The 224129-nt window shown below is 72.7% G+C and carries 231 protein-coding genes and 1 riboswitch (2 of these 232 only partly in view); of the genes, 90 read left to right on the top strand and 141 right to left on the bottom strand.

Annotation, left to right across the window (positions count from 1 at the left end; all coding sequences use genetic code 11):
• Nucleotides 1–229, top strand: the 3' end of a protein-coding gene (locus tag H7344_RS02505) for a hypothetical protein (RefSeq protein WP_186344412.1). Its footprint begins 362 nt before the window's first position; the window shows 229 of its 591 coding nt (coding positions 363–591); its start codon lies off the left edge, out of view; it ends in the stop codon at nucleotides 227–229.
• On the opposite strand, the gene H7344_RS02500 is transcribed toward H7344_RS02505, so the two are convergent.
• From H7344_RS02500 to H7344_RS21025, 5 genes are read right to left on the bottom strand one after another with little or no spacing between them, the layout of a single operon-like run.
• Nucleotides 195–833 carry an ABC transporter ATP-binding protein gene (locus H7344_RS02500; RefSeq protein WP_186344411.1) on the bottom strand — a complete coding sequence of 213 codons (639 nt, stop codon included), beginning with the start codon at nucleotides 831–833 and terminating at the stop codon, nucleotides 195–197. The two genes, H7344_RS02505 and H7344_RS02500, sit on opposite strands and share 35 nt — an antisense overlap.
• Nucleotides 830–1108, bottom strand: coding sequence for a hypothetical protein (locus tag H7344_RS02495; RefSeq protein ID WP_186344410.1), 279 nt, complete (start codon nucleotides 1106–1108; stop codon nucleotides 830–832). Before H7344_RS02495 ends, H7344_RS02500 begins: the two co-directional genes overlap by 4 nt.
• A complete protein-coding gene (locus H7344_RS02490) occupies nucleotides 1057–1668 on the bottom strand; it encodes an ATP-binding cassette domain-containing protein (RefSeq protein WP_186344409.1) in 612 nt (203 codons plus the stop codon). The genes H7344_RS02495 and H7344_RS02490 overlap by 52 nt, the downstream gene beginning before the upstream one ends.
• Entirely contained in the window at nucleotides 1655–4417 is a 2763-nt protein-coding gene (locus H7344_RS02485) for a hypothetical protein (protein WP_186344408.1), read from the bottom strand. Before H7344_RS02485 ends, H7344_RS02490 begins: the two co-directional genes overlap by 14 nt.
• Nucleotides 4417–5499, bottom strand: coding sequence for a PP2C family protein-serine/threonine phosphatase (locus H7344_RS21025; RefSeq protein ID WP_186344407.1), 1083 nt, complete (start codon nucleotides 5497–5499; stop codon nucleotides 4417–4419). The genes H7344_RS02485 and H7344_RS21025 overlap by 1 nt, the downstream gene beginning before the upstream one ends.
• Before the next feature lie 83 nt (nucleotides 5500–5582).
• Here H7344_RS21025 and H7344_RS02475 point away from each other — a divergent pair, with 83 nt between their 5' ends.
• From H7344_RS02475 to H7344_RS02445, 7 genes are all read left to right on the top strand, one after another.
• Nucleotides 5583–6080 (top strand): thioesterase family protein, encoded by a 498-nt coding sequence (locus H7344_RS02475; protein WP_186344406.1) that lies wholly within the window; start codon nucleotides 5583–5585, stop codon nucleotides 6078–6080.
• A gap of 181 nt (nucleotides 6081–6261) precedes the next feature.
• Entirely contained in the window at nucleotides 6262–7671 is a 1410-nt protein-coding gene (eat, locus tag H7344_RS02470; protein WP_186344405.1) for an ethanolamine permease, read from the top strand.
• On the top strand, nucleotides 7668–9059 hold the full coding sequence (locus tag H7344_RS02465) for a glutamine synthetase family protein (RefSeq protein WP_308423299.1): 1392 nt from the start codon (nucleotides 7668–7670) through the stop codon (nucleotides 9057–9059). Before eat ends, H7344_RS02465 begins: the two co-directional genes overlap by 4 nt.
• A gap of 36 nt (nucleotides 9060–9095) precedes the next feature.
• Entirely contained in the window at nucleotides 9096–10454 is a 1359-nt protein-coding gene (locus tag H7344_RS02460) for an aldehyde dehydrogenase family protein (RefSeq protein ID WP_186344404.1), read from the top strand.
• A gap of 46 nt (nucleotides 10455–10500) precedes the next feature.
• Nucleotides 10501–11280, top strand: coding sequence for a 3-oxoacyl-ACP reductase (locus tag H7344_RS02455; protein ID WP_186344403.1), 780 nt, complete (start codon nucleotides 10501–10503; stop codon nucleotides 11278–11280).
• A 10-nt stretch (nucleotides 11281–11290) separates the two neighbouring features.
• Complete coding sequence (locus H7344_RS02450) at nucleotides 11291–12013, top strand: gamma-glutamyl-gamma-aminobutyrate hydrolase family protein (RefSeq protein ID WP_186344402.1); 723 nt, start codon at nucleotides 11291–11293, stop codon at nucleotides 12011–12013.
• A complete protein-coding gene (locus H7344_RS02445) occupies nucleotides 12010–12507 on the top strand; it encodes a GNAT family N-acetyltransferase (RefSeq protein WP_229706782.1) in 498 nt (165 codons plus the stop codon). Before H7344_RS02450 ends, H7344_RS02445 begins: the two co-directional genes overlap by 4 nt.
• On the opposite strand, the gene H7344_RS02440 is transcribed toward H7344_RS02445, so the two are convergent.
• Nucleotides 12504–13169, bottom strand: coding sequence for a nitroreductase family protein (locus tag H7344_RS02440; protein ID WP_186344401.1), 666 nt, complete (start codon nucleotides 13167–13169; stop codon nucleotides 12504–12506). The genes H7344_RS02445 and H7344_RS02440 overlap by 4 nt on opposite strands.
• Nucleotides 13170–13218: 49 nt before the next feature.
• Here H7344_RS02440 and H7344_RS02435 point away from each other — a divergent pair, with 49 nt between their 5' ends.
• The 3 genes from H7344_RS02435 to H7344_RS02425 are packed head-to-tail and all read left to right on the top strand — an operon-like array spanning nucleotide 13219 to nucleotide 15353.
• On the top strand, nucleotides 13219–13974 hold the full coding sequence (locus H7344_RS02435) for a glycerophosphodiester phosphodiesterase (protein WP_186344400.1): 756 nt from the start codon (nucleotides 13219–13221) through the stop codon (nucleotides 13972–13974).
• Nucleotides 13971–14933 carry an alpha/beta hydrolase gene (locus tag H7344_RS02430; RefSeq protein ID WP_186344399.1) on the top strand — a complete coding sequence of 321 codons (963 nt, stop codon included), beginning with the start codon at nucleotides 13971–13973 and terminating at the stop codon, nucleotides 14931–14933. The genes H7344_RS02435 and H7344_RS02430 overlap by 4 nt, the downstream gene beginning before the upstream one ends.
• Before the next feature lie 48 nt (nucleotides 14934–14981).
• Entirely contained in the window at nucleotides 14982–15353 is a 372-nt protein-coding gene (locus tag H7344_RS02425; protein WP_186344398.1) for a DUF4267 domain-containing protein, read from the top strand.
• A gap of 32 nt (nucleotides 15354–15385) precedes the next feature.
• Here H7344_RS02425 and H7344_RS02420 read toward each other — a convergent pair whose 3' ends face one another.
• Genes H7344_RS02420 through H7344_RS02405 form a run of 4 tightly spaced genes read right to left on the bottom strand, consistent with a single transcriptional unit; the run spans nucleotide 15386 to nucleotide 18629 of the window.
• Entirely contained in the window at nucleotides 15386–16147 is a 762-nt protein-coding gene (locus H7344_RS02420; protein ID WP_186344397.1) for a sulfite exporter TauE/SafE family protein, read from the bottom strand.
• Nucleotides 16148–17338: an SPFH domain-containing protein gene (locus H7344_RS02415; RefSeq protein ID WP_186344396.1), complete on the bottom strand. Its 1191-nt coding sequence runs from the start codon at nucleotides 17336–17338 to the stop codon at nucleotides 16148–16150. It lies immediately after the preceding gene.
• Nucleotides 17339–17347: 9 nt separating this feature from the next.
• Nucleotides 17348–17809, bottom strand: coding sequence for an NfeD family protein (locus H7344_RS02410; RefSeq protein ID WP_186344395.1), 462 nt, complete (start codon nucleotides 17807–17809; stop codon nucleotides 17348–17350).
• A gap of 25 nt (nucleotides 17810–17834) precedes the next feature.
• Nucleotides 17835–18629, bottom strand: a complete 795-nt coding sequence (locus H7344_RS02405; protein WP_186344394.1) for an ABC transporter ATP-binding protein — start codon at nucleotides 18627–18629, stop codon at nucleotides 17835–17837.
• A 61-nt stretch (nucleotides 18630–18690) separates the two neighbouring features.
• Between H7344_RS02405 and H7344_RS02400 the strand changes: the two genes are divergently transcribed.
• Together H7344_RS02400 and serB are read left to right on the top strand one after the other, a co-directional pair.
• Complete coding sequence (locus H7344_RS02400) at nucleotides 18691–19431, top strand: hypothetical protein (protein WP_186344393.1); 741 nt, start codon at nucleotides 18691–18693, stop codon at nucleotides 19429–19431.
• Nucleotides 19432–19463: 32 nt separating this feature from the next.
• Nucleotides 19464–20672 (top strand): phosphoserine phosphatase SerB, encoded by a 1209-nt coding sequence (gene serB, locus H7344_RS02395; protein ID WP_186344392.1) that lies wholly within the window; start codon nucleotides 19464–19466, stop codon nucleotides 20670–20672.
• A 120-nt stretch (nucleotides 20673–20792) separates the two neighbouring features.
• Here serB and H7344_RS02390 read toward each other — a convergent pair whose 3' ends face one another.
• The 6 genes from H7344_RS02390 to H7344_RS02365 all read right to left on the bottom strand — a co-directional run bounded on the left by H7344_RS02390 (nucleotide 20793) and on the right by H7344_RS02365 (nucleotide 24285).
• The gene (locus H7344_RS02390) at nucleotides 20793–21185 is read right to left on the bottom strand and encodes a hypothetical protein (protein WP_186344391.1); all 393 of its coding nucleotides are present in this window, start codon (nucleotides 21183–21185) and stop codon (nucleotides 20793–20795) included.
• Nucleotides 21182–21751: a hypothetical protein gene (locus H7344_RS02385; protein WP_186344390.1), complete on the bottom strand. Its 570-nt coding sequence runs from the start codon at nucleotides 21749–21751 to the stop codon at nucleotides 21182–21184. Before H7344_RS02385 ends, H7344_RS02390 begins: the two co-directional genes overlap by 4 nt.
• 164 nt (nucleotides 21752–21915) lie before the next feature.
• Nucleotides 21916–22437, bottom strand: coding sequence for a SixA phosphatase family protein (locus H7344_RS02380; protein ID WP_186344389.1), 522 nt, complete (start codon nucleotides 22435–22437; stop codon nucleotides 21916–21918).
• 31 nt (nucleotides 22438–22468) lie between these two features.
• Entirely contained in the window at nucleotides 22469–23269 is an 801-nt protein-coding gene (fabI, locus tag H7344_RS02375; protein ID WP_186344388.1) for an enoyl-ACP reductase FabI, read from the bottom strand.
• 1 nt (nucleotide 23270) lies between these two features.
• On the bottom strand, nucleotides 23271–24008 hold the full coding sequence (locus tag H7344_RS02370; protein WP_229706783.1) for a beta-ketoacyl-ACP reductase: 738 nt from the start codon (nucleotides 24006–24008) through the stop codon (nucleotides 23271–23273).
• Nucleotides 24009–24072: 64 nt separating this feature from the next.
• Nucleotides 24073–24285 (bottom strand): dodecin, encoded by a 213-nt coding sequence (locus H7344_RS02365; RefSeq protein WP_166188351.1) that lies wholly within the window; start codon nucleotides 24283–24285, stop codon nucleotides 24073–24075.
• Between the two features lie 57 nt (nucleotides 24286–24342).
• Between H7344_RS02365 and H7344_RS02360 the strand changes: the two genes are divergently transcribed.
• Both H7344_RS02360 and H7344_RS02355 read left to right on the top strand, forming a co-directional pair.
• A complete protein-coding gene (locus H7344_RS02360) occupies nucleotides 24343–24684 on the top strand; it encodes a DUF3099 domain-containing protein (protein WP_186344386.1) in 342 nt (113 codons plus the stop codon).
• Nucleotides 24685–24694: 10 nt separating this feature from the next.
• Complete coding sequence (locus tag H7344_RS02355; RefSeq protein ID WP_186344629.1) at nucleotides 24695–24901, top strand: acetone carboxylase; 207 nt, start codon at nucleotides 24695–24697, stop codon at nucleotides 24899–24901.
• Nucleotides 24902–24935: 34 nt separating this feature from the next.
• Here the strand turns inward: H7344_RS02355 and moaA are convergent, their stop codons facing one another.
• On the bottom strand, nucleotides 24936–25934 hold the full coding sequence (gene moaA / locus H7344_RS02350) for a GTP 3',8-cyclase MoaA (protein ID WP_186344385.1): 999 nt from the start codon (nucleotides 25932–25934) through the stop codon (nucleotides 24936–24938).
• Nucleotides 25935–26021: 87 nt separating this feature from the next.
• Here moaA and H7344_RS02345 point away from each other — a divergent pair, with 87 nt between their 5' ends.
• Nucleotides 26022–26954 (top strand): SURF1 family cytochrome oxidase biogenesis protein, encoded by a 933-nt coding sequence (locus H7344_RS02345; protein WP_186344384.1) that lies wholly within the window; start codon nucleotides 26022–26024, stop codon nucleotides 26952–26954.
• On the opposite strand, the gene H7344_RS02340 is transcribed toward H7344_RS02345, so the two are convergent.
• The 3 genes from H7344_RS02340 to H7344_RS02330 are packed head-to-tail and all read right to left on the bottom strand — an operon-like array spanning nucleotide 26840 to nucleotide 30316.
• Nucleotides 26840–27598 (bottom strand): SDR family oxidoreductase, encoded by a 759-nt coding sequence (locus H7344_RS02340; RefSeq protein WP_186344383.1) that lies wholly within the window; start codon nucleotides 27596–27598, stop codon nucleotides 26840–26842. The genes H7344_RS02345 and H7344_RS02340 overlap by 115 nt on opposite strands.
• A 14-nt stretch (nucleotides 27599–27612) precedes the next feature.
• The gene (locus tag H7344_RS02335) at nucleotides 27613–29487 is read right to left on the bottom strand and encodes an ABC transporter ATP-binding protein (protein WP_186344382.1); all 1875 of its coding nucleotides are present in this window, start codon (nucleotides 29485–29487) and stop codon (nucleotides 27613–27615) included.
• A 10-nt stretch (nucleotides 29488–29497) separates the two neighbouring features.
• On the bottom strand, nucleotides 29498–30316 hold the full coding sequence (locus tag H7344_RS02330) for an enoyl-CoA hydratase/isomerase family protein (RefSeq protein ID WP_186344381.1): 819 nt from the start codon (nucleotides 30314–30316) through the stop codon (nucleotides 29498–29500).
• Between the two features lie 94 nt (nucleotides 30317–30410).
• On the opposite strand from H7344_RS02330, the gene H7344_RS02325 reads away from it, so the two are divergent.
• Complete coding sequence (locus H7344_RS02325; RefSeq protein WP_229706784.1) at nucleotides 30411–31817, top strand: bifunctional cytidylyltransferase/SDR family oxidoreductase; 1407 nt, start codon at nucleotides 30411–30413, stop codon at nucleotides 31815–31817.
• A gap of 22 nt (nucleotides 31818–31839) precedes the next feature.
• Here H7344_RS02325 and abc-f read toward each other — a convergent pair whose 3' ends face one another.
• Nucleotides 31840–33438, bottom strand: coding sequence for a ribosomal protection-like ABC-F family protein (abc-f, locus tag H7344_RS02320; protein WP_186344379.1), 1599 nt, complete (start codon nucleotides 33436–33438; stop codon nucleotides 31840–31842).
• Nucleotides 33439–33505: 67 nt separating this feature from the next.
• Here abc-f and ypfJ point away from each other — a divergent pair, with 67 nt between their 5' ends.
• On the top strand, nucleotides 33506–34474 hold the full coding sequence (gene ypfJ, locus H7344_RS02315; RefSeq protein WP_186344378.1) for a KPN_02809 family neutral zinc metallopeptidase: 969 nt from the start codon (nucleotides 33506–33508) through the stop codon (nucleotides 34472–34474).
• A 21-nt stretch (nucleotides 34475–34495) separates the two neighbouring features.
• On the opposite strand, the gene H7344_RS02310 is transcribed toward ypfJ, so the two are convergent.
• From H7344_RS02310 to H7344_RS02240, 15 genes are all read right to left on the bottom strand, one after another.
• A complete protein-coding gene (locus H7344_RS02310; RefSeq protein WP_186344377.1) occupies nucleotides 34496–35401 on the bottom strand; it encodes a phosphotransferase in 906 nt (301 codons plus the stop codon).
• A gap of 58 nt (nucleotides 35402–35459) precedes the next feature.
• On the bottom strand, nucleotides 35460–36224 hold the full coding sequence (locus H7344_RS02305) for a hypothetical protein (protein WP_186344376.1): 765 nt from the start codon (nucleotides 36222–36224) through the stop codon (nucleotides 35460–35462).
• Nucleotides 36221–37150, bottom strand: a complete 930-nt coding sequence (locus tag H7344_RS02300) for an ABC transporter ATP-binding protein (protein WP_186344375.1) — start codon at nucleotides 37148–37150, stop codon at nucleotides 36221–36223. The genes H7344_RS02305 and H7344_RS02300 overlap by 4 nt, the downstream gene beginning before the upstream one ends.
• An 86-nt stretch (nucleotides 37151–37236) precedes the next feature.
• Nucleotides 37237–37869 (bottom strand): acVLRF1 family peptidyl-tRNA hydrolase, encoded by a 633-nt coding sequence (locus H7344_RS02295; RefSeq protein WP_229706785.1) that lies wholly within the window; start codon nucleotides 37867–37869, stop codon nucleotides 37237–37239.
• Entirely contained in the window at nucleotides 37866–38384 is a 519-nt protein-coding gene (locus H7344_RS02290; protein WP_186344374.1) for an ASCH domain-containing protein, read from the bottom strand. The genes H7344_RS02295 and H7344_RS02290 overlap by 4 nt, the downstream gene beginning before the upstream one ends.
• A gap of 7 nt (nucleotides 38385–38391) precedes the next feature.
• Nucleotides 38392–38772 (bottom strand): metal-sulfur cluster assembly factor, encoded by a 381-nt coding sequence (locus H7344_RS02285; protein WP_166188327.1) that lies wholly within the window; start codon nucleotides 38770–38772, stop codon nucleotides 38392–38394.
• Nucleotides 38769–39218, bottom strand: a complete 450-nt coding sequence (gene sufU / locus H7344_RS02280) for a Fe-S cluster assembly sulfur transfer protein SufU (RefSeq protein WP_186344373.1) — start codon at nucleotides 39216–39218, stop codon at nucleotides 38769–38771. The genes H7344_RS02285 and sufU overlap by 4 nt, the downstream gene beginning before the upstream one ends.
• A gap of 3 nt (nucleotides 39219–39221) precedes the next feature.
• Complete coding sequence (locus tag H7344_RS02275) at nucleotides 39222–40484, bottom strand: cysteine desulfurase (RefSeq protein ID WP_186344372.1); 1263 nt, start codon at nucleotides 40482–40484, stop codon at nucleotides 39222–39224.
• Nucleotides 40484–41245 carry a Fe-S cluster assembly ATPase SufC gene (sufC, locus tag H7344_RS02270; protein ID WP_186344371.1) on the bottom strand — a complete coding sequence of 254 codons (762 nt, stop codon included), beginning with the start codon at nucleotides 41243–41245 and terminating at the stop codon, nucleotides 40484–40486. Before sufC ends, H7344_RS02275 begins: the two co-directional genes overlap by 1 nt.
• Nucleotides 41242–41589 carry a non-heme iron oxygenase ferredoxin subunit gene (locus tag H7344_RS02265; protein ID WP_186344370.1) on the bottom strand — a complete coding sequence of 116 codons (348 nt, stop codon included), beginning with the start codon at nucleotides 41587–41589 and terminating at the stop codon, nucleotides 41242–41244. The genes sufC and H7344_RS02265 overlap by 4 nt, the downstream gene beginning before the upstream one ends.
• Nucleotides 41586–42803 carry a Fe-S cluster assembly protein SufD gene (gene sufD / locus H7344_RS02260; protein WP_186344369.1) on the bottom strand — a complete coding sequence of 406 codons (1218 nt, stop codon included), beginning with the start codon at nucleotides 42801–42803 and terminating at the stop codon, nucleotides 41586–41588. The genes H7344_RS02265 and sufD overlap by 4 nt, the downstream gene beginning before the upstream one ends.
• A gap of 54 nt (nucleotides 42804–42857) precedes the next feature.
• Entirely contained in the window at nucleotides 42858–44276 is a 1419-nt protein-coding gene (sufB, locus tag H7344_RS02255; RefSeq protein WP_186344368.1) for a Fe-S cluster assembly protein SufB, read from the bottom strand.
• The gene (locus H7344_RS02250) at nucleotides 44276–44989 is read right to left on the bottom strand and encodes a helix-turn-helix transcriptional regulator (protein ID WP_186344367.1); all 714 of its coding nucleotides are present in this window, start codon (nucleotides 44987–44989) and stop codon (nucleotides 44276–44278) included. Before H7344_RS02250 ends, sufB begins: the two co-directional genes overlap by 1 nt.
• A gap of 48 nt (nucleotides 44990–45037) precedes the next feature.
• On the bottom strand, nucleotides 45038–45436 hold the full coding sequence (locus tag H7344_RS02245; protein WP_186344366.1) for a hypothetical protein: 399 nt from the start codon (nucleotides 45434–45436) through the stop codon (nucleotides 45038–45040).
• Nucleotides 45429–45791, bottom strand: coding sequence for a hypothetical protein (locus tag H7344_RS02240; protein WP_222130088.1), 363 nt, complete (start codon nucleotides 45789–45791; stop codon nucleotides 45429–45431). Before H7344_RS02240 ends, H7344_RS02245 begins: the two co-directional genes overlap by 8 nt.
• An 88-nt stretch (nucleotides 45792–45879) precedes the next feature.
• Between H7344_RS02240 and H7344_RS02235 the strand changes: the two genes are divergently transcribed.
• Genes H7344_RS02235 through H7344_RS02225 form a run of 3 tightly spaced genes read left to right on the top strand, consistent with a single transcriptional unit; the run spans nucleotide 45880 to nucleotide 48571 of the window.
• Nucleotides 45880–46818 (top strand): ABC transporter ATP-binding protein, encoded by a 939-nt coding sequence (locus tag H7344_RS02235; protein WP_229706786.1) that lies wholly within the window; start codon nucleotides 45880–45882, stop codon nucleotides 46816–46818.
• Nucleotides 46815–47609 (top strand): ABC transporter permease, encoded by a 795-nt coding sequence (locus H7344_RS02230; RefSeq protein WP_186344365.1) that lies wholly within the window; start codon nucleotides 46815–46817, stop codon nucleotides 47607–47609. Before H7344_RS02235 ends, H7344_RS02230 begins: the two co-directional genes overlap by 4 nt.
• A gap of 5 nt (nucleotides 47610–47614) precedes the next feature.
• Complete coding sequence (locus H7344_RS02225) at nucleotides 47615–48571, top strand: COX15/CtaA family protein (protein WP_229706787.1); 957 nt, start codon at nucleotides 47615–47617, stop codon at nucleotides 48569–48571.
• 39 nt (nucleotides 48572–48610) lie between these two features.
• Here the strand turns inward: H7344_RS02225 and H7344_RS02220 are convergent, their stop codons facing one another.
• From H7344_RS02220 to H7344_RS02210, 3 genes are all read right to left on the bottom strand, one after another.
• Entirely contained in the window at nucleotides 48611–49582 is a 972-nt protein-coding gene (locus H7344_RS02220) for a polysaccharide deacetylase family protein (protein WP_186344364.1), read from the bottom strand.
• A gap of 16 nt (nucleotides 49583–49598) precedes the next feature.
• Complete coding sequence (locus H7344_RS02215; RefSeq protein ID WP_186344363.1) at nucleotides 49599–50633, bottom strand: glycosyltransferase family 2 protein; 1035 nt, start codon at nucleotides 50631–50633, stop codon at nucleotides 49599–49601.
• Between the two features lie 562 nt (nucleotides 50634–51195).
• Nucleotides 51196–52152 carry a heme o synthase gene (locus H7344_RS02210; RefSeq protein WP_186344362.1) on the bottom strand — a complete coding sequence of 319 codons (957 nt, stop codon included), beginning with the start codon at nucleotides 52150–52152 and terminating at the stop codon, nucleotides 51196–51198.
• A gap of 173 nt (nucleotides 52153–52325) precedes the next feature.
• Between H7344_RS02210 and tkt the strand changes: the two genes are divergently transcribed.
• The 4 genes from tkt to pgl are packed head-to-tail and all read left to right on the top strand — an operon-like array spanning nucleotide 52326 to nucleotide 58008.
• The gene (gene tkt, locus H7344_RS02205; protein WP_373286508.1) at nucleotides 52326–54419 is read left to right on the top strand and encodes a transketolase; all 2094 of its coding nucleotides are present in this window, start codon (nucleotides 52326–52328) and stop codon (nucleotides 54417–54419) included.
• Between the two features lie 51 nt (nucleotides 54420–54470).
• Nucleotides 54471–55577: a transaldolase gene (gene tal, locus H7344_RS02200; RefSeq protein WP_186344360.1), complete on the top strand. Its 1107-nt coding sequence runs from the start codon at nucleotides 54471–54473 to the stop codon at nucleotides 55575–55577.
• Complete coding sequence (gene pgi / locus H7344_RS02195; protein WP_186344359.1) at nucleotides 55574–57262, top strand: glucose-6-phosphate isomerase; 1689 nt, start codon at nucleotides 55574–55576, stop codon at nucleotides 57260–57262. The genes tal and pgi overlap by 4 nt, the downstream gene beginning before the upstream one ends.
• The gene (pgl, locus tag H7344_RS02190) at nucleotides 57259–58008 is read left to right on the top strand and encodes a 6-phosphogluconolactonase (RefSeq protein ID WP_186344358.1); all 750 of its coding nucleotides are present in this window, start codon (nucleotides 57259–57261) and stop codon (nucleotides 58006–58008) included. Before pgi ends, pgl begins: the two co-directional genes overlap by 4 nt.
• Nucleotides 58009–58048: 40 nt before the next feature.
• On the opposite strand, the gene H7344_RS02185 is transcribed toward pgl, so the two are convergent.
• The 11 genes from H7344_RS02185 to uvrA form a co-directional block, all read right to left on the bottom strand.
• A complete protein-coding gene (locus H7344_RS02185) occupies nucleotides 58049–58408 on the bottom strand; it encodes an RNA polymerase-binding protein RbpA (RefSeq protein WP_186344357.1) in 360 nt (119 codons plus the stop codon).
• 57 nt (nucleotides 58409–58465) lie between these two features.
• On the bottom strand, nucleotides 58466–58696 hold the full coding sequence (gene secG / locus H7344_RS02180) for a preprotein translocase subunit SecG (RefSeq protein WP_166188294.1): 231 nt from the start codon (nucleotides 58694–58696) through the stop codon (nucleotides 58466–58468).
• Between the two features lie 29 nt (nucleotides 58697–58725).
• Nucleotides 58726–59520 (bottom strand): triose-phosphate isomerase, encoded by a 795-nt coding sequence (gene tpiA, locus H7344_RS02175; RefSeq protein ID WP_186344356.1) that lies wholly within the window; start codon nucleotides 59518–59520, stop codon nucleotides 58726–58728.
• 1 nt (nucleotide 59521) lies between these two features.
• On the bottom strand, nucleotides 59522–60760 hold the full coding sequence (locus tag H7344_RS02170) for a phosphoglycerate kinase (protein ID WP_186344355.1): 1239 nt from the start codon (nucleotides 60758–60760) through the stop codon (nucleotides 59522–59524).
• Nucleotides 60761–60762: 2 nt separating this feature from the next.
• On the bottom strand, nucleotides 60763–61761 hold the full coding sequence (gap, locus tag H7344_RS02165; protein ID WP_186344354.1) for a type I glyceraldehyde-3-phosphate dehydrogenase: 999 nt from the start codon (nucleotides 61759–61761) through the stop codon (nucleotides 60763–60765).
• A 104-nt stretch (nucleotides 61762–61865) separates the two neighbouring features.
• Nucleotides 61866–62852 (bottom strand): DNA-binding protein WhiA, encoded by a 987-nt coding sequence (gene whiA, locus H7344_RS02160; RefSeq protein ID WP_186344353.1) that lies wholly within the window; start codon nucleotides 62850–62852, stop codon nucleotides 61866–61868.
• A gap of 46 nt (nucleotides 62853–62898) precedes the next feature.
• Nucleotides 62899–63903, bottom strand: coding sequence for a gluconeogenesis factor YvcK family protein (locus H7344_RS02155; protein WP_229706788.1), 1005 nt, complete (start codon nucleotides 63901–63903; stop codon nucleotides 62899–62901).
• Entirely contained in the window at nucleotides 63900–64772 is an 873-nt protein-coding gene (gene rapZ, locus H7344_RS02150) for an RNase adapter RapZ (RefSeq protein WP_186344352.1), read from the bottom strand. Before rapZ ends, H7344_RS02155 begins: the two co-directional genes overlap by 4 nt.
• Nucleotides 64769–66784: an excinuclease ABC subunit UvrC gene (uvrC, locus tag H7344_RS02145; protein WP_186344351.1), complete on the bottom strand. Its 2016-nt coding sequence runs from the start codon at nucleotides 66782–66784 to the stop codon at nucleotides 64769–64771. Before uvrC ends, rapZ begins: the two co-directional genes overlap by 4 nt.
• 44 nt (nucleotides 66785–66828) lie before the next feature.
• Complete coding sequence (locus H7344_RS02140; RefSeq protein ID WP_186344350.1) at nucleotides 66829–67305, bottom strand: Rieske (2Fe-2S) protein; 477 nt, start codon at nucleotides 67303–67305, stop codon at nucleotides 66829–66831.
• Between the two features lie 39 nt (nucleotides 67306–67344).
• Entirely contained in the window at nucleotides 67345–70413 is a 3069-nt protein-coding gene (gene uvrA / locus H7344_RS02135; protein ID WP_186344349.1) for an excinuclease ABC subunit UvrA, read from the bottom strand.
• A 165-nt stretch (nucleotides 70414–70578) separates the two neighbouring features.
• Here uvrA and H7344_RS02130 point away from each other — a divergent pair, with 165 nt between their 5' ends.
• Nucleotides 70579–71316, top strand: coding sequence for a maleylpyruvate isomerase family mycothiol-dependent enzyme (locus H7344_RS02130; protein ID WP_186344348.1), 738 nt, complete (start codon nucleotides 70579–70581; stop codon nucleotides 71314–71316).
• Nucleotides 71313–71987, top strand: coding sequence for an MBL fold metallo-hydrolase (locus H7344_RS02125; protein WP_229706789.1), 675 nt, complete (start codon nucleotides 71313–71315; stop codon nucleotides 71985–71987). The genes H7344_RS02130 and H7344_RS02125 overlap by 4 nt, the downstream gene beginning before the upstream one ends.
• A gap of 1 nt (nucleotide 71988) precedes the next feature.
• Here the strand turns inward: H7344_RS02125 and H7344_RS02120 are convergent, their stop codons facing one another.
• The 5 genes from H7344_RS02120 to H7344_RS02100 all read right to left on the bottom strand — a co-directional run bounded on the left by H7344_RS02120 (nucleotide 71989) and on the right by H7344_RS02100 (nucleotide 77361).
• Nucleotides 71989–72555 carry a hypothetical protein gene (locus tag H7344_RS02120; RefSeq protein WP_186344346.1) on the bottom strand — a complete coding sequence of 189 codons (567 nt, stop codon included), beginning with the start codon at nucleotides 72553–72555 and terminating at the stop codon, nucleotides 71989–71991.
• Between the two features lie 41 nt (nucleotides 72556–72596).
• Nucleotides 72597–74528 carry an endonuclease/exonuclease/phosphatase family protein gene (locus H7344_RS02115; RefSeq protein ID WP_186344345.1) on the bottom strand — a complete coding sequence of 644 codons (1932 nt, stop codon included), beginning with the start codon at nucleotides 74526–74528 and terminating at the stop codon, nucleotides 72597–72599.
• Nucleotides 74529–74671: 143 nt separating this feature from the next.
• Nucleotides 74672–75775, bottom strand: coding sequence for a ferredoxin--NADP reductase (locus H7344_RS02110; RefSeq protein ID WP_186344344.1), 1104 nt, complete (start codon nucleotides 75773–75775; stop codon nucleotides 74672–74674).
• 94 nt (nucleotides 75776–75869) lie between these two features.
• Nucleotides 75870–76163, bottom strand: a complete 294-nt coding sequence (locus H7344_RS02105) for a hypothetical protein (RefSeq protein WP_186344343.1) — start codon at nucleotides 76161–76163, stop codon at nucleotides 75870–75872.
• 1 nt (nucleotide 76164) lies between these two features.
• A complete protein-coding gene (locus H7344_RS02100) occupies nucleotides 76165–77361 on the bottom strand; it encodes a Rieske 2Fe-2S domain-containing protein (protein WP_186344342.1) in 1197 nt (398 codons plus the stop codon).
• 117 nt (nucleotides 77362–77478) lie between these two features.
• Between H7344_RS02100 and H7344_RS02095 the strand changes: the two genes are divergently transcribed.
• From H7344_RS02095 to H7344_RS02085, 3 genes are all read left to right on the top strand, one after another.
• Complete coding sequence (locus H7344_RS02095) at nucleotides 77479–78666, top strand: acyl-CoA dehydrogenase family protein (RefSeq protein WP_186344341.1); 1188 nt, start codon at nucleotides 77479–77481, stop codon at nucleotides 78664–78666.
• A gap of 9 nt (nucleotides 78667–78675) precedes the next feature.
• A complete protein-coding gene (locus H7344_RS02090; protein ID WP_186344340.1) occupies nucleotides 78676–79794 on the top strand; it encodes an acyl-CoA dehydrogenase family protein in 1119 nt (372 codons plus the stop codon).
• A gap of 126 nt (nucleotides 79795–79920) precedes the next feature.
• Nucleotides 79921–81042: a glycoside hydrolase family 6 protein gene (locus H7344_RS02085; RefSeq protein ID WP_186344339.1), complete on the top strand. Its 1122-nt coding sequence runs from the start codon at nucleotides 79921–79923 to the stop codon at nucleotides 81040–81042.
• 12 nt (nucleotides 81043–81054) lie between these two features.
• On the opposite strand, the gene H7344_RS02080 is transcribed toward H7344_RS02085, so the two are convergent.
• The gene (locus H7344_RS02080) at nucleotides 81055–82161 is read right to left on the bottom strand and encodes an NAD(P)H-dependent flavin oxidoreductase (protein WP_186344338.1); all 1107 of its coding nucleotides are present in this window, start codon (nucleotides 82159–82161) and stop codon (nucleotides 81055–81057) included.
• A 7-nt stretch (nucleotides 82162–82168) separates the two neighbouring features.
• Entirely contained in the window at nucleotides 82169–83833 is a 1665-nt protein-coding gene (locus H7344_RS02075; protein WP_186344337.1) for an acyl-CoA synthetase, read from the bottom strand.
• A 46-nt stretch (nucleotides 83834–83879) separates the two neighbouring features.
• Between H7344_RS02075 and H7344_RS02070 the strand changes: the two genes are divergently transcribed.
• Complete coding sequence (locus tag H7344_RS02070; RefSeq protein ID WP_186344336.1) at nucleotides 83880–84728, top strand: crotonase/enoyl-CoA hydratase family protein; 849 nt, start codon at nucleotides 83880–83882, stop codon at nucleotides 84726–84728.
• 30 nt (nucleotides 84729–84758) lie between these two features.
• Here the strand turns inward: H7344_RS02070 and H7344_RS02065 are convergent, their stop codons facing one another.
• The gene (locus tag H7344_RS02065) at nucleotides 84759–84920 is read right to left on the bottom strand and encodes a hypothetical protein (RefSeq protein ID WP_186344335.1); all 162 of its coding nucleotides are present in this window, start codon (nucleotides 84918–84920) and stop codon (nucleotides 84759–84761) included.
• A 26-nt stretch (nucleotides 84921–84946) separates the two neighbouring features.
• Between H7344_RS02065 and H7344_RS02060 the strand changes: the two genes are divergently transcribed.
• Nucleotides 84947–85111: a hypothetical protein gene (locus H7344_RS02060; protein WP_186344334.1), complete on the top strand. Its 165-nt coding sequence runs from the start codon at nucleotides 84947–84949 to the stop codon at nucleotides 85109–85111.
• A 102-nt stretch (nucleotides 85112–85213) separates the two neighbouring features.
• On the top strand, nucleotides 85214–85471 hold the full coding sequence (locus tag H7344_RS02055; RefSeq protein ID WP_186344333.1) for a hypothetical protein: 258 nt from the start codon (nucleotides 85214–85216) through the stop codon (nucleotides 85469–85471).
• Between the two features lie 7 nt (nucleotides 85472–85478).
• Here the strand turns inward: H7344_RS02055 and H7344_RS02050 are convergent, their stop codons facing one another.
• Genes H7344_RS02050 through H7344_RS02040 form a run of 3 tightly spaced genes read right to left on the bottom strand, consistent with a single transcriptional unit; the run spans nucleotide 85479 to nucleotide 88752 of the window.
• Complete coding sequence (locus tag H7344_RS02050) at nucleotides 85479–86027, bottom strand: TetR/AcrR family transcriptional regulator (protein ID WP_186344332.1); 549 nt, start codon at nucleotides 86025–86027, stop codon at nucleotides 85479–85481.
• A 17-nt stretch (nucleotides 86028–86044) separates the two neighbouring features.
• Nucleotides 86045–87712 (bottom strand): fatty-acid--CoA ligase FadD8, encoded by a 1668-nt coding sequence (fadD8, locus tag H7344_RS02045; RefSeq protein ID WP_186344331.1) that lies wholly within the window; start codon nucleotides 87710–87712, stop codon nucleotides 86045–86047.
• Nucleotides 87709–88752: an LLM class F420-dependent oxidoreductase gene (locus H7344_RS02040; protein WP_186344330.1), complete on the bottom strand. Its 1044-nt coding sequence runs from the start codon at nucleotides 88750–88752 to the stop codon at nucleotides 87709–87711. Before H7344_RS02040 ends, fadD8 begins: the two co-directional genes overlap by 4 nt.
• A gap of 58 nt (nucleotides 88753–88810) precedes the next feature.
• On the opposite strand from H7344_RS02040, the gene H7344_RS02035 reads away from it, so the two are divergent.
• Genes H7344_RS02035 through map form a run of 4 tightly spaced genes read left to right on the top strand, consistent with a single transcriptional unit; the run spans nucleotide 88811 to nucleotide 92873 of the window.
• Complete coding sequence (locus H7344_RS02035; protein ID WP_186344329.1) at nucleotides 88811–89773, top strand: Zn-ribbon domain-containing OB-fold protein; 963 nt, start codon at nucleotides 88811–88813, stop codon at nucleotides 89771–89773.
• 16 nt (nucleotides 89774–89789) lie between these two features.
• Nucleotides 89790–90842: a thiolase domain-containing protein gene (locus tag H7344_RS02030; protein ID WP_186344328.1), complete on the top strand. Its 1053-nt coding sequence runs from the start codon at nucleotides 89790–89792 to the stop codon at nucleotides 90840–90842.
• On the top strand, nucleotides 90842–92005 hold the full coding sequence (locus H7344_RS02025) for a thiolase domain-containing protein (RefSeq protein ID WP_186344327.1): 1164 nt from the start codon (nucleotides 90842–90844) through the stop codon (nucleotides 92003–92005). The genes H7344_RS02030 and H7344_RS02025 overlap by 1 nt, the downstream gene beginning before the upstream one ends.
• Before the next feature lie 58 nt (nucleotides 92006–92063).
• The gene (gene map, locus H7344_RS02020; RefSeq protein ID WP_186344326.1) at nucleotides 92064–92873 is read left to right on the top strand and encodes a type I methionyl aminopeptidase; all 810 of its coding nucleotides are present in this window, start codon (nucleotides 92064–92066) and stop codon (nucleotides 92871–92873) included.
• Here the strand turns inward: map and H7344_RS21020 are convergent.
• Nucleotides 92864–94105: a cytochrome P450 gene (locus H7344_RS21020; protein ID WP_229706790.1), complete on the bottom strand. Its 1242-nt coding sequence runs from the start codon at nucleotides 94103–94105 to the stop codon at nucleotides 92864–92866. The genes map and H7344_RS21020 overlap by 10 nt on opposite strands.
• Before the next feature lie 43 nt (nucleotides 94106–94148).
• Entirely contained in the window at nucleotides 94149–95396 is a 1248-nt protein-coding gene (locus tag H7344_RS02010; protein ID WP_229706791.1) for a cytochrome P450, read from the bottom strand.
• Between the two features lie 142 nt (nucleotides 95397–95538).
• Here H7344_RS02010 and H7344_RS02005 point away from each other — a divergent pair, with 142 nt between their 5' ends.
• Together H7344_RS02005 and H7344_RS02000 are read left to right on the top strand one after the other, a co-directional pair.
• Nucleotides 95539–96702, top strand: a complete 1164-nt coding sequence (locus H7344_RS02005) for a steroid 3-ketoacyl-CoA thiolase (protein ID WP_186344325.1) — start codon at nucleotides 95539–95541, stop codon at nucleotides 96700–96702.
• 187 nt (nucleotides 96703–96889) lie between these two features.
• A complete protein-coding gene (locus H7344_RS02000) occupies nucleotides 96890–97828 on the top strand; it encodes a type IV toxin-antitoxin system AbiEi family antitoxin domain-containing protein (protein ID WP_186344324.1) in 939 nt (312 codons plus the stop codon).
• 117 nt (nucleotides 97829–97945) lie between these two features.
• Here the strand turns inward: H7344_RS02000 and H7344_RS01995 are convergent, their stop codons facing one another.
• Both H7344_RS01995 and H7344_RS01990 read right to left on the bottom strand, forming a co-directional pair.
• The gene (locus H7344_RS01995) at nucleotides 97946–98827 is read right to left on the bottom strand and encodes an SDR family oxidoreductase (RefSeq protein ID WP_186344323.1); all 882 of its coding nucleotides are present in this window, start codon (nucleotides 98825–98827) and stop codon (nucleotides 97946–97948) included.
• Nucleotides 98827–99603: an SDR family oxidoreductase gene (locus tag H7344_RS01990; RefSeq protein ID WP_186344322.1), complete on the bottom strand. Its 777-nt coding sequence runs from the start codon at nucleotides 99601–99603 to the stop codon at nucleotides 98827–98829. Before H7344_RS01990 ends, H7344_RS01995 begins: the two co-directional genes overlap by 1 nt.
• Nucleotides 99604–99640: 37 nt before the next feature.
• On the opposite strand from H7344_RS01990, the gene H7344_RS01985 reads away from it, so the two are divergent.
• The 7 genes from H7344_RS01985 (at nucleotide 99641) to H7344_RS01955 (ending at nucleotide 105405) form a co-directional block, all read left to right on the top strand.
• The gene (locus H7344_RS01985) at nucleotides 99641–100399 is read left to right on the top strand and encodes an enoyl-CoA hydratase family protein (RefSeq protein ID WP_186344321.1); all 759 of its coding nucleotides are present in this window, start codon (nucleotides 99641–99643) and stop codon (nucleotides 100397–100399) included.
• Entirely contained in the window at nucleotides 100396–101286 is an 891-nt protein-coding gene (locus H7344_RS01980) for a CoA transferase subunit A (protein ID WP_229706792.1), read from the top strand. The genes H7344_RS01985 and H7344_RS01980 overlap by 4 nt, the downstream gene beginning before the upstream one ends.
• Entirely contained in the window at nucleotides 101283–102065 is a 783-nt protein-coding gene (locus tag H7344_RS01975) for a CoA-transferase subunit beta (protein WP_186344320.1), read from the top strand. Before H7344_RS01980 ends, H7344_RS01975 begins: the two co-directional genes overlap by 4 nt.
• The gene (locus H7344_RS01970; protein ID WP_186344319.1) at nucleotides 102062–103144 is read left to right on the top strand and encodes an NAD(P)H-dependent flavin oxidoreductase; all 1083 of its coding nucleotides are present in this window, start codon (nucleotides 102062–102064) and stop codon (nucleotides 103142–103144) included. The genes H7344_RS01975 and H7344_RS01970 overlap by 4 nt, the downstream gene beginning before the upstream one ends.
• 81 nt (nucleotides 103145–103225) lie before the next feature.
• Nucleotides 103226–104560: a CehA/McbA family metallohydrolase gene (locus H7344_RS01965; RefSeq protein WP_186344318.1), complete on the top strand. Its 1335-nt coding sequence runs from the start codon at nucleotides 103226–103228 to the stop codon at nucleotides 104558–104560.
• Between the two features lie 9 nt (nucleotides 104561–104569).
• Nucleotides 104570–105034 (top strand): hypothetical protein, encoded by a 465-nt coding sequence (locus tag H7344_RS01960; RefSeq protein WP_186344317.1) that lies wholly within the window; start codon nucleotides 104570–104572, stop codon nucleotides 105032–105034.
• A complete protein-coding gene (locus H7344_RS01955; protein ID WP_186344316.1) occupies nucleotides 105031–105405 on the top strand; it encodes a hypothetical protein in 375 nt (124 codons plus the stop codon). The genes H7344_RS01960 and H7344_RS01955 overlap by 4 nt, the downstream gene beginning before the upstream one ends.
• Nucleotides 105406–105537: 132 nt before the next feature.
• Here H7344_RS01955 and H7344_RS01950 read toward each other — a convergent pair whose 3' ends face one another.
• From H7344_RS01950 to H7344_RS01935, 4 genes are read right to left on the bottom strand one after another with little or no spacing between them, the layout of a single operon-like run.
• The gene (locus H7344_RS01950) at nucleotides 105538–106701 is read right to left on the bottom strand and encodes an acetyl-CoA C-acetyltransferase (protein ID WP_186344315.1); all 1164 of its coding nucleotides are present in this window, start codon (nucleotides 106699–106701) and stop codon (nucleotides 105538–105540) included.
• Nucleotides 106694–107302 carry a TetR/AcrR family transcriptional regulator gene (locus H7344_RS01945; protein ID WP_186344314.1) on the bottom strand — a complete coding sequence of 203 codons (609 nt, stop codon included), beginning with the start codon at nucleotides 107300–107302 and terminating at the stop codon, nucleotides 106694–106696. The genes H7344_RS01950 and H7344_RS01945 overlap by 8 nt, the downstream gene beginning before the upstream one ends.
• Nucleotides 107303–107314: 12 nt before the next feature.
• Entirely contained in the window at nucleotides 107315–108118 is an 804-nt protein-coding gene (locus H7344_RS01940) for an SDR family oxidoreductase (protein WP_186344313.1), read from the bottom strand.
• Nucleotides 108119–109327 carry an acyl-CoA dehydrogenase family protein gene (locus H7344_RS01935; RefSeq protein WP_186344312.1) on the bottom strand — a complete coding sequence of 403 codons (1209 nt, stop codon included), beginning with the start codon at nucleotides 109325–109327 and terminating at the stop codon, nucleotides 108119–108121.
• Nucleotides 109328–109405: 78 nt separating this feature from the next.
• Between H7344_RS01935 and H7344_RS01930 the strand changes: the two genes are divergently transcribed.
• The 6 genes from H7344_RS01930 to H7344_RS01910 all read left to right on the top strand — a co-directional run bounded on the left by H7344_RS01930 (nucleotide 109406) and on the right by H7344_RS01910 (nucleotide 115325).
• Nucleotides 109406–110941, top strand: coding sequence for a FadD3 family acyl-CoA ligase (locus tag H7344_RS01930; protein ID WP_186344311.1), 1536 nt, complete (start codon nucleotides 109406–109408; stop codon nucleotides 110939–110941).
• Nucleotides 110942–112087 carry an acyl-CoA dehydrogenase family protein gene (locus tag H7344_RS01925; RefSeq protein ID WP_186344310.1) on the top strand — a complete coding sequence of 382 codons (1146 nt, stop codon included), beginning with the start codon at nucleotides 110942–110944 and terminating at the stop codon, nucleotides 112085–112087.
• Nucleotides 112084–112980 carry an acyl-CoA dehydrogenase family protein gene (locus H7344_RS01920; RefSeq protein WP_186344309.1) on the top strand — a complete coding sequence of 299 codons (897 nt, stop codon included), beginning with the start codon at nucleotides 112084–112086 and terminating at the stop codon, nucleotides 112978–112980. The genes H7344_RS01925 and H7344_RS01920 overlap by 4 nt, the downstream gene beginning before the upstream one ends.
• Nucleotides 112980–113972 (top strand): acyl-CoA dehydrogenase family protein, encoded by a 993-nt coding sequence (locus H7344_RS01915; protein ID WP_186344308.1) that lies wholly within the window; start codon nucleotides 112980–112982, stop codon nucleotides 113970–113972. Before H7344_RS01920 ends, H7344_RS01915 begins: the two co-directional genes overlap by 1 nt.
• 98 nt (nucleotides 113973–114070) lie before the next feature.
• Complete coding sequence (locus H7344_RS20380; RefSeq protein WP_260989135.1) at nucleotides 114071–114202, top strand: hypothetical protein; 132 nt, start codon at nucleotides 114071–114073, stop codon at nucleotides 114200–114202.
• 46 nt (nucleotides 114203–114248) lie between these two features.
• The gene (locus tag H7344_RS01910) at nucleotides 114249–115325 is read left to right on the top strand and encodes a spore photoproduct lyase family protein (RefSeq protein WP_222130085.1); all 1077 of its coding nucleotides are present in this window, start codon (nucleotides 114249–114251) and stop codon (nucleotides 115323–115325) included.
• A gap of 69 nt (nucleotides 115326–115394) precedes the next feature.
• Here H7344_RS01910 and H7344_RS01905 read toward each other — a convergent pair whose 3' ends face one another.
• Nucleotides 115395–115811, bottom strand: coding sequence for a MerR family transcriptional regulator (locus tag H7344_RS01905; protein WP_222130084.1), 417 nt, complete (start codon nucleotides 115809–115811; stop codon nucleotides 115395–115397).
• Nucleotides 115812–115960: 149 nt separating this feature from the next.
• Here H7344_RS01905 and H7344_RS01900 point away from each other — a divergent pair, with 149 nt between their 5' ends.
• On the top strand, nucleotides 115961–117400 hold the full coding sequence (locus tag H7344_RS01900; protein ID WP_186344306.1) for a SulP family inorganic anion transporter: 1440 nt from the start codon (nucleotides 115961–115963) through the stop codon (nucleotides 117398–117400).
• A gap of 12 nt (nucleotides 117401–117412) precedes the next feature.
• Here the strand turns inward: H7344_RS01900 and H7344_RS01895 are convergent, their stop codons facing one another.
• From H7344_RS01895 to H7344_RS01865, 7 genes are all read right to left on the bottom strand, one after another.
• Nucleotides 117413–118069, bottom strand: a complete 657-nt coding sequence (locus tag H7344_RS01895) for a flavin reductase family protein (RefSeq protein ID WP_229706793.1) — start codon at nucleotides 118067–118069, stop codon at nucleotides 117413–117415.
• A 14-nt stretch (nucleotides 118070–118083) separates the two neighbouring features.
• Complete coding sequence (gene hsaC / locus H7344_RS01890; protein WP_229706794.1) at nucleotides 118084–118986, bottom strand: iron-dependent extradiol dioxygenase HsaC; 903 nt, start codon at nucleotides 118984–118986, stop codon at nucleotides 118084–118086.
• Nucleotides 118983–119900, bottom strand: coding sequence for a 4,5:9,10-diseco-3-hydroxy-5,9,17-trioxoandrosta-1(10),2-diene-4-oate hydrolase (gene hsaD, locus H7344_RS01885; RefSeq protein ID WP_229706795.1), 918 nt, complete (start codon nucleotides 119898–119900; stop codon nucleotides 118983–118985). The genes hsaC and hsaD overlap by 4 nt, the downstream gene beginning before the upstream one ends.
• Nucleotide 119901: 1 nt before the next feature.
• On the bottom strand, nucleotides 119902–121068 hold the full coding sequence (hsaA, locus tag H7344_RS01880; RefSeq protein ID WP_186344305.1) for a 3-hydroxy-9,10-secoandrosta-1,3,5(10)-triene-9,17-dione monooxygenase oxygenase subunit: 1167 nt from the start codon (nucleotides 121066–121068) through the stop codon (nucleotides 119902–119904).
• Nucleotides 121069–121184: 116 nt separating this feature from the next.
• Nucleotides 121185–121580 (bottom strand): VOC family protein, encoded by a 396-nt coding sequence (locus H7344_RS01875; RefSeq protein WP_186344304.1) that lies wholly within the window; start codon nucleotides 121578–121580, stop codon nucleotides 121185–121187.
• 211 nt (nucleotides 121581–121791) lie between these two features.
• The gene (dmpG, locus tag H7344_RS01870; protein ID WP_186344303.1) at nucleotides 121792–122895 is read right to left on the bottom strand and encodes a 4-hydroxy-2-oxovalerate aldolase; all 1104 of its coding nucleotides are present in this window, start codon (nucleotides 122893–122895) and stop codon (nucleotides 121792–121794) included.
• A gap of 1 nt (nucleotide 122896) precedes the next feature.
• Nucleotides 122897–123805, bottom strand: coding sequence for an acetaldehyde dehydrogenase (acetylating) (locus H7344_RS01865; RefSeq protein WP_186344302.1), 909 nt, complete (start codon nucleotides 123803–123805; stop codon nucleotides 122897–122899).
• A gap of 182 nt (nucleotides 123806–123987) precedes the next feature.
• Here H7344_RS01865 and kstD point away from each other — a divergent pair, with 182 nt between their 5' ends.
• The 3 genes from kstD (at nucleotide 123988) to H7344_RS01850 (ending at nucleotide 128059) form a co-directional block, all read left to right on the top strand.
• Entirely contained in the window at nucleotides 123988–125733 is a 1746-nt protein-coding gene (gene kstD / locus H7344_RS01860; protein ID WP_186344301.1) for a 3-oxosteroid 1-dehydrogenase, read from the top strand.
• Nucleotides 125733–126614 carry a MaoC family dehydratase gene (locus H7344_RS01855; protein ID WP_186344300.1) on the top strand — a complete coding sequence of 294 codons (882 nt, stop codon included), beginning with the start codon at nucleotides 125733–125735 and terminating at the stop codon, nucleotides 126612–126614. Before kstD ends, H7344_RS01855 begins: the two co-directional genes overlap by 1 nt.
• A 113-nt stretch (nucleotides 126615–126727) precedes the next feature.
• Nucleotides 126728–128059 (top strand): dicarboxylate/amino acid:cation symporter, encoded by a 1332-nt coding sequence (locus tag H7344_RS01850; RefSeq protein ID WP_186344299.1) that lies wholly within the window; start codon nucleotides 126728–126730, stop codon nucleotides 128057–128059.
• A 19-nt stretch (nucleotides 128060–128078) separates the two neighbouring features.
• On the opposite strand, the gene H7344_RS21015 is transcribed toward H7344_RS01850, so the two are convergent.
• Complete coding sequence (locus H7344_RS21015) at nucleotides 128079–129290, bottom strand: DUF480 domain-containing protein (protein WP_229706796.1); 1212 nt, start codon at nucleotides 129288–129290, stop codon at nucleotides 128079–128081.
• 62 nt (nucleotides 129291–129352) lie between these two features.
• Here H7344_RS21015 and H7344_RS01840 point away from each other — a divergent pair, with 62 nt between their 5' ends.
• Together H7344_RS01840 and H7344_RS01835 are read left to right on the top strand one after the other, a co-directional pair.
• Nucleotides 129353–130423, top strand: a complete 1071-nt coding sequence (locus H7344_RS01840) for a spore photoproduct lyase family protein (protein WP_222130083.1) — start codon at nucleotides 129353–129355, stop codon at nucleotides 130421–130423.
• A gap of 231 nt (nucleotides 130424–130654) precedes the next feature.
• Nucleotides 130655–130858, top strand: coding sequence for a cold-shock protein (locus H7344_RS01835; protein ID WP_154611769.1), 204 nt, complete (start codon nucleotides 130655–130657; stop codon nucleotides 130856–130858).
• 121 nt (nucleotides 130859–130979) lie between these two features.
• On the opposite strand, the gene H7344_RS01830 is transcribed toward H7344_RS01835, so the two are convergent.
• Entirely contained in the window at nucleotides 130980–131483 is a 504-nt protein-coding gene (locus tag H7344_RS01830) for a 2'-5' RNA ligase family protein (protein ID WP_186344297.1), read from the bottom strand.
• 84 nt (nucleotides 131484–131567) lie between these two features.
• Between H7344_RS01830 and H7344_RS01825 the strand changes: the two genes are divergently transcribed.
• Nucleotides 131568–132302, top strand: coding sequence for a dienelactone hydrolase family protein (locus H7344_RS01825; protein WP_186344296.1), 735 nt, complete (start codon nucleotides 131568–131570; stop codon nucleotides 132300–132302).
• Here H7344_RS01825 and H7344_RS01820 read toward each other — a convergent pair.
• Nucleotides 132299–132664: a hypothetical protein gene (locus H7344_RS01820; RefSeq protein WP_186344295.1), complete on the bottom strand. Its 366-nt coding sequence runs from the start codon at nucleotides 132662–132664 to the stop codon at nucleotides 132299–132301. The two genes, H7344_RS01825 and H7344_RS01820, sit on opposite strands and share 4 nt — an antisense overlap.
• An 86-nt stretch (nucleotides 132665–132750) precedes the next feature.
• Entirely contained in the window at nucleotides 132751–132969 is a 219-nt protein-coding gene (locus H7344_RS01815) for a hypothetical protein (protein WP_186344294.1), read from the bottom strand.
• A 73-nt stretch (nucleotides 132970–133042) separates the two neighbouring features.
• Here H7344_RS01815 and H7344_RS01810 point away from each other — a divergent pair, with 73 nt between their 5' ends.
• On the top strand, nucleotides 133043–133459 hold the full coding sequence (locus H7344_RS01810) for a nuclear transport factor 2 family protein (RefSeq protein WP_222130081.1): 417 nt from the start codon (nucleotides 133043–133045) through the stop codon (nucleotides 133457–133459).
• Between the two features lie 15 nt (nucleotides 133460–133474).
• Here the strand turns inward: H7344_RS01810 and H7344_RS01805 are convergent, their stop codons facing one another.
• A complete protein-coding gene (locus H7344_RS01805; RefSeq protein ID WP_186344292.1) occupies nucleotides 133475–134308 on the bottom strand; it encodes a sulfurtransferase in 834 nt (277 codons plus the stop codon).
• A gap of 77 nt (nucleotides 134309–134385) precedes the next feature.
• Here H7344_RS01805 and H7344_RS01800 point away from each other — a divergent pair, with 77 nt between their 5' ends.
• Nucleotides 134386–134871, top strand: a complete 486-nt coding sequence (locus H7344_RS01800; protein WP_186344291.1) for a VanZ family protein — start codon at nucleotides 134386–134388, stop codon at nucleotides 134869–134871.
• A gap of 16 nt (nucleotides 134872–134887) precedes the next feature.
• A riboswitch (guanidine-III (ykkC-III) riboswitch) is annotated at nucleotides 134888–134949 on the top strand.
• A gap of 11 nt (nucleotides 134950–134960) precedes the next feature.
• Nucleotides 134961–135275, top strand: coding sequence for a DMT family transporter (locus tag H7344_RS01795; RefSeq protein WP_186344290.1), 315 nt, complete (start codon nucleotides 134961–134963; stop codon nucleotides 135273–135275).
• Here H7344_RS01795 and H7344_RS01790 read toward each other — a convergent pair.
• The 7 genes from H7344_RS01790 to H7344_RS01760 are packed head-to-tail and all read right to left on the bottom strand — an operon-like array spanning nucleotide 135259 to nucleotide 141208.
• Nucleotides 135259–135924, bottom strand: coding sequence for a DUF4396 domain-containing protein (locus H7344_RS01790; protein WP_229706797.1), 666 nt, complete (start codon nucleotides 135922–135924; stop codon nucleotides 135259–135261). The two genes, H7344_RS01795 and H7344_RS01790, sit on opposite strands and share 17 nt — an antisense overlap.
• Before the next feature lie 53 nt (nucleotides 135925–135977).
• Nucleotides 135978–136463, bottom strand: coding sequence for a hypothetical protein (locus tag H7344_RS01785; RefSeq protein ID WP_186344289.1), 486 nt, complete (start codon nucleotides 136461–136463; stop codon nucleotides 135978–135980).
• A gap of 10 nt (nucleotides 136464–136473) precedes the next feature.
• Nucleotides 136474–137640, bottom strand: coding sequence for a lipid-transfer protein (locus H7344_RS01780; RefSeq protein ID WP_186344288.1), 1167 nt, complete (start codon nucleotides 137638–137640; stop codon nucleotides 136474–136476).
• Complete coding sequence (locus H7344_RS01775; protein WP_186344287.1) at nucleotides 137640–138053, bottom strand: MaoC/PaaZ C-terminal domain-containing protein; 414 nt, start codon at nucleotides 138051–138053, stop codon at nucleotides 137640–137642. The genes H7344_RS01780 and H7344_RS01775 overlap by 1 nt, the downstream gene beginning before the upstream one ends.
• Before the next feature lies 1 nt (nucleotide 138054).
• Entirely contained in the window at nucleotides 138055–138462 is a 408-nt protein-coding gene (locus H7344_RS01770; RefSeq protein ID WP_229706798.1) for a Zn-ribbon domain-containing OB-fold protein, read from the bottom strand.
• Nucleotides 138459–138986: an FAS1-like dehydratase domain-containing protein gene (locus H7344_RS01765; protein WP_186344286.1), complete on the bottom strand. Its 528-nt coding sequence runs from the start codon at nucleotides 138984–138986 to the stop codon at nucleotides 138459–138461. The genes H7344_RS01770 and H7344_RS01765 overlap by 4 nt, the downstream gene beginning before the upstream one ends.
• Nucleotides 138983–141208: an acyl-CoA dehydrogenase gene (locus H7344_RS01760; RefSeq protein WP_229706799.1), complete on the bottom strand. Its 2226-nt coding sequence runs from the start codon at nucleotides 141206–141208 to the stop codon at nucleotides 138983–138985. The genes H7344_RS01765 and H7344_RS01760 overlap by 4 nt, the downstream gene beginning before the upstream one ends.
• 79 nt (nucleotides 141209–141287) lie before the next feature.
• On the opposite strand from H7344_RS01760, the gene H7344_RS01755 reads away from it, so the two are divergent.
• From H7344_RS01755 to H7344_RS01740, 4 genes are all read left to right on the top strand, one after another.
• Nucleotides 141288–142187 (top strand): alpha/beta fold hydrolase, encoded by a 900-nt coding sequence (locus H7344_RS01755; protein ID WP_229706800.1) that lies wholly within the window; start codon nucleotides 141288–141290, stop codon nucleotides 142185–142187.
• Nucleotides 142188–142226: 39 nt separating this feature from the next.
• Nucleotides 142227–142490 (top strand): hypothetical protein, encoded by a 264-nt coding sequence (locus tag H7344_RS01750; protein ID WP_186344285.1) that lies wholly within the window; start codon nucleotides 142227–142229, stop codon nucleotides 142488–142490.
• Nucleotides 142491–142606: 116 nt separating this feature from the next.
• Nucleotides 142607–142996, top strand: coding sequence for a hypothetical protein (locus tag H7344_RS01745; protein ID WP_186344284.1), 390 nt, complete (start codon nucleotides 142607–142609; stop codon nucleotides 142994–142996).
• A 358-nt stretch (nucleotides 142997–143354) separates the two neighbouring features.
• Complete coding sequence (locus tag H7344_RS01740) at nucleotides 143355–144110, top strand: LuxR C-terminal-related transcriptional regulator (RefSeq protein ID WP_186344283.1); 756 nt, start codon at nucleotides 143355–143357, stop codon at nucleotides 144108–144110.
• On the opposite strand, the gene H7344_RS01735 is transcribed toward H7344_RS01740, so the two are convergent.
• The 7 genes from H7344_RS01735 to H7344_RS01705 all read right to left on the bottom strand — a co-directional run bounded on the left by H7344_RS01735 (nucleotide 144107) and on the right by H7344_RS01705 (nucleotide 149280).
• Nucleotides 144107–144697, bottom strand: a complete 591-nt coding sequence (locus tag H7344_RS01735; protein WP_186344282.1) for a GrpB family protein — start codon at nucleotides 144695–144697, stop codon at nucleotides 144107–144109. The genes H7344_RS01740 and H7344_RS01735 overlap by 4 nt on opposite strands.
• A gap of 62 nt (nucleotides 144698–144759) precedes the next feature.
• Complete coding sequence (locus H7344_RS01730) at nucleotides 144760–145497, bottom strand: PASTA domain-containing protein (protein WP_186344281.1); 738 nt, start codon at nucleotides 145495–145497, stop codon at nucleotides 144760–144762.
• Nucleotides 145494–145928 (bottom strand): SigE family RNA polymerase sigma factor, encoded by a 435-nt coding sequence (locus H7344_RS01725; RefSeq protein ID WP_186344280.1) that lies wholly within the window; start codon nucleotides 145926–145928, stop codon nucleotides 145494–145496. Before H7344_RS01725 ends, H7344_RS01730 begins: the two co-directional genes overlap by 4 nt.
• Nucleotides 145929–146054: 126 nt before the next feature.
• Entirely contained in the window at nucleotides 146055–146621 is a 567-nt protein-coding gene (locus tag H7344_RS01720) for a dihydrofolate reductase family protein (RefSeq protein ID WP_186344279.1), read from the bottom strand.
• Nucleotides 146622–147528: 907 nt separating this feature from the next.
• Entirely contained in the window at nucleotides 147529–147870 is a 342-nt protein-coding gene (locus H7344_RS01715) for a DUF2200 domain-containing protein (RefSeq protein ID WP_186344278.1), read from the bottom strand.
• 32 nt (nucleotides 147871–147902) lie between these two features.
• Nucleotides 147903–148349, bottom strand: coding sequence for a hypothetical protein (locus H7344_RS01710; protein ID WP_186344277.1), 447 nt, complete (start codon nucleotides 148347–148349; stop codon nucleotides 147903–147905).
• Nucleotides 148350–148455: 106 nt separating this feature from the next.
• The gene (locus H7344_RS01705) at nucleotides 148456–149280 is read right to left on the bottom strand and encodes a universal stress protein (RefSeq protein WP_186344276.1); all 825 of its coding nucleotides are present in this window, start codon (nucleotides 149278–149280) and stop codon (nucleotides 148456–148458) included.
• Nucleotides 149281–149375: 95 nt separating this feature from the next.
• Here H7344_RS01705 and H7344_RS01700 point away from each other — a divergent pair, with 95 nt between their 5' ends.
• Nucleotides 149376–149867, top strand: coding sequence for a DUF488 domain-containing protein (locus H7344_RS01700; protein ID WP_229706802.1), 492 nt, complete (start codon nucleotides 149376–149378; stop codon nucleotides 149865–149867).
• 71 nt (nucleotides 149868–149938) lie between these two features.
• Here H7344_RS01700 and H7344_RS01695 read toward each other — a convergent pair whose 3' ends face one another.
• The 8 genes from H7344_RS01695 to helR form a co-directional block, all read right to left on the bottom strand.
• Nucleotides 149939–152083, bottom strand: coding sequence for an acyltransferase family protein (locus H7344_RS01695; protein ID WP_186344274.1), 2145 nt, complete (start codon nucleotides 152081–152083; stop codon nucleotides 149939–149941).
• 72 nt (nucleotides 152084–152155) lie between these two features.
• Nucleotides 152156–153205 carry an LLM class flavin-dependent oxidoreductase gene (locus H7344_RS01690; protein WP_186344273.1) on the bottom strand — a complete coding sequence of 350 codons (1050 nt, stop codon included), beginning with the start codon at nucleotides 153203–153205 and terminating at the stop codon, nucleotides 152156–152158.
• The gene (locus tag H7344_RS01685; protein WP_229706803.1) at nucleotides 153202–154746 is read right to left on the bottom strand and encodes an APC family permease; all 1545 of its coding nucleotides are present in this window, start codon (nucleotides 154744–154746) and stop codon (nucleotides 153202–153204) included. The genes H7344_RS01690 and H7344_RS01685 overlap by 4 nt, the downstream gene beginning before the upstream one ends.
• The gene (locus H7344_RS01680; protein WP_186344272.1) at nucleotides 154743–155090 is read right to left on the bottom strand and encodes a hypothetical protein; all 348 of its coding nucleotides are present in this window, start codon (nucleotides 155088–155090) and stop codon (nucleotides 154743–154745) included. The genes H7344_RS01685 and H7344_RS01680 overlap by 4 nt, the downstream gene beginning before the upstream one ends.
• Nucleotides 155087–156598: an FAD-binding oxidoreductase gene (locus H7344_RS01675; protein WP_186344271.1), complete on the bottom strand. Its 1512-nt coding sequence runs from the start codon at nucleotides 156596–156598 to the stop codon at nucleotides 155087–155089. Before H7344_RS01675 ends, H7344_RS01680 begins: the two co-directional genes overlap by 4 nt.
• Complete coding sequence (locus tag H7344_RS01670; RefSeq protein WP_222130080.1) at nucleotides 156595–157953, bottom strand: (Fe-S)-binding protein; 1359 nt, start codon at nucleotides 157951–157953, stop codon at nucleotides 156595–156597. The genes H7344_RS01675 and H7344_RS01670 overlap by 4 nt, the downstream gene beginning before the upstream one ends.
• Nucleotides 157954–158089: 136 nt before the next feature.
• On the bottom strand, nucleotides 158090–158932 hold the full coding sequence (locus tag H7344_RS01665) for a formate/nitrite transporter family protein (protein ID WP_186344270.1): 843 nt from the start codon (nucleotides 158930–158932) through the stop codon (nucleotides 158090–158092).
• Nucleotides 158933–159022: 90 nt separating this feature from the next.
• Nucleotides 159023–161287 carry an RNA polymerase recycling motor ATPase HelR gene (gene helR, locus H7344_RS01660; RefSeq protein WP_186344269.1) on the bottom strand — a complete coding sequence of 755 codons (2265 nt, stop codon included), beginning with the start codon at nucleotides 161285–161287 and terminating at the stop codon, nucleotides 159023–159025.
• Between the two features lie 197 nt (nucleotides 161288–161484).
• On the opposite strand from helR, the gene H7344_RS01655 reads away from it, so the two are divergent.
• Complete coding sequence (locus H7344_RS01655) at nucleotides 161485–162048, top strand: dihydrofolate reductase family protein (RefSeq protein ID WP_186344268.1); 564 nt, start codon at nucleotides 161485–161487, stop codon at nucleotides 162046–162048.
• Between the two features lie 116 nt (nucleotides 162049–162164).
• Here the strand turns inward: H7344_RS01655 and H7344_RS01650 are convergent, their stop codons facing one another.
• Nucleotides 162165–163079, bottom strand: a complete 915-nt coding sequence (locus tag H7344_RS01650; RefSeq protein WP_186344267.1) for an NAD-dependent epimerase/dehydratase family protein — start codon at nucleotides 163077–163079, stop codon at nucleotides 162165–162167.
• A 74-nt stretch (nucleotides 163080–163153) separates the two neighbouring features.
• On the opposite strand from H7344_RS01650, the gene H7344_RS01645 reads away from it, so the two are divergent.
• Nucleotides 163154–163474 (top strand): hypothetical protein, encoded by a 321-nt coding sequence (locus tag H7344_RS01645; protein ID WP_186344266.1) that lies wholly within the window; start codon nucleotides 163154–163156, stop codon nucleotides 163472–163474.
• A 45-nt stretch (nucleotides 163475–163519) separates the two neighbouring features.
• Nucleotides 163520–165070, top strand: coding sequence for a non-homologous end-joining DNA ligase LigD (gene ligD, locus H7344_RS01640; RefSeq protein ID WP_229706804.1), 1551 nt, complete (start codon nucleotides 163520–163522; stop codon nucleotides 165068–165070).
• Between the two features lie 17 nt (nucleotides 165071–165087).
• Here the strand turns inward: ligD and H7344_RS01635 are convergent, their stop codons facing one another.
• Complete coding sequence (locus H7344_RS01635) at nucleotides 165088–166524, bottom strand: WS/DGAT/MGAT family O-acyltransferase (RefSeq protein ID WP_186344265.1); 1437 nt, start codon at nucleotides 166522–166524, stop codon at nucleotides 165088–165090.
• Nucleotides 166525–166633: 109 nt separating this feature from the next.
• On the opposite strand from H7344_RS01635, the gene H7344_RS01630 reads away from it, so the two are divergent.
• Nucleotides 166634–167878, top strand: coding sequence for an alpha/beta hydrolase (locus tag H7344_RS01630; RefSeq protein WP_186344264.1), 1245 nt, complete (start codon nucleotides 166634–166636; stop codon nucleotides 167876–167878).
• A 24-nt stretch (nucleotides 167879–167902) separates the two neighbouring features.
• Here H7344_RS01630 and H7344_RS01625 read toward each other — a convergent pair whose 3' ends face one another.
• Together H7344_RS01625 and H7344_RS01620 are read right to left on the bottom strand one after the other, a co-directional pair.
• The gene (locus H7344_RS01625; protein ID WP_186344263.1) at nucleotides 167903–169042 is read right to left on the bottom strand and encodes a CDP-glycerol glycerophosphotransferase family protein; all 1140 of its coding nucleotides are present in this window, start codon (nucleotides 169040–169042) and stop codon (nucleotides 167903–167905) included.
• A gap of 96 nt (nucleotides 169043–169138) precedes the next feature.
• Entirely contained in the window at nucleotides 169139–171235 is a 2097-nt protein-coding gene (locus H7344_RS01620; RefSeq protein ID WP_186344262.1) for an acyl-CoA dehydrogenase, read from the bottom strand.
• A gap of 74 nt (nucleotides 171236–171309) precedes the next feature.
• On the opposite strand from H7344_RS01620, the gene H7344_RS01615 reads away from it, so the two are divergent.
• Nucleotides 171310–171981 (top strand): class I SAM-dependent methyltransferase, encoded by a 672-nt coding sequence (locus tag H7344_RS01615; RefSeq protein WP_229706805.1) that lies wholly within the window; start codon nucleotides 171310–171312, stop codon nucleotides 171979–171981.
• On the opposite strand, the gene H7344_RS01610 is transcribed toward H7344_RS01615, so the two are convergent.
• The 3 genes from H7344_RS01610 to H7344_RS01600 are packed head-to-tail and all read right to left on the bottom strand — an operon-like array spanning nucleotide 171940 to nucleotide 175076.
• Nucleotides 171940–173037: a prenyltransferase/squalene oxidase repeat-containing protein gene (locus H7344_RS01610; RefSeq protein WP_186344261.1), complete on the bottom strand. Its 1098-nt coding sequence runs from the start codon at nucleotides 173035–173037 to the stop codon at nucleotides 171940–171942. The two genes, H7344_RS01615 and H7344_RS01610, sit on opposite strands and share 42 nt — an antisense overlap.
• Complete coding sequence (locus H7344_RS01605) at nucleotides 173030–173806, bottom strand: class I SAM-dependent methyltransferase (protein ID WP_186344260.1); 777 nt, start codon at nucleotides 173804–173806, stop codon at nucleotides 173030–173032. Before H7344_RS01605 ends, H7344_RS01610 begins: the two co-directional genes overlap by 8 nt.
• Nucleotides 173793–175076 carry a glycosyltransferase family 4 protein gene (locus H7344_RS01600; RefSeq protein WP_186344259.1) on the bottom strand — a complete coding sequence of 428 codons (1284 nt, stop codon included), beginning with the start codon at nucleotides 175074–175076 and terminating at the stop codon, nucleotides 173793–173795. The genes H7344_RS01605 and H7344_RS01600 overlap by 14 nt, the downstream gene beginning before the upstream one ends.
• A 228-nt stretch (nucleotides 175077–175304) precedes the next feature.
• Between H7344_RS01600 and H7344_RS01595 the strand changes: the two genes are divergently transcribed.
• Entirely contained in the window at nucleotides 175305–175907 is a 603-nt protein-coding gene (locus H7344_RS01595) for a TetR family transcriptional regulator (RefSeq protein WP_186344258.1), read from the top strand.
• 192 nt (nucleotides 175908–176099) lie between these two features.
• On the opposite strand, the gene H7344_RS01590 is transcribed toward H7344_RS01595, so the two are convergent.
• From H7344_RS01590 to H7344_RS01520, 15 genes are all read right to left on the bottom strand, one after another.
• A complete protein-coding gene (locus H7344_RS01590) occupies nucleotides 176100–176597 on the bottom strand; it encodes a TIGR03618 family F420-dependent PPOX class oxidoreductase (RefSeq protein ID WP_186344257.1) in 498 nt (165 codons plus the stop codon).
• 16 nt (nucleotides 176598–176613) lie between these two features.
• Nucleotides 176614–177381, bottom strand: a complete 768-nt coding sequence (locus H7344_RS01585; RefSeq protein ID WP_186344256.1) for an SDR family NAD(P)-dependent oxidoreductase — start codon at nucleotides 177379–177381, stop codon at nucleotides 176614–176616.
• Between the two features lie 13 nt (nucleotides 177382–177394).
• Nucleotides 177395–178306: a 3-oxoacyl-ACP reductase gene (locus tag H7344_RS01580; RefSeq protein WP_186344255.1), complete on the bottom strand. Its 912-nt coding sequence runs from the start codon at nucleotides 178304–178306 to the stop codon at nucleotides 177395–177397.
• A 7-nt stretch (nucleotides 178307–178313) separates the two neighbouring features.
• Nucleotides 178314–178508: a ferredoxin gene (locus tag H7344_RS01575; RefSeq protein ID WP_166188077.1), complete on the bottom strand. Its 195-nt coding sequence runs from the start codon at nucleotides 178506–178508 to the stop codon at nucleotides 178314–178316.
• A gap of 3 nt (nucleotides 178509–178511) precedes the next feature.
• The gene (locus H7344_RS01570) at nucleotides 178512–179513 is read right to left on the bottom strand and encodes an NAD(P)/FAD-dependent oxidoreductase (protein ID WP_186344254.1); all 1002 of its coding nucleotides are present in this window, start codon (nucleotides 179511–179513) and stop codon (nucleotides 178512–178514) included.
• A gap of 73 nt (nucleotides 179514–179586) precedes the next feature.
• Complete coding sequence (locus tag H7344_RS01565) at nucleotides 179587–180300, bottom strand: hypothetical protein (protein WP_186344253.1); 714 nt, start codon at nucleotides 180298–180300, stop codon at nucleotides 179587–179589.
• A gap of 12 nt (nucleotides 180301–180312) precedes the next feature.
• Nucleotides 180313–180864: a hypothetical protein gene (locus tag H7344_RS01560; RefSeq protein WP_186344252.1), complete on the bottom strand. Its 552-nt coding sequence runs from the start codon at nucleotides 180862–180864 to the stop codon at nucleotides 180313–180315.
• Nucleotides 180861–182093 carry an MlaD family protein gene (locus tag H7344_RS01555; RefSeq protein ID WP_186344251.1) on the bottom strand — a complete coding sequence of 411 codons (1233 nt, stop codon included), beginning with the start codon at nucleotides 182091–182093 and terminating at the stop codon, nucleotides 180861–180863. Before H7344_RS01555 ends, H7344_RS01560 begins: the two co-directional genes overlap by 4 nt.
• Nucleotides 182090–183292, bottom strand: a complete 1203-nt coding sequence (locus H7344_RS01550; RefSeq protein WP_186344250.1) for an MCE family protein — start codon at nucleotides 183290–183292, stop codon at nucleotides 182090–182092. The genes H7344_RS01555 and H7344_RS01550 overlap by 4 nt, the downstream gene beginning before the upstream one ends.
• Nucleotides 183289–184455 carry an MCE family protein gene (locus tag H7344_RS01545; RefSeq protein WP_186344249.1) on the bottom strand — a complete coding sequence of 389 codons (1167 nt, stop codon included), beginning with the start codon at nucleotides 184453–184455 and terminating at the stop codon, nucleotides 183289–183291. The genes H7344_RS01550 and H7344_RS01545 overlap by 4 nt, the downstream gene beginning before the upstream one ends.
• A 3-nt stretch (nucleotides 184456–184458) precedes the next feature.
• Complete coding sequence (locus H7344_RS01540) at nucleotides 184459–185442, bottom strand: MCE family protein (RefSeq protein ID WP_229706806.1); 984 nt, start codon at nucleotides 185440–185442, stop codon at nucleotides 184459–184461.
• A gap of 13 nt (nucleotides 185443–185455) precedes the next feature.
• Nucleotides 185456–186520: an MCE family protein gene (locus H7344_RS01535; RefSeq protein WP_186344248.1), complete on the bottom strand. Its 1065-nt coding sequence runs from the start codon at nucleotides 186518–186520 to the stop codon at nucleotides 185456–185458.
• Complete coding sequence (locus H7344_RS01530; RefSeq protein WP_186344247.1) at nucleotides 186517–187830, bottom strand: MCE family protein; 1314 nt, start codon at nucleotides 187828–187830, stop codon at nucleotides 186517–186519. Before H7344_RS01530 ends, H7344_RS01535 begins: the two co-directional genes overlap by 4 nt.
• Nucleotides 187831–187834: 4 nt before the next feature.
• Entirely contained in the window at nucleotides 187835–188665 is an 831-nt protein-coding gene (locus tag H7344_RS01525) for an MlaE family ABC transporter permease (protein ID WP_373286510.1), read from the bottom strand.
• A gap of 10 nt (nucleotides 188666–188675) precedes the next feature.
• Nucleotides 188676–189449 (bottom strand): MlaE family ABC transporter permease, encoded by a 774-nt coding sequence (locus H7344_RS01520; RefSeq protein WP_186344245.1) that lies wholly within the window; start codon nucleotides 189447–189449, stop codon nucleotides 188676–188678.
• Between the two features lie 99 nt (nucleotides 189450–189548).
• Here H7344_RS01520 and H7344_RS01515 point away from each other — a divergent pair, with 99 nt between their 5' ends.
• Nucleotides 189549–190130, top strand: coding sequence for a DUF1707 SHOCT-like domain-containing protein (locus tag H7344_RS01515; RefSeq protein WP_186344244.1), 582 nt, complete (start codon nucleotides 189549–189551; stop codon nucleotides 190128–190130).
• Nucleotides 190127–190855 (top strand): ion channel, encoded by a 729-nt coding sequence (locus H7344_RS01510; RefSeq protein ID WP_186344243.1) that lies wholly within the window; start codon nucleotides 190127–190129, stop codon nucleotides 190853–190855. The genes H7344_RS01515 and H7344_RS01510 overlap by 4 nt, the downstream gene beginning before the upstream one ends.
• A gap of 23 nt (nucleotides 190856–190878) precedes the next feature.
• Here H7344_RS01510 and H7344_RS01505 read toward each other — a convergent pair whose 3' ends face one another.
• Nucleotides 190879–191616, bottom strand: a complete 738-nt coding sequence (locus H7344_RS01505; protein WP_222130078.1) for a response regulator transcription factor — start codon at nucleotides 191614–191616, stop codon at nucleotides 190879–190881.
• A gap of 115 nt (nucleotides 191617–191731) precedes the next feature.
• On the opposite strand from H7344_RS01505, the gene H7344_RS01500 reads away from it, so the two are divergent.
• Genes H7344_RS01500 through opgC form a run of 5 tightly spaced genes read left to right on the top strand, consistent with a single transcriptional unit; the run spans nucleotide 191732 to nucleotide 198017 of the window.
• Complete coding sequence (locus H7344_RS01500; RefSeq protein ID WP_186344241.1) at nucleotides 191732–192913, top strand: PP2C family protein-serine/threonine phosphatase; 1182 nt, start codon at nucleotides 191732–191734, stop codon at nucleotides 192911–192913.
• Entirely contained in the window at nucleotides 192910–194904 is a 1995-nt protein-coding gene (locus tag H7344_RS01495; protein WP_229706807.1) for a glycosyltransferase family 2 protein, read from the top strand. Before H7344_RS01500 ends, H7344_RS01495 begins: the two co-directional genes overlap by 4 nt.
• Complete coding sequence (locus tag H7344_RS01490) at nucleotides 194901–195236, top strand: STAS domain-containing protein (protein WP_186344240.1); 336 nt, start codon at nucleotides 194901–194903, stop codon at nucleotides 195234–195236. Before H7344_RS01495 ends, H7344_RS01490 begins: the two co-directional genes overlap by 4 nt.
• Complete coding sequence (locus tag H7344_RS01485; protein WP_186344239.1) at nucleotides 195229–195657, top strand: ATP-binding protein; 429 nt, start codon at nucleotides 195229–195231, stop codon at nucleotides 195655–195657. Before H7344_RS01490 ends, H7344_RS01485 begins: the two co-directional genes overlap by 8 nt.
• Nucleotides 195633–198017, top strand: coding sequence for an OpgC domain-containing protein (opgC, locus tag H7344_RS21010; protein ID WP_186344238.1), 2385 nt, complete (start codon nucleotides 195633–195635; stop codon nucleotides 198015–198017). Before H7344_RS01485 ends, opgC begins: the two co-directional genes overlap by 25 nt.
• A 15-nt stretch (nucleotides 198018–198032) precedes the next feature.
• Here opgC and H7344_RS01475 read toward each other — a convergent pair whose 3' ends face one another.
• On the bottom strand, nucleotides 198033–198389 hold the full coding sequence (locus tag H7344_RS01475) for an MmcQ/YjbR family DNA-binding protein (protein ID WP_186344237.1): 357 nt from the start codon (nucleotides 198387–198389) through the stop codon (nucleotides 198033–198035).
• Nucleotides 198390–198411: 22 nt separating this feature from the next.
• On the opposite strand from H7344_RS01475, the gene H7344_RS01470 reads away from it, so the two are divergent.
• Entirely contained in the window at nucleotides 198412–198795 is a 384-nt protein-coding gene (locus H7344_RS01470; protein WP_186344236.1) for a rhodanese-like domain-containing protein, read from the top strand.
• Nucleotides 198796–198802: 7 nt separating this feature from the next.
• Here the strand turns inward: H7344_RS01470 and H7344_RS01465 are convergent, their stop codons facing one another.
• The 4 genes from H7344_RS01465 to uvrB form a co-directional block, all read right to left on the bottom strand.
• Entirely contained in the window at nucleotides 198803–199306 is a 504-nt protein-coding gene (locus H7344_RS01465; RefSeq protein ID WP_186344235.1) for an FBP domain-containing protein, read from the bottom strand.
• The gene (locus tag H7344_RS01460) at nucleotides 199303–199875 is read right to left on the bottom strand and encodes a TetR-like C-terminal domain-containing protein (RefSeq protein WP_186344234.1); all 573 of its coding nucleotides are present in this window, start codon (nucleotides 199873–199875) and stop codon (nucleotides 199303–199305) included. Before H7344_RS01460 ends, H7344_RS01465 begins: the two co-directional genes overlap by 4 nt.
• Nucleotides 199876–199908: 33 nt before the next feature.
• A complete protein-coding gene (locus H7344_RS01455; protein WP_186344233.1) occupies nucleotides 199909–201192 on the bottom strand; it encodes an MFS transporter in 1284 nt (427 codons plus the stop codon).
• An 82-nt stretch (nucleotides 201193–201274) separates the two neighbouring features.
• Nucleotides 201275–203401 carry an excinuclease ABC subunit UvrB gene (gene uvrB, locus H7344_RS01450; RefSeq protein WP_186344232.1) on the bottom strand — a complete coding sequence of 709 codons (2127 nt, stop codon included), beginning with the start codon at nucleotides 203399–203401 and terminating at the stop codon, nucleotides 201275–201277.
• Between the two features lie 169 nt (nucleotides 203402–203570).
• On the opposite strand from uvrB, the gene H7344_RS01445 reads away from it, so the two are divergent.
• Together H7344_RS01445 and H7344_RS01440 are read left to right on the top strand one after the other, a co-directional pair.
• Complete coding sequence (locus H7344_RS01445) at nucleotides 203571–204734, top strand: phospholipase D-like domain-containing protein (RefSeq protein ID WP_186344606.1); 1164 nt, start codon at nucleotides 203571–203573, stop codon at nucleotides 204732–204734.
• Between the two features lie 69 nt (nucleotides 204735–204803).
• Nucleotides 204804–205346: a carboxymuconolactone decarboxylase family protein gene (locus tag H7344_RS01440; RefSeq protein WP_186344231.1), complete on the top strand. Its 543-nt coding sequence runs from the start codon at nucleotides 204804–204806 to the stop codon at nucleotides 205344–205346.
• 31 nt (nucleotides 205347–205377) lie between these two features.
• On the opposite strand, the gene H7344_RS01435 is transcribed toward H7344_RS01440, so the two are convergent.
• Together H7344_RS01435 and H7344_RS01430 are read right to left on the bottom strand one after the other, a co-directional pair.
• Entirely contained in the window at nucleotides 205378–206913 is a 1536-nt protein-coding gene (locus H7344_RS01435; RefSeq protein WP_229706809.1) for an acyl-CoA carboxylase subunit beta, read from the bottom strand.
• Nucleotides 206914–206935: 22 nt separating this feature from the next.
• Nucleotides 206936–207868 (bottom strand): DNA-3-methyladenine glycosylase family protein, encoded by a 933-nt coding sequence (locus tag H7344_RS01430; RefSeq protein ID WP_229706810.1) that lies wholly within the window; start codon nucleotides 207866–207868, stop codon nucleotides 206936–206938.
• Nucleotides 207869–207945: 77 nt separating this feature from the next.
• Here H7344_RS01430 and H7344_RS01425 point away from each other — a divergent pair, with 77 nt between their 5' ends.
• On the top strand, nucleotides 207946–208716 hold the full coding sequence (locus H7344_RS01425) for an enoyl-CoA hydratase/isomerase family protein (RefSeq protein WP_186344230.1): 771 nt from the start codon (nucleotides 207946–207948) through the stop codon (nucleotides 208714–208716).
• Between the two features lie 27 nt (nucleotides 208717–208743).
• On the opposite strand, the gene H7344_RS01420 is transcribed toward H7344_RS01425, so the two are convergent.
• Nucleotides 208744–211959 carry a M36 family metallopeptidase gene (locus H7344_RS01420; RefSeq protein WP_186344229.1) on the bottom strand — a complete coding sequence of 1072 codons (3216 nt, stop codon included), beginning with the start codon at nucleotides 211957–211959 and terminating at the stop codon, nucleotides 208744–208746.
• 136 nt (nucleotides 211960–212095) lie between these two features.
• Here H7344_RS01420 and H7344_RS01415 point away from each other — a divergent pair, with 136 nt between their 5' ends.
• From H7344_RS01415 to H7344_RS01400, 4 genes are all read left to right on the top strand, one after another.
• Nucleotides 212096–213658, top strand: a complete 1563-nt coding sequence (locus H7344_RS01415; protein WP_186344228.1) for an ATP-dependent DNA ligase — start codon at nucleotides 212096–212098, stop codon at nucleotides 213656–213658.
• Between the two features lie 60 nt (nucleotides 213659–213718).
• Entirely contained in the window at nucleotides 213719–213904 is a 186-nt protein-coding gene (locus H7344_RS01410) for a hypothetical protein (protein ID WP_186344227.1), read from the top strand.
• Between the two features lie 35 nt (nucleotides 213905–213939).
• A complete protein-coding gene (locus H7344_RS01405; protein ID WP_186344226.1) occupies nucleotides 213940–214251 on the top strand; it encodes a hypothetical protein in 312 nt (103 codons plus the stop codon).
• A 189-nt stretch (nucleotides 214252–214440) separates the two neighbouring features.
• Nucleotides 214441–215127 carry a TetR/AcrR family transcriptional regulator gene (locus tag H7344_RS01400; RefSeq protein ID WP_186344225.1) on the top strand — a complete coding sequence of 229 codons (687 nt, stop codon included), beginning with the start codon at nucleotides 214441–214443 and terminating at the stop codon, nucleotides 215125–215127.
• A 28-nt stretch (nucleotides 215128–215155) separates the two neighbouring features.
• On the opposite strand, the gene H7344_RS01395 is transcribed toward H7344_RS01400, so the two are convergent.
• A complete protein-coding gene (locus H7344_RS01395; protein ID WP_186344224.1) occupies nucleotides 215156–216436 on the bottom strand; it encodes an acetyl-CoA C-acetyltransferase in 1281 nt (426 codons plus the stop codon).
• A 98-nt stretch (nucleotides 216437–216534) separates the two neighbouring features.
• On the opposite strand from H7344_RS01395, the gene H7344_RS01390 reads away from it, so the two are divergent.
• Nucleotides 216535–217878 carry a 3-oxoacyl-ACP reductase gene (locus H7344_RS01390; protein WP_186344223.1) on the top strand — a complete coding sequence of 448 codons (1344 nt, stop codon included), beginning with the start codon at nucleotides 216535–216537 and terminating at the stop codon, nucleotides 217876–217878.
• Nucleotides 217878–218780, top strand: a complete 903-nt coding sequence (locus H7344_RS01385) for a MaoC/PaaZ C-terminal domain-containing protein (protein WP_186344222.1) — start codon at nucleotides 217878–217880, stop codon at nucleotides 218778–218780. Before H7344_RS01390 ends, H7344_RS01385 begins: the two co-directional genes overlap by 1 nt.
• Nucleotides 218781–218803: 23 nt before the next feature.
• Here H7344_RS01385 and H7344_RS01380 read toward each other — a convergent pair whose 3' ends face one another.
• The 5 genes in view from H7344_RS01380 to dxs are tightly spaced (at most 9 nt apart) and all read right to left on the bottom strand, a layout consistent with a single transcriptional unit that may run on beyond the window.
• Nucleotides 218804–219670, bottom strand: coding sequence for an acyl-CoA thioesterase (locus H7344_RS01380; RefSeq protein WP_186344221.1), 867 nt, complete (start codon nucleotides 219668–219670; stop codon nucleotides 218804–218806).
• Nucleotides 219667–220533 carry an acyl-CoA thioesterase gene (locus H7344_RS01375; protein WP_186344220.1) on the bottom strand — a complete coding sequence of 289 codons (867 nt, stop codon included), beginning with the start codon at nucleotides 220531–220533 and terminating at the stop codon, nucleotides 219667–219669. Before H7344_RS01375 ends, H7344_RS01380 begins: the two co-directional genes overlap by 4 nt.
• The gene (locus tag H7344_RS01370; RefSeq protein WP_186344219.1) at nucleotides 220534–221505 is read right to left on the bottom strand and encodes a PAC2 family protein; all 972 of its coding nucleotides are present in this window, start codon (nucleotides 221503–221505) and stop codon (nucleotides 220534–220536) included.
• Nucleotides 221506–221514: 9 nt separating this feature from the next.
• Nucleotides 221515–222837 carry a gluzincin family metallopeptidase gene (locus H7344_RS01365; RefSeq protein ID WP_186344218.1) on the bottom strand — a complete coding sequence of 441 codons (1323 nt, stop codon included), beginning with the start codon at nucleotides 222835–222837 and terminating at the stop codon, nucleotides 221515–221517.
• Nucleotides 222809–224129: the 3' portion of a 1-deoxy-D-xylulose-5-phosphate synthase gene (gene dxs, locus H7344_RS01360; RefSeq protein ID WP_186344217.1), read on the bottom strand. The gene runs 593 nt beyond the window's last position; only the last 1321 of its 1914 coding nucleotides appear in the window; the start codon falls outside the window, past its right edge; the stop codon is at nucleotides 222809–222811. Before dxs ends, H7344_RS01365 begins: the two co-directional genes overlap by 29 nt.

The raw sequence follows: 224129 nt of genomic DNA, 5'->3' as shown, positions 1-224129 counted from the left end.
CCGCCCGTCCTGGGCGGTGGTCGTGCTGGTGACCGGGCTCGGTGCCGCGCTCGCGATCGGGTGGGAGCTCGGCGAGTGGTTCACGTTCATCCGGCACGGCACCGAGGCCGACGCGGCGTACGAGGACACCCTCGGCGACGAGGCGCTCGGGACGCTCGGCGCGCTGGGGGCCGGCTTCCTGGTCGCGCGGAGCGTCAGTCGTGGAGCAGCCGGCCCTCGTCGAGCCTGAGCACCCGGTCCGCGATGGCCCGCACCCGGCTGTCGTGGCTCGAGACGAGCACGGCGCTGCCGACCCGCGCCGCCCCGACCAGCGCAGCGGTGACCAGCTCGGCCCGGTCGTCGTCCTGGTGACCGGTCGGCTCGTCGAGCACGAGCACCCGCGGCGAGAGCACCAGTCCGCGCGCCACGGCGATCCGCTGCTGCTCACCGAGCGAGGTCTCCCCCACCCGCCGGTGCGCGAACGCGCCGAGGTCGAGCTCGTCGGCGAGGCGGGCGAAGGGCACGGCCGCCGTGGTGGAGCGGTACGTCGGCAGCAGCACGTTCTCCTCGACGCCGAGCCCCTCCACGAGCCCGTGCTGCTGCGGGACGACCGCGACCAGGGACCAGTCCGCGGCCGTGGCGGGCGACCGGCCGTCGACCTCGACCGTGCCGGCGTCGGGTTCCTCGAACCCGGCGGCCAGGTGGCACACGGTCGTCTTGCCCGACCCCGACGGGCCGAGCAGCGCCACGACCTCGCCGGGCTCGACCGCGAGCGTGATGGCGTGCAGGACGGCGACGCGGCGGCTGCCGGCGCCGTACCCGTGGCTCACGCCGCGCAGTGACAGGCCGCTCATGCCGGGTCCTCGGGCGCCCGGAGCCGCACGTGCTCGCCGCCGGCCTCGACGACCACCCGGCGCGACGGGAACCGGGCCAGCAGCGCCGGCGGCAGCTGCAGCCGCCCGGCGTTGTCGATGACGGCGACCGTCTCGCGCGACTGCGCGGTCTCGCTGGACAGGACGCCGTCGCGCAGGCGCAGCAGCCGGCCGGCCCGCTCGGTCACCCGCGGGTCGTGGCTGCTCACGACCACCGCGCTGCCCTCGTCGGCGGCGGCGGCGAGCGCGTCGAGCACCCGGTCGGCGTGGCCGTGGTCGAGCTCGGCGGTGGGCTCGTCGGCGACGACCAGCGCCGGCCGGGCGACCAGGGCCATCCCACCGCGAGCCGCTGCTGCTCGCCGCCGGACATCGTGGCGGGGCGGTGGCCGCCTCGCGCCGCGAGCCCGACGGCGTCCAGCACCGCATCGACGTCCGCGTGCCGGTCACGCCGCCAGCTGGCGACCTGGCGGACGTGCGCGGTGGCGGTGAGGTGCGGGAAGAGCCCGGTGGACGCGCGCTGCGGGACGTAGCCGATCCGTCGGTGGCGCAGCCGGCGCAGCAGCGCCGCGGACGCGCCGGCCACGTCGCTGCCGAGCACGCGCAGCTCGCCCGCGCTCGGACGCTCGCGGGCCGACAGCAGGGTCAGCAGGCTGCTCTTGCCGCTGCCCGACGGGCCGGCCACGACGGTCAGCGAGCCGGGCAGCAGCGCGAGGTCCACGCCGCGCAGGGCGTAGGTCTCCCCCGTCGCCGAGCGGTAGACCCGGGTCAGGTCGGCAGCCTCCACGACCGGCCCGGCGAGCACGTCACCCGTTGCCACGCAGCACCTCCGCGCTCGATCGGCCGCGGGCCCGGACCAGGCCGACGCCGGCGGACGCGAGGACCATCGCAACGCCGAGCGCCACGACGGCCAGCACCTCGGCCACGCCCACCCGAGGGCGGCTGACGGGCAGCACGGAGGCCACTTGGTCGACCAGGCTCGGGCCGAGCACCATCGCCCCCGTCGTCACCAGGGTCGCGACGGCCGCGGTGAGCACCGCGCGCACCACCTCCCAGGTCCGGGCCGCAGCGAGCTGCCGTGGCCGCCAGCCCATCCGGGCGAGCAGCACGTCGGAGACCGCGTCCCGGTCGGCGAGCCGGAGGCCGAGGGCCAGCGCGCTCGCCAGCGCGAGCAGCAGCACCACCAGCCCGAGGACGACGACGTACTGCGCCGCCCACGAGGCCGACAGCAGCCCCTCGCCGACGGCGGCGCCGGCCGTGGTCACGACGTCGTCGGGGACCAGGCCGATGGCGCGCAGCCGGTCCCGGAGCTCCTCGGACCCCGCCTGCGACCAGACCTCCGCGGTGAACGGTCCCGTGCCGTCGACCGAGAGCGGGTCGCGGGGGTCGAGGTAGCCCGGCAGCCGTGGGAAGACCGCTCGGCTGCTCGGGACCACCGCCGCGTCGCCGGTGCCGGCCTCGGAGCCGGGGAACGCGGGCAGGACGCCGACCACGATGTAGGGGAGGCTGATCTCCTCGTTGACCTCGAGCGTCCCCCGGTCACCGACGTCGCGCTCGGTGTCCCCGGCGAGCAGCACCGGTACGCCGTCGGCGGCCGGGTCCTCGAGCCGGTCGAGCAGGTCGCGGCCCGGCGCCAGCGTGCCGGTCGAGCCCCAGTCGGCGACGTCGCCGAAGGTGAGCGGGTCGATCGTCAGCAGCTGTTGCGCGCCGAACACCGGCGGCAGCGTCGCCCGCTGGCGCCAGACCAGCGTGGAGCCCTCGACGGGCGGCAGGACCGCGCGGCGGCCGGTGCCGCGCAGGTCGTCCTCGAAGGAGGTGACGGTCGGGGCGCCGACGAGCGCGGCGACCTTGTCGTCGGCGCCCTCGACGAGACCGCGGTGGACGGTGAGTGCGTAGGCGAACAGCCCGAGCGTCACGGCGAGCACCGCCGTCAGCGCCTGCTGGCCGCGGTCGGCCGCACCCCCGGCGTTCGCGCCACCGGCACCGGCACCGGCCGACCGACGGCCGGCGAGCCAGCGGGGTCGGCCGGGCCGGGCCCCGGGGACCCGCACCAGGCCGGCGAGCCGCACGACCACGGCGGCCGACGACGCGGCCACGAGCAGCGGCAGCACGGTCGTCAGCGGCGAGCCGCCCCGGCGGGCCGGGTCGGTGGAGAGGACGCCGACGAGCACCACGGCGGTGGCGACGAGGACGAGCAACCCCCACGGGACGGCACGGACCCGGGCGCCGAGCCGACCGCGGCCGCCCACCTCGGCGCGGAGCGCCGCCAGGACGGCGACCAGCCCCGGCAGCAGCAGCACGAGCGCGCTGCCGAGCAGGGCCAGGCCGCGGTCGCCGGCGGTGAGGTCGCCCGGCCCCAGGTCCGCGGGCGGGCCGGCGACGTCGATCGCCAGCAACGCGGCCGCGGTGCCGAGCGGCACGGCCAGCAGCGCGACCGGCAGCAGCTCGAGCAGCGTGAGGGCCCCTGTCGCGGCGGGGTGGACCCCGAGGCCGGCGGCCAGCGCCTCCTCGCGCCGGCGGCTGCGGCCGACGAGCACCCACGCGGTGAGCAGCAGCGCGGCGGCGAGCACCTGCCCGGCGGTGGCGTAGGGCCCCACCTGCTGCTCGGCGCTCGACGCGGCCTCGGTCGCCTCGTCCACGATGTCGGGCAGGCCCGAGGCCAGCTCGAGGCGCGTCCCGATGGGCACGGCGCGTTGGGTCGCCCGGGCGAGCTCCGTGCTGTCGTCGAACGCCTCGACCGCGAGCTCCTGGAGGGCGGCGACGGCGTTGGCGGCCAGGTCCGGGTCGAGGGCGGGGTCGGCCGCGAGGTCCACGGCGTACAGCGGTTCCTCGTCCACGGCGCGGGCCAGGCGGGCGAAGGTCGCCCGGCCGGCGACCACGAGCGGGCTGGCGGAGCCGGGGCGGCCCGGGTCGAGGGGCAGCACCCAGTCCTCGCTGCCTGGTCGGTCCGCGACGGCGGCCGGCAGCACCGAGCCCGGCGCGGGGTCGTAGGTGCCGGCGAGGCGGGCGCCGGCGTACCGCGTGGCGGCGGAGGTCGCGGACACGCTCTCGAGCCCGACGCGCACCCGGTCGCCCGGCTCCACCCCGAGCTCCTCGGCGATCTCGGTGGGCAGCCAGACGCCGCGGTCGTCCTCGTCGCCGCCGAGCGCCTCGACGACGCCGTCGTGGGTGAAGAGCGCCGCGCCCGTCGACGTCCCGCCGACGCGGACGACGGCCCGGAGCCGCCGCTCCTGCGCCGCCCCGGCCGCGCCGAGGACCGGCGGGCCGAAGCCGGGAAGCGCGTCGAGGCGCTCGAGCACCAACGCCTCGCCCGGGGTCGGCAGGACGCCGCCGACCCACGAGGCGCGGAGGTCCGCGGACGCGCCCGGCGCGGGCTCGGCCGCCGCCGTCTCGATCCGGGCGTCGAGCGCCGCGGTGCGCGCACTGGTGCGGAAGAGCGCGGGCGCGACGACCGAGGCGACCAGCAGCGAGGCCGCGAGGAGCACCAGCACGAGCCAGCCGGGCGAGTGCAGGAGCCGGGCGGGCGCGGTCGTCCAGAGCGGGTGCCGACCCCGGTGCAGGTTCGGCACTACCGCCCGCCGGCCCGGTGGAGGACGAGCACGGCGCGGTCGTCGTCACCCCGCGGCACCCGGTCGATGATCCGGCGGGCGGCCCCCTCGAACCCACCGTGACGGCCGTCGACGGCCTCGGCCGCGGTCCGCTGGAGCCAGACGATGCCCGCGTCGATGTCGGAGTCACGCGACTCGATCACGCCGTCGGTGTAGAACATCAGCGCGTCGCCGGGCTCGAGCGTGCCGGTGGAGGCGTGCAGCTCGGGCTCCGGAACGACCCCCAGGGCCGTGCCGCGGGCGCCGTCGACGTGCCAGGCGTGCTCGGCGGCGTCGTACCGCAGGGCCGGCGGGTGGCCCGCGCTCGTGACCGTCCAGCGCCCGTCGCGCAGGTCGACCAGGACGTGCACCGCGGTGGCGAAGGACTCGTCGGCCCGTTGCCGCAGCAGGAAGGCGTTGGCGGCGCGCAGCAGCTGCTCTGGCGGCAGCGCCCCGATCAGGCCGCCGAGCGCGCCGGCGAACTGCAGCGCCTGCGGCCCGACCGCGATGCCCTTGCCGCAGACGTCGACGAGCACCATCTCCAGGCGGTGGCCGTCGTCGGTGAGGTCGGCGACGAGGAAGTCGCCGGCATAGCCGGTGCCGTGGGAGGCGATCATCGCGCTCTGCGCCGACCAGCCTGCCGGCAGCTCCGGCACCGTGCCCTGCGCCTGCAGCCGTCCCTTGAGCTCGGTCAGCAGCGCCTCGCTCAGCAACGTCGGCAGGCCGCTGCGCCGACGTCCCGACTGGACGAGGACCAGTGTCGCGCAGACGAGCAGCGTGATCGCCACCGAGACCCGGGCGTCGGTCAGCGGGCCGTCGCGGACCATCGCGGCCAGCGCCACGACGAGCACGAGGCCGGTCAGCGGCACCAGCGGCTGGAAGCGGAGGGTGAGCATGCCGAGGATGAGCCACACGACGTACGTCGTCGCCGGCAGCGTCCCGTAGTCCACCCACGACACCACGCCCGAGACGAGCACGCCGGCGACGAGCAGGGCGAGGACCCGCACCTGGCTGTTCCAGGAACCGGACCGCCAGTCCCTGACGAACGTCCCGGACCGGCTCACGGCCCGAACACTAGTGGCGCGGACGACCCACCAGCGGCGTTCTCCACCGGGCACGCCGAGGCCGGCCGCTAGTGTCGCGCAGCGTGAGCACCCCACACCCCACCTACGAGCAGCTGGCCACCCTGCCGGCCTACGCCGAGCAGCCGGTCCCCATCGCCTTCGAGGACGCCAACGGGCACCTCAACGTGCGCCACTACACCGGCATCGCCAGCGAGGGGCTCGACGAGTCGCTCGTCGACCTCGGCATCCCGCAGAACTGGCCGGCCCTCGGCCACGCCTGCTTCACCGCCGAGCACCACCTGCGCTACGTCGCCGAGCTCCGCACCGGTGACCGGATGTCCGCGCGGGTGCGGTTGCTCGGCCGCTCCGACCGCGCCGCGCACGCCCTGGTGCACCTGCTCGACGACACCCACCAGCGCCTCAGCTACGTGATGGAGGAGGTCTTCCTCCACATCGACATGACCACCCGCCGCACGGCACCGTGGCCCGCGGAGGTCGCCGCCGGGCTCGACCGGAGGATCGGCGAGCACGCCGAGCTCCCCTGGGAGCCCGACGTCTCCGGGTGCCTCGGCCTGCGCTGAGCGCGGGACCCGTGTGGGCCCGTCGCGGGTCCGGTCGTGGGCCCCGTCCTCAGGACCCGTCCTCGGATTCGTGGTGTCGGCGCGCCGACACGGTGCTTGTCGGGTACCGAAAGCGGTCACTACCGTCTAGCAACCCCGGTGGGCTCGGGCCCCGCCACCGTGACGGCAGACAGGACTCGACATGACCACACGGGAGCACGAGGACGCCGCCTACTTCGAGGAGCGGCAGCTGCGCAGCGGCGTGGCCGGCTGGGTCCTCCTGGCCGGGCTCGGCGTCGCCTACGTCATCTCCGGCGACTTCGCCGGCTGGAACTTCGGCCTCGCCGAGGGTGGCTGGGGCGGCCTGCTGGTCGCCACGATCATCATGGGCGTGATGTACCTGTGCATGGTGCTCGGGCTGGCGGAGATGTCCTCCACCATCTCGACCGCCGGTGGCGGGTACGGCTTCGCCCGTCGCGCGCTCGGCCCGTGGGGCGGCTTCCTCACCGGCACCGCGATCCTCATCGAGTACGCCATCGCGCCCGCCGCGATCGCGAACTTCATCGGCGCCTACGTCGACTCCCTCGTCGGCATCGACGGGCCGCTGGTCTTCGCGGTCTTCTACCTCGTCTTCATCGGTCTCCACCTGTGGGGCGTCGGCGAGGCGCTCAAGCTGATGTTCGCGATCACCGCCATCGCCGTGATCGCGCTCCTGGCGTTCGTCGTCGCCGCGGCGCTGAAGTTCGACGCCGGCAACCTCGTCGACATCGCCCCCACCGACGCCGTCGGGGCCAGCGACTTCCTGCCGTTCGGGTTGATCGGCATCTGGGCGGCCCTGCCCTACGCGATCTGGTTCTTCCTCGCCGTCGAAGGCGTGCCGCTCGCCGCCGAGGAGACCAAGGACCCCGCCCGGTCGATGCCGCGCGGCATCATCGCCGCGATGCTCACGCTCCTGGCGTTCGCCGCGATGATCCTGCTCGTCGCGCCCGGTGCGGCCGGCGCGGAGTCGCTGCAGGAGTCCGGCAACCCGCTCGTGGACGCCCTCGAGACGGCGTACGGCGGCTCCACGGCGGTCAGCACCTTCGTCAACGTCGTCGGTCTGCTCGGCCTCATCGCCAGCTTCTTCTCGATCATCTTCGCCTACTCGCGCCAGACCTTCGCGCTCTCGCGGGCGGGCTACCTGCCCAAGGTGCTCTCGCGCACCGGCAGCCGCAAGACGCCGTACCTCGCACTGATCGTGCCCGGCATCATCGGCTTCGTCATGGCGATGCTCAACGAGGGCGACCTGCTCATCCTCGTGGCGGTCTTCGGCGCGACGATCTCCTACGTGCTGATGACGCTCTCCCACATCGTGCTGCGCATCCGCGAGCCCGACCTCGAGCGTCCGTACCGCACCCCGGGCGGCGTCGTCACGACCGGCATCGGCTTCGTGCTCGCCTGCGTCGCCGTCGTCGCGGGCTTCTTCGTCGACTCCACCGCGGTGCTCATCACCGCGGGCGTCTTCGCGCTGGCGATCGCGTACTTCGCCCTCTACAGCCGCCACCACATCGTCGCGGGGGCTCCGGAAGAGGAGTTCGCCGCCATCGAGGACGCCGAGAAGGGACTCTCGTGACCGACCTGACCGCAGGGACCGAGCAGCCGGTCAACGACCGGATGCTCACGCTGGACCGGCTCCGACGGCTGGTCGCCGACGGCGAGGTCGACACGGTGGTGATGGCGTTCACCGACATGCAGGGCCGGCTCCAGGGCAAGCGGCTGCACGCGGCGTACTTCCTCGACGTGGCGCTCGAGGCCGGCACCGAGGGCTGCAACTACCTGCTCGCCGTGGACGTCGACATGAACACCGTCGACGGCTACGCGATCTCCTCCTGGGAGCGCGGCTACGGCGACATGGAGTGGGTGCCGGACTGGAGCACGCTCCGGCTGCTCCCCCACCTCCCGGCGACCGCGATGGTCCAGTGCGACCTGGTGTGGCCCGACCACACGCCCGTCGCCGAGTCGCCCCGCACGATCCTCAAGGGCCAGCTCGACCGGGCCCGCGAGCGCGGCTGGGAGGCGCACGCCGGGACCGAGCTGGAGTTCATCGTCTTCGAGGACACCTACGAGGAGGCCTTCGACCGCGGCTACCAGCAGCTGCGGCCGGCCAACCAGTACAACGTCGACTACTCCATCCTCGGCACCACGCGCGTCGAGCCGCTGCTGCGCGACATCCGCAACACGATGTACGCCGCGGGCATGGACGTCGAGGGCGCCAAGGGCGAGTGCAACCTGGGCCAGCACGAGATCGGTTTCCTCTACAACGAGGCGCTGGTGACCGCCGACCACCACGTCGTCTACAAGACCGCGGCCAAGGAGATCGCCGCTCTGCACGGCAAGTCGTTGACGTTCATGGCGAAGTTCAACGAGCGCGAGGGCAGCTCCTGCCACATCCACCTCTCGCTGCGCGGCACCGACGGCGAGCTGGTCTTCTGGGACGCCGAGCGCGACGACCGGACCCGCGTCTACGACCAGTTCATCGCCGGTCTGCTCGCCACGATGCGCGACTTCACGCTGCTCTACGCCCCGAACGTCAACTCCTACAAGCGCTTCGCCGACGGATCGTTCGCGCCGACCGCGATCGCCTGGGGGCTGGACAACCGGACCTGCGCGGTGCGCCTGGTCGGGTCGGGACCCTCGGCCCGCCTCGAGAACCGCGTGCCGGGCGGCGACGTCAACCCCTACCTCGCCATCGCCGCCATGATCGCCGGCGGCCTCCACGGCATCGAGAACGAGCTCGACCCGGTCCCGCCCACCGAGGGCAACGCCTACAGCCAGGGACTCGAGCTGGTGCCGCAGACGTTGCGGGAGGCCCGGGACGCCTTCGCGTCCTCACAGGTGGCACGATCAGCGTTCGGTGACGCCGTGGTCGACCACTACACGAACATGGCCGACGTCGAGCTCAAGGCGTTCGACGCGGCCGTCACCGACTGGGAGCTGCGCCGGGGCTTCGAACGCATGTGAGCCGCATGTGACCCCCGGCCCGACGAGGGGACCTGCATGACCGACCTGTTCACCGTGGTGAACCCGGCCACCGCACGCCCGATCACCGAGGTGCCGCTCGCCTCGGTGGAGGAGGCCGACGCCGCGATCGCCCGCGCCCACGAGGCGTTCGCGACCTGGCGGGCCGTCGCGCCCGGCGAGCGGGGGGCGCTGCTGCGCAGGTACGCCGCGGTCGTCGACGCCCACGTCGAGGAGCTCGCCGAGATCGAGGTCCGCAACGCCGGCCACACCTGGGGCAACGCCCGCTGGGAGGCCGGCAACGTCCGCGACTGCCTCAACTACTACGCCGGCGCGCCCGAGCGGCTCTTCGGCCGGCAGATCCCGGTCGCCGGCGGCACCGACGTGACCTTCCACGAGCCGCTCGGCGTCGTGGGGATCATCGTCCCCTGGAACTTCCCGATGCCGATCGCCGCGTGGGGCATGGCGCCCGCGCTGGCCGCCGGCAACACGGTCGTGCTCAAGCCCGCCGAGCTCACCCCGCTGACCGCGCTGCGGCTGGCCGAGCTCGCGCTCGAGGCCGGCATCCCCGAGGGGGTGCTGACCGTGCTGCCCGGCCGCGGCGACGTGGTCGGCGAGCGCTTCGTGACCCACCCGCTGGTGCGCAAGGTCTGCTTCACCGGGTCGACCGCGGTCGGCAAGCGGGTGATGGCCGGCTGCGCGGAGCAGGTCAAGCGGGTCACCCTGGAGCTGGGCGGCAAGAGCAGCAACATCGTCTTCGCCGACGCCGACCTGGCCGCGGCGGCCGCGGCGGCGCCGTACGCCGTCTTCGACAACGCCGGCCAGGACTGCTGCGCGCGCTCGCGGATCCTCGTCGAGCGCTCGGCGTACGACGAGTTCCTCTCGCTCCTGGAGCCCGGCGTCACCGGCCTGCGGGTGCTCGACCCGACCGACGAGGCCTCGGAGATGGGCCCGCTCATCTCGGCGCGCCAGCGCGACACGGTCGCCGGCTACCTGTCCGAGGTCGACGTGACCATCACCGGATCGACGCCCGGCGGCGACGGCTTCTGGGTCGCCCCGTCGGTGGTCGCCGTCGACGACCCGGCGCAGCGGATCTGGCGCGAGGAGGTCTTCGGCCCGGTCGTGGCGGTGATGCCGTTCGACGACGAGGCCGACGCCGTGGCCCGGGCCAATGACACCGACTACGGCCTGTCCGGCTCGATCTACACCCGCGACCTCGGCCGCGGGCTGCGCGTCGCGCGCGCCGTCGAGGCCGGCAACCTCTCGGTGAACTCCCACGCCTCGGTCCGCTACTGGACGCCGTTCGGCGGCTACAAGCAGTCCGGCCTCGGCCGCGAGCTCGGCCCCGACGCACCGCAGGCGTTCACCGAGGAGAAGAACGTCTTCATCGCGCACTGACGGCGCAGCAGGTTTCCACGAGAAGCACCACCAGAGAGGCATCACAGTGGCAGGACGCATCCAGGACCGGGTCGCGGTCGTCACCGGCGGTTGCTCGGGCATCGGCCTGGCGACCGTCCAGCGCTTCGTCGAGGAGGGCGCCAAGGTCGTCATCGGCGACATCGACGACGAGCGCGGCCACCAGCTGGTCGGGCAGCTCGGTGGCACCGAGTTCGTGACGTACGTCCACGTCGACGTCACCGACAAGGAACAGGTCGACGCGCTGTTCCGGACCGCGAAGGACACCTACGGCTCGGTCGACATCGCCTTCAACAACGCCGGCATCAGCCCGCCGGAGGACGACTCGATCCTCGACACCGACCTCGACGCCTGGCGCAAGGTGCAGGAGGTCAACCTGACCTCCGTCTACCTGTGCTGCAAGGCGGCGCTGCCGTACATGCTCGAGCAGGGCAGGGGCTCGATCATCAACACCGCGTCGTTCGTGGCCGTCATGGGCGCCGCGACCTCGCAGATCTCCTACTCCGCCTCCAAGGGCGGCGTGTTGTCGATGACCCGCGAGCTCGGCGTGCAGTTCGCGCGCCAGGGCGTGCGGGTCAACGCGCTGTGCCCTGGACCGGTCAACACCCCGCTGCTGCAGGAGCTGTTCGCCAGCGACCCCGAGCGGGCCGCGCGCCGGCTCGTGCACGTGCCGATGGGCCGCTTCGGGGAGCCCGAGGAGATGGCGTCGGCGGTGCTGTTCCTGGCCTCCGACGACTCCTCGTTCATGACCGCCAACACCTTCCTGGTCGACGGCGGCATCTCGGGCGCCTACGTCACCCCGCTGTGAGGGCCGTCGGGTGAGCGCGCCGGTCATCGGGCTGTCGACCTACCGCGAGCAGGCCCGCTGGGGCGTGTGGGACCAGCGCGCCGACCTGCTGCCGACGCAGTACGCCGAGGCCGTCGAGGCCACCGGCGGCGTGCCGGTGCTGCTGCCGGCGGTCGCGCAGGTGGGTGCGGCCGACGCCGTCGTGCGCCGCCTCGACGGTCTGGTCATCGCAGGCGGCGCGGACGTCGACCCCGCGCGGTACGACGCCGAGCCGCACCCGCGCACGGCCGGCTGGCGCCCGGACCGGGACGCGTGGGAGCTCGCGCTGCTCGACGCGGCCGCGGCGGCCGGCCTGCCGGTGCTCGGCGTGTGCCGCGGGATGCAGCTCATGGCCGTCCACGCGGGAGGGTCGCTCGACCAGCACACGCCCGACCTGGTCGGGCACGAGGAGCACTCCCCCGGTGGCGACGTCTTCGGCCGCGTGCCGGTCCGCACCGTGCCGGGCACGTTCGTCGCCGGCCTGGTCGGCGAGACGCTCGAGGTCGGCTGCCACCACCACCAGTCGGTGGCCACCCACCCCGGCTGGGTTGCCGCCGCCCGCGCCGAGGACGGCACGCTGGAGGCGATGGAGGTGCCCGGCGACCGGTTCTGCGTCGCGGTCCAGTGGCACCCCGAGACCGCCGCCGACGTCGGCCTGCTCGCCGGGCTCGTGCGCGCCGCGGCGTCGTACGCCGTGGAGCGGTCCGCCCGGTGAGCGACGTGCTCGCCGGCTGGACCGTGGCGCCGGACTCGCCCCTGCGGCCCGAGGTCCTCGCCCTGCTCGAGGAGCACCTGCGCGACATGCACGCGACCAGCCCGGCCGAGAGCGTGCACGCGCTGGACCCGGCGGCGCTGGCCGCTCCCGGCACGGCGTTCTGGACCGCGCGGTCGGGCGAGGGCGCAGTACTCGGCTGCGTCGCGCTCCAGGACCTCGGCGCGGGCCACGTCGAGCTGAAGTCGATGCGCACCGCCACCGCGGCCCGCCGGCGCGGGATCGGCGCCGGCCTGCTCGACCGCGTCCTGGCCGAGGCCGGAGCGGCCGGGCACGAGCGGATCAGCCTGGAGACGGGCACCGAGCCGTACTTCGCGCCGGCTCGCGCCCTCTACCGCTCCCGCGGCTTCGAGGAGTGCCCGCCGTTCGGCGACTACGCACTCGACCCGCACAGCGTCTTCCTGACCCGCGGGCTCGGCACCGGGCGACGGTCCTAGCGGCCGAACGGCTCCCCGTCGAACCGCTCACGGACGGCCAGCTCCTCGACGGGCAGCCGCTTCAGGCGGGTCAGCTGCTTGACCGGCCGGCCGAGCGGGACGACCGCGGCGACGGCGTACGTCTCCGGCACGCCCAGCAGGACCTTGACCTCCGGCTCCATCGCGGTGGCCATGGTGGTGATCGTGCCGCCGTAGCCCGCGGCCCGGGCGGCGAGCAGGACGTTCCACACGAGCGGGTAGACCGACGCGCCGCCGACGATGCCGACCCGGCTGAGGTCCTGGTCCATCGCGGCGACCACCGCGAGGTCGACGACGAAGACCAGCACGACCGGCGCGCGCAGCACCGGCTCGGTGAACGACGCCGGCACCCGGGTCGCCGCGATCTCCTCGGGCGTGGGACCGGGGGGGTGCACCGGGTTCCACGGGCTCTCCCCCGCCTTGGACTGCGCGACGTACCGCCGCACCGCCGGCTCGTTGAGCTCGGCCAGCCGCTCCCGGGTCGTCCCGTCGCGGACCACCACCACCCGGGTGCCCTGGCGGTTGCCGCCGCTCGGCGCGAACCGGGCGTCGTCGAGGATGCGGTGCAGCACCTCGTCTGGCAGCGGGTCGTCGGTGAACTCCCGCACCGCCGCCGTCGTGCGCATCACCTCGGAGAGCTCCATGCGGCCACCGTGCCACGCCGCCCCTGGCGCGGCACGCCAGGATGTCCTCGTGCCTCGTGCCTCGGTCAGCGACCCGGTCCAGCTCAGCGCCCACCGCTGCCTCACCCGGGCGGCCGTCGACCGGGCGCTGTCGCTGGACGTCGACTTCGTGGAGTTCGACGTCGAACGGTGCGGCGACGGCACGCTCGTCGTCTTCCACGACTCGGTCGTCGAGGTCGCCGGCGAGGAGGTCGCGCTCAGGTCGCTGACCGTCGACGACCTGCGGGCGGCGGTGCCGGACCTGATGACGTACGACGAGGTGCTGGACGCCCTCGCCGGTCGCCGTCGCGCCCACCTGGACCTGAAGTTCGTCGGCAGCTGCGCCGAGGCGACCGCCCGGGCCGTGGAGCGGCTGGGCGGCGACAACCTCATCGTCACCACGCTCGACGACGAGTCGGTGCGCGAGGTCCGCGACTGGGCCGAGGCGAACGGCCTCCCCGACCTGCTCGTCGGTCTCTCGCTGGGCCGCAAGGTCACCGGCTTCCCCGTCTGGCGCCAGCTGCGCGTTCGCGCGTCCGAGGTGTGGCCGCACCTGCGCTACCGCCAGTCGCGCGCCAACCTCGTCGTCGCGCACCACTGGCTCGCCCGCGCCGGCCTGGCCGGCTTCGCCCGCCGCCGCCGGATGCCGCTGCTGGTGTGGACGATCGACACCCCTGGCTCGTTGCGCCACTGGCTGCGGCCCGGCCGCGCCTGGCTGGTGACCACCAACCGACCGCAGGAGGCCCTCGCGATCCGCGGACGGCGTACCGGCAGAATCCGGGCATGAGCACGACCCCCGACGTCCTCGGCCCCGACGTCCTCGGCCAGCCGTACCTGGCCGAGGAGATCGTCCTCCCCGACGACGACGAGGGGCCGGTCGTCGCGACGCTGGTCCAGCGGCGGGCGGCGATGCCGACGCGGCGGGCGGTCCTGCACGTGCACGGCTTCGCCGACTACTTCTTCCAGACCGGGTACGCCGAGTGGTGGACCGAGCGCGGCTACGACTTCTACGCCCTCGACCTGCGCAAGTACGGCCGCTCGATCCGGCCGCACCAGACCCCCAACTACGTCGCCGACCTCTCGGAGTACGCCGCCGAGCTCGACGCCGCCTGGGCGCTCGTCACCGGCCGCGACGGCCACGACCACGTGGTGCTGACCGGGCACTCCACCGGCGGGCTGACCACCTCGCTGTGGGCCGACGCGCGCAGGCCCGACGAGCTGGCCGGGATGGTGCTCAACTCCCCCTGGTTCGACATGCAGGGCAGCGTCCTGCTCCGCACCCTCGGCACGGTCGTCGTCGAGCAGGTCGGCCGCCGCACGCCGAAGCGGGTGCTGCCGCGCTCGGTCAGCGGGTTCTACGCCCGCAGCCTGCACCGCGACCACGAGGGCGAGTGGGACTTCGACCTGGCGTGGAAGCCGCTGGAGTCGTTCACCGTGCACGCCGGCTGGCTGCGCGCGGTCCGCCGCGGGCACGCGCGGCTGCACGCCGGCCTCGCCGTGCCCTGCCCGGTGCTCGTGCTCTCGTCCGGCGCCAGTGCGCAGCCGAGCGCGATGGGCGACGACGTGCACCGGCACGACATCGTGCTCGAGGTGCCCCAGATCCGCCGGTGGGCCACCGCCGTCGGGCCGCACGTCACCTACGTCGCGGTGCCCGACGCCCGGCACGACGTCGTGCTGTCCCTGCCGGCGCCGCGCGCCGCGGCGTACGACGCGATCGGGCGGTGGCACGACGCCTGGGTCGGCTGACCGGACCCCTCCTCGCGGCGGCCCGCCGTCCCGCTAGTGTCCGGCGGCATGAACCCCGTGACCGGACTCTCCCTGGGCCGTATCGCCATCGGCGTCGCCTCGCTCGCCAACCCGTCCATGGCCGCGCAGCAGATGATGCTGGACCCGCGGAGCAACCCGCAGGTGCCCTACGTGACCCGCCTGTTCGGCACCCGGGAGATCGCCCTCGGCGCGGCCACGCTGCTCGCCACCGGCAAGGCCCGGCGCACGCTGGTGCTGCTCGGCATCCTCGTGGACGCGGCCGACGCGGCCACCGGCTACCTGGCCGTGAAGGACGGCTCGGCGCCCGTGAAGGCCGGCCAGGGCATGACCGCCGTGGCCTCGGGCGCGGTCGTCGCCGGCTTCCTCGGTCTGCGCACCGGGAAGACCCTCACCGACTGACGCTGCCCCTGCGGTCGCGCTGGTGCTCGTCCTCAGAGCGCGAACGACACCAGCGCGACCAGCCCGACCACGACGATGACCGCGCGCAGGACGGCCGGAGGCAGTCGGCGACCGACGGTCGCACCGATCTGACCTCCGATCACCGCGCCGACGGCGATGAGCGCGACGATCCGCCAGTCGACGTCGGCGACGACCACGAAGAGCAAGCCGGCGACGCCGTTGACCGTCGCGGCGAGGATGTTCTTGACCGCGTTGAGCCGCTGCAGCGACTCCTCCACGCCGATGCCGAGCACGCCCATCAGCAGCACGCCCTGGGCGGCGCCGAAGTAGCCGCCGTACACGCCCGTCAGCGCCGTCGTCGGCCAGATCCACCACGGGTCGGGGCGCGTGCCCTCGACGGGGCGCGCCTCGCGCCGGCGGGCGACGGTGCGGGAGACCCGCGGCTGCACGACCACCAGGACGACACCGAGGCCGATGAGCACCGGCACGATCCGTTCGAAGGCGCCCGCGGGCAGCACGAGCAGCAGCACCGCGCCGAGGAGGCCGCCCAGCAGCGATCCGCTGGCCAGCCGCAGCACGCGGGTGCGCTGGCCCACGAGCTCGCGGCGGTAGCCGATCGCGCCGGAGATCGAGCCCGGCACCAGGCCGATGTTGTTCGAGACGTTGGCGGTGACCGGCGGCACGCCGAAGGCGAGCAGGGTCGGAAACGTGATGAGCGTGCCCGAACCGACGACGGTGTTGATGGTGCCGGCGGCGACCCCCGCCAGCAGGATCGCCGCCGACTCCAGCAGCACCTAGGAGACCGGGGGCGCTGCCGGGGGCTCCGGCTGCTCCGGGGGTACGTCGACGGGGTCGACGGACGGGTCGGTCCCCTCCACCTGCGTGCCCGGCACGGCGGCCGGGGCCGAGCCGGATCCCGACCGCGGCTGGGCGGCCGTCGCGGCCTCCCGGATCGCGGCCTGCACGGCCTCGTTGGCCTCGCTGAGCTCGCCATCGTCACGGTTGGCGCCGCGCGGGAGCTGCGGCTCGGCCGGCCCCATGTCGACGCGGGTCTTCGGGCCGTCGGACTCCTGCGGGATGCCCTGGAGCTGGTTCATCGTCGAACCGAGGCCCTTGAGCGCCTCGTTGAACTCGCTCGGGATGATCCACACCTTGTTGGCGTCGCCCTCGGCGATCTTCGGCATCATCTGGAGGTACTGGTAGGCCAGCAGGGACTGGTCGGGCTGGCCGTCGTGGATGGCCTGGAAGACCGTCTGGATCGCCTGGCCCTCACCCTGGGCCCGCAGGATCGCGGCCTCGCGGTCGGCCTGCGCGCTCAGGATCTGCGACTCGCGCTGGCCCTCGGCCTGGAGGATCGCGGACTGCTTCTGGCCCTCCGCGGTCAGGATGGCCGACTGGCGCTGGCCCTCGGCGGTGAGGATGGCGGCCCGCTTGTCGCGGTCGGCGCGCATCTGCTTCTCCATCGTGTCCTTGATGGACGGCGGCGGGTCGATGCTCTTGATCTCGACCCGGCCGACGCGGATGCCCCACTTGCCGGTGGCCTCGTCGAGCACGCCGCGCAGGCCCGAGTTGATGGTCTCGCGGCTGGTCAGCGTCTGCTCGAGGTCCATGCCACCGACGATGTTGCGCAGCGTGGTCATGGTGATCTGCTCGACGGCCTGGATGTAGTTGGCGATCTCGTACGTCGCCGCCACCGGGTCGATGACCTGGAAGTAGATGACCGTGTCGATCTCGACGGTCAGGTTGTCCTCGGTGATCACCGAGGACGGCGGGAAGCTGACGACCTGCTCGCGCAGGTCGATCAGGTAGCGCACCTTGTCGATGAACGGCACGACGATGTTGAGGCCGGCGGGCAGCGTCTGCTTGTACTTGCCGAACCGCTCGACGATGCCGGCGCGCGCCTGGGGCACGATCCGCACCGTCTTGGCGAGCACGGTGATCACGAAGACCAGCAGCAGCGCCAGCAGGACGAGGACGACGGGCATGGGAGCTCCTCAGCTCTCGAGGCGAGGGACGGGGTGGACGTAGGCGGTGGCGCCGCGGATCTGGAGGACCTCGACGGCCTCGCCCTCCGCGATGGTGAGGTGCTCGTCGTACGGGCGGGCCGTCCAGTCCTCGCCGGAGACCCGGACGATGCCGGGCTCGAGCGTGCTGATCGGCTTGGCCGCGACGCCCTGCTGGCCGACGAGCTTGTGGTGGCTCATCTCGAGGTCCGGCCCGCTGTGCAGCCGCTTGACCACCGAGGGGCGCACCAGCGCGAGCATCGCGACCGACGTCGCCGCGGCGACGAGGATCTGCAGCACCAGCGGCGCCGAGAGCAGCCCGGCGACCATGCCGGCGAGCGCGCCGACGGCCAGCATGAGCAGGATCAGGTCGAGGCTGAACAGCTCGGCGACCCCCAGGGTGAACCCGAGGCCGAGCCACACCGCCCAGGCGTTGTCTCCGAGCCAGTCCATGTCCCCGACCCTATCGGTAGTGGTCTTAGCGGGCCCGGGTGCGCCGCCGGGCGGCCCAGCGGCCGTCCTCCTGGGTCAGCACCAACGGCATGCCGAACGTCGCGGCGAGGTTCTCCTCGGTCAGCACGTGGTCCAGCAGCCCACCCGCCACGACCGCGCCCTCGCGCAGCAGCAGCGCGTGGCTGAAGCCCGGCGGGATCTCCTCGACGTGGTGGGAGACCAGCACCGTGGCGGGCGAGTCGGGGTCCATCGCCAGCACGCTCAGGGTGGAGACGAGGTCCTCGCGGCCGCCGAGGTCGAGGCCGGCCGCCGGCTCGTCGAGCAGCAGCAGCTCGGGGTCGGTCATCAGCGCGCGGGCGATCTGCACGCGCTTGCGCTCGCCCTCGCTGAGGGTGCCGAAGGTGCGGTCCACCAGGTGGCCAGCCCGCACCTCGGCGAGCAGGTCACGCGCCCGCTCGTGGTCCAGGTCGTCGTAGTCCTCCCGCCAGCGCCCGACCACGCCGTACGACGCGGACACGACGACGTCGTGGACCTTCTCGTGCCGCGGGAGGCGGTCGGCGAGCGCCGCGCTGGTCAGGCCGATGCGCGGGCGGAGCTCGAAGACGTCGACCGTGCCGAGGACCTCCTCGAGGATCCCGGCGACGCCCGAGGTCGGGTGCAGCTGGGCGGCGGCGACCTGCAGGAGCGTGGTCTTGCCGGCGCCGTTGGGGCCGAGGATCACCCAGCGCTCGTCCTCCTCGACGGTCCAGGAGACCTGGTCGAGCAGGGTGGCCTGGCCCCGGCGGACGGTCACGTCGGCGAACTCGAGGACTGCGGCCATGGCCCTCACCCTAGCGAGTGCGCTGCCGCTCCCGCGGCGCCCCGTCGTACAGTCTCCGGCCGTGCCCGACGACCACCTCGAGACGCTCCCTGCCGCCGCCCGGCTGGCCTGGTGGGGCACCGCCTGGCTGCGGGGCGCCGTGGTGACCGACCTGCTGGTCGACGCGGTCATCGGCGGCGACGCGACACACACGGTCGCCGACCCGTTCCAGGGCACCGACACGCTCGTCGGCGGGCTGGCGCGGCTGCGCGCGGAGGGCGCGACGTCCTTCGGCGCGGCGTTCCCGGCCGAGGGCGACCCGGTCGGCCTCGGCGGGCCGGCGCCGTTCAACGCCGCCTCGCTCGAGGCGGGCTCGGCCGTCGTCGTGGCCGGTGCCGACCTGGGGCTGGTGCCGCAGCGGACCGGCGCCGCCGTCGCCTGGGTGCTCCACCCCGCCGCCCGGCGGCAGCTGCCCGACGTCGGCGAGGCCGACCGCGGGCTGCGCGCGGCGCTGCTCGAGTCGGCCGGGCGCCTGGCGGAGCTCGACGTCGCTCGGTGGAACCCCGAGGTCGCCGACCAGCTGATGAACCTGCGGCACCGGCCCGCGCTGGCCGCTCCGCCCGGCGTGCCGGCCCGCTGCGTCGACCTCGCCGCCCGCGGGCTCCAGGCGCTCGGGATCGCCGACCTGGCACTCGCCGACGACGGCGGCGCCGTCACGGCGTACGAGATGACCGCGCGGCGCGACGCCCTCGTGCCGCTCGCGCGGGCCGGCCGGCGCGCGCTCGTGGCGGCCTGCTCGCCCGAGGTCTGGCCGCCCGCCTGAGCCGCGGACCGCGGGCGATAGCCTCGCCCGCGATGGAGACCCCGGAGACCCTGCTCATCACGCTCACCGGCAAGGACCGCCCGGGCGTCACCTCGGCGATCTTCGCCACGCTCGCCCGCACCGGTGTCGAGGTCGTCGACCTCGAGCAGATCGTGCTGCGCCGACGGCTCATCCTCGGCGTGCTCGTGACCGTCCCCCGCGACTGGGAGCAGCTGCGCGACGCCGTCACCTCGACCGCCACCGAGCTCGGCATGAGCGTCGAGGTGGAGCGCGGCACCGGCGACAACCGCGCCCGCGCCGGCGGGCGTGCGCACGTCACCGTGCTCGGCACCCCCCTGCGCGCCACCGACATGGCCGGCGTCGCCGGCCGGATCGCCGAGTGCGGCGCCAACATCGACCGGATCGAGCGGATGGCGCGCTACCCCGTCACCGCGATCGAGCTGCACGTCTCCGGCGCCTCGCCCGAGGCGCTGCGCACCGCGCTGGCCACCGAGGCCTCCGAGCGCGGGATCGACATCGCCGTGCAGCCCGCGAACCTGCTGCGCCGCGGCATGCGGCTCATCGTCATGGACGTCGACTCCACGCTCGTCCAGGGCGAGGTGATCGAGATGCTCGCCGCCCACGCCGGCTGTGAGGCCGAGGTCGCCGCCGTCACCGAACGCGCGATGCGCGGCGAGGTCGACTTCGAGGAGTCGCTGCGCGCCCGCGTCGCGCTGCTCGAGGGCGTGCCGGCCTCCGCGCTGGACTCGGTCTACGACAACCTCCAGCTCGCCCCTGGCGCCCGCACCATGGTCCGCACGCTCAAGCGGCTCGGCTACCGGTTCGCGATCGTCTCCGGCGGCTTCTCCCAGGTCACCGACCGCCTCGCCGCCGACCTCGGCATCCACTACGCCCGCGCCAACGAGCTCGAGGTCGTCGACGGCCACCTGACCGGCCGCGTCGTCGGCGAGGTCGTCGACCGGGCCGGCAAGGCCCGCGCCCTGCGCGAGTTCGCCGCCGACATCGGCGTCCCCCTCGACGCCGTCATCGCCATCGGCGACGGTGCCAACGACCTCGACATGCTCAACGCCGCCGGCCTCGGCATCGCCTACAACGCCAAGCCCCTCGTCCGCGACGCCGCCGACACCTCCGTCAACGTCCCCTACCTCGACGCCATCCTCTACCTCCTCGGCATCTCCCGCGAGGAGATCGAGGCCGCCGACGCCGCCGCCGGCATCGTCACCCCCGCCCCGCCGGTGTGAAGGGTGTTGTCAGCATCCCAAGTGAACTTGGGATCTTGACGCTTCTCGGCTATCGCAACAGCCGCAGAGCGGTGACGATGACCGTGTAGTGGCGATCGACCCTCCACCTCCGCCTGAGGGTCAGGCAGCCGAAGGGAACAGGACAGCACGGATGATCGCGGCCAGTCGGACCGGGTCGCGGAGGTCTGCCCAGGTGATGCGGATGCAGCGCCACCCGGTGATGCGTCGGACCAGGTCCTCACGGTTCTTCTCGCGTACGACGGCGTCGGCGACGCTCTCGCCGGGCCGGCGGTGCTTCTCGTACTTCTCCCGGCCGTCGAACTCCAGCCACACCCCGAGCTCCGGCCAGGCGAAGTCCAGCCACGCGACGATCCGCCCCGTCGAGTCCTTGACCTCGAACTGGCTCACCGGCCGCGGCAGGCGCTGCTGGTAGAGCGCCCAGAACGTCCGGGTCTCCCCCACCGACGCGATGCGCGGATCGACTAGCCGCAGGAGCACTTCGGCCGCGCTCATCCCGGGCCACGTGTGCATCTCGACGTACTGTCGCGCAGCTCCTCGGGAGTCGCCAGGCCACGGTGCACCACATCGTTCATCACCACCAGGCTCGCTTCCGAGCACCCGAGGGTGACGGTGTCCAGCGCCGCCCGGGCGGGTGTCACCGCCGGTACGCCGTTGACGCGCAGGACGTCGGCCGGGCGCAGCGTGCCGACGTGGTGCTGGACGCCTGGGGCCCGCCGGCCGCGGATGCCGTCCGTCCGAGTGACGTGCACATCGTCGAGGTCGAAGCCCCAGGTCGGTGCGTCGTACTCCGGGAGCGCTGACACGTGGGAGAGCACGACCGGCGCCTTGGCCTGGCCGAGGACCGCGCGGCAGCGCAGGCCGTAGCGGCCGACGTCGTCCAAGGCCTTCCAGGTCTCCGCGGAGACGTACGCACCACCGCGCAGCCGGTGCAGGACGCCGGTGCGGTTCATCCGGGCGATGGCCTGGTCGGTGTAGCCCTCCGCCAGCAGGTGCTGCCGGAAGATGACTGGTCCGTTGCGGGGGTCCTCCGGCTCACGGAGGTCGATGGGTCGCTGCATGCGGCGGCATCTGCCCGCGGCTCGGCGCTGCTACCGAGACTGCTCGTCGCCTGTGGATCAACCGATCACTTGGGGGCTCCTGTGCGCACTTCCCGGCCATTGCGATGGCAGAGAACCTCCAGCACCCCAAGTTCACTTGGGATGCTGGAGCTTCCCTGCCTTCCCTAGCGCCCGCCGACGAAGAACGCGACGACGGAGGCAGAGGCGTCGGCGAGGTGCTCCCAGTCGCCGTCGTAGGAGAGGACGGTGGTGGCGGAGGGCGGGTAGCCGAGGGCGAGGCGGTTGCCGGCGTCGAGGTCGCCCTCACCGTCGTCGAGGAGGTGGGCGAGGGAGGCCACGGTGGGGTTGTGACCGACCACGACGAGGGTGCGGACGTCGTCGGGGACGATGCGCAGGAGGTCGAGGGCGGTCTCGGGGCCGGCGGCGTACAGGCTCTCGTCGACGTCCGGCTCGATGTCCCAGCCGGCGACGTCGGCGAGGTCCTCCCAGGTCTGGAGGGTGCGGACGGCGGCGGAGACCAGGGCGTGGTCGGGCGTGACCCCCTGCGCGGCGAGCCAGGCGCCGACGGCGGAGGCGTCGGCGTGCCCCCGTTCGGAGAGGCGGCGCTCGGCGTCGCTCGGTCCGTCCGCCAAGGCCTCCGCGTGCCGGACGATCACCAGCGTCCGGGTGCCCTCGTCTGCGCTCACGATGGGCGAGTCTGTCAGGTCCGCGGGCGGGTCAGGCGCCCATGGCGTGGAAGCCGCCGTCGACGTGGACGATCTCACCCGTCGTGGCGGGGAAGAAGTCCGAGAGCAGCGCGCACACCGCCCGCGCGGTCGGCTCCTGGTCGGTGTTGTCCCAGCCGAGCGGCGCGCGGGTGCCCCACATGTCCTCGAGGTCGCTGAAGCCGGGGATCGCCTTGGCGGCGAGCGTCCGCAGCGGCCCCGCGGAGACGAGGTTGCAGCGGATGCCATCGGCGCCGAGGTCGCGCGCCAGGTAGCGCGAGGTCGACTCGAGGCCGGCCTTCGCCACGCCCATCCAGTCGTACGCCGGCCACGCGACCGTCGCGTCGAAGGTCAGCCCCACGACCGACCCGCCGCGCCCCATCAGCGGCTTGCAGGCCAGCGCCAGCGACTTCAGCGAGTACGCCGACACCTGGACCGCCTGCGCGACGTCCTCCCAGGGGCCGTCCAGGAAGCGACCGCCCAGCAGGGTCTCGGGGTTGCCGTACGCGATCGAGTGCACGACCCCGTCCAGCCCGGCGTCGGGACCGAGGTGCTCGCGGACCAGGTCGGGCAGCCGCTCGAGGTGCTCCGGGTCGGTGACGTCGAGCTCGAGCACCGGCGGCTCGCTCGGCAGTCGCTTGGCGATGCGCCGGGTGATGCCCAGCGCCCGCCCGAAGTTGGAGATGAGCACGGTCGCGCCCTGCTCCTGGGCGACCTTCGCGGTGGCGAAGCCGATGGAGGAGTCCATCGTCACCCCCGCCACGAGGATGCGCTTGCCGGCGAGGATGCCGGTGGCTGCAGTGGAGTCGGTCATGTCAGTGCCCCATCCCGAGGCCGCCGTCGACGGGGATCACGGCCCCGGTGACGTACCCCGCGTCGTCGGAGGCCAGCCAGGTCACCGCGGAGGCGACCTCGGCCGGCACGGCGTAGCGCCCGAGCGGCACCTGCGCCTTGATCGTGTCGCGCTGCTCGTCGGTGAGCACGCCGGTCATGTCGGTCTCCACGAAGCCGGGCGCGACCACGTTGGTGGTGATCGACCGGGAGCCGAGCTCGCGCGCCAGCGACCGGGCCATGCCGACCAGCCCCGCCTTCGAGGCGGCGTAGTTGGCCTGGCCCGCGGACCCGAGCAGCCCGACGACGGAGGAGATGAGGATGATCCGGCCGCGCCGCAGCCGCAGCATCCCCTTCGCCGCGCGCTTGGCGAGCCGGTAGGAGCCGGTGAGGTTGGTGTCGATGACCGAGGACCAGTCGTCCTCGCTCATCCGCAGCAGCAGGGTGTCCTGGGTGATGCCGGCGTTGGCGACCAGCACCTCGACCGGGCCGTGCGCCGCCTCGACCTCGGCGAACGCCGCGTCGACGGCCGCCTGGTCCGTCACGTCGCAGCGGACGTCCAGTGCGCCCTCGGGCGCACCGCCGCTCCGGGTGGTCACGGCGACGCGATCGCCCTGGGCGAGGAACGCCTCGGCGATCGCGCGGCCGATGCCTCGATTGCCGCCGGTGACCAGCACCGAACGGCCGGTCGGGAGCCCCTCCCCGGGGTCTGTCTCAGTCACGTCCAAGGACGCTAGTGATTACCGCCAGGTACGCCGAATGGCGCGGTCCGCGCCCGGCTCGAGCTCAGTCGTCCTCCAGGCGGAAGCCGACCTTGAGGCCGACCTGGAAGTGCTCGACGGTCCCGTCCTTGACCTGGCCGCGGACCTGGGTGACCTCGAACCAGTCGAGGTGCCGCAGCGTGCGCGCGGCGCGCTCGACGCCGTTGCGGATGGCCTCGTCGATGCCCTCGGGCGAGGTGCCGACGATCTCGGTGACCCGGTACGTGCGGTTCGTCATAGGAAGCCTTCCGTTCGACGCGTGGGAACCGCACTCTAGCGACGTACGCTGGAGGACATGGCCCGCGACCAGCGCAGGGACCGCGACGACGCGGTGCGCATCACCACGGCGGCCGCCAGCCGCAACGTCGACATCGCCGCTCGGCAGAAGCGGTACCTGCTGTCGATGAGCATCCGCTCGATCTGCTTCGTCGGCGCCGTCCTGACCGCCCTCGCCGGCTGGCAGTGGGTCTGGCCGTTCCTCATCGCCGGCGCGATCGTGCTGCCCTACGTCGCCGTGGTGCTGGCGAACGTGCAGGCCACGCGCAAGGAGGGGTTCGCGCTGCAGGACGGGTCGTACGCCGCCCCGCAGCTCGGCACCGCACCCCAGGAGCCCGAGGTCGGCCGTCCCGCGCGATGATCGGCGCGTGATGGACCCCGACACCTGCTCGGCCAAGGGCTGCCAGGCCCCGGCCGCGTGGCAGCTGCAGTGGAACAACCCGAAGCTGCACACCCCCGAGCGTCGCAAGGTGTGGCTGGCCTGCGACGACCACCGCGGGTCGTTGTCGGACTTCCTCGGCGCGCGCGGCTTCCTCAAGGACGTCGTGCCGCACGACGGCAGCACGCCCCCCGAGTAGTCCGGCAGGAACAGCCGGGAACAGCAGCCGGGGGTCAGCCGCCGATGGCCGACATCGGACGGTCGGGCTGCAGGAACGTCGGGTCGTCGATGCCGTGACCGGCGCGCTTGCCGCGCATCGCGACGACCCAGCGGTCCGCGATCTCGGAGTCGGGGGCGCCGGCGCGCAGGGCAGCCCGCAGGTCGGACTCCTCGCGGGCGAACAGGCAGTTGCGCACCTGCCCGTCGGCGGTGAGCCGCACGCGGTCGCAGTCGCCGCAGAACGGCCGCGTCACCGACGCGATGACACCGACCGTCCCGGGGCCGCCGTCGACGAGGAACAGCTCCGCCGGGGCGCTCCCCCGCGGCTCGACGGCCGGGGTCAGCACGAAGTCGCGCGCCAGCCGCTCGAAGATCTCCTCGGCGGTGACCATGCCGGTCCGCGACCAGCCGTGCTGCGCGTCCAGCGGCATCTGCTCGATGAACCGCAGCTCGTAACCGCGCTCGAGGCACCAGGCGAGCAGCTCGCCGGCCTGGTCGTCGTTGGTGCCGCGCAGCAGCACGGCGTTGACCTTCACCGGCCCGAGCCCGGCGGCCTGGGCCGCCTCGAGCCCGGCGACCACGTCGTGGAAGCGGTCGCGACGGGTGATCGTGTGGAAGGTGTCCGCGCGGACGGTGTCGAGGCTGACGTTGACGCGGTCGAGCCCGGCCCCGGCGAGCTTGTCGGCGGTCCGCGCCAGGCCGAGGGCGTTGGTGGTGATCGACAGCTCGAGGTCCGGGCCGAGAGCACGGGTGCGCTCGACGATGCCGACCAGGCCACGACGTACCAGCGGCTCGCCGCCGGTGAACCGCACCTCGCGGATCCCGAGGTGCTCCACGCCGATGCCGATCAGCCGGACGACCTCGTCGTCGGTGAGCACCGAGTCGTCGGGCAACCAGTCAAGGCCCTCCGCCGGCATGCAGTAGTTGCACCGCAGGTTGCACCGGTCGGTCAGCGAGACGCGCAGGTCCGTGGCCACCCGGCCGTACCGGTCCTCCAGGGGTCTCGTCGTCACTCCTGCAGTCTAGGTGGCGAACCCCGGGAGTCGAGGATCACGCGCACCGGCCGTGGTCTCGCGGCACCACCCGGATAGCCTCGAGGGGTGCGTCGGTTCCGGTTCCTGCTGAGTCGTCGGTGGGCCCTCTTCGCCGTGGCCATCGTCGTCGTCGCCTGGGCGACCTGGTGGCTCGGGAACTGGCAGTTCGACCGTCTCGACGACCGCCAGGAGACGAACCGGGTCGTCGAGCGCAACGAGAACCTCGAGCCGGCGCCGGTCGCGGACGTCCTCTCCCCCGGCGGCGACGTCCCCGACGACCAGGAGTGGCGGGTCGTCACGGCCACGGGCGAGTACGCCGTCGAGGACACCGTCATCGTCCGCTACCGCACCCGCGACGGCCAGTCGGGCATCGAGGTGGTGGTCCCGCTGGTCACCGCCGACGGCACGGCGCTCGTGGTCGACCGCGGCTGGCTGGCCACCGAGAACCGCGGCGGCGACGCCTCGGGCGTGCCCGCGCCGCCGTCGGGCGAGGTCACGATCACCGGCTACGTCCGCGCCGACGGCACCGGCGACAGCACGAAGGTGGTCGACGGCAGCACCCGGGCGGTCTCGAGCACCGAGATCGGCGAGGCGATCGGCCGGCCGACGTACGGCGGCTTCGTCGACCTGCGCTCGGAGGACCCCGAGCCCGCGGAGGCGCTGACGCCGCGCGCCCTGCCCGAGCAGGACAACGGGCCGCACTTCTTCTACGGCCTGCAGTGGTGGTTCTTCGGCCTGCTGGCCATCTTCGGGTTCCTCTACCTGGCCTACGACGAGCTCAAGCGGGGCGCCCCCGGCCAGCGCGGCCCGCGCGGCAAGCGACCGCCGCGGCCGAAGGCCGACCCGCGGACCGGCAAGCGTCCGCCCCGGCCCCCGCGGGAACCTCAGAGCGCGCGCAGCGCCCCGCCGTCGACCGGCAGCATGACGCCGGAGACGAACGACGCCGCGGGCGACAGCAGGAACGCCGCCGCCCGGCCGAACTCCTCCGGCCGCCCGTAGCGGCGCAGAGGGATCGCGGCCTCCGCCGCTGCCCGTTCCGCGTCAGGGTCGTCAGCCAGGGCGTCGAGCGCGGCCACCCGGTCGGTGGCCAGGCGTCCGGGCAGCAGCCCGTTGACGCGTACGCCGCGTGGACCGACCTCGTCGGCCAGCGTCTTCGCGACCATGGCCAGGCCGGGGCGGAGCCCGTTGGAGATCGCCATGTCGGCCAGGGGCGACCGGACGCTGGAGGACAGCACCAGCGCGAGGGAGCCGCCCTCGGGCAGTGCGGCGGCGACCGTGCGGCAGATCCGCACCGCGCCGAGGAAGACCACGTCGAAGGCGGCCGACCACTGCTCGTCGGTCGCCTCGAGCACCGGCCCCTTCGGCGGCCCGCCGACGCTGACCAGCGCGCCGTCGACCCGGCCGAACGAGCCGGTCGCGGCCTCGAGCAGCCGGTCGGGCGTGGCCGGATCCGCGTTGTCGGCGACGACCGTCGCGACGCGGGCCGGTCCCAGGTCCGCGCGGGCGGCGGCCAGTGCGTCCGCGGAGCGGCCGGACAGCACGACCCGTGCCCCCTCGGCCACGAGGACGTCCGCCGTGGCCCGGCCGAGCCCGCGGGCGCCGCCCGTGACGACGTACACCCGGTCGGTGAGCGAGAGGTCCACCCTGCCAGCCTCCCCTACGCCGGGACGTCCTCGAAGAACTGGGTCCGGTGCAGCTCGGCGTAGAGCCCGCCCTGGGCCAGGAGCTGAGCGTGCGTGCCGGACTGGACGATCCGCCCGTCCTCGAGGACGAGGATGAGGTCCGCGTCGCGGACCGTCGAGAGGCGGTGGGCGATCACCAGCGACGTGCGGCCGGCGAGTGCGGCGTCGAGCGCCCGCTGCACGGCCGCCTCGGACCCGGAGTCGAGGTGCGCCGTGGCCTCGTCGAGCACGACGATCGACGGCGCCTTGAGCAGCAGCCGGGCGATCGCCAGCCGCTGGCGCTCGCCGCCGGACAGCCGGTACCCGCGGTCACCGACGACGGTGGCGAGACCGTCGGGCAGCGCGCGCACCAGGCCGGCCACCTGGGCGGCCTCGAGCGCCTCCCACATCTGCTCCTCGGTGGCCCCGGGCCGGGCGTAGGCGAGGTTGGCGCGGATCGTGTCGTGGAACATGTGGGCGTCCTGGGTGACGTACCCGACGGCGTCCTCCAGCGACTGCAGCGTCACGTCGCGCACGTCGTGGCCGCCGACCCGCACCGCGCCGTGGTCGACGTCGTAGAGCCGGGCGACCAGGTGGGTGACGGTCGTCTTGCCGGCGCCCGACGGGCCCACCAGCGCGATCATCTGGCCGGCGTCGGCGGCGAAGGTGAGGTCGTGGAGGACCTCGGCGGTGTCGCGCGCCTCGGGTCGCGCCACGGTCTCCAGCGAGGCCAGCGACACGTCGTCGGCCCGCGGGTAGGTGAACGAGACGTGGTCGAACTCCAGCTTGGACGCGGTCGGCGGGAGCGCCACCGCGCCGGGCTTCTCGCGGACCAACGACGGCAGGTCGAGGACCTCGAAGACGCGCTCGAAGCTGACCAGCGCGGTCATGACGTCGATGCGGACGTTCGAGAGCCCCTGCAGCGGGCCGAGCAGCCGCAGGAGCAGGGTGGCGAGCGCCAGAAGCGTGCCGACGGTGAGCGTGCCGTCGATGACCAGGTGTCCACCGACGCCGTACACCAGGGCGGTCGCCAGCGCGGGCACGAGCATCATCGAGGCGCCGAAGATCCGGGTGATCAGGGAGATGCGGACACCGAGGTCGCGGACGTTCGCGGCCTTCGAGGCGAACAGCGCGTCCTCCTCGCCGCGGCGGCCGAAGAGCTTGAGCAGCATCGCGCCGCCGACGTTGAAGCGCTCGGTCATCACGTTGCCGAGGTCGGCGTTGCCGTCCATCTGCCGCCGGGTCAGGCCCGCGAGGCGCGCGCTGACGAAGCGGGAGACGCCGAAGAGGATCGGGAACATCGCCAGGCACAGCAGGGTGACCCGCCAGCTCAGCGCGAACATCGCGATGCCGACGACGACCACGGCGATCGAGTTCGACACCGTGCTGGACAGGGTCGAGGTGAACGCCCGCTGGGCGCCGATGACGTCGTTGTTGAGCCGCGAGACCAGGGCGCCGGTCTGCGTGCGGGTGAAGAACGCCAGCGACTGGCGCTGCACGTGCCCGAACACCTGGGTGCGCAGGTCGTAGATGAGGCCCTCACCGATGCGGGACGACAACCAGCCGCCGAGCACGGCGAGCACCGCGTTGAGCACCGCCACGCCCGCCATCGAGAGCGCGATGATGGTGACCAGGCGACCGTCGCCCGCGAGGATGCCGTCGTCGACGACGCGCTGCACCAGCAGCGGGGTGACGACGACCATCGCCGCGTCGATCACGGTCAGCACCAGGAAGGCGGTGATGATCCCGCGGTGCGGTCGGGCGAAGCCCAGCACCCGGCCGAGCGTCTCCCGGCTGATCCGGTTGTCGACCACGCTCCGGTCGGACCTCAGGTGGCGCCACGCGGCGCCCGCGCCGTACATCCCCGACATGGAAGCTCCTTCACCGGCCTCCCACGAGGGACGCCATCTCGCGGAACCGGCGCACCTGTGCCTCGCGCTCGAGCCGCCGCTGCGTCTCGAGGTCCCGCTCGTCCGCTCCCTGGAGGAGCGTCTTGATCTCGGTGACCGCACCCGGGAGGGGTGCGACCAGGGCCTGGACCAGGTCGGCGACCGTCGAGTCCAGCTGCTCGGTCGGCACGGCGGCCAGCGCCAGGCCGATCCGCACGGCCTCGTCGGCACCGACCATCCGCGCGGTCGCGCAGATCTCGAGTGCCCTGGCGTACCCAACGCTGTCGACCAACGGCTTTGTTCCCGTCAGGTCCGGTACCAGCCCGAGCGCGGCCTCCTTCATCGACAGCTGGGCGTCGGTCGACAGCACCCGCAGGTCGCACGAGAGCGCCAGCTGGAAGCCCGCGCCGATGGCGTACCCGTGCACCGCCGCGATCGAGACGAACCGCGGGTCGCGCAGGAAGGTGAACCCGCGCTGGTAGGCGTCGATCGTCGCCGAGAGCTCCTCGTCGGACAACGTGACCAGCCCCGCGACCGACTCCTCCTCCCCACCGATCGAGGACGGGTCGAGCAGCCGACGGTCGAGGCCGGCGGAGAACGCCGGGCCGTTGCCCCGCACCACCACGACGCGTACGTCGCCGGGCAGCCCGGCCCCGAGGTCGGCCAGCGCGCGCCACATCGCCGGGGTCTGCGCGTTCCGCACGTCGGGCCGGTCGAGGGTGATCGTCGCGACCGGGCCGGTCAGGTCGAGCTGCAGGCCTGCGGCGGCCAGGATCTCCGGGGTGGGGGTCTCCGGGGTGGGGGTCGTCATGCCGGTGAGCCTAGGTCCGGCCACCGACACCGCCATCGACACCGCCATCCGGATGACCCCCTGCCCGACCTGCGCATCTGCCATGATCCGGCGCGTGAACGCTCCCGCCGGGTCCGACCGTCGCCGTGTCGCCATCGTCCTCGCCGGCGGCACCGGCTCGAGGGTGGGCCTGGAGACCCCCAAGCAGCTGCTCAAGATCGCGGGCCGCAGCGTCCTCGCGCACACCCTCGCGGTGTTCGAGAACCACCCCGGCATCGACGAGGTGGTGCTGATGATGGCGGTGGGCCACCTGGACGCCGCGCGGGCGATCGTGCGTGAGGAGGGCTTCACGAAGGTCGCCCACGTCCTCGAGGGTGCCGAGACCCGGAACGCCACCACCGAGCGGGCGCTCGCCGCCGTGCCGCACGACGACTGCGACGTCCTCGTGCACGACGCGGTCCGTCCGTTCCTCTCCACCCGGATCATCGACGACTGCATCGCCGCCCTGCGCACCTACGAGGCGGTCGACGTCGCGATCCCCTCCGCGGACACGATCATCCGGGTCGAGGACGACATCATCGAGAGCATCCCCGACCGCGCCCGGCTCCGACGGGGCCAGACCCCCCAGGGCTTCCACATCGGGACCATCCGCCGGGCCTACGCCCTGGCCGCCGAGGACGACGGGTTCGCCGCGACCGACGACTGCGGAGTGGTCCTGCGCTACCTGCCGGGCGTCGAGATCGGCGTGGTGCGGGGCGAGGACCGCAACATGAAGATCACCGACCCCATCGACCTGCACATCGCCGACAAGCTGTTCCAGCTCGCCAACAGCGAGCTGCCGCAGCAGCAGGGCGAGGACGACTACCGCGAGGCCCTCGACGGCAAGGTCGTCGTCGTCTTCGGCGGGAGCTACGGGATCGGCGCGGACATCGCGGCGTTCGCCGCCAAGCACGGCGCCTCGGTCCACTCCTTCAGCCGATCCGCGACCGGCACCCGGGTCGAGGACCGGCGCGACGTCGCGGAGGCCGCGGCGGCGGTCGACCGGATCGACGGCCGGGTGGACTTCGTCGTCAACACCGCCGGTGTCCTCCCCCGCGGCGAGCTCGTCGACGCCAGCGAGGAGACGATCCACTCCTCGATCGAGATCAACTACTTCGGCCCCATCTTCATCGCGCAGCAGTTCTTCCCGCTGCTCCAGCGCACGCAGGGCTCGTTGCTGCTCTTCACCTCGAGCTCCTACACCCGCGGCCGGGCCGGCTACAGCCTCTACTCCTCGGCGAAGGCGGCGGTGGTCAACCTCACCCAGGCCCTGGCCGACGAGTGGTCGCCGCACCGCGTCCGCGTCAACGCGATCAACCCCGAGCGCACCGGTACGCCCATGCGCACGCAGGCCTTCGGCGCGGAGCCGGCCGGGTCCCTGCTCGAGTCCGGGGAGGTGGCCCGACGCTCCGTGGACGTGCTCATCTCAGGGAGCACCGGCCAGATCTTCGACGTGCGCAAGCACGACCCGTTCCTCGGCTGAGGACGGGAGTCCGCGAGCGAGATCAGGCCAGCGAGACCAGGTCGGCGTACCCCTCGTTCCACAGGTCCTCGTCGCCGTCGGGGAGCAGCAGCACCCGGTCGGGCTCGAGCGCGCGGACGGCACCCTCGTCGTGGGTGACCAGCACGATCGCGCCCTCGTAGGAGCGGATCGCCGCGAGCACCTCCTCGCGCGAGGCCGGGTCGAGGTTGTTGGTGGGCTCGTCGAGCAGCAGCACGTTCGCGCTCGAGACGACGAGCGAGGCCAGCGCGAGCCTGGTCTTCTCGCCGCCGGAGAGCACCTTGGCCGGCTTGTGGGCGTCCTCGCCGGAGAAGAGGAACGAGCCCAGCACCGAGCGCGCCTCGGTGTCGGTGAGCTGCGGCGCGGCGGACTGCATGTTCTCCAGCACGGTCCGGTCGGTGTCGAGGGTCTCGTGCTCCTGGGCGTAGTAGCCCACCTTCAGCCCGTGGCCCGGCACGACCTCGCCGGTGTCCGCCCGGTCGACGCCGGCCAGGATGCGCAGCATCGTGGTCTTGCCGGCGCCGTTGAGGCCGAGGATGACGACGCGGGAACCCTTGTCGATCGCGAGGTCGACGTCGGTGAAGACCTCCAGCGAGCCGTAGGACTTCGACAGCCCGGCCGCGGTGAGCGGCGTCTTGCCGCAGGCGGCCGGCTTGGGGAAGGCGATCCGCGCGACCTTGTCCGCCTGCCGCTCCCCCTCGAGCCCGGCCACCAGCTTCTCGGCACGCTTGAGCATCGACTGGGCGGCCGACGCCTTGCTCGCCTTCGCGCGCATCCGGTTGGCCTGGTCGGTCAGCGTCTTGGCCTTGGACTCGGCGTTCGCGCGCTCGCGCTTGCGGCGCCGCTCGTCGGTCTCGCGCTGGACGAGGTAGTCCTTCCAGCCCATGTTGTAGACGTCGATGACGCCGCGGTTGGCGTCGAGGTGGAGGACCTTGTTGACGGTCTCCTCCAGCAGCCCGTTGTCGTGGCTGATCACGATGAACCCGCCGCGGTGCGCCTTGAGGAAGTCGCGCAGCCACACGATCGAGTCGGCGTCGAGGTGGTTGGTCGGCTCGTCGAGGATGAGGATCTCGGCACCGGAGAAGAGGATGCGCGCCAGCTCGACCCGGCGCCGCTGGCCACCCGACAGCGTCTTCAGCGGCTGGGCGAGGATGCGGTCCTCGATGCCCAGGCTGTGCGCGATGACCGCGGCCTCGGACTCGGCCGCGTACCCGCCCCCGGCGTGCAGCTCGGCGTCGGCCCGCTCGTAGCGACGCATCGCCTTGTCGCGGACGGCCGGGTCGTCGCTGCCCATCGCGGCCTCGGCGTCGCGCAGACGGCGTACGACGGCATCGAGCCCGCGTGCGGACAGGATGCGGTCGCGGGCCAGCACCTCCGGGTCGCCCGTGCGGGGGTCCTGCGGGAGGTAGCCGACCTCGGTGGTGGTGGTCACCGTCCCGCTCGCGGGCTGGCCCTCGCCGGCGAGGATCTTGGTCAGCGTCGTCTTGCCGGCGCCGTTGCGCCCGACCAGACCGATCTTGTCGCCGGCGGCGACGCGGAAGCTGACGTCCTCCATGAGCAGTCGCGCGCCCGCTCGGACTTCCAGCTGGGTGGCGGTGATCATGAGGAGAGCGAGTCTAGTTGTGGGTACGGGCCACGCACGAAACCCCAGGCACGTGTGAGGAGTCACCATGCGGTTCAACCCCAAGGCGCGGCTGGACACGGGGCGGGTCCGCGACCGCGGGCGCGGCGGTGGCGGCGCCCTCGGCCGCGGGGGCGGCGGGCTGGGCGGCGGCCGCGGCGGCGGCCCGATGATGATCCCCGGTGGCATGCGTGCCGGCGGCGGCATCGGTGGCGTCATCGTCGTCGTGCTGTTCCTGGTGCTCACGCAGTGCATGACCGACGGCGGCGGTGGGGGCGGCGTGCCGGGCCTGGGCGCGGCGTCGTACGACACCAGCCGGTTCGCCGGCAGCGACCGCTACGAGAACTGCCGGACCGGCGAGGACGCCAACAACGACGTCGACTGCGCCCGGGTCGCGGTCGAGAACTCGCTGCACGACTTCTGGTCCGACGAGCTCGGCGGCCGGTTCCAGCCGGTCGAGCAGCTCGCGACATTCTCCGGCTCGACGCAGACCGGCTGCGGCGGGGCGAGCTCCGACGTCGGCCCGTTCTACTGCCCCGCCGACTCCTCGATCTACCTCGACTCGACCTTCTTCGACGCCGTGCTCGAGCGCCAGCTCGGCGGACCCGACGGCGGCTTCGTCGAGCCGTACGTGCTCGCCCACGAGTACGGCCACCACGTCCAGAACCTCCTCGGCACCATGGGCAGGGTGCGCACCCAGCAGGGCCCGACCAGCGACGCGGTGCGCCTGGAGCTGCAAGCCGACTGCTACGCCGGCATGTGGACGCGCGCGGCCACCTCCACCGAGGACGCCGACGGCCAGGTGCTCATCAGCGAGCTGACCCAGCGCGACGTCGAGGAGGCCGTCGCCGCCGCCGAGGCCGTGGGCGACGACCGGATCCAGGAGAAGACCCGCGGCCAGGTCAGCGAGGAGTCGTGGACGCACGGCTCCGCTGCGATGCGCGTGCGGTGGTTCCGGACCGGCTTCGACACCGGCTCGCTCGACGCCTGCGACACCTTCGCCGCCGAACGGCTCTGACCGACGGCGCTGGTCGGCGACTCAGCCGCGGAGCAGCGCCTCGAGGTGGGTGGCCTGGCGTTGGAGGGCACGCAGGTGGGGAGCGACGGCAGGGTGGCGGTACTTGCCGGCGAGGGCGCCCTCTCCCCCGGCGACCCGGGCCAGCGCCCACTCCGCGCGGTTGAGCGCGGTGAGCACAGCGGTCACCCGGGCGCCGTGCAGCACCTGCTCGGGCGAGGCGAGCCCGTCGGGCAGGCCGAGCAGGTACGCCTCGACCAGCGGCTCGAGCTCCTCGCGGGCCTGCAGCGCGTAGTAGCCGAGGTCGGCACCGACCGGCCCGTGGCCGAGCGTGCCCCAGTCGAGGGCGAGCACGTCGTCGCCGTCGCGGCCGGGCAGGTTCGCGGGTGTCGGGTCGCCGTGCTGCGGCACCTGCGGCAGGTCGTCGAGCCCGCCGAGCAGCGCGAGCCGTCGGCTCCACAGGTGGTCGGCGACGTCGGCGACCGTGGTGCGCGCCAGGGTGCGCCATCCGCCGTTGCGCTCGACGCGCGTCATCCGGTGCCGCAGCTGGCCGCGCGCCAGCGCCGGCCCGTCGAGCGTCGCACCGGCGAACGTCCCCAGGCAGCGGGCCACGAAGAGCCCGCTGTTCGCCGCGTCCTCGACCCACGCCTGGGTCAGCGTGATCCCGTCCTCGTCCTCCTCGGCGGCGGCCTGCGGGTCCGCCCGCAGGCCCGGCGTTCCCACGACGAGCCCGCTGGTGAGCACGTCCGCCGCCCGCCGCCAGTACGCCGGGTGGTGCGGGTCGGAGAGCTCGTCCGGGTCGCCGGGGGCCGGGCGCGCGAGGCGCTTGACCACGACCGGCTGGTCGCCGAGGACCGTGCGCCAGACCCCGACGGTGGACGTACCGCTGCCGCCGGGCATCGCCAGCCACCCCGGCTCGGGCTGCCACATGGCTCGGACGCTAGCCACGGGCGGCCGCCGCGTCACGCAGGCGCGCGCAGGGAGAACCTCAGCGGTCCGCGTCACCTCGTAGCAGCCGGGCGCCGCCGGTGAGCAGCGCGCCGAGCGCCCAGACGGCCAGCGTCAACCGCGCCGACGTGGTCGTCATGTCGTCACTCGGGCCCTCCCCGAACACCAGGAAGAGCGCCCCCGACCCGGGCATCACCGTGGCCAGCTCCTGGGACCAGCCGTAGGGCAGCTGGGCCAGGAGCATCGGCAGCACGAGCACGAGCGCGCTCACGCTCACCAGGCCTCCCGCGGTGCTGCGCAGCAGCAGACCCAGGCCGACCGCCATGACGGCTCCGGCCGCTAGCACGATCGCGACACCGCCCAACACCTCGGCGCCCTGCCTCGCGGGCAGGCCGATCTCCGGCACCAGCGACCACACGACGGAGCCGGCGCCCGCGACGAGCAGCACGCCGAGCGCGGACGTCGTGAGCGCGATGACCCCCACCCGCGCCACCAGCAGCAGGTGGCGCCGGGGCGTCCATTGCAGGGTCGGCACGATCCCGCCGGTGCCGTGGTCGGCGGTGCTCGCCACCACCGCCAGCGCCAGCACCCCGAAGAGCGCGAACATCGCGGTGGGCCGGCCGCCGTCCCAGGCGCTCGCGTCGGCCGGCACCCCGGCCGGGTCGTCCGCGGCCTCGAGACCGACGAGGATGCTGATGCTGAGCACCACCAGCGCCGTCACACCGGCGAGCAGCCAGCTCGACCTGACCGTCCAGATCCGGCTCCACTCGGCGGCTGCCGTGCACCGCAGCGACCGCGCGCTCACCGGGCCACCTCGGCGACCGTGTCCGCGAGCCGGCCGACGTGCTCGACGCTGTCCCCGGTGAGCGCCAGGTAGGCATGCTCGAGGGACTGCTCCGCCTCCGCGAGGTGGTGCACCGGCACGCGTGCCGCGTGAGCCGCGTCCCCCACGGCCGCCACCTCGAGCCCGCGGACCTCGATCTCGTCGTCGGCGACGCGGACGGTCTCCGCGCGGCCGGCCAGCGCGGCCTGCAGCTCCTCGACCCGCGGGCTGCGCACGCGGACCCGCCGACCGTCCAGACCGTGCAGGACCTCGTCGATCGCCGCGTCGGCGATCATCCGGCCGCGCCCGATGACGAGCAGTCGGTCGGCGACCAGCTGCATCTCGCTCATCAGGTGGCTGGAGACCAGCACCGTCCGCCCCTCGTCGGCGAACCGGCGCAGGAGGCCGCGGATCCACCGCACCCCGTCGAGATCGAGGCCGTTGACCGGCTCATCGAAGAGGAGCACGGGCGGGTCACCGAGCAGCGCGCCGGCGATGCCGAGGCGCTGCCGCATGCCGAGCGAGTAGCTCCGCACCCGCCGGCGGGCGGCCGGGTCGAGGCCGACCACGCCGATGACCTCCTCCACCCGGCGCAGCGGGATCCCGTTGCTGCGGGCGGCGATCCGCAGGTGCGCGCGCCCGGTGCGACCCGGGTGCACGGCGCCGGCATCGAGCAGCGCGCCGACCTCGCGCAGCGGCGCGTCGAGGGCGGCGTACGGCCGGCCGGCGATGGTGGCCGTGCCGGCGGTCGGACGGTCCAGCCCGAGGACCATCCGCATGGTCGTCGACTTCCCGGCCCCGTTCGGCCCCAGGAACCCGGTCACCTTGCCGGGCTCGACATCGAAGGTGAGGTCGTCCACGGCGCGCACGTCGCCGTACTGCTTGGTGAGTCCTCGCACGCTGATCATGCGGGGGACGCTAGGAGAAGTCGTGTGCGGAAGACTCGCACAGCGCGTGGAGATCCTGTGCAGGCCGCACGCGCGCGCCGGAGCGCTCAGGCGTTCACGACCTCGACCTGCAGCGAGCAGGCGTCGCGGACGGCCTGGTCGAGCACCGCCCGCCGAGGATCGGGCACGGCGAGCCAAGGGCCGACCACGCGGAGCCGGTCGAGCGGCGCCCCGCCCAGGACCTCCTCGACCGCCGGCCGGTCCCCGCCGGTGACGACCGGACCGTCGAGGCCGGAGAGGCTCGCGAGGACGCGGGCGGCATGGCCGGCCGCGGCCTCGTAGGCGGCCCGCGCCTGGTTGTCGCGACGGCGCGCGAACCGCTGCTGGCTCTGCCCGCCGGCCTTGGTGCGGCCCTGGACGTGCCGCTGGCCGACCTTGGAGTCCACGACGGCCGTGCCGGCGAGCCGAGCGACGGCGAAGCCGCCCTTGCGCACGAGCAGCACGCCCCAGTCCGCGGGCACCGCTTCGCGGGCGGCGGCGGCGAACGCGTCGGCGTCCGGCAGGCCGGCGTACGCCGCCTCGAAGGGCAGGGACGCCGCGAAGGTCGACCCGTCCTGGGCGCTGCCGGTCAGCGCACCGGAGACGACCGCCAGAGCGGTCGGGCCGTGGCGGCCCTGGAAGTTCAGCACCCACCGCTCCCACCGCTCGGTGGGCACGGGCACGACGGCGGAGGTGCTCACCGCCCGGGTTTGGGGTGCAGCACGCGAAACCGCTCGAGCACGACCGGCATGTCCGGGCGGAACCCGCGGCCGTGCGGGTCGTCGTCGCGGAAGAACGCCTCGTGCCGCGCGCGCCAGGTGGCGAGCGACCGGTCGCCCTCGCCCTCGGCGTGCGCGTGCTCGGCCGGCACCTGGTCGAAGGGCACGACCTCGACCGCGGTGGTGGTCACGAGCGCGCGCGGGTGGCCGGAGCCGTCGAGGACGATGCCGAGCGTGCCCGGCTCGGGCAGCGGCACGCCCTCGGCGGCGTAGTCCTCCGCGGCGCTCGCCGTCGCCGTCTTGACCCCGTCGGCCACCAGGTCGGCGAGCTCGTCGGCCTGCGCGGGCGAGGCCCCGAAGGACCACGCCGGCGGCGGCAGCGAGGCCAGCGCGGACGGGCCGAAGTAGCCGGGCAGCCGCTCCAGCCGCGCCTGCCGGCGCGCGAGGACCCAGAACGCCTCGACCTCGGCCGAGACCTCAGGCGGCTGGTTGCTCACGTGCGGCTCAGACGTTGAAGCCGAGGGCGCGCAGCTGCTCGCGGCCGTCGGGGGTGATCTTGTCCGGGCCCCACGGCGGCATCCAGACCCAGTTGATCGCGACGTCGTTGACCAGGCCCTCGAGCGCGGCGTTGGTCTGGTCCTGGATGACGTCGGTCAGCGGGCAGGCCGCGGAGGTGAGCGTCATGTCGAGGACGACGTTCGAGCCCTCGTCGACGTGCACGTCGTACACCAGGCCCAGGTCGACGACGTTGATCCCCAGCTCGGGGTCGACGACGTCCTTCATCGCCTCGGTGACCTCCTCGGGCGAGACGGTCGAGGAGCCGGCGGGGGCGGCACCGGTGGCCTCGGGGACCTCCGGCAGGTCGGAGTGGTCGAGCTCGGTCATCGGGTCTCCTCCAGGGATCGGGCGGTGGCGTCCTTCCAGGCCATCCAGGACAGCAGTGCGCACTTGACGCGCGCGGGGAACTTCGCGACACCGGCGAAGGCGATGCCGTCCTCCAGCACGTCCTCGTCGGGCTCCACGGTCCCCTTGCCCTGCATCAGGGTCAGGAACTCCTCGTGGACCGACATCGCCTCGTCGACCGGCTTGCCGATCACGAGGTCGGTCATCACCGACGCGGATGCCTGCGAGATCGAGCAGCCGACGGCGTCGTACGACACGTCGACCACCGTGCCCTCGGCGATGTGGACGCGCAGCGTCACCTCGTCGCCGCAGGTCGGGTTCACGTGGTGCACCTCGGCCTCGTAGGGGTCGCGCAGGCCGGCGTGGTGCGGGTTCTTGTAGTGGTCCAGGATGATCTCCTGGTAGAGCGAGTCCAGCTCGGCGTTCATTCCTCAGCCCACCTTGAAGTACGCGCGGGTGTGCTCGAGGCCCTCCACGAGGGCGTCGATCTCCGCGGGGGTCGTGTAGAGGTACGACGACATCCGGGTCGAGCTCTGCACGCCGAAGCGCGCGTGCGCCGGCTTCGCGCAGTGGTGGCCCGCCCGCACGGCGACGCCGCGCGAGTCGAGCACCTGGGCGATGTCGTGGGGGTGCACGCCGTCCATCTCGAACGCGACCGCTCCCCCGCGCCGGGCGGCGTCGAGCGGGCCGAGGACGCGGAGGCCGGGGATCGTGGCGAGCCCGTCGAGCGCGTACGCCGTGATCGCCTGCTCGTGGCGGTGGATGTTGTCCAGCCCGATGGCCGCGAGGTACTCCAACGCGGCGCCGAGGCCGACGGCCTCGACGATCGGCGGGGTGCCGGCCTCGAACTTGTGCGGGATCCCGGCGTACGTCGACCGCTCCATGCGGACGGTCTCGATCATCTCGCCGCCGCCGAGGAACGGCGGCAGCTGCTCGAGCAGCGAGCGCTTGCCCCACAGGACGCCGATGCCGGTCGGGCCCACGACCTTGTGGCCGGTGAAGACCAGCACGTCGGCGTCGACCTCGGTGACGTCGACCGGCAGCTGCGGCGCGGCCTGCGAGGCGTCGACGACGACGATCGCGCCGACCTCGTGAGCGCGCCGGGCGATCTCCTTGACCGGGTTGATCGTGCCGAGCATGTTCGAGACCCAGGTCAGCGAGACGACCTTGGTCCGCTCGGTGATCAGCGAGTCGATGTCGGCCAGGTCGAGCTCGCCGGACTCGGTCAGGCCGAACCACCGCAGCGTGGCGCCCTTGCGCTCGGTGAGCAGCTGCCACGGCACGATGTTGGAGTGGTGCTCCATCTCGGTGATGACGACCTCGTCGCCCTCCCCGATCGCCAGGTCGCCGGTCGCCCAGGCGAGCGTGTTGGCGACGAGGTTGAGCGCCTCGGAGGCGTTCTTGGTGAAGATCACCTCGTCGCGGCTCGGGGCGCCGATGAACCGCGCGACCACGTCGCGCGCGTTCTCGAACGCCTCGGAGGACTCCGCCCCGAGCTGGTGCATGGCGCGCGCGACGTTCGCGTTGTGCCGCTCGAGGTGGTCGACCATCGCGTCGATCACGCACTGCGGCTTCTGCGAGGTGTTCGCGCTGTCGAGGTACACCAGCGGCATCCCGCCCGCGAGCGTGCGCTCGAGGATCGGGAAGTCCTTGCGGATGACCTCCAGCTCGGGGAGGAGTCCGGGGAGCGTCATCAGACCGCCGCGGCCTTGAGGTACTTGTCGTAGCCCTCGGCCTCGAGCTCGTCGGCGAGCTCGGGGCCGCCGGACGCGGCGACCCGGCCGGCGACGAAGACGTGGACGTGGTCGGGCTTGATGTAGCGCAGGATCCGCGTGTAGTGCGTGATCAGCAGGACGCCCTTGCCCTCCTTCTCGCGGAAGCGGTTCACGCCGTCGGAGACGACCTTGAGCGCGTCGATGTCGAGGCCGGAGTCGGTCTCGTCGAGGATCGCGACCTTCGGGTCGAGCAGCTCGAGCTGGGCGATCTCGTGGCGCTTCTTCTCACCGCCGGAGAAGCCCTCGTTGACCGAGCGGGTGCCGAAGGTCGGGTCGAGGTTGAGGCGCTCGAGGGCGCCGTTGACGTCCTTGACCCACGTGCGCAGCTTGGGGGCCTCGCCGTCGATAGCGGTCTTCGCCGTGCGCAGGAAGTTCGACACCGAGACGCCGGGGACCTCGACGGGGTACTGCATCGCGAGGAACATGCCCGCGCGGGCGCGCTCGTCGACCGACATCGCGAGGACGTCCTCGCCGTCGAGGGTGACGGTCCCGCCGGTGATCGTGTACTTCGGGTGGCCGGCGATCGAGTAGGCCAGCGTGGACTTGCCGGACCCGTTGGGGCCCATGATCGCGTGGGTCTCGCCCGACCCGATGGTCAGGGTGACGCCCTTGAGGATCTCCTTGGGACCGTCCTCGGTGTCCACGGACACCTGCAGGTCCTTGATGACGAGCTCGCTCATGAGGGGGTGACTCCGTTCAGGGTGGTGGTGGTGTCGACGTAGACGCTGGGTCCGTCGGGGCCCTCGCGGACCTCCACGGGGAAGGTCGCGACGGGTTCGGTGGCCGGGAGGCCGGTGGGCTTGCCGGTGCGGAGGTCGAAGCGCGAGCCGTGCAGCCAGCACTCGACGGAGCAGTCCGCGACCTCTCCCTCGCTCAGGGACACGGCGGCGTGGGAGCAGAGGTCCTGCAGCGCGTAGACCTCGTCACCGTTGCGGGCGACGGCGACGTCGTACGCCCCGACGGTGACGGCGAGCGCCTCGTCGGTGGGTACGTCGGACAGGGCGCAGGCGCGCTCGAAGCTCACTGCGCGCCACCCACGGGCGCGAGCCCGTCGAGCACGTTCTTGGCGAGCTCGGCCTCGACGGTGTCGGTCAGCTGCTCCTCCAGGGAGGGGATGCCGACCTTGCGGATCAGGTCGTTGAAGAACCCGTGCAGCACCAGGCGGCGCGCCTCGGCGTCGGAGACGCCGCGCGAGCGCAGGTAGAACAGCTGCTCGTCGTCGAAGCGGGCGGTCGCGGACGCGTGGCCCGCGCCCTCGATCTCACCGGTCTCGATCTCGAGGTTCGGCACCGAGTCGGCCTGGCAGCCGTCGGTGAGCACGAGGTTGCGGTTCTCCTCGTAGGTCTCGATGCCCTCGGCGACCTTGCGGATCAGCACGTTGCCGATCCACACCGTCCGCGCACCCTGGCCCTGCAGCGCGCCCTTGTAGACGACGTTGGACTTGGTGCGCGGCTGGTTGTGGTCGGCGAAGAGCCGGTGCTCGAGGTGCTGGCCGGCGTCGGCGAAGTACAGGCCGAGGAGCTCGGCCTCGCCGCCGGGACCGTCGTACTCGACGTTGGCGTGCATCCGGACCACGTCGCCGCCGAAGCTCACCGAGGTGTGCTTGACGCTCGCGTCGCGGCCGACCCGGATGGCGTCGCGGCCGAGGTGGACCGCGTCGTCGTCCCAGTCCTGCAGCGAGACCATGTTGAGCTCGGCACCGTCGCCGACCACCACGGTCGTGGTGGCGGCGTACCGGGCGGAGCCGGCGTGGCGCAGCACGACGGTCGCCTTCGAGAAGCGGCCGAGGCGGACCACGACGTGGCCCCACACGAGGTCGTCGGCGCTCTCGCCGGTCAGCGTCACGACGACCGGCTCGGTCGCCTCGAGCTCGGCCGGCACGTCGAGCAGCACCGCGCCGCCGGCGTTGGCCACGGCCAGCGCCGAGGGGCGGTCGTTCGGCGCGAGCTCGCCGAGCTCGCGCGCCTGCTCGGCGGTGATCTCGGTCAGCGTCACGCCCTCGGGCAACGAGACCTCGCGGCGCAGCTGCTTGTCGGACGCCTCGCCGTCGAGGATGCCGCGCAGCCGCTTGAGCGGGGTGAAGCGCCAGACCTCCTCGCGCCCGGTCGGGACCGGGTGGTCGGCCAGGTCGTACGACGGCGGCGGGTTGAGGTGGGACTCCACCCGGTCCTGCTCGAGCGCGCTCGCGACGCTGTCGCGGGCGGTGCTCGGGTCAGTGCCGAGGTCGGTGTCAGTCACGGTCACTACGTCTGTCTTTCTACGGTCGGCAGCGGGGTGGGACGGGGTCGGCGATCAGCCGACCGCGCCCTCCATCTGCAGCTCGATGAGGCGGTTGAGCTCGAGGGCGTACTCCATCGGCAGCTCCTTGGCGATCGGCTCCACGAAGCCGCGGACGATCATCGCCATCGCCTCGTCCTCCTCCATGCCGCGCGACATGAGGTAGAAGAGCTGGTCGTCGGAGACCTTCGAGACGCTCGCCTCGTGGCCCATGGACACGTCGTCCTCGCGGATGTCGACGTAGGGGTAGGTGTCCGAGCGCGAGATCTGGTCGACGAGCAGCGCGTCGCACAGCACGTTGGACTTCGAGCCGTAGGCGCCCTCGTTGACCTGGATCAGGCCGCGGTACGACGTCCGGCCACCGCCACGGGCCACCGACTTGCTCAGGATCGAGCTGGAGGTGTGCGGCGCGGCGTGCACCATCTTGGCGCCGGCGTCCTGGTGCTGGCCCTCGCCGGCGAACGCGATCGAGAGCGTCTCGCCCTTGGCGTGCTCGCCCATGAGGTAGACGGCCGGGTACTTCATCGTCACCTTGGAGCCGATGTTGCCGTCGACCCACTCCATCGTCGCGCCGGCCTCGCAGGTCGCGCGCTTGGTGACGAGGTTGTAGACGTTGTTCGACCAGTTCTGGATGGTCGTGTAGCGGACGCGGGCGCCCTTCTTCACGACGATCTCGACGACCGCGGAGTGCAGCGAGTCCGAGCTGTAGATCGGCGCCGTGCAGCCCTCGACGTAGTGCACGTAGGAGTCCTCGTCGGCGATGATCAGCGTCCGCTCGAACTGGCCCATGTTCTCGGTGTTGATCCGGAAGTAGGCCTGGAGCGGGATGTCGACGTGGACGCCCTTGGGCACGTAGATGAACGAGCCGCCGGACCACACCGCGGTGTTGAGCGCGGAGAACTTGTTGTCACCGACGGGGATGACGGTGCCGAAGTACTCCTTGAACAGCTCCGGCTGCTCGCGGAGCGCGGTGTCGGTGTCCAGGAACAGCACGCCCTGGGCCTCGAGGTCCTCGCGGATCGAGTGGTAGACGACCTCGGACTCGTACTGCGCGGCGACACCGGAGACCAGGCGCTGCTTCTCCGCCTCGGGGATGCCGAGCTTGTCGTAGGTGTTCTTGATGTCCTCGGGGAGGTCGTCCCACGTGGCGGCCTGCTTCTCGCTGGACCGCACGAAGTACTTGATGTTGTCGAAGTCGATCGCGCCGAGGTCGGAGCCCCAGGTCGGCATCGGCTTGCGGTCGAAGAGCTTGAGGCCCTTCAGGCGCAGGTCGAGCATCCACTGCGGCTCGTTCTTCTTCGCGGAGATGTCGCGGACGACGTCCTCGTTGAGACCGCGCTTGGCGGTCGCACCGGCGGTGTCCGGGTCGGCCCAGCCGAACTCGTAGCGGCCGATGCCCTTGAGCTCGGGGTTCAGCTCCTCGATGGAGGTCATTAGCGGACCTTCTCCTTCTCCTCGATGGACGTGCTCGGGGTGGTGCTCGTGCTTGCTGCCGGGACGGTGGGGATGCAGGTCGTGCACACCCCGTCGCCGTGGGCGATGGTGGCCAGCCGCTGGACGTGGCTGCCCAGGACCGCGGCGAAGGCCTCGGTCTCGGCCTCGCACAGCTGGGGGAACTCGTGCGCCACGTGGCTGACGGGGCAGTGCTGCTGGCACAGCTGCTCCCCCACCGGCCCGTCGCGCACCGCGGCGGCGTAGCCCTCGTCGGTCAGGACGCGGGCCAGGGACTCCACCGGGCTGAGCTCCGGGTGCTGCTCGGCGACCTCGCCGAACCTCTCCTGGATGAACGCCACCCGGCGGCCCGCGAATTCCCGGACGGCCTTCTCGCCGCCGGTCTCCCGCAGGAAGCGCAGGGCCTGGACGGCCAGGTCGTCGTACTGCTGGTCGAAGCTGTCGCGGCCGACCGAGGTCAGCGCGAACACCTTCGCCGGACGACCACGGCCGCGGACCGCGGTGGTGCTCGGCTCGCGGGCCTCGACGGCGCCCTCCTCGACCAGCTGGTCGAGGTGGCGGCGCACCGCTGCCGGCGTCAGCGCGAGGCGCTGGGCCAGGGCCGCGGCGGTCGAGGGACCGTCGACGAGGATCGACCGGGCGACGCGCTGGCGCGTCGGCTGGTCACCGCCCGAACGGGCTCCCTCGAATTCCACTACACCAGTGTGACGTTAATGCGCGGGGCCCTTCAAGGAAGGCTCCCCTTACCTGCTCCGGGCCGGTGACGTACGTCGCAGCCAGACCAGCCCGGCAACCGGGAGCACCAGCGGGAGGAAGGCGTAGCCCTGCCCGAAGTGCGACCACACGGTCCGGTCCGGGAACAGGTCGGTGGCGACGTAGGACAGCGTGCCGACGACCAGCACGCCCACCGCCTCGACGACGACCGCCACGAGCGCCGCCCACCAGCCGCGGCGCCCGCCGACGAGCAGGCACGTGGTCGCGGCGAGGTAGACGAGCGCGGCGAGGAGCGAGAGGGAGTACGCCACCGGGGCCCGGTCGGCGTCCGTGCCGAGCTGCACCAGCGAGCGGCCGGTCGCGGCGACCGCGAACACGGCGTACACCGCCACCAGCACGCGGCCCGGGCCGCTGGAGAGGTCACGCACCGACGGTCCAGAGCGACTGCAGGCGGACCTCGAGGGCGACGACGGTGAGCAGGGCGACCAGCAGCACGGCGGTGCCGGCGCGGGTGCGCTCGGCCAGCGACCAGAACGCGCCGATCGGCAGCACCAGCACGATCGACCACAGGTAGCTGACGAAGGTGACCCCGGAGATCTCGCGGTCGGTGCCCGCGAGCGCCACGCTGCCCAGGACCGCCTGCACCAGCAGGAGGACCTCGACCACCGCGAGCGCCAGGAACGTCGGGTCGCCGGCGGTCTCGTCGCGCACCAGGTGGAGGACGACCAGCACCAGGGCGACCACCGACGTGGCCAGCACGAGCCAGAGGAGCACCGCGTTCACGGCTCGAACCCTAGGCCGCGGGCAGAGGCCCGCGCCGCCCCGCCCGCCCGGCGAGGTCCGGGCGGGAGCGGTTTCCTAGACTGGTGCGGTGTCCGACGCCGCCCCAGCAGTCGCCGTCGACGGCCTGGTGATGCGGTACGGCGACAAGGTCGCCGTGGACGAGCTCTCCCTGACCGTCGACCGCGGCAGCATCACCGCCGTGCTCGGCCCGAACGGGGCCGGCAAGACGACCACCCTCGAGACCTGCGAGGGCTACCGCCGACCGCAGCGCGGCACCGTGCGCGTGCTCGGGCTCGACCCGGTCGCGCAGCGCAAGGACCTCCTCCCCCGGATCGGCGTCATGCTCCAGGGCAGCGGCGCCTGGAGCGGCGTGCGCGCGATGGAGATGCTGCGCCACGTCGCCCGCTTGCACGCCCACCCGATGGACGTCGACCTGCTCGCCGAGCGCCTCGGCCTCGGCGAGTGCGGACGTACGCCGTACCGCCGGCTCTCCGGTGGCCAGCAGCAGCGCCTGGGGCTCGCGATGGCGCTCGTCGGCCGCCCGGAGATCGTCTTCGTCGACGAGCCCACCGCCGGCATGGACCCGCAGTCGCGGCGCACCACCTGGGAGCTGCTCGGCGAGCTGCGCGACGCCGGCGTGACCGTGGTGCTGACCACCCACTACATGGACGAGGCCGAGCGGCTCGCCGACCGGATCCACATCATCGACCACGGCCGCCTCATCGCCTCCGGATCGCCCGTGCAGCTGACGCGCGGCGGCACGGTCGCGACGATCAGGCTGGTCGTCAGCCGGCCGTTCCCGCCGGGGGCGCCCGACTCGCTGCGGGCCGCGCTCGGCGGGGCCATCGAGGTGACCCTCCTCGACGAGGTCAGCCTGCTGGTGACCGGCCCGGCCGATGCCACCACGCTGGCGAAGGTCTCCGGCTGGTGCGAGGCGCAGGGCGTGCTCCCGGAGTCGCTGACGCTGGGGCAGCGCAACCTCGAGGACGTCTTCCTCGAGCTGACCGGGCGGGAGCTGCAGCCATGAGCACGACGAGCCCCACCTCGACCACCGACTGGACCCCGCAGCCCGGCGGCGCGCCCTGGCTGAGCCAGGTCCGCGCGCAGGCCTCGATGGAGGCCCGGCTGATGCTGCGCAACGGCGAGCAGCTGCTGCTGGCCGTCGTCATCCCCGTCATCGTGCTGGTCGGCGCCGTCATGGGCGCCGACCGGGTCGACCTCGAGCTCACCGGTCGCGCGATCGACGTGTTCACGCCGGGCGTCCTGGCGCTCGCGGTGATGTCGACGGCGTTCACCTCGCTGGCGATCGCGACCGGCTTCGAGCGGCGCTACGGCGTCATCAAGCGGCTCGGCACCTCCCCGCTCCCCCGGTCCGGCCTGCTCGCGGGCAAGGTCGGTGCGCTGGTCGCGGTCGAGGCGCTCCAGGCCGCGGTGATCTCGGCCGTCGCGCTGGCGATGGGCTGGGACCCGGCCGGCGGGGTCGGCGCGGTGCTCGGCACCTTGCTGGCGGTGCTCCTGGGGACCGCCGCGTTCGCCGCGCTCGGCCTCTTCCTCGCCGGCTCGCTGCGCGCGGAGGCCACCCTGGCCGCCGCGAACCTGGTCTACCTGCTGCTCATGGCCGGCGGCGCCGTGGTGCTGCCGGCGTCGGCGTACGGCTCCTTCGGCGACGTCGTGCAGTGGCTGCCCTCGGGCGCCCTCGGCGGCGCGATGCGCGACGCGCTGATCGACGGGGTCGTCGCGCCCGTGGCGCTTCTCACCCTCGCCGGGTGGGCGGTGGTCGGCACGGTGCTGACCGCCCGGACGTTCAAGTGGGAGTGAGAAGCGTGGGATCCAAGGCCCGGTTCACCGTCGAGGACGCCACCCGGTGGGTGCGGCCGATGGGCTGGGCGACGCTCGTCGCCAACTGCGTGCTGGTCGTGACCGGCGGCGCGGTGCGGCTGACCGGCTCGGGGCTCGGCTGCCCGACCTGGCCGCGGTGCACCGAGGAGTCCTACACCCCGCACGGCGAGCTGACCATGCACGCCGCGATCGAGTTCGGCAACCGGATGCTGACCTTCGTGCTGGTCGCGATCGCGGTGGCGACGTTCCTCGTCGCGTGGCGCACCCGGCGCAGCGACCTGCTGCGGCTCTCCACCCTCCTGGCGTTCGGCATCCCGGCGCAGGCGGTCATCGGCGGCATCACCGTCCTGACCGACCTCAACCCGTGGGTCGTCTCGTTCCACCTGCTCTGCTCGCTGGCGATCATCGCCCTGTCGGTGCGGTTCCTGCAGGTCGCCCGCGCGCCCGTCGGGCCACCCGCCCGCGGCGGCCTGCTCCCGCTGGCGTGGGCGATGTTCGCGGCCGGCTGGGCAGTGCTCTACATCGGCACCATCGTGACCGGCTCCGGCCCGCACGCGGGCGACGAGGACTCGGTGCGGACCGGGCTGGACCCGCTCCAGGTCAGCCAGCTCCACGCCGACGCGGTGTTCCTGCTGCTCGGGCTCACGATCGGTCTGGTGCTCGCACTGCGCGCCACGGGCGCGCCGCGCCAGGCCCAGCGCGCGGCGCGCGTGCTGCTCGGCGTCGAGCTCGCCCAGGGAGCCGTCGGCTTCGTGCAGTACTTCACCGACCTGCCCGTCGTGCTGGTCGGCTTCCACCTGCTCGGCGCCGCGCTGACCTCCGCCGCGCTCACCTGGGCCCTGCTCACCGTCCGGCACCCGCAGTCCTCGCGCCAGCGGCTGGTCGACGCCCTCGAGGACGGCGGCGACCCCCGGCTGCGCGAGCCGGCGCCCCTGCGCTGACGCGGACGTCGTACGCCGGGGCGCCGGCCGGGGCCGGTGCTACTCCGGCGCCACCACCTGGACCCACGAGTCCTGGTTGATGTGGCTCGGGCCGTCAGCGGTGGCGATCGTGCCGAAGTCGTAGCCGGCCTGGCGCGCGGTGCGGATCAGCCGGTCGAGGTACTTCAGCTGCTTCTCACCGCACCCGATCACGTCGTTGCCGTCGTGCAGCAGGATGATCGCCTGGTCGGCCAGCTGGTTGATCGCGTAGCGCTCGACCTCCTTCCAGCCCGGGCACTCGAAGTCGCCGGTCCCCGGCTCGCTCCAGTGCCACAGGACGTCCCACATCCCCAGGTCGCGGACCGCCCGGTCGGTCTCCGGGTTGGAGTTGCCGAACGGGTAGCGGAACAGCGTCGGCCGCTCGCCGGTCACGCGCTCGATGAGGTTGTTGGTCCACTCGATGGACTGCCGCGCCTGGTCGTAGGTCAGCGTGGAGAAGTCCGGGTGGTTGTAGGAGTGGTTGCCGATCACGTGGCCGTCACGCTGGATGGCCCGGACCAGGTCCGGGTGCTTCTTGACCTCGGTGCCCTGCAGGAAGAACGTCGCTCGGACCCCCTGCTGGCGCAGGATCCGCAGGATGGCCGGGGTGACCTCGGGCGAGGGGCCGTCGTCGAAGGACAGCCCCACCATCCCCTCGGATCCGGCAGCCACCTTCCCGCGGGCAGCGGCCTCCTGCGCGGCGGTCGCCGCCTGCCGGTCGACCGCCGCGGCGGTCTCGGGCGCCGGCCGGGTGAGCACGACGGCGCCCACCCCGACGAGCAGGACGACGGCCAGCGTGAGCGGAGCGCGCTTGCCGCCGCGCTTGCCCACGCGCCAGATCAACCAGGTCAGCATCAGGACGGTGAAGCCGATGAGCAGCCACACCAGCCAGTCGGGCGCTCCGCTCGCGGCTGCGGCGCCGGCGCCGGCCGCGCCGACCGCGCCCCCGCCGCCGAGTCCGCCGTCCACAGAGGTGGGCACGGCTACAGACATCTCGAGATCCTTCCGGTTACCACGCCTGGCGCCGGGTGCGCAGGCTGTTGTAGATCGCTTTGAACGTGCAGGCCTCCAGGAAGAGGCCGTAGGCGTCCTCGACGAGGACCACCACGACGACCGACCAGTCGCGCCACGACTTGCCGGACAGACGCATGAAGCTGGTGACGCGCTCGAGGAACATGACGGCGAGCGGGATGAGCCCGACCAGCGCGAAGCGCCAGGAACCGTCGTTGACGAGCAGCAGGACGAGGAAGACCACGAACAGCGCACGCATCAAGGTCGAGAACCCGAAGAACCCGTAGGCGCCGATGTCGCGCCGGGTCGCCGGCGTCCAGCCCCGCTTGCGGACCTCGTCGATCCCGCCGCGGCACCAGCGGAGCCGCTGCTGCCACAGCTCCCCGAACGTCGCCGGGGTGTCGGTGTGCACGTGGGCCGTAGACGACGCCGCGACCCGCCACCCGACGGTCTTGAGGTCGAGCGTCAGCGCGTAGTCCTCGATCAGGCTGGTGCCGTCCCACGGGGTGGGGCGTCCCAGCTCGCGGCAGACCTGGAGCAGTGCCTCGTTGCGGTACATCACCGCGGCACCCGAAGCGACCTGCACCTTCCAGCCGCGCAGGTCACGGGTGTCGTCGAAGCGGGCGTACTCCAGCCGCTGCAGCCGCCACACCAGGCCCTCGCCCTCCTTGGCCCAGTACCTCGCGCACACCGCCCCGAGGCCGGTGTCGGCCTCGAGGTCGGCGACCAGGTGCTCGATCGCGTCCGGCGCCAGCTCGGTGTCGGCGTCCATCGTGAACACGAAGTCGTGCCCCGCGGCGTACTGCTCCCAGGCGAAGTTCATCGCCCCGGCCTTCTTGTCCGGGTTCCGCCACATGTCGACCACCCGCACCGGGTAGGTGCGGGCGATCTCCACCGTGCGGTCCGTGCAGTTGTTCGCCACCACCACGACCAGGTCGGGACGCCGCGTCTGGTTCAGCAGCGACTCGATGGTCCGTGCGATGCCCGCTTCCTCGTTGTAGGCGGGCACCAGGGCGATGCAGGTCGCGCCCATCGCGTGCCGCCCCCTCAGGGGCGGCTGGCGGGCGCGGAGACCGACCGGTGGACGACCCAGCACAGGCTGCACCAGCCCGGATCGTCGACGGCCTGCGTCTCCGGAGCGGTCTCCCGATCAGGAAGACGTGAGGTGCCATCTGGCACCAGGACAGCGTGAGACATCGTGAACCCCCCAGTTCAGACGCCGCGGGCCTCCCCCATGGAGCGCGGCTCGCACCCGAGGTGCGACATAGTCACAACGGGTCATGCCCGCCGTAGTCACGCCTGACACCTGAAGGTGACCGGGACCACCCGTCCGGGGATGCCTGTTCCGTGAAACCGCAGGTAGGCCGGGCAGTCACGACCGGTCTGGACCACTTAACGATCCGCAGGTCGAGCACGGAGGCGACCCGCAGCCGCAGGCCCCGACCCCCACCCCGGCGCACCTCCCCCCTCGGCACGGCCGCAGAGCGACACAGGAGCCACCACCATGCTCGCCGCAGGCGGCGACACCGGCCCCGCAGACGGAGGCAGGTTTCGAGACAGGCGCTGACGCGCCTTCAACCAGCCGGGATCGCCGACTAGCGGGAGAGCAGCGGGTCGAGCGCCACGGCGACGAAGAGCAGCGAGAGGTAGAGGTTCGAGGAGTGGAACAGCCGCATCGGCTGGATGGTCCCGAGGTCCTCGGTGTCACGGGCCCGGGCGTGCATCCGGTGCGCCTCGAGCAGGAAGACGGCGCCGAGGACGGCGGCCGCCACGGGGTACGCCGCGCCGGTGCCGGCGACCGGCCACAGCAGCAGCGAGGTGGCGACCATGACCCAGCTGTAGATCACGATCTGCCGGCCGACCTCGCGGGCCGGCTTGACCACGGGCAGCATCGGCACGTCGACGTTCGCGTAGTCCTCGCGGTAGCGCAGTGCGAGCGCCCAGGTGTGCGGCGGCGTCCAGAAGAAGACGACCATGAACAACACGACCGGCACCCACGACAGCTCGCCGGTGACCGCGGTCCAGCCGATGAGCGCCGGGAAGCAGCCAGCCAGCCCGCCCCAGACGATGTTCTGGGTAGTGCGGCGCTTGAGCAGCATCGTGTAGCCGAAGACGTAGAACGCGTTGGCGCCGAGCGACAGCGCGGCCGACAGCGGGTTGACCCACAGCAGCAGCACCACGGTCGAGAGCACCGCGAGCACGAAGCCGAAGACCAGCGCCGCGCGCGGCGACACGATGTGCCGCGGCAGCGCCCGGCGACGGGTGCGCCGCATCTGCTCGTCGATGTCGCGGTCGTAGACGCAGTTGAAGACCGAGGCCGACCCGGCCGAGAACGTCCCGCCGACGACGGTCGCGAGGACCAGGCCCAGCTCGGGGATCCCCCGGGCGGCGAAGAACATGACCGGCACGGTGGTGAGCAGGAGCAGCTCGATGACACGTGGCTTGGTGAGCCCGACGTACGCCGCGACGACGTCGCGCACCGTTGCCCTCGGGGTCGGCTCGCCGGACTCGTGCCGCTCGGGAGCGGTGGCCGACTGGCCGACGTGGGTCACGGTGTCCTCGGATGGGATCGGGAGCGTGGAGCGGGTGTGAGTCTAGCCCCGGTGGTCAGTAGGCTCGGAAACGCCCGAGCCCGATCGCTCGCGGGTGTGAGCGGTCTCTCCCGCGGCGTGATCCCGGCTCGACCTCAGCTGATCCCCACCCCGAAAGGTTCCTCGTGACGACTGTGCCCGACCTCGAGTGGAGCGACCTCGACGACAAGGCGGTGGACACCGCCCGGGTGCTCGCGATGGACGCTGTCCAACGGGTCGGCAACGGCCACCCCGGGACCGCCATGAGCCTCGCCCCGGTCGCCTACCTGCTGTTCCAGAAGGTCATGCGGCACGACCCGGCGGACCCCACCTGGATCTCGCGGGACCGGTTCGTCCTCTCCTGCGGCCACTCCAGCATCACCCTGTACACCCAGCTCTTCCTCGGCGGCTTCGGCCTCGAGCTCGAGGACATCAAGGCGCTGCGGACCTGGGGGTCGAAGACCCCGGGCCACCCCGAGCTCGGCCACACCGCCGGCGTCGAGGTGACCACCGGCCCGCTGGGCCAGGGTGTCGCGAACGCCGTCGGCATGGCGATGTCGGCCCGTCGCGTCCACGGCCTGCTCGACCCCGAAGCGGCCCCTGGCGAGAGCCTGTTCGACCACCACGTCTACGCCCTGTGCTCCGACGGCGACCTGCAGGAGGGCGTGAGCAGCGAGGCCTCGTCGATCGCCGGCACCCAGCAGCTCGGCAACCTCACCGTGGTCTACGACCGCAACCGGATCTCGATCGAGGGCGACACCGACGTCGCGTTCACCGAGGACGTCGCCAAGCGCTACGAGGCGTACGGCTGGCACGTGCAGACCGTCGACTGGACCAACGGCGGCGAGGAGTACCGCGAGGACGTCCCGGCCCTGCACCAGGCGATCGTCGCCGCCGGCGAGGTCACCGACCGCCCGTCGCTGATCGTGCTCGACACCGTCATCGCCTGGCCGGCACCGAACGCCCAGGGCACCGAGAAGGCCCACGGCAGCGCGCTGGGCGACGAGGAGGTCGCGGCCACCAAGGAGATCCTGGGCTGGGACCCCGAGCAGCGCTTCCAGGTGCCGCCGGAGGTGCTCGAGCACACCCGCGCCTTGCGGACCCGCGGCTCCGGCTGGGGCAAGGAGTGGGACGAGCGGTACGCCGCGTGGGCGGCCGCCAACCCCGAGAGGGAGAAGCTGCTGCACCGGCTCCGGGCGCGCGAGCTGCCCGAGGGCCTGGCTGACGTCGTGCCGACCTTCGAGGCCGACGCCAAGGGCGTCGCCACCCGCTCGGCGTCCGGCAAGGTGATCAACGCACTGGCCCCCGTGCTGCCCGAGCTGTGGGGCGGCTCGGCCGACCTGGCCGGCTCGAACAACACGACGATCGAGTCGGCGCCGTCGTTCATCCCCGAGGGCCGCAGCACCCGCGACTGGACCGGTGACCCTTACCAGGGCCGCGTCCTGCACTTCGGCATCCGCGAGCACGGCATGGGCGCGATCATGAACGGCATCGCGGCCGACAAGCTGACCCGCGTCTTCGGCGGCACCTTCCTCACCTTCTCCGACTACATGCGGGGCTCGGTCCGCGTCGCGGCGCTCAGCCAGCTCCCCGTGACCTACGTCTGGACCCACGACTCCATCGGCCTGGGCGAGGACGGCCCGACCCACCAGCCGATCGAGCACCTCGCCGCCCTGCGCGCGATGCCGGGCCTCGACGTCGTCCGCCCGGCCGACGCCAACGAGACGGCCGCCGCCTGGCTGACGATCCTGCGCAACGTCGACCGTCCGGCCGCCCTGGCCCTCACCCGCCAGAACGTGCCGGTCTTCCCGCGCGGCACCGACGGCTTCGCGACCACCGACGACGTCTCCAAGGGCGGCTACGTGCTCGTCGACGCCGACAGCGGCGACCCCGACGTGATCCTGATGGGCACCGGCTCGGAGGTGCAGCTGGCGGTCGAGGCTCGCGAGCTCCTCGCCGCCGACGGCATCGCCGCGCGCGTGGTCTCCTTCCCGTGCCTGGAGTGGTTCGAGGAGCAGTCCACCGCCTACCGCGAGACCGTCCTGCCGCCGACCGTGAAGGCGCGGGTCTCGGTCGAGGCGGGCGTCAAGCAGGGCTGGCGCGACTACGTCGGCGACCACGGCCGCATGGTCTCCATCGACCGCTACGGCGCGTCGGCCGACTACGCGCGGATCTACGAGGAGTACGGCGTCACGGCGCGCTCCGTCGCCGACGCCGCCCGGGACAGCCTGCGGGTCGCCACCGAGTGACGCCACGGCGCCTCGGGTACTGAGAGCAGTGACTTCCAGAAGGGACAACTTGTGAGTGATCGTCTGAAGGCCCTGGCGGACGCGGGGGTGTCGATCTGGCTCGACGACCTGTCGCGCGAGCGCATCGAGACCGGCAACCTGGCCGACCTCGTCACCACCCGGTCCGTCGTCGGCGTGACCACCAACCCGACCATCTTCGCCTCCGCGATCGCGGACGGCGAGCGGTACGACGAGCAGGTGCGCAAGCTCGTCGCCGACGGCCGCTCGGTGGACGAGGTGATCTTCGAGCTCACCACCGAGGACGTCCGCAACGCCTGCGACGTGCTGGCCCCGGTCGCCGAGCGCACCGCTGCCGACGGGCGGGTCTCCATCGAGGTCGAGCCGGACCTGGCCAACGACACCGAGGGCACGATCGCCTCGGCCCGCCAGCTGTGGCAGGCGGTCGACCGGCCGAACGCGCTGATCAAGATCCCGGCGACCCTCGAGGGGCTGCCGGCCATCACCACGGCGATCGCGGAGGGCATCAGCGTCAACGTCACGCTGATCTTCAGCGAGGCGCGCTACCGCGCCGTCATGGACGCCTACCTCACCGGTCTCGAGCAGGCCCGGGAGGCCGGTCACGACCTCTCCACGATCCGCTCGGTGGCGTCGTTCTTCGTCTCGCGCGTGGACTCCGAGGTGGACAAGCGGCTCGAGGCCGTCGGCGGCGATGTCGCGTTGGCGCTGCGGGGCAAGGCCGCGGTCGCGAACGCGCTGGTGGCGTACGACGCCTTCGCCGAGGTCGTCGCGTCCGACCGCTGGCGAGCGCTCGAGGAGGCGGGTGCGTCCATGCAGCGGCCGCTGTGGGCCTCGACCGGTGTGAAGAACCCCGACTACGACGACACGATGTACGTCACCGGCCTGGTCGTGCCCGACACCGTCAACACGATGCCGGAGAAGACCCTCGAGGCGTTCGCCGACCACGGCGAGGTCCTCGGCGACGTCGTCACCGGCAAGGGCGGCGAGGGCCGCGCGATCCTCGAGCGGCTGGGCGAGCTCGGGGTGGACTTCGACGACGTCCTGCTCGTGCTCGAGCAGGAGGGCGTGGACAAGTTCAAGAAGTCCTGGACCGAGCTGGTCGAGACGGTCCGGGGCCAGATGGAGAAGGCCGGGGCGTGACCGCTGCGCCGGTGGACCCGACCTCCACGTCGGCCTGGGCGCGGCTCGCGTCGCTGGCGGAGGGCTTCTCCCCGGACCTGCGCGCCTGGTTCGACCAGGACCCGGGTCGCGTCGAGCGGCTGACCCGGACCGCCGGCGACCTGCGGGTCGACCTGTCGAAGTCGTTGGTCGACGACGACGTGCTCGCCGCGCTGCTGGACCTGGCCGAGGAGATCGGGCTGGCGGCGCGGCGGGAGGCGATGTTCCGCGGTGAGCGGATCAACGTCACCGAGGACCGCGCCGTGCTGCACACCGCGCTGCGGCTGCCCCGCGACACCCCGGCCGACCGGCGGCCGACGCTCGACGGGCAGGACGTCGTGGCCGACGTGCACGAGGTGCTCGACCGGGTCTACGCCTTCGCCGACCGGGTCCGCAGCGGCGACTGGACCGGGGTGACCGGCGAGCGGGTCCGCACGGTCGTCAACATCGGCATCGGCGGGTCCGACCTCGGACCGGTCATGGCCTACGAGGCGCTGGCGGCGTACCGCCAGGAGGGCCTCGAGTGCCGGTTCATCAGCAACATCGACCCCACCGACGCGGCCACGACGCTCGCCGGGCTGGACCCGGCGACGACGCTGTTCATCGTCTCGAGCAAGACCTTCGGGACGCTGGAGACGCTCACCAACGCCCGGCTGTGCCGGCAGTGGCTGCTCGACGGGCTGCGCGAGCGGGGCGACCTGACCGACGAACCTGGCGAGCGCGCGGCGGTCGTGCAGCACTTCGTGGCCGTCTCGACGGCCCTGGACAAGGTCGCCGACTTCGGCATCGACCCCGACAACGCCTTCGGGTTCTGGGACTGGGTCGGCGGGCGCTACTCGCTGGACTCCGCGATCGGCACCTCGCTCGCGATCGCGATCGGTCCCGAGCGCTTCGCCGAGCTCCTGGCCGGCTTCCACGCGATGGACGAGCACTTCCGCACGGCGCCGGCGGCGGACAACGTGCCGCTGCTGATGGGGCTGCTCAACGTCTGGTACACCGACTTCCTCGGGGCCGAGACCCACGCGGTCCTCCCCTACTCCCAGCTGCTGCACCGTTTCCCGGCGTACCTCCAACAGCTGACGATGGAGTCCAACGGCAAGGGCGTGCGCTGGGACGGCAGCCCGGTCACCACCGAGACCGGCGAGGTGTTCTGGGGCGAGCCCGGCACCAACGGGCAGCACGCGTTCTACCAGCTCCTCCACCAGGGCACCCGGCTCGTGCCGGCGGACTTCGTCGCGTTCGCCAACCCTGCGTACCCGCTCGCCGACGGCGAGGAGGACGTCCACGAGCTGTTCCTCGCCAACTTCCTCGCCCAGACCCGCGCCCTGGCCTTCGGCAAGACCGCCGACGAGGTGCGCGCCGAGGGCACCGAGGAGTCCATCGTCCCGGCCCGGGTCTTCACCGGCAACCGGCCGACCACCTCGATCATCGCGCCGGACCTCACGCCGTCGGTGCTCGGCCAGCTGGTCGCGCTCTACGAGCACATCACCTTCACCCAGGGCGTCGTCTGGGGCATCGACAGCTTCGACCAGTGGGGCGTCGAGCTCGGCAAGCAGCTCGCCCAGCAGGTCGGGCCGGCGCTGGCCGGCGACGCCGACGCGCTGGCCGAGCAGGACGCCTCGACGCGCGCCCTCATCGCCTACTACCAGGAGCACCGGCGCCGATGACCACTCCCCGCATCGAGGTCCACGACGACGACCAGGCGCTGGCCACCGCGGTCGCCGGCGAGCTGCTGACCCGGCTCGCCGACGCCCAGGCCGCCGGGCGCGTGCCCCACATCGCACTGACCGGCGGCACCATCGCCGAGGTCGTGCACCGCGAGCTGGCCCGGCTCGCCCCCGGAGCGGAGATCGACTGGACGCGCGTCGAGGTGTGGTGGGGCGACGAGCGGTACGTCGAGCCCGGCTCGCCCGACCGCAACGCCGGTCAGGCGCGCGAGGCGTTCCTCGCCGCCGTCGGGGTGCCGGACGCGCACGTGCACGAGGTGCCGACCACCACCGACTGCGCCAGCGTCGAGGAGGCCGCGACGGCGTACGCCGAGGCGTTGCGCGAGCACGGCGGCGCCGGGTTCGAGGTGGTGATGCTCGGGCTCGGGCCCGACGCCCACGTCGCGTCGCTGTTCCCCGGCCACCCGGCCCTCGACGTGCGCGACGCGCTCACCGTGGCCGTGCACGACTCCCCCAAGCCCCCGCCGGAGCGGGTCAGCCTCACCTTCGAGGCCCTCAACCGCAACCGGGCGCTGTGGTTCCTCGTCAGCGGCGAGGGCAAGGCCGAGGCGGTCGCCCGAGCGCTCGCCGGCCGGACCGGAGCCGGTGGCGACGTCGCCGACGTCCACGACGTCCCCGCCGTCGGCGTCACCGGCGGCGAGGAGACCATCTGGTTCCTCGACCGCGCCTCCGCCTCCCGCCTCTGACCCGCCGCCGTCGCCGGTCGGGCAGCCGAGGCGGAGCTGCTCAGAAGATGAGGTCGCCGGACTTGCGGCGGGAGCGGAGGAGCTGGAGGGCCTCGTCGAGGATGTCGGCGGCCTCCTTGTCGGAGCGCCGCTCCTTCACGTAGGCCAGGTGCGTCTTGTACGGCTCGATCTTCGGAGCCGGGGGCGGGTTGTCGGAGTCCATGCTGGCCGGGAGGCCGCACTTGGGGCAGTCCCAGGACTCGGGGACGGTCGCCTCGACCGAGAAGGCGACCACGGAGCGGTGGTCGTTGGAGCAGAAGTAGGTCACCGCCTGGCGCGGCGCGGCCTCGCCGCGCTCCGCCTCGCCCATCGGGCCGGCTCCGACCCGGCTCCCGCGAATCGCGTTTCCTCCACCAGCCACGTGCGTACTCCCTTTCCGGAGCTTTCGGGTATCAGGGGGTCGGGGGCCGTCTGCTGCCTAGTAGGCGAGCAGGAGGCCCAGGGCGATGACGGTCGCGAACCAGATGACGCCGATGCCGACGGTGAGCCGGTCGAGGTTGCGCTCGGCGACCGACGAGCCGCCCAGCGAGCTGGAGACGCCACCACCGAACATGTCGGAGAGGCCGCCGCCACGACCCTTGTGCAGCAGCACGAGGAGGATCATGAAGGCGCTCGTGAGCATGAGGATGACGGTGAAGAGTGTTTCCACGGCTCGGATCCTACGTCAACGACGGCCGGTCACAGGACCGGCATGTCGTAGTAGCGGCAGATACCTGCGAACTCCTCGGCCTGCAGGCTGGCGCCGCCCACCAGGCAGCCGTCCACGTCGGGCTGCGCCATGATCCCGGCGACGTTCGCGGCCTTCACGGAGCCGCCGTACAGCACGCGCACGGCGTCGGCCGCCTCGTCGCCGTGGGAGGCGCGCACGTACTCGCGGACGGCGGCACAGACCTCCTGTGCGTCGTCCGGGGTGGCGACCTCGCCGGTGCCGATCGCCCAGACCGGCTCGTAGGCCACGACCAGCCCGGCGACCTGCTCGGCGCTGAGGCCGGCCAGTGAGCCGGTGACCTGGCCGACGCAGTGCTCGACCTGACCGCCGGCCTGCCGCACCTCGAGCCCCTCACCGACGCAGACGATGGGGGTCATGCCGGCGGCGAGCGCGCGCTGCGCCTTGGCGTTGACGACCTCGTCGGTCTCGCCGTGGTGCTCGCGGCGCTCGGAGTGGCCGACCACGACGTAGGAGCAGCCCAGCTTGGCCAGCATCCCCGCGGAGATCTCGCCGGTGTAGGCGCCGGACTCGTGCATGGAGACGTCCTGCGCGCCGTACTTCACCGGGAGGCGGTCGCCGTCGACCAGCGTCTGCACCGACCGCAGGTCGGTGAACGGCGGCACGACGACCACCTCCGCCTTCGCGTGGTCGTGCCGCTTGTCCGAGAGCGTCCAGGCGAGCTTCTGGACCAGCACCACCGCTTCCTGGTGGTTGAGGTTCATCTTCCAGTTGCCCGCCATCAGCGGGGTCCGGGTCACTGCCATGTCAGTCGTCCTCCAGGACTCGAACGCCGGGCAGCTCCTTGCCCTCGAGGTACTCGAGGCTGGCGCCACCACCGGTGGAGATGTGGCCGAAGGCGTCCTCGGCGAAGCCGAGCGTGCGCACGGCGGCGGCGGAGTCGCCACCGCCGACCACCGAGAGGCCGCCGTCGGCGGTGACCTCCGTCAGCGCCTGCGCGACCGCGCGGGTGCCGTCGGCGAACGCGTCGACCTCGAACACACCCATCGGGCCGTTCCAGAAGACGGTCCGCGCGCCGGCGAGCGCACCGGCGAAGGCGCGCGCCGACTCCGGGCCGATGTCGAGACCCAGGCTGTCGGCCGGGATCTCCGAGGCGGCGACCACCCGGGGCGACGGCGTCACGTCGCCCGAGGGGAACGCCGTGTCGACGACGACGTCGGTCGGCAGGATCAGCTGCACGCCGCTCTCGGCGGCGCGCTGGAGGTACTCCCGGCAGACCTCGACCTGGTCCTCCTCCAGCAGGCTCTTCCCGACCTCGTGGCCCTGGGCCTTGAGGAAGGTGAACACCATCCCGCCGCCGACCAGCAGCTTGTCGGCCTTGCCGAGCAGGTTGTCGATGACACCCAGCTTGTCGGAGACCTTCGAGCCGCCCAGCACGACCACGTAGGGCCGGTCGGGCTCCACGGTCAGCCGGCGGAGCACCTCGATCTCCGCCTGCACGAGCCCACCGACGGCATGCGGCAGCCGCTGCGCCACGTCGTACACCGAAGCCTGCTTGCGGTGGACGACGCCGAAGCCGTCGGAGACGAAGAGCTCGGCCAGCGAGGCCAGCCGGTCCGCGAACGCGCCGCGCTCGGCGTCGTCCTTGCTGGTCTCGCCCGCCTCGAAGCGGACGTTCTCGAGCACGGCGACCTGCCCGTCCTCGAGGCCGTGGACGACCTCGTGGGCGGACTCGCCGACGGTGTCGCGGGCGAAGCGGACGTCGCGGCCGAGCAGCTCGCCGAGCCGCTCGGCCACCGGACGCAGCGAGTACGCCGGGTCCGGGGCGCCCTTGGGTCGCCCGAGGTGGGCGGTCACGACCACCCGAGCGCCGGCCTCGGCCAGCGTGCGGATGGTCGGGACGCTGGCGCGGATGCGGCCGTCGTCGGTGATCACCTTGTGGCCCGCGGGGCCGTCGAGCGGGACGTTCAGGTCCGAGCGGACGAGGACGCGCTTGCCCGCGACCCCCTGCTCGACGAGGTCGGCGAGGGTGGAGTAGGACGCCACGGTCAGAGGGTCTCGCCGATGTAGTCGATCAGGTCGGCGAGGCGGTTGGAGTAGCCCCACTCGTTGTCGTACCAGCCGACGACCTTGACCTGGTTGCCGATGACCTTGGTCAGCGGCGCGTCGAAGATGCAGGACGCCGGGTCGGTGACGATGTCGGAGGAGACCAGCGGGTCGGTGGAGTAGCGCAGGAAGCGGCCGTCCGCGGCCTTCTCGACCGCGGCGTTGACCTCCTCGACGGTGGTCTCGCGCCCGGCCTCGAAGGTGAGGTCGGTGGCCGATCCGGTCGGGACCGGGACGCGCAGGGCGTAGCCGTCGAGCTTGCCCTTGAGCTCGGGGAGCACCAGGCCGATCGCCTTCGCGGCGCCGGTGGAGGTCGGGACCACGTTGAGGGCGGCGGCGCGGGCGCGGCGCAGGTCCTTGTGGATGTTGTCCTGGAGGTTCTGGTCGGCCGTGTAGGCGTGGACCGTGGTCATCAGGCCCTTGACGATGCCGAACTCGTCGTTGAGCGCCTTCGCCATCGGCGCCAGGCAGTTGGTGGTGCACGAGGCGTTCGAGATGACCGTGTGCGCGCTCGGGTCGTAGGTCTCGTGGTTGACGCCCATGACCACGGTGACGTCCTCGTTGGAGGCCGGCGCGGAGATGATGACCTTCTTGGCGCCGCCGGCGTCGACGTGGGCGCGCGCCTTGGTGGCGTCGGTGAAGAAGCCGGTGGACTCGACGACGACGTCGACGCCCAGGTCGCCCCACCTCACGTTGGCGGGGTCGCGCTCGGCGAAGGTCTTGATGACCTGGTCACCGACGCGGATCTCGTCCGCGGAGGCCGACACGTCGGCGTCGAGGCGGCCGAGGATCGAGTCGAACTTCAGCAGCGGGGCGAGCGAGGTGTTGTCGGTCAGGTCGTTGACCGCGACGATCTCGATGTCGAGCCCGGACGCCCGGACGGCGCGGAAGAAGTTGCGGCCGATCCGGCCGAACCCGTTGATGCCTACGCGAACAGTCACTGCGGTTGCTCCTGCTTCTCCATCGGGTGTCTGGTGTGACGGACCCTACCGAAGCGGGTGCGAGCGCGGTCGGCGGCGTCCGGGGTACGGCGGGCCGCCGCCGCTCAGGCCTCCTCGGCCAGCATCTCGGGGGTCAGCGACGACTCGGTGTCGGGGATCCCCAGCTCCTCGGCGCGCTTGTCGGCCATCGCCAGGAGCCGGCGGATCCGGCCGGCGATGGCGTCCTTGGTGAGCACCGGCTCGTGCAGCTGCCCGAGCTCCTCCAGCGAGGCCTGCTTGTGCTCGAGGCGGAGCGCGCCGGCCATCTTGAGGTGGTCGGGCACCTCGTCGCCGAGGATCTCCATCGCCCGCTCGACGCGCGCGCCGGCGGCGACCGCGGCGCGCGCGGAACGGCGCAGGTTGGCGTCGTCGAAGTTGGCGAGCCGGTTCGCGGTGGCCCGGACCTCGCGCCGCATCCGGCGCTCCTCCCAGGCCATCAGCGACTCGTGGGCGCCGAGTCGGGTCAGCAGCTGGCCGATCGCGTCGCCGTCGCGGATGACGACCCGGTCGACGCCGCGGACCTCGCGCGCCTTGGCGGAGATGCCGAGCCGCCGGGCCACGCCGACCAGCGCCAAGGCCGCCTCGGGGCCGGGGCAGGTCACCTCGAGCGAGGAGGACCGGCCGGGCTCGGTCAGCGAACCGTGGGCGAGGAACGCGCCCCGCCACGCCGCGACCGCGTCGCAGCCACCGCCGGAGACGACGGCCGGCGGGAGGCCCCGGACCGGGCGGCCGCGCTGGTCGAGCAGGCCGGTCTGGCGGGCGAGCGCCTCACCGTCGCGGACGATGCGGACGAGGTAGCGGCTGCCCCGGCGGATGCCGTTGCCCTGCACCATGACCACGTCGGACTGGTGGCCGTAGACCTCGGCGATGTCCTTGCGCAACCGTCGGGCCGCGGCGCCGGTGTCGAGCTCGGCCTCGATGACGATCCGTCCGCTGACGATGTGCAGGCCGCCGGCGAAGCGCAGCATCGAGGCGACCTCCGCCTTGCGGCAGCAGGTCTTCGTGATCTGGGTGCTCGCCAGCTCAGCCTTCACCTGTGCCGTCATCGCCATGACCCGCATCCTCGCACGCGGGTCAACGACTCCAGGCAGCAACCGGTCAGCCCGCGGCGAGGATCCGCTCGTACGCCGCGGCGAGCTTCTCGGGGTCGTGCCGAGGCGTCCCGTCGCCGATCGCGACGTCGTCCACGACGAGCTTCGCGCCGTACGCCGCGACGACGTGCTCGAGCTCGTCGAGCCCGTCCCCGACGCTCTCCCGGTCGGCCAGCACGGTGTGGACGACCAGCTCCGGTGCGTGCTCGGCGAGCACCGCCAGGTGGTCGGCCGGGCCGAAGCCGCCGGTCTCCCCCGCCTGCTCCGCGAGGTTCAGGTTGACCACCACCCGGGCGCTCGTGCGCACGAGCGCGTCCCGCAGCTCGGGGACCATCAGGTGCGGGATCACCGAGCTGAACCACGAGCCGGGGCCGAGCAGCACCCAGTCGGCCGCCCCCACGGCGGCGACCGCCTCGGGGCAGACCTGCGGATCGGCGGGGTCGAGGCTGATCGAGGAGATGACGCCCTCGGTGGTGGCGACCTCGACCTGGCCGCGGACCGTGGTGAGCGCGTCCGGGTCGTCCGCGTCGAGGCCGCGGACCTCGGCGGTGATGTCCATCGGGGACAGCGCCATCGGCAGCACCCGCCCCTTGGCGCCGAGCAGCTTGCCGACCCAGTCGAGCGCGTCGACGTGGTCGCCGAGCAGCTCCCAGAGGCCGACGATGAGCAGGTTCCCCACGACGTGGCCGCGCATCTCGCCGTTGCCGGCGAACCGGTGCTGGAGCACCTGGGCCCACGTGTCGCCCCACTGGTCGTCGCCGCAGAGCGCGGCCAGCGCCATCCGCAGGTCGCCGGGCGGCAGCACGCCGAACTCGCCGCGCAGCCGGCCCGAGGAGCCGCCATTGTCGGCGACGGTGACGATCGCGGTGAGGTCGTCGACGGTCAGGTCGTCGACCAGCCGGCGCAGCGCGCTCAGCGAGGCGTGCAGGCCGTGGCCGCCGCCGAGCGCCACGACGGCCTGGGCGCGGGTGGCGTCGGCGGCGCGGACCGGGGTGCCGGGCGGCGTGCTCACTCGCGACCCAGGTCGCGGTGGACCGGCCGGGCGTCGTACCCCTGCTCGCAGAGGCGGCGCGTGATCTCCTCGGTCATCGCGACGCTGCGGTGCTTGCCGCCCGTGCAGCCGATGGCGACCCGCATGAACCGCTTGCCCTCGCGCAGGTAACCCTCGGCGACGCCGGCGAGCACCGGGACGTAGCCGTCGAGGAACTCCTCGGCGCCCGGGCGGCTCAGGACGTAGTCGGACACCTCGGTGTTGCGGCCGGTGCCGGGGCGCAGCTCGGGGATCCAGTGCGGGTTGGGCAGGAAGCGCATGTCGGCGACGAAGTCGGCGTCGATGGGGATGCCGTACTTGAAGCCGAAGCTGATGACGTTGACGCTCAGCCGCACCTGGTCGGCCTTGCCGAAGGCGTCCGCGATCGCGCGGGTGAGCTGGTGGACGTTGAGGCCGCTGGTGTCGATGACCAGGTCGGCGCCGCTGCGCAGGTCGGCGAGCACCGTGCGCTCGCGCTGGAGCCCGTCGAGGAGCCGGCCGGTGCCCTGGAGCGGGTGCGGGCGGCGGACGGCCTCCTGGCGCCGGACGAGGACCTCGTCGGTGGCGTCGAGGAAGAGCAGGGTCGCGTTGCGGCCGGTGGCGCCCTGGGCGAGGTTGGCCTGGAGCGTCTGGAAGAACGAGCCGGACCGCACGTCGACCACGACGGCGATCGCCTGGCCCGGCCCGGCGCTCTCGTCGACCAGCCGCACGACGTCGCGCAGCAGGCTCGGCGGCAGGTTGTCGACGACGTAGAAGCCGAGGTCCTCCAGCTCCTTGGCGGCCGTGCTGCGGCCGGCACCGGTCATGCCGGTCACGACGACCAGCTCGCCGGGAGGCGTCTGCTCGCTCATCCGTCCTCCTCGATGATCTCGCCCGTCGCGGTGTTGACGCTCATCCTGCCGCCTGTGCCGCGCCCCGCGGGCGAGGACGCCGCCACCGCGTCCTTGATCGACGTCGCGGTCCGCTGCCCGATGCCCGGCACGGTCGCGATCTCCTCGACGGTCGCCTCGCGCAGCTTCTTGAGCGAGCCGAAGTGCTTCATCAGGGTCTTGCGGCGCACCTCGCCCAGGCCTGGGACGTCGTCGAGGACGCTCTCGACCATCGACTTCGACCGACGGGAGCGGTGGTGGTTGATCGCGAACCGGTGCGCCTCGTCGCGGATCCGCTGGAGGAGGTAGAGACCCTCCGACGAGCGCGCCAGGATCACCGGGTCCTCCTGGCCGGGCAGCCAGACCTCCTCGAGGCGCTTGGCCAGGCCGCAGACCGGTACGTCGTCGATGCCGAGCTCGTCGAGGGCCCGCTGGGCCGCGGCCACCTGCGGCGGGCCGCCGTCGACGACGACCAGCCCCGGCGCGTAGGCGAACTTGCGGGGCCGCCCGGTCTCGGGGTCCACCAGCATCGGGCCGTTGGTCTCGTCGCCGGGGCGGAGCTCGGACCGCGCCTGCTCGTCGAGCAGCCGCCGGAAGCGCCGAGTGATGACCTCGTGCATCGAGGCGACGTCGTTCTGCCCCTCGACGCCGCGGATGACGAACCGGCGGTACTCCCCCTTGCGGGCCAGGCCGTCCTCGAAGACCACCATCGAGGCCACGACCTCGGTGCCCTGGAGGTTGGAGACGTCGTAGCACTCGATGCGCAGCGGCACCTCCTCGAGCTCCAGCGCCTGCTGGATCTCCTCCAGCGCCCGGTTGCGGGTGGTGAGGTCGCTGGCGCGCTTGGTCTTGTGCAGGGCGAGTGCCTGGGAGGCGTTGCGGGCGACCGTCTCCTGCAGCGTCTTCTTGTCGCCGCGCTGCGGCACCCGGATCGCGACCTTCGAGCCGCGCAGCTCGGTGAGCAGCTCCTCGAAGGTCACGACGTCCGTCGGCAGCGCCGGCACGAGGATCTCGCGCGGCACCGACTCCGGGTCGCCGGCGTAGAGCTGGAGCAGGAAGTCCGAGACGAGCTCGGGGGTGTCCCCCTCGTCGACGCGGTCGGCGACCCAGCCGCGCTGGCCGCGGATGCGGCCGCCGCGGACGTAGAAGATCTGCACGGCGACCTCGAGCGGGTCCTCCGCCAGCGCGATGACGTCGGCGTCCGCGCCGTCGCCGAGCACGACCGCCTGCTTCTCCAGCGCACGCTGCATGGCGCCGAGGTCGTCACGCAGCCGCGCGGCCTTCTCGAAGTCCATCGCCTCGGAGGCGACGTACATCTCCTTCTCGATGCGCCGCATGAACGGCCGGGTCTGTCCGCCCATGAAGTCGCAGAAGTCGTCGACGATCGCCCGGTGCTCCTCGGGGCTGACGTTGCCCACGCACGGCGCCGCGCACTTGTCGATGTAGCCGAGCAGGCACGGCCGGCCGATCTGGGCGGAGCGCTTGAAGACGCCGTTGCTGCACGAGCGCATCGGGAAGACGCGCAGCAGCACGTCGACGGTCTCGCGGATCGCCCAGGCGTGGCTGTAGGGGCCGAAGTAGCGGGTGCCCTTCCGCTTGGCCCCGCGGCCGACCATGACCCGCGGGAACTCCTCGCCGGTCGTCACCGCCAGCCACGGGTAGGACTTGTCGTCGCGGTACTTGACGTTGAAGCGCGGGTCGTACTCCTTGATCCAGGAGTACTCCAGCTGGAGCGCCTCGACCTCGGTGTTGACCACCGTCCACTCGACGCTGGCCGCCGTCGTGACCATCGTGGCGGTGCGCTGGTGCAGGTTCGCGATGTCCTGGAAGTACGACGACAGGCGGGCGCGGAGGTTCTTGGCCTTGCCGACGTAGATGACGCGACCGCGGGCGTCACGGAAGCGGTAGACCCCCGGCTGCGTGGGGATCGACCCGGGCTCCGGGCGGTAGGACAACGGCCCGCGGGCGGAGCGTCGGGATGGAGCAGCAGGCACCCGGCAAGCCTACGTTCCGGCGCCGACAGTCCTGCTCCCGCCGGCTAGCCGAGCGTGATCCGGCCGCCCTCGACGGTGATCGCCCGCTCCTCCAGCGGGACGGTCGCCGGACCGCCCTGCGGCGAGCCGTCGGAGATCGAGAACACGCTGTTGTGGCAGGGGCAGACGATCCCCTCGTCGGAGACCTCCGAGACCGCGCAGCCCTGGTGGGTGCACACGATCGAGAACGCCTTGAACTCACCCTCGCTCGGCTGCGTCACCACCACCTCCTCGTTCGGGTAGATGGCGCCACCGCCGACCTCGATGTCGGTCGTCGCCGCCAGCGCCTCGCTCCCGGGCTCCCCGGCGGAGGACGAGGCACCGCCCGGCGCGGAGGTGCCCGCCGCAGGATCGGACGCGGTCGACGGACCGTCGTCGCCACCTCCGCAGGCGGCGAGCACCGGCAGGGCCGCGCCGACGCCGGCCGCCCCGGTCAGGGCGCGGCGACGGGTCAGGGAGTCGAGCGGGTGCTTCTCGGTCACGTCGGTGGTCCTTCCGAGGCGGTCACGGTCGGGACGACCCTAGCCAGCCGCCCGCTTCGAGGTCGCCGCGCTCGTCGCGGTGGCCTTCTTCACGGGAGCCTTCTTGGCGGCAGCCTTCTTCGCGGCGGTGGCGGCCTTCTTCGCCGCGGCCCGCGACGCGGCCGCGTCGGCCTTCGCCTTGGCAGCGGCCTCGCCGCGGCTCAGCGGTGCGGACGACGCCGGCGCCTTGCCCTTCGGCTGCTCGGCCTCCTTGCCCTCGAGCAGAGGCGCGAGGTAGCGGCCGGTGTGGCTCTCCGGGACCGCCGCCACCGTCTCCGGCGTGCCCTCGGCGACGACGGTGCCGCCACGGGAGCCGCCCTCAGGACCCATGTCGACGATCCAGTCCGCGGTCTTGATGACGTCGAGGTTGTGCTCGATGACCAGCACGCTGTTGCCCTGGTCGACCAGCCGGCCGAGGACGAGCAGCAGCTTGCGGATGTCCTCGAAGTGCAGGCCGGTCGTCGGCTCGTCGAGCACGTAGAGCGTGCGCCCGGCCGAGCGCTTCTGCAGCTCGGCCGCGAGCTTCACGCGCTGCGCCTCGCCTCCGGACAGCGTCGTCGCGGGCTGGCCGAGCCGGACGTAGCCCAGGCCGACCTCGACCAGCGTCTTGAGGTGCCGGTTGATCGCGGGGACCGCGGCGAAGAAGTCGACGGCCTCCTCGATCGGCATGTCGAGGACCTCGGCGATCGTCTTGCCCTTGTAGTGCACCTCGAGCGTCTCGCGGTTGTAGCGGGCGCCGTGGCAGACCTCGCACGGGACGTAGACGTCGGGCAGGAAGTTCATCTCGATCTTGATCGTGCCGTCGCCGGCGCACGCCTCGCAGCGGCCGCCCTTGACGTTGAACGAGAACCGGCCCTGGAGGTAGCCGCGCATCTTCGCCTCGGGCGTCTGCGCGAACAGCTTGCGGACGTGGTCGAAGACCCCGGTGTACGTCGCCGGGTTCGACCGCGGGGTGCGGCCGATCGGCGACTGGTCGACGTGGATCACCTTGTCGATGTGCTCGAGGCCGGTGATCTTGCGGTGCCGGCCGGGCACGGTGCGCGCGCGGTAGAGGTGCTTGGCCAGCGACGTGTAGAGGATGTCGTTGACCAGCGTCGACTTGCCCGAGCCGGACACGCCGGTGACCGCCACGAACATGCCCAGCGGGAACGTCACGTCGACGTCCTGGAGGTTGTGCTCGCGGGCGCCGACCACCGTGAGCTCGCGGCCCACGGTGCGCGGACGGCGTACGGCCGGGACGGGGATCTCGCGACGACCCGAGAGGTACTGCCCGGTCATCGAGTCCGGGTGGGCGTAGAGGTCCTCGACCGTGCCGGTGTGGACGACCTGGCCGCCGTGCTCGCCGGCGCCGGGGCCGATGTCGACGACCCAGTCGGCGACCTTGATCGTGTCCTCGTCGTGCTCGACGACGATGAGGGTGTTGCCGAGGTCCTTGAGCCGGACCAGCGTCTCGATCAGGCGCTGGTTGTCGCGCTGGTGCAGGCCGATCGACGGCTCGTCGAGGACGTAGAGGACGCCGACCAGGCCGGCACCGATCTGGGTGGCCAGCCGGATGCGCTGCGCCTCGCCGCCCGAGAGCGAGCCGGAGGGCCGGTCCAGCGAGAGGTAGTCGAGGCCGACGTCGAGGAGGAAGCGCAGCCGCTCCTGGATCTCCTTGAGCACCTGCTCGGCGATCTGCCGCTCCCGCGAGGAGAGCTCGAGGTCACGGAGGAACTCCGCGGTCTCGTTGATCGGCAGGGCGCAGACCTCGGCGATGTTGAGGCCGCCGCCGCCCTTGGAGCCGAGGGTGACGGCCATCGAGACCGGCTTGAGGCGGCTGCCGCGGCAGGCCGGGCACGGCACCTCGCGCATGAAGCCCTCGAAGCGCTCGCGGCTGGTGTCGGACTCCGCCTCGCGGTGCCGGCGCTCGACGTAGGTCCGCACGCCCTCGAACTCGGCGTAGTAGGCCCGCTCGCGGCCGTAGCGGTTGCGGGTGACGACGTGGACCTTGGTCGAGTGGCCGTCGAGCAGCGACTTCTGCGCCTTCGTGCCGAGGTCCTGCCACGGGGTGTTGAGGTCGAAGCCGAGCTCCTTGCCCAGCGCTCCCATTAGCCGCAGGAAGTAGTCGGCGACGTGCGCCTGGCTCCACGGCTGGATCGCGCCCTCGCCCAGCGTGGCGGTGGGGTCGGGGACGACAAGCTCGGGGTCGACCTCCATCCGGGTGCCGATGCCGTGGCACTTGGGGCACGCCCCGAAGGGCGAGTTGAACGAGAACGACCGCGGCTCGAGCTCGTCGACGTCGATCGGGTGGTCGTTGGGGCAGGCCATCTTCTCGCTGAAGCGCAGCTCCCGACCCGGGTCCTTGACGTCGAGGTCCACGAAGTCGAGCAGCACCAGGCCGCCGGACAGGGTCAGCGCGGTCTCGACCGAGTCGGTGAGCCGGCGCTTGGAGGACTCCTTGACCGCGAGCCGGTCGACGACGACCTCGATGGTGTGCTTCTTCTGCTTGTCGAGCTTCGGCACGTCGTCCAGGGCGTGGGTCTCGCCGTCGACGCGGGCGCGGGAAAAGCCCTGCGCCTGCAGCTGGCGGAACAGCTCGAGGTACTCCCCCTTGCGCGCACGCACGACCGGCGCGAGCACCTGGAACCGGCGGCCCTCCTCGAGCCCCAGCACGCGATCGACGATCTGCTGCGGCGTCTGCCGCTCGATCGGGGCGCCGCAGGTCGGGCAGTGCGGGCGGCCGGCGCGGGCGTAGAGCAGGCGGAGGTAGTCGTAGACCTCGGTGATCGTGCCGACGGTCGAGCGCGGGTTCTTCGAGGTGGACTTCTGGTCGATCGAGACCGCCGGCGAGAGCCCCTCGATGAAGTCGACGTCCGGCTTGTCCATCTGGCCGAGGAACTGCCGGGCGTACGCCGACAGCGACTCGACGTACCGGCGCTGGCCCTCGGCGAAGATCGTGTCGAAGGCCAGCGACGACTTGCCGGACCCGGACAGACCCGTGAACACGATCAGGGAGTCGCGCGGGAGGTCCAGCGAGACGTCCTTCAAGTTGTGCTCCCGGGCGCCCCGGATGATGAGCTGGTCAGCCACGTTTGTCCCTCGAGTCGGATGCAGGCGTTCGAACACGCGTTCGTCCATCGTACCGGCCGGGCCCTCCCCCGCCGGGCTGCGACGGACGGAGCACGAGCCACCGGCGACGCTGCCACACGCCGCCGACAGTGGCGACCGGGCCGGTGACCGGCTTGGATGACAACCATGCCGGACCCCGAGCCCTTCCCCGCCGCGACGAGTGACGCGTCACCCCTCGGGGAGGCGACCACGCGGCTCGTGCGCAGCGTCGACGAGATGGACGACGACGCCTGGCGGGCACCCAGCCTGCTGCCCGGCTGGAGCCGCGCGCACGTCGTCGCCCACCTGACGCTGAACGCCGAGGCGCTGGCCGGCGTGCTCGACGGCGCCCGCCGCGACGAGCCGGTCGCGATGTACGCCTCCCCGGAGCAGCGCGACACCGACATCGAGGCGCTGGCCGCGATCGACGTCCGGAAGCTGCGGGACCGCTTCCTCGCCTCCACCACGACGTACGCCGAGGCGGTGGCCGCACTCCCCGAGGACGGGTGGCGCGGCACGTTCGACCGCACCCCGGGGCTCCGCCCGCGGCCGGTGACCGACGTGCCGGCCATGCGCCTGTCCGAGGTCGAGGTGCACCACGTCGACCTCGGCCTCGGCGCGACGCCGGCCGGCTGGTCGGAGCAGTTCGCGCTGGCCCTCGTCGAGGCGATGGTCGCGCGCCGACCGACCTCGGTGCCGCTGCGGCTGGAGGCCACCGACACCGGTCGTGCCTGGGAGCTCGGCGCGGACGCGACGACCGCCGCGACCACTGTCCGGGGCACCGCGGCCGACCTGGGATGGTGGCTGAGCGGCCGGGCTGCCGTGCCGGGGACGACCGGGCCCACCACCGACGACGGCGTGCTGCCGAGGATCGAGGGACTGTGAACGACTACACCGGAGCCGTGCGACCCGGCGGCCCCGCCGACGTGCGCGAGCTCGCGCACCTGCAGATCGCGAAGGTCGCCGTCGACGAGCAGATGTCGAACAACTGCTACCTGCTGACCTGCCGCGCGTCCGGCGAGCAGCTGCTGGTGGACGCGGCGGCCGAGCCCGACACCCTGCTCCCGCTGGTCGGCGACGCCGGGCTGGCCTCGGTCGTCACGACCCACCAGCACTGGGACCACCACCGGGCGCTCGCCGACGTCGTGCGGGCGACCGGTGCGGGCGTGCTCGCCGGGGAGCCCGACGCCCTCGCCGTCACCGAGCAGACCGGTGTCGACGTCACGCGGCCGCTGCGCCACGGCGACACCGTCACCGTCGGGCGCTGCTCGCTGGAGGTCATCGCCCTGGCCGGGCACACCCCCGGCTCGATCGCGCTGCTGTACGACGACCCCGAGGGCCACCCGCACCTGTGGACCGGCGACAGCCTCTTCCCGGGCGGCGTGGGCAACACGTTCGGCGACGCCGACGCGTTCCGCCAGCTGCTCGACGAGGTGTCCACCAAGGTCTTCGACCGGCTCCCGGACGACACCTGGTTCTACCCCGGGCACGGCGACGACTCCACGATCGGCGCCGAGCGCCCGCACCTGCCGGAGTGGCGCGAGCGGGGCTGGTAGCTCAGGCGGCGTACGGCCAGGTGCCGGGGTCCTCGATCCGGAGCCCGCTGCCCGGCGCGCGAGGCGCGACGGCCGGCTCCGGGGCGGGTGCCGCGGGCTCGGCGTGCGTGGTGACGTCGGGTCGCCGGCGCGGGAGGCCGTTGAGCACGGCGAAGACCTCCAGCTCCGCGAGGTCGGGCAGCGACCCGTCGGCCAGGTGGCGCAGGAGCTCGGCGTGGCTCAGGTCGGCGCCGAGCACGACGGCGAGCGCGTGCACGTCGAACCGCTTGGTCCACATCCACAGCGTGAACGGCGCGACGCGCAGCTGGTCGGCCTTGGCCAGCACGAAGCGCACCTCGTCGTCCGGCAGCTCGTGGGCCCGCAGCAGTCGCGCGACGTCGGCCGTGGTCACCTCGCCGGGCCGCGAGTCGACGTACCGCAGCCGCCAGGCGTCGGCCCGCCGACCGCTCCCGGACGCGGTCGGCAGCGAGCCGGTGGTGAGCGGCCAGGCGGCGAGCAGGAGACCGGCCAGGAGCAGGGAGGTGAGGACCATGCCACCCCAACGGGGCGCGCCGACCTGCATGGTCACGCGCCGACCCGTCGGCGCGACCGCACGGTGGACCGGGACCGTCAGCCGTTGTTCCAGGCGCGGCTGAAGCCGTCGAGGTACTGCCGCACGGTCTCGCGCTCGCTGACCACCAGGCTCAGGCCGTCGCCCGACAGCGCACCGTCGGACCACGCGGGGCCGCCGACCCAGGCCTTCTGCACGCCGGCCCGCTTGCCGTAGCGGCCGTCGAGCACCAGGAGGTTGCCGCCGACCTTCGCGCTCCGCACGGGTACGCCGCCGCGCTGGAGGGTGCGGCGGACGCCGCTCAGCACGTTCGGGCCGAGGACGGCCGCCACGTCGCAGCCGCGGTCGCGCAGGGTCACCAGCCGCTCGGCGATCCGCTTGCCGCGGGCACCGGCCCAGGACCGCACCGCGACCCGGACGTTGGTGCGGCCGTCGTCGGTCCGCAGTCCCTTCGCGTTCTTGCAGCCGACCGCGGCGAGCCCGCGCAGGACCGGGTCGCGGCGGGGCACGTCCGGCACCGGGTAGAGCTGCGCGACGTACCGGCCCCAGGTGAGGACGCGGGTGCGCGTGGTGTCGGTGGTGTCGGCCGCGAGCCGCGTGAAGATCCGGCCGTAGCCGGCGTACAGCTCCGGGTCCGAGGAGACGTAGGTGCTCGACCAGTGGCGGCGGGCCGCCTTGGTCATCTGCCCCGCCCCGACCATCGTCAGCTCGGTGGTCCCGCCCGCACGGCTCACCAGCAGCACGTTGGTCTCGGTGCGACCGGAGCCGCCGAGGCAGCTGCCCTCGCAGCGCACGACCCACGACGACGCGGCGCGGTCGCTCCCGATCGCCGCGACGAGCCGCCGCTCGACGTCCGTGCCCGCGCCGGCACCGAGCACCACCTGCACCGAGACACCCTCCGCCGCGGCGTCGACCAGGGCGTTGCCCACGGTCGGGTCGTCCAGGCGGGTGGTCGCGAGCCGGACGAGGGCACCGGGCTCGGCGTTCATCACCGCGCGTGCCTGCCGGTCGCCGATCCGCTTGCGGTCGGCGCCGCTTCCGCCGACCGGCCGGTTGTGCAGGGCGCCGGTCGCGAACAGGTCGGTGGTCCGGTAGGTGACCACGACGGCGTCGTGGTCGGAGTTGAAGCCGCGCACGACGGTCGCACTGGTGCGGTCGAAGCCGCTGCCCTTGCGCAGCGTCATCGCGTAGTCGAGCAGCGAGCCCGGCCCCCGGGAGCCGGTCAGCGCCATGTCGAAGTTGACGAGGTCCCCGAGGGTGTCGGTCGGCAGGCCGGGCAGGCGGCGGCGGCGGTCGGCGAGGTAGTTGACGTTGAGGTCGCCGGCGGCGAAGACGTGCTCGGTCGTGCCCGCGAGGCGCTTGATCTCCTGCCGCAGCATCCGCAGGTGCTTGCGCAGCCGCGGGATGCGGTCCATGTCCGTCAGCTGCGCGTCGCGCGAGGCCTGGGCGATCGTGTGGGTGTTGATGAAGCCGAACACCTTGCCGGTGGCGAGCTCGCGCAGCCGCACGGTGTTGATGTAGCGGGCGGGGGTCACGCCGTTCTGCGGGCCGTGGGTCCGCACCGAGCGGCCCTGGATGAGCCGGAAGCGCTGGCGGTCCCACACGATCGGGATCGCGACGCCCGCGCCGATCGGCATGTACCAGCCCCAGTCCTTCTCCTGCAGCAGCTTCATGAGGTTCTGCCGGTCCTCGAGCTGGGAGAACTCCTGCAGGCCGCCGGCGTCGCCGAGCTCCAGCGCCCGGCGCACGTCGGCCATGGCCTTCTTGGGGCCGAGGCAGTGGCAGACGTTCAGCGTGAAGGTGCGGTACGTCGCGCTCGGGAGCGCGGCCGCGACGGGCGCGATCGGCGTGACGTCGGCCGGGCGGGGCCCCGCCGGCGTACCGCCCGGGGCGGCCAGCAACGTGACCGCGAGCCCGAGGACGAGGACGGCCGCAAAGGTGCTCGCGAGGGTGCGGCGCAGGACGTGCACGACCGCGCTCGAGGCTGCCACGCGACTCCTCCAGACGATGGTTCGGGCACGCCACGACACGGGCGCGGCTGAATCACATCAGTCACATCAGCCCCACGCAACGCTTACGCGACAACTACAGATCTGTAATTCTCGCGCGCCCCCGGCGCGTCGGTGCGGGCGGGTCAGCTGTACGTCGCGCGCACGGTGTCGGTCGTCGCGACCGACTGGCAGGCGAGGCGGATCCCGTCGGCGAGGTCCTCGTCGTCGAGCACGTCGTTGTGCCGCATCTCGACCTCGCCCTCGAGCAGCCGGACCGCGCACGCGGAGCACTCCCCCTCGCGGCAGGAGTACGGCGCCTTCACGCCCTTGGCCTCGAGGTGGTCGAGCATCGTCGTGCCCGGCGCCCAGTCGTCGAAGGCGTGCGTCTCGCCGTCGAGCTCGACCTCGAGGCGCACCGGGCCGGCCGGCCCGCCACCGTGGCTCGCCGGCTCCTGGGCGGCGTCGTCCTCGTCGTGCTCGGCAGCGTCGATCTCCGCCTCGGCCACCTCGACGTCGTGGAGGTCGCCGAACGGGTTGCCGCCCAGCGAGATGAACTTCTCCTGGTGCCGGCGCTCGCGCGGGAACTCGAGCTCCTTGAGCGCCGCGACCGTCATCTTCATGAACGGTGCCGGACCGCAGACGAACGCGTCGTACGACAGGTAGCCGGCGGCGAACGCCTTGACCTGCTCCTGGCTGGGCAGGCCCTGGACGGACTCCAGCCAGTGCACGACCACGAGCCGGTCGGGGTGCTCGGCGGCCAGCTGGGCGAGCTCGCCGGCGAAGATGACCGAGCGCTCGTCGCGGTTGGCGTAGAACAGCACGATCCGGCCGGTCCCGTGCTCCAGCGCGGTGCGGGTGATCGACATGACCGGCGTGATGCCGCTCCCGCCGGCGAAGAGCAGGAGGTCGGCGCTGAGCGAGGCCGGCGTGAAGATCCCGCTCGGGGGCAGGACGCGCAGCGAGTCGCCGGGACCGAGGTTGTCGCAGAGCCAGTTCGAGGCGTAGCCGCCGTCGGTGCGCTTGACCGTGATGGTCAGCGGGCCACCGCCGACCGGGCTGCTGCACAGCGAGTAGCACCGCGCGGCGACCCCGGTCTGCTCGCTCGGCACCGCGACGGTCAGGAACTGCCCGGGCTTGTAGGCGAAGTGCTCCTCGGCGCCCGCGGGCACCTCGAAGCTGATGGAGCGGGCGTCGGGCGTCTCCTCGACGACGTCGAGGATCTTCAGCTCGAAGGAGTCGGTGTCCACGGGGTCTTCCTGGTCGGGGGCGGCCGGGGACGGCCGTCGTGCGGGGCGGCGGAGGTGCGGGTCGAGCAGATGGTGCAGGTGGGTGGAGCGGTGCTCAGTATCCGTCCTCGGCGCCGATGGGGACGGCGCCCTCCCGCACGGCGGTCTCGATGCTCGCCAGCATCCGCGGGCAGCCGACGTGGCTCTCGCGGCCGCCGGCGCGCCGATTCAGCTCAGGGCAGTGCACCCGCGCCTCGGTGCTCCACTGGATGGAGGTGTGGTGCTCGCTGTTCTTCTTCACTCCTACCTTCGCCAGGCAGTCCAGGCACGCGACCTCGGTCAGCCGGGCAGAGGTGTAGAGGCGCTGGTCCTCGAGCGTCTCGGGGCTCAGCGGGACGAACGACGGCATCTCAGGTGCCCGTCATGACCTGGGGCTTGCCCTCGGCCTCGGGGTTCGCGACGCCGGCGGCAGCCGCGTCGTCCTCGGCCGCCTTGCGGGCCAGGTTCTCGGCCACCTCGGCCTGCCAGAACTCGTTGGCCTTGGTCGTGTCGACCTCGAACTCGAAGCGGTCGACCATCTCCGGCGCGACGTCGGCGGCGTCGACGTAGAATTGCTCGTACCAGCGACGGAGCTGGTAGACCGGTCCGTCCTCCTCGCACAGCAGCGGGTTCTGCACCGGCACCTTGTTCTTCCAGATGTGCACGTCCTGCAGGAAGCCCTCGCCGAACATCGTGGCGTACTTCTTGGCGATGTACTGCGCGGTCTTCTCGTCGAGGCCCTCGGGCTTCTTGACCGCGATGCCGTACTGCAGCGTGAAGGAGTCCGGCCCGGTGGGCAGGTGGCAGTTGACGAGGACGACCTCGGTGACGAAGCCCTTGTAGTCGACCTCGAGCCAGTTGATCATGTACGACGGCCCGTAGTAGGTGGCCTCGGACTTCAGGAACATCTCCGCGTCGCCGTACCCGCCGCTCACGTCGGGGCGGCCCTTGGACGCCATGTACTGCGTCGCGCGGGTGCCCTCGAAGACGTTGCGGAAGCTCGTCGGGAACGACAGGTGCACGTAGTAGAAGTGCGCCATGTCGACGACGTTGTCGATGAGCTCGCGGCAGTTCGAGCCCTCGATCGGCACGACCTCCCAGAACCACTCGGTCCACTCGTCGGTGCCGATGCCGGCCAGCTCGGGCGGGAGGATCTCCATGTCCGGCGCGGAGCCCTCGACGTCGTGCCAGATCAGCACCTGGCCGTTGCGGATGACCACCGGGTACTTCTGCGTCCGGGCGCGCAGCGGGACGCGGCGGGCGTAGGGGATCTGCTTGCACTTGCCGTCGCCGCCCCAGCGCCAGTCGTGGAACGGGCAGGCGACCTCGTCGCCCTTGACCGAGCCCTGGGTCAGGTCGCCACCCATGTGGCGGCAGTAGCCGTCGAGGACGTTGATCCCGCCCCTGCTGTCCTGCCAGACGACCAGCTTGGTCCCGAACGCCTCGATGCCGTGCGGCTTGCCGTCGGCGAAGGACTTCTCGGTGCCGAGGCAGTGCCAGCCACGCGCGAAGCGCTCCGGCGGGGTGCCCTGGTCCAGGAAACGGGTGCTGGATCCGGTGTCGCTCATGGCGTGCCTCCCGATCGTCGATGGCCGTACCGCGTGCCGGTGGACCAAAACGAGAACAGGTTATAGTTTTCTGACCGGTTCTTCCACCATCGGTACCACTCGGCAGGAGTCCGCAGCATGCACCTGGCCCTATCGGACGCGGAGCTCGCGCTGCGCGAGGAGCTCCACGACTACTTCTCCGAGCTGGTCACGCCGGAGGTCCGCGCCGGCCTGGCCGCCTCCACCGGCGAGTTCGGCGAGGCGGGCGTCTACAAGGACGTCATCCGGCGGCTGGGCAGCGACGGCTGGCTCGGCATCGGCTGGCCGGAGGAGTACGGCGGCCAGGCGCGCTCGATGGTCGAGCAGCTGATCTTCACCGACGTCGCGGCCGACCACGGGGTGCCCATCCCCTACCTCACGCTCAACACCGTCGGGCCGACGATCATGCGCTACGGCACCGACGAGCAGAAGGAGTACTTCCTCCCCCGCATCCTCGCCGGCGACCTGCACTTCTCCATCGGCTACTCCGAGCCCGGCTCCGGCACCGACCTCGCCTCGCTGCGGACCCGCGCGGTCCGCGAGGGCGACGAGTGGGTCATCAACGGGCAGAAGATGTGGACCTCGCTCATCCAGTACGCCGACTGGGTGTGGCTGGCGTGTCGCACCGACCCCGACCTGCCCCGGCACAAGGGCCTCTCGATGATCCTGGTGCCGGCCGACGCCCCGGGCTTCTCCTACACCCCGGTGCACACCGTCGCCGGCGTCGGCACGAGCGCGACCTACTACGAGGACGTCCGGGTCCCCGCCTCCAACCTGGTCGGCGAGCTCAACGGCGGCTGGGCGCTGATGACCAACCAGCTCAACCACGAGCGGGTGGCGCTGACCTCGTCGGCGCCGCTGACCCAGTCGTTGCGGATGGTGCGCGCCTGGGCGCAGGAGACCAAGACCGCCACCGGCAGCCGGGTCATCGACACCGAGTGGGTGCAGATCGCGCTCGGCCGGGCGCACGCCCGGGTCGAGATGCTCACCCAGCTGAACTGGAAGCTCGCCTCCGACGCCGACCACGGCGTCGACCTCTCCCCCGCCGAGGCGTCGGCGACCAAGATCTACGGCTCCGAGCTGGCCACCGAGGTCTACCGCTCGCTGATGGAGGTCGTCGGCCCGAACGCCGCGCTGCCGGCCTCGACCGAGGGCGCGGTCCTGTCCGGACGGCTCGAGCGGATGTACCGCTCCTCGCTCGTCATGACCTTCGGCGGCGGCACCAACGAGATCCAGCGCGACATCATCGGCTACGTGGGCCTCGGGCTGCCCGCGGCGAAGAGGTAGGGCACCGGCATGGACTTCTCCTTCACCCCCGAGCAGGACGAGGCCGCCGAGCTGGCCGCCCGGATCCTCACCGACCGCGCCACTCCCGAGCGGATGCGCACGGTCGAGCAGGCCGGCGACCGGTTCGACCGGGAGCTCTGGAACGACCTCGGCGACGCCGGCCTGCTGGGCCTGGCGCTCCCGGAGGAGCACGGCGGCGCCGGCCTCGGCCTCCTCGAGCTGTGCCGGGTGCTCGTCGAGGTCGGCCGCAAGGTCGCCCCCGTCCCGCTCGCCTTCCACGGCCCGGCCACGCGGCTGCTGGCCGAGGTCGGCTCGGCCGAGCAGCAGGCCGCCTGGCTGCCCGGTGCCGCCTCCGGCGCGTCCGTGGTGACCGCCGGGGTCGCCGAGGACCTCGCCTTCGCACCCGAGCGGCTGACGACGACAGCCACCCGGGACGCCGCCGGCGACGGCTGGTCGCTCACCGGGGCCAAGGCGGTCGTCCCGGCCGGGGCGTATGCCGACCTGCTGCTCGTCCCTGCCGACACCGCGGACGGCGTCGCGGTCTTCCTCGTCCGCCCCGACGACCCCGGCGTGACCGTCACTCCGCTCGCCTTCACCGACGGTGACCGGGTCGCCCGGGTCGAGCTCGACGGCGCGACGCTCGGTGGGGACCGGCTGCTCGGGCCCGCCGACGGCTCGGTCGACCACAGGCTGCGCCAGCTGCTCGTGCTCGCCGCGGCTGCCGAGCAGCTCGGGGTCACGGAGGGCGCGCTGGCGCTCACGGCGTCGTACGCGAAGACGCGGGAGCAGTTCGGACGTCCGATCGGGACGTTCCAGGCGGTCTCGCAGCGGCTCGCCGACGGCTACATCGACGTGCTGGGCCAGCGGCTGACCCTGTGGCAGGCCGCGTGGCGGCTCTCCGAGGGTCTGCCGGCCGAGACCGAGGTGGCGATCGCCAAGCTGTGGGCGGCCGACGCCGGCCACCGGCTCGCGCACACCACCGTCCACGTCCACGGCGGTGTCGGCATCGACCTCGATGGCGAGGCGCACCGGTACTTCACCACCGCCAAGCGCTTCGAGATGCTCCACGGCGGCGCCACCGAGCAGGCCCTGCTCATCGGCCGACGCCTCGCCGCCGAGCCCGCCTGACCCGGTCGCACCACCCGGCTGCACCACCCGGCTGCACCACCCGGCTGCACCACCCGGGATCGTCCGATCGGTCACACCTGGCCGGATCGACGGCGCGCCTGCTTGACGGCTCCTACTCTCGGATCCATGTCCCCCCGGCTGTCACTGCTGCCTGCCCTCGTGGCGGCGCTCCTGCTCGCGCTGCTGCCGGTCGCGCCCGCCGGCTCGACCGCGGCGCCGGCCGCCACGACGACCATGACGACCGCGCCGACGACCGACGCGGGCGCTGACGACAACCCGCTCGCGGGCGGGACGTGGGGCGTCTACCGCGGCGGGGCCGAGATGGCCTGGGCGCCCTACGAGCGGGCGTCCGGCCGCAAGCGCGAGCTGCTCGCGATGATCGCGGACGCGCCGAAGGCGAAGTGGTTCGGCGACTGGATCCCCGACGGCGCGATCGGCGCGAAGGTCAAGGAGTACGTCGCGAACGCGCAGGGCGGCGACCCGGACGCGCTCGTGCAGCTGACCGTCTTCCGGATGGTGCCCTGGGAGCACGAGGCCTGCACGCGCCTGCCCACGAAGGGCGAGAAGACGTCGTACAAGCGCTGGATCCGCCGCTTCGCCGCCGCGCTGGGCGACACCCGCGCCGCGGTCGTGCTCCAGCCCGACGGCCCGTTCGCGCTGTGCGCGCCGCGCGGGTCGACGGAGCTCTCGCGCCTGGTGGGGTACGCCGCCCGCACCCTCGCCGCGCTCCCCCGCACCGCGGTCTACATCGAGGTCGGCTCGGCCGGGTGGAACCACCTCGACCCGCAGCTCGCCGTCAAGCAGCTCGTCCGCGCCGGCATCCGCAAGGTCCGCGGGTTCCACCTGAACACCACCCACTACGAGACGACCGAGCGCCAGGTCCGCTTCGGTGCCGAGGTCGTCGAGGCGCTCGCGGCGCGCGGGATCACCGGCAAGCACTTCACCGTCGACACCGCGCAGAACGGCCGTGGCTTCACCTGGGAGCACAACCGCAAGCACCACGGCGGACGCTTCGACAACGCCCCGACCTGCCGCACGCGGAAGCAGGAGCACTGCGTCACGCTCGGCATCCCGCCGACCTGGCGGGTCGCCGACGAGCGCTGGGGCCTGCCCGACGACGTACGCCGCCTGGCAGCCGAGCACGTCGACGGCTACCTCTGGGCGGGCCGCCCGTGGCTGCGCCGCCAGGCCAAGCCGTTCGTCCTGCAGCGGGCCCTCGCGGTCACCCGCACCTCGCCGTACCGCTGAGCGGTCGGCCCGCTAGACACTCATCCCGTCGAGCCGCTTGACGGTCTCGTCGAACTCGGCGACCAGGTCGGCCATCACGTCGGCGACCGGGCGCACCGCGTTCATCCGGCCCACGATCTGGCCGACCGGCATCGAGATGACGTCGGGATCGTTGGACGCGACGATCCGGTTGTGGGCCTCGGCGACCAGGAGGTTCTGCAACGGCATCGGCAGCGGCTGCGGGGCACCCTCCTCGGCCCAGGCCTCCGTCCACCTCGTCTTGAGCAGCCGCGCCGGCTTGCCGGTGTAGACGCGGGTGCGGACGGTGTCGCTGGAGGAGGCGCGGGTGAAGGCGGTCTCCCAGGCGGAGTGGTTGGCCGAGAGGTTGCGGTACTCCTCGGTGCCGAGCCAGATCGAGCCGGTCCACACGCCCTGCGAGCCGAGCGCGAGCGACGCGGCGATCTGGCGCCCCGAGCCGATGCCGCCGGCGCCGAGCACCGGCACGTCGGGACCGACCGCGTCGACGATGTCGGGCTGCAGCACCATCGAGGCGACCTCGCCGGTGTGGCCGCCGGCCTCGTAGCCCTGCGCGACGATGATGTCGACGCCGTTGGCGACGTGGGACAGCGCGTGCTTGGCCGCGCCTGCGAGCGCGGCGACCTTCACGCCGTGCTCGTGGCACTTGTCGATGACGTCCTTCGGCGGGGAGCCCAGCGCGTTGGCGATGAGCACCGGGCGGTGCTGCAGCGCCACGTCGAGGTGGCTGCGGGCCACCGAGTGCAGCCAGCCGAGCACGCCCTCCCGGCCCTCGCCCTCGGGCAGCGGCGGGATGCCGAGCTTGAGCAGCGTCTGGTCGACGAACTGCTTGTGCTCCTCGGGGATCATCGAGGAGACGTCGAGCCCCTTGACCTCCTCCGGCACCTTCATCGGCATGACGATGTCGACGCCGTACGGCTTGCCGTCGGTGTTCTCGTCGAGCCAGCTGAGCGTCTGCTCCAGCTCCTCGGTGTCGTTGAAGCGGACGCAGCCGAGCACGCCCAGGCCGCCGGCGCGCGACACGGCGGCCGCGACGTGCTCGGAGGGGGTGAAGGCGAAGATCGGGTAGTCGATGCCGAAGGCGTCGCAGAGGGGGGTACGCATCAGGTGCTCAGGCTCCCGTGGGTGCGGTGACGGACTGGCTGGACGGAGCGGAGGCTGCGGGGCCGGAGGCGGACAGGGCCAGCTCCTTGGCCCGCGGGTACTGCGCCTTGCCGGTGGCGTTGCGCGGCACCCGGTCGACGACCGTGAGCGCCCGGGGCAGCTTGTAGCCCGACAGGTGTGCGCGCAGGTAGGTGCGGAGCTCCTCGAGCTCGAGCGAGTGGCCCTCGCGCAGCTCGACGACGGCGGCCACGGCCTGGCCGTACCGCTCGTCGGGCACGCCGACCACGAGCACGTCGTACACCGCGGGGTGGCCCTTGATCGCCATCTCGACCTCTTCGGGGTAGACCTTCTCCCCGCCGGTGTTGACGCAGTTCGAGCCTCGGCCCAGCAGCGTGACCTTGCCGCCCTCCTCGATGCGCGCGTTGTCACCGGGGACGGAGTAGCGCTGGCCGTCGATGGTCAGGAAGGTCGCGGCCGACTTGGCCTCGTCCTTGTAGTAGCCCACGGGGACGTGCCCGCCGCGCCCGAGGCGTCCGACCTTGCCGACGTCCTTGGTGACGTCGAGGACGCGGTTGTCCTCGTCGATGACGACGCTGGCCGGGCCGAGCGCGACGACGGGGCCGTCGGGGCTGATGTTGTCCTTCTCCTGCATGCCCATGCCCTGGAAGCCGGTCTCCGAGGCGCCGATGGAGTCGGTGAACACCGCGTTCGGGAAGGCGTCCATCCACCGCTTCTTCACCGGCGGGCTGAAGATCGCCGCGCTGCTGGAGATCGCGAACAGGCTGGAGCCGTCGAAGCCGCCGGCCTCGTAGGCCTCGATGAGCGGGCGCGCCATCGCGTCGCCGGTCATGAAGATCAGCTGGACCTTCTCGCGGTCGATGATCTCCCAGGTGCGGACCGGGTCGAACTTCGGCTCGAGGATCGTGAGGTGGCCCGCGAACAGGTGCATGAGCAGGCCGGCCTGCGCGCCGCCGTGCATGAGCGGGCTCAGCGGGAAGGTGACCATCCGCGGGTCGGTCGCCTGCTTGGACTGGTCGTGCTCGTCCAGCGCGTTGCCGGTGTAGAAGTCGATGCCGCCGCCGAGCACCCGCCAGAAGTCCTCGTGGCGCCACATGACGCCCTTGGGGAAGCCGGTCGTGCCGCCGGTGTAGATGATGTGCAGGTCGTCACCGCTGCGCTCGCCGAAGTCGCGCTCGGCCGACTGGCCGGCCAGCGCGTCCTCCCACAGGACGCCGCCGTACGACGACACGTCGCTCGCGTCGTCCGGCTCCAGGACGTCGGGGACGACGACCGCCACCCGCAGCTTGTCGTGCTTCGGGAAGCAGGCGGCGACCAGGTCGGCGTACGTCCGCTCGTGGATGAGCGCCACCACGTCGGCGTTGTCGAAGAGGTAGTTCAGCTCGCCCTCGACGTACCGGTAGTTGACGTTGATGTTGACCGCGCGGATCTTCGTCACCGCCAGCACCGCGACGACGTGCTCGATGCTGTTCTTGGCGTAGATGGCGACGTGGTCCCCGGGCCCCACGCCCTGCGACTGCAGGTAGTGCGCGAGCTTGTTGGACTCGGCCTCGAGGTCGGCGAAGGTGGCGACCCGGTCCCCGACCTTGACGGCCGGGTTGTCGGGCGCGGCGTCCACCGCGTGCTCGAACAGGTCAGCGATGTTGTGAGCCACGGCGGCGAGACTAGAACACGTTCTCGTTCTTGGCTAGCATCCCGCCATGACCAGCACGGACGCCTCCCAGACCACTCCCGCGAGCGCCCCCAGCGGTGCCGAGACGCCGGAGGAGCCGCACTGCCTCGTCGAGCAGGACGGCCACAAGCTGGTCGTGACGATGAACCGTCCCGCCTCCCGCAACGCGCTCTCCGGCGAGATGCTCGCGATCATGGAGCAGGCCTGGGACCGGGTGAACTCCGACCCGGAGATCCGCGTCTGCATCCTCACCGGCGCCGGTGGCTACTTCTGCGCCGGCGCGGACCTGAAGTCGATGTCGAAGCGGCCGCCGTCGGAGAGCTTCGAGTCCGGTGAGTACGACCCGACGGTGATCAAGGGGCTGCTGAAGGGCTTCCGCCTCACCAAGCCGCTCATCGCCGCGGTCGAGGGCCCGGCGATCGCGGGCGGCACCGAGATCCTGCAGGGCACCGACATCCGCGTGGCCGGCGAGTCGGCGAAGTTCGGCATCTCCGAGGCCCGCTGGAGCCTCTACCCGATGGGCGGCTCGGCCGTCCGCCTCGTCCGCCAGATCCCCTACACCGTCGCCGCCGACCTGCTGCTGACCGGCCGCCACATCAAGGCGCCCGAGGCCAGGGAGATCGGTCTCGTGGGGCACGTCGTCCCCGACGGCCAGGCGCTCGCCAAGGCCCACGAGATCGCGGACATGATCGCCGCCAACGGCCCGCTCGCCGTCCAGGCCATCCTCCGCACCATGCGCGAGTCCGAGGGCAAGCACGAGGACGAGGCCTGGAAGGACGACGCCCGCGTCGGCGCTGCCGTCTTCGCCTCCGACGACGCCAAGGAGGGCCCCCGCGCCTTCGCCGAGAAGCGCGCTCCGCGGTTCACCGCCTCCTGACGTCGCGGCACTGCGCCCCCGCTTCGCGCCTCAGCGGGCGGAGCCGGGCGCGGCCAGCGCGCCGTGCAGGGCGGCCTTGACCCGGTCCGGCAGGACCCGGGCGGCGGCGGTGACGATCTTGTTCGGGAGGCCGGGGACGACCTGCTCCTTGCCGGCGAGCACCGCCTCGATCCCGAGCCGCCCTTCCGCCAAGGCTCCGTCCGCACCACACTGGCGGGATGAGCACCCCGAGCCGCCGCGATCCCGGCGACCGACCGGACTACCGCACGCTGCCTGCCGCCGTTCCGGTCGACGACACGGTGACGTCCCTCGACCCCACACCCCTCGCCGACCCCCACGCCGGCCACAACACCGACCAGCACGCCGCTCTCCGGGACGACTGACGGCGGCGCAGGGCCGCGGCCAGCGGGCCAGCGGGTCTGCCGGAGACGTTTCCCACAGCAGTGGTGGCCGTTGGCCGCGGGACGCCCGGGTACTGCGCGGGCATGACCAGCGACCTGGAAGCAACGACCGACGACCTGCTCAACACGATCCGCGAGCTCTGGCAGCGCGCTCAGGGCGGCGACGAGCTCGCGCCGCCGGAGGGCTTCGGCCAGGCGGTGACGTCGGTCAAGGACACCGAGATCGCCGAGGCGACCGGGCTGGAGCTGGACCCGGTGCGGGAGTACCTCGACAACGCCGACGGCACGCAGCTCGTCGTCGGCCGCGACGGCGACACCCGCGCGGTGCAGGGCCTCATCTAGGAGACGTTCAGGCGTCGCCGTCCACCAGGGCCTGGACGGCGGCGCCGTACCACCGGGCGACGTCCTCCACCGGTGCGCCGGTGACGACGGGGTCCTCGAGGATTGCGACCGCCTCCAGCAGCCCGCCCACCTGCGCGGCCACGAGCCGGGCCCGCAGGGCGACGTCCGGCCCGCTGAGCCGCTCGGCGAGCGGAGCGGCCAGGGTCGCGTCCATCGCCTCGAGCAGGTGGGCGCGGACCTGGTCGCTGTCGGTGGCCCGGATCATGGCGCGGTACGTCGTCCGGAACACGCGGCCGAGCCGGTCGTCCAGCACCAGGGACACGAGCCGCTCCCCCAGCCGGTCGACCGCACCGTCCAGCGCCTGCTCGAAGGCGCCCTCGACGTCGATCGTCTCGATGAAGAGCTGCTCCTTGGAGCCGAAGTGGCGCATCACCAGCGCGGCGTCGACGCCGGCCTCGGCGGCGACCGACCGCACCGACGTGGCGGCGTACCCCCCGGCCTGGAACTGCCGCCGGGCGGCCTCCGCGATCGCCGCGCGCGTGCTGGTGCCGGTCACGCGCGCAGGCTAGTGCGTCAGCCGACCGCCCGGTCGCCGGTCCAGTACTGCGCGCGCAGCGCCTTCTTGTCCGGCTTGCCCAGCGCGGTCAACGGGAGCGCGTCGGCGACCACGACCTGCTTGGGCGCCTGGACCGAGCCCTTGCGCTCCTTGACCATCTCCTGGATCTCGGCGGTCATCCGCGCCACCGAGCCCTCGTCGCGCGGCGCGTCCTCGCGGAGCACGACGATGGCGGTGACCGCCTCGCCGAACTTCTCGTGCGGGGTGCCGATGACGCCGACCTGGGCGACCGCCGGGTGCTCGGCCACGACGTCCTCGACCTCGCGGGGGAAGACGTTGAAGCCGCCGGTGACGATCATGTCCTTGGTGCGGTCGACGATGTACCAGTAGCCGTCCTCGTCCTCGCGCGCCACGTCGCCGGTGTGCATCCAGCCGTCGCGGAAGGTCTCGGCGGTGGGCTCGGGCAGCTTCCAGTAGCCGCCGGCCAGCAGCGGACCGGCCACGCAGATCTCCCCCGGCTCCCCGGTCGGGACCGGCTTGCCGTCCTCGCCGAGCAGCGCGGTGCGCAGGAACGCCGACGGGCGCCCGCACGAGGACAGCCGGCGGTCGTCGCCGCCCTCTCGCAACGACTCGGCGTGGTCCTCCTTGCCGAGGTAGGAGATCACCATCGGCGCCTCGGACTGGCCGTAGTACTGCGCGAAGATCGGCCCGAACCGGTCGATCGCCTCGCGCAGCCGCACCGGGTTGATCGCCGAGGCGCCGTAGTAGACGGTCTCCAGCGAGGACAGGTCCCGGGTGCGCGAGTCGGGGTGGTCCATCAGCGCGTAGAGCATCGACGGCACCAGCGTCGTGGCGGTGATCCGCTGCTCCTCGATCGTGCGGAGCACCTCGGCGGGGTCGAACTTCGCCAGGACGTAGAGACAGCCGCCCTTGAGCACGGTCGGCACGAAGAATGCGGCGCCGGCGTGCGAGAGCGGGGTGCACATGAGGAACCGCGGCGACTCCGGCCACTCCCACTCCGACATCTGGATCTGCGTCATCGTGTTCATCTGCCGCGCGGTGCCGATGACGCCCTTGGGCCTGCCGGTCGTGCCGCCGGTGTAGGTGATCGACACGACGTGGTCGTGCGGGAGCAGCACGGCCTCGAGCGGCTGCGGCTCGAACTCCGCCGCCTTCGCCGTCAGGTCCGTGGTCTCCGCGCGGGTCGCCGCGAGCTCCTCGGGCACCGGCCCGATGGTCAGGACCTTGTCCAGGGCCGGGCACCGCTCGAGCAGGCCGAGCGCCCGCTCGACGAACATCGGGTTCGGGTCGATGACGAGCGTGGTGATCTCGGCGTCGTTGATGACGTAGGCGTGGTCCTCCAGCGAGCCGAGCGGGTGCAGCGACGTGCGCCGGTAGCCCTGCGTCTGCCCCGCGCCGAGGATGAACAGCACCTCCGGCCGGTTGAGCGCCAGCAGCGCGCCGGCCGTGCCGCGGCCGGCGCCGAGCGCCTCGAACGCCTGGACGTACTGGCTGATGCGATCGGCCACTTGGCCGCCTACCAACGTCTCGGCAAATCCCTCGTCAGACGACGGTGACAACCGCATGACCGGCTTGGTGCGGTGCTTCTTCAGCGCGGCGACCATGAGGTGGCCGTTGTGGGTGCCGAGCCGCATGAGCTCCTCCGTGGTGTGGTCGGTGCTCATGCGAGCACCTCCGCGACGCGGCGGACCTCGTCCGCGGAACGGCAGCTGAGCAGCAGGGTGGTCACTCCGGTCTCCTCCCATTGGGCGACGCGTTCGCGCACCTCGCCCGCGGTTCCGATGATGTGCATGTCGTCGACCAGCTCGTCGGGGATGAGCGCGGTCGCCTTGTCCTTCTCGCCGGTCAGGTAGAGCTCCTGGACCTGCGCGGCCAGCTCGGCGTGGCCCATCCGCTCGAAGACCTGCTTGTGGAAGTTCTGGTCCTTCGCGCCCATGCCGCCCATGTAGAGCGCGACGAACGGCTTCATCGCGTCGATGACGGCCTGCTTGCCGGCGGCGTCCTCGACGATCTCCAGGTGGCAGGTGGCGGCGATCTCGAAGTCGGCACGCGTACGCCGCGCGCCCGGCCTCGCGAAGCCCTCGTCGAGCCACGGCTGGTACATCCCGGCCGAGCGCGGCGTGTGGAAGATCGGGATCCAGCCGTCGGCGATCTCGGCGGTCTGGGCGACGTTCTTGGGCCCCTCGGCGCCGAGCCAGATGGGGATGTTGGCGCGCAGCGGGTGGACGATCGGCTTGAGCGGCTTGCCGAGCCCCGTCGCACCCGGTCCGGCGTACGGCATGGGGTGGTGCGGGCCGTCGTTGATCACCGGCGCCTCGCGGGCCAGCACCTTGCGGATGATGTCGACGACCTCGCGGGTCCGGGCGAGCGGCTTCGCGAACGGCTGTCCGTACCAGCCCTCCACGACCTGGGGACCGCTCACGCCCATGCCGAGCACCATGCGACCGCCGCTGAGGTGGTCCAGCGTGAGGGCGTGCATGGCGATCGAGGTGGGCGTGCGGCCCGACATCTGCACGATCGAGGTGCCCAGGCGCAGGCGCGTCGTCTCGCGCCCCCACCAGGCCAGCGGGGTGAACGCGTCGGAGCCCCACGCCTCGGCGGTGAACACCGCGTCGAAGCCGGCGTCCTCGGCCGCTGCGACGAGCTCCGCGACCCCCGTCGGCGGCTGGGCGCCCCAGTAGCCGAGCTGCAGTCCGAGTTTCATGAGCGCCACCCTGGCAGACCCTTGCCGCGATTTCTAGAACGTGTTTCACTTCCGGACCATGTCCCGAACCTTGTCCGCTCCGGTCACGGTCGCCTTCGACTACACCCGTTCCACCGGCCCCGTCCTGGGCCGGTTCCTCACCGGGCTGCGCGAGAAGCGCGTCGTCGGCGTCCGCACCTCCGAGGGCCGCGTCGTGGTCCCCCCGCCCGAGTTCGACCCCGTCACCCACCAGCAGGTCGACGACTTCGTCGAGGTCGCCGACACCGGCACCGTCACGTCGTGGACCTGGGTGCCCGAGCCGGTCAAGGGCCAGCCGCTCGCCCGCCCGTTCGCCTTCGCGCTGGTCACCCTGGACGGCGCGGACGCGCCGATGGTGCACGCGCTCGACGTGTCCTCCCCCGACCAGGTGCGGACCGGCATGCGCGTGCGGATCCGCTGGGCCGAGGAGCGGGTGGGCGCGATCACCGACATCGCGTGCTTCGAGCCGGCCGAGGACGCCGCAGCCGGCACCGCGACCCAGCTCGGCGACCTGGGCGACAACCCGGTCACCGGTGTGATCACCCCGGTCGAGCTCGACTACCTGTACGCCGCCTCGCCGGAGGAGTCGTCGTTCTACCGCGCCATCGCCGAGGGGCGGATCATCGGCCAGCGGTGCCCGACCTGCGGCAAGGTCTACGTGCCGCCGCGCAGCGCCTGCCCCGCGGACGGCACGCCGACCACGGACGAGGTCGAGCTGTCCCACACCGGCACCGTGACGACGTTCTGCATCGTCAACGTGCCGTTCCTCGGCCAGCGGATCACGCCGCCGTACGTCTCGGCGTACGTCCTGCTCGACGGCGCGGACATCGCGTTCCTCCACCTCATCCTCGACATCCCGGCCGAGGAGGTCCGGATGGGCATGCGGGTCAAGGCGGTCTGGAAGCCCCGCGAGGAGTGGGGCACCACGATCGAGAACATCAGCCACTTCAGTCCCACCGGCGAGCCGGACGCGGACTACGACACCTACAAGCACCACCTGTGAGGGCGGGGAAGACACGATGAGAGACGTCGCCGTCGTCGGGTTCGCCCAGCGACAGATGGAGGAGTTCGACGGGTCGCCCACGTGCGTGGAGCTGCTCGTCCCGCTCTTCGCGGAGTGCTACGAGCAGACCGGGTGGACCCGGCGCGACATCGGTTTCTGGTGCTCGGGCTCGTCCGACTACCTGGCCGGCCGGTCGTTCTCGTTCGTCCAGGCCGTCGACGCGATCGGCGTCATCCCGCCGGTCAACGAGTCACACGTCGAGATGGACGCCGCCTGGGCGCTCTACGAGGCGTGGCTGAAGATCCAGACCGGCGAGGTCGACACCGCGCTGGTCTACGGCTTCGGCAAGAGCTCGGCCGGTGTGCTGCGCCGGACGCTGTCGCTGCAGCTCGACCCCTACACGATGACCCCGCTGTGGCCCGACACCGTGTCGCTGGCCGGCCTCCAGGCCCGCGCCGGCATCGACGCCGGCCTGTGGGACGAGCGGGCGATGGCCGAGGTCGCCAACCGGTCGCTGACCGACGCGGAGAAGAACGAGTACGCCATCCGGAAGGGCGGGTCCTCGGTCGAGGAGCTGCTCGCCCGCCCGATGTACGCCGACCCGTTGCGCAAGCACGACTGCGCGCCGGTGACCGACGGCGCGGCCGCGATCGTGCTCGCCGCCGGCGACCGGGCCCGCGAGGTCTGCGACCGACCGGCGTGGATCACCGGCATCAGCCACTACGTGGACCCGATCAGCATGGGCACCCGCGACCTGACCCGCTCCCCCTCGGCCGCCCGCGCGGCGGCTGCTGCCGGGACCGAGGGCGTCGAGGTGGCCGAGCTGCACGCGCCGTTCAGCCACCAGGAGCTCGTGCTCAAGCGCGAGCTCGGGCTCGCCGACGACGTCGTCGTGAACCCCTCGGGCGGCGCGCTCGCCGGCAACCCGATGTTCACCGGCGGCCTCATCCGCTTCGGCGAGGCCGCGAAGAAGGTCTGGCAGGGCGACGCGAGCCGCGTCCTCGGCCACGCCACCAGCGGCCCGGCGCTGCAGCAGAACATCGTGTGCACCATGGAGGGCAGGAACTGATGGCCAAGCAGCCAGCCGCGATCGTCGGCATCGGCCAGACCCACCACCGCGCCAAGCGCGAGGACGTCTCCATGGCGGGCCTGTGCCGCGAGGCGATCGACCGGGCGCTCGCGGACGCGAACGTCTCCCTCGACGACATCGACGCGATCGTCGTCGGCAAGGCGCCCGACCTGTTCGAGGGCGTGATGATGCCCGAGCTGTTCCTCGCCGAGTCCCTCGGCGCAGCCGGCAAGCCGCTGCTGCGCGTGCACACGGCCGGCTCGGTCGGCGGCTCGACCGCGATCGTCGCGGCCTCGCTCGTCCAGGCCGGCGTGCACAAGCGCGTCCTGACCGTGGCCTACGAGAAGCAGTCGGAGTCCAACGCGATGTGGGCGCTCTCGGTGCCCGTGCCGTTCAACATGCCGGTGCACGCCGGCGCGGGCGGCTACTTCGCCCCGCACGTGCGCTCCTACATCCGCCGCTCCGGCGCCCCGACCCACGTCGGCGCGATCGTCGCGGCCAAGGACCGGCAGAACGCGCTGAAGAACCCCTACGCGCACCTGCGCAACCCCGACACCACCGTCGAGTCGGTGCTGGCCTCGCAGGTGCTGTGGGACCCGATCCGGTACGACGAGACCTGCCCCTCCTCCGACGGCGCCTGCGCGATGGTGATCGTCGACGAGGACACCGCCGCCGCCTCGTCGAACCCGGCGTGGATCCACGGCACGGTGATGCGCTCGGAGGCCACCACCGCGGCCGAGCGCGACCAGGTGAACCCGCAGGCCGGCCGCGACGCCGCGGCGTACCTGTGGAAGCAGGCGGGGATCACCGACCCGCTCGCGGAGATCGACGCGGCGGAGATCTACGTGCCGTTCTCGTGGTTCGAGCCGATGTGGCTGGAGAACCTCGGCTTCACCGCCGAGGGCGAGGGCTGGAAGCTCACCGAGTCCGGCGGCACCGCCATGGACGGCCGGCTCCCGGTCAACTGCTCCGGCGGCGTGCTCTCCTCCAACCCGATCGGCGCCTCGGGCATGCTCCGCTTCGGCGAGGCCGCCCTCCAGGTCCGCGGCGCGGCGGGTGAGCACCAGGTCGACGGCGCACGCAAGGCGCTGGGGCACGCGTACGGCGGCGGGTCGCAGTTCTTCGCGATGTGGGTCGTCGGCGCCGACAAGCCCAGCAACTGACCCGGCGAGTGACCCGCCCGTGTCGGCCGGGGTGGGGGCGGCGTTCTAGGCTCGGCCCGTGATCGAGCTCCGCACCCCCACCCAGGTCGACGAGATGCGCGCCGCCGGGCGCTTCGTCGCCGACGTCGTCACCGCGCTCGCCGAGGCCGCCGACGTGGGCGTGAACCTGCTGGAGCTGGACGCCCTGGCGCACCGGATGATCCGCGAGCGCGGCGCGGAGTCCTGCTACATCGACTACCACCCGTCCTTCGGCGCCTCGCCGTTCGGCAAGGTGCTGTGCACGTCGGTGAACGACGCGGTCCTGCACGGACTGCCCCGCGACTACGTGCTCCAGGACGGTGACCTGCTCAGCGTCGACTTCGCCGCGAGCGTCGACGGCTGGGTCTCGGACTCGGCGTACTCCCTCGTCGTCGGCACCGCCCGCCCCGAGGACCTCGCACTGATCGACACCACGCAGCGTGCCCTCGAGGCCGGCATCTCGGCTGCGCAGCCGGGCGGGAAGATCGGCGACATCTCCCACGCGATCGCGTCGGTGGCGCGCGAGGCCGGCCTGCGGATCAACACGCAGTTCGGCGGGCACGGCGTCGGGCGCACCATGCACGGCGACCCGCACATCCCCAACGACGGGCGCCCGGGCCGCGGCTACACGCTCAAGCCGGGCCTGGTCATCGCCATCGAGCCGTGGTTCCTGCACACCACCGACGAGATCTTCACCGACGCCGACGGCTGGACGATCCGCAGCCTCGACGGCTCGCGCGGCGCCCACATGGAGCACACCGTCGCGATCACCGAGGACGGCTCGCTCGTGCTGACCGCGCGCGAGCGCGAGCCCGTCCTCAGGGGCGGGCTCGCGCCGGCTCAGGCGTAGCGGACCGGGAGGTCCTTCAGCCCGTTGATCCAGGAGTGCCGCAGCCGACGCGGCTCGCGCTCCTTGAGGATCCCGGGCGCGTGGTCGGCCAGGGCGTCGAAGATGACCCGGATCTCCTGCCGCGCCAGGTTGGCGCCCAGGCAGTAGTGCGCGCCGTGGCCGCCGAACCCGAGCTGCGGGTTGGGGTCGCGGGTGATGTCGAAGCGGAACGGGTCCTCGAAGACCGACTCGTCGAAGTTGGCGCTGGCGTAGAACAGCCCGACCCGCTGGCCCTTCGCGACCGTCACGCCGCCGACCTCGACGTCGTGCACGGCCGTGCGCTGGAAGACCGTCACGGGCGTGCCCCAGCGGACGACCTCGTCGACCATCGTGGCCGGGCGCTCGGCCTTCCACAGCTCCCACTGCTCGGGGTTGTCGAGGAAGGCGTTCATGCCGTGCGAGATCGCGTTGCGGGTGGTCTCGTTGCCCGCGACGGCCAGCAGGATGACGAAGTAGCCGAACTCGTCGTCGGTCAGGCCGCGCTCGCCCTTGTGGGCGTTGAGGAGCCGGGTGATGAGGTCGTCCCGCGGGTTCGCCTGCCGCTCGGCGGCCATCGTCATCGCGTAGCCGAGGATCTCCGCCGCCGCGACGTCCGGGTCACCCGGGTAGTCCGGGTCGTCGGAGGCGAGCATCTGGTTCGACCAGTCGAAGAGCTTGAACCGGTCCTCCATCGGTACGCCGATCAGGTCGGCGATCGCCTGCAGCGGCAGCTCCGCCGCGACCTCCTCGACGAAGTCCCCCGACCCGCGCTCGACGGCGTCCCGGACGATCTTCTCGGCCCGCTGGCGCATCAGGTCCTCGAGCTCGTTGATCGAGCGCGGGGTGAAGGCACGCGAGACGATCTGGCGCGTGGTCGGGTGCTCCGGTGCGTCCTGGTTGAGCATGATCACGCGCTGCATCTCGACCTGCTCGCGGAGCATGCCCTCGGAGAACCGGATGATCGCGCCGTTCTCGGCGTTGGACCAGTCCTTGGAGCTCTTCGAGATCGTCGAGACGTCGGCGTGCCGGGTGACGGCCCAGTAGCCGCTCCCGGACTCGGGGGCCATGCCGTCGTACGTCCCGGGCGCCTGCTCGACCCAGGTGAGCGGGCCGCTCTGCCGCATCGCCCGGAACTGGTCGTGCGGGACGGCCTTCTCGTTGACGAAGGGGTCGGTGGGGTCGAAGCCCTCGACGAGCACGTCGCTTGCGGTCACTGCGTTCTCCCTCTCTCGCGTGGTCGAGCCGGCCCCGAGCACGTCACCGGTAGGCGACGCGCAGCTCCTTGACCCCGTTGATCCACGAGCTGCGCAGCTTGCGCGGCTCGGACAGCTGCGTGACGGTCACGTCCCGGTCGGCCAGCGCACGGAAGATCAGGTCGACCTCGAGGCGGGCGAGGTTCGCGCCGATGCAGTAGTGCGCGCCGTGGCCACCGAAGGCCTGGTGCGGGTTGTGGTCGCGGGTGACGTCGAAGCGGAACGGGTCCTCGAACACGTCCTCGTCGAAGTTGGCGCTCGCGTAGAGCAGGCCGACCCGGTCGCCCTTCTTGACCTGCTGGCCGCCGACGACGACGTCGTTGGTGGCGGTGCGCTGGAAGACGGTGACCGGCGTGGCCCAGCGGATGATCTCGTCGACCGCGGTCGCGGGGCGCTCCTTCTTGTAGAGCTCCCACTGGTCGGGGTGCTGCATGAACGCGTGCATGCCCCACGTGATGGCGTTGCGGGTGGTCTCGTTGCCGGCGACGGCGAGCAGGATCATGAAGAACCCGAACTCGTCGTCGGTCAGGCCGCGGCCCTCGTCGCCCTGTCCGAGGTCGACGTCAGCGGTGACCAGGCGGGTGAGGATGTCGTCCTGGGGGTTCGTCCGGCGCTCGTCGGCCAGCGCCATCGAGTAGGCGAGGATCTCCATGAACGCCGTCATCTGGTCGCCCTCGACCTCGGGGTCGTCGTAGGACAGCATCTGGTTGGACCACTCGAAGAGCTTGCCGCGGTCCTCCTGCGGCACGCCGAGCAGCTCGGCGATCGCCTGGAGCGGGAGCTCGGCGGCGACGTCCTCGACGAAGTTGCCCTCGCCCTTGGCGATCGCGTCGTCCACGATCTGCTCCGCGCGGGCCTTGAGCCCGTCGTGCAGCGCGTTGATCGCGCGCGGGGTGAAGGCGCGCGAGACGATCTGGCGCAGCTTGGTGTGGTCGGGCGCGTCGTGGTTGATGAGCAGGAAGCCGGTCTGCTCCACCTCCTCGCGCGTCATCTCCGGGGCGAACCGGATGATCACGCCGTTCTCGCGGGTGGAGAAGTTGGCCTGGTCCTTCGAGACCGCCGCGACGTCGGCGTGGCGGCTGAGCGCCCAGTAGCCCTCGTGGTCGGGGAAGCCCGCCCGCGCCGCCTCGTCCTGGGCGATCCAGGAGACCGGCGCGGTACGCCGCAGCGCGAGCAGCTCGTCGTGCGGCAGGCGCTCTGCCATCACGTCGGGGTCGGTCGGGTCGAACACCGGCACGGCGGTTGCGGTCACGTGGAGTCCTTAGGAGGTCGGCACTAGCGGAACACGTTCTAGTGGCCGAGGTTACATACTGTCGGTACGGAAGGGAAGCGTCGCGGCGTACTGCTGGGACAGACCCTCCCGCGGAACGAGAACCTGTTCTAGTGTGCCGGGCATGGGCACTCCTGTGATCGTCGACGCCGTCCGCACCCCGCTCGGGAAGAAGAAGGGGTGGCTCGCAGGCGTCCACCCCGCCGTGCTGCTCGGCTTCGCCCAGCGCGAGGTCCTGGCCCGGGCCGGGGTCGACCCCGCGCTCGTCGAGCAGGTCGTCGGCGGCTGCGTCACGCAGGCGGGTGAGCAGTCGAACGACATGGTCCGCCGCGCCTGGTTGCACGCCGGCCTCCCCCAGCACACCGGCGCGACCGCGATCGACGCCCAGTGCGGCTCCGGCCAGCAGTCGGCCCACCTCGTCGCCGACATGGTCGCCGCCGGCACGATCGACGTCGGCATCGCCTGCGGCGTCGAGTCGATGTCGCGCATCCCGCTCGGCGGCAACGTCCCGCCCGGCCTCGGCGACCCGCGGCCGGACGACTGGACCATCGACATGCCGAACCAGTTCGAGGCGGCCGACCGGATCGCACGCAACCGCGGCCTGACCCGCGCCGACCTCGACGCGTTCGGGCTCGCCTCCCAGCAGAAGGCCCGCGTCGCCGTCGACGAGGGCCGCTTCAAGCGCGAGATCGCCCCGATCGAGGCGCCCGTCCTCGGCGAGGACGGCTCCCCCACCGGCGAGACCCGCCTGGTCGAGGCCGACCAGGGCCTGCGCGACACCACCCCTGAGGGCCTCGCCGCCCTGCGGACCGTCCTCCCCGACGGCCTCCACACCGCCGGCACGTCCTCGCAGATCAGCGACGGCGCCTCCGCCGTGCTGATCATGGACGAGTCGAAGGCGCGCTCGCTCGGCCTCACGCCCCGCGCCCGGATCGTCACCCACTGCCTGGTCGGCTCCGACCCGTACTACCACCTCGACGGCCCCGTCGACGCCACCGCCCGCGTGCTCGCCCGCACCGGGATGTCGATCTCCGACTTCGACCTGTTCGAGGTCAACGAGGCCTTCGCCTCCGTCGTCCTCTCCTGGGCCGGCCAGCACTCCGTCGACATGGACCGCGTCAACGTCAACGGCGGCGCCATCGCCCTCGGCCACCCCGTCGGCTCCACCGGCACCCGCCTCATCACCACCGCCCTCCACGAGCTCGAGCGCCGCGACGCCTCCACCGCCCTCATCTCCATGTGCGCCGGCGGCGCCATGGCCACCGGCACCGTGATCGAGCGGATCTGAGGCTGGTGCTCTGGTCGCGGCGGGCGTGAGGTTCATCGGGGCGCCGATGAACCTCACGGTCCCCCGACGAAATTTCGGTCGGCACCCGTCAGGTTCGTCGGGTAGCCGACCAACCTGACGGCTTCGTTGTCCACAGGCCGCTCCCACTCCGGGTGCGGCGAACGACGCGATCGATCAGTGTCGACCCATGATCGAGCACCTGGTTGACGACCTCGGGGTAGTGCTGCGCCGCGATCTGGTCGCGGCCGGGATCAACGACACGGCGATCGGCCGTCTCCTGCGGGGTGGCGTCCTGGTTCGGATGCGCCACGGCGTCTACGCCCTGACCTCGCTGTGGTCAGTCGCGGGCGACCGGCAGCGTCACCTCATGCTGGCGCGCGGCGTGATGACGCTGTACGGCGACGACGTCGCCCTCTCGCACAGCAGCGCCGCCCTGGCGTACGGCGCCCCGGACTGGCGCGTCCCCACCGACGTGGTTCATCTGACCAGTCTGTTCGCGGTCGGGGAGCGCACCCAGGCTCGCGTGCGGCACCACCAGGGCACCTGCCGGGTCCAGGACCTGTCCCGGTTCGAAGGCCACTGGATCACGAGCCCGCTGCGGACCGCCCTGGACGCAGCATCCATCCTGCCGCGCGAACCGGCGGTCTGCGTGCTCGACTGGTTCCTCCGCAAGCAGCTCGTCACCGCCGCCGAGATCACCGAGGCTCTGACCATTCGCCAGGACTGGTCCGACCACCTCGACCTCGTCCTGAAGTCCAGCCTCGCACGCGTCGGATCGGACAGTGTCGGCGAGACCCGCTCGCGACTGATCTTCGGCGACCTCGGTCTTCCCGAGCCGGTCCTGCAGATGGAAGTGCACGACACCAGCGGGCATCTGGTCGGGATCGTCGACTTCGCTTGGCCCGAGCACGGTGTGATCGTCGAGTTCGACGGCGCGGAGAAGTACCACCGCTACCGGCGCCCCGGCGAGACCATCGAGCAGATGGTCATGCGGGAGAAGCGTCGCGAGGACAGGATCCGGGAGCTGACCGGATGGGCGATCATCCGCGTCAGCTGGGCAGACCTGGCGAACCCCGCTGCACTCCGGGCGCGACTCCAGCGTTACCTCCGCCCGGCCGCGGCGTGACTCTGGCCGAACCTGAACCTGCCGGCGCCCCGACGAAATTTCAGCGGCGGACCGTGAGGTTCATCGGGTGGCCGATGAACCTCACGGCTCGGCCGCCCACGCCCGGCCCGCAGCCCATCACGTCCCGTACACGGGCTCCGGGGCGGGCGCGGAGGCGATGAGGTCGCGGAGGACGGGGCCGAGCCGGGCGGCGTCCCAGCGGGAGCCGTTGTCGCGGGAGGGGCCGTGGGCCCAGGCGTTCTCGAGGGTGACCTTGCCACCCTCGATCTCGATGACGCGGCCGGTGACGTCGCCGGCCTCCTCGGAGGCGAGCCAGGCGACGACGGGCGAGTTGTCCTCGGGCTCGGGCATGGCGGAGGTATCGAAGGCGCCCTCGGTCATCCGGGTCCGGGCGACGGGGGCGATGGCGTTGACGGTGACGCCGTACCGGCCGAGCTCGGCGGCGGCGACGAGGGTGAGCCCGGCGATGCCGGCCTTGGCGGCGGAGTACGTCGCCTGGCCGATCGACCCCTGCAGGCCGGCGCCCGAGGAGGTGTTGACGACCCGCGCGGCGCGGGTGCGGCCGGCCTTCGCCTCGTTGCGCCAGTAGGCACCGGCGTGCCGCAGCGGCGCGAAGTGGCCCTTGAGGTGGACGCGGATGACGGCGTCCCACTCCTCCTCGGAGGTGTTGACGAACATCCGGTCCCGGACGAAGCCGGCGTTGTTGACGAGGATGTCCAGCCCGCCGAAGGTGTCGATGGCCTGCTGCACCATCGCCTCGGCCGCGGCGAAGTCGGCCACGTCGGCGCCGTTGACGACCGCCTGGCCGCCCAGCGCCTCGATCTCGGCGACGACCGACTCGGCGGGGGTCTCCCCGGTGCCCTCGCCGGAGAGCGAGACGCCGTAGTCGTTGACGACGACCCGGGCGCCGTGCCGGGCCAGCTCGAGCGCGTGGGCGCGGCCGATACCGCGGCCGGCGCCGGTGACGATCGCGACGCGGCCGTCGAGGAGGTTGCTCATCAGTTCTGCTCCTGGGTCGAGGGGGAGGTCAGGGCGGACAGGAAGACCGGCGGCTCGCCGCCGCCGTGGCACTCGATCCGAGCGCCGGAGACGTACGACGCGAGGTCGCTGGCGAGGAACGCCGCCACGTGGCCGACCTCCTCGGGCCGCGCCATCCGTCCGAGCGGGATGGTCCGCTCGATCGCGGCGACCCCGTCGTCACCGCCGTAGTGGTCGTCGGTGTTCTCGGTCCGGCACAGCCCCACGTCGATGGCGTTCATCCGCACGCGGGGCGCCCACTCGACCGCCAGCGAGCGGGTCAGCGAGTCGAGGCCGGCCTTGGCGGCGCCGTACGCCGCGGTGCCCGGCGAGGGCCGGGTGGCCGAGACCGACGAGACGTTGACGATCGACCCGCCGGTCTCCTGCGTCTGCATCACCCGGTTGGCAGCCTGCGCGGCGACGAGGGGCGCCATCAGGTTGAGCCCCACGACCTTGTCGTGGAAGCGCGGCGACGCCTCCGCCGCCAGTGCGTACGGCGCGCCGCCGGCGTTGTTGACCAGCACGTCGAGTCGCCGGTGGGCCGCGACCACCTCGGCCACGAGCCGGTCCACGGCGTCGGCGTCCCGCACGTCGCAGGCCAGGTGGGTGGTCCCGGGGACGGGGTCGGCGTCAGAGCGCGAGCAGGTGACGACGGTGGCGCCGGCGGCGAGGAAGGCCTGGGTGATGCCCAGGCCGATGCCCTTCGTGCCGCCGGTGACGAGGGCGACGCGGCCGCCGAGGTCGAGTGGGATCGCCATGCTGCGACCATACCAAGCAAATGCTAGGTTGGCGCACATGCCGACCACCTCGGAGCTCCGCGCGGACGGGATCCGCGTCATCACGATGGACCACCCACCGGTCAACGCGCTGACGGTGCAGGGCTGGTTCGACGTCGCCGCCGCGCTCGACGAGGCGAGCGCCGACATGGACACCCACGTGGTCGTGCTGCGCGCCGAGGGCCGCGGCTTCAACGCGGGCGTCGACATCAAGGAGATGCAGCACACCACGGGCTTCGACGCGCTCATCGGCGCCAACAAGGGCTGCTACGCGGCGTTCAAGGCCGTCTACGAGTGCTCGGTCCCGGTCATCGCGGCCGTCAACGGGTTCTGCCTCGGCGGCGGCGTCGGCCTGGTGGGCAACGCCGACTGCGTCGTGGCCAGCGACGACGCCTACTTCGGCGTCCCCGAGGTCAACCAGGGCGCGCTCGGCGCCGCGACGCACATGGCCCGGCTCGTGCCGCAGCACATGATGCGCACCCTCTATTTCACCGCCCGCACCATCCCGGCGAAGGACCTCGTCCAGTTCGGCAGCGTCCTGCAGACGGTCCCCCGCGACCGGCTGGACGACGCCGCGATGACGGTCGCCGGCGAGATCGCCGCCAAGGACACGCGCGTCGTGCGCGCGGCCAAGGAGGCGCTGAACGGGATCGACCCGACCGACGTGAACAAGAGCTACCGGTTCGAGCAGGGCTTCACCTTCGAGCTCAACCTCGCCGGGGTCAGCGACGAGCTCCGAGATGGGTTCGCAGGGACAGAGAAGGCAGCCAAGAAGTGAGCAAGGGACCCCGCGACAAGCGGATGAGCATCGACGAGGTCGTCGGCGAGCTGCGCGACGGCATGACCATCGGCATCGGCGGCTGGGGCCCGCGGCGCAAGCCGATGGCCCTGGTCCGCGCGATCCTCCGCAGCGACCTGACGGACCTGACGATCGTCAGCTGGGGCGGCGCCGACGTCGGCCTGCTGGCGCGCGCCGGCAGGATCCGCAAGCTCGTCTTCGCGTTCGTCTCCCTCGACTCGGTCCCCCTGGAGCCGAGCTTCCAGAAGGCACGTCAGGAGGGCACGATCCCCGAGCTCGTCGAGCTCGACGAGGGGATGTTCCAGACCGGCCTGCGCGCGGCGGCCGAGCGGCTGCCGTTCCTGCCGATGCGGGCGGGCTTGGGCTCCGACGTGCTGGTCAACCAGCCGTGGATCAGGACGGTCACCAGCCCGTACGACGAGGGCCACGGCCACGAGGAGCTGGTCGCCGTGCCGGCGCTCCGCCTCGACGTGGCGCTCGTCCACATGAACCGCGCCGACAAGCACGGCAACGCGACGTACCTCGGGCCCGACCCGTACTTCGACGACCTCTTCTGCATGGCCGCCGACCGCGCGTTCGTCTCCTGCGAGCAGGTCGTCGACACCGCCGGCCTGACGGTCGACACGCCCGTCCAGCGCCTGCTGCTGAGCCGGATGATGGTCAGCGGCGTGGTCGAGACGCTGAACGGCGCGCACTTCACCACCTGCACGCCCGACTACGAGCGCGACGAGAGGTTCCAGAAGGCGTACGCCGCCGCGGCCGGCGGGTCGGACGAGGACTGGGCGGCCTTCGAGCAGCGGTTCCTGTCCGGTGACGAGGACGCCTACCAGGCGGCCGTCGCCGCGTTCGCCGAGGAGGGCAAGTGAGCACCGACGCCGGCACCGACGCCAGCACCGTGACCCGCGCCGACGTCTGCGCGGCGGCGATCGCCGACGCGTTCCGCGACGACGGCGAGATCTTCGCCAGCCCGATGGGCATGCTGCCGATGCTCGGCGTGCGCCTGGCCAAGCTGACGTCCAACCCGGACCTGGTGATCAGCGACGGCGAGTCGCTGTTCCTCGCCGGGGTGCCGCCGCTGTTCGCGAAGGCCGACGTGGTCGAGGGCTGGATCCCGTTCCGCCGGGTCTTCGACGTCGTGGCGTACGGCAAGCGGCACGTGATGATGGGCGCCACCCAGGTCGACCGGCACGGCAACCAGAACATCTCGGCCATCGGCGACTGGGCCCGCCCCCAGCGCCAGCTGCTCGGCTCGCGCGGCGCGCCGGGCAACACGGTCAACAACCGCACGTCGTACTGGGTGCCCAAGCACTCCCCCCGCGTCTTCGTCGAGGCCGTCGACATCGTCTCCGGCGTCGGCCCGAGGCGGGCGAAGGAGGCCGGCCCGGGCGCGGCGCGGTTCAACGACATCCACCGCATCGTCACCAACCTCGCCGTCCTCGACGTCAAGGGCGCCGACGACACGGTGCGGCTGCTGAGCGTGCACCCCGGGGTGCGCGTCGAGGAGGTGCGCGAGGCGACCGGGTTCGAGCTCGACGTGCCCGCCGACGTGCCGACCACCCGCGAGCCCACGATGGAGGAGCAGGTCGTCATCCGCGAGGTGCTCGACCCCAAGGGCCTGCGCTTCCGCGAGGTGCCCCGAGCATGATCGAGCAGCTGATCCGCACCCCGTTCACCGACCTCACCGGCGTCCGCCACCCGGTCGTGCAGACCGGCATGGGCTGGGTCTCCGGGCCGCGCCTGGTCAGCGGCACCGCGAACGCCGGCGGGCTGGGGATCCTCGCCAGCGCGACGATGACCTTCGCCGAGCTCGAGCAGGCGATCGTCGAGGTCAAGGGCCGCACCGACCAGCCCTTCGGCGTCAACCTGCGCGCCGACGCGGGCGACGCGAAGGACCGCTGCCGGCTGCTCATCGACCACGGCGTCAAGGTCGCGTCGTTCGCGCTCGCGCCGAAGCCGGACCTGATCGCCCTGCTCAAGGAGCACGGCATCGTGGTGATGCCGTCGATCGGCGCCGCCAAGCACGCGGTCAAGGTCGCCTCGTGGGGTGCCGACGCGGTGATGGTCCAGGGCGGCGAGGGCGGCGGCCACACCGGCCCGGTCCCGACCACGCTGCTGCTGCCGACCGTGCTGGACGCCCTGCACGGCGCGGGGAGCGACATCCCCGTGATCGCGGCCGGTGGGTTCTTCGACGGCCGCGGCCTCGCCGCCGCGCTGTCGTACGGCGCCGCCGGGGTCGGCATGGGCACCCGGTTCCTCCTCACCCGCGACAGCGCGGTGCCGGACGCCGTCAAGCAGCTCTACCTCGAGCGCGGCCTCACCGACACCGTCGTGACCGCGAAGGTCGACGGCATGCCGCACCGGATGCTGCGCACCGACCTCGTCGCCGAGCTCGAAGAGACCGGCACGCTCAAGCGGCTCGGCCCGACCGTGCGCCGGACCCTGGAGCTCAAGCGCGACACCGGCATGAGCTGGCTGGCGCTGGCCAGGGACGGCCGCGAGATGCGCAAGGCGCAGGGCCGCACGCTCGGCCAGATGGCCCTGGCCGCCAACACGCCGATGATGCTCAAGGCCGGCCTGGTCGACGGCGACACCACGGCCGGCGTGCTGGCCAGCGGCCAGGTCGTCGGCGTGATCGACGACCTGCCGACCTGCGAGGAGCTCGTCGACCGGGTGGTCACCCGCGCCGCCGACGAGCTGCGCCGCGCCGCGTCGTACGCCGTCTGAGCGACCGGCCGGGGGCGGTTGTTCACCCGCTGTCCATCGCCCGGCCCGTCACCCTCGCCCGCAGGCGCGCGTTGGTCGGTCATGTGCGACGACCACTCCGCCGGCCACGCCCTGCCCCAACACCTACCCACCCGCCCGTTCACCCGGCGTACCGCCCTCGCCTCGGCCGGCGCCGGCCTGCTCATGGCCCAGGCGCTCAGCCCGGAGACGCCGGCGATCGCCGCCAGCGGCACGCGGGCGGTCCGCGGCGCCTCGCGCACCTCGCGGATCACCCGCGGCACGCGCCTGGTCCACGCCGACCTGCACAACCACACGTTGCTCTCGGACGGTGACGGCGACCCGGCCCTCGCGTTCGACTCGATGCGCAGCGCCGGGCTGGACGTCGCCGCGCTGACCGACCACGCGACGATCTCCGACAACCTGCTGGGCGACCTGCTCGCCGGGATCCTGCCCGAGGAGTACCGGCAGCTCGGCGGCCTCACCCGCAGCGGCTGGGCGCGCACGGCGGCGTACGCCGACGCCGCGAACCAGGACGGCGCCTTCACCGCGATCCGCGGCTTCGAGTGGTCGGAGCCGCTCCTCGGCCACATGAACGTGTGGTTCACCGAGCACTACGTCGACGTGCTGCAGGCGGGTCTGATGCAGCCGTTCCTCGACTGGCTGCGGCGCAAGCCGGGGCTGGTGCTCGACGGCGGCGCGGACGGGCTCGCGGGCTTCAACCACCCCGGGCGGGAGCCGTTGCGCTTCCAGGAGTTCCACTACGACCCTCGCGTGCGCGACCGCGTGGTGTCGCTGGAGATGTTCAACCGGGGTGACGACTACCTCTTCGAGGGGTACGCCGACGGCCGCTCGTCGCCGCTGGTCGCCTGCCTGGGCGCGGGGTGGCGCACCGGCATCACCGGCGTGACCGACGAGCACGGCACCGACTGGGGCCACCCGGAGGGCAAGGGCCGCACGGGGCTGTGGGTCGACGACCACTCGCGGGCCGGCGTGAAGCGGGCCATGCGCGCGCGGCGGTTCTTCGCGACCCGGACCTCGGGGCTGCGGGTGGACGCCACGGCGACCCCGCGCGGAGGCCGACGCTCCCGGATGGGCTCGGTGCTGCGGCTCCCCCGCGGTCGCGGCGTGGTCACGTTCGAGCTCGACCTCGCCCGGGACCGCGAGTGGCGCGGCCGGCCGCTGACCGTCCAGGTGCTGCGGCCGGGCACCGAGGTGCCGGAGGTCGTGCGGGTCGTCGACTTCGAGGTGGGCCCGGTCGTCCGCTTCCGGCTGCCGCTCGACCTCGCCGACGGCAACTGGGTGCTGCTCCGGGTCGCCGACCCGGCCGAGCGCAACGCGACGCCGGGTCCCGACGGCCACCCCGGCAACGACCTCGGCATCGCGTACACCAGCCCCTGGTGGATCGAGGCCGCCTAGGGTGGCGCCGTGACCCGCTCGGTGCTGCTGTGGATGATCCCGGCGAACCTGGCGCTCGTCGCGTGGGTGTGGGGCGGCCGGATGCTTTTCGGGGTCGGCGGCTGGATGCTGCTGGTCTACCTGTTCAGCGTCGTCCCGGTGCTGCTGGTCGGGCTGGTCGTGACGAGCGCGCTGGCGCTGACCCAGCAGCCGGGGCCGGCCGGGCGGCGCGAGCTCACGCGGTCCCAGGCGCGGGCGCAGCTGGTGATGTGGGTGGCGATGCTCGTCTTCGGAGCGTTCTCTTTCGACTTCGGCGACACCGAGGACAGCGACACCGCCCTGCTGGTGAAGGTGCTCGGCGACCACGAGTGGGTGTGGGCGGCGACCACGACGATCATGGCGGTCTCGGCGCTGGTCACGGTCGTCGCGTGGGTCGCGCTGGTGGTGACCCTCACGGCCGCACGCCGGCCCGCCGCCGTACCCTCGGGACCATGAGCGCGCCCACGCCGCCGCCCCGCCGGGCCCGTCACCTGCTGGATCCCGACAACCCGCGACCCTCGCAGCCGACGCGTCGCCGCAAGGGCGGGAAGCGGGACGGGATGCCGATCGAGATCGTCCAGCGCTACGTGCTCTCGGTCCTCGCCGCCACGACGATCCTGCACCTCTCCATCGGCCTGGTCTTCGCCGGCCTGGTCATCGACGACGAGCACCGCGTCTCCCAGATCGGGCTGTGCGTGCTGGGCGGCGCGTTCGGCGTGATGGCCGTGGCCGCCGCGCTCGCCATCCACCGGAAGAACCCGCTCTCCCCGTGGCTGCTCCTCGGCACCCTCCCCGGCATCGTCGGGGTCTGGATGGTGCTGGCCTAGCTCGGGGCGGCTGTCAGGTTCATCGGGGCCCCGACGAAGTTGACGGTCCCCCGATGGAATTTCATCGGGTAGCCGTGAGGTTCATCGGCGCCCCGATGAACCTCACGACCCGGCCGGCCCCCAAAGCCGCCTTCAGAGCCGCTCGAGGATGGTGACGTTGGCCTGGCCGCCGCCCTCGCACATGGTCTGCAGGCCGTAGCGGCCGCCGGTGCGCTCGAGCTCGTTGAGCAGGGTGGTCATCAGGCGGGTGCCGGTGGCGCCGATGGGGTGGCCGAGCGCGATGCCGCCGCCGTTGACGTTGACCTTCTCGTGCGGGACGCCGATCTCCTCCATCCAGGCGAGCACGACGGGGGCGAAGGCCTCGTTGCACTCGAAGAGGTCGATGTCGTCGACCGAGAGGCCCGTCTTCTCCAGCGCGTGGCGGGTGGCGCGGATCGGGCCGGTGAGCATCCAGACCGGGTCGTCGCCGCGGACGGAGAGGTGGTGGATGCGGGCGCGCGGGGTGAGCCCGTGGTCGGCGACGGCCTGCTCGGAGGCGATGAGCATCGCCGAGGAGGCGTCGCAGATCTGCGAGGCGACCGCGGCGGTGATCCGGCCGCCGGGGGCGAGCGGCTCGAGGGAGGCCATCTTCTCCAGCGAGGTCTGCCGGGGGCACTGGTCGACCGAGAACGTCGAGCCGTCGGGCAGCGTCACCGGGACGACCTCGCGGTCGAAGCGCCCCTCGGCGATCGCGGCCAGCGCCCGCTCGTGGGAGGCCAGGGCGTAGGCCTCGAGCTGCTCGCGGGACAGGTCCCACTTCTCCGCGATCATCTCGGCGGAGCGGAACTGGCTGACCTCCTGGTCGCCGAAGCGCTTCTGCCAGCCCGGCGACTCCGCGAACGGCGTGGTGAAGCCGTACTGCTGGCCGACGATCATCGCCGCGGAGATCGGGATGGCAGACATGTTCTGCACCCCACCGGCGACCACGAGGTCCTGGGTGCCGGACATGACCGCCTGCGCGGCGAAGTGGACCGCCTGCTGGGAGGAGCCGCACTGCCGGTCGATGGTCACGCCTGGCACGTGGTCGGGCAGGCCCGCGACGAGCCACGCCGTGCGTGCGACGTCCCCGGCCTGCGAGCCGATCGTGTCGCAGCAGCCGAGGATGACGTCGTCGACGGCGCCCGGGTCGACGCCGGTGCGGTCGACCAGCGCGGAGATCGAGTGCGCCGCGAGGTCGGCGGAGTGGACGCCGGCGAGCGCGCCGCCGCGCTTGCCGGTCGGCGTGCGGACAGCGTCGACGATGAATGCTTCAGGCATGGGCGATCCCGTCTAGGAGGATGGTGAGGTACTGGTCGGCGACGTCGGTGTGGGTGAGCTTGCCGCCGGGGCGGTACCAGCGCACGGCCACCCAGACGGTGTCGCGGATGAAGCGGTAGGTCAGCTCGACGTCGAGGTCGGCGCGCAGCGCACCGGACCGCAGCCCGTCCTCGAGAAGCGTGATCCACACGTCCCGGGACTGCGCGTTGCGCTCGGCGAGGTAGGCGAAGCGCTCCTGCTGGCCGAGGAAGTCGGCCTCGTTCTGGAAGATCGCCACCTCGTGCCGGTGCCGGTCGATGGCCTCGAACGACAGCCGCACCGCCCGCTCGATCTTGGTCCGCGCGTCGTCGTCGCTGCGCAGGACCTCGTCGTACGCCGCGAACAGCTCGGCCTGGAACGACGACAGGATCTCGTCGACCATCGACTCCTTGGAGTCGAAGTGGTGGTAGAGGCTGCCCGAGAGGATCCCGGCGGCGTCGGCGATGTCGCGGACGGTGGTGTTCTTGAAGCCCTTGTCGGCGAAGAGCTCGGCCGCGATCGCGAGCAGCTCGCGGCGGCGTCCGGTCGCGCCGTTGGCCTGGCTCGGGCTCTCGGTGGTCATGGGGAGATCGTCCTACGCCTGCTGGCTGGAGACGGCGACGACCTCGCCGGTCATGTACGACGCGTAGTCGCTGGCCAGGAAGACCATCACGTTCGCGACCTCCCACGGCTCGGCGGCCCGCCCGAACGCCTCCTTCGACTTGAGCTCGGCGAGCAGCTCGTCGGAGGTCACCTTCGCGAGGAACGGGTGCATCGCGAGGCTCGGGCTGACCGCGTTGACGCGGATGCCGTGCGGGGCCAGGTCGATCGCCGAGCAGCGGGTCAGCGCCATGACGCCGGCCTTCGCGGCGGCGTAGTGGGCCTGTCCCTCCTGGGCGCGCCAGCCGATGACGGAGGCGTTGTTGACGATGACGCCTCTCTTCCCCGCGGCGACCATCCGCTGGCCGGCGGCGCGGACGCACCGGAAGGTGCCGGTCAACGTGATGTCGAGGACCCGGAGCCACTGCTCGTCGGTCATCTCCAGCACGCTGGCGGTGCCGCCGAGGCCGGCGTTGTTGACCATGACGTCCACGCCCCCGAGCTCGTCGGCGACGTCGAGCAGCGCGGCGACCTGCGCCTCGTCGGTGACGTCGCAGACCCGCTGGCGCACGCGGTCGGCGCCGAACTCGGCGGCCAGCGCCTCCTCGGCCTCGGCCAGCCGCCGCTCGTGGGTGTCGCTGAAGACGACCGCCTTCGCGCCCTCCTCCAGCACGCGGCGCACCACGGACGCGCCGATGCCGGCGCCGGCGGCGGCGGTCACGACGACCACCTTGCCGGCCAGCAGGTCGTGGCCGGGGACGTAGGCGGGAGCGGGCTGCTCGGGACGGGTGGTGGTCATTCAGACGCCTTTCGGTTCACGCGGGAGCCCGAGCACGCGCTCGGCCAGGATGTTGCGCTGGACCTCGTCGCTGCCGCCGTAGATGGAGTCGGCGCGCGCGAAGAGGAAGAGTCGTTGCCACTCGTCGAGGTCGTACGGCGCGGCGCGGGCCGTCAGCCCGTCGGCGCCGAGGACGTCCATCGCCACCTCGCCGAGCCGCTTGTGCCACGCCGCCCACACGAGCTTGAAGATCGATGCGGCTCCCCCTCCGGCCGCGGAGTCGTCGCCGCCGGTCACGGCCGAGAGCCCGCGCATCGCGTTGAAGCGCATCACCTCGAGCTCGACGGCGAGGTCGGCGAGCCGGTCGCGCAGCAGCGGGTCGTCGATCGCGCCGTTGACCTTGGCCAGCTCGACGACGCCCTGGAGCTCGCGGGCGAAGCCGACGACCTGGCCGAGCACGGACACGCCGCGCTCGAAGCCGAGCAGGCCCATCGCGACCCGCCAGCCCTGCCCGGGCTCGCCGACGACGAGGTCCGCATCCGTGCGGGCGCCGGCGAGGAAGACCTCGTTGAACTCTGAGCCGCCGGTCAGCTGCTCGATCGGCCGCACCTCGACGCCCTCCTGGTCCAGCGGGACGAGGAGGAAGGAGAGGCCGGCGTGGCGCTGCGAGCCCGGCTCGGTCCGGGCGATCACGAAGACCCACTGGGAGAAGTGGGCGTTCGACGTCCACACCTTCTGCCCGTCGACGACCCACTCCCGCCCAGTGGGACCGTCCTCGAGCCGGGCCCGGGTCTGGACGTTGGCGAGGTCGGAGCCGGCGCCGGGCTCGGAGTAGCCCTGCGCCCACAGCTCCTCCACCGCGCGGATCGGCGGGAGGAAGCGGGCCTGCTGCTCGGGCGTGCCGAAGGCGATCAGCGTCGGGCCGAGCAGCTCCTCGCCGAGGTGGTTGAGCCGCGCGGGCGCGTCGGACCGGGCGTACTCCTCGTGGAAGATCACCTGCTGCGAGAGCGACAGGCCGCGGCCGCCGTGCTCGGTCGGCCAGCCGACGCAGGTCCAGCCGTGCTGGGCGAGGTGCCGGTTCCAGGCGAGCCGCTCCTCGATCGCCTCGTGGTCGCGACCGGGACCGCCGAGGCCCTTGAGCGCGGCGAAGTCGCCGCGCAGGTGCTCCTCGAGGAAGTCCCGCACCTCGGCACGGAAGGCCTCGTCCTCGGCCGAGTAGGTCAGGTCCACGAGTGCTACAGTACCAAGCAATTGCTTGGTTGGGCAGATCGGTCCCTTCCGGGGGCCCGGAGAGGCAGGAGGTGAACGGTGGAGCAGACGATCCCGGCCGCGCTCGGCGCGGCGGCGGACCGCTTCGGCGACCACCCGGCGTACGTCCAGGACGGCGAGGTCGTCACGTTCCTCGAGCTGCTGGGCCGGGTCCGGCGCGCGGCCCGGGCGTACGTCGCCCGCGGCCTCCGCCCCGGCGACCGGGTCTGCCTGTGGGCGCCGAACAGCATCGACTGGGTCGTGGCGGGCCTGGCGGTGTCGTACGCCGGCGGCGTGCTCGTGCCGCTCAACTCCCGGTACACCGCCCACGAGGTCGCCGACGTCGTCGAGCGGACCGCCGCGCGGCTGGTGGTCGTCGCCGACGGCTTCCTGGGGCGCACCCAGCTGGCCGACCTGCGGGTGACCGGCGAGCACCCCTCGGTGCTCGCGACGATCGACCTGGCCGACCTGGCCGACCTCGACCCGGGCGACGTCACCACCGCCGACGTCGACGCGATCGCCGGGTCGGTCTCCCCCGACGACGTCGCCGACGTCCTCTTCACCTCCGGCACGACCGGCCGCAGCAAGGGCGCGATGTCCGCGCACCGCCAGACCGTCGGGGTCGCCCGCGCGTGGGGCGAGCTCGGCGGCGTGACCGGCGAGGACCGCTACCTGGCGGTCAACCCGTTCTTCCACTCCTTCGGCTACAAGGTCGGCATCGTCACCGGCCTGGTGACCGGCGCGACGCTCTACCCCCTCGCCACCTTCGACCTCGACACGACCATGCGGCTCGTCGAGGAGGAGCGGATCACCGTCCTGCCCGGCGCGCCGACGATCTACCAGTCGTTGCTCACCGCGCCCGGCCGCGAGCAGCGCGACCTGTCCTCGCTGCGGCTCGCCGTCACCGGCGCGGCCGTCGTCCCGGTCGTGCTCATCGAGCGGATGCGGCAGCCGGCGCCGGACGGCCTCGGCATCGACCAGGTCGTCACCGCGTTCGGCATGACCGAGGCCGTCGTCGCGACGATGGCGCGCGCCGGCGACCCGGCGGAGCTCGTCGCGACCACCTGCGGCCGAGCGATCCCCGGCATGGAGACCCGCATCGACGCCCCACCCGGCGAGGCCGGCGAGCTGCTGCTGCGCGGCGACTACGTGATGCTCGGCTACCTCGACGACGAGGAGGCCACGGCCGCCGCCATCGACGCCGACGGGTGGCTGCACACCGGCGACGTCGGCACGCTCGACGAGGCCGGCAACCTGCGGATCACCGACCGGCTCAAGGACATGTACATCTCCGGCGGCTTCAACGTCTACCCCGCCGAGGTCGAGCAGGTGCTCGCCCGGCTCGAGGGCGTGGCGGACGTGGCGGTCGTCGGGGTGCCGGACGAGCGGATGGGCGAGGTCGGCGCGGCGTACGTCGTCCGCGCGGCCGGCCCGGCGGGCGAGGCCCTCACCGCCGACGACGTCACGGCGTACTGCAAGGAGCGGCTGGCCAACTTCAAGGTCCCGCGGCGCGTGGCGTTCCTCGACGCGCTGCCTCGGAACCTGTCCGGCAAGGTGCTCAAGACCGACCTCCGCGACCAGCCCAGGAGCGAGTGAATGGACCTGTCCCTGTCCGAGTCCGAGCTGGCCTTCCAGGCCGAGGCGCGGGAGTGGCTGGCCGCCAACGTGCCGGCCGAGCCGCTGCCGTCGATGGACACCGAGGCCGGCTGGAAGGCCCACCAGGAGTGGGAGGCGCGGCTGGCCGAGGAGCGCTGGTCGGTGGTGTCGTGGCCGCGGGAGTACTCCGGCCGCGAGGCGTCGCTGGTCGAGTGGGTGGTCTTCGAGGAGGAGTACTACCGCGCTGGTGCGCCCGGCCGGGTCTCGCAGAACGGCATCTTCCTGCTCGCGCCGATCATCTTCGACCACGGCACGAAGGAGCAGCAGGACCGGTTCCTGCCGACGATGGCGACCGGCGAGAAGATCTGGGCGCAGTGCTGGTCCGAGCCCGAGGCGGGCTCCGACATGGCCTCGCTGCGCTCGACCGCGCGGCGCGACGACGAGCGCGGCGGATGGGTGCTCAACGGGCAGAAGACCTGGTCCTCGCGGGCGGCGTTCGCACACTGGGGCTTCGGCCTCTTCCGCTCCGACCCCGAGGCGCAGCGGCACGCGGGGCTGACCTACTTCCTCTTCCCGCTCGACGCGGACGGCATCACGGTCCGGCCGATCGCGCAGCTCGACGGGGAGGCCGGCTTCGCCGAGGTGTTCTTCGAGGACGTCTTCGTCCCCGACTCCGACGTCCTCGGCGCCCCGGGCGACGGCTGGCGGGTGGCGATGTCGACCGCGGGCAACGAGCGCGGGCTCTCGCTGCGCTCCCCCGGCCGGTTCTGCGCCGCCGCCGACCGGCTCGTCGACCTCCACCGCTCGACCCAGCGGCCGCCGGCCGCCGCGGCGGACCGCGTGGTCGACGCCTGGGTCAAGGCGCAGGCCTACCGGCTCTACACGTGGGGCACGGTCACCCGGCTCGCTGCGGGCGGTGAGATGGGCGCCGCGGGATCGGTGAACAAGGTCTTCTGGTCCGAGCTCGACATCGCGCTGCACGAGACCGCGCTCGACCTGCTCGGCCCGGAGGCCGAGGTCGCCTCGCCGTGGCTGGACGGCTACACCTTCTCGCTCTCCGGCCCGATCTACGCCGGCACCAACGAGATCCAGCGCAACATCGTCGCCGAGCGGATCCTCGGCCTGCCGCGGGAGGTCCGCAAGTGAGGTTCGTGCTCGACGAGGACCAGCGCGACTTCGCCGCCGCGCTCGAGTCGCTGCTCGCGGGTGCCGACACCGTCGGCGCGGCCCGGGCCTGGGCGGACGGCGACGCCGGCCCCGGGCTGGCGTTGTGGAAGCGGCTCGCCGACCTCGGGGTGCTCTCGCTGGCCACCGATGCGACCCCGGTCGAGGTCGCGATCGCCTTCGAGGCGCTGGGGCGACACGTGGTGCCCGGGCCGTGGATCGAGTCCGCGGCGTACCTCCCGGTCGCCCTGGGCCGCGAGGTCGAGGGCGTCGCCACGGTCGCGCTGCTGCCGCACGTGCCGCACGCGCTCGACGCCGACGTCGCCGACGAGGTGTACGTCGGCAGCACGCCCGTCACCGGGGTCCGCGAGCGGTTGACCTCGGTCGACCGCACCCGGCGGCTCTTCCGCGTCGACGGTGTCGACGATGCGGGCGCCGTCCGCGGCGCCGAGCCGTCCCGCGAGGCGTTCGACCTCGCCGTGCTCGCGTGCGCCGCGGAGCTGATCGGTGCGGGCGAGCGGGTGCTCGCGGACTCGGTCACCTACGTCAAGCAGCGCAAGCAGTTCGGTCGCGAGATCGGCTCCTACCAAGCGATCAAGCACGCGCTCGCCGACGTCCGGATCGCCCTCGACTTCGCCCGCCCGCTGGTCCACGGGGCCGCGCTCGGCGAGGTCGATGCCTCGGCGGCGAAGGTCGCGTGCGGCGACGCGGCGTACCTCGCAGCGCGCACCGGCCTCCAGGTCCACGGCGCGATCGGCTACACCCAGGAGTTCGACCTGAGCCTGTGGCTGGGACGGATCCGCGCGCTCGTGACCGCCTGGGGCACGCCCGACTTCCACCGCGGCCGGCTGCTCGAGCAGCTCGGGGCGCGCTGATGGACTTCGCGCTTTCCGAGGAGCAGCAGGAGCTCGCCTCGACCGTCCGCTCGCTGCTGGCCAAGCGGGCCGACCCGCGCGTCGAGACCTACGACGAGCAGCTGTGGGCGCTGCTGTGCGAGCAGATCGGCGTCGCCGCGCTCGGCATTCCCGAGGAGCACGGCGGCGCGGGGTTCACGCTCTTCGAGTCGCTCGTCGCGCTCGAGGAGATGGGCCGCTCGCTCGTGCCCTCGCCCCTGCTGTCGTCGCTGGTGACGTCCGAGGCGCTGCTGGCCGGCGCGAGCGACGAGGCGAAGGACGAACTGCTCCCCCGGCTCGCCGCCGGCGAGGTCGGCGCGTTCGTCGACGCGACCGGTGGCAGCCCCGGCGCCACGACCGTCGCGGACGTGCTCGACGGCGACCTGGCGACCGTGCTCGTCGCCGCGACCGACGACGGGCTGTGGCTCCTCGATGCCGAGGCGACCACGCGCGAGTGGACACCGTCGATGGACCAGACGATCCGGCTCGCCCGCGTCGCGGTCGACACCGCCGCCGCCACCCGCATCGGGGACGGCCCAGCCGCCGCTGCACGCGCGGCGCTGGTGGGCGCCGCGGGCGTCGCCGCGCTGCAGGTCGGCACGGCCGCCCGGGCGCTGGAGATGACGGTCGCCTACTCGAAGGAGCGGGTGCAGTTCGGCCGGCCGATCGGCTCCTTCCAGGCGCTCAAGCACCGGATGGCCGACATGCTGGTCCTGGTCGAGATGGCCCGCTCGGCGTCGTGGGCGGCGTCGTACGCCGTGTCCAGCGGCGGCGCGAACGGCGAGCGCCTCGCGCACGTCGCGGCGGCGTACTGCTCCGACGCCCTCACCGCGGTCGCCGCCGAGACGGTGCAGTTGCACGGCGGCATCGCGATCACCTGGGAGCACGACGCGCACCTGGTGCTGAAGCGGGCGCACTCCTTCGGCCAGCTCTTCGGCACGGCCCGCGCCCATCGTGCTGCGGTGCCCCTCTGACCTGGTCCACAGACGTGTGAGGAAGGCCACCGGACTGTTCTCCCGCCGTGGCCGTCCCACGCCCCTGACCTGCGACGACGCGCACTAAGTTGGGTTCCATGAGCGACACCGACGTCACCACGAGCCAGTCGACCGCGGTCGCCGAGGCGTCCGAGGCCTCCGAGGCCGCGCAGGCGCAGGACGACTTCCCGATCGGGATGGTCGCCAACCCGATCCGCACCCGGATCTGACGCCCGCCCCGGGACTGTCCGGGGCCGCCCGCGTGTTGTACCGGTGATGACGACACGCACCCATGCCGAGCGGATGCTCGACGTCAGAACGATCTTCCACGAGCCGGACATCGAGTCCTACCCCCGCGGCGCCGAGATCCTGGCCCGCTTCCCCGACGCCGAACGGGTGCCGGTGCTCTCGCACCAGGCGATCCCCGGGCTCTACGGCAACGAGGGCAACGTCGAGGACTGGGTCCGCAACAAGCGCGAGGTGCTCGTGCTCGGCGTCAAGAAGTCGTTGAGCGCCCGGCCGAACGGCCGCAGCTCCGACTTCATCGCGCCCTCGACGTCCAACGGCTGCGCGATGGCGTGTTCGTACTGCTACGTACCGCGCCGCAAGGGCTACGCCAACCCCATCACCGCGTTCGTCAACATCGAGAAGATCCTCGGTTACCTGGAGCGCCACGCCGGCCGCCAGGGCCCCAAGACCGTGCCGAACCAGTGCGACCCCGTCGACTGGGTCTACGACCTCGGCGAGAACGGTGACTGCTCGGTCGACGCGCTGTTCAGCGACAACGTCCGCGACCTGGTCGACCTCTACGCCCGGCTCGACGGCGCCAAGGCCAGCTTCGCCACGAAGTTCGTCAACCGCGACCTGCTGGACTGGGACCCCCGCGGCGGCACCCGCGTCCGGTTCTCGCTCATGCCCGAGGAGATGTCGAAGAAGCTCGACCTGCGGACCTCCCGGATCGCCGAGCGGATCGCCGCCATCGACGACTTCGTCGAGGCCGGCTACGAGGTGCACCTCAACTTCAGCCCGGTCGTCGTGCACGAGGGCTGGAAGGAGGAGTGGGCCGAGCTGCTGACGCAGGTCGCCGACGGGATCGGTGAGAAGGCCAAGGCCCAGCTGGCCTGCGAGGTCATCTTCCTCACCCACAACGAGCAGCTGCACGAGGTCAACCTCGGCTGGCACCCGAAGGGCGAGGAGCAGCTGTGGCGCCCCGACCTCCAGCAGCGCAAGCGCTCGGAGAGCGGCCAGGAGAACGTCCGCTACAAGGTCGCCTGGAAGCGCCGCTGGGTCGACGAGCTGGTCGACATGATCGGCGAGACGCTGCCGTCGTGCCGGGTGCGCTACGCGTTCTGACGCGTGTGCCTGGGGACGCGGTGAGCCGCGTGCTGGGGCACACGACCCGCGCCGAGGTCGGCGCCCGGCTCAGCGCTCGGCGGGCGGCGCGGACTCGGCCGTGAGCAGCTCGATGAACTCGTCGGCCATGGCCAGCTGGCGCGCGAGCCGTTCACGGCGTCCGGCGCCGTCCGCCCTGACCACCTCGAGCCGGCCGCGGGCCTGCTCGCGCTCGGCGGGTCCGGCGCCGGGGTCGCGAAGCACCTCGATGTCGGTCATCACCGACCTCATCTCCTCGAGGGTGAACCCGAGGGGCTTCATCCGGCGGATGACGAGGATCTTCTCGACGTCCTCCTCGGTGTAGAGGCGGAAGCCGCCGTCGGTGCGGCCGGAGGGGTGCAGCAAGCCGACCTCCTCCCAGTGGCGGAGGCTGCGCAGCGAGAGCTCGGTCCGGCTCGCGACCTCGCCGATGTGCAGGGCGGGCGCGCTGCGCGTGTCGCCGGCCACGTCACCCCTCCTCTGGGTCGTCTCGATGCAAACCCTTCCGTTGCGGAAGAGTAGGTTGTCGGTCCGTGTCCTCGCCATCCTCCACGTCCGTGCCCGCCTCCGCCGAACCGGCGGAGCCGAGCGTGCGCACCGCACTGCGATCCCCGCGCATGCTCCGCACCGAGGTCCTCGCGGGCCTCGTCGTCGCCCTCGCGCTGATTCCCGAGGCGATCTCGTTCTCGATCATCGCCGGTGTGGATCCGCGGGTGGGGCTGTTCGCGTCGTTCACGATGGCCGTCGCGATCTCGTTCCTCGGTGGCCGTCCCGCGATGATCTCCGCAGCGACCGGCGCGATCGCCCTGGTCATCGCGCCGGTCATGCGCGACCACGGGTACGACTACCTCATCGCCACCGTCCTGCTCGGCGGCGTGATCCAGGTCGTCCTGGCCCTCGCCGGCGTCGCGAAGCTGATGCGCTTCATCCCGCGCTCGGTGATGGTGGGCTTCGTCAACGCGCTGGCGATCCTGATCTTCGAGGCGCAGATCGACCACCTCATCGACGTGCCGTGGGCGGTCTACCCGATGATCGCCGTCGGCATCGCCGTCATCGTCGGCTTCCCGCGCATCAACAGCGTCATCCCCGCCCCGCTCGTCGCCATCGTCGCGCTGACCGCCTTCGTGCTCGTGGGGTCGGTCGGTGTCCCCGACGTCGGCGACGAGGGCGAGCTCCCCGACAGCCTGCCGAGCTGGTTCGTGCCCGACGTGCCGTTCAGCCTGGACACGCTCGAGATCATCGCGCCGTACGCCCTCGCGATGGCGCTCGTCGGTATCCTGGAGTCGCTGCTCACGGCGAAGCTGGTCGACGACATCACCGACACCCACTCCGACAAGACCCGTGAGACCTGGGGTCAGGGCACCGCGAACGTCATCACGGGGTTCTTCGGCGGCATGGGCGGGTGCGCGATGATCGGCCAGACGATGATCAACGTGAAGGTCTCGGGCGCTCGCACCCGGATCTCGACCTTCCTCGCGGGCGTCTTCCTGCTCGTCCTCGTCGTCGGCTTCGGCGACGTCGTCGCGCTGATCCCGATGGCCGCGCTCGTCGCGGTGATGATCATGGTCTCGGTCGGCACGTTCGACTGGCACTCGGTCCGCCCGAGCACGCTAAAGCGGATGCCGAAGTCCGAGACGACGGTGATGCTCGCGACCGTCGTGGTCACCGTGCTCACCCACAACCTGGCCATCGGCGTCGTCGTCGGCGTGCTCGTCGCGATGACGCTCTTCGCCCGACGCGTCGCACACCTCACCGTGACCGAGCGCGAGCTGGTCGAGGACGAGCACGGGGCCACGACCGCGGTCTACCGGGTCACCGGCGAGCTGTTCTTCGCCTCGAGCAACGACCTCTACACGCAGTTCGAGTACGCCCGCGACCCCGAGCGGGTCGTCATCGACCTCTCGGACTCGCACGTGTGGGACGCCTCGACGGTCGCCGCCCTCGACGCGATCACCACGAAGTACGCCCGGAAGGGCAAGACCGTCGAGATCGTCGGGCTGAACGACGCCAGCGCCGAGCGGCACGGCCGGCTCACCGGTCAGCTCGACACGCACTGATCCGAGGAGCGGTCAGCGCGTGGTGCCGTACTTGCCGCGGTAGAACAGCAGCGGGTCCTCGGCGGCACCCTCGGGCGCGGTGGCGAGCTGCAGCACCCGGCCGATGACCACCCAGTGGTCGCCGGCCTCGTGCACGGCGTGGACGCTGCAGTCGACGTGGGCCAGCGAGCCCTCGAGCACCGGCGAGCCGGTGGCGGCCGACGGGTGCCAGGCGACGCCGGCGAACTTGTCGCTGCCGCGGCTGGCCATCTGGTTGGACAGCTCGGCCTGGCCGTCGGCGAGGAAGTTGACGCAGAACCGCCCCGAGCGCTGGATCAGCGGCCACGCACGGGAGGTCTTCGCAGGGACGAACAGCACCAGCGGCGGGTCCAGCGAGACGCTGGAGAACGACTGGCAGGTCATGCCCACCGGCTCGCCGCCGCTCACCGCGGTCACGACGGTGACGCCGGAGGCGAAGCGGCCGAGCACGTCACGGAAGTGCCGCGCCTCGGCCTGCTTGGCCGGGTCGTCGGTCGGGACGGCAGCGCCCTCGCCGGGGCCGAGCGGCTCGACCTCGTAGGCCTCGCTGCCCAACCAGGACGCGATCAGCTCGGGGCTGGGCCAGGTCTCGGCGGCATTGGGGTTCATGCCCTCCGGGATGTCCGCGGAGGCCCCCGAGTGGGCTGACATGGTCCCCACGCTAGTCACTGACCTCCGCCGCCGAACTCGTGGCCCCAGTACGACACGGCGGTCGACTCGCGGGCCACCCACTTGCTGTCCTCGACCTGCAGGCCGTCGGTCCCGAACTCCACGTCGAAGCCGCCGGGCGACTTGACGTAGAACGACACCATCTCGTCGTTCATGTGCCGGCCCAGGGTGGCCGAGAGCGGCGCCTTGTGCTTGCGGACCCGCTCCAGCGCGCGGCCCACGTGGTCGAGCTCGTCGACCTCGAGCATGATGTGGACACACTTGGCCGGGTTCGGCATCGGCAGGAACGCCAGTGAGTGGTGGCGCGGGTTGACGCCGAGGAACCGCAGCCACACCTTCGAGCCCGGTTCCTTGCCGACGAACTCGCCGGGCATGCTCATCGAGTCGCGCAGGCGGAAGCCGAGGACATCGGTGTAAAAGCGCAGCGCCTCGACGTCGTCCAGCACCGGGATGACGATGTGGCCCATCCCCTGGTCGCCGGTGACGAACTTCGCGGCGTACGGCGTCACGATCGGCCGGGCCTCGTAGGTGATGCCGTGGAACAGCTCGAAGACGTTCTCCCACGGGTCGGAGAACCGGATCATCTCCTGCACGCGGCGCTCGTCGAGCTCCTCCTTGGTGGCCTCCTCGAAGACGACGCCGGCCTTCTGCAGGTGCTCGCGCGCCTCCTGGAGGGCCTGGTGGTCGGCGACCTCCCAGCCGGTCGCCTCGAGGAGGTCGCGGTCGGAGGGGACCACGACGAGCCGGGCGGAGACCTGGTCGATGCGCCAGTACTGGTGGTCCGGGTTGGGCCCGCGGCCCTCGGCGAGGCCGAGCACCTTGCCGGCGAAGACCTTCCACTGCTCGAGGTCGGTCGACGCCACGCGGACGTAACCCATGGACTTGATGTCGATCGTCACGGAGTGGCCTTTCGAGGTCGTTCGACGTGGCGGGCCAGGAAGGCGGTGGTGATCTCGGCGAACTCCTCGGCCGCCTCGATCTGCGCCCAGTGCCCGCAGTTGGGGAAGACGTGCAGCTGCGCCTTCGGGATGAGCTTGAGCGCGGCCATGGCGCCGTCGAGCGGGTTGACCCGGTCCTCGCGGCCCCACGTCAGCAGGGTGTGCTTGCGCAGGCGGTGCGCCTCGCGCCAGAGCATGCCGTCCTCGGCGGTCTCGGGGTTCCAGAACGACATGCCCATCGAGCGCATCGCCTCCTGCGCGCCCGGGGCGGTCGCGTCGGCGAACCGCTGCTCGACCAGCTCGTCGGTCACCAGGGACTGGTCGACGACCATGGTCGAGATGAACGCGCGGAGCTTCTCGCGGGTCGGGTCGGCGCCGAAGTCCATCAGCCGCTGGACGCCCTCGGTCGGGTCGGCGTGGAACAGGTTGAGCGAGAGCCCGCCCGGGCCCATCAGCACCAGCCGGCCGACGCGGTCGGGGTGGGTCAGCGCGATCCGCATCGCCGTACCGCCGCCGAGGCTGTTGCCGAGCAGGTGCACCCGCTCGATGCCGAGCTCGTCGAGAAGTCGCACGACGTGGTCGGCCGCGAACCGGTAGTAGTTGCCCGCCACCGGCGGCTTGTCGGACCCGCCGAAGCCGGGCTGGTCGACGAGCAGCGTGCGGAACGACTGCGCGAAGTGCGGCAGCGCCGGGCCGAAGTTCGACCACGCCGAGGCACCCGGGCCGCCGCCGTGCAGCATGACCAGCGGCAGCCCGCCGCCGACCTGCGCCGGCTGCGTGTCGGGCGCGGCCTCGTAGTAGTTGAGCGTCAGGTCGCCGGCCTTGGCCGAGCGACGGACGCTCTCCTGGCCGAATCTCGTGTCAGCTGCGTCCACGTCAGTACATCCCCGGGTCGACCTTGTGGCCGAACTCGTGGGCGCCGAACATCTGCAGCGCGCGCTCGGGGTCGTTGGCGGCGTGCACCCGGCCGGCGTGGGCGTCGCGCCAGGCACGCTGGAGGTAGGTGCCCTCGGCGAGCGCCCGGCCGCCCGAGGCCTCGAACAGCGCGTCGATCGCGTCGATCGCGCGCTGGCTGCCGAGGACCTGGTCGCGGCGGACCCGCAGGCGCAGACCGAGCGGGATCTTCTCCCCCTTGGCGACGTGGTCCATCTCCTCGCGGATGTTGTTGACCAGCAGCGCCCAGGCGGCGTCGATCTCGCTGCTCGCCTTGGCGATGCGGACGGCCGCGAACGGGTCGAGCGAGGCCTTCTCGCCGAGGTACGCCGCGCGCGTGCGCTTCTGCTGCATCTCGACGTGCTCGGCGTACGCCCCGCGCGCCATGCCGATGATCGGCGTGGTGATGGTGCCGGTGAAGATCGAGTGGAAGGGCAGCTTGTAGAGGTCGGAGGTGTTCTGCTCCTGGCCCGGGCCCTTGCACGCGCCGGTCTGGCTCATCGAGAGCGTGAACGCCTCGGGGATGAAGACATCCTCGACCACGATGTCGTTCGAGCCGGTGCCGCGCAGGCCGACCATGTGCCAGACGTCGACGATCTGGTACTTCTCGCGCGGGACCATGAACGTCTTGAAGTCCACGACCTGGCCCTCGGCGTTGAACACCAGGCCGCCGAGCAGGACCCAGCTGCAGTGGTCGCAGCCGGAGGAGAAGCTCCACTTGCCCGACAGGATGTAGCCGCCGTCGGTGACGGTCGCCTTGCCGGTCGGGGCGTACGACGAGCTGAGCCGGGTGTTGGTGTCCTCGCCCCAGACGGCCTGCTGCGCCTCGTCGGCGAAGAGCGCGACCTGCCAGGGGTGCACGCCGACGACGCTGGAGACCCAGCCGGTCGAGCCGCAGGCCGACGCGATGTCGCGCACCGCGGTGTAGAAGGTGACGGGGTCGGCCTCGAACCCGTCGAAGCGCTTCGGCTGGAGCAGCCGGAAGAACCCGACCTCCTCCAGCTCCTTGATGCTCGCCTCCGGCACGACTCGCAGACGCTCGGCCTCGTCGGCGCGCTCGCGGAACGTGGGCAGCAGGTCACGAACGCCGTCGAGAACAGCCTGGGTCATCGCCAACTCCTGTCGTGGTGGGACGTCGGCAATACTAGAACACGTTCTTGTTTTGGACCAGGCAGCGCTCCCGCTCAGCGGGGAGGGCGGTGCGTCAGGTGGTCGTCAGCAGGTCGTCAGGTGGTCGCGTCGCTCGGCTGGTAGCGCCGCAGCACGCAGAACTCGTTGCCCTCCGGGTCGGCGAGCACCGCCCACCCCGTGTCGCCCTCGCGCCGGTCGTCGACCATCGTCGCGCCCAGGCCGAGGATGCGGTCGACCTCCTCGTCGCGGGTCCGGTCGGTCGGCCGCAGGCACAGGTGCATGCGGTTCTTGACCGTCTTCGGCTCGGGCACCTTGAGGAACAGCAGGTACCGGTCGTCCGGCCCCACCAGCCCGCACTCCTCCTCCCCCGGCTCGTTCTCCCCCTCCTCCGCCGTCGGCAGCCGGTGGTCCTCGAGGACCTGCGCCCACCACATCGTCTGGGCGTACGGGTCGTGGGCGTCGATGCAGGAGTTGGATGCGCGGGATGCCATGGCCCGTCTGTACCCGTCCGGCCACCCCCGCGTCGACCGCTTTCTGCGATCGGCTGGTGCGCAGCGGGCGTTGGTTCATCGAGGTACGCAGACGAACCGCCACTCCCCTGGGCCAATTGACCGAGGGAAGTGGCGGTTCGGCGACATACCTTGAGGAAGCGACAACGGCCCGCGGCAGCTCCGGCGGAGTAGCGCAGGCGGGCGGCCGGGGTCAGGCGTTGGCGGCCGCCTTGTCCTGCTCGGCCTTGAGCATCAGGGCGATGTCGATGAGCTGGTCCTCCTGGCCGCCGATGAGCTTGCGGCGGCCGGCCTCGAGCAGGATCTTCGCGCCGGAGACGCCGTAGCGGTCGGCGGCGTTGCCGGCGTGCTTGAGGAACGAGGAGTAGACGCCGGCGTACCCCATCATCAGCGTCATCCGGTCGAGCTGGCACTCCTCGGGCATGGCCGGCTTGATGACGTCCTCGGAGGCGTCGACGATCTGCAGGAAGTCGACGCCGGTGCGCCAGCCGAGCTTGTCGCATACCCCGATGAACGCCTCGAGCGGGGTGTTGCCGGCGCCGGCGCCGAAGCGGCGGACGGAGCCGTCGATCTGGGTGGCGCCGGCACGGGCGGCGATGACGGTGTTGGCGACGCCGAGCCCGAGGTTCTCGTGGCCGTGGAAGCCGACGTCGGCCTGCGAGCCGATCTCGGCGACGACGGCGGAGACGCGGTCGGCGGTCTGCTCCATGACGAGCGCTCCGGCGGAGTCGACGACGTACACGCACTGGCAGCCGGCGTCGACCATGATCCGCGCCTGCTTCGCGAGCACCTCGGGCGGCTGGGTGTGGCTCATCATGAGGAAGCCGACGGTCTCCAGGCCCAGCTCGCGGGCCAGCCCGAAGTGCTGGATCGAGGTGTCGGCCTCGGTGCAGTGGGTGGCGATCCGGCAGATCTGGCCGCCGTTGTCCTGTGCGGCGCGGATGTCGTCCTTGGTGCCGACGCCGGGGAGCATGAGGAAGGCGATCCGGGCGTTCTTCGCGGTCTCCGCCGCGATGCGGATCAGCTCCTGCTCGGGCGTGCGGGAGAAGCCGTAGTTGAACGACGAGCCGCCGAGGCCGTCGCCGTGGGTGACCTCGATGACGGGGATGCCGGAGGTGTCGAGCGCCTCGACGATGTCGTGCACCTCCTGCCCGGTGAACTGGTGCCGCTTGTGGTGCGACCCGTCGCGCAGGCAGGTGTCGGTCAGCCGCAGGTCGAGGTCGCCGCCGTGGGCGTCCTTCCACGTGCGGCCCAAGGTGTTCAGCTGAGCGGTGTCGAGCTGTGCGGTCCCGGTCATCTCAGGCCTCCTTGCGGCCGGCGAGCACGGACCGCGCGATGTTGTCGCCGACCCTGGCGGCGGCTGCGGTCATGATGTCGAGGTTGCCGGAGTACGGCGGCAGGTAGTCGCCGGCGCCCTCGACCTCGACGAAGATCGAGACCTTCACCTGGCCCTGCGTCGCGGCGGACGGCTCGTCGACCTGCGGCTCCTGCAGCAGGCGGTAGCCGGGGACGTACTCCTGGACAGCCTTCTCCATGGCGAAGACCGACTGCACGACCGCGTCGCGGTCGGCGTCGGGCGGGACGGCGCAGAAGATCGTGTCGCGCATGATCATCGGCGGCTCGGCCGGGTTGAGGATGATGATCGCCTTGCCGCGCTCGGCGCCGCCGATCCGCTCGACGCCGGCGGCCGTCGTCCGGGTGAACTCGTCGATGTTCGCGCGGGTGCCGGGGCCGGCGGAGACGCTGGAGACCGAGGCGACGATCTCGGCGTACGGCACCGGGGCGACCCGCGAGACCGCTGCCACCATCGGGATGGTGGCCTGGCCGCCGCAGGTGATCATGTTGACGTTCATCGCGTCGACGTGCTCCTCGCCGTTGACCGGCGGGATCACGGCCGGACCGACCGAGGCGGGGGTCAGGTCGACGGCGCGGATGCCGGCCTCCTCGTAGCGAGGGGCGTACTCCTTGTGGACGTAGGCCGAGGTCGCCTCGAAGATCAGGTCGGGCAGCACGTCCTGCTTCAGCAGCCAGTCGACGCCCTCGTGCGAAGCCTCGAGCCCCTGCTGCGCGGCGAGCTTGAGCCCCTCGGAGGCCGGGTCGACGCCGATCATCCAGCGCGGCTCGACGACGTCCGATCGCAGCAGCTTGTACATCAGGTCGGTGCCGATGTTGCCCGGCCCGACGATGGCCGCGGTCAGCTTGGTCATGATCTGGGTGGACCTCTCAGTCGGTAGGGGCCGAGCGTGGCACGCGGCGTACCCCTGCGGACGACCCCGGACCGCTCAGCGGGAGCGGTGTCCGGGAGCCTGTCGGGCGCATCGGCCCGGCCTCCCGGCGAGTGGGATCGGACGGCATGCCGCCATGCTAGAACCTGTTACAGTTTTGCGCCATGACGGGGTCTTCTCACGCCACCTCCAGCGGCTCGCCGACCGACCTGCCCAGCGAGGTCGACGTGGTCGTCGTCGGCGCCGGCGCGGCCGGCATGTCCGCCGCCCTCGCCGCCGCGGACCGCGGTCTCGACACCATCCTGCTGGAGAAGAGCCGCTGGTTCGGCGGCTCGACCGCGCGCAGCGGCGGCGGCGTCTGGATCCCGGGCAACTACGCGCTCAAGGCGGTCGGCCAGGACGACGCGCTGGAGAACTCCAAGCTCTACCTCGACTCGATCGTCGGCGACGTCGTGCCGAAGGTCCGCCGCGACACCTACGTCGACCGCGGCGCGGAGGTCATGGACTTCCTCAAGGCGCGCACGCCGGTCCGGTTCACCTGGGTGCCGGACTACGCCGACTACCACCCCGAGCAGCCGGGTGGCCGCGCCCGTGGGCGCACCGTCGAGCCGGTCCCGCTGGACGCCAGCTTCCTCGGCGCGGAGCTCGAGCGGCTGCACCCGCCGTACACCAAGGCGCCGGCGAACATGATCGTCACGCAGGCCGACTTCCGGAAGATCAGCCTCGGCATGCGCACGATCAAGGGCCCGCTGACGATGGTCAAGGTGACGATCAAGCGGATCGTCGCGGGGTTGTTGCGCCGCCGGATGTACGCCATGGGCAACGCGATCGCGATCGGGCTGCGCAAGGGCCTGATGGATGCGCGCGTGCCGGTCCACTACGAGACCGACCTGCGCGACCTCGTCGTCGAGGGCGGCCGGGTGGTCGGCGTACGCGTGCTGCGTGACGGCGTCGAGCAGGTCGTCCGCGCCCGCCGTGGCGTGGTGCTCGGCAGCGGCGGCTTCGAGCGCAGCGCCGAGCTGCGCGAGAAGTTCCTGCCGCAGCCCACCTCCACCGAGTGGACGACCGGCTCGCAGAACAACACCGGCGCCGGGCTCGTCGCCGGCATGGCCGCCGGCGCCCGCACCGACCTGCTCGACGACGGCTGGTGGGGCCCGACGATCCCGCTGCCGGGGCGGCCGTGGTTCTGCCTGGCCGAGCGCAACCTGCCGGGCTCGATCATCGTCAACCAGGCCGGCGAGCGGTACATGAACGAGGCGCTCCCCTACGTCGAGGCCGTCCACGAGATGTACAAGGGCGAGCGGACCGGCGTGCCGCACGTGCCGTCGTGGATGGTCATCGACCAGCGCTACCGCAACCGCTACGTCTTCGCCGGCCTGATGCCGCGCCAACCCTTCCCGGGTCGCTGGTTCAAGGAGGGCATCGTCAAGAAGGCCGACAGCCTCGCCGGCCTGGCCGCCGAGATCGGCGTGCCGACCGAGACGCTGGAGCGGACCGTCGAGCGGTTCAACGGCTTCGCCCGCACCGGCGTCGACGCGGACTTCCACCGCGGCGAGTCGGCGTACGACAAGTACTACTCCGACCCCACCGTCAAGCCGAACCCCTCGCTGCACAGCATCGACGAGGGCCCGTTCTACGCCGTCAAGATCGTCCCCGGCGACCTCGGCACCAAGGGAGGCCTGGTCACCGATGAGCGCGCCCGCGTGCTGCTCGAGGACGGCACCGTGCTCGAGGGGCTGTACGCCGCCGGCAACGTGTCGTCCGCGGTGATGGGCAACACCTACCCCGGCCCCGGCGGCACGATCGGCCCGGCGCTGGTCTTCGGCTACCTGGCCGCGGAGGACCTCGCCGCAGCCAAGCCCGCAGCCCAGCCCGCCACCCAGCAGACCGCCCAGAAGGAGACCGCCTGATGCCCATCGACCCCTCCGTGGCGATCGGGGCCGACCTCGGCTCCCGCGAGTTCAGCTGGTCCGAGAGCGACGTCCTGCTCTACCACCTGGGCATCGGAGCCGGCGCGCGGCCGGGCGACAACCTCTCCCCCACGGCGCTGCGCTACACCCTCGACGGGCCGGGCCTGCAGGTGCTGCCGTCCTTCGGCGTCGTCGCGCCGACCTTCTCCGAGACCGACCCGCCGCCGCTGGACCTGCCCGGCTGCGACATCAACCTGGCCCAGGTCGTCCACGGCTCGCAGGCGATCACCGTCACCGGCGGCCCCCTGCCGACCAGCGGCACGGCCACGATCCGCACCGCGCTCACCGACATCTGGGACAAGGGCAAGGCCGCGGTCATCTGGCAGGAGGGCGTCGCCACGTCCCCCGCCGGCGAGGAGCTGTGGCGGGTCCGCTCGTCGATCTTCGTCCGCGGCGAGGGCGGCTTCGGCGGCGACCGCGGCTCGTCGACGACGGTGAGCCTCCCCGACCGCGCGCCCGACGCCGACGCGGCGTACGACGTCACCCCGCAGCAGGCGCTGCTCTACCGCCTGTGCGGCGACCGCAACCCGCTGCACGCCGACCCGGACTTCGCCAAGGCGGCCGGCTTCCCGGCGCCGATCCTGCACGGCCTGTGCTCCTACGGGATCGTGCTGCGGACACTGACCGACGAGCTGCTCGACGGCGACGCGACGAAGGTGGGCGGCTTCGCAGCGAAGTTCGCCGGCGTCGTCTTCCCCGGCGAGACCATCCGCACCCGCGGGTGGCGCGAGGACGGCCGGATCCTGGCCTCGGCCGAGATCACGGGCGGCGAGCGCGACGGCTCACCCGTGCTCGGCGACGTGGTGCTCGACCTGGCCTGAGCCGCCGCCCCGCAGCGCCCAGCCGGCGGGGTGACTCGACTCACCCGGGCCCGGGGCATGGCCTCAGGGGAGGACGTGTTGGGCAGGAGTCCCTCCTCGAAAGGCTCCTGCGAATGTCGAACTCCTCGGTCCTGCGCGCTGCACGCAAGGTCCCGTTCTGGGCGCAGATCGTCGCCGGCCTCGTCCTCGGCGTGCTGCTGGGCCTGGTCGCCCGCACCACCGGGTCCGAGTGGCTGACCACGACGCTGGCCACCGTCGGCGACGTCTTCGTCGGCCTGCTCAAGGCGGCCGTCCCGCCGCTGGTGCTCACCGCGATCATCGTGAGCATCGCCAACCTGCGCCAGGTCACGAACGCCGCCCGCTTGGCCGGCCAGACCCTGCTGTGGTTCATGGTCACCTCGCTGATCGCCGTCGGCGTCGGCCTGGGCCTCGGCATCCTGACCAACCCGGGCGAGTCTGCCGACGTCGCGCCGGCGGGTGCGTCGTACGACGGCGGCACCGGCTCGTGGCTGGACTTCCTCACGGGCCTGGTCCCCGCGAACTTCCTCGGCCTCTCCGCCGACGAGGGCGGCGTGTCGTTCAACGTGCTCCAGCTCGTGGTGGTCGCGCTCGCCATCGGCGCGGCCGCGCTCAAGGCCGGCGACGCCGCCGAGCCGTTCCTGCGCTTCATGCGCTCCGCGCTCGCGGTCATCCAGCAGGTGCTGTGGTGGATCATCAAGCTCGCCCCGCTGGGCACGCTCGGCCTGATCGGCACCGCGGTCGCGACCTACGGCTGGGACCTCGTCGGCCCGCTCGCGACGTTCACGATCGACGTCTACGTCGGTTGCCTGATCGTGATGCTCGTCGTCTACCCGGTCATCCTGCGGCTCCACGGCCTCTCCCCGGTCAAGTTCTTCACCGGCGCCTGGCCGGCCATCCAGCTCGCGTTCGTCTCGCGCTCGTCGGTGGGCACCATGCCGCTCACCCAGCGCGTGACAACGCGGAACCTGGGAGTCCCGGAGGAGTACGCCTCGTTCGCCGTGCCGTTCGGTGCGACCACCAAGATGGACGGCTGCGCGGCGATCTACCCCGCGCTCGCCGCGATCACCGTCGCGCAGGTCTTCGGCATCGAGCTGGGCATCCAGGACTACCTGCTCATCGCGTTCGTCTCGGTCATCGGCTCCGCTGCGACCGCCGGCCTCACCGGTGCGGTCGTCATGCTCACGCTGACCCTGTCGACGCTCGGCCTGCCCGTCGAGGGCGTGGCGCTGCTGCTCGCGATCGACCCGATCCTCGACATGATCCGGACCGCGACCAACGTCGCCGGCCAGGCGCTCGTGCCGACGATCGTGGCCAAGCGCGAGGGGCTGCTCGACCTGGCGGCGTACGCCGCTCCCCGCGGTGACGCCCTCGGCGACGAGCCGGTCGCCGAGCAGCGCACCGAGCGCGAGCCGGTCTCGGTCTGAGCCCTGCTGGTGACCCGGGCTAGCCCCTGGTCGCCAGCACGTAGAGCCGCTCGGTCGTCTCGCACCGCGAGGCGACCGGGCCGCGGCGGTACCACTCGACGTCGCCGAGCCCGGCCGCCTCCACGGCGGTGCGGACCTCGGCGACGTCGTGCATCACGACGTCGAGCGACACCTCGTGGCCGAGCCACTCCTCGAGGTGGCGCACCCGCTGCGGGCCGCCGGTGTGCAGCGCGAGCACCAGCAGCCCGCCGGCGGCGAGCGGCCGGGCCAGCGCGGACACTGCCTCCGCCAGCTCGCCGGGTGCGAGGTGGATCAGCGAGTACCACCCCAGCACCGCCGCCCAGCCGTCCGCGGCCGGCGGCCGCACGAGGCGGCGCAGGTCACCGACGGCGTACGTCGCGTCCGGGAAGCGCGCCTGCGCCTGCTCGACCATCGCAGGGGTGAGGTCGATGCCGGTGGCGTCGACCCCCGCCGCGGCGAGGTACGCCGTCACCCGGCCCGGTCCGCAGCCGGCGTCGACCACGGGGCGGCCGGACGCGACCGCGTGCTCGGCCACCCGGTCGAGCAGCCACCGCTCGAACGGCTGCCCGGGCAGCTCGTCGGCCATCGCGTCGTCGTAGTCCGCGGCGATAGCCCCGTAGGACGCGCGCACCCGGTCGTCCCGGTCCTCGGGCAGCACCACGGGGCCGTCCGGCTCGACGGCCGCGACCACGTCGTCGGGCGCGCCGAGCAGGTGCCGCCAACGGGCGTCCCGGTCCCCGCGCCGGCGCGGCAGCTCCTCGACGAGGCTGCGCTCGGCCATCCGCCGCAGGCACGCCTCGGCCGCCTGCCGGTCGGCGAACGCGTGCAGCCGGTCGGTCCGCGAGCGCAGCTCGCCGGGCGCCTGCGGTCCGCGGAGCAGCAGCACGGTCAGCAGCGCGCGCTCGTCGTCGGAGAGACCGAGCACCTCGTCGAGCACCTGGTGGTACTTCAGCGTCCGCCGGCCGGTGTCGGACCAGACGATCCGTAGCAGCCCGCGCTCCTTGAGCCGCCGGCCGACCTGCTCGACCAGCCGCTCGTCGTACTCCGTGACCGGCTCGCGGCTGCTCGTCTGGTTGCACGCGGTGCGCAGACCGCTCAGCGTCATCGGGTAGGACCCCGGCACGGTCACCTGCTTCTCGAGCAGCGCGCCGAGCACCCGCTGCTCCTCGTGGTCGAGCTGGAGGTCCGACGTGGGCGGGGTCTCGGTCACGCGGCGACGATAGGGGAACGCCCCGACAGCACCCGGTGTTCAACCAGGTGATGCCCCGTCCGATGTCACGTCCCTGGGTCCCCGAGCACGTCCTGGTCACCGCCGCCGCGGCCGAGCAGCCGCACACCGCCGAGGTGCTGCGCCGCGTCGAGGCGGCCGGTGTCGACGACGTGCGCCTGCTCTCCGGCAACCGCCTCACCGGTCTGACCGAGGGCTCCGAGCGCGAGGTCTACGCCCGCGCTAAGAAGACGCTCGCGCTCGTCGTCGCGCCGCCGAGCGCGATCAAGCCGCAGCCGATCCCGCCCAGCGCCGACTGGCGCATCGACCTGGCGAAGGGCTGTCCGGCGCACTGCCAGTACTGCTACCTCGCCGGCTCGCTCACCGGCCCGCCGATCACCCGCGCCTACGCCAACCTCGACGACGTCCTGGCCGGCATCGGCACGCACGCCGGCCGCGGCGCGGTCACCAGCGGCACCGCCGAGCGCGGCCACGAGGGCACGACGTACGAGCTGTCCTGCTACACCGACCCGCTCGGCATCGAGCACCTCACCGGCTCGCTCGCCGAGGCCGTGCGCCGCGTCGGCACGGGGGCGTACGGCGACGACGTGTCGCTGCGGTTCACGACCAAGTTCGACGCCGTCGACGACCTGCTGGTGCTCCCCCACGGCCGCCGCACGCGGATGCGCGTCTCGCTCAACGCCGAGGAGGTCGCCGGGCGGTTCGAGGGCGGCACGTCGCCGGTGCCGGCCCGCATCGAGGCGCTGCGCCGGGTCGCGCTGGCCGGCTACCGCGTGGGGCTGACGATCGCGCCGGTCATGCCGGTCGAAGGCTGGCAGGAGCAGTACGCCGCGCTGCTGGACGCCGTGGGCACGGCGCTGGCCGACGTCCCCGACCTCGACCTGACCACCGAGGTGATCACCCACCGCTTCACGCCGGGCTCCCGCGAGGTGCTGCTCGGGTGGTACCCGCGGACCAAGCTGGAGATGGACGAGTCGGTCCGCACCGCCAAGCGCAACAAGTTCGGCGGCACCAAGTACGTCTACCCACGCGAGACGATGACCGAGATGCGCGGCTGGTTCACGGACGCGCTGGCCGCCCGCCTCCCCGGCGCGCCGCTGCTCTACTGGACGTGAGGACCCAGCGCGAGGATGCAGCGTGAGGATGCGGGGCCCGGACCGGTCCCCTGCTAGTGTCGAGGTTGTTGAAGGGGGTTCTCCCCACCTGGTGGCCGATCTGGCCGCCGAGCTCATCGCTTGTCCTTGGTTTTCTTCGTCTCGCACGTCGGTATCAGGCGCCTCGCTTTGTCTTCAGCCCCGCAGCGGGCAACAGGTCGCCCGCCGCTACCGACACGAAGGAAATGCATCATGACCAACGGCACCGTGAAGTGGTTCAGCGACGACAAGGGCTTCGGCTTCATCGCGCAGGAGGGTGGCGGCGCTGACGTGTTCGTCCACCACAGCAACATCCAGGGCAACGGCTACAAGTCCCTCAAGGACGACCAGCGCGTCGAGTTCGACGTCGTCGCCGGCCCCAAGGGCCCGCAGGCGGAGAACGTCCGCGCTGTCTGAGCCTCCGGCTCCCACACGCTTCGTCCAAGGGCGGCTCCCCGGTCACGCACCGGGGGCCGCCCTTCGGCGATTTCTGGCGGAAGTTCCAGCGGCCAGCCGATGAAGCTCGCGGCCGCCGGCCTCACCACCCCGCGACCGTGGTGACGCGGCCGGCGTCGGGGTCCCAGCGGCGCAGCCGGGTGAAGGTGAGCACGACGTCCTCGTGACCGAGCACGTCGACGGCCCGCTGGGCGTCGGCCCGGTCGAGGCGGCGGGCCAGCGTCACGTGCGGCAGCCAGCCCAGGTGGGCGCGGTCCGGCACCTGCACGCGCACCGCGAGCACACGACGTACGACGTCGTCGTCGATGTCGACCGCGCGGGCCACGGTCAGGCGCTCTCCGCCGAGCAGCAACAGGCCGGCCGACCGCGCACGGAACGGCAGCAGCGACCCGAGCCGCGCGGCGGCCACGTCGATCGCGGCGTCGGGCAGGTCGGGCGCGGAGACGACGGTCAGGTGCGGCGCGTTGGTCGCCCCGGGGTGGTCGAGCTGCGACGGCAGCCCGGCGTCACGGAGCCGATGCCAGTCGTGGCGGACCGCCTCCAGGCCGGCCTCGTCGGGCACCAGCTCGAGCGCGTGCAGCGGCATCAGGCCCCGCACCGTCCGCCGCGGGGCACCACCAGCTGGACACGCCGTTCCGTCACGAGGGCGCCGGTACCCATACTCCGCGTCATGGCGCTCCTCGACACCTGGACCGGCGGCGTGCACACCGACGCCGCCGGCACCAGCCACCCGACGTACCGGAAGGGGGACGGACCCGGCGTGGTCCTCGTCCACGAGATCCCGGGCATCTCCCCGGACGTGATCGGGTACGCCGAGGACCTGGTCGCCGCGGGCTACACCGTCGTCATGCCGCACCTGTTCGGCACGCCCGAGGCGCCGGTCGGTGCCCGGTCGGTGGGTCGCGCTCTCGCGCAGATCTGCGTCAGCCGGGAGATGTCGATGCTGGCCGCCGGCGGGACCACCCCGGTCGCGGGCTGGCTGCGCTCGCTGGCCCGGGAGCTGCACGAGGACGTCGGCGGGCCGGGCGTCGGGGCGCTCGGCATGTGCTTCACCGGCGGCTTCGCGCTGGCGATGATGGTCGACGACTCGGTCGCCGCGCCGGTGCTGGCCCAGCCGTCGACGCCGCTCCCGCTCGGGCGTCGGCGCGCGGCCGACCTGCAGCTCTCCCCCGCCGACCTCGACGTGGTCCGCGAGCGGGCGGCCGCCGGCTGCTCGGTGCTCGGGCTGCGCTACGAGGGCGACCGGATGATCGGGACGCGCTTCGAGACGCTCACCCGCGAGCTCGGCGACGCGTTTCTCCGCGTCGACCTGCCCGGGTTCAAGCACTCCACCCTCACCCTGCACCGGCACCAGGACGCCGTCGACGCCGTGCTGGCGTTCTTCGACGACCGGCTGCGGCGCTAGCCCGCCGCGACCGCGTGGAGCCCCGCCGAGGTCCCGAACAGCCCGGCGAACATCGCGGTGATGCCGACGACGTCGACCACCGACGCGTCGCCGTGCACGCCGGCAAGCAGCAGCGAGGCGGACACGACGACCTGGGTGAGGGCGGTGGCGCCGAGCGCGAGCACCATGCCGCGGGGCCGGAGCCGCGCGGCGAGCGAGCCGAGGAGCAGGACGGCGGGGACGGCGACGTACGCCCGGTCGGGACGGCCGCCGGCGCCGACGATGCCGACCGCGCCGGAGGCGAGGACGAGGAGGACAGCGGTGCCGACGGCGACCGTCAGCCCGAGGCGGGACGCGGTGGTCGGGGGGAGGCGCAGGCTCATGCCTCCGACGCTAGGCGTCCCGACGGTCGGGCCGGGTCGAGGAAGTGTGGAGGTCCGGTGCAGGTCGCGGGCCCGGGTCGGCCGGTTCAGTCGTTGGCGGGCGGCTGCGGGCCGGTGCGTGGGGTCCGGGGTCCTGTGTGCCGCGACTGCGGGTGCGGACCCGGGTCGAGGTTGGTGTCGAGGTGCTCCCCGGCGATGCCGTCGTCCATCCGGCGCTGCTCCTGCTTGGCCGAGCGGGTGCTGGCGAGGAAGTAGCCGACAGCGATCGCGACGAGCACGACGACGAGGACGATCCATCCGGTCATGCGCTCCCGGTTCCGCACACGGCCACCGGCATACCTCCGGCACGGACCCGCTCCCGCGGCTAGGTTGCGAGGCGTGGACAGCGCACGCGCGATCGAGAACCTCCTCTACCGCTACGCCGAGCACGTCGACGCCGGCGACCTCGACGGCGTCGCGGCGCTGTTCGAGCACGGCAGCGTCGTCGGCCACGAGGGTCCGGCCGCGGTGAAGCAGATGTACGCCGCCACGCTGCGGCTCCACGAACCGACCGGACGCCCGCTCAGCCACCACGTCGTCAGCAACCCGATCATCGACGTCGACGAGGCCGCGGGGACCGCGACCTGCCGCTCCCGGTTCACCGTCCTCCAGGCGACCCCCGACCTCCCGCTCCAGGCGGTCGCGGCCGGACGCTACGTCGACACGTTCACCCGGGTCGACGGCACCTGGTGGTTCGCCACCCGCTCGATGCGGCTCGACCTCACCGGCGACCTGAGCCAGCACCTCCTCGGCTGAGGCCGACCCCCGGCGTCAGGCGGTCCCGACCGGCCGGGACGGGTCGGCGGTCCAGGCGTTCATGGAGCCGTCGTACACGGCCACGTCCTCGCGGCCGAGCTCCATCAGCGCGAGCGCGGCGGCGGTGGCGGCGATGCCGCCGCCGCAGTACGTCACCGGCTGCTTGCCGGGGTCGAGCGCACCGACGGACTCGAACAGGCCGCGCAGCTCGTCGAGCGGACGCATCCGCCCGTCCGGGCCGACCAGCTCGCCGAACGGCACGTTGACGCTGCCGGGGATGTGTCCGGCGGCGAAGGCGTCGCGGTCGAGCGCGTTGACGAGCAGCACGCCGGGGTCGTCGACGGCGCGCTCGACGTCGGCGGTGTGGCTGATCCGCTCCGGCCGGCGCCGCGCGGTGAAGGTCGTCGGCGGGTAGGTCTCGTTGCCGGTCGTCGTCTCGTAGCCCGCGGCCTGCCAGGCCGCCAGCCCGCCGTCGAGGACCGACACGTTGTCGCTCCCCTCGAGCCCGAACTGCCACCACAACCGCGTGGCCCAGATGCCGTTCACCGAGTCGTAGACGACGACGCGGTTGTCGTCCCCGACACCGGCCTCACCGATGACGGCGGCGAACCGGTCGCTGGCCACGGCGGCGAACGGCGCCTCGCCCTCGGGGTCACTCAGACTCGCGACCTGGTCGACGAAGGCCGCGCCCGGCACGTGCCCGCGCTCGTAGGTCTCCCGCCCGGGCTCGACGTGCGCCCCGTCCTCGTCGAAGGTCAGGTGCACCGTCGCGTCGAGGACGCGCAGGGTCGGGTCGGAGAGGTGCTCGTGGAGCCACTCGACGGACACGTGGCGGGGTGCGTCGCTCATGCACCGCCAGTACCCACCTGCCCGACCGCGACGCCGACCGCGCGCCGTACCGTCGTCGCCGTGCAAGGCGCCCCGCAGTGATCACGACCGTGCTCGTCGAGCACCCCTGGCTCTCCCCCACGGCGCTGCTGGTGCTCGTCGTCCTCGGCCCGTTCGTCGGTGCCTGGTTGAGCGTCCGCCCGCGGCTGGCATGGGCCGCGACGGCCCTCTCGCTGGTGCCGGTGGCGGCGCTGGCGCTGGTGCCGGTCGACCGGGAGCTGTTCTCCCGCTGCGAGGTCGCCTGGACGCTGCCGACCCCCGGCCGGGTGGAGCTCGCCGCGAACGTCGTCCTCCTCGTCGCCCCGGCCCTGCTCGCGGCCGTGGCGTCGCGCCGCCCCGCGCTGGCCGTCCTCGCGGCCGGCCTGCTGTCCGCCGCGATCGAGACGCTGCAGGCGCTGGTTCCGGCGCTCGGCCGCTCGTGCTCGACCGACGACTGGCTCTCCAACACCGTCGGCGCCGTCATCGGCGGGTTGCTCGGCTGGCTCGCGCTCACCCTCGCACGGACCCGCGTCCGCCGTCCCTGAACGCTTGCTAGCCTCGGGGTGGGCCGAGGCGGCCCGCCGGACGAGGGAGCCGTACCCGGACAGCGACAAGACGGCCACGAGGAGTCGTCGTGGCGTGGTTCGTGCTGGTCCTGTCCGGAGGTCTCGAGGCGGTGTGGGCGGTCGCCCTCGGCCGTTCGGACGGCTTCTCCCGGCTGACGCCGTCGGTCGTCTTCGCGGTCGCGCTCACGGCGAGCATGGCCGGCCTCGCCTACGCGATGCGCACCCTCCCCGTCGGCACGGCGTACGCCGTGTGGGTGGGCATCGGTGCGTCGCTCACGGTCGCCTTCGGCATGGCCACCGGCGCCGAGCCGGTCAGCGTCGCCCGCGTGCTCCTGATCGCCGGGCTGGTCGGCTGCGTCATCGGGCTCAAGCTCGTCCACTGAGCGACGGGCCGGCCGGCGTCACGAGCGTGGGCGCGGCGTGGCCGCCGCGGTCGGCGCCCAGCGTGTCAGCGGCCGCGACGACCAACCCGCCGAGCAGGAAGGCCGCGATGGCGGCGACCAACGTCGAGGTCGCGATCGCCGGGATGAACCGTCGGTAGCCGGTGGGCTCGGCCGGGGCGTCGTGGAAGGCGTGCGTGAGGGCGTGGCCCTTGCCGCGCGCGAGCAGATGCCGGTTGACCGGGTAGGCCGCGGCGAACGCGACCGCCAGCGCGATCGGCATGGCGACCCAGAACGTGACGTCGACCAGGCCGGCGCCCATCGCTCCGGGGATGAGGGCCATGACGGCGTTGTCCACGACCTCCATGGTCGCGATCGAGAGCGTGTCGGCGGCGAGCACGACGCCGAGGGCGGCCCCCACGCCGAGGCCGGTGCGGACGAGCGGGAGCGTCGAGAGCGCGTAGCCGAAGAGGAACGCCAGGCCGACCGCCAGCGCGATGGTCCAGCCGTTCGACAGGCCGATGGCCGTGCCGATCATGAGGCCGGCGATCTCACCGATGGCGCAACCGCTGAGGCAGTGGAGCGTGGCGCTGACGGCCATCGACCGGCTCGCCGTCGGGTGGGCGTGGTGCTGGTGGGTGGAGTGGTCCATGCCGACGTAACGTATACCCCTGGGGGGTACATTCCGCGGATGCCGAAGAACCTTCAGTCCTCGACCACCCGCACCGCCGTCCGCTGGTCGCCGAGCTCGACGGTCGCCGGCATGCCACGCTCCAGCCGCACGACCACCCGGGCGTCGTGCCCGAGGGGCGCGAGCCGCACGACCCGCTGCAGGCGATCGGTCACCGCGTGGTGGCCCGCCAGCAGCTCTGCGGCCGGCAGCTCCTCGGCCATCGCCCGGAGCGTGGCGACGACGAGCACCTCCAGGGGCCGCACGTCGTGCTCGCGCCAGCCGACGATGCCCTCGGGGTCTTGGCGCACGGTGAGCCTCACCCGCGCGGTCACCACCTCGTGGTCCCGCGCGACGAGCGGCGTCGCAGCGAGCACCAGCTCGCGGGTCCGACGGTCCGCGTCTGCCCCGGTCGCGCGGCGACGTGCCCGCGTCCGCAGCCTGGCCGCGTACACGGCGACCGCCCCTGCGACGACGAGCGCGACCAGCAGGAGGGTCAGCACGGGCAGCAGCGAGGACATGCCCCCAGTCTCAGACCGAGAGCACCAGGCCGCTGGTCGGCACGCCGGTGCCGGCGGTGACGAGCACGTGCTCGGCGCCGTCGACCGGGTTGACCGAGGTGCCGCGGAGCTGGCGGACGCCCTCGGCGATGCCGTTCATCCCGTGGATGTAGGCCTCGCCGAGCTGGCCGCCGTGGGTGTTGACCGGCAGCCTGCCGCCGATCTCGATAGCGCCGTCCGCGACGAACCCGGGCGCCTCGCCGCGGCCGCAGAAGCCGAGCTCCTCCAGCTGCATGAGGACGTAGGGCGTGAAGTGGTCGTAGAGGATCGCGACCGGCATGTCGTCGGGCCGCAGGCCGGACTGCCGCCACAGCTCGCGGCCGACGACGCCCATCTCGGGGATGCCGATGTCGTCGCGGTAGTACGACGTCATCACGAACTGGTCCTTGCCGCTGCCCTGCGCCGCCGCGGCAACGTACGCAGGTCTCTGCGGCAGGTCCTTGGCCCGCTCGGCCGAGACGACCACGAGCGCGACCGCGCCGTCGGACTCCTGGCAGCAGTCGAGCAGGTGCAGCGGGTCGGCGATCATCCGCGAGGCCTGGTGGTCCTCGAGGGTGATCGGCCGCTCGAAGAAGAAGGCGTTGGGGTTGGTGACGGCGTGCCGGCGGTCGGCGACCGCGACGCGGCCGAAGTCCTCGGAGGTGGCGCCGTACTCGTGCATGTAGCGCCGCGCCTGCATGGCGACGGTCGCGGCCGGCGTGCCGAGACCCATCGGGTAGGTCCAGGCGTTGTCGAGGCCGTTGGTGTTGACCTGGGTGGCCGCGGCCACCGAGACCTGGCCGAAGCGGCTGCCGGAGCGCTCGTTGAAGCCGCGGTAGCAGACCACGACGTCGGCGACGCCGGTCGCGACGGCCATGGCGGCCTGCTGGACGGTCGCGCAGGCGGCGCCGCCGCCGTAGTTGATCCGGGAGAAGAACCGCAGCTCCGGCACCCCGAGCTCGCGGGCGACCGCGATCTCCGAGGAGGTGTCCATGGTGAAGGTCGTCAGGCCGTCGACGTCGGCGGGGGTGAGCCCGCAGTCGGCCAGCGCGGCGAGCACCGCCTCGACGGACAGCTGGAGCTCCGAGCGGCCGGACTCCTTGGAGAACTCGGTGGCGCCGATGCCGACGATCGCGGCCTCGCGCGAGAGGCCCGCCATCAGACGGCCACCTTCACGGTGCCGATGACGTGGTCGCCGAGCGAGACCGCCCCGGTGACCTCGAGCGTGGCGACGCCGTCCTCGACCGACTCGACGGAGCCGGTGAAGGTGAGGGTGTCGTAAGGGTACGCCGGCGCGCCGAGGCGGATCGCGATGCCGCGGACCTCGGTGTCCCAGTGGCCCGTCCGCTGGTGGGCCCAGTCGGTGACGTACCGCTCGACGAGCGCCGTCGAGGTCAGGATGTTGACGAAGATGTCCTTCGACCCGGCCGCCTGCGCGATGTCGCGGTCGTGGTGGACGTCCTGGAAGTCGCGGGTGGAGATCGCCGTGCTCACCACGAGGGTGGGCGTGATCGGCACTTCCCAGGCCGGGATGGTGTCACCGACGGTGAGGGGCAGGGTGGACGTTGTCATCTCAGGCCTTCCGCCAGGTCGGGAGGGTCAGGTCGTCGTCGATGCGGGAGAAGCCGACACGCAGCCGCATGCCGATCTCGATCTCGTCGGCGGCCACGTCGGCGACCTCGCCGACCATCCGGACACCCTCGTCGAGGTCGATGAGCGCGATGACGATCGGCAGTTCCTTGCCGGGCACGGGCGGGTGCCGGTGCACGACGTAGGAGAAGACCGTGCCGGTGCCGGCCGCGACGACGTACGTCTGGTCGAACGAGTGGCACGCCGGGCAGGACGGGCCCGGCGGGAACCGCAGCGACCCGCAGCCGTTGCACTTCTGGATGCGCAGCTCGCCGGCGGCGGTGCCCTCCCAGAAGAACGCGCTGTCGCGGCCGACCATCGGCCGGATGGCCGCGGCACCTCCGGCGCTCACGAGGCCGCCCCCTTCGGGATGAACTTCAGGACGCGGAAGAGCATGGTCGCGACCACCTCGGCGGCGCCGTCCGGCCCGTCGACGTACCAGGTGTTGCGCGAGGTGACGAAGTAGCCCTCGCCCATGCCGGTCCGCTTCGGGCCGACGACGGAGTCGAGTGCGGTGGTGACGCGCACCTGCTCGCCGACGCGCAGCGTACGGCGGTACTCCTGCTCGCAGTTCGTCCCGAGGACCGCGGTGTAGCCCTCGTCGGTGAGCACCTTCATCATCCCGTGCAGGGGGTCGTCGGCCGGTGGCTTCCCGCCCAGGCCGTACATCGTCCACACCTGCGCCATCGACGGCGGCGCCTCCCCGGCCTGCCAGCGCGGGTTGGTGTTGCCCATCGCCTCGAGCCAGTTGTTGATCGTCGGCTGGTTGACCGGGTCGCGCGCCTCGCGCTCGGCCGCCTCGCCGAGCGCCTCGATCCGCTCGGCCTCGGCCATGATCCGCTCGTGCGCGCCGGTGTCGGCGGCGGCGGCGCTCATCGAGGCACCCGCGGCAGCCCGAGGCCGAACATCGCGATCAGCTCGCGCTGCACCTCCTGCACGCCACCACCGAAGGTGAGGACGAGGTTCCGCTTGGCCTGCGCGTCGAGGTACTCCACCAGGTGCCGCGTCTCGGCCTCCCCCGGGTCGCCGTACCGGTGCACGACCCGCGTCAGGTCGTCCAGCAGGTGCTGGACCTGGTCGGCGGCGAAGACCTTCGAGGAGGACGCGTCGCCGACCGAGATCTCACCGGTGGCCGCGGCGCGGGCGACCTCCCAGTTGAGCAGCTCGTTGACGCGGAAGACCGCGGTGGTCCGGCCCATCACGTCGACGACGTCGGGCAGCTCCGCGACGCCGGCCTTGGTCGCCCAGTCCAGGACGCGGTCCCGCAGCCCCTCGATGCGGCCGGCCGGGCCGAGCATGACCCGCTCGTGGTTGAGCTGGGTGGTGATCAGCTTCCAGCCCTGGTTCTCCTCACCGACGAGCATGTCGACCGGCACGCGCACGTCGTTGTAGTACGTCGCGTTCACGTGGTGGCTGCCGTCGGCGGTGATGATCGGCGTGAAGGAGTAGCCGGGGTCGGTCGTGTCGACGATGAGGATCGAGATGCCCTTGTGCTTGGGCGCGTCGGGGTCGGTGCGGACCGCGAGCCAGACGTAGTCGGCCTGGTGCCCGCCGGTGGTCCACAGCTTCTGCCCGTTGACGACGTAGTGATCACCGTCGCGGCGGGCGGTGGTGCGCAGCGAGGCGAGGTCGGTGCCGGCGTCGGGCTCGGAGTAGCCGATCGCGAAGTGCACGTCGCCCTCGAGGATCCGCTTGAGGAAGAGGTCCTTCTGCTTCTGCGTGCCGTAGCGGATCAGCGTCGGACCGACGGTCTGCAGCGTCACGGCCGGCAGGTGCACGTCGGCACGCTGCGCCTCGTTGGCGAAGACGGTCTGCTCGATCTCGCCCAGCCCGTGGCCGCCGTACTCCTTCGGCCAGCCGACGCCCATCCAGCCGTCGGTGCCCATCTGCCGCACGACGCGCTGGTAGGTCGGGCCGTGGCGGTCCCTGCCCATGTCGAGGTGCGCGTCGTGGTCGGCCAGGCCGGTGAAGTAGGTCCGCAGCTCGGCCTTGAGCGCGCGCTGCTCGGCGCTGAGCTCGAGGTTCTTGGTGGTCGGGTCCTCGACGTGCACGTGCTCGGGGCGGGCGTCGAGGGCGTGGACGACGTCCATCACCCACGAGTAGTAGTGGTGCATCGGGTAGGTCTCGTCGACGCCCATGCCACCGTGGAGGTGATGGCAGTTGCGCATGGCGCGGGGCGCCTCGGCGCAGGTCCAGTACGCCGCGACGGCGAGGTCGTCGGTCACGTGCAGGCCCTGCTCGACCCGCCAGGCAGCGTTGGCCGCGGCGAGGTCGGCCAGCCGGGAGGTGATGTAGACGTCGGCGACCTGCATCGCGACCGCTTGGAACTGCGCGAGGGAGCGGCCGAACTGCGTGCGCCCCTTGACGTAGTCCGCGGTCAGGTCGCGGGCGCCGGCCACCACGCCCGCGGCGGTCAGCACCAGGCCGGTGACCGCGTGCTCGAGCAGCGACCGGGCAGCGTCCGCCTGGCCGACCAGCTCGGCCGGGGCGCCGTCGAGGACGACGGTGTGCTCGGGGATCCGGGCCGAGGACGGCGACTCGAGCCGCTCGACACCCGGGCCGTCAGGGTCGACGAGCACCAGCACCGGCTCGCCGTCGGACCCGGTGGCCGTGACGAGCAGGCGGGCCGCGGCGTCGGCGTACGTCACGCCGATCTTGCGCCCGGACACCGTGCTGCCGTCGTACGTCGTGGTGGGCCGCGTCGCCGAGGAGGCGGTGAGCCCCCGGCCGACCTCGCGGATCGCGGGCGTCAGCAGCAGCTCGCCGGAGGCGACGCCCGGCAGGAGCGCCGCGCGCTGCTCGTCGCTGCCGTGGGCGGCGAGGACGAGCGCGCCGCAGCACAGCGTCTCCCAGACCGGGAGGTGGCGGGCGCGGGTGCCGGTCTCGCGCAGGAGCACCGCGACCGCGGCGAGCCCGAGACCCTCTCCCCCGTGCTCGGCGGGGACGGGCAGGGCCGTGAGGCCGTTGGCGGCGAGCGCCGCCCAGTCCTCGCGCCAGCCGCCGCCGCCGCGCTCCAGCGCCTCGGTGATGACCGACCGGACCGCGTCGAGCGACTCGGCGCGCTCCGCGTCCACCTCGGTGTAGCCGTCCGTGCCCACGCGTGTCTCCTCACGACTCGGGGTTCCCCGCTGCGAAACTGTAACGTGTTCTAGCACAGGTCGACGGTCGCGCGAGGAGGTGATCCCACTGGCTCTGCCGACTCCTCGCAGCGCGCTTCGCCGGGTCTACATGCCGTGGGCGCGGATCCCCGCAGGCCGCACCGTCGAGCTGCCCGGGCGCGGCACGACGTACGTCACCGACACCCCGGGTCCGTCCGCGTCCTCGACGCCGCTGGTGCTGCTGCACGCGCTGGGATGCACGGGGTTGCTGACGTGGTACCCGGCGGTCGAGGTCCTCGCCCGGCGCTTCCGCGTCATCACCCTCGACCAGCGCTGGCACGGCCAGGGCATCCGCAGCGAGGACTTCTCGCTGCGCGACTGCGCCGACGACGTGGCCGCGTTGTGCGACGTGCTGGGGCTCGACGAGGTGCTCGTCGGGGGCTACTCGATGGGCGGGGTGGTCGCCCAGCGTGTCTGGCGCCAGCACCCCGACCGCGTCGCCGGACTGGTGCTCGCCGCGACGAGCGACCGGTTCCGCAACAACCCGGTCGAGCAGGGCTTCTTCGCCGGCATGGGCGCCACGATGCTCGCCGCCCGCGGCATCTCGCGCTCCCGCACAGCCGTCCGCGCCGCGCGCGGGGCGACCGGCCTGCGCCCCACCGACGTCCACGACTGGGCGCTGCGCGAGCTGCGCAGCACCAGCCCGTGGGCGGTCGGGCAGGCGCTCAGCGCGCTCGGCAACCACCACTCCCAGCCCTGGCTCGGCCGGATCGACGTGCCGACCGCGGTCGTCGTGACCCTGGGCGACCGCGTCATCCCCGCCTCCCGCCAGCTCGCCCTGGCCCGCCGCATCCCGGGCGCCACCGTCCACGAGATCACCGCCGGCCACGCCGGCTGCGTGCTCCGGGCCGAGGTGTTCGTCCCCCGCTTCCTCGAGGCCGCCGCCACCGTCGAGGCCCGCCGCCGATCCGCCGGTTGAGCGGGCCCACCCCACCTCGCCACCCGGCAGGATGCCCCCATGCCCGCCTACCTCGCCTGGACGGCCGAGCCGCCGGAGGACCTCGACGGCCCGTGGACCGAGGCCCGCCCGGTCGCGCCCGGCCTGCTGCTCATCGACAGCACCGAGCACCTCTCAGCGGTCTACCACGCGCTCAAGTGGTCGCTGCCCGACCACGCCGCGCTCGTCGTCGTACCTCTGCACGAGACACCGAAGCTGCGGGGCCTGGCGGCAGGCACGACGACGTGGTTGCGCGAGCGGACGGTGCCACAGCAGCGAACATGAGAGACCGCCTCATGAAGGTCTCACCCGGTACTCATGGGCGCCGCGCAGAGTGGGGACCGTTCGGGCCGGACGTCTCGGACAGCACGGAAACTCCCCCACCGAAACGGAGTCACCTCATGACGCACGCTCGCACGGCCACCGCTGCCCTCGCCGCGGCCTCCCTGATCGCCGCGCCCCTCGCGCTCGCGGCCCCCGCCCACGCCGACGGCCCGGAGAAGGAGCGCGAGTTCCGCGTGGCGGGCGCCGACGTCGACTTCCAGGTCGAGAAGGACGACGGCCGCTTCGAGATCGACGTGGACATCGACGACGCCCGCCCGGGCAGCAAGTGGAAGATCGTGCTGCGCCACGACGGCAAGCGGTTCCACAAGAAGGTCCACCGCGCCGACTCCGACGGCGACGTCGACATCGACAAGCGCCGCCGCGACACCAAGGGCGCCGACGTCTTCAAGGTGACCGTCAAGAAGGTCGGTGGCACGGGCAAGACCCGCACCATCCGGATTCGCTGACCCGACGTACCGGCCCGTCGGCGCCCGCGAGCTGCCGGCGGGCTGCCCGCGGGATGGGAACACCGCTGCCGGCGGTCGTGTGTCCCTGGACGTGACGATGCGCGTCGTCGGGCACACGACCCCGGCCCGGCCGCTGCCCACCTCGGTCGCGCCTGCCCGAAAGGACGATTGATCGCGCGCCCGGGCCGGGGTAGACCTGACGGTCCCTGCCACACGCGTCCTTCCCCAGGCCGAGGGCGCGGGCCACCGGGCGGCCCACCCACGCCGTTCCGAGCGCTCGCGTCACGGGCCCGGGGAAGGGTCGTCCGTTCCCCCGCGGCCGACTCCGTGCGCGTCGTACCGATCGTGGAGACCCCACATGACACGGACCCCCGACCGAGCCCTGCCCCTGCGACATCGATCACCGCCGGTCTCGTACGTCCCGCGTGTCGGCGAGGACGAGCTGGTCCGGCGGCGCCTCGGGCACGTCCGCACGGTCGTGCTCGGCCGGCACGTACTGCTCGTCCACTGCCTCGAGGTGGTGCTCGCCCAGGAGGGCTACGAGGTCCGCAGCGTCCTGTTCCCGTCCCCGGCCGACCCGCTGCCCTCGCCGTCGTTCGTCCTGCAGGCCCGCGCTCGCACCGCGCTCCTGGTCGTCGACCTCGACGCGGAGCTCGACGAGGCGGTTCGGCTGGTGTCGGGGCTGGCGGCCGAAGGGACCGACGTGGTCGTCCTGACCGGGACCCGCGCCCGGGCCCGCTGGGGCCGTTGCCTACGACACGGCGCCGGTGCGGTGATCGGCATGGACGAGCCGCTGGCCAGGGTGCTGGACGCGCTCGCACTGCTGAGCCGCGGGCTCCCGGCCATCGACCGGAGCACGCGCGACGAGCTGGTCGCCCTCGCCGCAACCCATGAGCACTCCCTGCACGGCGGGCGCGCCCGTCTGCGCCTGCTCACCCACCGTGAGCGCACCGTCCTGGCCCTCCTGTGCGAGGGACTGACCGTCGGCGAGATCAGCAGGCGCGAGGTCGTCGCCGAGGGGACCGTCCGCACGCAGGTCAAGTCGATCCTGGCCAAGCTCCAGGTGTCCTCCCAGCTGGCCGCGGTGGCCCTGGCCAAGCGCGCGGGCGGCTAGGAGGGACCCGCCGATGCGTCCGCAACGGGGCCCGACGTCGGGTCGAGCCCGCGGTTGAGGCGGTCGATCGCACGCCGCTCCTCCGCGGTGAGCAGCGACGACGCCGCAAGCACCTTCTGGAGCACCTCGGACTTGCCGGCGAGGTAGCGGTCGATCGTCATCGACGGGTCGGTCGCGAGGCTCGCCTTGACCGCGGCGTACTCGTCGCGCAGGTCCGGGCGCTCCCGCAGCACGTCCCGCACCGCGAGGTGGTTGCGCACCGAAGGCGTGCCGGCCTCGCAGACGTAGACGTGGCGCCGCGGCTCGTCGTCCGGCGCGGTGAACGCCTCCCGGCCGACGACCCCCAGGTCGCCGCGGTGCACGTAGCCGATGCTCGCGAGCGCGGCGATCGCAGCCGGTACGTCGCCGGGCTCGACGACCACGTCGACGTCGATCACCGGCTTGGCCGCGAGTCCCGGCACGGCTGTCGACCCGACGTGCTCGACCTCGGCCGAGGCCACCCCGGCCAGGGCTCGGGTCAGCACCTCCGCCACCGCGGCGAACTGCTGCGGCCACTCGTCCCGGTACGCCACGACGTCGACAGCCACGGTCCGATCATGCCGACCCGACGTCCCAGCCGGGGGCTGCACCGCGGCGTGTCCCCGACGACCTACCGTCCGGACGAGGCGGCACCCGGCGGCAGGACGACACCGGGGCCCTGAGGACGCACCACCCACGTCTCGCCGATGCAGTCGGCCTTGTGCACCGCGATGGTGGTGAAGCCGTCGACGACAATCGCCCGGAGCGGTCCGAGGTCGCAGGCATCGCGCTCGATGTAGGCCATCACCTTCCCCGGCTCGACGACGGTCATGCCCTCGTCGTCCTCGATGTAGACCGGTGCGCCGGCACGGTTCCGCACGGTCAGACCGGCCTCGGCCGCCCCGCCCGCGAGCCCGACCTCGACGGTCACGGTCGTTCCGCGGGCGACGGCCGTGTCGCCGGCGGGCGCCTGGTCCAGCACGACGTGACCCATGCTCTCGACGGTCACCTCGCCGGCGTCCAGGCGGAGCCCGAGCCGGGTCGCGACCTTCGTGGCCTCCCCGAGCGGCAGGCCGTCGAGCGAGGGCACGGTGACCTGGTCGAGGCCGGGCGCCGCCGGCTCCTGCTCATGGGGGCCCGAGTCCCACCCATCGGTGACGACCGGGGCGGCCAGACCGACCGCAGCGACCGCCAGGACCGCGGTGCCGGCCCACGCGGCGCGGCGACGGCGGCGCTCGCGGGACGCCCGGCCCCGGATCGTCGTGGCGTCCAGGGGTCCGAACCCGGGCGGGACGGCCTCGGTGAGGGACCGGCGCAGGACGGTCTCGTGCGCGGTCTCGTGGCTGGTGTCGCGGTCGTGGTTGCTCATCGGCGCTCCTCGCAGAGGACGTCACGCAGGGAAGGGTGCTCGCGCAGGGCCGCGAGCGCCCGCGCCTGGTGGGACTTGACCGCTCCGAGCGAGCAGCCCATGACCGCCGCGGCCTCGGCGAGCGGCAGGTCCTCGTAGAACCGCAGCACGACGACCTCGCGCTGGCGTGGCGAGAGCTCCTCGAGCGCTGCGAGGACGACCTGCCGGGCGAGCCGGCGGTGCCAGGAGACGTACTCGTTGTGCATGGCGCGTCGCACGTACGCCTCGAACGACCCGCCCTCCCCACGGTCGATGCGGTCGAACTTCGCGCAGGTCCGCGCCAGGGCCGACTGCACGAGCTCCTCGGCGTCGTGGCGGTCGCCGGTCAGCAACCACGCCGCCCGCAGCAGCGCGGGGCTGCGCGCCGCCACGAACTCCTCGAAGGTGGCCATCCGGTCACGTCCTGTCCCGTCGGTCCTGAAGTGCCTCTCACCCTCCTCAACGCCCGAGCGGCCCTGAAGGGTTACGCGGGTGCTGACCTGGGTCGGCGCCCGACCGACGCGCCTCAGGGCGCCGGCTCAGCGGCGCACGTCGGCGACGACCTTGACGATGCCGTTGGCGTAGGACTCGGTGTCCACGACGTCGAGCAGGGTCTTGTCCCGGTCCGCGTCGCTGAAGAGCCGCTTGCCGGCGCCGAGGAGGACCGGGAAGACGAGCAGGTGGTAGCGGTCGACCAGACCGGCGTCGGCCAGCGCGTGGCCGAGGGTGGCGCTGCCGTGCACGATCAGCGGCGCGCCGTCGGTCTGCTTCAGCGCGGCGACGTCGTCCAGGGAGCGGAGGACGGTCGCCGGCCAGCGCGGGTCGTCGCCCTCGAGGGTCGTGGAGACGACGTACCGCGGCATCGCGTTGTAGCGCGGGAACTCCGCGGTCATCGTCGGCCACACCGGCGCGAACGCCTCGTAGCTGCGACGGCCCAACAGCAGCGCGCCGGCGCCGTCCTGCTCCTGTGCCTTGAGGGCGTACGCCGCCTCGTCGAACGCGATGCCGTCGAAGGTCCAACCGCTGTTGCGGTACCCGGGCTCCCCGCCCGGTGCCTCCATGACGCCGTCGAGGGACATGAACGCGGTGACGATGAGCGTGCGCACAAGTGGCTCCTGGGCTCGGTGGTCGGGTCAGCGGGTCCGACCACGACCGGGACCCATCCTCATCGGTCCGTCCGCAGCGGTGACGGAATTCCACCGCTTCTGCCTGGGAAAGCGCACAACGGCCGACTCAGACCGTGACCCGCACACGTGTCGGATATGGATAGGTGCATGACTACGTCCACGCTCGCCCCGGGGCTGACCTGGCAGACGACGCCGTCACGCCCGGTGCGTTGCTGGACCGGGTCCGCGGGGCGAGGAGGACCGCGGACGCCGCCGAGGTGGAGCTGCTGGTCCTGGCGGTCGCGTGGGCGCACGCGCACCCGGTGCTGCCCGGCCAAGAAGCCTGGGGCGTGCCCGGCTCGCCCCCCCGACGCCCTCGACGGCTCCGGGGACGAGGACGACCCCGACGCCGACGTGACCGGTGACGAGCTGTCCGGGATCCCACTGGTGCGCTGGGACGCACCAGCGGCGTTCGCCGCGGCGAACGCCATGTCCACCGAAGCCGGGCAGGCGCTCATCCGCGACGCGCTGGTGCTGCGCCACCGACTGCCGAAGACCTGGACCCGCACCCTGACCGGCGACGTCCCCGCCTGGCGCGCCCGCCGGATCGCCCAAGCCGTCCTCGGCCGCCCCGACGACGTCACCACGTACGTCGACGAGCACGTCGCCCCCGTCGCCGGCTCCATCGGCGTGGTCCGCCTGGACCGGATCATCGACGAGGCGATGCTGCGCCTGCACGCCGAGGAACGCGAGCTCGCCCAGCTCGCCGCCCTGGACAAGCGCTACGTCCGCCTCGACGAACGCACCCCCACGGCCGCCACTACCTCCGCGGCCCCACCGGCACCACCGAGGTGGGCGAGCCCACGGACGTCACCGTCGCCCCTGACCCGCCGCCGGTCTCCTGAGGTCAGGAGCGGAGGATCTTCTCCAGCGCCTTGCCGCGGGCCAGCTCGTCGACGAGCTTGTCGAGGTAGCGGATGCGGCGCATCAGCGGGTCCTCGACCTCCTGCACCTTCACCCCGCAGACCGAGCCGGTGATCTGCGAGACCAGCGGGTTGAGCTCGGCGGCGGCGAAGAACTCCTCGAACGTCGTCCCGGCCTCCAGTTGCCGCGCCAGCTCGGCCTCGTCGAAGCCGGTCAGCCACTCGATCACCCGGTCCAGCTCGGCCTTGGTCCGGCCCTTCCGCTCGACCTTGGTCACGTAGAGCGGGTACACCGACGCGACGCTCGTGGTGAAGATCCGGTGCATGTCCCGGAGCGTATGCCGCGTGGGAACCGGCCTCAGTCCAGCTCACAGTCCCGCTCGACCTCGGCGCGGCAGCGGTCGATGCCGTCGGAGCCGACGGCGCGATCCTGCCCGGGGCCGCCGATCAGCACCTCGCCTTCGACGCCGCCGCGGAGCCGGTCGTCGCCCGGGCCGCCGCGCAGGACGGTGCGGGTGCCCTCGCACTGCTCGGCGTCGGAGCGCAGCACGTCGGGGCCGCCGGCGCAGCGGACGACGCCGCCGCAGGCGCGCATGGTCACGACGTCGCGGCGCGGGGTGCCGAGCACGAGCACGTCCTCGCGCAGGGCGCCGGTGGACCGGACCAGGAGCTTCTCGGCAGCGAACGGCACCGTCGCGCCGTCCCTGCTGAAGGTCCGGCGAGCCAGGTCGTAGCGGACCGGCAGGTCCCCGGGGTCCGAGTACCCCTGCACCTCGACGACGTCGACGCCCGACCCGCCGCGCACCCGCCGGTCGCGACCAGCAGGGGGCGCGTCCGGGTGCGGGTGGCTCGCCTGCCGGTTCCTTCCGAGTGCGGTCGAGCCACGGTACGCCGGAGGCTCGCCCGAGGCGCTACTCCTCCGGCACGACGCAGACCGGCCCGCGGGCGTGCTCGAGCACCGCCATGGCGGCCCGCGAGCCGCGGCCGGTGCGGGGTGCGCCGACGAGCACCAGGTGGCTGGTGCCGCTGAGCTCCTCGAGGGACCGGACGAGGTCGTGGTCGGTGCAGCGGAACCGGACCACGACACCGCCGTCGGTGCCCGTCGGCAGGACGCCGGTCGGGTCGTCGTCCGGGCGGTGCAGCACCGTGATCGGCAGGCCGCGGACGCGGGCGTGGAGCAGCGCACGCTCGACCGTGCGCGGCCCGAGCAGGGCGGGGTCGGAGGCGAGGGTGACCCCGGTCCGTGCCGTCCGCGCCGGCAGGCCGCACCACGGTCGGACGACCACCACCGGGCACGTCGCGTGCCGGGCGACACCGGCGCTGACCGACCCCAACAGGAGGCTCCGCACCGGTCCGCGGCCACGCGACCCGACGACCAGCAGCGCGGCGTGCTGCGAGCAGGTGAGCAGCGCCTGCCGGGGGTCCTGGCGGCCGACCGCGGTCAGCACCTCCACCCCGGGCACGAGGTCGACCACGGACCTCCCGGCCCGGACGACGAAGCCCCGGGCGTGGTCCTCGAGCTCCCGCAGCAACGACTCCGGCGCACTTCCCGGGACGCCGGCCCACGCCGAAGCGAAGGCGGTCCCGGCGTCGGCGGCGTTGAGCACGACCAGCCGTCGCCCCTCGAGCACGGCCTGCTCCGCGGCCCACCGCAACGCCTCGTCGGCCTGCGTCGAGCCGTCCACGCCCGCCACGACCGCACCGTCCAGCGCCCCGGAGCCGAGCAGCTCGTCCATGGGGCAAGCGTGCCCCACCCGCGGTCGGGCACCGGTTCCCCATGCCGCCGCTGCTCACCGTCGGACACGGCACCGCGGACCGCCATGAGCTCCGCATGCTCCTCGAGGGCGCCGGCGTCGACCGGCTCGTCGACGTGCGCCGCTTCCCCGGCAGCCGCCGCAATCCCGACGTGTCGCGCGACGCGATGGAGCAGTGGGCGCCGGAGGCCGGCATCGGCTACGCCTGGGAGCCGCGCCTCGGCGGCCGCCGCAGCGTCCCGAAGGGCCAGGACCCGGCGGTGGACGGCTGGTGGCGGGTCACGGCGTTCCGGGCGTACGCCGCGCACATGCGCACCGACGAGTTCCGCGCCGGCCTCGACGACCTGCTCGGCGGCGCACGGTCCGGCACGACGACCCTCATGTGCAGCGAGTCGCTGTGGTGGCGCTGCCACCGGCGGATGGTCGCCGACGCGCTCACGCTGCTGCACGGCGTACCCGTCCTCCACCTCGCCCACGACGGGCGCACCACCCTCCACGAGCCGTCGGCCGGCGCGCAGGTCACCCCGGAGGGGCTCCGCTACGACGCCCCAGCCGGGAAGCCGGGATAGTCACGGACGTTTTTGTCCTCCGTCGGGATAGTCACGGACGTTCCTGACCGTTACTACCCCGACGCAGCGGCTCAGTCCCGGCCCCAGACGCCGAGCGCGCGGCCGAGGGGCTCGGCGAGCTGCTCGGAGTACGCCGTGGTGAGGTGGCCGAGGTCGCGCATGGTGATGGTGGCGCCGACGACGGCGGGGCACAGCCCGCCGGCGCAGAACCACCGCTGCGGGTCGATCCAGTCCACGCCGGCGTCCTGGGCGGCGTCGCGGGCGGTGAGGGTGACCTGGCGGGCGGCGTCGACCGGCTCGTCGGCGCAGGCCGCAAGGGTGGCGCCGCGCCGGCCGAGGCAGTCGGCGGGTTCGCGCTGGCGCTTGGGGGCGTCGCCGAGGACGGCGACCCGGCCGGCGTACGGCTGGACGTCCGCGATCACGTCGGCGAACCCCTGGCCCATCGCCGGAAGGATCTCGTCGCGGTCCTTGACGACCTCGCCGTCGACGACGATGCCGCGCGGGGCGGAGCCGGTGACGACGACGAGGTCGGGCTCGAGCCTCGCGATCCGGTTGAGCGTCCAGCGGTTGAAGTCGGTGCACTCGTCGAACGGCTCGTCGAGCTTGGGGTGCAGCGACTCGACGCGCGCGGGAGTGCAGGCGGACTTGACCAGGTAGTAGGCGCGGTAGCCGGCGCGCTCGGCGATCTTCTCGAGGGCCGGCACCCAGTGGCGGCCGTGCGAGTTGCCGAGCAGGACGAGCGTGCGTTCCCCGTCGGTGTCGCCGCGGCGGCACAGCTTCCACGGGGCGGCGCCGTACTCGCACTCCCCCAGGTCGGCCTTGTCCCCCTTGAGGTCGAGCAGCCCCGGCTCGAGCTCGGAGGGGACCGGCTCGCCGTCCTTCGCGGCCCGCGCGCTGACCTGGACGAGCGCGACGGCCGGGTCTTCGGAGAGCTTCTCCCCCGTCGGACCCTCGTCCTGGGAGGCGATGGTGATCGGCGGCGCGTCGTCGTGCACCATCGAGCGCTCGACGACGAAGCCCGCGACGAGGCTCGCGGCCAGGACCACCCCGACCGAGGCCGGGTAGAGCCGCAGGGTGCGCACCGGCGACCACGAGAGCGTCCGGAACGGCGTCTCGACGAAGCGGTACGTCGCCCACGACAGCGCGAAGGTCACCAGCACCGCCGCGGCGGTCCCGCGCAGGCTGAGGTCGCGGCCGACGTGCTGGCTGGCGATGAGGAAGACCGGCCAGTGCCAGAGGTAGAGGGAGTACGACGCGTCGCCGACCCACCGCAGCGGCGCGATGCCGAGCATCCGCTGCACGAGCGGCGGGCGCCCGGACCACTCGGCTCCGGCGACCATGATCGCGCCGGTGCCGAGGACCGGCAGCAGCGCGACGTACCCGGGGAACGCGGTCTCCTCCGTGACGGTGAAGCAGGCGACCACGACCGCCGCCAGGCCGGTCGCGGCGAGCAGGCTGCGGTCGCGCGCGCCGAGCGGCCGCACCAGCCAGGGCGCGATGATCGCGAGCAGTGCGCCGACGCCGAACTCCCAGGTGCGGGTGAAGGTCGAAAAGTACGCCGTCTCCGGGCTGGTCGTGGACGCGTGCACCGACCAGGCGAGGCTCGCCGCGGTCATCGTGCCGAGCACGATCGCGGCCCGCGCCCGCATCGAGCCGGCCCGGCGCGCCGCCCACCACGCGGCGAGGACCACCAGCAGCGGCAGCACGAGGTAGAACTGCTCCTCCACCGCCAGCGACCAGAAGTGCTGGAACGGCGAGGCGGCGGTGTCCTGCGCGAAGTAGTCGGTCTGCTCGCTGGCGAAGCGGATGTTCGCCGCGAAGAACGCGGTCCACAGCGCGTCGGTCGCGGCGTCCCTGGCCTCCACCACGCCCAGCCAGACGGCCGAGGCGACCAGCGTCGCGACGGTGACGACCGAGGCCGCCGGGAGGATGCGCCGCGCCCGCCGGGCGTAGAACTTCACCAGCGAGACCGACCCGTCGCGGTCCACCTCCTTGAGCAGGAGGTGGGTGATGAGGAAGCCGGAGACGACGAAGAAGACGTCGAGGGTGACGAAGCCGCCCGGGTAGGGGCTCAGCCCCGCGTGGTAGAGCATGATCGCCAGCACGGCGAGCGCGCGCACGCCCTGGATGTCGTCACGGAAGCCGCGGCGCTGCGGCTGGTGCCCCTCCTTCCCGTGGTCCCGGACCGGCGTGGACGGGTGCTGCGAGGGAGGCACGCTGACCTTTCGGACGGGCGGGGCGGACGCGGCGTCGACGCTAACAAGTCGGTCCAGCCCGCCACGCGCGGGTCAGGCGAATGCCGGCATCACCTGGTCGTGGACGAGCTGCAGCTGGGCGTCGATGTCCGGGACGCCCTCCAGCTCGCGGCCCATGAGCGCCTTGACCAACGCGGCGTCGGTGATCGCGAGGATCATGTGGTTGACCCCGGTCGGCTCGATCTGCTCCTTGATGAGCGCGGTGACCTCCTCGGGCGTGCCGGCGATCGAGAGGCGCTCGGCGATGTCCGGGGTGGTCAGCTCGATGCCCCGGGCCATGTCGCCGGCGCCGATCGCCTCGATGATGGGGGCCATCTCCTCCGGCTTCACGCCGTTGCGCTCGAGCTGCTCGTGCGGCATGGAGGACGCGTAGAGACCGACCATGCTGCGGGCGGCGTCCTTGGCGACCGCGGAGTCCTCCGCGACCGAGAACACCACCCAGGAGCCGAGGTCGAGGTCGTCGAGGTCCTTGCCGGCCCGCTTCGCGCCGATCGCGCAGTGCTCGATCATGTACTCGTAGGCCTCGCGGGTGTAGCTGAGCGCGTGGTGGCAGCCGTCGGAGAGCTCCGCGGCCGCCTCGAACGACTTGGGCCCGCGCATCGCTCCCATCATCACCGGCAGGTGCTTCTGCACCGGGCGGGCGAAGGTGAACAGTCCGTTGTAGGTGAAGAACTCGCCGTCGAAGGTGACGACGCCGTCGTCGAGGAGCGTGCGGATCACGTGGACCGCCTCCTTGACCCGCGAGAGCGGCTTGGTGCCGGCCCAGTCGATGCCGTACTGCGCGAGCAGGCCGAAGTTGCCGCTGGAGACGGCCACCTCCGCGCGGCCGCCGGTCAGCTCGTCCAGGGTGGCCGCGGCCTGCGCGACCAGGGTCGGCTCGCGCAGGCAGATGCCTGAGACGCTCGGGCCGAGGCGGATCCGGCTCGTGGTCGCCGCGGCCGCCGCGAAGAGCAGCCAGAGGTCCTTGTGCCAGGTCTCGTCGGCGGCGTACACGGCGTGGAAGCCGAGCTCGTCGGCCTTCTGGATCGACGCGAGGGACTGGCTGAGCGGGTAGTCCGGCAGCATCGCATAGCTGAACCTCATCGGATGGCTCCTTCGGCGGGCGGGGAGGGACGGTCGAGGTCGTCCGGGGCGGGGATCGCGTCCCCGGCGACGGCGTCGCTGCGCTCGTGGGGACGCGCGAGGACGAGGTAGAGCCCGCCGATGCCCACACCAATCGCGGCGGAGAGGGCGACGAGCCAGTTGTCGTACCACGGCAGGCCGGGGCTCCGCGGCCATGCCATGTTCACCATCGCCAGGACGCCGTACGCCAGCGCCGCGGCGTTGACGAGCAGGCCCCAGCGCCCGAGGGTGAACGGTCCGCTCGGCACCCACCCGAGGAGGCGGGCGCGCAGCGCGGCGGCCGTGACCATGTGGAAGCCGAGGTAGATGCCGAGGGTGGCGAAGGAGATGATCGAGGTCAGCGCCTTCGTCGAGAACACCGAGCCCAGGACGATCACCGCCGGCGCGACCGCGGCGACAACCATCGCGTACGGCGGGACGTGCCGACCCGGAAGGAACGTCCGGAACAGGCGGGCGCCCGGGACCATGTCGTCGCGCGCGTAGGCGTACAGCAGCCGGCTCGCGGCGGCCATCAGGCTCAGCGCGCAGGAGAGGAAGGACAGCATCACGACGACGAGGACGACCTTGGTGCCGGTCTCGCCGAAGGCCTCGTGCAGGATCGTCGTGACCGGGTCGGCGTCGGTGCCGTCGATGACGCGGGCGTAGTCGGAGACCGCCAGGAGCAGCGCCAGGCACACGAAGATCGCCGCCGCCCCGCCGACGTAGATCGTCATCCGCATCGCCTTCGGGATCTGCCGCGAGGGATCAGGGACCTCCTCGGCCACGTCACCGCAGGCCTCGAACCCGTAGTACTGGTAGATGCCGATCAGCGCCGCGGCCAGGAACGCCGACAGGTAGCCGCCGCTGTGTCCGACCACGTCCCCGGTGTCGAAGAGCACCGACAGGGACTGGTGCCGCTCGGTCAGGAGCAGCCACCAGCCCACCGCGAGCGCGCCCAGCAGCTCGGCCGTGAACCCGACGACCGCCGCGGTGGCCAGCCACCGCGTCCCCATCAGGTTGATGGCCAGCGCGATCGCCAGCAGGATCAGCGCGCAGGTGATCGTCGACGACGTCCCGGGGCTGAAGCCCAGGAGTTGGGCGAGGAAGGGCCCGGAGCCGTAGACGACGCCGGCGATCGTGGTCAGCAGGGCGACGAGGTAGATCCAGCCCGTCATCCACGCCCACCGGCGGCCCCACAGCCGGCGTGCCCAGGGGTAGACGCCGCCGGCCACCGGGAACTGCGAGACGACCTCGCCGAAGACCAGGGCGACCAGGAGCTGCCCCACGCCCACGATCGCCAGCCACCAGATCATCGCCGGCCCGCCGCTGACGAGGCCGACCGCGAACAACGTGTAGATCCCGACGACCGGGGAGAGATAGGTGAAGCCCAGCGCGAAGTTCGCGGCCGGGCTCATCTCGCGCCGGAACTCCGACCGGTAGCCCAGCGACGCCAGGGCCGCCGCGTCGGCGTCGTGCTGGCGCCGGTCGCCCGGCAGTGGCCGGTCCCCGAGCCGGTGGCTCACGGCCCGACCTCCGGGTCCTCGGCCTCGACCTCTCGGAGCAGCGCGGAGCCGGCCACCACCCGGTCCGCGAAGTGGCGGTGCATCCAGTCGAGGTGGTCGTGCCGGCTGTGCACGATCCGCAGGCTGTCCCAGGCGGGCATCTGCTGCTGGTGCACCCAGCGCTCCATCAGCCGGGGGTCGACCTCGAGGACGTGCTCGAAGGTCGTGACCGCGACGTCGGTGACGGGGACCGGTGGCGGCGGGGCGTGCTGCTCGGCGTAGCGGTAGCCGAGCCGGCCGCCGCCGTCCTGCGTGCCCTGCTCCCCCGGGCCGTGCTCCCCGGGGCCGTGCTCCTCCGGGCTCATGGCGCCTCCTCGGCGGGGTAGGCCCGGTCGAGGAGGTACTTGCCCGGGTTCATGATGTTGTTCGGGTCCACCGCCCGCTTCACGTCGAGCATCACGTCGAAGCCGCGGCCGAGCTCGTAGGGCACGAGGTCCACCTCGCCCTCCCGGCACGACCCGTGGCAGGCGCTGATCGAGCCGTCGTGGGCGAGCGCCGCGGCCGCGATGTCCCGCTTGGCCCGAACCCACAGCCCCCACGCCCGGTCGTCGAGCTGCTGCTCCCAGATCCCCACGTCAATCTCGGTCAGGTAGTCCACGCCGGTGTCGGCCGAGGTGTAGGCGAACATGCCCCAGTCGTCGAAGACGTCGGTCTTGCGTCGCAGGTCGGCCACGATCTCGTGCCACGCGCGGCTGACCGCCGGCACCCTCGTGTAGTTCACCGCCGCGTCCTCGCAGTGCCAGCTCATCGGGACCACCTGGCCGTCCTTCGTGCGGCCGTGCAGCGGGGTCGCGTACCGGTCGTGGCGGGCCGCCCAGTCGCCCTCGGAGATCTCGTCGCCGAGGTAGCGGGCGCCGTGGTCGCGCGCGATGCGGAAGAGCCGCTTGCCGCCGACCCGCACCTCGTCCTCGTAGCCGTAGAGCACCGCGCAGACCAGGGCGCGGACGTCGCGCGGTTGCGGGATGTAGGCCTCGTCGTCGCGGCGGAGATAGGCGACCTTCCACTCGTCGAAGAGCACCGCCCCGGCGAAGGTCGCCACGCCGGCCCGGGCGAGAGCGCCCACGCAGCGGTACGCCGCGTCGTAGTCGTCGAACGCCCAGAACGGCGACAGCTCGGCCTCGGGCTTCGGGTAGAGCTTGAGGGTCGCCTCGGTCGCGATGCCCAGGGTGCCCTGGTGGCCCATGAACAGGTGCTTGAGCTGGTAGCCGCTCGAGGACTTGCTGATCTTGTGGCCGATCCCGTCGCCGACGTGCAGCACCTCGCCGGTGGGCAGCACGTGGTCGAAGCTGAGCACCAGGTCCCGGGTGTGCCCGTAGCGGGACCCGATGAGCGACCACCCGCTGGTGCCGATCCGGCCCCCCACCAGCGAGCAGGGGTAGGACGCCGGGTCGTCGGGGTAGATCAGGCCGTGGGCGGCCAGCTGCTCGTTGAGCTTGAGCATGTTGATGCCGGTCCCGACGGTGGCGGTGCGGTTCTCCAGGTCGATCTCCTTGACCTGGTTCATCCGCTTGACGTCGACGACGATCCCCCCGCGCAGCGGCACCGCGCCGTCGGTGAGGCCGGTGCCGCCGTCGCGGGGCACCACCGGCACCCGGAGGTCGTTGGCGATCCGGAGGACGCCGGCCACCTGCTCGGTGCTGGTCGGCAGCACGGCGAGGTCCGGCATCCGCTCGGCCCAGCGGTGCACGGGGAACGGCGCTGGCACGCGGGACCGGTTCAGCCGGTCGGCGCGCGAGGTGAGGATCTGGTCGTCGGCCAGCACGGTGCGGAGCGCGGCGACCACCTCGTCGACGCGCTCGACCTGGAGCGTCACGGTGCACCGCCGTTCGTCGTGCCACCGACGTCGATGCCGAGCGAGAGCGCCAGCAGCTCGTGGATGTCGACGACGTCGATGCCGACGGCCTCCCCCGCACCTGCGAGCGGCCGCTCGGACCAGGGACAGGCGCTGACCAGGGTGTCGACCCCCAGCGCGGCGGCCTTGTCGACCCGGCCGGCGGCGATCTGCTCGGTCAGCTCGGGCTTCTCGATGGGGAGCCCGCCCCCGCCGCCGGAGCAGTAGGACCACTGGGTCACCCGGTCGACGTCGTGGAAGGTCAGCCCCGGGATGGCGCGGAGGACCTCCCGCGGCTCCCGCCAGATGCCCTTGCGCTTGTTGAGCCGGCAGGGGTCGTGGTAAGTGATCGTCCGCTCGACCGGGACCGACGGGGTCAACCGGCCCTCGCGGAGCAGCTCCGCGAGCAGCTCGACGACCAGCACGACCTCGATGTCGGCGTACTCCTCGCCGAAGTAGCGCGGGTAGTCCTCGGTGAACGAGATGTAGTCGTGCGGGTCGAGCACCAGCACCCGCGTCGTGCCGGTCGAGCGCCAGCTGTCGAGGTTGTGCCGGGCGAAGCGCCGGGCCTGCTCGACGTACCCCATCTCGGCCGCGGGGCCGCCGCAGCACCACTGCTCGCCCATGAGCCCGAACTCGACGCCAGCCAGCTGCAGCACCTGCGCCACCGCTCGCGGCACCGAGGTCCGGTAGAACGCCGCCTCGCAGTCGACGAACAGCACGGTCGGCCCGCCGATGGGCAGGTCGAGCCCGGCGCTCCAGTCGCGGACGTGCTCCTGGCTGACCGGCGTGTCGCCGAGCACCGGCTCGTGGGTGAGCTGGTCGGTGCGGGCGTTCCAGGTGCGCCAGCCCTCCTGGTGCACCCCCTGGTCGACGGCGAGAGCCCGCACCGCCTTGACCACGTCGACGGTGCGGGTCCGGAAGCGGTAGAAGTCGCCGGTGAAGAGGGTGTTCGGGCAGCGCAGCTCGCACGCGCCGCACTGGGTGCAGTTGACGTAGTCGGCCGCCACGTCCGCGACGCTCAGCTGCCCCTGCTCCATCGCCACGACGTTGGCGTGGAAGGCGGTCGGGGTCCACGACTCGTTCCGGGTCACCTGGGTGACCGGGCACACCTCGCGGCAGAACTTGTGGCCGGAGGAGAAGCAGTTGTACGCCGCGTTGCGCCACTCGGCGGCGAGCTCCTGCTCCGGCGTCGCAGTGACGTCCGCGAGCGGCAGCGGCTCGCCGGCGATGGTCTCGACGTACTCCGACAGCTGCGCCGGGTTGTCCCGCATCCCGGGGGTGAACGGCACCGCCAGGGCATCGTCGGCCTGCTCCGGGTCGTCGATCTGGGTCATCTCCCCCACCTTGCGCCGCGTCGGTTTGACCGTGCCGAGACGTCGGAACCTAGGGCGTGGTGGGGCGGCCGACATCCCCAATGTGGGGGAAGTCGGCGTGCGTCCGGGCCGGTGGGCAGCCTGCTCGGGCCCCTGCTCAGGCCCCCTGCTCCGGCTCGGCCTCGGCCGGCTCGTCGTCGCGGAGGAAGAGGTACCAGTAGGACGTCGCCACGAACACGACCGCGCCGACCAGGTTGCCGGCCCCGGCGAGCAACCAGTTGACGAGCACGTCGCCCCAGCCCAGGTCCGGGACGCCGGCGAAGATCGCGGCCGGCAGGAAGAACATGTTGGCCACGACGTGGTCGAAGCCCATCGCCACGAACGCCATGATCGGGAAGAAGATCGCGAGGATCTTGCCGGCCACCGACGTGGCCGCGAGCGACATCCACACCGCGAGGCACACCAGCCAGTTGCAGCCGACGGCCCGCAGGAACGTCTCCCACGCGTTGTGGTCGGTCGCCTTGCCGTGCGCGATGCCGGCCAGCCGGTCGAAGGTCATCGCCGCGGCGCTGCCGGGGTCCGCCCCGGAGCTGCCGATGACGCCGCTCTGCACCGCGAGGAAGAACGCCACGAACAGCGCTCCGAGCAGGTTGCCCACCAGCACGAGCGTCAGGTTGCGGGCCACGTCGCCGGCGGAGAGCTTGCCGTCGAGGGCGCCGAGCGGCACGAGCATCATGTTGCCGGTCGCGAGGTCGGAGCCGGCGATCACCACCAGCACCAGCCCGAGGGTGAACGCGGCGCCGGTGAACAGCGTCGGCAGCGTGCCCCACGTCGCCGGGTCCAGCCCCGAGGACACGGTGATCGCGACCATCCCGCCGAAGGCGATGTACGCCCCGGCGAGGAACGAGCTGACGAGCACCCGGTCCCAGGACCGGTGCACCTTCTTGGCACCGGTCGTCGCGGCGACGGTCGCGGTCTCCTGCGGTTCGCGAGCGGACATCGGGCACCTCCGAGGACGCTGGTCGGCGGGTGGCGCCCTCCGCTGGGGTGGTACCCGCCGACGCGGTCGGGATGCCCCCGCCCCCGACCCTCACGGCCCGTCGAGGACCACCAGCTCCTGGGTCGCGCGGGTCATGGCGACGTACCGATCGACGGCGGGGGCGACGCCCGAGGTCTCCGCCGCGGCGTACCGGTCCGGCTCGACCAGCACCACCAGGTCGAACTCCAGGCCCTTGGCCAGGACGGGGGTGAGCTGGCGGACGCGGGGCGAGGGAGGTACGTCGGTCCGCTCGCCGTCGGCGGTCACGACGCACACGGTGCCGGTGTCGTGCTCGGCCAGCCAGGCGTCGACGACCGACCCGAGCTCGGCCACGGTGCCGTGGCGCACGGGGCGGCCGGTGCTGCGGACGGACGTCGGCACGTTGGCGTCCGGCAGGGCGGCCCGGATCACCGGCTCGGCGGCCGCCATCACCTCGGCCGGCGTGCGGTAGTTGATCCGCAGCGACGCCACGGTCACCTGCCCCGACCCGGACCCGAACCCCGACCCGGCCCCGGCCCCGGCCCCGGATCCGGCCAGCCCCGCCCGCGCGAGCCGATCCTCCCAGGACCCGGCGAACCCGTGCCGCGCCTGTGCCCGGTCGCCGACGACCGTGAGGCTGCGCGACGGGCAGCGGCGCAGCAGCATCCGCCACTGCGCGTCGTCGAGCTCCTGCGCCTCGTCGACGACGACGTGCGCGAACGGGCCCGCCAACCGGTCGGCCCCCGCGCCGCTGCTGCCTGCGCCGTCGACGTCGACCAGGGCGGTCTGGAGGTCGGCCACGCGCAGCATCGACATCACCCGCATCTCCGAGTCGTCGATCGCGACCAGGTGGTCGACGACCTCGTCCATCCGCGCCCGCTGGGCGGCGGCCGCGCTGCGCTCGCGCCGCCGACGGCGGGCCGCGTCGGGGTCGCCGAGGCGGTGCCGGGCGGCGTCGAGCAGCGGGAGGTCGGCGGTCGTCCAGGCCTGCGGGTCGGCGCGCTGCAGCAGTCGCACCTCGTCGGGGGTGAGGTCCGGCGCGCACCGACGGAGGTAGGCCGGCACGGTCCACAGGTCGCCGACCAGGTCCGCGGCGTCGATGAGCGGCCAGGCGCGGTCGAAGGCTGCGCGCAGCTCGCGGTGGCGGTGCAGCGAGCGGCGCACGTCGTCGGCCGTGGGCTCCGGCGCGCCCCCGTCCAGGTCGTGGTCGTCGAGGTCGTGCTTGTCGACCAGCAGGTCCACGAGCTCGTCCCAGACCTGGTCGCGGGCCTCGTTGTGCGGCGTGCCGGGGTCGGGCGAGGCGAACACCTCCGCCCACCCGTCCGCCCCGAGCCAGACGTCGGACCACGGCGTCTCGACGACCATCCCCTCGGTCGGCGGCTCCTCGTAGAGCGCCACCGCCGGCTCGATCGCGTCGACCAGCGCCGCGCTCGCCTTGAGCCGGGCCACCTCGGGGTCGGCCTCCTCGACGGCCGTCGCCCCCTCGGGCACGAGGTCGCGCAGCGTGCAGGTCACGACGCCCTCCTCACCGAGGCTGGGCAGCACGTCGGCCACGTAGGAGAGGTAGGGCTCGTGCGGCCCGACGACGAGCACTCCTCCGCGCCGCTGCCCGTCCTGCCCGCCGAGCCGCGGGTCGGCGTGGAGGAGGTACGCCGTGCGGTGCAGCGCGACGACCGTCTTGCCGGTGCCGGGACCGCCGTCGACGACGAGCACCCCGCGTGATGGGGCTCGGATGATCGCGTCCTGGTCGGCCTGGATCGTGGCCAGCACGTCGCGCATCCGCTCGCCGCGGCTGCTGCCCAGGCTGGCGATGAACGCCGACTGGTCGTCCAGCGCGGCGTGCCCCTCGAGACCGTCGGCGGTGAACACCTCGTCCCAGTAGTCGGTGACGCGGCCGAGCGTCCAGCGGTACCGCCGTCGGCTCATCAGCCCCTGCGGGTCGGCATGGGTCGCGCCGAAGAACGGCTCCGCCGCCGGCGACCGCCAGTCCACCAGCAGCCGTCGACCCGCCCGGTCGGTCAGGCCGAGCCGTCCGACGTAGACGGGGTCGCCCTCGGCGGGCACCATCCGCCCCAGGCACAGGTCGACGCCGTACCGGCTCAGCGTCCGGATCCGCGCCGTCAGCCGGTGCACCTCCTGGTCCCGGTCGAGCGCCGCCTGCCCGTGCCCGCCGCCCTCGCGGCGCACGACCTCGAGCCGGTCAGCCAGCTCGGCCAGGCTCTCCTCGAGGCTCCGCGCGATCGCCGCGAAGTGCGCCTCGTCGGCCGTCACCAGCGCCGGGTCGGCCTTGGCCGCCAGCCGTTCGTCGAGGTCGAAGACCCCCGCATCCCTCGTCACGGCGGGTGATTCTGGGGCCCGTCGGGGGCCTTGCCGCAAGCCCCCCGACGCGCTATACCTTGGACATGGCGAGGGGTTCTCCCTCGCCGTTCGTGTGCCCGGCCGTGATCCCGCGCCCGCCTTGGACCAGAGCCGATGAGTCCCGCACGCCGCGCCGGTCCACCTCGTCCAGGAGTGACGGACGGAAGGTGCGAGGCATGCGGACGCTGACCTACGGGATGAACGTGAGCCTCGACGGCTACGTCGCCGGGCCCGACGGCGACCACGGGTGGGGCGCCTCGAGCGACGAGCTGTTCGAGTGGTGGCTCGCCGAGCAACAGGCCGCGGACGTGATCGCCTACGGGCGCCGGCTGTGGGAGGCGATGAGCTCCTACTGGCCCACGGGCGACCAGCAGCCCGACGCCACCCCGGCCCAGGTCGCGTTCGCGCGGAACTGGCGGGACACCCCGAAGGTGGTCTTCTCCTCGACGCTCGACGCGGTCGGCTGGGGCACCCGTCTCGTCGCCGGCGACCCGGTCCCCGAGCTGACCCGCCTCAAGGCCGAGGACGGCGGACCGCTCTGCGTCGGCGGACCCACGCTCGCCGCGGCGGCGATGCGGGCCGGACTGGTCGACGAGTACGCCGTCGTCACCCACCCGGTGCTGCTCGGCGGCGGCCTGCCGTTCCTCGCCGACCTGGACGCTCGCGTGGATCTCGACCTCGCCGAGACGCGGACCTTCCCCGGGGGCGTGGTGATGACGCGGTACGCCGTCCGGCGCTGAGCCTCGCGACTGTCCCGGGGCCGGTCGTGTGCTCCCCGACGCGGCCCGGCGCGTCGCAGGGCACACGACCCGTCATCGGCAGCGGGCAGCAGCGGGCAGCAGTGGGCAGTCGTCGGTCAGCGAAGCCCGTCGGCCAGCTCAGCGAGCGCCTGCTCCAGCGTGACGGTCGGCGACCAGCCCCAGGCGCGCGCCCGGTCGGCGACGATCCGGCCGGTCCACGACGGCTCGTCGACCCACGCCGCCTCGACGCCGACGGCGGAGGTGACGGTCTCGTAGTAGTTCCGCGTCCGGGCCGGCTCGGCCGCCAGGTTGACCGGCGTGCAGCCGCCGACGACCGGCCCGCGGCCGGGGTCGTCGGACTGGGCCACCACCCCGACCGCGACGTCGGCGAGGAAGGCGGCGAGGTCGCGGACGTGGACCCAGGCGAACGTCTTGTCCGGAGCAGTACGCCGTGCGTCCGGCTGGTCGCGGACGGCGGCGGGCCGGAGCGTGTTCCAGACCGAGGTCTCCCCCGGCCCGAGGATCGCGGGTGGCCGGACCAGCACCCGGGTGGTCCCGTCGACCTCGGCCAGGGAGGCGTCCGTGTCGCGCTTGGTGACGCCGTAGTCGCCACCGTCCTCGCCGACCAGCGCCGAGCCCTCGTCGACGTCACCCATCCCCGGCGAGCGGTCGTAGACCGCCGCGGTCGACACGTGCACCAGCCGGTCGACGCCGGCGTCTCGGGCGGCCCGCGCGAGGGTGGTCGTGGCCGCCACGCCGACCCGGTGCTGGGTCTCGCGGTCCGACCCCATCGGGTGCACGGTCGTGACCACGGCGGTCGCGCCCTCGACGACCGACGCGGCGAACGCCGGGTCGCCGAACTCGCCGACCCGCTCCTCCACCCCGGGCACCGCCGGCGCCGAGCCGGCACGGCGTACGACCGCTCGCACGGAGGCGCCGCGCTCGACCAGGGCGGCGCAGGTGGCGGACCCGACGAAGCCGTTCGCCCCGGTCACGACGACGACAGGGGCGTCTGCTGCTGTCTCGCTCATGCCGGCCACGATGGCACGCAGGCCCACACGGCGCCCCGCCCCGCGTGCGACCATGCGGAGCGGAGGTGGAACCGATGACGGACCCAGGTCCCCCACCGGACGATCGAGCAGCCGAGCAGCGGGCGATCGACCTCGAGGTGCGCGCGAGCGAGGCCGACGAGCGCGACACCGTCGCGGCCGACCGCGAACGCTGGTCCGGGCAGGCCGCGCAGGACAGGTCCCGCGCCGCCGACGAACGCGACCGGGCAGCCGACGACCGCGACCGGGCGGCGGACGAACGCGACCTCGCCGCCGACGAGCACGACCGGCGCTCGGCCGAGCGGGAGCGATCGGTCACCGAGCGGGAGCGCGCCGTGGACCAGCGCGAGATCGAGGAGCAGCAGGCGCCCGACTAGCGGCGCGTGCGGCAGCCCGTGCCCGGCGGTGGGTACCGACCGGCCGTGACCGACCCGCTCGCGACGTACCGCTCGATGCGCGACTTCGCCCGCACCCCCGAGCCGGCCGGCGACGTGGCGACCGAGGAGGGTGCGCCGCGCTTCGTGGTGCAACGGCACCGGGCCAGCCACCTCCACTATGACCTGCGGTTCGAGATCGACGGTGTGCTGGTCAGCTGGGCGGTGCCGAAGGGTCCGACGCTCGACCCGGGCACGCGGCGGCTCGCCGTGCACGTCGAGGACCACCCGGTCGACTACCTGCACTTCGAGGGCACGATCCCCGGCGGTGAGTACGGCGGCGGCGACGTCATCGTGTGGGACACCGGCACCTTCGAGCCGGTCCGCACCGACGACCCTGCGGCCGCCGTCGCCGCCGGCGAGCTCCACGTCGAGGTGCACGGTCGCAAGCTGCGCGGCCGGCTCGTCCTCGTCCGCCGCGAGAGCAAGGACTTGAGCAAGGGCCCGGGCAAGGACGAGTGGATGCTCCTGCACAAGCGCGACGAGCACGCCGTGGACGGCTGGGACCCCGAGGACCACCCGCGGTCGGTGCTGAGCGGGCGCACCAACGACGACGTCCTCGCCGGCGTGCCGCCGACCCCGGCCGCGAGCGTCCCCGACGAGGCGATCGACGCCCTGGGGGAACTGCCCGGCAGCGGCGGCACCTGGGAGGTGCACGGCCGGCGGCTCAAGGTCACCAACCTGGACAAGGTGCTCTTCCCCGGCCGGCCCGGCGAGGAGGCGATCACCAAGCGCGAGCTGCTGGCGTACGCCGCGCAGGTGGCGCCCGTCGCGCTGCCCTACCTCGAGGGCCGGGCCGTCAACCTGCACCGCTACCCCGAGGGCGCCGACCGGCCGGGCTTCTGGCACAAGCAGCGTCCCGACCACGCGCCGGAGTGGGTGGACTGCTGGGAGAACCCGGACGCCGACGAGGGCGAGACCACGGCGTACGTCGTCGCCGACGAGCCGGCCACGCTGGTGTGGATGGCCAACTTCGGGGCGCTCGAGTGGCACCCGTGGACCTCGCGGACCGAGGCGATGCACGAGCCGACGTACGCCCTGGTCGACCTCGACCCCGGCGAGCGCACCAGCTGGGAGGAGCTGCTGGTGCTGGCCCGGCTGCACCGCACCGCGCTCGACCACCTCGGCGTGACCGCGCTGCCGAAGGTGACCGGGCGGCGCGGCATCCAGGTGTGGGTGCCGGTCGTGCCCGGCTACTCGTTCAGCGACACCCGCGCCTGGGTCGAGCGGCTCTCGCGGACCGTCGGGAAGGTCGTGCCGGAGCTGGTCAGCTGGAAGTGGGAGGTCAAGGCGCGGGGCGGGCTGGCGCGGCTGGACTACACGCAGAACGCCGTCAACAAGACGCTCGTCGGCCCGTGGTCGCCGCGGCCGGCACCCGGCGCTCCGGTGTCGGTGCCGATCCGGTGGGAGGAGCTCGACGACCCGGACCTGCGGCCGGACCGGTGGACGATCCGCACGGCGCTGGAGCGGATCGCCGAGCACGGCGACCCGTTCCGGGCCCTGCTCGGCGCCGCGCAGGAGCTGCCCGAGATCAGCTGAGCATCAGATGAGCGTGATCAGCCGGGCTCGGCCTCCTCGCGGAGCGGGCGGGCGGCCACCGCGGCGCGCAGCTCGGCCAGCTGCGCGGGGAACCGTTGCACCAGGTCGTCGGGGTTCGGCACCGACTCCCGGCAGGCGATGACGCCGACATGCAGGTGGCCGTGGTTGGACATCACCGTGATGTTCAGGCCTGCGCCGTGGAAGACCGGGCCGAGCGGGTAGAGGCCGAGCACCTCGGCGCCGCAGAAGTACAGCGGGACCGGCGGACCCGGGACGTTGGAGATCACCAGGTTGTGCACGACCGGGTGCCGCTCGGCCAGGCGCAGCGAGGCGTACGTCCGCACCGCCAGCCCGAAGGTCCGCGGCGCCGCGAACTCCGCCCAGTCCTGGAGGGAGTCCGCGCTGATCGCGTTGTGGTGCTCCTTGGCGTGTCGGTTGCGGGTCGCCATGTCCTCGAGCCGGACCAGCGGGTCCTCCTCGTCGGTGCCGAGCTTGGCGAAGAGGGCCGAGACCTTGTTGGCGCCGGCGGACCGCCTCGAGCTGCCGTGCACCGAGACCGGCACGGTCGCGAGCAGGGAGTCGTCGGGCAGCTCGCCGCGGTCCTCGAGGTAGGAACGCAACGCACCGCCGGCCACCGTCAGCACGACGTCGTTGACCGTCGTGCCGGTCGCCGCCTTCACCTCGCGCACCTGCTCGAGGTCGATGTCGGTCAGCGCGATCGTGCGGTGCCCGGTGATCGTGCCGTTGAACGACGTGCGCGGCGCGGTCAGCGGGGCGGCCATCGCGGTGCCGGCCCGCGCGCGGCCGATCGTGCGCGAGACCAGCTGGGCCGACGGGCTGAGCAGCTTGGCCACCTGGACCGGCTTGGTCGCGTTGGACAGCAGCGCGCGGCCGAGCAGCTCCAGCCGGTCCGGGTCGCGTCCGTAGCGCTGGTCCGCGGCGGTCGCCAGCGGCTCGGCCTCCGGCTCGAGGCTGCACAGGTGCGAGACCAGGTTGGCGCCGGAGACGCCGTCGACCGTGGCGTGGTGCATCTTCATGAACACCGCGACCAGGTCGTGGTCCAGCCCGCCGTCGTACCCCTCGATCACCCACATCTCCCACAGCGGCCGCGAGCGGTCCAGCGGCTGCCCGGCGAGGTGGCCGGCGAGGTCGGTGAGCTCCGCGAGGCCGCCGGGCCGCGGCAGCGCGAGACGGTGCACGTGCCGCTCGATGTCGAACTGCCGGTCGCGCACCCAGATCGGGTGGTCGAGACCCAGCGGCACGCGGCGCAGCTTGCGGGTGAACGCCGGGGTGTCGCGCACCCGCTCGTGGACCGTGGCCCGGAGGCGCTCGAACGAGTACGGCTCGGGCATCGTCGCCGGGTCCAGGACGATCACGCCGCAGACGTGCATCAGCTGGGCCTGCGTCTCGAGGTAGAGGAAGCTCGCATCGAGCCCCGACAGCCGGTCGACCACAGCAACTCCCTCGACGTAGAACGTGTTCCACTCCGGTAACGTCCACGACCGTACGACGTCACGCGGGCGCGCCCGTGACGCGCGTCAACTCCGGACTACCCTCGTCCGCATGTCGTTCCTCCGACGCCAGGTAGTGACCGCCGCGCTCACCGCGAACGCCCTTCGACCGCTCCCCGGCTTCCGTCCCGGCATCCCCGCCTTCATGGCCGGCTGGCTCGTCGGCGAGCTCGCGCCCCACGCGCTCGCACTGACCGTGGCCGACGCCGCGGCGCACGCCCGCGGGCCGAAGCGGGACGCGCGCGGGCTCGCCCTCGCCGCCGCCAGCGCGGCGGGCCTGTCCTACCTGGTCGCCCAGGCGCGGCAGGTGCAGCACCAGGCCGAGGAGAGCCTGGTCGAGGCGCTCGGCGCGGACTACCTCGAGCAGCTCGACGCCAAGCCGACCCCGGCCGACCTCGCGGTGCCGTGGCGTCGGCTGGTCAACCCGTTCCGGATGCGCGACGCCCGCGTCCGCGTCGAGAAGGACATCGCCTACGACCCCGCCATCGGCAGGCGCGGCCTCCTCGACGTCTACTCCCCCGCCGACGGCGTCCCCGATGGCGGCGCGCCCGTCCTGCTCCAGGTGCACGGCGGCGGCTGGACAATCGGCAACAAGGACCAGCAGGGCATCCCGCTCATGCAGCACCTCGCCGCGAAGGGCTGGGTCTGCGTCGCCATCAACTACCGGCTCTCGCCACGCTCGGACTGGCCAGCCCACGTCGTCGACGTCAAGAAGGCGATCGCCTGGATCAAGGCCAACATCGCCGAGCACGGGGGCGACCCCGAGTACATCGCGATCACCGGCGGCTCGGCGGGCGGCCACCTCGTCGCGCTCGCCGCCCTCACGCCCGGCGACCCGGCGTACCAGCCCGGTTTCGAGGACGCCGACACCTCCGTCCAGGTCGCCGTGCCGCACTACGGCGTCTACGACTTCGCCGGCTCGACCGGCACCCGCGCCGCGGAGCAGCTGCGCGACCTCTTCCTCGCGCCGCGCGTGCTCAAGAAGCGGTGGTCCGAGGACCCCGAGGTCTTCGAGGACGCCTCCCCGATCCTGCGGATCACCCCCGACGCCCCGGACTTCTTCGTCCTGCACGGCGCGTACGACACCCTCGTCCCGGTCAGCCAGGCGCGGTCGTTCGTCGAGAAGCTGCGGCAGGTCTCGAAGCGGACGGTCGTGTACGCCGAGCTGCCCGGCGCCCAGCACGCCTTCGACGTCTTCCCCTCGATCCGCAGCTCCCACGTCGTCCGCGCCATCGACCGCTTCCTGCACTGGCACTGGAACCAGTACCGCCGCGAGCAGGGCCGCCGCGCCGGCTGACCCGCCTCCGCTGGTCGGACCGGCTCAGGCGGTGATGGCGGTGCCGAGGGTGATCTCGCCGAGGAGGTGGTCGCGCCGGGCGGCGAGCTCGGCGACGGCGTCGAGGAAGCGGAGAGTGCTGTCGCCGACCTGGAGGTCGTCGAAGTAGTGGTGCCGCATGGCCACCCGGGCGAGGTGGTGCGCGTCGTGGTCGAGCCGCGCGGCGACCAGCTCGGTGAGCGCGGGGACGTCGACGGAGTCGAGGACGTCGGCGCAGCGGCTGACCGGGACCTCCCGGCGCAGCCGCTCGGCGTCGTGGTGGCGGTCGGTGATGAAGATCGGGCGCTCGGTGCGCAGGTAGAGCCAGTCGAGGCCCACCGAGGAGACGTCGGTGACCATCGCGTCGCAGTCGGGCATCAGCGCGAGGATGTCGCCGGCAAGCACGGCGACGTGGCCGGCTGCCGGGTCGCGTCGGGCCGCCTCGTCGAGGAGCGCCAGGATCGTGCGGTGCCCGTCGCGGACGGCCGGCGTCTCGCTGGTGACGACCTTGGGGTGCGGCTTGTAGACCAGGCGCACGTCGGGCACGGCCAGCACCGCGCGCACGACATCGGAGCCGATGGTGTCGACGGAGGTGTAGTCGTTGTACTCCGCGTCGCCCTCCCACGTCGGCGCGTAGAGGACCGTGCGGCGGCTGCTCGGCTCCAGCAGCGGCTCGCGCTGCAGGTCCAGCTGCGGGCGGCCGACCCGGACCAGCCGGCGGGTGTCGAGCTCGAGCAGCCCGGCCACGTGGCGCTGCACGGCGGCCTCGCCGGCGACCAGGACGCGGTCGTAGGCCTTGGCGTTGTTGCTGGCCATGCTCTGCTTGTCGCTCTCGCCGTGGTTGACGTGCACGTGCAACGCGCGGCCGTGCAGCAGCGACTGGAAGTTCAGCATCGAGTTGTTGACGTAGAGGACGACCTTCGGGTCGACCACGGCGTACAGCTCGGTCAGCTCGGGGAACGACTCGGCCAGCGCGACCGGCAGCGAGGTCCGCGTGCGCAGCAGAGCGGCCGCCTCGGGGTCGCGCGCGACGACGCCGACGGGCTGGTGCTCGGCGAGCTGCTCGAGCACCGGCAGCCACTGCACGAGCTGGTACGTGCGGGTGGTGTCGTCGGCGAAGTAGGCGAGGATGGAGGCGTCGAGCACCGGCAAATCGTACGGGTCCGCGGGCCCGCCGCAGAATCGGCCGAAAACGCCTCCTGACCTGCAGTGACGGCCGTCGCAGGAACGGCCGTCACCGCCTCAGCGCGGCAGCCCGAGGATGCGCTCGCCGGCGACGTTCCGGAGCACCTGGGTGGTGCCGCCGGCGATGGAGAGGCACCGGGTGTTGAGCATCTCCCAGACGTCGGCGCGGACGTCCTCGGCGTCGGTCAGCGCGCGGTCGCCGTGCAGCGCGACCACGAGCTCCGAACCGTCCTGGCGGTTGCGGACGCCGAGCAGCTTAGCGACGCTCGACTCCGGACCGGGCCCCTGCCCGGCCAGCGATCGCAGGGTCGACCGGACGCCGAGCAGCGAGCACACGGTCGACAGGGCGACCGCCTGGCCGACGCGCACCTCCTGCGCCACCGAGAGCCCACCGGCGGCGAGCTCGACGGCCCGCTCGGTGCTCTTCGACAGGCGGCTGCTCGCCATCGCGACCCGTTCGTTGGCCAGCGTGGTGCGGGCCAGCCGCCACCCGTCCCCCGGGCCGGCGACCATCATGTCGTCGGGCACGAACACGTCGTCGAGGAAGACCTCGTTGAAGAGGGCTTCGCCGGTGATCTCGCGCAGCGGCCGCACGTCGATGCCCTCGGAGCGCATGTCGACGAGGAAGTAGGAGATCCCCTTGTGCTGCGGGGCGCCGGGGTCGGTGCGTGCCAGGCAGATGCCCCAGTCGGCGCGCTCGGCCATCGACGTCCACACCTTCTGGCCGGTGAGCCGCCAGCCGCCGTCGACCTTCTCCGCGCGGGTGCGCAGCGACGCCAGGTCCGAACCGGACCCGGGCTCGGAGAAGAGCTGGCACCAGACCAGGTCGCCGCGCAGCGACGGCTCCACGAATCGCTCGCGCTGGTCGTCGGTGCCGTGCTCGAGGATCGTCGGCAGCGCCCACCCGGCGATGACGATGTCCGGTCGGGTCACGCCGGCCCGCGCGAGCTCGGTGTCGATGACGATCTGCGTCACCGCGTCCGCCCCGATGCCGTACGGCGCCGGCCAGTGCGGCATCAGGTAGCCGGTGTCCACCAGGCCGGCCCGCCGCTCCTCCTCGGGCCGGGCCGCGATCGACCCGACCGTCGCGCGCACCTCGTCGCGCACCGCCGCGTCGCGCCCCTCGAGGTCGACCTCGAGCCGCCGTCGGGTGCCGGCGACCGCGCGGGCGGTAAGCCGCCGGGCGGCCTCGTCGGTGCTGCCGACCAGGCTGCGCAGGGCGACCGCCCGGCGCAGGTAGAGGTGTGCGTCGTGCTCGAAGGTGAAGCCGATGCCGCCGAGCACCTGGATGCAGGTCTTCGCGACCTCGACCGCACCGTCGAAGCAGGTGACGGCGGCGACGTCGGCCGCGAACGCCCACTGCTCGTCGTCGGCCTCCCCCGAGATCCCGTGCTGCGCCGCGGACGCGACGTCCCACGCGGCGCTGGTGACGGCCTCGGCGGTCTCGAGCATCTGTGCGCAGAGGTGCTTGACCGCCTGGAAGGCGCCGATCTTCTGGCCGAACTGCTCGCGGACCTTGGCGTACTCGACCGCGGTGTCCAGGCACCACCGCGCGAGGCCCGCGGCCTCCGCGGCGGCGTACGTCACGACCGTGCGATGCAGCAGCTCGCGGGTCAGGGCCGGCACGGCGACACCGACGGTCGGGTCGTCGACCGACACCGTGCCGTAGCGCCGGCTGAGGTCGAGCCCGGTGCCCGGAACGACGGTGACGCCCTCGGCCGGCAGCACCCGCCAGCCGCCGCCCGCGCCCCCGCCGACCTCGACCAGCACGTGGGTGGCCGACGGGACGTCCCAGACCAGGTCCGAGAGCGCCACGGCCACGACCCCACCCTCGCCGAGCACCGGGGCGATCTCCGACTCCCCCAGCAGCGCCGCCGCGACGACCGGCCCGAGCAGCGGACCGGGCACCATCTCGCGGGCGCACGCCTCGAGCGCGACCGCCTGGTCGAGCACCGACCCGCCGCCACCGCCGGCCGCCTCGGGCAGCCCGATGGACGCCACGCCCATCTCGGTCACTGCCTGCCAGGTCGCGGCGAACGTCTCGGCCGCCGTGCCCTCCGCGGCCCGGACCACGGCCGGTCCGTCGAGGCTCGCGGCCCACTTGCGCAGGCTCTCGGCCAGCTCGACGTGCTCGTCGGAGATCCCGATCGACATGGGAGGCGTCCTTCCAGGCTGCCCAGCCCTCAGGCGAGAACTAGAACGTGTTCCAACCCTACTAGTCTGACGCCGTGACGAACACGGTCGACCACCCCTCCGACTGGCTGGGACACGCCCTGGCCGCGAAGGGCTTCATGCCCGAGGACGAGGGGATGCTGCTGCACCGCGTCGCCCTCGACCGCCTCGCCCACGGGCCGGCGCTCGAGGTCGGGACCTACTGCGGCAAGTCCGCGATCTACCTCGGCGCCGCCGCGCGCGAGGTCGGCGGGCCGCAGGCGGTCGTCTTCACCGTCGACCACCACCGCGGCTCGGAGGAGAACCAGGCCGGCTGGGAGCACCACGACGCGACCCTCGTCGACGACGAGTTCGGCGAGATGGACACGCTCCCGACCTTCCGCCGCACGCTCAAGCGCGCCGGTCTCGAGGACCGCGTCGTCGCCGTCATCGGTCGCAGCACCACGGTGGCCACCCACTGGCGCACCCCGCTGTCGATGCTGTTCATCGACGGCGGGCACGCCGAGGAGCACGCGCAGAACGACTACACCGGCTGGGCGCACTGGCTCGAGGTGGGCGGCCTGCTGGTGATCCACGACGTGTTCCAGGCCCCGGCCGACGGCGGCCAGGCGCCGTACCACGTCTTCCTGCGCGCAGTGGAGTCCGGCGCCTTCGACCAGGTCGAGGCGCTGGGCTCCATGCGCGTCCTACGCCGGACGACCGGCGCTGCCGGCGAGCTCGTCGGCTGAGTCGCAGCCACACTCGAGCGCGAGCTCGGTGAAGTGCGGGGCCAGCGAGGTCCCGCGCATGATCCCAGAGCCGGCCGAGCTGTGCCCGGCGACCTCTCCGAGGGCGTCGACGGCCAGGATCACGGCGGCGGCGGTGTACGTCGTCCACTCGTAGGGCCAGTTGACGTCGTCACCGAAGACCCAGCCGGTCCAGTACTTGCCGTCGTCCGCGCGCAGGTGCTGCATGTCGGCCAGCAGCTGGAGCGCGCGACGGTGGTCGCCGATCGCGTCCAGCGCCATCACCAGCTCGCAGGTCTCCGCGCCGGTCACCCACGGGTTGGTGTCGACGCAGCGGATGCCGAGGCCCGGCACCACGAAGTCGTCCCACCGGGTCTCGAGCAGCTCGAAGGCCGCGTCGCCGCGGACCGCGCCGCCGAGGACCGGGTAGTACCAGTCCATCGAGTACGTCGCCTTGTCCAGGAACAGGTCGCGGTGCTCGCGCACGGCGTGGCCGAGCCGGCCGCCGGCCAGCTCCCACTCCGGCTGCGGGTCGTCGAGCAGGTCGGCCAGCGCGACGCCGGCGCGCAGCGACTGGTAGATGCTCGAGGAGCCGGCGAGGAGCGCGCCCTCCTCGGTCGGGGTCCACCGGATCCCGCCGAAGGGCAGCTGCTGGCTGACGACCCAGTCCAGGCCGGCGCGCACGCTGGGCCAGTACTGCTGCACGAACGCGTGGTCGCGGCGTACCAACCAGTGGTGCCACAGGCCCACGGCGAAGTACGCCGACATGTTGACCTCGCCGCGCTCGTCCTCGACCTCGCCGCCGACGATCTTCATCGGCCACGAGCCGTCCTCGCGCTGCAGCGTCGGCACCCAGGCGTAGGCGCGCTCGGCGGCCTCGACCTGGCCGCCGACGAGCATCGCCATCGCGGCCTCGACGTGGTTCCAGATGTCGACGTGCTCACCGGTCGTCCACGGCACGGCGCCCGAGGGCTCCTGCATCGCGGCGATCGACGCGGCGGTCTCGCCGACCTGGGCCGCGCTCAGCACGCCCTCGACGTACGGCAGGAGCTCAGACATCGGCACCGGCAGCACGCGCGTCGGCGGTCTCGGGCTTGCGGAAGTACAGCACCATGCTCTTGCCGATGAGCGGGTCGAGCACCTTGCCCGCGACCTTGAGCGCGGTCGGCTGCTTCATGATCTCCCAGACCAGCAGCTTGTGGTACGCCTTCGCGAGCGGGTGGTCGTCGTTGTTGACGCCGACCGCGCACTTGATCCACCAGTACGGCGCGTGGAGGCCGTGGGCGTAGTCCTTGCCCTCGAAGACCATCGCGTCGCCGGGCTCGCCGTCGTTGGGCCGGCCCGCTTTGGTGACCTTGTCGATGAGCTCGTGGTCGGTGTAGATGCGGATGTGGCCGCCCTCGGCGTTGTGGTACTCGTCGGAGAGCTTCCAGTTGATGACCTCCGGCAGCCAGCGCGGCACCGAAATCGCGAGCGTGCCGCCCGGGCGCAGCACCCGGACGAGCTCCTTGATCGCGTCGACGTCGGCCCAGATGTGCTCGAGCACCTCGGCGGCCACGATCCGGTCGAACTCGCCGTCCGCGAAGGGCAGCTGCAGCGCGTCGCCCTCCTTGACGTCGGCCTCGGCGCCCTCGGGCACCTCGCCGGCCTCCTTCATCGCGGTGAAGAGGTCACGCACCTTGGACAGCTCGTCGGCGTCCATGTCGAAGGCGACGACGTCGCCACCGCGGCGGTACATCTCGAACGCGTGCCGGCCGGCCCCGCAGCCCATGTCCAGGACGCGGTCACCCGGGCGCAGCCCGAGGCGGTCGAAGTCAACGGTGAGCACGGTTGTTCCTCTCGTCGGCGGGACGCGCGCCGCGCTCGCGGCGGTGGTCCTCGATCACTTCCTCGTACGCTGCGGCGACCTTGACCGCCACGGCACGCCAGCTGAACATCTCCTCGACGCGCTTGCGTCCCGCGGCACCCATCCGGGCGCGACGCTCGGGGTCGTCGAGCAGCGCGCCGAGCGCCTGGGTCAGCTCCCCCACGTCGCCGGGGGTGACCAGGTCGGCGGCCTCGCCGTCGGGGCCGGTCACCTCGGGGATCGCCCCTGCCCGGGAGACCACCAGCGGGGTGGCGCAGGCCATCAGCTCCGCGGTGGGCAGCGAGAAGCCCTCGTACAGCGACGGCACGCACGCGACCTCGGCCGACCCCATCAGGTCGACGAGCTCCTCGTCGGTCACGCCGCTGACGAACCGCACGCAGTGGCCGATCGAGAGCTTCTCGATGAGCCGCTCGGTGGTGCCGCCCGGCCGGGGCTTGGTGATGAGCACCAGCTCGACGTCGCGCTCGGTGCGGAGCTTGGCGAAGGCCTCCAGCAGCGTCGCGATGCCCTTCATCGGGGCGTCGGCGCTGGCCATGGCCAGGATCCGGCCCGGCACGCGCGGCCTGGTCGGCGGCTTGAAGAGGTCCTCGACCCCCAGCAGGATCACCTGCATCCGCGCAGGGTCGACGCCGAAGTCCTTGGCGATGTCGCGCTTGGACGCCTCCGAGGGCGTCAGGATCTTGCGGGCGGCGCGGGCGACCTTGGCCTGCATCCGCAGGAAGCCGTACCAGCGCCACAGCGTGAACTTGCGCCACGGGTTCCTGGTCTGGCTGATGTCGATGCGACGGTCGAAGGTGATCGGGTGGTGCAGCGTCGTGACGAGCGGCAGCCCCATCTTCTCGATCTCGAGCATGCCGTAGCCGAGGACCTGATTGTCGTGGACGATGTCGAAGTCCTCGACCCGGTCGCGCAGCACCCGGGCGACGCGCGAGCTGAACGTCTTCGGCTCGGGGAAGCCGGCCGCGCACATCGTGAGGAACTCCTCGACGTCGATGCGGTCGCGGAACTCGCGCAGCTTCGGCACCCGGAACGGGTCCGGCTGCCGGTAGAGGTCCAGGCTCGGGACCTTCGTCAGCCTGACCCCGGGGTGGTCGAGCTCGGGGTAGGGCTGACCGGAGAACACCTCGACCTCGTGACCGAGGTTGGCCAGCTCCCGCGTGAGGTGACGGAGGTAGATGCCCTGCCCCCCGGTGTGGGGTGCGCTCCGGTAGGACAGCATCGCGATCCGCACGCGTCACGACCTTTCTCGACTGTGCCGTTGCCGACATCCGGACACACTCCGGATGCTTGACACGCCGGGCCGGACGAACTGGAACGTGTTCCTATCATGGACCACGTGGGGCTAGCCTAGTGCCACATACCGGCGGTCGGGTCCGGATCAATCCCGGTTCCGCATCGGATCACATGACGCGGGACACTGGGCCGCCATGACCGCGACGAGCACCCAGGGGCACCTTCGATGAGCGCGACCAACTCCCTCAACGTGGAGGACCTCGGGTCCGCGGCCCAGCGCGACCGCCGCAAGCGCATCCTCGACGCCACGATCGACCTCGCCTCCAAGGGCGGCTTCGACGCCGTCCAGATGCGCGCCGTCGCCGACCAGGCCGACGTCGCCCTCGGCACGCTCTACCGCTACTTCCCCTCCAAGATCCACCTGCTCGTCAGCGCGCTCGGCCGCGAGTTCGAGCGCGCCGAGGCCACCCGCCGCGACGTCGAGATCCCCGGCGACACCGCCTCGGAGCGGGTCATCAACGTCCTCAAGGGGACCACCCGCGGCCTGCAGAGCAGCCCCCACCTCACCGAGGCGCTCACCCGCGCGTTCATGTTCGCCGACGCCTCGGTCCAGGCCGAGATCCACCAGGTCGGCATGCTGCTGAGCACGATGCTCACCCGCGCCATGCACCCCGGCCAGTCCGAGCCCACCGACGAGGACGTCGCGATCACCCGGATCATCGGCGACGTCTGGCTCGCCGCCCTCGTCGGCTGGGTCACCGGCCGGATGACCGCCGCCGAGACCGGCGCCCAGATCGAGCGCGCCGTCCACCTCATCCTCCGCGACTGAGCCGGCGCCGTACCGCGGCTGGCGCGTTCAGCCGCTGATCGGTCGGCCGAGCGGGCTTCGAGGTTCATCGGCTGCCCGACGAAACTCACGGTCCCCCGACGAAGTTTCATCGGCGGGCCGTGAGGTCCATCGGCTGCCCGATGAACCTCACGGTGCCCCGACGAAGGTGACGGCCCCCCGATGGAACTGACGTCAGTCGAGGAACTCGGCGGTGGAGCCGCCGAGGTCGAGGGGGTCCATGCCGAGCTTGCGGTGGTCCCAGCTGCGGACGCGGTCGACGTCGAGGCGGACGACGACGCGGTTCTTGGCCATCAGCTCGACGAAGGGCTTGAGCTCCTCGGTGTACGGCGCGTTGTAGCGCTCGAACACGTTGACGCAGACGTCCCAGACGGTCTGCTCGTCCTCGATCACGACCCCGTTGCCCTCGAGGGAGACGCCGCGGAGCTGGTCGTAGGTGTGGCCGGCCTCGACGAGGAAGCTCATCCGCGGGTCGCGGCGGAGGTTGACGACCTTCTGCGACTTGGCCTTGGTCTCGAGCCAGATGTGGCCGTCGAGCCAGGCGTACCACATCGCCACGAGGTGCACCTGCCCGTTCGGGCCGACCGTGGCGACCGTGGAGCTGCGCTGCTGGGTGAGGAAGGTGTCCACCTCGTCGTCGGACATGACGACCTGGGACCGCTGGTTGGCCATGGCGAGAACGTAGTGGTCAGCCGCCGAAGGCGTGCGTGGAGGTCACGCCGCCGTCGATGGCGATCTCGGCGCCGTTGACGTACGCCGACTCGTCGGAGGCGAGGTAGACGTAGAGCGGCGCGATGTCCCCCGGCTGGCCGACCCGGCGCAGCGGCACCTTCGAGGCGCCGTACTCCATCGCGGCGTCGCCGCCGTGCACGCGCGTCATCGGGGTGTCGATCATCCCGGGATGCACCGAGTTGACCCGGATCCCCTGCGGTCCGAGCTCCATCGCCGCGCACTTGGTCATGCCGCGGATCGCCCACTTGGTGGCGGCGTACGCCGTGCAGCCGGCCATGCCGGCCAGGCCCTCGACCGAGGAGGCGTTGATGATCGAGCCGCCGCCGTTGGCGCGCATGGTCGCGGTGACGGCCTGCATGCCGAGGAAGCAGCCGAGCTGGTTGACGCGGAACAGCAGCTCCACCTCGTCCTGCGGCATGGTGCCGATCTCGCCGAAGCGGAGCAGGCCGGCGTTGTTGGCCAGCACCGAGACCGGGCCGAAGCGGGTGTTCGTGTCATCCACGAGCGACGCCCACGACGCGGCGTCGCTGACGTCGTGGTGGGCGAAGTGCGCCCGCCCGCCCGACTCCCCCGCCAGCTCGTCGGCGAGCTCCTGCCCGGCGTCCTTGGCGATGTCGGCGACGACCACCGACGCGCCCTCGGCGACGAAGGCCCGGCTGATCGCCGCACCCTGGCCCATGGCGCCGCCCGTGACGACGGCGACCTTCCCTGCGAGTCGTCCCACGACCGTTCCCCTCTCAGACCGTCAGCTGCATGATCGAGTCGGCGGCGAAGCCGACCGACGGGTCGCGGCCCTCGAAGAAGCCGCCGACCTGCTTGGCGAGGTCCTCGAGGTCCCACACCGAGCCCGAGGCGTCGAAGCGCTGCTTGACGACCGGCGCGGCCACGAGCGCGACCATCCCGCCGTACACGACGAAGACCTGGCCGGTGATGGCGTCCGCGGCGGGCGAGGCGAGGTACGCCACGAGCGGCGCGACGTGGTCGGGCGAGTACGGGTCGATCTGCTGGCCCGAGGTGTCCTCGCCGAAGACCTGCGCGGTCATCGCGGTGCGGGCACGCGGGCAGATCGCGTTCGCGCGCACGCCGATCCGCCCGAGGCCGCGGGCGGTCGACAGGGTCAGCGCGGTGATGCCGGCCTTCGCGGCGGCGTAGTTCGGCTGCCCCGGCGACCCGCCGAGGAACGCCTCGCTCGCGGTGTTGACCACCCGGGCGTAGACGGGGGCATCGGTCTCCTTCGACTTCCCACGCCAGTACGCCGCGGCGTTGCGGGAGAGCAGGAAGTGGCCGCGCAGGTGGACCCGGATGACCGCGTCCCACTCCTCGTCGGACATGTTGAACAGCATCCGGTCGCGGGTCATCCCGGCGTTGTTGACGACGATGTCGAGCGAGCCGAACCCGTCGACCGCGGCCGCGACCATCGCGTCGGCGGTGGACCGCTCGGAGACGTCGCCCTCGACCACGGTGGCCTCGCCGCCGCGGGAGCGGATCTCCTCGACCGCCTCGTCGGCAGCGCCGGGCAGGTCGTTGAGGACGACCTTCGCGCCGGCGGCGGTTAGGGCGAGCGCCTCGGCGCGCCCGAGGCCGGCGCCGGCGCCGGTCACGACGGCGACGCGGCCGTCGAGGGAGAGGTCGTCGGTGGTGGTGCTCATCGGTGGATCAGTCCTCCAGGGAAATGGCTGCGCGCGGGCAGGCCGCGACGGCTCGCTTGACGTCGCCCTCGTTCTCGGGCGTGGTCTCCTCGGCCTTGACCTGCAGGTAGTCGTCGTCGTCTAGCTCGAAGACCTCCGGCGCCATCGCCTCGCACAGCGCGTTCGACTCACAGAGGTCGAAGTCGACCTTGATCCTGCTCATGGACTAGCTCCCTTCACTGGAATGGCCGGGGAAGACGTGGGCGGTCGGGTCGATCGCCACGGTCGCGTTGTTGACGGCGGTCGCGGCCTCGCCGAAGCCGACGGCGATCAGCCGGACCTTGCCGGAGTACTCCGTGATGTCGCCAGCCGCGAAGACGCGCGGCAGGTTGGTGCGCATCGCCGGGTCGACGACGACGTGCCGCTTGTGCACGTCGATCCCCCACTGCTGCAGCGGCCCGAGGTCGGCGATGAAGCCGAGCGCGGCGACGAGCGCCTGGCAGGGGTACGTCGTGGCCTCGCCGTCGACGGTCACCTCGACCTCTTCGAGGTGCTCGGCGCCGCTCAGGGCGGTCACCTCGGCGCGGGTGACGATCTCGACGGAGGAGTCGCGGACCTGCTGGACGGTGCGCTCGTGGGCGCGGAACGCGTCGCGGCGGTGCACCAGCCGCACCGAGCGGGCCACCGGCTCGAGGTGGAGCGCCCAGTCGAAGGCGCTGTCGCCGCCGCCGACGATGACGACGTCCTTGCCGGCGTACGGCGCGAAGCTCGGGACGAAGAACTCCATCCCCCGACCCAGCCAGCCCTCGCCCGCCGGCAGCGGCCGGGGGCTGAACTTGCCGATCCCGGCGGTGACGAGGACCGCTGCGGCTGCGACCTCGGTGCCGTCGTCGAGCGTGACGACCACGCCGTCGTCGCCGTGCTCGAGCGTGGTCGCGGTGCGGCCCAGGAGGTACGTCGGGTCCGCGGTCGCCGCCTGCTCGACCAGTCCCGCGACCAGGTCGCGGCCCTTGACGGCGGGGAACCCGGCGACGTCGAGGATGAGCTTCTCGGGGTACATCGCGGTGACCTGGCCGCCCAGCTCTGGCAGCGAGTCCACGACCGCGACGCGGTGCCCGCGGAAGCCGGCGTAGTAGGTGGCGAACAGGCCGGTCGGTCCGGCGCCGACGACGAGCAGGTCGGTCTCGACGCGGTGGGACGGGCTGGTGGGGCTGGCAGTCGCGGTCACGGCGGCGATCCTGCTCCTCCCGCCCCAGGTGGTCTACTAGAACGTGTTCTAGGTTCGGTCGGGGACAGTTCTATCAGAGGGCGTCGAGGTCCGTCACGACCCAGTCCCCCTCACCGCGACTGAGGGTCACCACCACGCGGTTGAGGTCGGCGCGCGGCTGCTTGCTGCCCTTGCCGGTCGTCGCCTGGTTGACGAAGAGCAGCGCCTTCACGTCGTGCTCGCTCGCCGAGATGGCCGACGCCGCCACGACGGTCGCCTCGACCTTCGCGCGGTTGCGCTCGGTGTCCTCGCGGATCGCCTCGAGCGTCTCGCGGTACTCCGTCTGCATCCGCGGGGCGAGCAGCGGCAAGGCCGCCTCCATGTCCGCGTCCAGGGTCCCCGCGGAGTACGACAGCACCTTCTCCGCCGCCTCCGTCGCCGCGCTCAGGCCGGCCGACTTCGCGCCCTCGGACTCGAAGACCACGCCGTCCGCGAGGGGAGTCGTGCCGTCGGGTGGGCCGTCGGTCCCATCGTCGACCGTGAGCATGCGGACGAAGACGATGCCGAGGGCGAGGACGAGCACGGCGAGAGCGATCGCGGCCCAGCGGCGGGACTGAGGTCGGCTGTCGTCTCGCGGGGTCTCGTCGACGCTCGCTGGCGCTCGCTGCTCGACCAGCGGTGGGGGCGGTTCGGGCTGGGGTTCGGGCTCGAGGTCGGAGCCGCAGTAGCGACAGCGGATGGCGGCGGCCTTGATGGTCTCCGCGCAGAACGGGCAGGCCTTGGTGTCGGCGCTGGTCTCGTCGGTCATCGTCGGGTCACCTCAGCCCACGAACTGCACGTTCGAGGCCAGCCACTCGCCGTCCTCGCGGACCATGTCGAGCTGGAGGCGGTAGTAGCGGGACTGGGTGGTGCCGTCGGTGGTGACGTTGGCGACCTCGCTGTCGGCGGCGACGTACACCAGCGCCGAGTCGGCGTCGAGGTCGCCGACGCCGAGGGCGACGACCGAGCCGGTGCTGACCGACTCGTTGCGCTCGGCGGCGTCGATGAGCTGCTCGACGTTGGCGGCGTACTGCTCCTCGAACTCCCCGGTCGCGTAGGACAGGACCTTGTCGGTGAGCGGCTCCATGTCGCGGTGGTCGACCTCGAGGAAGGCCAGCGTCAGCTCACGCGCCGCCTCGGACACCTCGCGGTGCGCCGCGGTCAGCTCCTCGTCGCCCCCGTCGCCGGCGACGCCGACGGCCTGCTGGAGCGCGTCGCGGCCCTCGTCGGACCGCAGTGCGGTGACGGCGATCGCGCCGGCCAGCGCCACGGCGAGCACCGCGAGCACGGCCGTCACCCGGCCCCACGTCGTGGCGGGCAGCAGTCGACTCACATCCCCTCCTGCGGACCGATGAGCATCCAGCGCCACGAGTCCTCGCCGAACACGTCGCGCAACCCACCCTTCGTCCCGACCCGCACGGCCGGTTCGTCGGCGAGGGTAGCGCCCGGCGCAGCCCGGTTGGTGCTGCCGCCGAAGCGCGGCGCGTACTTCGGGCCGCGCTGGTTGTACGGCGGCCCGGACAGGCAGGTGGCCGGGTAGATCGGGGCGTCGGTGAGGTCGGAGGACGGCCGCCAGTCCTCGCTCGGCATGAAGCCCTCGCGGCACGGGCCGGGGTTCTGGGCCAGCTGGAGGTTGATGTGGCCGTAGCCGTCGCCGGGCGTGCCGGTGAAGCCGTTCGCGACGATCTTCGGGAACGTCACGAGCAGCTGCTCGACGGCCGGCAGCCGGGTCGTGACGATCTGGTTCAGCGTCACCAGGTTGCCGATGAAGACCGGCATGGTCGGCTCCAGCCCCGCCATCAGCTTCTCCACCTCGCGCACCGCGCTCGCGCCGCCCTCGAGGACCGTGCGCAGCTCGGGGTCCTTGCCGCGCAGGGTGCCGGTGAGGTCGGCCAGCGACCGGGCGAACGCGCGGATGTCGCCGCGGTGCTCCTGCTGGGTGCGTAGGACGGTGCGGCCGTTGTCGAGCAGCCGGAACGTCGACTCCTCGTTGGCCAGCGCTGCCTCGACGAAGCGCGAGCCGCTGTCGACCATCCGCTCCAGCGGGCCGGCGGTGTCCTCGAAGGCCAGGCCGAGCTCCTCGATGACGGTCGAGAGGTTGCCCTGGTCGACGGAGGAGACGAGCTGGTCGAGGTCGATCAGCAGCTCGTCCTCCCCCACCGGCAGGCTGTCGGTGTCGCCCGCCAGCACGGCGCCGTCCTCGGCGTACGGCCCGTCGCCGTCCTCGGGGACGATGTCGAGGTACTGCTCCCCGACCGCGGAGAGGTTGTGCACCTCCACCTTCGCGTCGAGCGGGACCTGGGTGCCGTCCTCGAGCGCGAGCTCCGCCTCGAGGCCCTCACGGGTCACGTCCATCGCCGAGACCTTGCCGACCTTCACGCCGCGGTAGGTCACCTCGCTGCCGACGAACAGGCCGCCGGAGTCCGGGAGCGTCGCCGAGATGGTCAGGCCGCGGCCGAGCAGCCGGTCGACCAGCCCCAGGTAGGTGCCGGTCACGTAGACGATGCCGACCGCGGCCAGCGCCACGAAGAGCACCAGCCGGACCTTGACGCCGCGTGTCATCGGCCCAGCCCCTCGGCGAGCAGGCCGCCGCCGGTGCCGACCGACATGTCCCGGGTGTAGCCCGCTTCGCCGGCCCGGCCGAGGCCGGGCAGCGTGGGCAGGCCGGGGATGTCCGGGAGCGGGATGTCGGGCAGGTCGGGCAACCCGGGGATGTCGGGCAGCGGGATCGTCGGCCCGTCGCCGGGCTGCTCGATGAGCTGGGTGATCCCCTCCAAGGAGACGTCCAGGGCGAACTTCGCGTTGGCGTAGTCACCCTTGACGATCTCGCTGGCCTGCTCCGGGAACGGGAAGCTGATCAGCAGCGACAGCCCGCGGGGCAGCGAGTCGCCGGTCTCGTTGAGGCGCCGCAGGATCGGCCGGAGGTGGTCGAGGTCGGCCAGGAGGTTCTCCTTGGTGCCGTTGATGACCCGGGTGCCGACCTCGCCGAGCTCGTCGAGCTGCCCGAGCATCGCGACCAGCTGGTCGTGCTGCTGGTTGAGGACCTCCAGCGCCGGTCCGGTCGCCTCGATGGCGTCGGTGATCGTGCGCGACTCGCGGTTGAGCGTGCGGGCGAGCGTGTCGAGCGACTCCATCGCCGAGACGATGTCGTCCATCTGCTCGTCCAGCCCGCCGACGAGCTGCTCGAGCTGGTTGAACAGCGACCTCACGTCGTCGGTGCGCCCGGAAAGCATGTCGTTGACCTCGTCGCTGATCTGCTTGATCTGGCCGACGCCACCGCCGCTGAGCAGGAACGACAGCGCGCCGAGCACCTCCTCCACCTCCGGGTTGCGGCCCGTGTCCGCGAGCCCGAGCCGGTCGCCGTCCTCGAGCCGGCCGCGCGCCCGGCCCGCGGGCTCCTCGAGCGCGACGTACTTCTCGCCGAGCAGGCTCGTCTGGCGGATCTCGGCGATCGCGTTGTCGGGCAGCTCGATGTCCTGCCGGATCTTGAGGCGTACGACGGCGTTCCACCCGTCACGCTCGACCTCGTCCACCTCGCCGACCACGACGTCGCTCACCATGACCGGCGAGCGGGGCACGACGTTGAGCACGTCGTCGAACTCAGCGGTCACCGTGAACGTCTCCTCGCCGCTGACCGGGCTTCCGGGCAGCGGCAGGTCGTAGGCGCCGTCGAAGTCGCAGGCCGCCAGCAGCGGGACGGCCAGCGCCAGCGACACCAGCCCTGCCAGCGGGCTTCTGGACGTCCTCGTCGTGGTGCTCATCGGGGACCACCTCCGAGCAGCTCGCGCAGGTCCATGGCCGGGACGGCCTCGCCCGGGACCCGGGTATCGGGTGCCGCCGAGCGGGCGGGACCGGTGGGCAGGGCGAGGCCGAGCGGCTCCAGCAGCGACTCGAGGAGCTTGCAGACCGTCTTGGCGGCCGGGACACCGGCGTTGTTGACGACCGCGCAAAGGAAGCCGTCGAGGTCCTCGACGTTGGGGCCGACCTGGATCCGTGCGTTCTGCGACCCGGTCTTGGTGTCGAAGCCGAGGGCGAGGTTGCCGAGGCCGAGCGGTCCCTTCTCGATGGCCTGCGTGAGGGACTCCTTCTCCGCGACCAGCACGTCGAGGACGTCGGTGAGGTCCTCGACCTCGCCGACGAGGGCCTTGCGGTTGTCCTTGACGAACGCCTCGACGGTGCCGACGGCGCCCGCGAGCGCCTCGAGCGCGGCGCCGAGCTCCTCCCGCTCCCCCGACAGCTGCTCGGTGGCGCGGCCGAGGTCGCCCATGAACTCGTCGACCAGGTCGTCGTTGCGCGCCAGCGTCCGGGTGAAGGCGTCGAGCTGCTTCACGGTGCCGAACAGGTCGCCGCTGTTGTCGCCGAACGTCGTCGCCGCGGCCGAGAGGTCGCGGACCAGCTGGTTGGCCGTGCGGCCCTGCCCGCCGAGCGCCTCGGCACCGGAGGCCAGCAGCGTGTCGAGCGACCCGTTCCTGTTGGCGCCGTTGGGGCCCAGCGCGTTCGCCAGGGTCGAGAGGCTCTCGTAGATCCGGTCCAGCTCGACCGGGCTCGCGGTCTCCGCGAGCGGGATGTCGGCGCCGTCGGCCATCACCGGCCCGCTCGTGTGCACGGGGGTGAGCTGGATGAACCGGTCGGCCACCAGCGTCGGGGTGACGATGACCGCCCGCGCGTCCTTCGGCACGTCGTAGGCGTCGTCGTACTCCATCTCGACGCGCACGGACTCCCCCTCCGGCACCACCGCGGTCACCTCGCCGACCGGCACGCCGAGGATCCGCACCTCGGTACCGACGAAGACGCTGACGGCCCGGGCGAAGTGCGCCGTGACCGTCTTGCGGCCGCTGTCGCCGTCGACGAGCACCAGCACCGTGCCGAGGAGCAGCAGCGCGGCGACCAGGCCGCCGGCGGCCTTCATCGTGATCCGGGGCATCGCTCAGTTCCTCCGTCCGGGGACGAACTCGCCGGCGAGGCCGAGCAGGTTGACCAGGTAGGCGTCGAACCACGGGCCGGTGCCGACGATGTGGCCGAGGATGTCTGCGTACGGCCCGACGGCCTTCGCGGTCTTGCTCAGCTGGTCGCGGCGGTCGCGCAGCATCGTGGTGACCGTGCGCAGGTCGCGCAGCGCGGGGCCGATCTCGTCCTCGTTGTCCTCGGCCAGGCCGCGCAGCTGCACGGCGAGCTGGCGGGCGCCGACGAGGAGCCGGTGGATGGCTTCCTCACGCCGGTCGAGCTCGTCGAAGACCTGGCTGCTGCTGGCCATCAGCTGCACGAGGTCGCCGCGCCGGTCGGCCAGCAGGCCGGTGACCGACTCCGCCCGGTCGAGCAGGCCGGCGAGGTCCTCGTCGCGGCTGGCGATCGTGCGCGAGAGCCGGGACAGGCCGGTGAAGCTGTCCTGGATCTCCGGTGCCGCGCCGTCGAGGGTCTCGGAGATGACGTCGAGCGCCTCGCCGAGCTGCTCGTCGTCGATGGCCTCGGTGGTGCTGGTCAGGTCGCCGAGCACGTTGACGATGTCGTACGCCGACTGGGTGCGCTCGACGGGGATGGTGCCGCCCTCCTCGAGCTGGCCCTCGTCGCTCGGCACGACCTCGAGGTACTTCTCCCCCAGCAGGTTGAGCACCTCCACCGACGCGCGGCTCTCCGGCCCGAGCTCGGTGCCGGCGTCGAGCTCGAAGTCGACGACGACCACGCCGTCCTCGACCGACATGCCGTTGACCCGGCCGACCCGCTTGCCGGCGATCTGCACCATGTGTCCCGGCCGCAGGCCGCTCGCGTCGCTCAGCTCGGCGTGGTAGCCGACGCCCCGGAAACCGGGGAACTTCTGCAGGTTGAACGCCGCCGCCATCACCACGAGCAGCACCACCAGGGCCACCACGCCGAAGCGCAGGACCTGGCGGTCGCTGCGTCCGCGCGCGCCCACTACCGGCTCCCCATCACTGGCACCTCGGAGCGGTGCTGTGGAAGGACAGGTCGTTGAGCGCGTCCTCGAGCCAACCGAGGTCGATGCCGAGGATCTTCGGCAGCTTGATGCTGCCCTCGAAGTCGCAGAGGTAGTAGTTGTACCAAGAGCCGTAGGTCCCGATCCGGGTCTGGTCGGTCATCGCCTCGGGCAGCCGGTCGAGCAGCTTGGTCAGCACCTCGAGGTTCTCCTGCTTCGACAGCGTGCGCACGAGGGTGCGCAGCTCGCGCACGTCCTCGGCCAGCAGCGGCCGGGCGCGGGTGAGCAGGTCGGCGACGGTGTCGGTCAGCTCGGAGAGGTTCTGCACGGAGGTGCCGATGACGTCGCGGTCCTCGGCCAGGTTGCCCATCCACTCCTCGAGCCCCAGCACCAGCTCGGAGAGCTGGGTGCGGCGGCGGTCGACGGTCCCGAGCAGCTCGTCGAGGTTCGTGATGACGTCGCCGATCAGCTCGTCGCGGTTCGCGAGGGTGTTGGTGAGCGACGCGGTCCGGGCGAGCAGGCCCTGCACGGTGCCGGACTCCCCCTGGAGCACGTCGATGATGTTCTGGGAGAGCTCGTTGACCGCCTTCGGGTCGAGCGCGGAGAAGAGCGGCTGGAAGCCGTTGTAGAGCGCGGTCAGGTCCAGCGCCGGCTCGGTCCGGCTGACCGGCATGGTGGCGTCGTCGCCGAGCCGCTTGCCGCCCTTCGGCCCTTCCTCGAGCGCGAGGTAGCGGTCGCCGACGACGTTGAGGTAGCGGATCTCCGCGCGGCTGTTCGTCGTGAGCGGCACGTCGGCGGCCACGGTGAAGGTGACCATCGCGCGGCTGCGCTCGTGCAGCTCGATCTCCTTGACCTCGCCGACCGGGATGCCGGCGATCCGGACGTCGTCGCCCTCCTGGAGCATGCTCGCGCTGGTGAACTCGGCGTTGACCGTGCGCTTGTCGCCGAAGCCGACGTTGCCCATGATCACCGCCAGCAGCCCGGTGACGAGGATCGAGATCACGGTGAAGATCGCGAGCTTGACCGCCGCGACGATCGTCCTGGTGTTGCGCGTGCTCACCGCTGCACCACCGTCCCGCGCACCTGCGGGCCGTAGAGGAGCGCCGAGAGCGATCCGAGGTCGCGGTAGGACAGCCCCGCCTCGGAGGCCAGCAGGACGTTGACCAGGCGCTGCTCGGGGACGGTGCCGGCGTACCCCTTGGTCGGGTTGCGGTACGACGCAGGGTCGACGGTCCGGAACGGCAGCGTCGAGCCGGCGATCTCGTCCTGGTCGCTGCCGTCCGCGAGCGGCGTGCTGTTCGGGCCGCTCGGCCGCGGCAGGCCCGCGCACCACGGTCCGTGGCCGACCTCGGCGTACTCCGGGCGGTCGTTGACGTCGTACGCAGGCTTCTGCACCGAGCCCAGCTCGAGCACCTGATTGACCCGGTCGTTCTCGAAGATCTCGGCGAGCTTCGCGGTATAGATGTCGAGACCCTCGAGCAGGCAGGGGTACTGCGGCGCGTAGGTGTCGAGCAGCCGCAGCAGCGGCCGGGACAGCTCACCGAGCCGGATGATGCCGTCCTCGTTCTCGGCCAGCACGCGGGTGGTGGTCTCGGCCATGCCGGTGACGTCGCCGATGAAGGAGGAGAGCTGCGCCTCCTGGTCGGCGACCGTGCGCGCCGAGACCGTCGCGTTGCGCAGCAGCCGGAGCACGTCCGGAGCGGCGCGCTCGTAGGTGCCGGAGACGTCGGCGATCAGCTCGAGGTCCTGCTCGAGGGTCGGCAGCCGGTCGGCCAGCCTCCCGGTGTAGCCGTCGAGCCGCTCCAGCAGCGCGCCGACGTCCTCGCCGCGGCCGGCCAACGCGGAGGCCAGCGCGTAGAGCGTGCTGTTGAGCTCGGCCGGCTTGACCGAGCGCAGCAGCGGGAAGAGGTTCGCGAGGATCCGGCTCAGCTCGACGTTGGTCTCGACCCGGTCGGCCGGCACCACGTCGCCGTCGGCGACCGGCTCCGCCGACGGATCGGCGGGCTCGACCAGGGAGACGAACTTCTGACCGAACAGCGTCGTCGGGAGGATCTCCACCCGCACGTTGCGCGGGATGTCGCGCGCGGCGTCGGGCTGGAGCGCGACGTCGATGACCGCCTGCTCGCCGTCCTGGCCGATCGAGTCGATCCGCCCCACGAGCACGCCGTGGTAGCGGACGTCGCCGTTGACCGCGAGCTGCAGGCCGGCGCGGTCGGCCTGGAGCGTCATCCGCGTGGCGCGCTCGAACTCCTTGTTGTAGATCGCCACCGACAGCCACAGCAGCAGCCCGATCACCGTCAGGAACGCCACGCCGGCGACCAGCAGCCGCCGGTGCTCGCCCGGGGTGTCGTGGTGGATGTTGACCAGCACGCCGCTACCCCGTGATCCGGACGGTCGTGGTGGAGCCCCAGATCGCGAAGCTGAGGAAGAAGTCGGCGACGACCGTGGTCACGATGCTCGTGCGGATCGCCCGGCCGACGGCCGTGCCCACGCCGGCCGGTCCGCCCGAGGCGGTGTAGCCGTAGTAGCAGTGGATCAGGATGATCGCCACGGCCAGGAAGATCAGCTTGAAGAACGACCACAGCATGTCGATCGGCGGCAGGAACTGCAGGAAGTAGTGGTCGTAGGTGCCGGCCGACTGCCCGTAGACCATCGTCGTGATCAACCGCGGCGAGAGGTACGACGCGCTCAGCGCCACGACGTACAACGGGATGACCGCGATGAACGCCGCGATCATCCGGGTCGTCACGAGGAACGGCAGCGACGGGATGCCCATCACCTCGAGCGCGTCGATCTCCTCGCTGATCCGCATCGCGCCCAGGCGGGCGGTGTAGCCGCAGCCGACGGTCGCGGCGAGCGCGATCGCCGAGATCAGCGGCGCCACCTCGCGGGTGTTGAAGTAGGCGGAGATGAACGCGGTGAACTTCGAGACACCGAGCTGGCTGAGCGAGGCGTAGCCCTGGATGCCGACCTCGGTGCCGGCGAAGAACGCCAGGAAGGCGATGACGCCGACCGTGCCGGCGATGACCGACAGGCCGCCGACGCCGAAGGACACCTCGGCGAGGGTGTTGAGGATCTCGCGCGGGTAGCGGCGGATCGCCCGCGGCGTCCAGGCCAGCGCCTTGACGTAGAACAGCAGCTGGTCGCCGTACTCCTCCAGGCGCGCGCGCCGCTCCCGGAGGATGGCGCTGCCGACGTCGGTGATCGCTGCCACGTCAGAGCCCGTGCTGAGGGACGACTTGGAAGTAGATCGCGGTGATGATCGCGTTGAGGAAGAACAGCAGCATGAAGGCGACGATCACCGACTCGTTGACCGCGTGGCCGACGCCGCTGGGGCCGCCGCCGGCGTTGAGGCCCTTGTAGGCGCCGACGATGGCCGCGAGGTAGCCGAAGACGGCCGCCTTGACGATCGCGATGTAGAGGTCGGGCAGGCTCGCGAGCGCTGTGAACGACGACAGGAAGGCGCCGGCCGAGCCGTCCTGGATGATGACGGTGAAGAAGTAGCCCCCGCCGATGCCGGCGGAGATCACCAGGCCGATGATCATCACCGCGACGAAGACGGTGGCCATCACGCGGGGCACCACGAGCCGGGCGATCGGGTCGACGCCCAGCACCTCCATCGCGTCGATCTCCTCGCGGATCTTGCGCGCGCCGAGGTCCGAGCAGATCGCCGAGCCCGCGGCGCCCGCGATGATGAGGGCCGCCGCGATCGGCGCCGCCTCGCGGACCACCGCCAGGACGGCCGAGGCGCCGGCGAAGGACTGGGCACCGAGCTGGCCGGTGAGGTTGCCGACCTGGAGCGAGATGACCGCGCCGAACGGCACGGAGACCAAGATCGTCGGCATCAATGTCACGCTGGTGATGAACCAGGCCTGCTCGATGAACTCGCGCAGCTGGAACGGTGTCGTGAAGACCCGCTTGGTCACGTCGACGACCATCGCGGTCAGCTCACCGGGTCCGCGGATGACGGACACAGCAGAGAACGCCATTCCCCCACCTCCCCAGATCGATGACGGCTGGGCCACCGTAGAACGTGTTCTCGTTTCGGGCAACGGACGTCCACTGACCGGGCGGCCTAGGATGCCGACGTGCCCAGCCACGATCCCGCCGCCACCTGGGCGTCCTTCACCCACGACCCTCGCGTCAAGGCGAACGCCGGCCTGCGCGCCGGCGACGCGGACCGCGACGTCGTGCTGCGCGTGCTGGGCGAGGCGTACGCCGACGGACGGCTGACCCGCGAGGAGCACGACGAGAGGGCCGCCGGGCTCGCCTCGGCCCGGACCTTCGGCGACCTGCGACCGCTCCTCGACGACCTCGTGCCCACGACCCCCGCGCCCGCGCGGGGGAGGTCGGCGGCCCTCGCCCTCGCCAGCCCCGACGACCTGCGGCGGATGGCCGCGCGCGAGTGGGAGTCCGACCGGCGCTCGGCGGTGCTCGCCTTCATCGGCCCGACCCTCATCTGCTGGGCCGTGTGGGTGGCCACGTCGTTCGGCGACGGCGGCTTCGAGCCGTACTTCCCCTGGCCGCTCATCGTCATGGCCGCGACCGGCTTCCACCTGGTCCGGACCCTCGTCTCCCGCCAGGAGCTGATCACCGCGGAGGTCGAGCGGCTCGAGCGACGCCAGGCCAAGGCCCTGCGCAACCGGGGCGGCCGAGGGAGTCGACCGTGACCGCGGCCGGCCAGCAGCAGGTCCGCGGGGTCCTCGGGCGACACCCGTCCGCCGTCCTGCTCGGGGTCCAGCTGGTGGCGGTGCTCGCCTACCCGTTCCTGCAGGACTCCGCGGCCGGTCGTGCCGTGATCGGCGTGGTGCAGATCGCGGTGGTGACCATCGCGGTCTGGGCGGTGCGCCGCACGCCTGCGCTCAACTGGTCCGCCGGCCTCCTGGGGGCCCCGGCCGTCGTGTTCACCGTGCTCGAGGCGGCCTCGCCCGACACCGACTGGGTCGTCCTGGTCTCCGCGCTGCTGCACGCGCCGTTCTACTTCTACGTCTCCTATGCGTTGATCCGGTACCTCTTCCACGACGACCGGGTCACCACCGACGAGCTCTATGCGACCGGTGCGGCGTTCACGGTCGTCGCCTGGGGCTTCGCCTACCTGTACTCCGCCACGCAGGTGCTCGTCCCTGACGCCTTCACGAGCGCCGGGGGCGGGGACCAGCGCTCCTGGTTCGAGCTGCTCTACCTGTCGTTCTCGGTGCTCACCAGCGTGGGGCTCTCCGACGTCGTCCCGATCCAGGCCAACGCCCGCTCGCTGGTCGTGGTCGAGATGGTCGCCGGCGTGCTCTACGTGGCCCTCGTCATCTCCCGCCTCGTCGGCCTCGTCGTCAGCCGGCAGGCCGTCAAGGAGACCCAGGCCGCCCAGGAGGCCCAGGCCGCCACGAGGAACGAGGCCTGAGCCGGCGACCAGCCGAGCGCGGCTCAGTCGGCGGAGGCGAACGTGTAGCCGACACCGCCGACGGTGCGGATCCACTCACGGTGGCGGCCGCCGGCCTTGCGGAGCTTGCGCCGCAGGTTCGCCACGTGGACGTCGACGAGGAAGTCGGACTCGATGAACTCGCCCTGCCACACCTCGCGGACGAGGTCGCCGCGGTCCCAGGTGCGGCCCGGCTGCGCGGCGAACGCGGTGAGGAGCGCGAGCTCTGCGGGTGTCAGGGGCAAGGGCTGACCGTCGAGCAGGGCGACGTGGTCGACCGGTACCAGCACCAGGCCGCCACCGGCGTCCAGGTCGGGGGCCGGGGCCGAGCGCGCGCCCTCGGCCGGCGTGGTCCCCGTCGTGGAGGCGCGCGGACGACGCAGCAGCGCCGCGGACCGCGCTCGCAGCTCCTTCGGGGAGAACGGCTTGGCCAAGTAGTCGTCCGCGCCGACCTCGAGCCCGACCAGCCGGTCGATCTCGGAGTCCCGACCGGTGATCATGATGATGTAGGCGTCGGAGAAGGCACGGATCTCCCGGCAGACGTCCCTGCCGTCCATGTCGGGCAGCGTGAGGTCGAGGGTGATCAGGTCCGGCGACTCCCGCTGCGCCATGTCGAGCGCCGCGGCTCCGGAGGCAGCCGCCGACACCTGCAGCCCCATCCCCTCGAGCAGGACCTGGACCAGCTCACGGATGTCGGTGTCGTCGTCGACCACCAGGGCACGTTGTCCGACCACCTGCTCCACACGTGCGACCCTAGCCCGCGGCCGGAGACGTTTGGTATCCGACCGGCGCGGGGTATCGGCCCGGCGCGCACGGCATGGGGGCTCTGGCACGACGGGCGCGGAAGGGTGAAGCACCATGGGGACCTCCGCGGAGGAGCGGCGTCAACGCGCCGTCGAGAGCCTCGCCCTCGACGAGGGCCGGCAGCACGACCGGCTGGACCGGGTCACCCGGCTGGCGCGGACGGCCCTGCGCGTGCCGATCTCGACCGTGACCGTCCTGGACGGTGAGCGGGCGTGGTTCCCGAGCACCGCCGGGATCGAGCTGGACGAGCTCCCCCGCGACCAGACGTTCTGCGACCGCACGCACGACGAGGGCGGGACCCTCGTCGTGGAGGACGCGACGCTGCACGAGCGCTTCCGCGAGCTGCCGGTGGTCTCCGAGGGCGGCATCCGGTTCTACGCCGGGCATCCCCTCCGCGACCATGCCGGCAACGTGGTCGGGACCTTCTGCGTCTACGACACCGAACCCCGGACCCTCGCCGGGGACGACCTCGTCACGTTCCAGGACCTCGCGGCTTGGGCGGAGCTCGAGCTCGTCGCCTCCGCGGAGATGACCCAGGCCGGGCGGGTGCAGGCCTCCCTGCTCCCGGCGACGCCCATCCGCGTCGACGGCTGGGACGTCGCGGGAGTGTGCCTGCCCGCACTCGCGGTCGGCGGCGACTTCTACGACTACGTCGTCACCCGGCAGACGCTGCACCTCGCGCTCGGCGACGTGATGGGCAAGGGAACCGGCGCGGCCCTGCTCGGTGCGGGCGTCCGGACCGCCCTGCGCGGCACGAACGACGCGGTCGCCGCCGGGGTCGACCTCGGCATCGTGGTCACCCAGGTCGCCCGCTCGCTGCTCGCGGACTTCGAGGCGGCGGAGTCCTTCGCCACCCTGATGGAGGTCGCCCTCGACCTCGACGACGGCGAGCTGCGGTACGTCGACGCCGGCTCGGGCCTGGCGCTCGTCGTCCACGCCGACGGCGCCGTCGAGCGGCTCGGCGGCCGGGACCGCCCCCTCGGGGTCCTGCCCGAGGACCATTGGACCGAGCACCTCGCCGAGGTGGAGCCGGGTGGCCGGCTGCTCGTGTTCAGCGACGGCGTCCTGGACCTGCTCGATGATCCCGACCGGTGGTGGGGGCCGCTGGGCGCGATGGTCGCCGAGGCGCCCGACGTGCCGGCGCTGCTGACGGCGATCGCCCGGCTGGCGCGGTCGCAGACCGCGCTGGACGACATCACTGCGGTGGCCGTGTTCCGGTCGGAGCACGGGCGGTGAGCCGGCGCCTGCTCCTGATCCGCACGGTGGTGCTGGTCACCGCCCTGCTCGGCCTCAACTACCTGACCTGGCGCTGGATGTTCTCGGTGAACTGGTCGGCTTGGTGGATCGCGGTGCCGCTGGTGCTCGCCGAGACCTACAGCCTGGTCGACTCACTCCTCTTCGGCCTGGGCATGTGGCGGCTCAAGGAGCGGGGAGACCCGCCCCCGGCCCCGCCCGACCGGACGGTGGACGTGTTCATCGCGACGTACAACGAGCCGATCGAGCTGGTGATGGCGACCGCGCGGGCGGCGAAGGCGATCCGCTACCCGCATCGCACCTGGATCCTCGACGACGGCAACCGGCCGGAGATGCGTGCGGCGGCGGAGGCCGAGGGCATCGGCTGGCTGACGCGGTCGGCGGACTGGGCGGGGATGCCGCGCCACGCGAAGGCCGGCAACCTCAACAACGCGCTGCTGCAGACCGACGGCGAGTTCATGCTGATCCTCGACGCCGACCAGATCCCGCTGCCGGAGATCCTCGACCGCACCCTCGGCTACTTCGAGGACGAGCGGATGGCGCTCGTGCAGACGCCCCAGTGGTTCGTCAACGTGCCTGAGGAGGACCCCCTCGGCAGCCAGGCGCCGCTGTTCTACGGGCCCATCCAGCAGGGCAAGGACGGCTGGAACGCCGCGTTCTTCTGCGGGTCGAATGCCGTCATCCGCCGCGAGGCGCTGATGCAGCTAGGTGTCTCCCGCTACGTCGGCGAGGTGGAGGAGGGCGTCCGCCGCGCGCTCCGCACCGCCCGCTCGGTCATCCGCTCGGCGCGGAGGCAGCTGCCTGGGGACGAGGTCGAGGTGCGGGCGGCACTCGACGAGATCGAAGGCCGCATCGCCGAGGCGCGAGCCGCCCTGACGGCCGGCGAGGCGTTGTTCGACGTCACCTTCCGCTTCCAGCAGCAGGTCGCGGAGGTACGCCGTTCGCTCGTCGCGGCGGACCTGCAGACGATGCAGGCCGACCTGGAGATCATCGCGAGCCTGGACGGCATCGCGGACAGTCCCGACGGCGGGCTGGCGACGATCGACCTCTCCGCGCTGGACCAGATGACCCAGCGCGAGTGGTCGCCGCTGGGGGCCGTCGAGACCGTGGAGGCGCTCGTCCGCGCGGTCGACGTCGGCCGCGGCGGCGAGGCGCAGCCGATCATGCCGCTCGCGACGATCTCCGTCACCGAGGACATGGCGACCTGCATGCGGTTGCACACCCTGGGCTGGCGCTCCGCCTACCACGACGAGGTGCTCGCCCACGGCCTCGCGCCGGAGGACCTGCAGACCATGCTCGTCCAGCGCCTGCGCTGGGCGCAGGGCACCGTCCAGGTGATGTTCCGGGAGAACCCCCTCGTCCAGAAGGGGCTCACCCTGGCGCAGCGGTTGATGTACTTCTCCACGATGTGGAGCTACCTGTCGGGCTTCGCCGCCCTGGTCTACATCGCCGCACCGGTGGTCTACCTGACGATCGGAGTACTACCCGTCCAGGCACTGAGCACCGACTTCTTCGTCCGGTTGGTGCCGTTCCTCGTGCTCAACCAGCTGCTGTTCTTCATCGTCGCCGCGGGTCGGCCGACGTGGCGGGGCCAGCAGTACTCCTTGGCCTTGTTCCCGATCTGGATCAAGTCCTTCACCTCGGCCTTCGGCAACGTGTTCCTCGGTCGCAGCCTGGACTTCGCGGTGACGCCGAAGACCAAGCGCGAGAAGTCAGGCCACGACTGGCACCTCGTCAAGCCCCAGCTGTGGGCGATGGGACTCCTGGTCGGCGCTGCCGTCATCGGCCTGGTCCGGCTCGCCGTCGGGCAGGGCGAGCTCCTCGGCATCGGGTTCAACCTGCTCTGGGTCGCCTTCGACCTGCTGATCTTCTCCGTCATCATCCGGGCGGTCCGCTACCGCGGCTTCGAGCCGGATGCCGTCCCCGCCGACGCCGGGCCCGGCGCCGGTCCTACCCCAGGAGTGCCTGCATGATCGAGATCGACGTCCACACCCGCGACGACGGCATCGGCGTCGTCGTCCCGCGCGGTCGGCTGAACATGGTGGCGGCGCGGCAGCTCAAGGAGGTCCTGGCCGATCTCGTCGGCACCGGGACCAGCCGGATCGTCGTCGACATGGCCGAGACGACGTTCCTGGACTCCTCCGGCCTCGGAGCGCTCATCGGCGGGCTGAAGTCGGCGCGGCAGGCCGGCGGCGACCTGCGGATCGCCCGCCCGGTCCCAGCGGTGACGACCGTCTTCGAGCTCACCAACCTCGACCGGGTCCTGCGGGCCCGGGACGACGTCGACACGGCGTTCGATGACTGACGGGCGGCTCGTGCTGTCCGCCCCCGCCGTCCCCGAGGTCCTCGAGGTGGTGCACAGCATGCTCGCGCAGCTCTGGGCCCGAGCCGACAGCTGGGAGCAGCGGGACCGGAGCCGCTTCGAGCTGGCCGTGATCGAGGTGCTCGGCAACGTGGTCGAGCACGCCTACGCCCACGACGCCGAGTCAGGGCGTCGCTTCGACATCACGCTCGTCGCCGACGACGAGCGTGTCGTCGCCAGCCTCGCCGACAACGGGCTGCCGGTCGCGCTCGACCTGAGCGGCGTCGCCCTGCCCGAGGACGAGCTGGCCGAGTCCGGACGCGGCCTGGCACTTGCGACGGCGGCGCTCGACGACCTGCGCTACGAACGGGTCGAGGGCCGCAACCACTGGACGCTCGAGTGCCGGCGCGGCTCGGCGGGCTGAGCGCGCGGCTCGCCGCTCTCCTCGGGACGCTGGCGATGGCGCTGGCGACGGCCGGCCCGGCGACCGCGACGACGACGGACGACCCGGCGCCTCTGCCGCCCGCGGGCGAGCCGTGGTTCGGACCCGCGCTCGACTGGACCGTCGACAGCGCGGACGACTACGCCGATCGCCTGGGCCGCAGCCCGTCGCTGCTCGCGCAGCGGGTGCGCTACCCCCTCGACGACGGCTCCCGGTCCTTCCTGCGCACCTTCGTCGAGCAGGCCGCCGCGCTCGGCGCGGTGGCCGTCGTCGACCTGGAACCCGCCGCCCCGCTGGCAGAGCTCACCGAGACGGACGCCACCGCCCTCGCCGACGAGCTCGTCGCGCTGCACGACGAGCTCGACGCCTTCTTCCTGCTCCGGTTCGCCCCCGAGATGAACGGCAGCTGGTACTCCTGGGGCCAGCAGCCGAGTGCCTACGTCGATGCGTTCCGCCTCGTCGCCGACGTGGTCCACGGCCGCACCCCGCAGGCCGCGATGGTGTGGTCCCCGGTCTACGGAGCGGGCTACCCCTACGGCGCGGCGTACGGCGACGTGGACCCGGACCGGACCGACGACACCGATCGGTTGGACACCGACGGGAACGGCCGGCTCGACGCGCGCGACGACCCCTACGGGCCCTACTGGCCCGGCTCGGCCGCGGTCGACTGGGTCGGCCTGACCCTCTACCACTTCGGCGTCGACAGCGGACGCCAGGACAACGAGCTCGACCCGGCCCAGGGCGGCGAGACCGGTGACTCCGAAGGCAGCCCCGGCTTCCGCCTCGACGTCGAGCCGGCGGCGGACGCGTTCGTCGCCCAGCTCGAGGAGCGGTTCAACTACGGCGGCACTGCTGGGCGCACCCCGTTCTACGAGCGCTTCGCCGCCGGCCGGGAGAAGCCGATGCTGGTCGAGACTGGCGCGCTGTGGATCCCGGACGACCGGGGCGACCCCGAGCTCGACGTCAAACGATCCTGGTGGCGACAGGTGCTCGCCGCCGCCGCCGACCGTCCCCTGCTGCGGGGCGTGTCCTGGCTCGAGCAGCGGCGGGCGGAGGCGGAGGCCGGCGACCGCGTCGTCGACTGGCGTGCGACGCGGTCCGAGGAGCTGGCCGCCGCGCTCCGGCGCGACCTGGACGCCTCCGGGGTCACGCTCGCGCCGGTCACCGACGCGACGGCCCCCGGGCCGGAGCCGTCGTCCCAGGACCCGACAGCCGTCCCGAGCGACGCCGACACCGCACCGGTCCTGCATCCGACGCCGAGCGCGACCGGGCTCGCGGTCGCCGGCGTCCTCCTCGCCCTGCTCCTCGGGCTCGCCCTCGTCGCCCGGGCCCGCCCCGCTCCCGCCCGGCCGGGGGCGGCCGACGACCGCGATCCGCGTCTCGACCTGGTCCGCGGCGTGCTGCTCGTCGGCGCGGTCCTCCTGCACCTGGAGATCGCCCTGGACCGGGAGGGGCCGGTCACCGCCGTCGTGGCGGCCACGGTCGGCATCGAGGGCTTCGTGCTGGTCGCCGGCCTGCTCCTCGGCCTCCGGCACCGCGCGCTGGTCGCGCGGGTCGGCGAGCTGTCCGCCACCGGTCGCAGCTGGCGGCGGGCGTTCTCGCTCTGGGCGGTCGTCGTGCTGGCCACGCTCGCGACGTACGCCGTCGCCGTGGTGCCGGGCGTGGACGGTTCGGCGGTGACGCGGTCCACCGACGGCCGGTTCGACCTGTTCCCGCAGGCGCGACGGCTCTTCGACTACCCGCCGCCGTGGGAGGTCGTGCGCGAGCTCTTCGTGCTGCGGATCGGCCCGTGGGTGCTCACCGGTCTGGGCCTCTTCGTCGTGCTGCTCGTGCTGGCGCCGCTCGTGCTGGCCGTCGTCCGCAGGGACGGGTGGTGGTGGGTGCTGCCGCTGTCGTGGGCGGCGTACGTCGCCGGCCTCGTCCTCGAGCCGGACTGGCTGCCCTCGCAGCTGGAGGAGGTGCACCCTCCCCTGCTCCACCAGGTCGTGCTCGTCCACGGCATCGTGATCGGCCACCACCACGACCGGCTCGTCCGTTGGGCCTCGCGCCCCCTCGCCCGGGCGCTGGGCGCGTCGGTGGTCGCGGCGTACGCCGTCGCACTGGTGCTGGCCCGCGTGGTCGGCGACGGGTCCGGTCACCTCCGATACTGGGAGGGCGCCCTGCCGCCCGGTCGGGTCGTCACCCTGGCCGTGGTCGCCCTCGTCACGACAGCCGTCCTCACCCGAGCCTGGCGACCGGTGGGCTCGACGATCGGGCGGGTGCTGGTCCCGCTCGGACGGCACCCGGTGCCCGTGGTGCTCCTGCTGGTGCCGCTCGTGCTGGTGGTCGGCGCGGTCCGCTGAGGAGCGCACGGCCCGTCAGCGGTCCCAGCCCTCCGGGCGGTGCTTGCGGGGCAGGGTCTCGACGACCAGGCGGTAGGACTCGTCGACCGCCTCGAGCAGCTCGTCGTCGGGGATGTCGTAGGACAGGTCGTTCCAGCCCGAGCGCCCGATGTACGCCATCACGTGCGCCTTGCCGGGGTGCCGGTCGAGCCACTCGTCGGCGACCTCGCGGCTGCCGGCCTTGACCCCGACGCCGTCGGCGCGGAGGAACGCGAAGATCTTCGCCCGTCCCACGGGGCCGACCTTGACCACCGGGTGCTCGTGGCCCCACGGGTCGTCCGGCCACGCGCCCGGCTTGGCGAGGCAGTGGGCCTGCATCCGCTCGACGTCCACCGGAGGACCGTACTGTCGAGCCGTGGCCGCCGTCGACGACTCCGCGATCCACCGCCTTCTCCAGGAGTGCCGCGCCGGGCTGGACCGGGTCGAGCCGGCCGACCTGGCGGCAGTCGCCGCCGCCGGAGCGCTGGTGGTGGACACCCGGCCCGTCGAGCAGCGCCGGCGCGACGGGGAGCTGCCGGGCGCGCTGGTCGTCGACCGCAACGTCCTGGAGTGGCGGTTGGACCCCTCGAGCCCGCACCGGCTCCCGGTCGCCGACGACCCCCAGCGCCGCGTGGTCGTCGTCTGCAACGAGGGCTACAGCTCCAGCCTGGCCGCCGCCACCCTGCAGCGGCTGGGTCTGCCGCACGCGACCGACCTCCGGGGCGGGTTCCAGGCGTGGCGCGCCGAGGTCGGCGGCTGACCCGGCCTCAGCGCTGCGCGCGCACCCGGTCGACGAAGGTCAGCAGGTTGCGCCGCAGCCTGGCCGCCCGCTCCTCGACCGTGAGCGTCTCCGGCACCCGCATGAGCGGCGGCAGCGGCTTCAGCCCGCGGACGTACGCCGAGCACGCGAGGTCGGCGCAGACGTCGACGCCGACGGTGTTGCCGGCGCGCCCGGACCGCCCTGCTCGCGGGGCCACCATCAGCGCGGCGCCCTGCCCGGGGTGGGTGGTCGTGCACAGCGAGCACATTCGCGCCCGCCGCGGACCCACGCCGGCCGGAGCGCGGCGCAGCTGCACCCCGACCAGCCGGTCCTCGTCGTCGGCCAGCACCAGGTAGGCGTGCAGCGGCGAGCGCTCGTCGACCCAGCCGAGGAAGTCGAGGTGGCCCCAGGAGCGGCCGGCCAGGTCGGTGGGCACGCGCAGCCGCTCGGCCTCGCCGCGGCTGGCGTTGACGAAGGACGCCCGGAGCTCCCGCTCCTCGACCGCCCTCACGAGGCACCCCACCCGGCGAACGTGGTGTCCAGGCTGTCGAGGATCCGGTCCCAGCTCTCCTGGCCGGCCGGTGCGCTGTGGTCGAACCCGCCGGCCCGCTCGAGGTCGACGAAGCCGTGGATCACGCTGCCGACCAGGCGGACCGCGTGGGTCTCGTCGGGCTCGCCGAGGCGGTAGCCGGCCAGGGCGGCGCGCACCATCGCCGCGAGACGCGGTCCGGCGCTCGCCGCGGCCGTCCCAGTGTCCAGGCGCAGCCGCGCGGCGTCGTACCGGCCGGGGTGGGTGGCGGCGTACGCCCGGTGGACCTCGCCGAGCGCGCGGAGCGCGTCGCCGCCCGACCGACCGGCCAGCGCTTCGGCCGCCCGGACGGCGAGGTCCTCGAGCGCCAGCAGCGCGACGCGGGTGCGGAGGTCGTCGGAGCCGGCGACGTGGGAGTAGAGGCTGGCCGGCTTGACGTCGAGCCGACGCGCGAGCGCCGACAGCGTCACCTCCGCCAGGCCCGCCTCGTCGGCGAGGTCGGCCGCGGCGGCGACGACCCGGTCCGCACTCAGGCCCTTCCTGATGCTCATAGGCAGAAGCCTATGGGCATTAGGCGCGATCCATCACATCCCGGCGCGGAGCGTGGCGTTGACCTGCGCCCGAGTCGTCGTGCGGCGCGCAAGCCGGCGGAAGCGCCAGACCTGGGAGCCGCCGAGCGCCCACAGCAGGAACTGTGTGCACATCGCCCACCGGAACGCGTCCGCCGTGTAGTCCGACCCGGCCGGGGTGCGCCAGTCGAGCACGAGGCCGACGACCACGACGAGGACCAGGCTGGCGATGAAGCCGCCCTGGTTGATCAGGCCGGTCGCGCTCGCCAGGCGCTCCGGCGGGTTGGACGTGCGGCCGAGGTCGAAGCCGACCATCGACGCCGGTCCCCCGATCCCGACCACCACGGCCAGCGCGAGCAGGACCCCGAACGGCGCCTCCCCCGGCCAGGCCAGGACGACTGCCCAGGCGGCCGCCATCGCGGCGACGATCGTCAGCACCATCGTCGAGCGGTGCCACGGGTGGGCGCCCACGAGCCACCCGAAGGCCGGCCCGATCGTCATCGCGGACACCACGACCACGGTGAGCAGTCCGCTGGCCTCCGCCGGCGACAGCCCCTCGCCGCGCACGAAGAACGGGTAGCCCCAGAGCAGGCCGAGGACGTTGCTGCTGAACGGCGTCGAGAAGTGCATCCAGAAGCCGAGCCGCGTGCCCGGCTCGGCCCACGACGCCGTCAGGCTGCGACGCACGGCGGCCAGCGGCATCGGCTCGCCGCGCAGGTTCTTGCGCGTCGGGGTGTCGCGAAGGACCAGCAGGAGCGCGACGAGCAGGACCGGGCCGAGCGCCGCGGCCACCAGGTAAGCCGTCGTCCAGCCGAGGTCGCGCAGGGCCCAGGTCATCGGTACCGCGGAGATCACCGCGCCGAGCTGGCCCAGCGTGCCGGTGAGCTGGCTGAACAGCGGGATTCGCCGCCGCGGGAACCAGCTGCTGACCAGCCGCAGCACGCAGATGAAGGTCAGCGCGTCCCCGACGCCCACGAGCGCGCGGGCGGCCAGCCCGAACGGGTACGTCGTGGCGAGCGCGAACGCCACCTGGCCGGCCGTCATCACCAGCAGCGCCCCGACCAGCACGCTGCGCGAGCCCCACCGGTCCACCAGCAGCCCGACGGGCACCTGCATGCCGGCGTACACCAGCAGCTGCAGCATCGTGAACGTCGCCAGCTGCGACGCGGAGATGTCGAAGCGGTCGGAGGCCACCAGGCCGGCCACCGCCAGGGAGCTGCGGTGGAAGACCGCCAGCAGGTAGACCAGCAGCCCGACGCCCCAGACCAGGACCGAGGTCCGCAGGCGGGATTCGTCCACTAGCTCATTTCGTCGCTTCCGCTCATTTAGTGGCCGCCGCTCGCTGCGCTCGCGGGGCCCTCCTCACTTCGTCCGCTGCCGCTTACTTGGTCGCTTCCATCATCTGCCGCAGCTCCTTCTTCAGCTCGGAGATCTCGTCGCGCAGGCGGGCGGCGACCTCGAACTGCAGCTCGGCGGCGGCGGTGCGCATCTGGTCGGTGAGGTCCTGGATCAGCTGGGCGAGGTCGGAGCTCGGCATGCCGGCGAGGTCCTTGGCGTGCTTGCCCGCGGCGTCCTTGCCGAGCGTCGGCACCGGCTGCTTGGCCTTGGCGCCGCCCGCGCGACCCTTCGCCTCGGTGCCGGCCCAGGTCTCCAGGAGCGCCTGGGTGCTCTCGTCCTCGCGGGCGAGCATCTCGGTGATGTCGGCGATCTTCTTGCGCAGCGGGGTCGGGTTGATGCCGTGCTCGGTGTTGTAGGCGATCTGCTTCGCGCGGCGCCGGTTGGTCTCGTCGATGGCGTTCTCCATCGACGGGGTGATCTTGTCGGCGTACATGTGCACCTGGCCCGACACATTGCGGGCCGCGCGGCCGATCGTCTGGATCAGCGACTTGTCGGAGCGGAGGAAGCCCTCCTTGTCGGCGTCGAGGATCGACACCAGCGACACCTCGGGCAGGTCGAGGCCCTCGCGCAGCAGGTTGATGCCGACGAGCACGTCGTACTCCCCCAGCCGGAGGTCGCGCAGCAGCTCGATCCGCTTGAGGGTGTCGACCTCGGAGTGGAGGTAGCGGGTGCGGATGCCGGCATCGAGGAGGTAGTCGGTGAGGTCCTCCGACATCTTCTTGGTCAGCGTGGTGACCAGGGTCCGCTCGTTGCGGTCCACCCGCAGCCGGATCTCGTGGATGAGGTCGTCGATCTGGCCCTTGGTCGGCTTGACCACGACCTCGGGGTCCACCAGCCCGGTCGGGCGGATGATCTGCTCGACGACGTCGCCGCCGACCTTGTCCAGCTCGTAGTCACCCGGCGTGGCCGAGAGGTAGATCGTCTGGCCGATCCGGTCGAGGAACTCCTCCCACCGCAGCGGTCGGTTGTCCATCGCGCTGGGCAGCCGGAAGCCGTGGTCGACCAGGTTGCGCTTGCGCGACATGTCGCCCTCGTACATGCCGCCGATCTGCGGCACCGCCACGTGCGACTCGTCGACGACGAGCAGGAAGTCCTCGGGGAAGTAGTCGAGCAGGCAGTTCGGCGCCGAGCCGCGGGCGCGGCCGTCGATGTGCATCGAGTAGTTCTCGATCCCCGAGCAGGAACCGACCTGCCGCATCATCTCGATGTCGTACGTCGTGCGCATCCGCAGCCGCTGGGCCTCCAGCAGCTTGCCCTCGCGCTCGAACTTCGCCAGCTGGTCCTCCAGCTCCAGCTCGATCCCCTTGATCGCCCGCTCCATCCGCTCCGGGCCGGCGACGTAATGGGTCGCGGGGAAGACGTAGAGCTCCTCGTCCTCGGTGAGCACCTCGCCGGTGACGGCGTGCAGCGTCATCAGCCGCTCGATCTCGTCGCCGAAGAACTCGATGCGGACAGCGTGCTCCTCGTAGACCGGGAAGATCTCGAGGGTGTCGCCGCGCACGCGGAACGTGCCGCGGGTGAAGGACATGTCGTTGCGGGTGTACTGGATCTCCACCAGGCGCCGCAGGATCGAGTCGCGGTCGTGCTCCTCGCCGACCTTGAGCCGGATCATCCGGTCGACGTACTCCTGCGGGGTGCCCAGGCCGTAGATGCAGGAGACGGTGCTGACCACGATGACGTCGCGCCGGGTGAGCAGGCTGTTTGTCGCGGAGTGCCGCAGGCGCTCGACCTCCTCGTTGATCGAGGAGTCCTTCTCGATGTAGGTGTCGGTCTGGGGGACGTACGCCTCGGGCTGGTAGTAGTCGTAGTAGGAGACGAAGTACTCGACCGCGTTGTCGGGGAACAGCTGGCGCAGCTCGTTGGCGAACTGCGCGGCGAGCGTCTTGTTGGGCTGCATGACCAGCAGCGGGCGCTGCACCTGCTCGGCGACCCAGGCAACCGTGGCGGTCTTGCCGGTGCCGGTGGCACCGAGCAGCACGACGTCCTCCTCGCCGGCCTTGATCCGCTTCGTGATCTCCTTGATCGCGGCCGGCTGGTCACCCGAGGGCGAGTAGTCCGAGACCACCTGGAACGGGGCCACGCGGCGCTCGAGATCGGTCACTGGACGCATGGTTCGAGCGTACGCCGCGCCACCGACAGTGCCGTGCCGGCGGAGGGAGCAGGTGCCCTAGATTGGCCCCGTGACCGCCCGCCGCCAGCACGTCCTCGAGCGGGCGCTGCGGATCCTGCGCCGCACGCTGCTGACCGTCTTCGGTGTCCAGCTGGCGCTGGCGGTCGGGATGTCGCTGGTCGACTCCTACCGACGCCGCGGCAAGAAGCCGAAGCCGTTCCCGGTCACGCCGCCCCGCACCGTCCCCGTCGGCGAGGGCACCGTCACGACGTACACCTTCGGCAAGGACCTCTACGAGGACATGCTCGCCGCGATCGCCGGCGCCAAGAAGCAGGTGCTCCTCGAGACCTACATCTGGAAGGGCGACGCGGTCGGCGAGCGGTTCAAGCAGGCGCTGGTCGACGCGGCCGCGCGCGGCGTGGACGTCTACTGCATCTACGACGGCTTCGCGAACCTCGTGGTCTCCCCGCGGTTCAAGCGGTTCCCGCCGTCGCTGAAGGTGCTGCGCTACCCCGTGTACGCCGCCGGGTGGCGCTTCTTCGACCTCGGCCGCTACGGGCGCGACCACCGCAAGGTGCTCGTCGTCGACGACGAGGTCGGCTTCGTGGGCGGCTACAACATCGGCGCGGCGTACGAGACCGAGTGGCGCGACACCCACGTCCGCGTCACCGGGCCGGGCGTGTGGGACCTCAAGCGTGCCTTCGCCGACTTCTGGAACCAGCAGCGCCGCCGCCGCATCGGCCACAGCGAGCGGCCGCTGCTGCTCGAGACCGCCTCGACGTGGGAGCCGATGATCCGGTTCCAGCGCAACAGCCCGCGGATGTGGATGTTCCCCATCCGCGGGATGTACCTCGAGGCGATCAACCGGGCCAGCCGCAACATCTGGATCACCCAGGCCTACTTCCTGCCCGACCAGCAGTTCGTCGACGCGCTCAAGGACGCCGCCCGGCGCGGGGTCGACGTGCGGCTGCTCGTGCCGCTGAAGTCGAACCACATCGTCGCCGACTGGATCTCGCGCGGGTACTTCTCCCAGCTGCTCGAGGCCGGCGTGCGGATCTTCCGGTTCAAGGACGCGATGGTGCACGCGAAGACCGCGACCGTCGACGGCACCTGGTCGACGGTCGGCACGGCGAACATCGACCGGCTCAGCCTCCAGGGCAACTACGAGATCAACGTCGAGGTCATCGACGGCGCCCTCGCCAAGACGCTCGAGGAGATCCACCTCGTCGACGAGTCCAACTCGATCGAGCTGACCCGCGGCGAGTGGGAGGCTCGCGACCTGCAGCGCCGCTTCACCGAGTCGCTGCTGCAGCCCTTGCGCCCGCTGCTGTAGCCGCTGTCGCCGACCAGGCATCGCCGGGGGGGATCGCTTGGGGCCTGCCGGCTGCGGGTAGCGGAGGGCATGTCCACCCCACGGATCGCCCCTGGCTCGCTGCGCGACGTCGGCCCCTTCACGTGGGCGCTGGCCCGCGTGTTCGGCCGCCGCAGCGGCACCGAGCCGCCGGCGGTCTTCCTCGTGCTCGGCCGGCACCGGAGGCTCTTCCGCGGTTGGCTGCACTTCGCCGGACGGATGATGCCCGGCGGCCGGCTCCCCCGCCGCGACTCCGAGATCGTGATCCTGCGGGTCGCGCACCTGACCGGCAGCGAGTACGAAGCCACCCAGCACCGCGGCCTCGGCCGGCGCGCCGGGCTGAGCGACATCGAGATCGACCGGGTCGCCGACGGCCTCGACGCCGACGGCTGGTCTGACCGCGAGCGGCTGCTGCTGCGCGTCACCGACGAGCTGTACGGCACCAGCGACCTCTCCGACGCCACCTGGGCCGACCTCCGCGCCGAGCTCGACGAGGAGGCGTGCCTCGAGCTGCTGCTGCTCGTCGGTCACTACCAGATGCTGGCCACGACCCTCCGCGCCCTGCGGGTGCCGCCGGACCGCCTCCGCCGCTGACCCGGCGGGGACGCAGGAGGGACGCAGCGCGCTACCAGGTGTCGACGGGGCGCCCGCTGCCACGCAGGCGTCCGTCGCGGGCGGCGGCGTCGATGACGCGAGCGACGACGGCCCGCGTCTCGGCGGGGTCGATGACGTCGTCGATCTCGAAGTGCCGGGCGACGTTGAGCGCGGACGACCGCTCGCGGGCGAAGGCGGTGAGCTCCTGGACGGTCCGCTCGCGCTCGGCCTCGTCCTCGATCGCCTCGAGCTCGCGGCGCATGGCCAGCCGGACGGCACCCTCGAGACCCATCGCGCCGAGGTGGGCGCCGGGCCAGGCGACGGTGAGCAGCGGCTCGTGGGTGCTGCCGCCGAGCATCGCCTGCGCGCCGAGGCCGTAGGCGCGCCGCAGCACGACGCCGACCAGCGGCACCTGCAGCTGCGCCCCGGCGACGAGCAGCCGCGACGTGTGCCGCACCAGCCCGGTGCGCTCGGCGTCGGGACCGACCATCATCCCGGGGGTGTCGACGAGCGAGACGACCGGGAAGCCGTGGGCGTCGCACAGCTGGAGGAACCGCGCCGCCTTGTCGCCGGCGTCCGCGGTGATCGCGCCGGCCGTGTGCCGGGTGTCGTTGGCGAGAACCCCGACGGTCCGCCCCTCGATCCGCCCGAGCGCGGTGAGCAGCTCGGGCGCGAACGACGGCCGCAGCACCGTCACGCTGTCGACGTCGCAGATCGCCTCCACCACCGGCTCGACGTCGTACGCCGTCCGCTCGCCCTCGGGGACCGCGGCGCGCAGCGGGGCCGGGTCCGGAGCGGTCCACTCCTCGACCGGTCCGAGGAAGTAGCCGAGCAGCTCGCGGGCGACGAGCGCGGCCTCGTCGTCCTCGGCGACCACGTCGACGACGCCGTTGGCCGTCATCACGTCGATCGGACCGACGTCCTCGGCCGCGACGTCCCCGAGGCCGCCGCCGGCGATCATCGCGGGCCCGCCCATGCCGAGCGAGGCGCGGCGGGTGGCGACGACGAGGTCGGAGCAACCGGCGACGACCGCGTTGCCGGCGAAGCAGTTGTCGTCGACGACGGCGATCCGCGGCACCCGGCCCGAGAGCCGCGCCCACGCCGCGAAGGTGGTCACGTCGAGCGCGGAGACCAGCGGGATGTCGGTGTCGCCGGGGCGCCCGCCCCCGCCGGCGGCGAAGAACACGGTGGGCAGCGCGAGCCGCTCGACCACGTCGAGCAGCCGGTCGGTCTTGCGGTGCCCGCGCATGCCCTGGGTGCCGGCCATGACGAGGTAGTCGTAGGACAGCACCGCGCACTGCCGGCCGTCGACGGTCGCGAGGCCGCCGACGATGCCGTCGGCGACCGTGCGGTCCAGCAGGTCGTCGAGGTCGCGCTTGTCCTCCTGCGCGGCGGTGACGAACCGGCCGTACTCGACGAGGCTGCCGGGGTCCACGACGTCGGCGAGGTTCTCCCGCGCGGTCCGGCCGCCGCGGGCGTGGAGGCGGGCGACCGCCTCGGGCCGGGCGGCGTCCTCGGTCAGGGCGCGGCGGGCGAGCAGGTCGAGGAGCTCCTGGCGGATCGGCACAGCCGGAGTCTAGGAACGTCCCTCAGGTGCGGGTGACGCGTGCCGGCAGGTGCGTGCGCGGCGCCATCCGCGCCCCGTGGCGGGGCCGGCGGTGCCCGGCGGCGTACAGCAGGCGGACGACCCGCCCGCGGTGCGGCCGCCACGGCTCGAGGTAGGCCTCCATCTCGGCGTCGTCGAACGGCGTGCCGGTCAGCGCCCAGCCGACGTCCTTGGCCACGTGGTAGTCGCCGAACGACACCGCGTCGGGGTCACCGAGCGCCCGCTGGCGCACCTCGGCGACGGTCCAGCGGCCGATGCCGGGGATCGTGCAGAGCCGTCGCTCGACCTCGTCGCCGGGCACGTCGGCCAGGCGCTCCATCGCGTCGGCGACCCGGGCGACGGTGACGACCGCGCGGGAGCGGGCGTGGTCGACGTGCATCCGCAGCCACTCCCACGACGGCACCCGGCGCAGGTCCTCGGCCGTCGGCTGGACCCACAGGTCTATCCCCGGTCCGGGGCCGGGCGCGCGCTCGCCGTAGCGCCGCACCAGCATCCGGTAGCCCGCGAACGCCTCCTGGCCGGTGACCTTCTGCTCGAGGATCGCGGGCACCAGCGCCTCCATGACCAGGCCGGTGCGGCCCACTCGCACGTGCGGGTGGCGGCGACGGGCGTCGACGAGCACCGGGTGGTCGCGGGGGTCGAACCCGCTCCAGTCGTCGCCGGCGCCGAGCAGGTCCGGCACGCCGTCGAGCACCCAGGCGGCGCCCGGCCCCCACGCCTCGGCGTGGACCGCGCCGTCGCGGGGCGCGACGTGCAGCACGAGCGTCGCCGGCCCCTCAGGCGTGCGGATGCCGCGCCAGTGCCGGCCGGCGTCGTCGATGCGGTACGTCGGGTCGCCGCCGCCGCGCTTGTGCGCCCGCATCGTCCCGAGGCCGCACGGCCAGTCGGGACGCCACACCCGGGTCGACGACGTCACGGCACGACGCTAACCCGCGCCGCCGACACCGGCGTGAACGAGAACGTGTTCCAGCGCCGGTCGCTAGGGTGCCGCGCATGCTGCAGGTCACCGACGAGCGCCGCGTGCGCACCCTCACCCTCGACCGGCCGGAGGCGCTCAACGCGTTCAGCGAGGCGTTGTACGACGCGCTCGCCGACGCCCTGCTCGAGGCCGCCGAGGACCCCGGCGTGGCCGTCGTGCTGCTGACCGGCAACGGCCGCGGGTTCAGCGCCGGGACCGACCTCCTCGAGATGCACCGGATCGCCACCGACCCGACCTTCGAGCGCGGCCGGCACGGCTTCCCCGGGCTGGTCGACGCGCTCGTGGACTTCCCCAAGCCGCTCGTCGTGGCCGTCAACGGTGTCGGGCTCGGCATCGGCGCGACGATCCTCGGCTTCGCCGACCTGGCGTTCATGAGCTCGACCGCGCGGCTGAAGTGCCCGTTCACCTCGCTCGGCGTGGCGCCGGAGGCGGCGTCGTCGCACCTCCTCCCCCGGCTGGTCGGCCGCCAGGACGCCGCCTGGGTGCTGCTCTCGGCCGAGTGGGTCTCGGCTGCCGAAGCGAAGGAGATGGGGCTGGTGTGGCGGGTCTGCGAGCCCGACGACCTGCTGCCCGAGGCGAGGCGTCACGCCGAGGTGCTCGCCGCCCGTCCGATCGCCTCCCTCGTGGCGGTCAAGCGCGCGATGACCGCGCCGCTCCGCGCCGGGATCGACGCGGCGCGGGAGCGGGAGAACGCCGCCTTCGCCGAGCTGATGGGCGGCCCGGCCAACCTCGAGGCCCTCAGCGCGTTCGCCGAGGGCCGCGAGGCCGACTTCACCGGGATGTAGCCGGGGACCGGCCCCGGGGCGACCGGGTCAGCGCGGCTCGCGCACGACCACGTCGAACGACGCGCCGGCGCCGTAGATCAGCAGGAACCCGGCGTACGCCGCGCCCGGCGGGATCGTGACCGCCTCGTCGAAGTACTGGAAGCCGCCGGTGATCGGCGCGCAGTCCGGGCCGTACCACCACAGCTGCCACTCCCCGATCGGCACCGAGCCGGAGTAGGTGATGGTGTGCTCGCCGTCGGCGGAGCCCTTCGGGAGCTTGGTGAACCACGCGTCGGAGCCGTTGGCCGGCGGGAGCGCCGGGCAGGACGCCGCCCAGGTCAGCTCGGTGACGCCGGGCCGGTATGGGTCGAGCCCCAGCAGCGAGCCCTGCACCGGGTTGCCGGCGGCGACCGAGCCGCGGCTGCGCACCGGCTTGTCAGGCTTCTGCTCGGTGGGCCGGATGCCCGGCGCGCGGCCGAAGACCTGGACCTCGCCCACGATCGCGCTCGAGGAGATCTCGGCGGTGTCGCCGAAGGTCGACAGCGGCGTGACCCGGACGAACCGCGCCCGCACCGGCCGGTCCAGGCGGTATGTCTTCAGCATCTGGTCGCCGACGGTCGGGCGCGGCTGCCGGAAGGAGTACCGCGCCGTGGTGACCGTGCGCCACCGCTTGCCGTCGGTCGAGGTCTGCACGCGGACCTTGTCGGCCGCGGCGAACCGCGGCAGGGTCGGCGGCTTCATGACGCTGACGGCGACCGTCTCGACCGTCGCCTTCTTCTTCATCCGGACGACGACCGACGACTTCCTGCCCCGGTTGTAGGCGACGTCCTGCGCGCCGGTCTGCCAGGCGCTGGCCTCGGTGTCGTCGAACATCGCGGTCGCCGGCAGCGCGGGGTTCTGGCTGCCGACCTTGACGACCTTCGCCCCGGACAGGCCGGAGACGAGGTTGGGCCGCAGCCGGATCGTCCTGTCCAGGGTCCGGCCGCGCTGGATGGTGACCGGGAAGCGCTGGATGCCGAAGCCGGGCGCCTGCAGGGTCAGCGTGTAGCGCCCCGGCGTCATCGTCGCGCTCGCCCGGCCGGCCTTGTCGGTGGTGTCGACCGGCGTCGTGCGTGCCTCGAAGACGCCGGGCAGCACGCGCACGCCCTTGACCGGGCCGCCGGCGGAGGCGTTGACGACCTTCAGCCGCAGCCGACCGTTCTCCGAGGACCTCTTCGCGTCGAAGCCGGGCTTCGGGTCGGTGTCCGCCTCGCCCTTCGTCCTCGCGGAGGCGCCCATCCCGCGCTTGGCGAAGACGGCCCAGATGAGGTCGTCGTACCGCTTGCCGTAGCGCAGCTGGCTGGCCTTGAGGATCGCGTCGCGCATGTCGAGGAACGACGGCTCGGGCGCGGAGATCGGCATGGCGTCCATGACGAGGTGCTCGGTGATGTCGCTGGCCCGGCGGTGGTTGCCGCCGACGGTCCGCAGGATGGCCTTGCGCAGGTCCCACAGCGTCGCGGTCCAGATCTCGCCGTCGGAGTGGACCTCGGGGCCGGAGGTGTCGTAGCCGATGTCGCCGTAGGTCGTCGGGTTCTCGTCGTAGTTCCAGTTGCGGATGCCGCGGTGCTTGTCGCCGACGTACGCCGCGGTCACGGCGGTGCGCGACAGACCCTCGCGGAAGAGGTGGTTCATCGCGAACCAGTCGCTCCAGCCCTCACCCATCGAGCCGCCCTGCACGACGCCGAGCGCGCCGAGTCCGCCGCCGCCGACGTACCTGTTGGTCAGGCCGTGGGCGTACTCGTGCTGGATGATCGAGGCGTCGAAGTCACCGTCGCGGTGCGGGCCCTCGAAGGCGTCGTCGACCGGCGCCCAGAGGTACATGTTCGTGATGCCGGGGATGCCGTCGGGCAGCGTGAGCATGTTGGCGTTGTTGCGGCCCAGCCCGAGGATCGGGTCGGTCAGGCCGGTGGCCCCCGACTGCGCGCCGCCGAGGATGAGGTCCCCGCCCAGGCCGCCCTTGCCGAAGTTGTCGAGCTGGAAGTTGCCGCCCGTCTCGGTGAAGCCGAACTCGTAGAACTCGTCGTGGATCCGGTTGTGGTGGTAGAAGAGGTTGACCGCCGCGGCGTTGGCGTCGCGCACCCACGAGCCGGTCGCGCCCTTGGTCTTCCGCCACGCGTCGGGGAAGTCGTAGTGGAAGCTCCCGGTCGGCGAGACCGGCCGGATCGCCTGGTCCACCGGGACGAGCGGGACGGTCCACGCGTTGGCCGTGTCGGCGTTGTTGCCGAGCGTGGTGATGCCGGTGCCGAGCAGGCCGACCGGGTCGATCCATCCCTTCGGCGACTGCGGGGTCCGGCCGAACGACTTGCGGACCGGCTTGCCGCCCTTCGGCGCGCCCGGGTAGTTCTCGTAGACGGTGCCCTCGGCGTGCTGCACGAGCGACTTGCGCAGCAGCGTCTCCCCGGTCGCGCCGTCGACGACCTGCAGGTAGGCCTCGTCGACGCTCTTCACGACGAGGACCGCGTACGCCGCGCGAGCGCCGTCGGCCATCGGGAACGCGATCCGGCGCACCCGCAGCACGTCGAGCAGCGGCCCGCCGTCGAACAGGTCGTAGCCGGCCTGCTTGCGACCCAGCGCCTTCGGCACCAGGTCGACCGCCGGCGCGACCGCGTCGAGGACCGACCCGATCGCCTCGGCCGCCGACAGCTCGAAGGAGCCGGTCAGCCGGCCCGGGCGGATCGGGTTGCCGGCGTAGCTGACCACCCGGCCGGCCTCGTCCACCACGACGGTCAGCACGCCGCCGTAGCCGGCCGCCAGGCCGCCGAAGGTCTGCTCGAAGCTGACCACCGTCGCGCCGATGCCCGGCAGCGCGTGGTCGCGGACCACACCGAGCCGGTCGACGTCGGCGGCGTCGATGCCGAGCAGCCGGGTGCTCGAGCGCAGCCAGCCGCGGGCGATGTCGACCGGGTCGCCGGAGCGGGGGCCGGTGAGCGTGCCGCCGTCCTTCCACACCGAGCGCGGGGTGCCGGCCGGGTTCCACGCGACCGAGGCGCCCAGCGAGCGGGCCGCCGTCCGCTGGGCCGAGGACGGGCCGAGCGCGGGGACCGCGCGGCGGGCGTCGTACGCCAGGGTGTGGAGGTCGCCGACCAGCCCGGCGACGGCGCCGCTGGTGCGGGCGGCAGGCGCGGGCGCCGAGGTGGCGTCCGCCGGGCCGGTGACGGAGAGCGTGGGGGCGGCGATCGCGGCCAGGCCGACGACGGCGGCGAGGGACGTGCGGGAGCGGGTCACGGGCTTCCTGACGTTCGTGCTCGGCCGGGGCCGGGCGGTGATCGGTTGCCTGGAGAACGACGACCCGGCGGGAGGGATACGCGCCGACCCGCCACCGCCGGGTGATATCCGGGTCACACCGCGCTTGGATGGCTCCGTGCTCCTCGCCGACCTCGTCGTCACCTCCCGCGCCGTCGCCGCGACCCGGTCCCGCAAGGCCAAGGTCGCCGCCGTCGCCGAGCTGCTCGGGCGCCTCCTCGAGCCCGCGCCCGGGTCCGGTGCCGCGCCCGACCCGGACGAGGTCGCGACCGTCGTGTCGTACGTCGCCGGGTCGTTGCGCCAGCGCCGCACCGGGCTCGGGTGGCGCTCGCTCGGCTCGCTGCCCCCGCCAACGGCCGAACCGTCGCTGACCGTGGTCGGTGTGCACGAGGTGTTCGACGCGATCGCCGCACTGGCCGGCCCCGGCTCGCAGGCCGCGCGAGCCGCCGCGGTCGCGGACCTCTTCGGCCGGGCCACCGCCGACGAGCAGACCTGGCTGCGCGGGCTGGTGACCGGGGAGGTCCGCCAAGGGGCACTCGACGCGCTCGTGCAGGAGGCGGTGGCCGCCGCCGGGGACGTGCCGCTCGCCGCGGTGCGCCGCGCCGCGATGCTCGCCGGATCGACGGTGGCCGTCGCCGTGGCCGCGCTGACCGGGGGCGAGGAGGCGCTCGCGGGCTTCGGCCTCGAGGTGGGTCGCCCGGTGCTGCCCATGCTTGCCTCGTCGGCGACCTCGACCGCGGAGGCGATGGTGAAGGCCGGCGGCCCGGGCGGTGAGGTCGCGATCGACACCAAGCTCGACGGGATCCGGATCCAGGTCCACCGCGACGGCGACGACGTGCTGGTCGCCACCCGGTCGCTCGACGACATCACCGCGCGGCTGCCCGAGGTGGTCGAGGTCGCGCGGGCGCTGCCGGCGCAGCGGTTCGTGCTCGACGGCGAGGCGATCGCGCTCGACGCCGAGGGCCGGCCGCGACCGTTCCAGGAGACCGCGTCCCGCACCGCCCAGGCGTCGGACGGTCGCGTCGCGGTGACGCCGTACTTCTTCGACCTGCTGCACCTCGACGGCCGCGACCTCCTCGACTCCCCCGGCACCGAGCGGCTCGCCGCGCTCGAGTCGCTCGTGCCCGAGGCTCACCGCGTCGGGCGCCTGGTCACCGCCGACGTCGCCGAGGCCGACGCGTTCGTCGCGCAGGTGCTCGCCGCCGGTCACGAGGGGGTCGTGGTCAAGGACCTCGCCGCGACGTACGACGCCGGCCGCCGCGGCGCCGCCTGGGTCAAGGTCAAGCCGGTCCTCACCCTCGACCTGGTCGTCCTCGCCGTCGAGTGGGGCTCGGGCCGGCGGCAGGGCCTGCTCTCCAACATCCACCTCGGCGCCCGTGACCCCGCCACCGGCGGGTTCACGATGTTGGGCAAGACGTTCAAGGGGATGACCGACGAGATGCTCGCCTGGCAGACCGAGCGCTTCCTCGGGCTCGAGACCTCGCGCGACCAGCACGTCGTCCACGTCCGCCCCGAGCAGGTCGTCGAGATCGCCCTCGACGGCGTGCAGCGCTCGACCCGCTACCCCGGCGGGGTGGCACTCCGCTTCGCCCGGGTGGTCCGCTACCGCCACGACAAGCGCCCCGACGAGGTCGACACCGTCGACGCCGTCCGCGCCCTTCTCCCCGGCGGCAACCCCTGACCCGCAGACCCGACCCCTGGGTGGGTACGGGTCTGTCGTCGCCCGACAGGAGGAGGACGCGTGAGGAACGTGCAGTTCTGGCAGGTCTCGGGCTACGAGGCCAACGCCGACATCGAGGACACCCCGCTCCCGCCGGGCCACCTCTTCCGCGGCACCAACACCGAGGACGGCGCGGCCGTGCTCGTCTTCTGGGACGAGTCGATGGGGCGCTGGCAGGAGGTCGACCCCTCGCTCGTCGACCGCTGAGCCGGTCCAGCCCCCGAGGGCGGCATGCTGTGGCCGTGCACTCCCGGTGGCTCGCGACGACGGCGCTGTCCTACGCCGTGCTCCACCACCTCGGCCTGCTGCCCGACGGGCTCGGCCGCGCTCCCCAGGGCACCCGCTGGGCCGACTGGCTCGACCTCGTCGTGCCGTGGCTGGTGCTGACGCCGGCCGCCGCCACCCTGGCCGCCGCGGAGGCGAGCAGGCGGGTGTGGACGTCGTTCGCCGCCGGCAGCGTCGCCTACGCCTCCGGCCACGGCATCCACCTGGCCGCGAACTCCGCCGGCTCCGCGGCGGTCGCGGTGCTCCTCGGCGCGCTGACCCTCGGCTGACCGCGCGGACGGGCTCCGGCGCCGGCCGGATCTGCCGAAGTACTGGTCGAAGTCGGTCGGCGGACCGGGCTCTCCGCGGGGCGGCGCCGCGCCGGGCCGACTTCCACCAGTAGTTCGGATCACGAGCCCTCACGCCGAATGCGTCACAGCCGTGCAACTCCGAGTTGCACGATCGCTACGATCGGCCTCATGACGACCGAGCGCACCGACGGGCGGCGCTCCGCAGCGGCCGCCCGGCGGCGGGCCCGGGAGCAGGAGATCATCGCGGCGACGCGGCGGCTCTTCGACGAGCGCGGTGTGCGGGACGCACAGATCGACGACATCGCGACGGCGGTCGGGATCAACCGGGCGATCGTCTACCGGCACTTCTCCGGCAAGGAGGAGATCTTCGCGCTGACGCTGGTCTCCTACCTCGACGAGCTGCGCGGCGCGCTCGAACAGGCGGCCGACGGCGTCGACGCCGCACCCGACCGGCTGGCGGCGATCGTGACGGCGTTCGTGGACTACGGCCTGGCCCACCCGGCCTTCGTCGACTGCGCGCAGGCGTTGATGCGTCGCACCGGCACCGAGCTGCTCGACGAGATCAGCGAGAGCGCGCTCTTCCGGCTGGGGCGCGGCATCTCCTCATGCCTGCGCCAGCTCAGCACGGCGCTGGAGCACGGCGTCGAGACCGGCGACTTCCACGTCGCCGAGCCGGCGCTGCTGGCCAACACGCTGTACGCCAGCGGGCTCGGCGCGCTCCAGCTGGCCCGCCTCGGCATCCTCGTCGAGGAGGCCGCCCCCGGCGTGCCGACGGTCGGGCAGATCAGCCCCGACCAGGTGCGGCACTACCTGGTGACCTCCGCGCTGGCGCTGGCCACCCACCCCCCGGCCTGAGCCGAAGCCCGCCGGGGGTGGGTACGGGTCAGCGCTCCAGGATCGCGACGACGCCCTGGCCGCCGGCGGCGCAGATCGAGATCAGGCCGCGGCCCGAGCCCTTCTCCGCGAGCAGCTTGGCCAGGTTGGCGATGATTCGGCCGCCGGTCGCGGCGAACGGGTGGCCGGCGGCCAGCGAGGAGCCGTTGACGTTCAGCTTCGCGCGGTCGATCGAGCCGAGCGGGGCGTCGAGGCCGAGGCGCTCCTTGCAGAACACCGGGTCCTCCCACGCCTTGAGCGTCGAGAGCACTTGCGAGGCGAACGCCTCGTGGATCTCGTAGTAGTCGAAGTCCTGCAGCGTCAGGCCGTTGCGCGCGAGCATCCGCGGCACGGCGTACGCCGGCGCCATCAGCAGGCCCTCGCCGCCGTGGACGTAGTCGACGGCCGCGGTCTCGGAGTCGACGAACCACGCGAGCGGCTCGAGGCCGTGCTCGCTCGCGAACTCCTCGGAGCCGAGCAGCACCGCGGAGGCGCCGTCGGTCAGCGGGGTGGAGTTGGCGGCGGTCATCGTGGCGGACTCGCCCTTGCCGAAGACCGGCTTGAGCTTGGCGAGCTTCTCGACGGTGGAGTCGGGGCGCAGGTTGTTGTCGCGCTCGAGGCCGCGGAACGGCGTCACGAGGTCGTCGTTCCAGCCCTTGTCGTACGCCGCGGCGAGGTTCTGGTGCGAGGTGGCGGCGAGCTCGTCCTGGTCCTCGCGGGTGATCTGCCACTCCAGCGCGGTGAGCGCGGCGTGGTCGCCCATCGACAGGCCGGTGCGCGGCTCGCCGTTCTTCGGGATCTCCAGGCCGATGTCACCGGGGCGGATCTGGCCGAGGGCGGTCAGCCGACCCTTGGTGTCCTTGGCGGCGTTGACCTTCATCAGCTTCTTGCGCAGCTTGTCGCTGATCGCGACCGGTGCGTCGGAGGTGGTGTCGGTGCCGCCTGCGATGCCGGAGTCGATCTGGCCGAGCGCGATCTTGTTCGCGACCTGGATCGCGGCCTGGAGGCCGGTGCCGCAGGCCTCCTGGATGTCGGTGGCCGGCGTCGTCGGCGCAAGCTTGGAGCCGAGCACTGACTCCCGGGCGAGGTTGAAGTCGCGGGCGTGCTTGAGGACGGCACCGGCGACGACCTCGCCGACGCGCTCGCCCTCGAGGCCGTAGCGGGCCACGAGCCCGTCGATCGCTGCGGTGAGCATGTCCTGGTTCGAGGCGGTCGAGTAGGCACCGTTCGACCGGGCGAAGGGGATGCGGTTGCCGCCGAGGACGGCGACGCGGCGAGTGGTGGTCTCCATGTTCCTATCCTTGCCCCGATGCCCGGAGTTCAGAAGGACATGAGGGCCACGTCACGAATTGTGGACTCCGAGTTACACCTCTAGTTACATGGAGCAGCATGAGCGACCGTTACCGCGACTTCACGTCCTCCCCGATCGGCAAGCTCCTGGTCAAGAACCTCGGCCTGCCGAACCCCACCAAGCTCGAGCGGTACGAGGCGGGGGCGCCGCTCGTCACCGGCACCGTCGGCCTCGGCGGTCGCGGCCGGCTGGCGGAGTCCCTCGGCGGCATCCTCGAGACGGTCGGCATCGCCTCCACCGAGGTCACCGGCGCGCCCGAGGAGGGCCAGCGGTTCAAGGGCCTGGTCTTCGACGCCACCGGCCTGACGACCTCCGCGGACCTCGTCGCCCTGCGTGACTTCTTCACCCCGCTGCTGCGCAGCCTGGAGACCAACCCGCGGGTCGTCGTCCTCGGTACGCCGCCGGAGCAGGTCAGCGGCGCGGAGCGGGTCGCCCAGCGCGCGCTCGAGGGCTTCACCCGCAGCCTCGGCAAGGAGATCGGCCGCGGCGGCACCGTGCAGCTCGTCTACGTCGCCGAGGGCTCCGAGGCCGCGGTCACCAGCACGCTCGCCTTCCTCCTCTCCCCCAAGTCCGCCTACGTCTCCGGCCAGGTCGTCCGCATCGGCGCCCGGGGCGCGACGGTCGCCGGCGAGGTCGCCGACTGGCAGCAGCCGCTCGCCGGCAAGGTCGCGCTCGTGACCGGCGCCAGCCGCGGCATCGGCGAGTCGATCGCCCGCGTGCTCCACCGCGACGGGGCGACCGTCGTCGGCGTCGACGTGCCCCAGGCCGCCGACCCGCTCCAGAAGCTGATGAAGGAGCTCGACGGCGACTGGCTGACCCTCGACATCACCGGCAAGGACGCGCCGCAGCGGATCGCGCACCACCTGAAGGAGAAGCACGGCGGCGTGGACGTCGTCGTGCACAACGCCGGCATCACCCGCGACAAGAAGCTCGCCAACATGGCCGAGGACCGCTGGGAGTCGGTGATCGGCGTCAACCTCACCGCCCCGGAGCGGATCACCCGCGAGCTGCTCGACCAGGGCGTCGTCAACGCCAACGGCTCGATCATCGGCGTCGCCTCGATCGCCGGCATCGCGGGCAACGTCGGCCAGACGAACTACGCCGCCTCCAAGGCCGGCGTCATCGGCCTGGTGGACTCGCTGGCCGACGAGCTCGACAACGGCATCACGATCAACGCCGTCGCGCCCGGCTTCATCATCACGCAGATGACCGCGGCCGTGCCGTTCGCGACCCGCGAGGTCGGCCAGCGGCTCAACGCGATGTCCCAGGGCGGCCTGCCGGTCGACGTCGCCGAGACGATCGCCTGGTACGCCAACCCCGCCTCCAGCGCGGTCAACGGCAACGTCGTCCGCGTCTGCGGCCAGATGATGCTGGGCGCCTGATGGCCGGCTCGTCGAAGCAGCAGGACATCCCCACCCGCGAGGTCTCCGGCGACGCCGGCGGCCTGACCACCCTCCTCAAGGCGGCCCTGCCGTCGCTGCCGGTCGTCGGCCAGCTGCCGGGCATCCGCAAGGCGTCGGCCGACGGGTTCAGCGGGCTGTCGTTCAGCCGGCCGCCGGTCACGGTCGAGCGCGCGCACGTCGAGCGGTACGCCGCGGTGTGCGGGTTCCCGGTCAAGGACACCGTCCCGCTGCCGTATCCGCACCTGCTCGCGTTCCCGCTGCACATGGCGCTGATGAGCGACCCGGCGTTCCCGGCTCCGGCCATCGGCACCGTGCACCTGGAGAACTCCATCACCCAGCACCGCCCGGTGCGGATCGGCGAGTCGCTGGCGGTGAGCGTGTCCGTCGGGCCGGCCCGGCCGCACGCCAAGGGCAGGGTGTTCGACTTCCGCACCACCGTGACCGCCGACGGCGAGACGGTCTGGGAGGAGAGCTCGGCCTACCTGCGCCGCGGCAAGGGCGACGAGTCGGCCCCGGCCGGCACGGCGTTCCCCGAGGCGCCCGCGGGCGGCACGGCCTGGTCGCTGCCCGGCGACCTGGGCCGGACCTACGCGGCGGTCTCCGGCGACCACAACCCGATCCACCTCTACCCGCTGACCGCGAAGGCGCTGGGCTTCCCCCGCCAGATCGCGCACGGCATGTGGACGCTGGCCCGCTGCACCGCCGCCCTGGAGAACCGGCTCGCCGACGCCGTGCGCGTCGACGTGGCGTTCAAGAAGCCGGTGCTGCTGCCGGGCACGGTCGCCTTCGGGTCGCGGCCGCTCGACGACGGCTACGCCTTCTCGCTGAGCAGCCCGCGCTCCGGCGCCCCGCACCTGGCCGGCCGGACGACCGACCTCTGACCTCCGGGCCCGGACGACGTAGCTCAGCGCATCGGCCGGATCAGGCCCTCCTGGGCCACCGTGGCGACCAGCGTGCCGTCCTCGGTGTAGACCCGCCCGAGCGCCAGCCCGCGCCCGCCCGACGCCGAGGGCGACCACTGGTCGTAGAGCCACCACTCGTCGGCGCGGAACGGCCGGTGGAACCAGATCGTGTGGTCCAGCGACGCCATCATCGTGCTGGCCGGGTCGGTCTCGTGGGCGGCCAGGCACGAGCCGAGCAGGCTGATGTCGCTGGCGTAGGTGAACAGCCCCAGGTGGGTCACCGGGTCGTCGGTGGCGAGCCGCTCGCGCACCCGCATCCACAGCTGCGCGCGGGCCGGGTGCTCGGGGTGCGGGGCTAGGCCGCGGCGGGTCGTGCCGAGGTGGCGCACGTCGAGCGCGCTCCACTCCGCGGCCAGCGCGTCGGCCTCGGCCGTGCCGGAGCGCCGCATCAGGTCGGCCATGTCGGCGCCGTCCTCGGGGCGGCCGACCTCGGGCATGGCGTCCTGGTGCTCCCAACCCTCCTCGGGCCGCTGGAAGTTGACGGTCTGGAAGTAGATCGCGCGCCCGTGCTGCCGGGCCACGACCCGGCGGGTCAGGAAGGACCGGCCGTCCCGGATCCGCTCCACGTCGTACACGATCGGGACGGAGTAGTCGCCGGGCAGCAGGAAGTAGGAGTGCAGCGAGTGGACGGCGAAGTCCTCGCCGGCCGTGCGGATCGCCGCGATCAGCGCCTGCGCCGCGACCTGCCCGCCGTAGACCCGCGCGCGCCCCGACGGCGGCTGCGCGCCGCGGAACAGGTCGGCGTCGATGTCCTCGAGGTCGAGCAGGGCGACGAGCTCCTCGACGGGGTTGTCCGCGGACGAGCTCACGCGCCCGCCTCCTGCCGAGGCGCGCGCGGCTTGCGCAGCAGCGCCTCCTGGGAGACCGACGCCACGAGCGTGCCGTCCGCGGTGTGCACCCGGGAGTGCACCAGCCCGCGACCGCCGCCGGCGAAGGGCGAGTCCTGGTCGTAGAGCCACCAGTCGTCCACGCGGAACGGCCGGTGGAACCAGATCGAGTGGTCCAGCGACGCGACCATCGCCTCGGGGCTGCCGCTGCGGATGCCGTGCGGCGCGAGCGCGGCGCCCATGAGCGTCATGTCGGAGAAGAACGCGAACGCCGCCACGTGCACGAACGGGTCGTCGGGCAGGGTCCCCTTCGCGCGCAGCCACACCCGCTGCCGACCGGGCCGCGCCTCGTCCGGCTCGAGCCCGCCGTCGAGCGAGCTGCCGGCGTACCGCAGCTCCATCACGCCCCACTCGGGGTCGTCGTCAGGTTGGCCGAGCAGCTTCTTGGGGTCCAGGCACTCCTCGGGCGGCGGCACGACCGGCGCGACCTGCTGGTGCTCCCAGCCCTCCTCGGGCCGCTGGAAGTCCGCGGTCAGCGCGTAGATCGGACGGCCGTGCTGGCGCGCCAGCACCCGGCGGGTCGCGAACGAGCGGCCCTCGCGGATCGTCTCGACGTCGAAGATGATCGGCGCCGAGGTGTCCCCGGGCTGCAGGAAGTAGGAGTGCAGCGAGTGCAGGACGTACGCCGGGTCGACGGTGCGGCCCGCGGCCACCACCGCCTGCGCGGCGGCCTGCCCGCCGAAGACCCGCGGCAGCGACGAGACCTGCTGGTGCCCGCGGAACAGGTTGGTGTCGATCGTCTCCAGGTCGAGCAGCTCGACCAGGTCGGCGGCGTCGCGCGGCACTCAGCCCTCCCCGTCCTCGTCGTTGCCGGGGTCGGTGCCGGTCTTGGGGTCCTCGTCGAGCGCGGCGAGGAACTGCTCGAACTGCTGGCCGAGCTCCTCGCCGCTGGGCAGCGGCTGGTCCTCGGCGAGCAGGTTGCTGCCGGACTCCTCGGAGCGCTCGAACGCGTCGTACTGCCGCTCCAGCGCGGCGACGACCTCGGCGACCTCCTCGTTGGCCGCGAGGTAGCGGGCGATCTCGACCTCGCGGTCCTCTGCCTCCGCGCGCAGCCCGGAGAGGTCGATGGTCAGCCGGCCGCCGCGCTCGAGCTGCTCGAGCAGCACGGCGGAGGCCTTCGGGTAGTCCAGCTGCGCGAGGTAGTGCGGGATGTGCGCGACGAAGCCGAGCGCGGCGTGGCCCCACTCCCCCAGCCGCACCTCGAGCAGCGCCTGGGCGCTGCTGGGCACCCGCAGCTCGCCGCGCCACGGGCTCTGCCCGACCGGCTCGGCGTGGTCGTTGGCGTGGTGGGTGATGGCGATCGGCCGCGTGTGCGGCACCGCCATCGGCACGGAGCCCATCGCCACCACGCGGCTCACGCCGAGCCGCTCGACGACCTCGCGCACCGAGCGCGCGAAGGCCTCCCACCGGTTGTCGGGCTCCGGGCCGTGGAGGAGCAGGTACGGCGTCCCGCCGGTGTCGCGCAGGAGCCGGACGACGAGCCGGGGCGCGTCGTACGCCTCGTAGTGGTCGCGGACGAAGGAGATCGCCGGACGCCGTGCGCGGTAGTCGTGGAAGGAGTCGACGTCGAACGTCGCGACCACCTTGCCGCCGGGCACGGGCGCGTCGGAGAGGTCGACGAGGTGCTGGGCAGCGCGCGCTGCGGCGTTGCCCGCGTCGAGGAACCCGTCGAGGACGATCACCAGCGTGAGGTCGGTGGCGTCGTCGAGCTCCGGCACCTCGTCGACGATGTGCACGAGACGGGGTTCCTGGGTCACCCGCCCAGCCTATGGGGTGGCCTCGACGCCCGGGACGAAGGTGGCGACCATGAGCCGCGCGGCCCGGTTCGCGAGCTGGTCGGCGGTCAGGCCCAGGGTCCGGCGGAGCACGTCGGCCTCGTCGGCGTCCTCCTCCGCGAGGGCGTCGAGCAGGGCCCAGAGGGCGCCCTCGCCGAACGAGCGGGCGACGTACTCGCAGACCCACCAGGACACGCCGTACGACACGACCGGCTCGTCGCCGGGGGCGGTGAACGACTCGCGGGTCGGCAGCCCGTCGATCCCCGCGAGGGCGCGGCCGAGGGCCGCCTCGGCGACCACCCGGTCGGCGGGGTCGACGGCACGGACCGAGACGTACTCCGCGATGCCCTCGCTGAGCCACACCGGTACGTCGTCGTCGCGCTCGCCGAGCGCGACGTGCACCAGCTCGTGGCGCACCAGCCGGTCGCGCTGCGGGCCGGCGCGCGTGAGCATCCGCGGGTGCAGCGCGAAGCGGGTCGCGGCCGCACCGGCCCGCCCGGGGCCGGCCGCGACCGGGAAGGCGACGCCGTCCAGCCGCTCCGGGTCGCCCCCGGGCAGCTCGTCGATGGTCTCGAGGAACGCCGTCGAGGACAGCGCGTAGACGACCACCGTGCGGCGCCAGCCCTGCGGCAGGACGGCCGAGACGTCGGTGATGCCGCGCTCGACCGACGCGATCACCCCGGACGCGGCGGCAACGCTCTCGGCGTCGAAGACGCCCAGCACGCCGAACCCACCGCGCACCTCGACCGGGCCGAGGTCCCAGGGCTGGGGCCGCACGTCGTGCTCGGCCTCCCAGGCCGGGTCGGTGACCGAGGTGAGCCGCATCCGTCGGACGTTGCCGGGGGCGGGTCGGAACCGGAACCGGTCGTGGGTGACGACCGGCTCGGCGTCGTAGCCGGCCAGCTGCATGGACTGCTCGACGACGACCCAGTAGCCCTCGCCGTCACGCACGATGTTCTGCCGGTCGACGGTGTAGCGGAGCTCCGCGAGCGGCAGCTGGGCCAGGTTGTCGAACCAGGTCAGCTGCTGGGCCCGCACCCGCGCCGACCGCCGGGCGAGGCCGGCGGCGAAGGTGCGCCGGTCCCCGCGGCGCACCGCCCGGGCGCGGCGGTCCAGCGCACGCCGTACCGCCACGACCACGTCGGCCGGCGCGGGCGCGACCGCCACCCGGGCGGCGCCGTCCGGGTCGTCGCTCCGGTGGAGGAGCGAGCACCCGGGCAGCAGGCAGACCAGGAGCGCGACCAGCAGGGCCCTGACCGCACCCCGCGGGCTCCGGCGGAGTCGGTCAGACGGGGTGGTCGGCGTGGGCGGCATCGACGGGTAAACGACCTTCGTCGAGGGAGGTCATGTACTCGACGATGTCGAGGGCGAGCGCCTGCGGCGTGAGGCCGATCCGCTCGAGGATCGCGGCGCGCTTGGCGTGCTGGAGGAACTCCTGCGGGATGCCGCGCAGCCGGACCGGGGTGGTCACGCCGGCCTCGACGAGGGTCTGGAGCAGCACCGAGCCGCAGCCGCCGACCACGCCGTTGTCCTCGACCGAGACGACCAGCCGGTGCTCGCGGGCGAGCTCGACGACCGCGGGGTCGACCGGCTTGACCCAGCGCGGGTCGACGACGGTGACGCCGATCCCCTGGGCGACGAGCCGGTCGGCGACGCCGAGCGCGACCTCGTTCATCGAGCCGACGGCCACGACGAGCACGTCCTTGGTGCCGTTGCGGACCAGCACGTCGGCGCCGCCGGCCTTGCCGACCGCCTCGACGTCCGCGGGCGGCGGGCCCTTGGGGAACCGGACCACGGTCGGGGCGTCCTCGACCTCGACGGCCTCGTTGAGCAGCTCGCGCAGCCGGGCGGCGTCGCGAGGTGCGGCCAGGCGCAGGCCGGGCACCACCTGGAGCACCGACATGTCCCACATGCCGTTGTGCGAGGCGCCGTCGTCGCCGGTCACGCCGGCGCGATCGAGCACGAAGGTCACGCCGGTGCGGTGCAGCGCGCAGTCCATGAGCACCTGGTCGAAGGCGCGGTTGAGGAACGTCGCGTAGACCGCGACCACCGGGTGCAGCCCGCCCATCGCGAGCCCGGCCGCCGACGTCGCGGCGTGCTGCTCGGCGATGCCGACGTCGAAGGTGCGCTCGGGGAAGCGCTTCTGGAAGTGGTCGAGCCCGACCGGGTGCATCATCGCGGCGGTGATCGCGACGACGTCCTTGCGGCGCTGGCCGATGTGGACGATCTCGTCGGAGAAGACGTCGGTCCAGATCCGGCCGCGGGCCTTCTCCTCGCCGGTCTCGATGTCGAAGGGCTGCGGGGAGTGGAACTGGTCGGCCTCGTGCCGCTCGGCGGCGTCGTACCCGAAGCCTTTGCGGGTCAGCGCGTGCACGATGACCGGGCCGCCGAACCGCTTGGCCCGCTCCAGCGCGGCCTCCATGGCGACGAGGTCGTGGCCGTCGACCGGGCCGACGTACTTCAGGCCGAGGTCCTCGAAGAGGCCCTGCGGGGCGAGCGCGTCCTTGAGGCCCTTCTTCATCGCGTGGAGGGCGTCGTACGCCGCGGGGCCGACGCCGGGGACGGCGTTGAGGCGCTTCTTGACCAGGTCGAGGACCTGCTCGTAG

Origin of the sequence: Nocardioides deserti (assembly GCF_014266025.1) — a bacterium.
GTDB lineage: Bacteria > Actinomycetota > Actinomycetes > Propionibacteriales > Nocardioidaceae > Nocardioides > Nocardioides deserti.
Note: the sequence above shows the minus strand (reverse complement) of the source record. Positions and strands in the feature narration are given on the sequence as shown.

What these genes read in the sequence shown, in the direction of transcription:
- H7344_RS02500 (WP_186344411.1), bottom strand. Translation starts at nt 833, where the DNA reads ATGAGCGGCCTGTCACTGCGCGGCGTGAGCCACGGGTACGGCGCCGGC.
- eat (WP_186344405.1), top strand. Translation starts at nt 6,262, where the DNA reads ATGACCACACGGGAGCACGAGGACGCCGCCTACTTCGAGGAGCGGCAG.
- H7344_RS02460 (WP_186344404.1), top strand. Translation starts at nt 9,096, where the DNA reads ATGACCGACCTGTTCACCGTGGTGAACCCGGCCACCGCACGCCCGATC.
- H7344_RS02440 (WP_186344401.1), bottom strand. Translation starts at nt 13,169, where the DNA reads ATGGAGCTCTCCGAGGTGATGCGCACGACGGCGGCGGTGCGGGAGTTC.
- H7344_RS02430 (WP_186344399.1), top strand. Translation starts at nt 13,971, where the DNA reads ATGAGCACGACCCCCGACGTCCTCGGCCCCGACGTCCTCGGCCAGCCG.
- H7344_RS02425 (WP_186344398.1), top strand. Translation starts at nt 14,982, where the DNA reads ATGAACCCCGTGACCGGACTCTCCCTGGGCCGTATCGCCATCGGCGTC.
- H7344_RS02415 (WP_186344396.1), bottom strand. Translation starts at nt 17,338, where the DNA reads ATGCCCGTCGTCCTCGTCCTGCTGGCGCTGCTGCTGGTCTTCGTGATC.
- H7344_RS02410 (WP_186344395.1), bottom strand. Translation starts at nt 17,809, where the DNA reads ATGGACTGGCTCGGAGACAACGCCTGGGCGGTGTGGCTCGGCCTCGGG.
- H7344_RS02405 (WP_186344394.1), bottom strand. Translation starts at nt 18,629, where the DNA reads ATGGCCGCAGTCCTCGAGTTCGCCGACGTGACCGTCCGCCGGGGCCAG.
- serB (WP_186344392.1), top strand. Translation starts at nt 19,464, where the DNA reads ATGGAGACCCCGGAGACCCTGCTCATCACGCTCACCGGCAAGGACCGC.
- H7344_RS02390 (WP_186344391.1), bottom strand. Translation starts at nt 21,185, where the DNA reads ATGAGCGCGGCCGAAGTGCTCCTGCGGCTAGTCGATCCGCGCATCGCG.
- H7344_RS02385 (WP_186344390.1), bottom strand. Translation starts at nt 21,751, where the DNA reads ATGCAGCGACCCATCGACCTCCGTGAGCCGGAGGACCCCCGCAACGGA.
- fabI (WP_186344388.1), bottom strand. Translation starts at nt 23,269, where the DNA reads ATGACCGACTCCACTGCAGCCACCGGCATCCTCGCCGGCAAGCGCATC.
- H7344_RS02365 (WP_166188351.1), bottom strand. Translation starts at nt 24,285, where the DNA reads ATGACGAACCGCACGTACCGGGTCACCGAGATCGTCGGCACCTCGCCC.
- H7344_RS02360 (WP_186344386.1), top strand. Translation starts at nt 24,343, where the DNA reads ATGGCCCGCGACCAGCGCAGGGACCGCGACGACGCGGTGCGCATCACC.
- H7344_RS02355 (WP_186344629.1), top strand. Translation starts at nt 24,695, where the DNA reads ATGGACCCCGACACCTGCTCGGCCAAGGGCTGCCAGGCCCCGGCCGCG.
- H7344_RS02335 (WP_186344382.1), bottom strand. Translation starts at nt 29,487, where the DNA reads ATGTCGGGGATGTACGGCGCGGGCGCCGCGTGGCGCCACCTGAGGTCC.
- H7344_RS02330 (WP_186344381.1), bottom strand. Translation starts at nt 30,316, where the DNA reads ATGACGACCCCCACCCCGGAGACCCCCACCCCGGAGATCCTGGCCGCC.
- abc-f (WP_186344379.1), bottom strand. Translation starts at nt 33,438, where the DNA reads ATGATCACCGCCACCCAGCTGGAAGTCCGAGCGGGCGCGCGACTGCTC.
- ypfJ (WP_186344378.1), top strand. Translation starts at nt 33,506, where the DNA reads ATGCGGTTCAACCCCAAGGCGCGGCTGGACACGGGGCGGGTCCGCGAC.
- H7344_RS02310 (WP_186344377.1), bottom strand. Translation starts at nt 35,401, where the DNA reads ATGTGGCAGCCCGAGCCGGGGTGGCTGGCGATGCCCGGCGGCAGCGGT.
- H7344_RS02300 (WP_186344375.1), bottom strand. Translation starts at nt 37,150, where the DNA reads ATGATCAGCGTGCGAGGACTCACCAAGCAGTACGGCGACGTGCGCGCC.
- H7344_RS02285 (WP_166188327.1), bottom strand. Translation starts at nt 38,772, where the DNA reads ATGACCGAGCTCGACCACTCCGACCTGCCGGAGGTCCCCGAGGCCACC.
- sufU (WP_186344373.1), bottom strand. Translation starts at nt 39,218, where the DNA reads ATGAACGCCGAGCTGGACTCGCTCTACCAGGAGATCATCCTGGACCAC.
- H7344_RS02275 (WP_186344372.1), bottom strand. Translation starts at nt 40,484, where the DNA reads ATGACGCTCCCCGGACTCCTCCCCGAGCTGGAGGTCATCCGCAAGGAC.
- sufC (WP_186344371.1), bottom strand. Translation starts at nt 41,245, where the DNA reads ATGAGCGAGCTCGTCATCAAGGACCTGCAGGTGTCCGTGGACACCGAG.
- sufB (WP_186344368.1), bottom strand. Translation starts at nt 44,276, where the DNA reads ATGACCTCCATCGAGGAGCTGAACCCCGAGCTCAAGGGCATCGGCCGC.
- H7344_RS02230 (WP_186344365.1), top strand. Translation starts at nt 46,815, where the DNA reads ATGAGCACGACGAGCCCCACCTCGACCACCGACTGGACCCCGCAGCCC.
- H7344_RS02220 (WP_186344364.1), bottom strand. Translation starts at nt 49,582, where the DNA reads ATGTCTGTAGCCGTGCCCACCTCTGTGGACGGCGGACTCGGCGGCGGG.
- H7344_RS02215 (WP_186344363.1), bottom strand. Translation starts at nt 50,633, where the DNA reads ATGGGCGCGACCTGCATCGCCCTGGTGCCCGCCTACAACGAGGAAGCG.
- pgl (WP_186344358.1), top strand. Translation starts at nt 57,259, where the DNA reads ATGACCACTCCCCGCATCGAGGTCCACGACGACGACCAGGCGCTGGCC.
- tpiA (WP_186344356.1), bottom strand. Translation starts at nt 59,520, where the DNA reads ATGGCAGTGACCCGGACCCCGCTGATGGCGGGCAACTGGAAGATGAAC.
- whiA (WP_186344353.1), bottom strand. Translation starts at nt 62,852, where the DNA reads ATGGCGATGACGGCACAGGTGAAGGCTGAGCTGGCGAGCACCCAGATC.
- rapZ (WP_186344352.1), bottom strand. Translation starts at nt 64,772, where the DNA reads ATGAGCGAGCAGACGCCTCCCGGCGAGCTGGTCGTCGTGACCGGCATG.
- H7344_RS02130 (WP_186344348.1), top strand. Translation starts at nt 70,579, where the DNA reads ATGCCGGACCCCGAGCCCTTCCCCGCCGCGACGAGTGACGCGTCACCC.
- H7344_RS02105 (WP_186344343.1), bottom strand. Translation starts at nt 76,163, where the DNA reads ATGCCGTCGTTCGTCCCGCTGAGCCCCGAGACGCTCGAGGACCAGCGC.
- H7344_RS02100 (WP_186344342.1), bottom strand. Translation starts at nt 77,361, where the DNA reads ATGAGCGACACCGGATCCAGCACCCGTTTCCTGGACCAGGGCACCCCG.
- H7344_RS02095 (WP_186344341.1), top strand. Translation starts at nt 77,479, where the DNA reads ATGCACCTGGCCCTATCGGACGCGGAGCTCGCGCTGCGCGAGGAGCTC.
- H7344_RS02090 (WP_186344340.1), top strand. Translation starts at nt 78,676, where the DNA reads ATGGACTTCTCCTTCACCCCCGAGCAGGACGAGGCCGCCGAGCTGGCC.
- H7344_RS02085 (WP_186344339.1), top strand. Translation starts at nt 79,921, where the DNA reads ATGTCCCCCCGGCTGTCACTGCTGCCTGCCCTCGTGGCGGCGCTCCTG.
- H7344_RS02080 (WP_186344338.1), bottom strand. Translation starts at nt 82,161, where the DNA reads ATGCGTACCCCCCTCTGCGACGCCTTCGGCATCGACTACCCGATCTTC.
- H7344_RS02070 (WP_186344336.1), top strand. Translation starts at nt 83,880, where the DNA reads ATGACCAGCACGGACGCCTCCCAGACCACTCCCGCGAGCGCCCCCAGC.
- H7344_RS02060 (WP_186344334.1), top strand. Translation starts at nt 84,947, where the DNA reads ATGAGCACCCCGAGCCGCCGCGATCCCGGCGACCGACCGGACTACCGC.
- H7344_RS02055 (WP_186344333.1), top strand. Translation starts at nt 85,214, where the DNA reads ATGACCAGCGACCTGGAAGCAACGACCGACGACCTGCTCAACACGATC.
- fadD8 (WP_186344331.1), bottom strand. Translation starts at nt 87,712, where the DNA reads ATGAGCACCGACCACACCACGGAGGAGCTCATGCGGCTCGGCACCCAC.
- H7344_RS02040 (WP_186344330.1), bottom strand. Translation starts at nt 88,752, where the DNA reads ATGAAACTCGGACTGCAGCTCGGCTACTGGGGCGCCCAGCCGCCGACG.
- H7344_RS02035 (WP_186344329.1), top strand. Translation starts at nt 88,811, where the DNA reads ATGTCCCGAACCTTGTCCGCTCCGGTCACGGTCGCCTTCGACTACACC.
- H7344_RS02030 (WP_186344328.1), top strand. Translation starts at nt 89,790, where the DNA reads ATGAGAGACGTCGCCGTCGTCGGGTTCGCCCAGCGACAGATGGAGGAG.
- H7344_RS02025 (WP_186344327.1), top strand. Translation starts at nt 90,842, where the DNA reads ATGGCCAAGCAGCCAGCCGCGATCGTCGGCATCGGCCAGACCCACCAC.
- H7344_RS02005 (WP_186344325.1), top strand. Translation starts at nt 95,539, where the DNA reads ATGGGCACTCCTGTGATCGTCGACGCCGTCCGCACCCCGCTCGGGAAG.
- H7344_RS02000 (WP_186344324.1), top strand. Translation starts at nt 96,890, where the DNA reads ATGATCGAGCACCTGGTTGACGACCTCGGGGTAGTGCTGCGCCGCGAT.
- H7344_RS01995 (WP_186344323.1), bottom strand. Translation starts at nt 98,827, where the DNA reads ATGAGCAACCTCCTCGACGGCCGCGTCGCGATCGTCACCGGCGCCGGC.
- H7344_RS01990 (WP_186344322.1), bottom strand. Translation starts at nt 99,603, where the DNA reads ATGGCGATCCCACTCGACCTCGGCGGCCGCGTCGCCCTCGTCACCGGC.
- H7344_RS01985 (WP_186344321.1), top strand. Translation starts at nt 99,641, where the DNA reads ATGCCGACCACCTCGGAGCTCCGCGCGGACGGGATCCGCGTCATCACG.
- H7344_RS01970 (WP_186344319.1), top strand. Translation starts at nt 102,062, where the DNA reads ATGATCGAGCAGCTGATCCGCACCCCGTTCACCGACCTCACCGGCGTC.
- H7344_RS01965 (WP_186344318.1), top strand. Translation starts at nt 103,226, where the DNA reads ATGTGCGACGACCACTCCGCCGGCCACGCCCTGCCCCAACACCTACCC.
- H7344_RS01955 (WP_186344316.1), top strand. Translation starts at nt 105,031, where the DNA reads ATGAGCGCGCCCACGCCGCCGCCCCGCCGGGCCCGTCACCTGCTGGAT.
- H7344_RS01950 (WP_186344315.1), bottom strand. Translation starts at nt 106,701, where the DNA reads ATGCCTGAAGCATTCATCGTCGACGCTGTCCGCACGCCGACCGGCAAG.
- H7344_RS01945 (WP_186344314.1), bottom strand. Translation starts at nt 107,302, where the DNA reads ATGACCACCGAGAGCCCGAGCCAGGCCAACGGCGCGACCGGACGCCGC.
- H7344_RS01940 (WP_186344313.1), bottom strand. Translation starts at nt 108,118, where the DNA reads ATGACCACCACCCGTCCCGAGCAGCCCGCTCCCGCCTACGTCCCCGGC.
- H7344_RS01925 (WP_186344310.1), top strand. Translation starts at nt 110,942, where the DNA reads ATGGACCTGTCCCTGTCCGAGTCCGAGCTGGCCTTCCAGGCCGAGGCG.
- H7344_RS01915 (WP_186344308.1), top strand. Translation starts at nt 112,980, where the DNA reads ATGGACTTCGCGCTTTCCGAGGAGCAGCAGGAGCTCGCCTCGACCGTC.
- H7344_RS20380 (WP_260989135.1), top strand. Translation starts at nt 114,071, where the DNA reads ATGAGCGACACCGACGTCACCACGAGCCAGTCGACCGCGGTCGCCGAG.
- H7344_RS01910 (WP_222130085.1), top strand. Translation starts at nt 114,249, where the DNA reads ATGACGACACGCACCCATGCCGAGCGGATGCTCGACGTCAGAACGATC.
- H7344_RS01900 (WP_186344306.1), top strand. Translation starts at nt 115,961, where the DNA reads ATGCTCCGCACCGAGGTCCTCGCGGGCCTCGTCGTCGCCCTCGCGCTG.
- H7344_RS01895 (WP_229706793.1), bottom strand. Translation starts at nt 118,069, where the DNA reads ATGTCAGCCCACTCGGGGGCCTCCGCGGACATCCCGGAGGGCATGAAC.
- hsaA (WP_186344305.1), bottom strand. Translation starts at nt 121,068, where the DNA reads ATGACCCAGGCTGTTCTCGACGGCGTTCGTGACCTGCTGCCCACGTTC.
- H7344_RS01875 (WP_186344304.1), bottom strand. Translation starts at nt 121,580, where the DNA reads ATGGCATCCCGCGCATCCAACTCCTGCATCGACGCCCACGACCCGTAC.
- dmpG (WP_186344303.1), bottom strand. Translation starts at nt 122,895, where the DNA reads ATGACCGGGACCGCACAGCTCGACACCGCTCAGCTGAACACCTTGGGC.
- H7344_RS01865 (WP_186344302.1), bottom strand. Translation starts at nt 123,805, where the DNA reads ATGACCAAGCTGACCGCGGCCATCGTCGGGCCGGGCAACATCGGCACC.
- kstD (WP_186344301.1), top strand. Translation starts at nt 123,988, where the DNA reads ATGACGGGGTCTTCTCACGCCACCTCCAGCGGCTCGCCGACCGACCTG.
- H7344_RS01855 (WP_186344300.1), top strand. Translation starts at nt 125,733, where the DNA reads ATGCCCATCGACCCCTCCGTGGCGATCGGGGCCGACCTCGGCTCCCGC.
- H7344_RS01850 (WP_186344299.1), top strand. Translation starts at nt 126,728, where the DNA reads ATGTCGAACTCCTCGGTCCTGCGCGCTGCACGCAAGGTCCCGTTCTGG.
- H7344_RS01840 (WP_222130083.1), top strand. Translation starts at nt 129,353, where the DNA reads ATGTCACGTCCCTGGGTCCCCGAGCACGTCCTGGTCACCGCCGCCGCG.
- H7344_RS01835 (WP_154611769.1), top strand. Translation starts at nt 130,655, where the DNA reads ATGACCAACGGCACCGTGAAGTGGTTCAGCGACGACAAGGGCTTCGGC.
- H7344_RS01830 (WP_186344297.1), bottom strand. Translation starts at nt 131,483, where the DNA reads ATGCCGCTGCACGCGCTCGAGCTGGTGCCCGACGAGGCCGGCCTGGAG.
- H7344_RS01825 (WP_186344296.1), top strand. Translation starts at nt 131,568, where the DNA reads ATGGCGCTCCTCGACACCTGGACCGGCGGCGTGCACACCGACGCCGCC.
- H7344_RS01820 (WP_186344295.1), bottom strand. Translation starts at nt 132,664, where the DNA reads ATGAGCCTGCGCCTCCCCCCGACCACCGCGTCCCGCCTCGGGCTGACG.
- H7344_RS01815 (WP_186344294.1), bottom strand. Translation starts at nt 132,969, where the DNA reads ATGACCGGATGGATCGTCCTCGTCGTCGTGCTCGTCGCGATCGCTGTC.
- H7344_RS01805 (WP_186344292.1), bottom strand. Translation starts at nt 134,308, where the DNA reads ATGAGCGACGCACCCCGCCACGTGTCCGTCGAGTGGCTCCACGAGCAC.
- H7344_RS01790 (WP_229706797.1), bottom strand. Translation starts at nt 135,924, where the DNA reads ATGGACCACTCCACCCACCAGCACCACGCCCACCCGACGGCGAGCCGG.
- H7344_RS01785 (WP_186344289.1), bottom strand. Translation starts at nt 136,463, where the DNA reads ATGTCCTCGCTGCTGCCCGTGCTGACCCTCCTGCTGGTCGCGCTCGTC.
- H7344_RS01780 (WP_186344288.1), bottom strand. Translation starts at nt 137,640, where the DNA reads ATGGCGGGCCTCTCGCGCGAGGCCGCGATCGTCGGCATCGGCGCCACC.
- H7344_RS01775 (WP_186344287.1), bottom strand. Translation starts at nt 138,053, where the DNA reads ATGACAACGTCCACCCTGCCCCTCACCGTCGGTGACACCATCCCGGCC.
- H7344_RS01765 (WP_186344286.1), bottom strand. Translation starts at nt 138,986, where the DNA reads ATGAGCGCCGCCGCCGCCGACACCGGCGCGCACGAGCGGATCATGGCC.
- H7344_RS01750 (WP_186344285.1), top strand. Translation starts at nt 142,227, where the DNA reads ATGCCCGCCTACCTCGCCTGGACGGCCGAGCCGCCGGAGGACCTCGAC.
- H7344_RS01745 (WP_186344284.1), top strand. Translation starts at nt 142,607, where the DNA reads ATGACGCACGCTCGCACGGCCACCGCTGCCCTCGCCGCGGCCTCCCTG.
- H7344_RS01740 (WP_186344283.1), top strand. Translation starts at nt 143,355, where the DNA reads ATGACACGGACCCCCGACCGAGCCCTGCCCCTGCGACATCGATCACCG.
- H7344_RS01730 (WP_186344281.1), bottom strand. Translation starts at nt 145,497, where the DNA reads ATGAGCAACCACGACCGCGACACCAGCCACGAGACCGCGCACGAGACC.
- H7344_RS01725 (WP_186344280.1), bottom strand. Translation starts at nt 145,928, where the DNA reads ATGGCCACCTTCGAGGAGTTCGTGGCGGCGCGCAGCCCCGCGCTGCTG.
- H7344_RS01715 (WP_186344278.1), bottom strand. Translation starts at nt 147,870, where the DNA reads ATGCACCGGATCTTCACCACGAGCGTCGCGTCGGTGTACCCGCTCTAC.
- H7344_RS01705 (WP_186344276.1), bottom strand. Translation starts at nt 149,280, where the DNA reads ATGGACGAGCTGCTCGGCTCCGGGGCGCTGGACGGTGCGGTCGTGGCG.
- H7344_RS01700 (WP_229706802.1), top strand. Translation starts at nt 149,376, where the DNA reads ATGCTCCTCGAGGGCGCCGGCGTCGACCGGCTCGTCGACGTGCGCCGC.
- H7344_RS01690 (WP_186344273.1), bottom strand. Translation starts at nt 153,205, where the DNA reads ATGAGGTTCAGCTATGCGATGCTGCCGGACTACCCGCTCAGCCAGTCC.
- H7344_RS01680 (WP_186344272.1), bottom strand. Translation starts at nt 155,090, where the DNA reads ATGAGCCCGGAGGAGCACGGCCCCGGGGAGCACGGCCCGGGGGAGCAG.
- H7344_RS01670 (WP_222130080.1), bottom strand. Translation starts at nt 157,953, where the DNA reads ATGACCCAGATCGACGACCCGGAGCAGGCCGACGATGCCCTGGCGGTG.
- H7344_RS01665 (WP_186344270.1), bottom strand. Translation starts at nt 158,932, where the DNA reads ATGTCCGCTCGCGAACCGCAGGAGACCGCGACCGTCGCCGCGACGACC.
- H7344_RS01655 (WP_186344268.1), top strand. Translation starts at nt 161,485, where the DNA reads ATGCGGACGCTGACCTACGGGATGAACGTGAGCCTCGACGGCTACGTC.
- H7344_RS01650 (WP_186344267.1), bottom strand. Translation starts at nt 163,079, where the DNA reads ATGAGCGAGACAGCAGCAGACGCCCCTGTCGTCGTCGTGACCGGGGCG.
- H7344_RS01645 (WP_186344266.1), top strand. Translation starts at nt 163,154, where the DNA reads ATGACGGACCCAGGTCCCCCACCGGACGATCGAGCAGCCGAGCAGCGG.
- H7344_RS01630 (WP_186344264.1), top strand. Translation starts at nt 166,634, where the DNA reads ATGTCGTTCCTCCGACGCCAGGTAGTGACCGCCGCGCTCACCGCGAAC.
- H7344_RS01620 (WP_186344262.1), bottom strand. Translation starts at nt 171,235, where the DNA reads ATGTCGATCGGGATCTCCGACGAGCACGTCGAGCTGGCCGAGAGCCTG.
- H7344_RS01610 (WP_186344261.1), bottom strand. Translation starts at nt 173,037, where the DNA reads ATGTCTGAGCTCCTGCCGTACGTCGAGGGCGTGCTGAGCGCGGCCCAG.
- H7344_RS01595 (WP_186344258.1), top strand. Translation starts at nt 175,305, where the DNA reads ATGAGCGCGACCAACTCCCTCAACGTGGAGGACCTCGGGTCCGCGGCC.
- H7344_RS01590 (WP_186344257.1), bottom strand. Translation starts at nt 176,597, where the DNA reads ATGGCCAACCAGCGGTCCCAGGTCGTCATGTCCGACGACGAGGTGGAC.
- H7344_RS01580 (WP_186344255.1), bottom strand. Translation starts at nt 178,306, where the DNA reads ATGAGCACCACCACCGACGACCTCTCCCTCGACGGCCGCGTCGCCGTC.
- H7344_RS01575 (WP_166188077.1), bottom strand. Translation starts at nt 178,508, where the DNA reads ATGAGCAGGATCAAGGTCGACTTCGACCTCTGTGAGTCGAACGCGCTG.
- H7344_RS01565 (WP_186344253.1), bottom strand. Translation starts at nt 180,300, where the DNA reads ATGACCGACGAGACCAGCGCCGACACCAAGGCCTGCCCGTTCTGCGCG.
- H7344_RS01555 (WP_186344251.1), bottom strand. Translation starts at nt 182,093, where the DNA reads ATGACACGCGGCGTCAAGGTCCGGCTGGTGCTCTTCGTGGCGCTGGCC.
- H7344_RS01550 (WP_186344250.1), bottom strand. Translation starts at nt 183,292, where the DNA reads ATGAGCACCACGACGAGGACGTCCAGAAGCCCGCTGGCAGGGCTGGTG.
- H7344_RS01545 (WP_186344249.1), bottom strand. Translation starts at nt 184,455, where the DNA reads ATGCCCCGGATCACGATGAAGGCCGCCGGCGGCCTGGTCGCCGCGCTG.
- H7344_RS01520 (WP_186344245.1), bottom strand. Translation starts at nt 189,449, where the DNA reads ATGGCGTTCTCTGCTGTGTCCGTCATCCGCGGACCCGGTGAGCTGACC.
- H7344_RS01500 (WP_186344241.1), top strand. Translation starts at nt 191,732, where the DNA reads ATGGGGACCTCCGCGGAGGAGCGGCGTCAACGCGCCGTCGAGAGCCTC.
- H7344_RS01490 (WP_186344240.1), top strand. Translation starts at nt 194,901, where the DNA reads ATGATCGAGATCGACGTCCACACCCGCGACGACGGCATCGGCGTCGTC.
- H7344_RS01485 (WP_186344239.1), top strand. Translation starts at nt 195,229, where the DNA reads ATGACTGACGGGCGGCTCGTGCTGTCCGCCCCCGCCGTCCCCGAGGTC.
- H7344_RS01460 (WP_186344234.1), bottom strand. Translation starts at nt 199,875, where the DNA reads ATGAGCATCAGGAAGGGCCTGAGTGCGGACCGGGTCGTCGCCGCCGCG.
- uvrB (WP_186344232.1), bottom strand. Translation starts at nt 203,401, where the DNA reads ATGCGTCCAGTGACCGATCTCGAGCGCCGCGTGGCCCCGTTCCAGGTG.
- H7344_RS01445 (WP_186344606.1), top strand. Translation starts at nt 203,571, where the DNA reads ATGTCGCTGGTCGACTCCTACCGACGCCGCGGCAAGAAGCCGAAGCCG.
- H7344_RS01440 (WP_186344231.1), top strand. Translation starts at nt 204,804, where the DNA reads ATGTCCACCCCACGGATCGCCCCTGGCTCGCTGCGCGACGTCGGCCCC.
- H7344_RS01425 (WP_186344230.1), top strand. Translation starts at nt 207,946, where the DNA reads ATGCTGCAGGTCACCGACGAGCGCCGCGTGCGCACCCTCACCCTCGAC.
- H7344_RS01400 (WP_186344225.1), top strand. Translation starts at nt 214,441, where the DNA reads ATGACGACCGAGCGCACCGACGGGCGGCGCTCCGCAGCGGCCGCCCGG.
- H7344_RS01395 (WP_186344224.1), bottom strand. Translation starts at nt 216,436, where the DNA reads ATGGAGACCACCACTCGCCGCGTCGCCGTCCTCGGCGGCAACCGCATC.
- H7344_RS01390 (WP_186344223.1), top strand. Translation starts at nt 216,535, where the DNA reads ATGAGCGACCGTTACCGCGACTTCACGTCCTCCCCGATCGGCAAGCTC.
- H7344_RS01385 (WP_186344222.1), top strand. Translation starts at nt 217,878, where the DNA reads ATGGCCGGCTCGTCGAAGCAGCAGGACATCCCCACCCGCGAGGTCTCC.
- H7344_RS01365 (WP_186344218.1), bottom strand. Translation starts at nt 222,837, where the DNA reads ATGCCGCCCACGCCGACCACCCCGTCTGACCGACTCCGCCGGAGCCCG.